The 173,971-nt window shown below is 59.4% G+C and carries 171 protein-coding genes, 3 tRNA genes, 2 rRNA genes and 1 other RNA gene (2 of these 177 only partly in view); 83 read left to right on the top strand and 94 right to left on the bottom strand.

Annotated features, from left to right (window positions below; all coding sequences use genetic code 11):
* The 9 genes from GBK02_RS05295 to rplM all read right to left on the bottom strand — a co-directional run.
* Positions 1-445, bottom strand: a 23S ribosomal RNA gene (locus GBK02_RS05295); it reaches 2,435 nt to the left of the window's first position.
* Positions 446-653: 208 nt separating this feature from the next.
* A tRNA-Ala gene (locus tag GBK02_RS05290) sits at positions 654-729 on the bottom strand.
* A 12-nt stretch (positions 730-741) separates the two neighbouring features.
* Positions 742-818 (bottom strand) — tRNA-Ile (locus GBK02_RS05285).
* 60 nt (positions 819-878) lie between these two features.
* Positions 879-2,416, bottom strand: a 16S ribosomal RNA gene (locus GBK02_RS05280).
* Together the 16S and 23S rRNA genes with 2 tRNA genes alongside form the textbook arrangement of a ribosomal RNA operon.
* A 391-nt stretch (positions 2,417-2,807) precedes the next feature.
* The gene (gene erpA / locus GBK02_RS05275; RefSeq protein WP_203468701.1) at positions 2,808-3,158 is read right to left on the bottom strand and encodes an iron-sulfur cluster insertion protein ErpA; all 351 of its coding nucleotides are present in this window, start codon (positions 3,156-3,158) and stop codon (positions 2,808-2,810) included.
* Between the two features lie 61 nt (positions 3,159-3,219).
* On the bottom strand, positions 3,220-3,621 hold the full coding sequence (locus GBK02_RS05270; protein WP_203468700.1) for a polymer-forming cytoskeletal protein: 402 nt from the start codon (positions 3,619-3,621) through the stop codon (positions 3,220-3,222).
* An 11-nt stretch (positions 3,622-3,632) separates the two neighbouring features.
* A complete protein-coding gene (locus tag GBK02_RS05265; protein WP_203468699.1) occupies positions 3,633-4,367 on the bottom strand; it encodes a DUF6776 family protein in 735 nt (244 codons plus the stop codon).
* Between the two features lie 122 nt (positions 4,368-4,489).
* Positions 4,490-4,882, bottom strand: coding sequence for a 30S ribosomal protein S9 (gene rpsI, locus GBK02_RS05260; RefSeq protein WP_203468698.1), 393 nt, complete (start codon positions 4,880-4,882; stop codon positions 4,490-4,492).
* 9 nt (positions 4,883-4,891) lie between these two features.
* Positions 4,892-5,320, bottom strand: a complete 429-nt coding sequence (gene rplM / locus GBK02_RS05255; RefSeq protein WP_203468697.1) for a 50S ribosomal protein L13 — start codon at positions 5,318-5,320, stop codon at positions 4,892-4,894.
* 499 nt (positions 5,321-5,819) lie between these two features.
* Between rplM and GBK02_RS05250 the strand changes: the two genes are divergently transcribed.
* Entirely contained in the window at positions 5,820-6,248 is a 429-nt protein-coding gene (locus GBK02_RS05250; RefSeq protein ID WP_203468696.1) for an OsmC family protein, read from the top strand.
* A gap of 13 nt (positions 6,249-6,261) precedes the next feature.
* Here GBK02_RS05250 and coq7 read toward each other — a convergent pair whose 3' ends face one another.
* The 3 genes from coq7 to GBK02_RS05235 are packed head-to-tail and all read right to left on the bottom strand — an operon-like array spanning position 6,262 to position 7,956.
* Entirely contained in the window at positions 6,262-6,885 is a 624-nt protein-coding gene (gene coq7, locus GBK02_RS05245) for a 2-polyprenyl-3-methyl-6-methoxy-1,4-benzoquinone monooxygenase (protein WP_203468695.1), read from the bottom strand.
* A 4-nt stretch (positions 6,886-6,889) separates the two neighbouring features.
* Positions 6,890-7,408 carry a CNP1-like family protein gene (locus GBK02_RS05240; RefSeq protein WP_239003180.1) on the bottom strand — a complete coding sequence of 173 codons (519 nt, stop codon included), beginning with the start codon at positions 7,406-7,408 and terminating at the stop codon, positions 6,890-6,892.
* A 2-nt stretch (positions 7,409-7,410) separates the two neighbouring features.
* Complete coding sequence (locus GBK02_RS05235; protein ID WP_203468694.1) at positions 7,411-7,956, bottom strand: RNA pyrophosphohydrolase; 546 nt, start codon at positions 7,954-7,956, stop codon at positions 7,411-7,413.
* Between the two features lie 111 nt (positions 7,957-8,067).
* Here GBK02_RS05235 and GBK02_RS05230 point away from each other — a divergent pair, with 111 nt between their 5' ends.
* Together GBK02_RS05230 and GBK02_RS05225 are read left to right on the top strand one after the other, a co-directional pair.
* On the top strand, positions 8,068-9,798 hold the full coding sequence (locus GBK02_RS05230; RefSeq protein ID WP_203468693.1) for a proline--tRNA ligase: 1,731 nt from the start codon (positions 8,068-8,070) through the stop codon (positions 9,796-9,798).
* A complete protein-coding gene (locus GBK02_RS05225; protein ID WP_203468692.1) occupies positions 9,786-10,397 on the top strand; it encodes a lytic transglycosylase domain-containing protein in 612 nt (203 codons plus the stop codon). Before GBK02_RS05230 ends, GBK02_RS05225 begins: the two co-directional genes overlap by 13 nt.
* On the opposite strand, the gene ffh is transcribed toward GBK02_RS05225, so the two are convergent.
* Positions 10,398-11,756 carry a signal recognition particle protein gene (ffh, locus tag GBK02_RS05220; protein ID WP_203468691.1) on the bottom strand — a complete coding sequence of 453 codons (1,359 nt, stop codon included), beginning with the start codon at positions 11,754-11,756 and terminating at the stop codon, positions 10,398-10,400.
* 29 nt (positions 11,757-11,785) lie between these two features.
* Between ffh and GBK02_RS05215 the strand changes: the two genes are divergently transcribed.
* From GBK02_RS05215 to slmA, 14 genes are all read left to right on the top strand, one after another.
* The gene (locus GBK02_RS05215) at positions 11,786-12,625 is read left to right on the top strand and encodes an inner membrane protein YpjD (RefSeq protein ID WP_203468690.1); all 840 of its coding nucleotides are present in this window, start codon (positions 11,786-11,788) and stop codon (positions 12,623-12,625) included.
* 27 nt (positions 12,626-12,652) lie between these two features.
* The gene (locus GBK02_RS05210) at positions 12,653-13,900 is read left to right on the top strand and encodes an HlyC/CorC family transporter (protein ID WP_239003179.1); all 1,248 of its coding nucleotides are present in this window, start codon (positions 12,653-12,655) and stop codon (positions 13,898-13,900) included.
* Between the two features lie 78 nt (positions 13,901-13,978).
* Complete coding sequence (gene pilB / locus GBK02_RS05205) at positions 13,979-15,694, top strand: type IV-A pilus assembly ATPase PilB (protein WP_203468688.1); 1,716 nt, start codon at positions 13,979-13,981, stop codon at positions 15,692-15,694.
* A 15-nt stretch (positions 15,695-15,709) separates the two neighbouring features.
* Complete coding sequence (locus tag GBK02_RS05200) at positions 15,710-16,936, top strand: type II secretion system F family protein (RefSeq protein ID WP_203468687.1); 1,227 nt, start codon at positions 15,710-15,712, stop codon at positions 16,934-16,936.
* Positions 16,936-17,784, top strand: coding sequence for an A24 family peptidase (locus tag GBK02_RS05195; RefSeq protein WP_203468686.1), 849 nt, complete (start codon positions 16,936-16,938; stop codon positions 17,782-17,784). The genes GBK02_RS05200 and GBK02_RS05195 overlap by 1 nt, the downstream gene beginning before the upstream one ends.
* A 70-nt stretch (positions 17,785-17,854) precedes the next feature.
* On the top strand, positions 17,855-18,109 hold the full coding sequence (locus tag GBK02_RS05190) for an FmdB family zinc ribbon protein (protein ID WP_203468685.1): 255 nt from the start codon (positions 17,855-17,857) through the stop codon (positions 18,107-18,109).
* On the top strand, positions 18,109-18,723 hold the full coding sequence (locus tag GBK02_RS05185; protein ID WP_203469305.1) for a DUF502 domain-containing protein: 615 nt from the start codon (positions 18,109-18,111) through the stop codon (positions 18,721-18,723). The genes GBK02_RS05190 and GBK02_RS05185 overlap by 1 nt, the downstream gene beginning before the upstream one ends.
* A 17-nt stretch (positions 18,724-18,740) precedes the next feature.
* The gene (gene aspS, locus GBK02_RS05180) at positions 18,741-20,540 is read left to right on the top strand and encodes an aspartate--tRNA ligase (protein ID WP_203468684.1); all 1,800 of its coding nucleotides are present in this window, start codon (positions 18,741-18,743) and stop codon (positions 20,538-20,540) included.
* A 6-nt stretch (positions 20,541-20,546) separates the two neighbouring features.
* Positions 20,547-20,903, top strand: coding sequence for a ribonuclease domain-containing protein (locus GBK02_RS05175; RefSeq protein ID WP_203468683.1), 357 nt, complete (start codon positions 20,547-20,549; stop codon positions 20,901-20,903).
* A 3-nt stretch (positions 20,904-20,906) separates the two neighbouring features.
* The gene (locus GBK02_RS05170) at positions 20,907-21,335 is read left to right on the top strand and encodes a barstar family protein (RefSeq protein WP_203468682.1); all 429 of its coding nucleotides are present in this window, start codon (positions 20,907-20,909) and stop codon (positions 21,333-21,335) included.
* Complete coding sequence (nudB, locus tag GBK02_RS05165) at positions 21,332-21,784, top strand: dihydroneopterin triphosphate diphosphatase (RefSeq protein WP_203468681.1); 453 nt, start codon at positions 21,332-21,334, stop codon at positions 21,782-21,784. Before GBK02_RS05170 ends, nudB begins: the two co-directional genes overlap by 4 nt.
* Positions 21,785-21,849: 65 nt before the next feature.
* Positions 21,850-22,737, top strand: coding sequence for an acetylglutamate kinase (argB, locus tag GBK02_RS05160; protein WP_203468680.1), 888 nt, complete (start codon positions 21,850-21,852; stop codon positions 22,735-22,737).
* Positions 22,738-22,775: 38 nt separating this feature from the next.
* The gene (locus tag GBK02_RS05155) at positions 22,776-23,417 is read left to right on the top strand and encodes a pyrimidine 5'-nucleotidase (protein WP_203468679.1); all 642 of its coding nucleotides are present in this window, start codon (positions 22,776-22,778) and stop codon (positions 23,415-23,417) included.
* Between the two features lie 39 nt (positions 23,418-23,456).
* Positions 23,457-24,065 (top strand): nucleoid occlusion factor SlmA, encoded by a 609-nt coding sequence (gene slmA, locus GBK02_RS05150; RefSeq protein ID WP_203468678.1) that lies wholly within the window; start codon positions 23,457-23,459, stop codon positions 24,063-24,065.
* A 48-nt stretch (positions 24,066-24,113) separates the two neighbouring features.
* On the opposite strand, the gene hemB is transcribed toward slmA, so the two are convergent.
* Together hemB and yihA are read right to left on the bottom strand one after the other, a co-directional pair.
* Positions 24,114-25,115 (bottom strand): porphobilinogen synthase, encoded by a 1,002-nt coding sequence (gene hemB / locus GBK02_RS05145; protein WP_203468677.1) that lies wholly within the window; start codon positions 25,113-25,115, stop codon positions 24,114-24,116.
* A gap of 130 nt (positions 25,116-25,245) precedes the next feature.
* The gene (gene yihA, locus GBK02_RS05140; protein WP_203468676.1) at positions 25,246-25,929 is read right to left on the bottom strand and encodes a ribosome biogenesis GTP-binding protein YihA/YsxC; all 684 of its coding nucleotides are present in this window, start codon (positions 25,927-25,929) and stop codon (positions 25,246-25,248) included.
* 109 nt (positions 25,930-26,038) lie between these two features.
* On the opposite strand from yihA, the gene GBK02_RS05135 reads away from it, so the two are divergent.
* From GBK02_RS05135 to GBK02_RS05120, 4 genes are all read left to right on the top strand, one after another.
* Positions 26,039-26,674: a cytochrome c gene (locus GBK02_RS05135; protein ID WP_203468675.1), complete on the top strand. Its 636-nt coding sequence runs from the start codon at positions 26,039-26,041 to the stop codon at positions 26,672-26,674.
* A gap of 126 nt (positions 26,675-26,800) precedes the next feature.
* Positions 26,801-27,232: a CBS domain-containing protein gene (locus GBK02_RS05130; RefSeq protein ID WP_203468674.1), complete on the top strand. Its 432-nt coding sequence runs from the start codon at positions 26,801-26,803 to the stop codon at positions 27,230-27,232.
* Between the two features lies 1 nt (position 27,233).
* Positions 27,234-28,076: an HDOD domain-containing protein gene (locus GBK02_RS05125; RefSeq protein WP_203468673.1), complete on the top strand. Its 843-nt coding sequence runs from the start codon at positions 27,234-27,236 to the stop codon at positions 28,074-28,076.
* A 5-nt stretch (positions 28,077-28,081) separates the two neighbouring features.
* The gene (locus GBK02_RS05120) at positions 28,082-28,771 is read left to right on the top strand and encodes a sulfite oxidase heme-binding subunit YedZ (RefSeq protein ID WP_203468672.1); all 690 of its coding nucleotides are present in this window, start codon (positions 28,082-28,084) and stop codon (positions 28,769-28,771) included.
* Here the strand turns inward: GBK02_RS05120 and GBK02_RS05115 are convergent, their stop codons facing one another.
* Positions 28,772-29,650, bottom strand: coding sequence for a methyltransferase domain-containing protein (locus GBK02_RS05115; protein ID WP_203468671.1), 879 nt, complete (start codon positions 29,648-29,650; stop codon positions 28,772-28,774).
* Complete coding sequence (gene bioB / locus GBK02_RS05110; protein WP_203468670.1) at positions 29,647-30,630, bottom strand: biotin synthase BioB; 984 nt, start codon at positions 30,628-30,630, stop codon at positions 29,647-29,649. Before bioB ends, GBK02_RS05115 begins: the two co-directional genes overlap by 4 nt.
* Before the next feature lie 80 nt (positions 30,631-30,710).
* Here bioB and GBK02_RS05105 point away from each other — a divergent pair, with 80 nt between their 5' ends.
* On the top strand, positions 30,711-31,430 hold the full coding sequence (locus GBK02_RS05105; protein ID WP_203468669.1) for a ComF family protein: 720 nt from the start codon (positions 30,711-30,713) through the stop codon (positions 31,428-31,430).
* 53 nt (positions 31,431-31,483) lie between these two features.
* The gene (trmL, locus tag GBK02_RS05100; protein WP_203468668.1) at positions 31,484-31,948 is read left to right on the top strand and encodes a tRNA (uridine(34)/cytosine(34)/5-carboxymethylaminomethyluridine(34)-2'-O)-methyltransferase TrmL; all 465 of its coding nucleotides are present in this window, start codon (positions 31,484-31,486) and stop codon (positions 31,946-31,948) included.
* Here the strand turns inward: trmL and GBK02_RS05095 are convergent.
* The 6 genes from GBK02_RS05095 to GBK02_RS05070 are packed head-to-tail and all read right to left on the bottom strand — an operon-like array spanning position 31,945 to position 34,832.
* Positions 31,945-32,934 (bottom strand): NAD(P)H-dependent glycerol-3-phosphate dehydrogenase, encoded by a 990-nt coding sequence (locus GBK02_RS05095; RefSeq protein ID WP_203468667.1) that lies wholly within the window; start codon positions 32,932-32,934, stop codon positions 31,945-31,947. The genes trmL and GBK02_RS05095 overlap by 4 nt on opposite strands.
* Positions 32,931-33,377: an SH3 domain-containing protein gene (locus GBK02_RS05090; RefSeq protein ID WP_203468666.1), complete on the bottom strand. Its 447-nt coding sequence runs from the start codon at positions 33,375-33,377 to the stop codon at positions 32,931-32,933. The genes GBK02_RS05095 and GBK02_RS05090 overlap by 4 nt, the downstream gene beginning before the upstream one ends.
* A 3-nt stretch (positions 33,378-33,380) precedes the next feature.
* Positions 33,381-33,842 carry a protein-export chaperone SecB gene (gene secB / locus GBK02_RS05085; RefSeq protein WP_203468665.1) on the bottom strand — a complete coding sequence of 154 codons (462 nt, stop codon included), beginning with the start codon at positions 33,840-33,842 and terminating at the stop codon, positions 33,381-33,383.
* A 33-nt stretch (positions 33,843-33,875) separates the two neighbouring features.
* Entirely contained in the window at positions 33,876-34,136 is a 261-nt protein-coding gene (gene grxC / locus GBK02_RS05080) for a glutaredoxin 3 (RefSeq protein ID WP_203468664.1), read from the bottom strand.
* Positions 34,133-34,558: a rhodanese-like domain-containing protein gene (locus tag GBK02_RS05075; protein ID WP_203468663.1), complete on the bottom strand. Its 426-nt coding sequence runs from the start codon at positions 34,556-34,558 to the stop codon at positions 34,133-34,135. Before GBK02_RS05075 ends, grxC begins: the two co-directional genes overlap by 4 nt.
* A 4-nt stretch (positions 34,559-34,562) precedes the next feature.
* On the bottom strand, positions 34,563-34,832 hold the full coding sequence (locus tag GBK02_RS05070) for an ArsR/SmtB family transcription factor (RefSeq protein ID WP_371810513.1): 270 nt from the start codon (positions 34,830-34,832) through the stop codon (positions 34,563-34,565).
* A 195-nt stretch (positions 34,833-35,027) separates the two neighbouring features.
* Between GBK02_RS05070 and GBK02_RS05065 the strand changes: the two genes are divergently transcribed.
* The 4 genes from GBK02_RS05065 to GBK02_RS05050 are packed head-to-tail and all read left to right on the top strand — an operon-like array spanning position 35,028 to position 39,133.
* Positions 35,028-36,401 (top strand): murein hydrolase activator EnvC, encoded by a 1,374-nt coding sequence (locus GBK02_RS05065; RefSeq protein WP_239003178.1) that lies wholly within the window; start codon positions 35,028-35,030, stop codon positions 36,399-36,401.
* Complete coding sequence (locus GBK02_RS05060) at positions 36,398-37,825, top strand: S41 family peptidase (RefSeq protein WP_239003175.1); 1,428 nt, start codon at positions 36,398-36,400, stop codon at positions 37,823-37,825. The genes GBK02_RS05065 and GBK02_RS05060 overlap by 4 nt, the downstream gene beginning before the upstream one ends.
* A 20-nt stretch (positions 37,826-37,845) precedes the next feature.
* Entirely contained in the window at positions 37,846-38,247 is a 402-nt protein-coding gene (locus tag GBK02_RS05055; protein ID WP_203468660.1) for a hypothetical protein, read from the top strand.
* 58 nt (positions 38,248-38,305) lie between these two features.
* The gene (locus GBK02_RS05050) at positions 38,306-39,133 is read left to right on the top strand and encodes a molybdopterin-synthase adenylyltransferase MoeB (protein ID WP_203468659.1); all 828 of its coding nucleotides are present in this window, start codon (positions 38,306-38,308) and stop codon (positions 39,131-39,133) included.
* Here GBK02_RS05050 and ribD read toward each other — a convergent pair.
* From ribD to GBK02_RS05030, 4 genes are read right to left on the bottom strand one after another with little or no spacing between them, the layout of a single operon-like run.
* On the bottom strand, positions 39,048-40,136 hold the full coding sequence (ribD, locus tag GBK02_RS05045) for a bifunctional diaminohydroxyphosphoribosylaminopyrimidine deaminase/5-amino-6-(5-phosphoribosylamino)uracil reductase RibD (RefSeq protein WP_203468658.1): 1,089 nt from the start codon (positions 40,134-40,136) through the stop codon (positions 39,048-39,050). The genes GBK02_RS05050 and ribD overlap by 86 nt on opposite strands.
* A complete protein-coding gene (gene nrdR / locus GBK02_RS05040; protein ID WP_203468657.1) occupies positions 40,133-40,597 on the bottom strand; it encodes a transcriptional regulator NrdR in 465 nt (154 codons plus the stop codon). Before nrdR ends, ribD begins: the two co-directional genes overlap by 4 nt.
* A 6-nt stretch (positions 40,598-40,603) precedes the next feature.
* Positions 40,604-41,854, bottom strand: coding sequence for a serine hydroxymethyltransferase (gene glyA / locus GBK02_RS05035; RefSeq protein WP_203468656.1), 1,251 nt, complete (start codon positions 41,852-41,854; stop codon positions 40,604-40,606).
* A gap of 39 nt (positions 41,855-41,893) precedes the next feature.
* Positions 41,894-42,550 carry a histidine phosphatase family protein gene (locus GBK02_RS05030; protein ID WP_203468655.1) on the bottom strand — a complete coding sequence of 219 codons (657 nt, stop codon included), beginning with the start codon at positions 42,548-42,550 and terminating at the stop codon, positions 41,894-41,896.
* 102 nt (positions 42,551-42,652) lie between these two features.
* Here GBK02_RS05030 and GBK02_RS05025 point away from each other — a divergent pair, with 102 nt between their 5' ends.
* The 3 genes from GBK02_RS05025 (at position 42,653) to GBK02_RS05015 (ending at position 45,427) form a co-directional block, all read left to right on the top strand.
* Positions 42,653-43,246, top strand: coding sequence for a TRAP transporter small permease subunit (locus tag GBK02_RS05025; RefSeq protein ID WP_203468654.1), 594 nt, complete (start codon positions 42,653-42,655; stop codon positions 43,244-43,246).
* Complete coding sequence (locus tag GBK02_RS05020; RefSeq protein ID WP_203469303.1) at positions 43,243-44,736, top strand: TRAP transporter large permease subunit; 1,494 nt, start codon at positions 43,243-43,245, stop codon at positions 44,734-44,736. The genes GBK02_RS05025 and GBK02_RS05020 overlap by 4 nt, the downstream gene beginning before the upstream one ends.
* Positions 44,737-44,956: 220 nt before the next feature.
* Positions 44,957-45,427, top strand: a complete 471-nt coding sequence (locus tag GBK02_RS05015) for a Dps family protein (protein ID WP_203468653.1) — start codon at positions 44,957-44,959, stop codon at positions 45,425-45,427.
* A gap of 96 nt (positions 45,428-45,523) precedes the next feature.
* On the opposite strand, the gene GBK02_RS05010 is transcribed toward GBK02_RS05015, so the two are convergent.
* Positions 45,524-46,612, bottom strand: a complete 1,089-nt coding sequence (locus tag GBK02_RS05010) for a TRAP transporter substrate-binding protein (protein WP_203468652.1) — start codon at positions 46,610-46,612, stop codon at positions 45,524-45,526.
* A gap of 96 nt (positions 46,613-46,708) precedes the next feature.
* The gene (gene pmbA, locus GBK02_RS05005; protein WP_203468651.1) at positions 46,709-48,052 is read right to left on the bottom strand and encodes a metalloprotease PmbA; all 1,344 of its coding nucleotides are present in this window, start codon (positions 48,050-48,052) and stop codon (positions 46,709-46,711) included.
* A 61-nt stretch (positions 48,053-48,113) separates the two neighbouring features.
* On the opposite strand from pmbA, the gene yjgA reads away from it, so the two are divergent.
* Complete coding sequence (yjgA, locus tag GBK02_RS05000) at positions 48,114-48,638, top strand: ribosome biogenesis factor YjgA (protein ID WP_203468650.1); 525 nt, start codon at positions 48,114-48,116, stop codon at positions 48,636-48,638.
* Complete coding sequence (gene mog / locus GBK02_RS04995) at positions 48,613-49,215, top strand: molybdopterin adenylyltransferase (RefSeq protein ID WP_203468649.1); 603 nt, start codon at positions 48,613-48,615, stop codon at positions 49,213-49,215. The genes yjgA and mog overlap by 26 nt, the downstream gene beginning before the upstream one ends.
* Before the next feature lie 14 nt (positions 49,216-49,229).
* On the opposite strand, the gene GBK02_RS04990 is transcribed toward mog, so the two are convergent.
* A complete protein-coding gene (locus GBK02_RS04990) occupies positions 49,230-50,759 on the bottom strand; it encodes a hypothetical protein (RefSeq protein ID WP_203468648.1) in 1,530 nt (509 codons plus the stop codon).
* A 126-nt stretch (positions 50,760-50,885) separates the two neighbouring features.
* Between GBK02_RS04990 and GBK02_RS04985 the strand changes: the two genes are divergently transcribed.
* Genes GBK02_RS04985 through GBK02_RS04975 form a run of 3 tightly spaced genes read left to right on the top strand, consistent with a single transcriptional unit; the run spans position 50,886 to position 53,768 of the window.
* The gene (locus GBK02_RS04985; RefSeq protein ID WP_203468647.1) at positions 50,886-51,680 is read left to right on the top strand and encodes a thymidylate synthase; all 795 of its coding nucleotides are present in this window, start codon (positions 50,886-50,888) and stop codon (positions 51,678-51,680) included.
* A gap of 1 nt (position 51,681) precedes the next feature.
* Complete coding sequence (gene pgi / locus GBK02_RS04980) at positions 51,682-53,277, top strand: glucose-6-phosphate isomerase (RefSeq protein WP_203468646.1); 1,596 nt, start codon at positions 51,682-51,684, stop codon at positions 53,275-53,277.
* 5 nt (positions 53,278-53,282) lie between these two features.
* Complete coding sequence (locus GBK02_RS04975) at positions 53,283-53,768, top strand: dihydrofolate reductase (RefSeq protein WP_203468645.1); 486 nt, start codon at positions 53,283-53,285, stop codon at positions 53,766-53,768.
* Positions 53,769-53,825: 57 nt separating this feature from the next.
* On the opposite strand, the gene GBK02_RS04970 is transcribed toward GBK02_RS04975, so the two are convergent.
* The 7 genes from GBK02_RS04970 to GBK02_RS04940 form a co-directional block, all read right to left on the bottom strand.
* Positions 53,826-55,139, bottom strand: a complete 1,314-nt coding sequence (locus GBK02_RS04970; RefSeq protein WP_239003250.1) for a FecR domain-containing protein — start codon at positions 55,137-55,139, stop codon at positions 53,826-53,828.
* Between the two features lie 17 nt (positions 55,140-55,156).
* The gene (locus GBK02_RS04965) at positions 55,157-56,473 is read right to left on the bottom strand and encodes a tetratricopeptide repeat protein (protein WP_203468643.1); all 1,317 of its coding nucleotides are present in this window, start codon (positions 56,471-56,473) and stop codon (positions 55,157-55,159) included.
* A gap of 29 nt (positions 56,474-56,502) precedes the next feature.
* Positions 56,503-57,195: a FecR domain-containing protein gene (locus GBK02_RS04960; protein WP_203468642.1), complete on the bottom strand. Its 693-nt coding sequence runs from the start codon at positions 57,193-57,195 to the stop codon at positions 56,503-56,505.
* 75 nt (positions 57,196-57,270) lie between these two features.
* Positions 57,271-59,499 (bottom strand): arginine/lysine/ornithine decarboxylase, encoded by a 2,229-nt coding sequence (locus tag GBK02_RS04955; protein ID WP_203468641.1) that lies wholly within the window; start codon positions 59,497-59,499, stop codon positions 57,271-57,273.
* 71 nt (positions 59,500-59,570) lie between these two features.
* Positions 59,571-60,137 carry a dCTP deaminase gene (gene dcd / locus GBK02_RS04950; protein ID WP_203468640.1) on the bottom strand — a complete coding sequence of 189 codons (567 nt, stop codon included), beginning with the start codon at positions 60,135-60,137 and terminating at the stop codon, positions 59,571-59,573.
* Between the two features lie 74 nt (positions 60,138-60,211).
* Complete coding sequence (gene apbC / locus GBK02_RS04945) at positions 60,212-61,303, bottom strand: iron-sulfur cluster carrier protein ApbC (protein WP_203468639.1); 1,092 nt, start codon at positions 61,301-61,303, stop codon at positions 60,212-60,214.
* A gap of 79 nt (positions 61,304-61,382) precedes the next feature.
* Complete coding sequence (locus GBK02_RS04940) at positions 61,383-62,069, bottom strand: response regulator transcription factor (protein WP_203468638.1); 687 nt, start codon at positions 62,067-62,069, stop codon at positions 61,383-61,385.
* Between the two features lie 164 nt (positions 62,070-62,233).
* Between GBK02_RS04940 and metG the strand changes: the two genes are divergently transcribed.
* The gene (metG, locus tag GBK02_RS04935) at positions 62,234-64,354 is read left to right on the top strand and encodes a methionine--tRNA ligase (protein ID WP_203468637.1); all 2,121 of its coding nucleotides are present in this window, start codon (positions 62,234-62,236) and stop codon (positions 64,352-64,354) included.
* A gap of 391 nt (positions 64,355-64,745) precedes the next feature.
* Positions 64,746-66,017: an FAD-dependent oxidoreductase gene (locus GBK02_RS04930; protein ID WP_203468636.1), complete on the top strand. Its 1,272-nt coding sequence runs from the start codon at positions 64,746-64,748 to the stop codon at positions 66,015-66,017.
* Here GBK02_RS04930 and GBK02_RS04925 read toward each other — a convergent pair.
* The gene (locus tag GBK02_RS04925; RefSeq protein ID WP_239003174.1) at positions 66,014-66,538 is read right to left on the bottom strand and encodes a DUF411 domain-containing protein; all 525 of its coding nucleotides are present in this window, start codon (positions 66,536-66,538) and stop codon (positions 66,014-66,016) included. The genes GBK02_RS04930 and GBK02_RS04925 overlap by 4 nt on opposite strands.
* A complete protein-coding gene (locus GBK02_RS04920) occupies positions 66,517-67,668 on the bottom strand; it encodes an ABC transporter substrate-binding protein (RefSeq protein WP_203468635.1) in 1,152 nt (383 codons plus the stop codon). Before GBK02_RS04920 ends, GBK02_RS04925 begins: the two co-directional genes overlap by 22 nt.
* Positions 67,669-67,720: 52 nt before the next feature.
* On the opposite strand from GBK02_RS04920, the gene GBK02_RS04915 reads away from it, so the two are divergent.
* A complete protein-coding gene (locus tag GBK02_RS04915; protein ID WP_203468634.1) occupies positions 67,721-68,056 on the top strand; it encodes a hypothetical protein in 336 nt (111 codons plus the stop codon).
* Here the strand turns inward: GBK02_RS04915 and GBK02_RS04910 are convergent.
* Entirely contained in the window at positions 68,053-68,247 is a 195-nt protein-coding gene (locus GBK02_RS04910; RefSeq protein WP_203468633.1) for a CopG family transcriptional regulator, read from the bottom strand. The two genes, GBK02_RS04915 and GBK02_RS04910, sit on opposite strands and share 4 nt — an antisense overlap.
* A 102-nt stretch (positions 68,248-68,349) precedes the next feature.
* Here GBK02_RS04910 and GBK02_RS04905 point away from each other — a divergent pair, with 102 nt between their 5' ends.
* Both GBK02_RS04905 and GBK02_RS04900 read left to right on the top strand, forming a co-directional pair.
* Positions 68,350-70,041: a SulP family inorganic anion transporter gene (locus GBK02_RS04905; protein WP_203468632.1), complete on the top strand. Its 1,692-nt coding sequence runs from the start codon at positions 68,350-68,352 to the stop codon at positions 70,039-70,041.
* Positions 70,042-70,053: 12 nt separating this feature from the next.
* A complete protein-coding gene (locus GBK02_RS04900; protein WP_203468631.1) occupies positions 70,054-70,395 on the top strand; it encodes a zinc ribbon domain-containing protein YjdM in 342 nt (113 codons plus the stop codon).
* A gap of 44 nt (positions 70,396-70,439) precedes the next feature.
* Here GBK02_RS04900 and GBK02_RS04895 read toward each other — a convergent pair whose 3' ends face one another.
* The 6 genes from GBK02_RS04895 to GBK02_RS04870 all read right to left on the bottom strand — a co-directional run bounded on the left by GBK02_RS04895 (position 70,440) and on the right by GBK02_RS04870 (position 80,588).
* Entirely contained in the window at positions 70,440-71,540 is a 1,101-nt protein-coding gene (locus GBK02_RS04895) for an FIST signal transduction protein (RefSeq protein WP_203468630.1), read from the bottom strand.
* An 86-nt stretch (positions 71,541-71,626) separates the two neighbouring features.
* Positions 71,627-73,084 (bottom strand): NuoM family protein, encoded by a 1,458-nt coding sequence (locus GBK02_RS04890; protein ID WP_203468629.1) that lies wholly within the window; start codon positions 73,082-73,084, stop codon positions 71,627-71,629.
* Positions 73,081-74,580 (bottom strand): NuoM family protein, encoded by a 1,500-nt coding sequence (locus GBK02_RS04885; protein WP_203468628.1) that lies wholly within the window; start codon positions 74,578-74,580, stop codon positions 73,081-73,083. Before GBK02_RS04885 ends, GBK02_RS04890 begins: the two co-directional genes overlap by 4 nt.
* Positions 74,580-76,118: a proton-conducting transporter membrane subunit gene (locus GBK02_RS04880; RefSeq protein ID WP_203468627.1), complete on the bottom strand. Its 1,539-nt coding sequence runs from the start codon at positions 76,116-76,118 to the stop codon at positions 74,580-74,582. The genes GBK02_RS04885 and GBK02_RS04880 overlap by 1 nt, the downstream gene beginning before the upstream one ends.
* The gene (locus tag GBK02_RS04875; RefSeq protein ID WP_203468626.1) at positions 76,115-79,177 is read right to left on the bottom strand and encodes a DUF2309 domain-containing protein; all 3,063 of its coding nucleotides are present in this window, start codon (positions 79,175-79,177) and stop codon (positions 76,115-76,117) included. The genes GBK02_RS04880 and GBK02_RS04875 overlap by 4 nt, the downstream gene beginning before the upstream one ends.
* Positions 79,143-80,588 carry a NuoM family protein gene (locus tag GBK02_RS04870; RefSeq protein WP_203468625.1) on the bottom strand — a complete coding sequence of 482 codons (1,446 nt, stop codon included), beginning with the start codon at positions 80,586-80,588 and terminating at the stop codon, positions 79,143-79,145. Before GBK02_RS04870 ends, GBK02_RS04875 begins: the two co-directional genes overlap by 35 nt.
* A 187-nt stretch (positions 80,589-80,775) precedes the next feature.
* On the opposite strand from GBK02_RS04870, the gene GBK02_RS04865 reads away from it, so the two are divergent.
* From GBK02_RS04865 to GBK02_RS04855, 3 genes are all read left to right on the top strand, one after another.
* Positions 80,776-81,375 (top strand): peroxiredoxin, encoded by a 600-nt coding sequence (locus tag GBK02_RS04865; protein ID WP_203468624.1) that lies wholly within the window; start codon positions 80,776-80,778, stop codon positions 81,373-81,375.
* Between the two features lie 138 nt (positions 81,376-81,513).
* Positions 81,514-82,101, top strand: coding sequence for a response regulator (locus tag GBK02_RS04860; RefSeq protein WP_203468623.1), 588 nt, complete (start codon positions 81,514-81,516; stop codon positions 82,099-82,101).
* A 112-nt stretch (positions 82,102-82,213) separates the two neighbouring features.
* Positions 82,214-83,731: a methyl-accepting chemotaxis protein gene (locus GBK02_RS04855; protein WP_203468622.1), complete on the top strand. Its 1,518-nt coding sequence runs from the start codon at positions 82,214-82,216 to the stop codon at positions 83,729-83,731.
* Between the two features lie 52 nt (positions 83,732-83,783).
* On the opposite strand, the gene dnaE is transcribed toward GBK02_RS04855, so the two are convergent.
* The gene (gene dnaE, locus GBK02_RS04850) at positions 83,784-87,257 is read right to left on the bottom strand and encodes a DNA polymerase III subunit alpha (protein WP_203468621.1); all 3,474 of its coding nucleotides are present in this window, start codon (positions 87,255-87,257) and stop codon (positions 83,784-83,786) included.
* 145 nt (positions 87,258-87,402) lie between these two features.
* Here dnaE and GBK02_RS04845 point away from each other — a divergent pair, with 145 nt between their 5' ends.
* The 5 genes from GBK02_RS04845 to GBK02_RS04825 all read left to right on the top strand — a co-directional run bounded on the left by GBK02_RS04845 (position 87,403) and on the right by GBK02_RS04825 (position 94,422).
* Entirely contained in the window at positions 87,403-90,210 is a 2,808-nt protein-coding gene (locus GBK02_RS04845; RefSeq protein WP_203468620.1) for an ABC transporter substrate binding protein, read from the top strand.
* Between the two features lie 47 nt (positions 90,211-90,257).
* Positions 90,258-91,061, top strand: a complete 804-nt coding sequence (locus GBK02_RS04840) for an enoyl-CoA hydratase (protein WP_203468619.1) — start codon at positions 90,258-90,260, stop codon at positions 91,059-91,061.
* Between the two features lie 78 nt (positions 91,062-91,139).
* A complete protein-coding gene (locus tag GBK02_RS04835) occupies positions 91,140-92,747 on the top strand; it encodes a glycosyltransferase family 39 protein (RefSeq protein ID WP_203468618.1) in 1,608 nt (535 codons plus the stop codon).
* Entirely contained in the window at positions 92,744-93,877 is a 1,134-nt protein-coding gene (locus tag GBK02_RS04830) for an exo-alpha-sialidase (protein ID WP_203468617.1), read from the top strand. Before GBK02_RS04835 ends, GBK02_RS04830 begins: the two co-directional genes overlap by 4 nt.
* Positions 93,874-94,422 carry a hypothetical protein gene (locus GBK02_RS04825; protein WP_203468616.1) on the top strand — a complete coding sequence of 183 codons (549 nt, stop codon included), beginning with the start codon at positions 93,874-93,876 and terminating at the stop codon, positions 94,420-94,422. The genes GBK02_RS04830 and GBK02_RS04825 overlap by 4 nt, the downstream gene beginning before the upstream one ends.
* Here GBK02_RS04825 and GBK02_RS04820 read toward each other — a convergent pair.
* The 3 genes from GBK02_RS04820 to GBK02_RS04810 form a co-directional block, all read right to left on the bottom strand.
* Complete coding sequence (locus GBK02_RS04820; protein ID WP_203468615.1) at positions 94,400-95,203, bottom strand: response regulator; 804 nt, start codon at positions 95,201-95,203, stop codon at positions 94,400-94,402. The genes GBK02_RS04825 and GBK02_RS04820 overlap by 23 nt on opposite strands.
* Before the next feature lie 99 nt (positions 95,204-95,302).
* A complete protein-coding gene (locus GBK02_RS04815; RefSeq protein WP_203468614.1) occupies positions 95,303-95,857 on the bottom strand; it encodes a flavodoxin family protein in 555 nt (184 codons plus the stop codon).
* A gap of 43 nt (positions 95,858-95,900) precedes the next feature.
* Positions 95,901-96,605, bottom strand: a complete 705-nt coding sequence (locus tag GBK02_RS04810; RefSeq protein ID WP_203468613.1) for a pirin family protein — start codon at positions 96,603-96,605, stop codon at positions 95,901-95,903.
* A 104-nt stretch (positions 96,606-96,709) separates the two neighbouring features.
* Between GBK02_RS04810 and GBK02_RS04805 the strand changes: the two genes are divergently transcribed.
* Together GBK02_RS04805 and GBK02_RS04800 are read left to right on the top strand one after the other, a co-directional pair.
* A complete protein-coding gene (locus GBK02_RS04805; RefSeq protein ID WP_203468612.1) occupies positions 96,710-97,621 on the top strand; it encodes a LysR family transcriptional regulator in 912 nt (303 codons plus the stop codon).
* A gap of 104 nt (positions 97,622-97,725) precedes the next feature.
* On the top strand, positions 97,726-100,920 hold the full coding sequence (locus tag GBK02_RS04800; protein ID WP_203468611.1) for an ABC transporter substrate-binding protein: 3,195 nt from the start codon (positions 97,726-97,728) through the stop codon (positions 100,918-100,920).
* Between the two features lie 42 nt (positions 100,921-100,962).
* On the opposite strand, the gene GBK02_RS04795 is transcribed toward GBK02_RS04800, so the two are convergent.
* The 4 genes from GBK02_RS04795 to GBK02_RS04780 form a co-directional block, all read right to left on the bottom strand.
* A complete protein-coding gene (locus tag GBK02_RS04795) occupies positions 100,963-101,589 on the bottom strand; it encodes a ParA family protein (protein WP_203468610.1) in 627 nt (208 codons plus the stop codon).
* Complete coding sequence (locus GBK02_RS04790; RefSeq protein ID WP_203468609.1) at positions 101,586-102,911, bottom strand: TAXI family TRAP transporter solute-binding subunit; 1,326 nt, start codon at positions 102,909-102,911, stop codon at positions 101,586-101,588. The genes GBK02_RS04795 and GBK02_RS04790 overlap by 4 nt, the downstream gene beginning before the upstream one ends.
* Positions 102,908-103,882 (bottom strand): quinone oxidoreductase, encoded by a 975-nt coding sequence (locus tag GBK02_RS04785; RefSeq protein ID WP_203468608.1) that lies wholly within the window; start codon positions 103,880-103,882, stop codon positions 102,908-102,910. The genes GBK02_RS04790 and GBK02_RS04785 overlap by 4 nt, the downstream gene beginning before the upstream one ends.
* Positions 103,883-104,015: 133 nt before the next feature.
* The gene (locus tag GBK02_RS04780) at positions 104,016-106,166 is read right to left on the bottom strand and encodes a UvrD-helicase domain-containing protein (RefSeq protein ID WP_203468607.1); all 2,151 of its coding nucleotides are present in this window, start codon (positions 106,164-106,166) and stop codon (positions 104,016-104,018) included.
* 243 nt (positions 106,167-106,409) lie between these two features.
* Here GBK02_RS04780 and GBK02_RS04775 point away from each other — a divergent pair, with 243 nt between their 5' ends.
* Positions 106,410-106,763: a hypothetical protein gene (locus GBK02_RS04775; RefSeq protein WP_239003173.1), complete on the top strand. Its 354-nt coding sequence runs from the start codon at positions 106,410-106,412 to the stop codon at positions 106,761-106,763.
* Between the two features lie 10 nt (positions 106,764-106,773).
* Here GBK02_RS04775 and GBK02_RS04770 read toward each other — a convergent pair whose 3' ends face one another.
* Positions 106,774-107,649 carry a FecR family protein gene (locus GBK02_RS04770; RefSeq protein WP_203468606.1) on the bottom strand — a complete coding sequence of 292 codons (876 nt, stop codon included), beginning with the start codon at positions 107,647-107,649 and terminating at the stop codon, positions 106,774-106,776.
* A 66-nt stretch (positions 107,650-107,715) separates the two neighbouring features.
* Between GBK02_RS04770 and leuS the strand changes: the two genes are divergently transcribed.
* The 3 genes from leuS to holA are packed head-to-tail and all read left to right on the top strand — an operon-like array spanning position 107,716 to position 111,965.
* Complete coding sequence (gene leuS / locus GBK02_RS04765) at positions 107,716-110,421, top strand: leucine--tRNA ligase (RefSeq protein WP_203468605.1); 2,706 nt, start codon at positions 107,716-107,718, stop codon at positions 110,419-110,421.
* 12 nt (positions 110,422-110,433) lie between these two features.
* Positions 110,434-110,958 carry an LPS assembly lipoprotein LptE gene (gene lptE / locus GBK02_RS04760; protein WP_203468604.1) on the top strand — a complete coding sequence of 175 codons (525 nt, stop codon included), beginning with the start codon at positions 110,434-110,436 and terminating at the stop codon, positions 110,956-110,958.
* The gene (gene holA / locus GBK02_RS04755) at positions 110,958-111,965 is read left to right on the top strand and encodes a DNA polymerase III subunit delta (RefSeq protein WP_203468603.1); all 1,008 of its coding nucleotides are present in this window, start codon (positions 110,958-110,960) and stop codon (positions 111,963-111,965) included. The genes lptE and holA overlap by 1 nt, the downstream gene beginning before the upstream one ends.
* On the opposite strand, the gene GBK02_RS04750 is transcribed toward holA, so the two are convergent.
* A complete protein-coding gene (locus GBK02_RS04750) occupies positions 111,966-112,133 on the bottom strand; it encodes a hypothetical protein (protein ID WP_226407714.1) in 168 nt (55 codons plus the stop codon).
* 200 nt (positions 112,134-112,333) lie between these two features.
* On the opposite strand from GBK02_RS04750, the gene GBK02_RS04745 reads away from it, so the two are divergent.
* The 6 genes from GBK02_RS04745 (at position 112,334) to GBK02_RS04720 (ending at position 117,815) form a co-directional block, all read left to right on the top strand.
* Complete coding sequence (locus GBK02_RS04745; RefSeq protein ID WP_203468601.1) at positions 112,334-113,590, top strand: glutamate-5-semialdehyde dehydrogenase; 1,257 nt, start codon at positions 112,334-112,336, stop codon at positions 113,588-113,590.
* 65 nt (positions 113,591-113,655) lie between these two features.
* Positions 113,656-114,147 (top strand): methylated-DNA--[protein]-cysteine S-methyltransferase, encoded by a 492-nt coding sequence (locus GBK02_RS04740; RefSeq protein ID WP_203468600.1) that lies wholly within the window; start codon positions 113,656-113,658, stop codon positions 114,145-114,147.
* On the top strand, positions 114,113-115,033 hold the full coding sequence (gene xerD / locus GBK02_RS04735; RefSeq protein WP_203468599.1) for a site-specific tyrosine recombinase XerD: 921 nt from the start codon (positions 114,113-114,115) through the stop codon (positions 115,031-115,033). The genes GBK02_RS04740 and xerD overlap by 35 nt, the downstream gene beginning before the upstream one ends.
* 54 nt (positions 115,034-115,087) lie before the next feature.
* Positions 115,088-116,332 carry a porin gene (locus tag GBK02_RS04730; RefSeq protein ID WP_203468598.1) on the top strand — a complete coding sequence of 415 codons (1,245 nt, stop codon included), beginning with the start codon at positions 115,088-115,090 and terminating at the stop codon, positions 116,330-116,332.
* A 24-nt stretch (positions 116,333-116,356) separates the two neighbouring features.
* A complete protein-coding gene (gene ybaK, locus GBK02_RS04725; protein ID WP_203468597.1) occupies positions 116,357-116,848 on the top strand; it encodes a Cys-tRNA(Pro) deacylase in 492 nt (163 codons plus the stop codon).
* Between the two features lie 91 nt (positions 116,849-116,939).
* Entirely contained in the window at positions 116,940-117,815 is an 876-nt protein-coding gene (locus GBK02_RS04720) for a ZIP family metal transporter (protein ID WP_203468596.1), read from the top strand.
* Positions 117,816-117,847: 32 nt separating this feature from the next.
* On the opposite strand, the gene GBK02_RS04715 is transcribed toward GBK02_RS04720, so the two are convergent.
* Positions 117,848-118,198, bottom strand: a complete 351-nt coding sequence (locus GBK02_RS04715; protein ID WP_203468595.1) for a dihydroneopterin aldolase — start codon at positions 118,196-118,198, stop codon at positions 117,848-117,850.
* A 67-nt stretch (positions 118,199-118,265) separates the two neighbouring features.
* On the opposite strand from GBK02_RS04715, the gene plsY reads away from it, so the two are divergent.
* Complete coding sequence (plsY, locus tag GBK02_RS04710) at positions 118,266-118,862, top strand: glycerol-3-phosphate 1-O-acyltransferase PlsY (protein ID WP_203468594.1); 597 nt, start codon at positions 118,266-118,268, stop codon at positions 118,860-118,862.
* 305 nt (positions 118,863-119,167) lie between these two features.
* Positions 119,168-120,607: a catalase gene (locus GBK02_RS04705; protein ID WP_203468593.1), complete on the top strand. Its 1,440-nt coding sequence runs from the start codon at positions 119,168-119,170 to the stop codon at positions 120,605-120,607.
* 442 nt (positions 120,608-121,049) lie between these two features.
* Here the strand turns inward: GBK02_RS04705 and tsaD are convergent, their stop codons facing one another.
* Complete coding sequence (gene tsaD, locus GBK02_RS04700; RefSeq protein WP_203468592.1) at positions 121,050-122,084, bottom strand: tRNA (adenosine(37)-N6)-threonylcarbamoyltransferase complex transferase subunit TsaD; 1,035 nt, start codon at positions 122,082-122,084, stop codon at positions 121,050-121,052.
* A 138-nt stretch (positions 122,085-122,222) separates the two neighbouring features.
* Here tsaD and rpsU point away from each other — a divergent pair, with 138 nt between their 5' ends.
* The 5 genes from rpsU to GBK02_RS04675 all read left to right on the top strand — a co-directional run bounded on the left by rpsU (position 122,223) and on the right by GBK02_RS04675 (position 126,826).
* The gene (gene rpsU / locus GBK02_RS04695; protein ID WP_011286295.1) at positions 122,223-122,435 is read left to right on the top strand and encodes a 30S ribosomal protein S21; all 213 of its coding nucleotides are present in this window, start codon (positions 122,223-122,225) and stop codon (positions 122,433-122,435) included.
* A gap of 93 nt (positions 122,436-122,528) precedes the next feature.
* Positions 122,529-122,975, top strand: a complete 447-nt coding sequence (locus GBK02_RS04690; RefSeq protein WP_203468591.1) for a GatB/YqeY domain-containing protein — start codon at positions 122,529-122,531, stop codon at positions 122,973-122,975.
* A 6-nt stretch (positions 122,976-122,981) separates the two neighbouring features.
* Entirely contained in the window at positions 122,982-124,718 is a 1,737-nt protein-coding gene (gene dnaG / locus GBK02_RS04685; RefSeq protein WP_203468590.1) for a DNA primase, read from the top strand.
* A 46-nt stretch (positions 124,719-124,764) separates the two neighbouring features.
* Positions 124,765-126,741, top strand: coding sequence for an RNA polymerase sigma factor RpoD (gene rpoD, locus GBK02_RS04680; protein ID WP_371810505.1), 1,977 nt, complete (start codon positions 124,765-124,767; stop codon positions 126,739-126,741).
* Between the two features lie 8 nt (positions 126,742-126,749).
* A tRNA-Ile gene (locus GBK02_RS04675) sits at positions 126,750-126,826 on the top strand.
* A gap of 27 nt (positions 126,827-126,853) precedes the next feature.
* On the opposite strand, the gene GBK02_RS04670 is transcribed toward GBK02_RS04675, so the two are convergent.
* The 5 genes from GBK02_RS04670 to GBK02_RS04650 form a co-directional block, all read right to left on the bottom strand.
* Positions 126,854-127,756: a site-specific integrase gene (locus GBK02_RS04670; RefSeq protein WP_203468588.1), complete on the bottom strand. Its 903-nt coding sequence runs from the start codon at positions 127,754-127,756 to the stop codon at positions 126,854-126,856.
* Positions 127,757-127,779: 23 nt separating this feature from the next.
* Complete coding sequence (locus GBK02_RS04665; RefSeq protein ID WP_203468587.1) at positions 127,780-128,127, bottom strand: hypothetical protein; 348 nt, start codon at positions 128,125-128,127, stop codon at positions 127,780-127,782.
* A gap of 1 nt (position 128,128) precedes the next feature.
* Positions 128,129-129,220: a replication initiation factor gene (locus GBK02_RS04660; RefSeq protein ID WP_203468586.1), complete on the bottom strand. Its 1,092-nt coding sequence runs from the start codon at positions 129,218-129,220 to the stop codon at positions 128,129-128,131.
* Positions 129,221-129,599: 379 nt separating this feature from the next.
* Positions 129,600-130,415, bottom strand: coding sequence for a hypothetical protein (locus tag GBK02_RS04655; protein WP_203468585.1), 816 nt, complete (start codon positions 130,413-130,415; stop codon positions 129,600-129,602).
* 65 nt (positions 130,416-130,480) lie between these two features.
* Positions 130,481-130,996, bottom strand: a complete 516-nt coding sequence (locus GBK02_RS04650) for an RDD family protein (protein ID WP_203468584.1) — start codon at positions 130,994-130,996, stop codon at positions 130,481-130,483.
* A gap of 322 nt (positions 130,997-131,318) precedes the next feature.
* On the opposite strand from GBK02_RS04650, the gene GBK02_RS04645 reads away from it, so the two are divergent.
* Positions 131,319-131,537, top strand: coding sequence for a YdcH family protein (locus GBK02_RS04645; RefSeq protein ID WP_203468583.1), 219 nt, complete (start codon positions 131,319-131,321; stop codon positions 131,535-131,537).
* Positions 131,538-131,641: 104 nt separating this feature from the next.
* On the opposite strand, the gene GBK02_RS04640 is transcribed toward GBK02_RS04645, so the two are convergent.
* Positions 131,642-131,896 carry a hypothetical protein gene (locus tag GBK02_RS04640; protein WP_203468582.1) on the bottom strand — a complete coding sequence of 85 codons (255 nt, stop codon included), beginning with the start codon at positions 131,894-131,896 and terminating at the stop codon, positions 131,642-131,644.
* Positions 131,897-132,067: 171 nt separating this feature from the next.
* Between GBK02_RS04640 and GBK02_RS04635 the strand changes: the two genes are divergently transcribed.
* Positions 132,068-132,871: an ABC transporter substrate-binding protein gene (locus tag GBK02_RS04635; RefSeq protein ID WP_203468581.1), complete on the top strand. Its 804-nt coding sequence runs from the start codon at positions 132,068-132,070 to the stop codon at positions 132,869-132,871.
* A gap of 58 nt (positions 132,872-132,929) precedes the next feature.
* Here GBK02_RS04635 and GBK02_RS04630 read toward each other — a convergent pair whose 3' ends face one another.
* From GBK02_RS04630 to GBK02_RS04615, 4 genes are all read right to left on the bottom strand, one after another.
* Positions 132,930-133,733, bottom strand: a complete 804-nt coding sequence (locus GBK02_RS04630; protein ID WP_203468580.1) for an anti-sigma factor — start codon at positions 133,731-133,733, stop codon at positions 132,930-132,932.
* Positions 133,730-134,230 (bottom strand): RNA polymerase sigma factor, encoded by a 501-nt coding sequence (locus tag GBK02_RS04625; RefSeq protein ID WP_203468579.1) that lies wholly within the window; start codon positions 134,228-134,230, stop codon positions 133,730-133,732. The genes GBK02_RS04630 and GBK02_RS04625 overlap by 4 nt, the downstream gene beginning before the upstream one ends.
* Before the next feature lie 9 nt (positions 134,231-134,239).
* Positions 134,240-134,626 (bottom strand): hypothetical protein, encoded by a 387-nt coding sequence (locus GBK02_RS04620; RefSeq protein WP_203468578.1) that lies wholly within the window; start codon positions 134,624-134,626, stop codon positions 134,240-134,242.
* A gap of 77 nt (positions 134,627-134,703) precedes the next feature.
* Entirely contained in the window at positions 134,704-135,846 is a 1,143-nt protein-coding gene (locus tag GBK02_RS04615; protein ID WP_203468577.1) for a class I SAM-dependent methyltransferase, read from the bottom strand.
* A gap of 155 nt (positions 135,847-136,001) precedes the next feature.
* Here GBK02_RS04615 and GBK02_RS16830 point away from each other — a divergent pair, with 155 nt between their 5' ends.
* Positions 136,002-139,208 (top strand): Cache 3/Cache 2 fusion domain-containing protein, encoded by a 3,207-nt coding sequence (locus GBK02_RS16830; protein ID WP_239003172.1) that lies wholly within the window; start codon positions 136,002-136,004, stop codon positions 139,206-139,208.
* 21 nt (positions 139,209-139,229) lie between these two features.
* On the opposite strand, the gene rnpB is transcribed toward GBK02_RS16830, so the two are convergent.
* Both rnpB and GBK02_RS04590 read right to left on the bottom strand, forming a co-directional pair.
* Positions 139,230-139,626: RNase P RNA component class A (gene rnpB / locus GBK02_RS04595), an RNA gene on the bottom strand.
* A 10-nt stretch (positions 139,627-139,636) separates the two neighbouring features.
* Positions 139,637-140,452, bottom strand: a complete 816-nt coding sequence (locus tag GBK02_RS04590; RefSeq protein WP_203468576.1) for an AraC family transcriptional regulator — start codon at positions 140,450-140,452, stop codon at positions 139,637-139,639.
* 88 nt (positions 140,453-140,540) lie between these two features.
* On the opposite strand from GBK02_RS04590, the gene GBK02_RS04585 reads away from it, so the two are divergent.
* A complete protein-coding gene (locus tag GBK02_RS04585; RefSeq protein WP_203468575.1) occupies positions 140,541-141,077 on the top strand; it encodes a peroxiredoxin-like family protein in 537 nt (178 codons plus the stop codon).
* Between the two features lie 22 nt (positions 141,078-141,099).
* Here GBK02_RS04585 and GBK02_RS04580 read toward each other — a convergent pair whose 3' ends face one another.
* Positions 141,100-141,570, bottom strand: a complete 471-nt coding sequence (locus GBK02_RS04580; RefSeq protein WP_203468574.1) for an Lrp/AsnC family transcriptional regulator — start codon at positions 141,568-141,570, stop codon at positions 141,100-141,102.
* A gap of 171 nt (positions 141,571-141,741) precedes the next feature.
* Here GBK02_RS04580 and leuA point away from each other — a divergent pair, with 171 nt between their 5' ends.
* The 3 genes from leuA (at position 141,742) to infA (ending at position 144,899) form a co-directional block, all read left to right on the top strand.
* Positions 141,742-143,436, top strand: coding sequence for a 2-isopropylmalate synthase (gene leuA / locus GBK02_RS04575; protein WP_203468573.1), 1,695 nt, complete (start codon positions 141,742-141,744; stop codon positions 143,434-143,436).
* A 295-nt stretch (positions 143,437-143,731) separates the two neighbouring features.
* Positions 143,732-144,610, top strand: coding sequence for a transglutaminase family protein (locus tag GBK02_RS04570; RefSeq protein ID WP_203468572.1), 879 nt, complete (start codon positions 143,732-143,734; stop codon positions 144,608-144,610).
* Between the two features lie 31 nt (positions 144,611-144,641).
* Positions 144,642-144,899 carry a translation initiation factor IF-1 gene (gene infA / locus GBK02_RS04565; protein WP_203468571.1) on the top strand — a complete coding sequence of 86 codons (258 nt, stop codon included), beginning with the start codon at positions 144,642-144,644 and terminating at the stop codon, positions 144,897-144,899.
* Here the strand turns inward: infA and GBK02_RS04560 are convergent.
* From GBK02_RS04560 to rsmI, 5 genes are all read right to left on the bottom strand, one after another.
* Positions 144,896-145,306 (bottom strand): DUF1294 domain-containing protein, encoded by a 411-nt coding sequence (locus tag GBK02_RS04560; protein WP_203468570.1) that lies wholly within the window; start codon positions 145,304-145,306, stop codon positions 144,896-144,898. The genes infA and GBK02_RS04560 overlap by 4 nt on opposite strands.
* A gap of 9 nt (positions 145,307-145,315) precedes the next feature.
* The gene (locus GBK02_RS04555; RefSeq protein WP_203468569.1) at positions 145,316-146,101 is read right to left on the bottom strand and encodes a DUF3025 domain-containing protein; all 786 of its coding nucleotides are present in this window, start codon (positions 146,099-146,101) and stop codon (positions 145,316-145,318) included.
* Positions 146,098-146,538, bottom strand: a complete 441-nt coding sequence (locus GBK02_RS04550; protein ID WP_203468568.1) for a hypothetical protein — start codon at positions 146,536-146,538, stop codon at positions 146,098-146,100. The genes GBK02_RS04555 and GBK02_RS04550 overlap by 4 nt, the downstream gene beginning before the upstream one ends.
* Positions 146,539-146,549: 11 nt before the next feature.
* Positions 146,550-147,581, bottom strand: a complete 1,032-nt coding sequence (gene pyrC, locus GBK02_RS04545; protein ID WP_203468567.1) for a dihydroorotase — start codon at positions 147,579-147,581, stop codon at positions 146,550-146,552.
* Between the two features lie 112 nt (positions 147,582-147,693).
* Positions 147,694-148,545 carry a 16S rRNA (cytidine(1402)-2'-O)-methyltransferase gene (gene rsmI, locus GBK02_RS04540; protein ID WP_203468566.1) on the bottom strand — a complete coding sequence of 284 codons (852 nt, stop codon included), beginning with the start codon at positions 148,543-148,545 and terminating at the stop codon, positions 147,694-147,696.
* Positions 148,546-148,554: 9 nt separating this feature from the next.
* On the opposite strand from rsmI, the gene GBK02_RS04535 reads away from it, so the two are divergent.
* Genes GBK02_RS04535 through GBK02_RS04520 form a run of 4 tightly spaced genes read left to right on the top strand, consistent with a single transcriptional unit; the run spans position 148,555 to position 150,562 of the window.
* Entirely contained in the window at positions 148,555-148,926 is a 372-nt protein-coding gene (locus GBK02_RS04535; protein WP_203468565.1) for a YraN family protein, read from the top strand.
* On the top strand, positions 148,904-149,266 hold the full coding sequence (locus tag GBK02_RS04530; protein ID WP_203468564.1) for an HIRAN domain-containing protein: 363 nt from the start codon (positions 148,904-148,906) through the stop codon (positions 149,264-149,266). The genes GBK02_RS04535 and GBK02_RS04530 overlap by 23 nt, the downstream gene beginning before the upstream one ends.
* Before the next feature lie 40 nt (positions 149,267-149,306).
* Entirely contained in the window at positions 149,307-149,897 is a 591-nt protein-coding gene (locus GBK02_RS04525; protein ID WP_203468563.1) for a phosphoheptose isomerase, read from the top strand.
* On the top strand, positions 149,894-150,562 hold the full coding sequence (locus GBK02_RS04520; RefSeq protein WP_203468562.1) for a BON domain-containing protein: 669 nt from the start codon (positions 149,894-149,896) through the stop codon (positions 150,560-150,562). The genes GBK02_RS04525 and GBK02_RS04520 overlap by 4 nt, the downstream gene beginning before the upstream one ends.
* 88 nt (positions 150,563-150,650) lie before the next feature.
* On the opposite strand, the gene GBK02_RS04515 is transcribed toward GBK02_RS04520, so the two are convergent.
* From GBK02_RS04515 to GBK02_RS04505, 3 genes are read right to left on the bottom strand one after another with little or no spacing between them, the layout of a single operon-like run.
* Positions 150,651-152,468, bottom strand: coding sequence for a TRAP transporter large permease subunit (locus GBK02_RS04515; protein WP_203468561.1), 1,818 nt, complete (start codon positions 152,466-152,468; stop codon positions 150,651-150,653).
* 3 nt (positions 152,469-152,471) lie between these two features.
* Positions 152,472-153,476: a TRAP transporter substrate-binding protein DctP gene (dctP, locus tag GBK02_RS04510; RefSeq protein ID WP_203468560.1), complete on the bottom strand. Its 1,005-nt coding sequence runs from the start codon at positions 153,474-153,476 to the stop codon at positions 152,472-152,474.
* Positions 153,477-153,500: 24 nt separating this feature from the next.
* Entirely contained in the window at positions 153,501-154,361 is an 861-nt protein-coding gene (locus tag GBK02_RS04505; protein WP_239003171.1) for a TRAP transporter TatT component family protein, read from the bottom strand.
* A gap of 268 nt (positions 154,362-154,629) precedes the next feature.
* On the opposite strand from GBK02_RS04505, the gene GBK02_RS04500 reads away from it, so the two are divergent.
* Positions 154,630-156,495: a potassium transporter Kup gene (locus tag GBK02_RS04500; protein ID WP_203468558.1), complete on the top strand. Its 1,866-nt coding sequence runs from the start codon at positions 154,630-154,632 to the stop codon at positions 156,493-156,495.
* A 14-nt stretch (positions 156,496-156,509) separates the two neighbouring features.
* Here the strand turns inward: GBK02_RS04500 and GBK02_RS04495 are convergent, their stop codons facing one another.
* From GBK02_RS04495 to GBK02_RS04440, 12 genes are all read right to left on the bottom strand, one after another.
* Positions 156,510-158,576 carry an ATP-binding protein gene (locus GBK02_RS04495; protein ID WP_203468557.1) on the bottom strand — a complete coding sequence of 689 codons (2,067 nt, stop codon included), beginning with the start codon at positions 158,574-158,576 and terminating at the stop codon, positions 156,510-156,512.
* Between the two features lie 9 nt (positions 158,577-158,585).
* Positions 158,586-159,422 (bottom strand): phosphate/phosphite/phosphonate ABC transporter substrate-binding protein, encoded by an 837-nt coding sequence (locus GBK02_RS04490; RefSeq protein WP_203468556.1) that lies wholly within the window; start codon positions 159,420-159,422, stop codon positions 158,586-158,588.
* A gap of 97 nt (positions 159,423-159,519) precedes the next feature.
* Positions 159,520-159,942 (bottom strand): nuclear transport factor 2 family protein, encoded by a 423-nt coding sequence (locus GBK02_RS04485; protein WP_203468555.1) that lies wholly within the window; start codon positions 159,940-159,942, stop codon positions 159,520-159,522.
* Between the two features lies 1 nt (position 159,943).
* The gene (locus tag GBK02_RS04480) at positions 159,944-160,699 is read right to left on the bottom strand and encodes an SDR family oxidoreductase (protein WP_203468554.1); all 756 of its coding nucleotides are present in this window, start codon (positions 160,697-160,699) and stop codon (positions 159,944-159,946) included.
* Positions 160,696-161,229, bottom strand: coding sequence for a DUF3833 domain-containing protein (locus GBK02_RS04475; protein WP_203468553.1), 534 nt, complete (start codon positions 161,227-161,229; stop codon positions 160,696-160,698). Before GBK02_RS04475 ends, GBK02_RS04480 begins: the two co-directional genes overlap by 4 nt.
* Positions 161,226-162,449 carry an MFS transporter gene (locus tag GBK02_RS04470; RefSeq protein ID WP_203468552.1) on the bottom strand — a complete coding sequence of 408 codons (1,224 nt, stop codon included), beginning with the start codon at positions 162,447-162,449 and terminating at the stop codon, positions 161,226-161,228. Before GBK02_RS04470 ends, GBK02_RS04475 begins: the two co-directional genes overlap by 4 nt.
* Position 162,450: 1 nt before the next feature.
* Positions 162,451-163,056 (bottom strand): chalcone isomerase family protein, encoded by a 606-nt coding sequence (locus GBK02_RS04465; RefSeq protein WP_239003170.1) that lies wholly within the window; start codon positions 163,054-163,056, stop codon positions 162,451-162,453.
* Complete coding sequence (locus GBK02_RS04460) at positions 163,025-164,218, bottom strand: cyclopropane-fatty-acyl-phospholipid synthase family protein (RefSeq protein ID WP_203468551.1); 1,194 nt, start codon at positions 164,216-164,218, stop codon at positions 163,025-163,027. The genes GBK02_RS04465 and GBK02_RS04460 overlap by 32 nt, the downstream gene beginning before the upstream one ends.
* Positions 164,215-164,982, bottom strand: coding sequence for a DUF1365 domain-containing protein (locus GBK02_RS04455; protein WP_203468550.1), 768 nt, complete (start codon positions 164,980-164,982; stop codon positions 164,215-164,217). Before GBK02_RS04455 ends, GBK02_RS04460 begins: the two co-directional genes overlap by 4 nt.
* 10 nt (positions 164,983-164,992) lie before the next feature.
* Positions 164,993-166,303 (bottom strand): NAD(P)/FAD-dependent oxidoreductase, encoded by a 1,311-nt coding sequence (locus tag GBK02_RS04450; protein ID WP_203468549.1) that lies wholly within the window; start codon positions 166,301-166,303, stop codon positions 164,993-164,995.
* A gap of 10 nt (positions 166,304-166,313) precedes the next feature.
* Positions 166,314-167,114, bottom strand: a complete 801-nt coding sequence (folE2, locus tag GBK02_RS04445; protein WP_203468548.1) for a GTP cyclohydrolase FolE2 — start codon at positions 167,112-167,114, stop codon at positions 166,314-166,316.
* A 30-nt stretch (positions 167,115-167,144) separates the two neighbouring features.
* On the bottom strand, positions 167,145-167,702 hold the full coding sequence (locus GBK02_RS04440) for a glutathione peroxidase (protein ID WP_203468547.1): 558 nt from the start codon (positions 167,700-167,702) through the stop codon (positions 167,145-167,147).
* A gap of 104 nt (positions 167,703-167,806) precedes the next feature.
* On the opposite strand from GBK02_RS04440, the gene GBK02_RS04435 reads away from it, so the two are divergent.
* Positions 167,807-168,751, top strand: coding sequence for a MerR family transcriptional regulator (locus GBK02_RS04435; RefSeq protein ID WP_203468546.1), 945 nt, complete (start codon positions 167,807-167,809; stop codon positions 168,749-168,751).
* On the opposite strand, the gene GBK02_RS04430 is transcribed toward GBK02_RS04435, so the two are convergent.
* Both GBK02_RS04430 and GBK02_RS04425 read right to left on the bottom strand, forming a co-directional pair.
* Positions 168,748-170,208 (bottom strand): metallophosphoesterase, encoded by a 1,461-nt coding sequence (locus GBK02_RS04430; RefSeq protein ID WP_203468545.1) that lies wholly within the window; start codon positions 170,206-170,208, stop codon positions 168,748-168,750. The two genes, GBK02_RS04435 and GBK02_RS04430, sit on opposite strands and share 4 nt — an antisense overlap.
* Positions 170,209-170,221: 13 nt before the next feature.
* Positions 170,222-170,797: a DUF4337 domain-containing protein gene (locus tag GBK02_RS04425; RefSeq protein ID WP_203468544.1), complete on the bottom strand. Its 576-nt coding sequence runs from the start codon at positions 170,795-170,797 to the stop codon at positions 170,222-170,224.
* Positions 170,798-170,920: 123 nt separating this feature from the next.
* Between GBK02_RS04425 and rfaE2 the strand changes: the two genes are divergently transcribed.
* On the top strand, positions 170,921-171,409 hold the full coding sequence (gene rfaE2 / locus GBK02_RS04420; RefSeq protein ID WP_203468543.1) for a D-glycero-beta-D-manno-heptose 1-phosphate adenylyltransferase: 489 nt from the start codon (positions 170,921-170,923) through the stop codon (positions 171,407-171,409).
* Positions 171,410-171,518: 109 nt separating this feature from the next.
* Here the strand turns inward: rfaE2 and GBK02_RS16965 are convergent, their stop codons facing one another.
* Positions 171,519-171,653 (bottom strand): hypothetical protein, encoded by a 135-nt coding sequence (locus GBK02_RS16965; RefSeq protein ID WP_256435914.1) that lies wholly within the window; start codon positions 171,651-171,653, stop codon positions 171,519-171,521.
* A 431-nt stretch (positions 171,654-172,084) separates the two neighbouring features.
* On the opposite strand from GBK02_RS16965, the gene GBK02_RS04415 reads away from it, so the two are divergent.
* Both GBK02_RS04415 and GBK02_RS04410 read left to right on the top strand, forming a co-directional pair.
* Positions 172,085-173,821: an L-lactate permease gene (locus GBK02_RS04415; protein WP_203468542.1), complete on the top strand. Its 1,737-nt coding sequence runs from the start codon at positions 172,085-172,087 to the stop codon at positions 173,819-173,821.
* A gap of 14 nt (positions 173,822-173,835) precedes the next feature.
* Positions 173,836-173,971, top strand: partial view of a universal stress protein gene (locus GBK02_RS04410; protein ID WP_203468541.1) — the 5' portion only. The gene runs 314 nt beyond the window's last position; 136 of the gene's 450 nt are visible here — the first part of the coding sequence; it begins with the start codon at positions 173,836-173,838; its stop codon lies off the right edge, out of view.

Raw genomic sequence — 173,971 nt, 5'->3', positions numbered from 1 at the left:
TCGGTCGATCACGAGTATTTAGCCTTGGAGGATGGTCCCCCCATGTTCAGACAAGGTTTCACGTGCCCCGCCCTACTTTTCGCTAACTTAGTACCACGGATCTGTTTTCGAATACGGGGCTATCACCCACTACGGCCGGACTTTCCATTCCGTTCTTCTAACAGTTCCGCTATCACTAGCAGGCTCTTCCCCGTTCGCTCGCCACTACTAGGGGAATCTCGGTTGATTTCTTTTCCTCCGGCTACTTAGATGTTTCAGTTCACCGGGTTCGCTTCAATATCCTATGTATTCAGATAAAGATGACCATTGCTGGCCGGGTTTCCCCATTCGGATATCGGGGGATCAAAGCTTCATTGCCAGCTCCCCCCCGCTTTTCGCAGGCTTGCACGTCCTTCATCGCCTGTGATCGCCAAGGCATCCACCACATGCACTTAGTCGCTTGATCCTATAACCTTGTCCTCTCTCGCGAGAGCGGCTACAGGCAAATCTTTGTGCGACCGTTATCCCGACTAAGAAATAACGATCGATGCAATCACAACGTACTGCCAATGCCTCATCAGCATCAGCAATACAACCTTCTTCCAATTTGTTAAAGAGCGTGGCATTTCGTTTCCAAAAGCCAAAGATAAACACCCATGCTTATCTTTAGGTTTTGGTGGAGGATAACGGGATCGAACCGTTGACCCCCTGCTTGCAAAGCAGGTGCTCTCCCAGCTGAGCTAATCCCCCGTGTTTAGACGTTGGTGGGTCTGGTTGGAATCGAACCAACGACCCCCGCCTTATCAAGACGGTGCTCTAACCGACTGAGCTACAGACCCTCGTCTGTTGCCACTACTGAACAACCGATAGGTTGTGGGTGCCAGAGATGCTTTCTCTAGAAAGGAGGTGATCCAGCCGCAGGTTCCCCTACGGCTACCTTGTTACGACTTCACCCCAGTCACGAACCCCGCCGTGGTAAGCGCCCCCCTTGCGGTTAGGCTACCTACTTCTGGCGGAACCCGCTCCCATGGTGTGACGGGCGGTGTGTACAAGACCCGGGAACGTATTCACCGCGACATGCTGATCCGCGATTACTAGCGATTCCGACTTCACGCAGGCGAGTTGCAGCCTACGATCCGGACTACGATCGGCTTTCTGGGATTGGCTCCACCTCGCGGCTTGGCAACCCTCTGTACCGACCATTGTATGACGTGTGAAGCCCTACCCATAAGGGCCATGAGGACTTGACGTCATCCCCACCTTCCTCCGGTTTGTCACCGGCAGTCTCGTTAAAGTGCCCAACTAAATGATGGCAATTAACGACAAGGGTTGCGCTCGTTGCGGGACTTAACCCAACATCTCACGACACGAGCTGACGACAGCCATGCAGCACCTGTGTTCCAGCTCCCTTTCGGGCACTCCCAAATCTCTTCGGGATTCTGAACATGTCAAGGGTAGGTAAGGTTTTTCGCGTTGCATCGAATTAATCCACATCATCCACCGCTTGTGCGGGTCCCCGTCAATTCCTTTGAGTTTTAACCTTGCGGCCGTACTCCCCAGGCGGTCAACTTCACGCGTTAGCTCCGGTACTAAATGGTTTTACCCACCCAACACCTAGTTGACATCGTTTAGGGCGTGGACTACCAGGGTATCTAATCCTGTTTGCTCCCCACGCTTTCGTGCATGAGCGTCAGTATCGACCCAGGGGGCTGCCTTCGCCATTGGTGTTCCTCCACATCTCTACGCATTTCACTGCTACACGTGGAATTCCACCCCCCTCTGCCGTACTCTAGCCTTCCAGTCACAAGCGCAGTTCCCAGGTTGAGCCCGGGGATTTCACGCCTGTCTTAAAAAACCGCCTGCGCACGCTTTACGCCCAGTAATTCCGATTAACGCTCGCACCCTACGTATTACCGCGGCTGCTGGCACGTAGTTAGCCGGTGCTTCTTATTCCGGTACCATCATCCACACAGGGTATTAGCCCATGCGATTTTTTCCCGGCCGAAAGAGCTTTACAACCCGAAGGCCTTCTTCACTCACGCGGCATGGCTGGATCAGGGTTGCCCCCATTGTCCAAAATTCCCCACTGCTGCCTCCCGTAGGAGTCTGGACCGTGTCTCAGTTCCAGTGTGGCGGATCATCCTCTCAGACCCGCTACAGATCGTCGCCTTGGTGAGCCTTTACCTCACCAACTAGCTAATCTGATATCAGCCGCTCAATCAGCGCAAGGCCCGAAGGTCCCCTGCTTTCCTGCTCACAGAATATGCGGTATTAGCGTAACTTTCGCTACGTTATCCCCCACTGAAAGGTACGTTCCGATACATTACTCACCCGTTCGCCACTCGTCAGCGGAGCAAGCTCCCTGTTACCGTTCGACTTGCATGTGTAAGGCATGCCGCCAGCGTTCAATCTGAGCCAGGATCAAACTCTTCAGTTCAATCCAAAACACTCGCAATTCACTGACGGTAGAATTTTTACTTCTACCTCGATGGATCTCTCCATCCGTGTGATTGCCTTAATACTTTTTTGCGACTTGCGTCGCTTCGCATCAAGGCACCCACACCTATCGGTTGTTCAAATTTTTAAAGATCGCTACCGCGCCGTTTCTTTCGATTCGTCTGCAGCAGAGAAGCGAGATTATGAAGCACTTCCTACATCTCGTCAAGCACTTTCTCACTTCTTTTTTCCTACCAACTTCTTCTTCCCTTCCGCCGGAAACCCCGGCAGCAGCGAAGAGGGCGAATTATATACACACTAAAATCGCAGTCAAGCGCTTTCTGAAAAAACAAAGGCGACCTAAGTCGCCTTTGTTTTCGCCCAGAAGAGTCCTAAGCCGAAAAAGAAGAACCGCACCCACAGGTTGATGACGCATTCGGATTGCGAATCACAAACTGCGATCCCTCAAGCCCTTCGGAGTAATCAATTTCGGCACCAACAAGATATTGGTAGCTCATCGGGTCAATCAGCAAGGTCACGCCATTCTTTTCCATGGTCGTATCGTCTTCATTCACTTCCTCATCGAACGTGAAGCCGTACTGAAAACCGGAGCAACCACCGCCGGTAACAAAGACACGCAGCTTGAGACTAGGATTACCCTCTTCTTCAATCAACTCCTTGACCTTGTTAGCAGCACTGTCTGTAAAAACAAACGGGGAAATATTCTCTACAACTGCGCTCATGCGAATGCTCCTGAAAAATTTTGCAAAATTATGATTGGGGACACAAACCCGGTCAATATCATTAGGCGACTGGCGCAGACTTTAGTTCCTCCATCTGCACCGCAAGATGAACCAAGCGCCCTTCGATGACCGCGCCTTGGTGCATCTCAACCATCAAGTACTCAACATCACCAATAATACGTGAACGGGATTGCATCTCAAGCGACTCAAATGCACTCACCGGGCCAACCACCGTGCCATTGATTACCAAGTGAGCAACCGACACCGCCCCCTCAATACGCCCGCTCTCACTTAAAACCAGCGTAGACGACGAAGCCCCCTCCCCGGCAAGAACAGCCCCTCTCACTTCCCCATCAATTCTCAAGCCTCCCGAAAATCGGATATTGCCCTCGATCAGAGTTCCCGCACCAATCAGGCTATCAATCCTTCCTTGCGGCTTGCTGTCAGCTTTTTTACCAAACACGACACCCCCTACTAATATTGAGCGATCTTGTTGGCCCTGAGTGTATCACCCTGCAAGACCCGCACTTCCACCCCCCTCAAGACCGCCCCCTCCGGAATCTCAACCACACCCTCACGACGCAACATCGTTTTGAACTCAACGAGAGAAGTGGATGCCAATTCCTTTTTCTCCGGCAGTGACAATCGCTGAATTTTGCCCTCTTGTTCAAATGAGACCAAAAACTGGAGTCGACCGCGAAATTCAGGCGCCTGCTTTGCTGGCTTAAAAAATAGTATCAAACGATACCGATATCGCCCCGCACCATCAGGAACGACACGAAATCCCTCAATCCGGACAGCCGCCTCCTCATCGGAGGACAAAAGCAAACGCTCAAACAAGCGCACATCTTCTCTGAGCAGCGAATTTTCATCCTCCACGCTTTTCAGCCTGGCAAGCAACCCCTGCTGCGCAGTTCTTTCAATATGCACCGCATTCTTTTCCGTTCCAGCGGTTGCTCGCAGCACCATCAACTCATCAGCCTGATGCAAAACCTGGGCGCGCAAAGCAGCCAACTCTCGCTCCAGCACACCAGCCTGGTTATTTTGCAAGACCCACAAAAAACCACCTAAAGAGCAGAGCACCAAAGCTCCCAGCGGAAAAACCACCCAAGGCCACGCGATATGCCGCCGAACAACAAGACGGGGTGCCGCAATACCGAAACGACGCCGAAACTTTCGCAGCCTCAACGACACAGCAGGTGATGGCATACACACACCTCAGCATTTAGATATGAAAGCAGCCCGATCACCACGACCGGGACATGGCAAAAATAGTAATTCAAAACGAAAAAAAGCCGCCCAAAGGCGGCTTTTTAAATTCGTTGCGCAAATTAGCGCTTCGAGAATTGCTTGCGGCGACGAGCTTTGTGGAAACCGACTTTCTTACGCTCGACTTCACGTGCATCGCGAGTAACAAAACCAGCCTTGGAAAGCGCCGGCTTCAATGCTGCGTCGTATTCAATCAAAGCGCGGGTAATGCCGTGACGAACAGCACCGGCCTGACCGGACTCACCACCACCGATGACATTAACCTTGATGTCAAAACCATTCAGTTGCTCAACCAAAGCCAGCGGCTGGCGAGCAATCATGCGACCGGTTTCACGCGAGAAAAACTGATCAATCGGCTTGCCGTTAACAACAATCGCACCAGAACCACGCTTCATGAATACACGTGCAACGGCGCTCTTGCGACGACCCGTACCGTAGAAATAGCTATCAGCCATGATAATCCTTTAGATTTCCAGAGCCTGAGGCTGCTGGGCAGTATGAGGATGCTGGTCGCCGGCGTAGCACTTAAGCTTCTTGAGCATCGCGTAGCCCAGCGGGCCCTTCGGAAGCATGCCCTTGACGGCGGTTTCGAGGGCGCGGCCCGGGAAACGCTGCTGCATCTTCTTGAAGTTCGTTTCGTAGATACCGCCCGGATAACCGGAGTGACGGTAGTACTTCTTGTCGTCGGCTTTGTTACCGGTAACGGTGATCTTGTCGACATTGGTAACGACGATAAAATCGCCGGTATCAACGTGCGGCGTGTAGATAGCCTTGTGCTTGCCACGCAGGCGGCGGGCAATTTCGGTAGCGAGGCGGCCGAGCACCTTGTCTGTGGCGTCTACCACAAACCACTCGCGCTTCACCTCATGTGGCTTGGCGGAAAACGTTTTCATATAAGTGTGCTGTCCTGAAAAATTGGGCGCAGATTGGAGAAAGGCGCGGATTCTAGTCGACCCAAGCGGCTGGTGTCAATGCCATTGAACAAAAACACCGGGAGTTGCCAAAAAAAACGCGGCTCGCTGAGCCGCGTTAAATCCACACCAAAGGAGGAGGGTGGAGGAGACAAATCTGAACTAGGCCCCAAAAACCAACCAAGCAACCTAGTCCGTACGCTTCGCATTGTGCCTATAAACGCGTTTCGCCACAAGCGCAATTTGTGCATTGCACAACAATTAAATCAATTTACTAATAAATAGAATTTATAAATCAAACACCATTGAATTAAAAATAAAAATAACACTCGAATACCATTCATATCTTAGTAATGAATTAAATTAAGCAGCAAACCCCCTAGCCCATCACCGCAAAAAATGGTGCGGCGCACAAAAACCAGGAATTCGAACCCGGGCAAGGATATCCGTTAGAATTCACGCTCTTTCAAGGGAGACATGGATGGAGTGCACTGTCAGGTGGATGGGAAATGATGCCGGAATGTCGTTCGTTGCCGAAACGGGGAGCGGACACGCCGTCGTAATGGATGGAGCGCCAGAGGCTGGGGGCCGGAACCTGGGTTTGCGCCCGATGGAAATGGTTCTTGCCGGCACCGGAGGGTGCAGTGCGTTTGACGTCGTCTTGATTCTAAAAAAGGGACGGCAAGCCGTTACTGCGTGCGATGTCAGCCTGAAAGCCGAACGCGCCGACACTGATCCCAAAGTGTTTACGCACATTCACTTTCATTACCGGGTAAAAGGCAAAAACCTCAAGCCCGATGCGGTGGCACGAGCGATTGAACTATCCAAGGATAAATATTGTTCTGCCTCGATCATGGTCGGCAAAACCGCCACGATCACCCACGACTTCGAAATCATCGAAGAAGCCTGAGGCAACCTGGCTTTTAGATTCGATAGGCAGCCGTAGTCATCACTTTGGCTGCCAATCGCATCGCACCTTTGACCGGCGCAGGCAGCTCTGCAGCACCAAGATTGACCGCCGCCTCGGCATGCCGGATTTCGTCGAGGCGCATTTGCGCAACGATGGCTCGTGACCGCTGATCCAGCGCCGGCAATTCACGCAAATGACCATCAAGATGCGCCTCAACCTGGCGCTCGGTTTCGGCCAGGAACCCAAGATTCCACTTGTCCCCTAGCACGCCAGCCAACACACCAAAAGACAATGCGCCCAGATACAACAAGGGATTGAGGGCGCTCTTGGCACTCCCCAACTCAGCCAATCGCTGCTCGGTCCAGGCCAGGTGCTCGGTTTCCTCATGCGCTGCTTCGCGCAAGGACTCACGGATCAATGGATCGCGCGAGGTCAGCGACTGTCCCTGATAGAGCGCCTGGGCACACACCTCGCCACAATGATTGATGCGCATAAGGCCCGCGGCGTGGCTACGCTCACTGGCATCAAGAGGCGCCTCGGACAAAGCGGCACCGGGCGTAGCCCGGACACTTCGAGCCGATGCAAAGACCGTTTTTAATCCTCGATCAAACTCAATGATTGCCTGATCCAGAAGCATGTCTTCAATACCCTCTTATATCGGTGTGACCACCGCGTCGAAGCGCCCGCACCGCCTCATCTGCATTACGAACAATCGCTCCGTCAGGGCAGAAGTAATCACCAAACAAAGCTGCGTACTGTCGATTGCTGGCTGCATCGCGAATTGACGACCACTGGTTGTTGCGCGACTTCGACCACGACCCGTCGCTACGTCCGGAAGCATAGATTCGGCGCTCCCTGGTTTCACAGCGCATTCCTTCAAAACTGACCGTTACAGCCCCTTCCGAAGAAACCACCTTGAGGACATAGCGCACCACACCGTCGCTTGCCACGGTCAACGTTGCTGCATCGACAAAAAACCGATTATCGGTTGCGGCACTGACATAAAACGGCAACAAGGACTCACGAGCCGGAGCCGCAGGCAGGGCCACTTCTATTTCCTGCCACGGCTTCACCTCGTAATCCTCCTCGAAGCTTGCCCCCGCTGCGCTGGCGAAAAACAGCCCGCACCCGACAGCAAACATTCTGAGCAGAAAAACCACGATTACTCCTCGTCGACCGCAGCGGACTCACCCTCGTCCGCCAGCGTACCCGGGCGCTTGTGTCGTACTCGCCGATCGAGATCGACAAAGCGAACAAGCTCGTTCAAAGCCTGCTCATACACCGTGCGCTTGAACTCAATGACCGCATCGAGCGGAATCCAGTAGTCGTTCCAGCGCCAGGCATCGAACTCCGGCTTGTTGGTTGCACGCAAACTGATATCGCTGTCACGCCCAGCCAGGCGCAACAAAAACCATATCTGCTTCTGCCCTTTGTAAGACCCGCGCCATTCGCGCTTGATCCAGTGTGTCGGCACCTCATAACGCAGCCAGCCTTTGGTTCGCCCAAGGATACGCACATGCTCGGGACGCAGCCCGACCTCTTCATACAGCTCACGGTACATGGCCTCTTCGGGCGTTTCGCCACGCTTGATGCCACCTTGCGGAAACTGCCAGGAATGCTCCCGTATGCGCTTACCCCAGAAAACCTCGTTCTTTGCGTTACAGAGGATGATGCCGACGTTCGGGCGATAGCCTTCACGATCGAGCATAGAAATCCTGCAAAATTTTAAGTTGGCGCAATTCTTTCACAAAGGTGCCTCGCATGCAAAGAACACGCTGCGTGTAAAATCCAACTTTTGCAACGAATTCAAGAGCATCCCATGCGCACTTCGCAGTTCTTTTTCACCACTCTCAAAGAAGCCCCGTCCGACGCTGAAGTCATCAGCCAGAAAATGATGTTGCGCGCCGGCTATATCAAACGCGCTGCAACCGGCATTTACACCTGGATGCCGCTCGGCCTGCGCGTTTTACGCAAAGTTGAAAACATCGTCCGCGAAGAAATGAACAATGCCGGGGCGCTCGAGTTGCTGATGCCGGCGGTACAGCCCGCCGAACTGTGGCAGGAATCTGGCCGCTGGGAGCAATACGGTCCGGAACTGCTGCGCTTCAAGGACCGCCATCAGCGCGAATTCGTCATTGGCCCGACGCACGAAGAGGTCATTACCGACGTCGTCCGTCGTGATGTAAAGAGCTATCGCCAGTTGCCGATTCATCTTTATCAGGTCCAAACCAAATTCCGCGATGAAATCCGCCCCCGCTTCGGCGTGATGCGTGGCCGCGAATTCCTGATGAAGGACGGCTACTCCTTCCATACGTCGTTTGATGACCTGAAGCGCGAATACGGCAATATGTACGCGACCTACAGCCGAATTTTCACCCGCCTCGGCCTGAAATTCCGTGCTGTCGCCGCCGACACAGGCTCGATTGGCGGCACCGGATCGCATGAATTCCACGTTTTGGCCGACTCCGGCGAAGACGACATCGCCTTCTGCCCGAATTCGGATTATGCCGCCAACGTTGAACTGGCCGAAGCCCTGGCGCCGAGCACGCCCCGCGCGGCGGCCTCGGCCAGCCTGGAAAAGATTCACACACCGGGCAAGATGGCCTGTGCCGATGTTGCCAAGTTTCTCGCGGTCGACGTCAGCAAAATCGTCAAAACGATTGCGGTCGTCAATGACGGCGAAGATGGCAAGCAAACCTTTGCCCTGTTGCTGGTCCGCGCCGACCACGAAATCAACGAGATCAAGGCGAGCAAGATTGCCGCCCTGAGCACCTTCCGCTTTGCAACGGAAGAAGAAGTTATTGCCCAACTGAACTGCAAACCCGGTTTTATCGGCCCTGTCGCGGTCGACCGCAGCAAAGTCGCGGTTTTTGCCGACCGCACCGTAGCCGCCATGAGCGATTTCATCTGCGGCGCCAACGAAGCCGGCTACCACCTGAACGGCGTCAATTTCGGTCGCGACCTGCCTGAGCCTGAAGTGTTCGATATCCGCAATGCAGTTGCCGGCGACCCCTCGCCGGATGGCAAGGGCCAGCTCGAAATCTGTCGTGGCATCGAAGTCGGCCATATCTTCCAGCTGCGCCAGAAATACGCCGAAGCACTCAACTGTAGCTACCTTGATGAAAACGGCAAAAGCCAGATCATGGAAATGGGCTGCTACGGCATCGGTGTGTCGCGCATCGTCGGCTCGGCGATCGAGCAAGGCAACGACGAACGAGGCATCATCCTGCCGCCGGCCATCGCCCCCTTCGAGGTCTGCGTGGTTCCGATGGGCTACTTCAAGAGCGATGCCGTCAAGGCCGCCGCCGACCAGTTGTACGCCGACCTCAAGGCGGCCGGTGTCGATGTCCTGCTGGACGACCGCAACGAGCGCCCCGGCGTGATGTTTGCCGACATGGAACTGATCGGCATCCCGCACCGCCTGGTCATTGGCGAGCGCGGCCTGAAGGAAGGCCAGATCGAGTACAAGGGCCGCCAGGAAGCCGAAGCCAGCATGCTGCCGCAGGGCGAGGCGCTCAGCTTCATTCAAGGGAAACTGTGCACCGGTTAATCGCTGCACTGTATTTGCTCTGCGCGTCGGCCGCCTACGCCGGCGCGCAAAAATACGAACCGCTTGCTGCCAGCGCACAGGCTGCGCTGCACAAGGCAGTTTCAGACTCACGACCGCCCGGCAGCTCCTTTCGCAATCCGATCGATGCCGCCGATTGGTTGGGAGAAATGTCCCGACGCCTGGAAAAGCGCATTCCAAACAGGGAGTATCGGATCGACCTGCTGCGCAGCGTGCACTATGAAGCGACGCGCGCCGGACTCGACCCGCAGCTGGTTTTAGGATTGATGCAGGTTGAATCCGGATTCCGGAAATACGCCGTGTCATCAGCCGGCGCACGCGGCTACATGCAGGTCATGCCATTTTGGCTGAAATTACTCGGTCGACCGGAAGATTCACTATTCGACCTGCGCACCAACCTGCGCTATGGCTGCACCATCCTGCGTCACTACCTGGATATCGAGAAGGGCGACCTGTATCGCGCCCTTGGCCGCTATAACGGCAGCCTCGGCAAGCCCGAATACCCCAACATGGTCCGGGCTGCCTGGCAAAACCAGTGGGCTTACGACAAGCCCACCCGACCGGCAGAAACAGGACGCTGATCAGCGCCCCATACCGGGGATCATCCCCTTCATGCCGCGCATCAGCTTGCCAATGCCACCCTTGGTCATCATCTTCATCATTTTCTGCGACTGCTCGAACTGGGTCAGCAGACGATTCACTTCCTGAACCTGAACCCCCGCCCCCATGGCGATACGACGCTTGCGGCTGGCCTTGATCAGTTCCGGTTTCGAACGTTCGAGCGGCGTCATCGAATTGATAATCCCCTCGACCCGTCCAACCATCTTATTTTCTGCACCGGCCGGCAACTGACCCGCCATCTGGGCGATCTGAGCCGGCATCTTGTCCATCAACGCCGACAAGCCGCCCATATTGCGCATCTGGCCGATCTGCTCCTTGAAGTCATTCAGATCAAAGCCCTTGCCGGATTTCAGCTTCTTGGCAAATGCCACCGCCTTTTCTTCGTCCAGCCCCTTGCGCGCATCCTCGATCAGGGACAGCACGTCGCCCATGCCGAGAATGCGGGAAGCCATCCGCTCCGGGTGGAAAGCTTCCAGCCCGGTCAGCTTTTCACCAACACCGGAGAACTTGATCGGCTTGCCGGTGACATGACGCACCGACAACGCAGCACCGCCACGCGAATCACCGTCCAGCTTGGTCAGCACGACACCGGTCAGCGGCAAGGCTTCGTTGAAAGCCTTGGCCGTATTGACTGCATCCTGACCCAGCATCGCATCGACAACGAACAAGGTTTCGATCGGATTGATTGCCGCATGCAGTTGCTTGATTTCGGCCATCATGGCCTCGTCGACCGCGAGACGACCGGCCGTATCGACCAGCAGCACATCATGGTAATGACGCTTGGCCCAGTCAAGTGCCGCCAGGGCGATCGCCTCCGGCTTCTCGCCAACGGCAGACGGGAAGAAATCAACGCCGGCCTGTCCGGCCACCGACTTCAACTGCTCGATTGCCGCAGGACGATAAACGTCGCATGACACAACCAGCACTTTTTTCTTGAAATTCTCTTTCAGGAACTTGCCCAGCTTGCCAACCGTCGTCGTCTTGCCAGCCCCCTGCAAACCCGCCATCAGCACAATTGCCGGCGGCTGGGTATTGAAGTTGATGCCTTCATGGGCATCACCCATGATTTTGGTCAGCTCGGCATGCACCACACCCACCAACGCCTGCCCCGGGCTAAGTGAGCCGATCACCTCTTCGCCAACGGCCTTTTCTTTCACTGCCGCCACAAAATCCTTGACGACGGGCAAAGCCACATCGGCCTCAAGCAAGGCCATGCGCACTTCACGCAGCGCATCGGCAATATTTGATTCAGTCAGGCGAGCTTCGCCCTTGAGCGTCTTCATTACGCGGGCAAGGCGATTGGTCAGGTTATCGAGCATGTGATGTAGGCTTCTAGTAGAATCATCGAATGGTCGACATTGTAATTCAGCTTATGCCGCACATTCTCGCCACCCTGATATATGGTGCGCTTGGATTTCATTTCTGGAACACCCGCTGGCGCGAGGGCGAGCATCAGTGCGTCGCCTGCCCGATGCAAGCCTGGGAACGCGGGGCCATTGCCGTCGCGCTGCTCATTCATGCAAGTGGGTTGTACAGCGCACTCTTCTCCGATGCCGGCATGCGCTTCTCTTTCAGTTTTGCGCTCTCGCTGATGATGTGGCTGGCTGTATTGATCTACTGGCTGGAAAGCTTCATGGCTCGCATGGAAGGCATGCAACCCATGGTCCTGCCGCTGGCCGCTGCCTGTGCCATTCTACCGACGCTGTTCCCTCAGGTTCACCTCGTCGCTCATGCTGCAGCAACCGGCTTCAAACTTCATTTCCTGGCTGCGATGCTGGCCTACAGCCTGCTGACACTGTCTGCACTGCACGCAATCTTCATGGGCTTTACCGAAAACGCCCTGCACAAACGCTCGCTGAAGCGCAGCCTGAACAGCCTGCCGCCACTGATGACGATGGAGCGACTGCTTTTCCGTATGCTTCTTCTCGGATTCGTTCTTCTGACGCTCACCGTCGGCAGCGGCGTCCTGTTCTCCGAAGCCCTATTTGGCAAGCCGCTCAGCATCGACCATAAAACACTCTTCGCATTTGCCTCCTGGGGCATTTTTGCGACATTGCTGGTTGGCCGCCACGCCTGGGGCTGGCGAGGCAAACGCGCCCTGCGCTGGACCCTGGCCGGTTTTTCCTTGCTGATTCTGGCTTATGTTGGAAGCCGCTTTGTGGCTGAAGTCATCCTCGGACGCGTTTAAGTCGTGAATGACATCCCTTTGTCAGCAATGCTGATAACACTGGTTGTACTGCTTGCCTTGTCCGCCTTTTTCTCGCTGAGCGAAACAGCGATGATGGCGTCGAATCGCTTCCGTCTGCGTCACCTGGCGCAGTCTGGCCACCGAGGTGCCCGGAAAGCACTCGACCTGCTCGCCAGAACCGACAAAATGCTGGGGGTGATCCTGCTTGGCAACAATCTGATCAACTCAGCAGCAGCCACGCTGGTCAGCCTGATTGCCATCGAGCTGTTCGGCGAAGAAAAATGGGCGCTTGGTGCAGGAACGCTCGGTGTCACCTTTGCCATTCTGGTTTTTTCCGAAATCACGCCCAAAATCATTGGGGCAAACCATGCTGACCGGCTGGCCCTTTTGCTCGGCTATATATTGACGCCGCTTCTGCGTCTTTTTTATCCGATCGTCTGGTTCATCAATTTATTTGCCAGCGGGCTACTGCGCCTGCTCCGACTCACGCCGCAAGAGACAGACGAGTCGGCCAAACTTTCTCCCGAAGAACTACGCAGTCTGGTCCTAGAGTCTGCACGGCTGATGCCACAAAAGCACCAGACCATTCTCTCCAGCCTGTTTGAACTGAACAAGATCACGGTCGAAGATGTGATGACACCGCGCAGAAGTATCGAAATACTCGATATTGAGCGGCACTGGGAAGAGGTTCTGACACAACTCGCAACCAGCCATCACAGCCGCCTGCCTGTCTGCAGGGAGTCTCTCGACCAACTGGTTGGCGTGCTGCCGGTTCGACGTCTGATTGGCGACATCGGATCTGCCGACTTTGGCGAAGCCACTTTGCTGAGCCAGCTCCAGTCCCCGTACTACATTCCTTCCGGCACCCCGGTATTTTCGCAACTCGCCTTTTTTCAGGAAAATCGGCAGCGTATCGGTTTTGTCGTTGATGAATACGGTGAGATTCTTGGCCTGCTGACACTCGAGGACATCATTGAAGAGTTTGTCGGCGATTTCACAACCTCCCTGCCTGGCTTGGGAACTTCCTTGACCTGGTCACCCGAAGGTTTTGCAATTGTTGAAGGCTCACGCTCTTTGCGTGAAATCAACCGGATGCTTGAACTCGACTTTCCGCTGGATGGCCCGAAAACCTTGAATGGCCTGATTCTCGACTATTTGCAAGACATTCCTGAATCAGACTTGAGCCTGAAACTGGGCGGCATTCCTGTCGAGATACTCCAAACCCAGGACCGAAGTGTGGTCACTGCACGGATATACCGCCCGGAAACGCACTGACGAGAAGGCTCCAGCCTTTACAAAACCCGCTTCCTCGTAGCATTATCAGACGATCTATAAGGCATTTGACACTATCCGATGGCTGCAACTCCTCAAACACAACCCCTCAGTGGTCTGGCACGCGCGCTGGTACAAGCCGGACGACTCAAGGAGGCGGAGGCAGAGCAACTGCTGGCCCAGGCGAATACTGAAAAACATTCGCTGATCGAACAAATCATTGCCAGCCAAAAGGCATCTGCCATTGAGATCGCACGATTTGTTGCTGACACATTCGGCTATCCGCTACTGGATCTTGCTGCCTTCGACGAAGCACACATTCCGGAAACAGCAATTGATCGCAAGTTAATTGCGACCCACAAAGTCATTCCGCTCAACAAACGCGGCAATCGTCTTTCGGTTGCCATTGCCGACCCGACCAATTTACGCGCGCTGGACGAAATCCGCTTCCAGACTGGCCTGGCCGTCGACCCTATTGTTGTAGAACACCCCAAGCTTGCTCCGCTTGTCGCGAAATACTCGGAGTCTGCTGCCGATACTTTAAAAAACCTGGCCAGCGACGACATCAATCTCGACTTCTTGGATGAAGAGAGCAGCGCCAAAGCAGACGAAGCCGCAGGGCAAGAAATCGACGACGCCCCCGTCGTCAAATTCATCCAGAAAATGCTGCTTGATGCGATCAACGAAGGGGCGTCGGACATTCATTTCGAGCCCTACGAGAAATACTACCGAATTCGCTTCCGGGTCGACGGCATTCTTCGCGAAATCGCCACCCCCCCGCTGGCCATCAAGGAAAAGATCGCTTCGCGCATCAAGGTCATTTCGCGTTTGAATATTGCAGAAAAGCGCGTCCCGCAAGACGGCCGCATGCGCTTGGTCCTGTCAAAAAATCGGGCCATCGATTTTCGGGTCAGTACGCTACCCACCCTTCAGGGTGAGAAAATCGTCTTGCGTATTCTCGACCCAACGTCTGCCACGCTTGGTATTGAGGCACTGGGTTATGAGCCGGAGCAGAAAATAGCTCTGCTTGATGCGGTCAACCGGCCATACGGCATGGTTTTGGTCACAGGTCCTACCGGCTCCGGCAAGACTGTCTCGCTGTACACCTGCCTGAACATCCTCAACAAGGATGGCGTCAACATTTCTACGGCGGAGGATCCGGCCGAAATCAATTTGGCGGGCATCAATCAGGTCAATGTAGACGACAAAGCCGGACTCACCTTTCCTGTTGCCCTGAAAGCCTTCCTTCGCCAGGATCCGGACGTCATCATGGTGGGTGAAATCCGGGATCTCGAAACTGCTGAAATTGCAATCAAAGCAGCACAGACGGGGCACATGGTGCTCTCGACGCTACACACCAACGATGCGCCACAAACACTGACACGACTGATGAATATGGGTGTTCCCACATTCAACATCGCGTCGAGCATCTTGTTGATTACCGCACAACGCCTGGCACGCAGGCTTTGCACCTGCAAGAAACCCATGACCGTCCCCGAGCAGGCAATGCTCGATGCAGGCTTTAAGCCGGAAGAGCTGGATGGTTCATGGACGCTTTATGGGCCGGGAGGCTGTGATCGCTGCAAAGGCAGCGGCTATAAAGGCCGGGTCGGCATTTATCAGGTCATGCCAGTTTCGGAGGCCATGCAGCGCTTGATCATGAGCGGTGCCACGGCGCTGGATCTGGCCCTCCTGGCTAAAAATGAGGGGGTCAAGGACTTGCGTCAGTCCGGACTGCTCAAGGTCAAGCAAGGGGTTACCTCGCTTGATGAAGTATTGACCACGACCAATCTATAAAAGGAAAAGTGGATTATGGCTACCGCCGCCAAACCGAAAGCCTCGGCAGTCAAGGAGTCCCCTTTTTTATGGGAAGGCAAGAATCGCGACGGAAAAACCGTACGCGGAGAAATGCGTGCGGCAAGCGAGTCCGTCGTCCAGACTACACTGCGGCGCCAAGGCATCACGAATGCAAAGATCAAAAAAGTCCGCTTCAAAAGTGGCGGTCGGATCACTGGCAAGGATATCGCCCTGTTCACCCGGCAATTGGCGACCATGATGAAGTCAGGCGTCCCCCTGCTCCAGTCGTTTGATATTGTCGGAAGAGGGCACTCAAACCCAGCCGTAGGAAAACTGCTTCTCGACATCAAGGCAGATGTCGAGACAGGCAGTTCACTTTCTCAAGCATTTCGAAAATACCCACTGCAGTTCGACGCCCTCTACTGCAATTTGGTCTCAGCCGGTGAACAGGCCGGCATTCTGGATAGCCTTCTAGATCGCCTAGCGACTTACCAAGAAAAAATCATCGCTATCAAGAGCAAGATCAAGTCAGCCTTGTTCTATCCGATCGCAGTTATTGTCGTGGCATTCATTATTACTGCCGTGATCATGATCTTCGTCATTCCGGCATTTAAAGATGTTTTCAAAAGTTTTGGTGCAGACCTGCCTGCACCAACATTGATTGTGATTGCCATATCGGATTTTTTTGTCGCTTATTGGTGGGCCATATTCGGGCTTATCGGCGGAGGTCTGTACTTCTTTATCGAAAGCTGGCGCCGCTCCGAAAAAATACAAATCGTCATGGACCGCCTGCTGTTGCGTGCACCAGTCTTCGGAGAAATAGTCCGAAAATCCGTTATTGCCCGGTGGACCAGAACATTGGCAACCATGTTTGCGGCAGGCGTTCCTCTCGTTGAGTCACTCGACTCGGTGGGTGGTGCTGCCGGCAACCACGTGTACAAAATTGCGACAAAGCAGATTCAAGGCGAAGTATCCACAGGTACCAGCCTGACCACGGCAATGCAGAACGTGAACATTTTCCCGAATATGGTGACACAAATGGTTGCGATCGGAGAAGAATCCGGAGCTCTGGACTCAATGCTTTCCAAGGTTGCTGACTTCTTTGAACAGGAAGTCGATGATGCGGTCGAGGCCATGTCCAGTCTGATGGAACCCATCATCATGGTCGTTCTGGGTACACTGATCGGCGGCATGGTGGTTTCAATGTACCTCCCCATATTCAAACTTGGTTCAGTTGTCTGATGCTTCCTGACTCACTTGCTGTTCTTGCCGGCATGGCAGCCGTATTGGGCTTGTGTATCGGCAGCTTCCTGAACGTCGTGATTCACCGACTCCCCAAAATGATGGAGCTCGATTGGCACGCACAGTGCGCCGATTTGCAGGGAAAACCAGTGTCGACCGGGGAAGCGCTCAGTTTGTCGAAACCTAGCTCCCGTTGCCCGGCGTGCGGTCATTGCATTACGGCCAGTCAAAACATTCCGGTTATCAGCTATCTGTTGCTCAAAGGAAAATGCGCGTCCTGCCACACGAAAATCTCGATTCGCTACCCTGTTATTGAATTCATCACCGGAGCCCTTTCCGCCTTCACGGTTTGGCACTTCGGTCCTAGCCTGCAGGCTCTGGGGGCTCTGTTTCTGATCTGGATGCTGATCGGGCTAGCAGCGATCGACTTTGATACACAACTACTCCCTGATTCCATGACGCTTCCACTGCTCTGGTGCGGACTGGCGCTGAATATCACAGGCACATTCACGGATCTGCCATCGGCCGTAATTGGCGCAATGGCTGGCTACCTAGCACTCTGGTCTGTTTTCTGGCTATTCAAACTGGCGACCGGCAAAGAAGGCATGGGATATGGTGACTTCAAACTGCTCGCCGCCCTCGGTGCATGGCTTGGCTGGCAGATGCTGCCGACCATCATCCTCCTCTCCTCCGTGGTTGGCGCCGGCGTCGGCATTACCTTGATCATTGCAGCACGACATGGACGCAACGTCCCCATCCCATTCGGCCCTTATCTGGCCGCGGCAGGCGGCATCGCCCTGTTTTGGGGAACGGAGCTGACACACCGTTACCTTGAACTGATCTACTGAAATATCAGTCTCAGCCCTGACATTGGCTCTAGCATCTCTCGGTTATAATTCAAGGTTTTGGAGGAATCACATGCCGATTTACGAGTATCGCTGCGACTCCTGCGGCGCCCAGAAAGAACATCTTCAAAAGATGAGCGATCCGCAGCTCACCACATGCCCGGCCTGCGGTAAGGAAAGTTACAGCAAGCTGCTGTCGGCCGCTGGTTTTCAGCTCAAGGGCAGCGGCTGGTATGCCACAGACTTCAAAGGCGGCAGCAAGCCAGCTGACAGCACCCCACCCTGCCAGGGCGGATCGGGAGCATGCACTCCGTGCGGGGCCAATTGATCAAACGTTACTTCATTACCGGGCTACTCATCTGGGTCCCCCTGGTCATTACCGGGTGGGTGCTGTCGACCATAGTCAGCGCACTCGACCAGTCACTGCGGCTCCTGCCCGAGTCAATTCATCCTCAACACCTCTTCGGCTTCGCCATTCCTGGCGCTGGCGCACTGTTAACGTTGGGCATGATCCTGCTGACCGGACTGCTGGCAGCCAATTTCATCGGACAAAAACTGGTGGTCTGGTGGGAAAAACTTCTGGCCCGCATCCCTGTCGTGAATTCGGTCTACAACAGCGTCAAGCAGGTTTCAGACACGCTCTTCTCGCCTAACGGCAATGCTTTCCGCAAGGCAGTCCTGGTTCGCTACCCGCACCAGGGAAGCTGGACCATTGCCTTTCTGACGGGGCAGCCCGGTGGTGACGTTGTCAACCACCTTGATGGCGACTATGTCAGCGTTTATGTTCCGACGACCCCTAACCCGACCTCCGGCTTCTTCCTGATGATGCCATCCAGCGAAGTACAGGAGCTCGACATGACGGTCGACGAAGCCCTGAAATACATTATCTCGATGGGGGTCGTGGCACCGCCACCCAACCCGCGCGTTATCACCAACACCTGAATCAACCGGAAAGCTTCATGCGTACCCATTACTGCGGACAACTCAATGCCGCCCTCGACGGGCAAATCGTCACCCTGTGCGGCTGGGCCCATCGTCGGCGCGACCACGGCGGCGTTATCTTCATCGACCTGCGCGACCGCGAGGGTCTGGCGCAAGTCGTTTGCGACCCTGACCGCCCTGAAATGTTCGCCATCGCCGAATCCGTACGCAACGAGTTCTGCCTGAAAATCACCGGCAAAGTTCGTCCGCGTCCGGCCGGCACGACCAATGCTAACCTGGCATCCGGCGAAATCGAAATCCTGTGCCAGGAAATCGAAGTGTTGAACGCCTCGGTCACCCCGCCGTTCCAACTCGACGAAGACAATCTGTCGGAAAACGTTCGCCTGACCCATCGCGTCATCGACCTGCGTCGCCCGCAGATGCAGAACAACCTGATGCTGCGCTACAAAACTGCGCGCGCTTTCCGTCGCTTCCTCGACGACAACGGCTTCATCGACATCGAAACGCCGATGCTGACCAAGTCGACCCCGGAAGGCGCTCGTGACTATCTGGTTCCGTCGCGCGTCCATGACGGCCAGTTCTTCGCCCTGCCGCAATCCCCGCAACTCTTCAAGCAGCTGCTGATGGTCGCCGGTTACGACCGCTACTACCAGATCGTCAAGTGTTTCCGCGACGAAGACCTGCGCGCCGACCGCCAACCAGAATTCACCCAGGTCGATATCGAAACCTCGTTCATGAGCGAGGCTGAAATCACAGCCCTGATGGAAAAGCTGATCCGCACCGTGTTCAAGGAAGCAATCGACGTGGACCTGCCGGAATTTCCGCGCATGACCTACGCCGAAGCCATGCATCGCTTCGGTTCAGACAAGCCGGATTTGCGCGTCACCCTCGAACTGACCGAAGTCACCGATGCCTTCAAGGATGTCGCCTTCAAGGTCTTTGCCGGTGTCGCCAACAGTGCTGGCGGCCGTATTGCGGCCATGCGCATTCCGGGCGGCGCTACGCTGACCCGCGGCGAGATCGACGCCTACACCCAGTTCGTCGGCATCTACGGCGCCAAGGGTCTGGCCTACATCAAGGTCAACGACGTCACGCAAATCAACGAAACCGGCCTCCAGTCGCCAATCGTCAAGAATCTTTCCGAAGCCTCGCTCAAGGCCGTCATCGAACGCACCGGCGCGCAATCCGGCGACCTGATTTTCTTCGGCGCCGACAAGGCCAAGATCGTCAACGACGCCCTCGGCGCACTGCGCATCAAGATCGGCCATGAAAAGGGCTTCGTCACCGGCGCCAAGTGGGCTCCGCTGTGGGTCATCGACTTCCCGATGTTTGAATACGACGACGAATCCAAGCGCTGGACCGCCTGTCACCACCCGTTCACCAGCCCGAAGGACGAGCACCTGCAGTTCCTCGAAACGGATCCGGGCAAGTGCCTGGCCAAGGCCTACGACCTGGCGCTGAACGGCTGGGAACTGGGGGGCGGCTCGGTTCGTATCCACCGTTCCGAAGTACAGGAAAAGGTTTTCTCGGCCCTCAACATCGGCCCGGAAGAACAGCAAGCCAAGTTCGGCTTCCTGCTCGACGCGCTCAAGTACGGTGCTCCACCGCACGGCGGCCTGGCCTTCGGCCTGGACCGTATCGTCACGATGATGACCGGTGCCGAGTCGATCCGCGACGTGATCGCCTTCCCGAAAACCCAGCGTGCCCAATGCCTGCTAACCGACGCACCGTCCCCGGTCGACGAAAAGCAACTGCGTGAATTGCACATCCGCCTGCGTCAAAAGGTGGAAACGCAGGTCGACGTCCCCAAGGCCTAAAGCAAGATGATGATCTGGATGCGCTTCCTGCTGGTCGCCTGGCTGGCCATCGGAAGCGCATTTGGCTTCACTTGGGGCAATACTGCGGTCGACGGCATTCCCGTTGGTGATTTGCCGATCGAGGCTCGCCAAACACTGCGTCTGATCAAGGATGGGGGGCCTTTCCCCTTTCCCCGTGACGGCATTGTTTTCGGCAATTTCGAAAAGCGCCTGCCGCTGCAAAAACGTGGCTATTACCGTGAATACACGGTCAAGACACCGGGCGTCCGCAGTCGCGGAGCACGCCGGATCATTGCCGGAAACAGCGACGAGTTCTACTACACCGAGGACCACTACGCGTCCTTCCGGCGCATACGGGAGTAAGCGATGACCCAGCCTCTCACCCTGCGGGCCGAGCATAACGGGGTGTATTACCTCTCCGCCGAACGTCGCCCCGCCTTCGAGGCTCAGGCCCAAGCCGGCCAGCAAAGCATCCAGACGATTGACCTGGCTCGCCACTCAACGATTTCCGGCGCACTCAAGAAAATCGGCAGCACCCTGCACTTTCCTGCCTGGTACGGCGCAAATCTGGATGCTTTGTTCGACTGCCTGACCGATGCCGAATGGCTGACAGAAAATGGACGGATCATCTCGATCTTTGGCACGCAACGACTCTGCGCGGCCCAACCGGAAGCCTTCGCGACATTACTCGAAGTGCTGCAATCGGCCGCCGAAACGCTGCGTACGGACAGCATTCTGTTCTGGGTTCTGCTCGACACCCCCAACCCGGCCCTGAACACCCTGCCCGAGGCATGAGCGAGTACAAGCAACCGGTTTCGGTGCTCGTCGTCATCTATACCCCGGCGCTCGATGTACTGCTCCTCGAGCGGGCGGCTCACCCAGGCTTCTGGCAATCGGTAACCGGCAGCCGGGAAGGCAATGAAGCGCTGATCGACACCGCCCGCCGGGAAGTCGGCGAAGAAACCGGCATCAATACCAATCTTCACCAGCTGACCGACTGGCAACAGACCAACATCTTCGAGATTTTCCCGCAGTGGCGGCATCGCTATGCGCCTGGCGTCACCGAGAACACTGAACATGTTTTTGGCCTTCAGGTTGCCAGCAAGCTGAAAATCACCACCGCACCGAACGAGCATCGTGACTGGACCTGGATGCCTTGGCAAACCGCGGCCGAGCGCTGCTTTTCGTGGACCAACCGCGACGCCATCCAGGCACTGCCGACACTCCTCAATCTGAAACCCTGATTCGCCTTCCACCGCTGCGGCATTTTTCTTTGTACAATCCGCGGCGATTCCAACCGGAGCCCGCCATGAGCATTGAAAACCTCACCCCAGGCACCAAGGCCGCCGTCCTGGCCGAAGCCCTGCCTTACATCAAGCGTTTCCACGGCAAGACCATCGTCGTCAAATACGGTGGCAACGCCATGACCGACGAACACCTGAAAAGCTGTTTCGCGCGCGATGTCGTACTGCTCGAACTGGTCGGCTTCAACATCGTCGTCGTCCATGGCGGCGGACCGCAAATCGAGAACCTGCTCGGCCGCGTCGGCAAGAAGGGTGAGTTCATTCAGGGCATGCGCGTCACCGACGCCGAGACCATGGAACTGGTTGAAATGGTCCTCGGCGGCCAGGTCAACAAGGACATCGTCAACCTGATCAACCAGCATGGCGGCAAGGCCGTCGGCCTGACCGGCAAGGATGGCAATTTCATCCGCGCCAAGAAGCTGATGCTGGAAAACAAGGATCACCCCGGAGATCTGATCGACGTCGGGCAAGTTGGCGAGATCACCTCGATCGATCCTTCGCTGATCGACCACCTCGACAAGGGTGCTTTCATTCCGGTGATCGCCCCGATCGGCGTCGGTAAGGATGGCGAGACTTACAACATCAATGCCGACGTCGTTGCCGGCAAGATTGCCGAAGTCCTCAAGGCCGAAAAACTGGTGCTGCTGACCAACACCCCGGGCGTGCTCGACAAGGAAGGCAAGCTGATCACCGGCATCACACCGAAGCAGATCGACGAAATGGTCGATGATGGCACGCTGTCCGGTGGCATGCTGCCGAAGATCGGCTCGGCACTGGATGCCGCCCGCAACGGCGTCAAGGGCGTGCACATCATCGATGGCCGCGTCGAACATGCCTTGCTACTCGAAATCCTGACCGACCACGGTGTCGGAACAATGATCAAGTCGCACTGATCCCCAAGCCCGCCCAGCGGGCTTTTTTATTGCCCACCATGATGCACAACCCCGTTTGGCTATTCGATCTCGACAACACGCTGCACAACGCCTCGGCGCACATTTTCCCGCACATCAATCTATCGATGCGGCAATACATTGAACGCCACCTGAGCGTCGACGAAGATGAAGCGAACCGCATTCGCCAGGACTACTGGACACGCTACGGCGCAACCATGCTCGGCATGATGCGACACCATGGCACCGACCCGCAGCACTTCCTGGAGGAAACCCACCAATTTCCCGAGCTTCAGCGCCAACTTGTCTTTCAGCGCGCCACCTTGCACATGCTGCAGCGACTACCTGGCAAGAAAATTCTCTTTTCGAATGCGCCAGGACATTACGCCCATGAAATCCTCCGCCTGACCGGACTGGACAAGCATTTTGCTGCGGTCTACGCGGTTGAAAACCTTAAATTCAAACCCAAGCCGATGCTGCAGGGATTTCGCACCCTGCTTCGCCAAGAGCACCTGAATCCACGCCGTTGCATCATGGTCGAAGACAGTCTGGTCAATTTGGTCAGCGCCAAAAAGCTGGGCATGAAAACGGTGTGGGTAAGTGCTGGCTCACGTCACTCACCTTTTGTTGACGTCAAGATTCGCTCCGTCCTGCAGTTGCCGCAACGTTGCGGTCGACTATAATTTCCGGACAAAAATCAAGGAATCGAGAGGGGATGATCGATGGCCGTCAAACCGGGCGAACGCCGCCTGCAAATTCTGCAAACACTCGCCGAGATGCTGGAAGTACCCAAAGGCGAAAAGATCACCACGGCAGCACTGGCTGCCAAGCTTGACTGTTCGGAGGCGGCGCTTTACCGCCATTTCGCCAGCAAGGCCCAGATGTATGAAGGCCTGATCGAGTTCATTGAACAAAGTCTTTTTGGCGTCATCAACCAGATCACCGCCGAAGAAAGCCAGGGCTTCAATCAGGTTGAGCAAATTCTCAGCCTGCTACTGCGCTTCGCCCAGAAAAATCGGGGCATGACCCGCGTCCTGATCGGTGACGCATTGGTCAATGAAAACGAACGTCTGCAACAGCGGATCAATGCCCTGCTCGACAAACTGGAAGCGGCCCTCAAGCAGGCGCTACGTATTGCCGCCACCCAGGACAACCTGAAAGCCGATGCCGATTTCGCCTCACTGGCCAACCTGCTGCGCTGCTATGCCGTTGGCCGCTGGGAACAATACGCGCGCAGCGGGTTCACCCGCGAACCGCTGGCCCAGTGGCAACAGCAGTGGCCAATGCTTTATTTCGCCTGCCTGTCGCAGTCAGGTGCACCGGGCGGGTAAACGCAAAAAGGGCGGCCTGGGCCGCCCTTTTTAAAGGCTGCCAACCGCTCAGCGCTGCAGGTATTCAGCCGCATCCAGTGCAAAGTAGGTCAGGATGCCATCGGCACCGGCTCGCTTGAAAGCCAGCAAGCTTTCCAGTACGCAAGCCTTCTCGTCCAGCCAGCCATTCTGGGCAGCCGCCTTGAGCATCGCATACTCACCGCTGACCTGATAGGCATAGGTCGGCACCTTGAATTCCTCTTTGACCCGACGAACGATGTCGAGATACGGCATGCCAGGCTTGACCATGACCATATCGGCACCCTCCTCCAGATCCAGCGCCACTTCCTTGAGCGCCTCGTCGGTATTAGCCGGATCCATCTGGTAAGTGTACTTGTTGCCCTTGCCCAGATTGCCCGCCGAACCGACGGCATCGCGGAAGGGGCCGTAGAAGGCCGAGGCATATTTGGCGGAATAAGCCAGGATGCGCGTATAGATTTGTCCGGCCTGATTCAGCTCGGCACGAATACGGCCGATACGCCCATCCATCATGTCGGAAGGTGCAACCACATCAGCCCCGGCCTGGGCATGACAAAGTGCCTGGCGAGCCAGCACCTCCAGGGTTTCATCATTCAGCACATAGCCACTTGCATCGATCAGGCCATCCTGACCGTGACTCGTGTAGGGATCGAGTGCCACGTCGGTAATAACGCCCAGCTCGGGGAATTCACGCTTGAGCGCCTGGACGACGCGCGGCACCAGGCCGCTATCGTTATAAGCCTCTTCGGCGCCAAGCGATTTCAAGGGTGCATCGATCACCGGAAATAGGGCCAGGGCGGGAATTCCCAGTTTGACTGCACGCTCAGCCGTTTTCAGCAGGATATCCAGCGATTGACGCTCGACACCGGGCATCGAACCAACCTTCTCGACCCGCCCTTCACCCTCCAACACGAAAACAGGGTAAATAAAGTCGTCGACCGTAAGAACCGACTCCCGCATCAGGCGACGGGAAAAATCGTCACGCCGCATCCGGCGCATACGAGTAGCGGGGAATTGTCCGGTAGCACTCATGTTTCAACCTCGAAAAAATCAGCGAATATTTTCCAGCAGCGCGGAACTTTTGGCATTGACACACGTCAGAGTCTGCAGATGGCTCGCGCTGTCTCCCGCTTCACCTCCCTGAGCGGGCGCTCTGACCACGTCAGGGCATTTTTGCCCCCGGCCCCCCCTTAGCCGGGGGCACTTTGTTTTTTGGCTTCGGCGCAACAACAGCCGGGCGCTTGTATTCCATATCCAGCCAGCCAGCCAGCACCTCCTCGGCATCCTCAACCCCCATCTTCTTCAGACTGGAAAAGAGTTGCACAGAGTACAGGGCCGCATCGCCCCAGGTCGCCACTTCGGCCTTCACCGAACGCAGCACCTTGGTTTGCTGCTGTCGACTGAGCTTGTCTGCCTTGGAAAGCAGAATATGAATCGGGCGACCGGTCGGCCGGAACCAGTCGATCAACTTCAGATCAAGATCCGTCATCGGACGACGGATATCCATGATGACCACCAAACCGGCCAGTTGGTCGCGTTCGCTGAGATATGGCCCAATCAGCCCTTCCCACTGCGAACGAATCGCTTCGGGCGCCTTGGCGTAGCCATAACCAGGCAAGTCGACAAAGTACTTGCCCTCGGCCAAGGTAAAATAATTCAGGTGCTGGGTTCGCCCCGGCGTCTTGCTGACGAAAGCCAGACGCACGCGACCGGCCAGGGTGTTGATGGCAGAAGATTTACCGGCATTGGAGCGGCCTGCGAAGGCTACTTCCCGAACAGAGTCGGCGGGTAAATCACGGAGATTGGCAACGGTGGTTAAGAAAACCGCCTTTTGGAACAGAGGCATAAAAAACTCGGAAGACCCGCCAACGCGGCGGAGAACTGCTATAGAATAGCAGGTTTGTAACTTCAGTCCCGGTCAAAAGCGCCTCGAGATGCGCACAAGGAGTTCGAAAATGATCCGTACAGCGGCAATGGCAGTCCTTCTCGCCACCAGTTTCATCGCCAACGCTTCCGAAGAAGCCAAAACCAAAGCCGACCCTGCCAAGGGCAAGGTTATTGCCGAGACCGTTTGTGTCGCCTGTCACGGCGCCGACGGCAACAGCGCCGCTTCAGCCAATCCGCATCTGGCTGGCCAGGTTGAAGAGTACATCTACAAGCAACTGAAGAATTTCAAGGCTGCCGATGGCAAGCCGGCTGCCCGCAACAACCCGATCATGGGTGGCATGGCCGCACCGCTTTCTGACGACGACATGAAAAATGTCGCCGCCTGGTTTGCCAGCCAGAAAGCCAAGCCGGCATCTGCCAAGGATGAAACCAAGATTGCTCTGGGCCAGAAACTGTGGCGCCAAGGCGACTACAAGAAGGGCGTTCCTGCCTGTGCAGGCTGTCACGGCCCGGCTGGCGCAGGTCTGCCGGCACAGTATCCGAAGCTGGCTGGCCAGTTCCCGGAATACACCGAAGCCCAACTGAAAGCATTCCGCGCCGACGAACGCGCCAACGACCCGGAAAAAATGATGCGCACGATCGCCGCCAAGCTTTCGGACGTTGAAATCAAGGCCGTATCGGAATACGCCGCCGGCCTGCGTTAAGCCAAGGCAGAAAACCCAATGCAAAGGCAGCTTCGGCTGCCTTTTCTTTTTTGACCTTGGCAGGTAGAACACAGCGGGATAGACTGCAGAAGCAAGAACACGCTCACCCGACAGAGGAGACATCCCGTGAAAACACTTAAGCAAATGCTTGCCAGCAAAGACCGCCCTCTGGCAGTCGTAGCACCAAGCGACACCGTTTTTCACGCGCTCAGCGTGATGGCCAAGCACGATGTTGGCGCCCTACTGGTTCTGGATGGCGAACAACTGGTCGGCATCTTCTCGGAACGCGACTACGCTCGAAAAATCATCCTTCACGGCAAGACATCGAAAGACACCCAAGTACGCGAAATCATGAGCGACAAGGTGGCTTACGTGACACCAGCGGCAAGCCTGGATGAATGCATGGCCCTGATGACCGAGAAACATTTCCGGCATCTGCCCGTGCTGAATGACGATAGCAGTGTCGCCGGCATGATTTCGATTGGCGACCTGGTCAAGGAAACCATCAGTTCCCAGCAATTTCTGATTGCCGAACTGGAACGCTATATTTCAGGCTGAAATGGACGTCGACCGCAGCAAGCATTTCTCGATCCTGGACGAAATCGCCCGCAACCTTTGTGGGCACCTCAATTTCCCGACCTGCCTTGACGCTGCGGTACTCGTCCGCAATGTACTGAACGACCCGAATGCCACCACGGAACGGGTCGCTCAGGTCGTCAGTGTCGAGCCCCTGATTTCGAGCAAACTTCTGCGCCTGGCAAATTCGGCAAGCTACAACACCAGCGGCCGGCAAATCAGCGACCTGGCCAGCGCCATCAGCCGCCTGGGCTTTGAGGTTGTGCGCACAACCTCGCTGGCTGTGGCGCTGGACCAGATGTTGCGCTCGAGAAACCTGGCCAGCTTTACCGACATTGCCCGAAACGCCTGGGAACACTCCCTGCAGGTTGCCGCCATCGCCCGCGTACTGGCTCGCCGCCTTGGTCGCATCAATCCGGATCAGGCGATGCTGGCCGGGCTGGTGCACGATATCGGGATTTTTTATCTCCTGTACTGCGCAGCGGAATTTCCTGAATACAGCAACGACAGAAGCCACATGCTTGAATTGCTGATCGGCTGGCATGGCAGCATTGGCGAAAGCCTGTTGCACGTTCTCGGTCTGCCAGAAAACATCACCACCGCAGTCCGTGAGCACGACCGGTTGCAGAACGTCGAAACCCCCTGCTCCGTTAGCGATGTCTTGTATTTTGCCAACCTGCTTGCCGGTTGCGACCACGACTGGCTCGAAGCCGGCCTGCCCCCGGAGGAGTCGGCGCTCCGCAAAATTGACCAAGAACGCTTTGCCGATTTGATCGAAGATGCAGAAGAAGACATCAAGGAACTAAAACAGGCTCTCGCAGCCTGAACCGGATGACCGCAAGAGAACACCGGGCAATTGCCTGGCACCCCGATAGCAAAGAGCTCAGCTGGCTCAAGGCCCTGCTTTTTTCCCTCGCCCTGATCCCTTTTGGATGCTTGGTCCAGGCGGCATGGGCTGGCGACCTTGGCACACAGCCTGCCGAATTTATCCAACGGCGTACCGGTTTCTGGACGTTCAGTTTCTTGCTGCTGACGCTAAGCATCTCGCCGCTACGCAGCCTGACACAATGGCACTGGCTGCTTCGCTTGCGCCGCATGCTGGGCTTGTTCGCCTTTTTCTATGCGGCACTGCACGCTCTTTCATTCGTCGGGTTTCAGCACGCTTTCGCGGTCGACGAGATCGCCAGGGATATTTTGAAGCGGCCATTCATCGCAATTGGCTTCGCTGCCTTCGTGTTGCTGACTCCCCTGGCTGCCACCTCAAACCAGGTGACCATACGGCAACTGGGCGGTCGCCGCTGGCAGGAATTGCACCGCAACATCTATCTGATCGGCATTTTGGCAGCCATCCACTACCTGTGGCAAAGCAAGGCAGATGCCCTGATCTGGCCAATCGCCGGCAGTGCCGCACTCGTCGCATTGCTTGGCTGGAGAATCAGGGAACGGCAGCGCAAGGCCATACCCGCTACTGCACCGACCACCACCAAGCCGCTACATTTTTTCAGGCAGCGGCCCAAGTAGTCATTTAGCGCGCGGCAGGTCGAAGCGAACGATCGCACGCCCGTCCGGCGCCTGCTTTGGCTCCGGCTTCCAGGCGTGGCCATAAACCACCTCGAAGGTCGCCGGCAACTTGCCATCCCGGCGCATTGCTTCGTACGCCTGACGTGCGTCACTTAACACTTGCCGGCCAGTCAGGCCATGCCGTCGGGCTTTCATCGCACAACTGGAGCCGGCAGCCCTTAACTCGGCAAACATGGCATCGAGATCATCATAAGTCAGCGTGATCACTTCCATGTCCATCACCGGATCGCTGAAACCGCAGCCGACCAGCATGTCACCCAGATCATGCATGTCGATGAAACGCTGGGTGTGTGCGTAACCATCACCGAATGCCGTACGCAACTCCTTGAGCGAATCAGGCCCCAGCGTCGAGAACATCAGCAAACCGCCCACTTCAAGCACGCGATGCGCTTCAGCCAGTGCCGGCAAAGGATCATCCAGCCAGTGGAGCAGCAGATTTGACCAGATCAGCGCGGTCGACCGCGATTTGATGGGCAAATGGGCTGCGTCGGCCGCCAGAAGGGCTGGCTGATTCGAGGCGCCCATCCCCAACCAGCGCTGCCAGCCCGCGCGGCGCGGTTGGGCAGCTTGCAGCATGGCCGGCGAAAGATCCAGCCCGAGCAAATGCGCTTCCGGATAACGCGTCGACAGGGCCGCAAAGCTGCCGCCGCGAGCGCAGCCGAGATCAAGGATTTGCCGGGGGGCAAGCTTGACGTAGTCAAGCCGGTCCTGCATCCGACGATCGATCTCGCGGACGAAAAAATCGGCCTGATCGTAATTCGCCGCAACGCGGGAAAACCGTCGACCGACTTGCTGCCGGTCGACGAAAGTGGTGTTCAAACCGCCTTGACGCCCAAGCGGGCAAACAATGCGTCGTCGCGATCGGCTTCCGGATTATTGGTGGTCAACAGACGGTCACCGTAGAACATCGAATTAGCGCCAGCCAGGAAGCACAGCGTCTGGAGTTCGTCGGTCATTTCCTGACGACCGGCCGAGAGGCGCACCCAGGAGGAAGGCATGGCGATGCGGGCGGCGGCGATGGTCCGGACGAACTCGAATGGATCAAGACGCTCGTTAGCGGCCAGCGGCGTCCCCGGAATCGGCACCAGGTTGTTGATTGGCACGGATTCAGGCGGCTTCGGCAGATTGGCCAACTGGACGATCAGTGCGGCGCGATTCTTGCGCGATTCGCCCATGCCGATAATCCCGCCGGAACAAACATTGATCCCGGCATCACGCACCTGCTCGAGCGTATCGAGACGATCATCGTGCGTATGGCTCTTGATCACCTGACCGTAGAACTCCTTGTCCGTATCGAGATTGTGGTTGTAGTAATCCAGGCCGGCTTCTTTCAGCTTTTCAGCCTGACCGTCCTTGAGCATACCGAGCGTGACACACGTCTGCATGCCGAGGGCCTTGACCTCACGGACCATGTCGAGCACGCGGTCAAGATCGTTGTCTTTCGGCCCCTTCCAGGCAGCGCCCATGCAGAAACGGGAAGCCCCCTTGTCCTTGGCAGCCTTGGCAGCAGCAACGACCTCGTCGAGTGGCATCAGGCGTTCGCGCTGGGTATCGGTTTCATAGCGCGCCGACTGTGAGCAATAGCTACAGTCCTCGGAACAGCCACCGGTCTTGACCGAAAGCAGCGTCGAGCGTTGAATGGCGTTCGGATCGAAATTTTCGCGATGCACGCCCTGGGCGCGCCAGATCAGATCCATGAGCGGCAGCTCGTACAGGGCGAGCACCTCCTCGGCCGTCCAGCGACGGGCAGGAGCAGACTGCGGAGTGGAAGAAACAGCGGCGAGAGTGCTTGCTTGCATGAGTGGCCTTGCGAAAATAAACGATAAAAATCAGATACGAAAACAACGGTAATTATGGATTATCGAGGACGCTCTGAATCATGTCAATTTTACCCCAGCCCCTGCGGCAAGCGTTAAAGCATGTTGCGCAGGGACTTTCGAATGCGCTTCCCGGCAGTTGCCTACTCTGCGGAGAAAATAGCGCCAGCCGCGTGATCTGCGCCGACTGCCTTGCCGAACTACCCGGCATGCCGCCCCAATGCTGCCCATCCTGCGCCGAGCAGACCAGCTACGGCGAACGTTGCGGCGCCTGCCTCCACAAAGCACCGCACTTCGACAAGGTGATCGCCGGATTTCGCTACGATTTCCCGGTCGACCGCATCATTCACAGCCTGAAATACGGTCACCAGTTATCTGTCGCGGAATGGTTCGGAGAGCGGCTGTCCACGCAACTGACAGCAAGCGACCACGACTTGATCATTCCACTGCCATTGCATCCGGCCCGTTTGCTCGAACGCGGCTTCAACCAATCCATGGAAATAGCGCGCGCACTGGGCAAGGTCCTAGACCGACCGGTCGACTATCACCACCTGCAACGAACGCGAGCCACCCGGCCACAAGCCGATTTGCCGCACAAGGAGCGCCATAAAAACGTGGCCGGTGCATTCGAATGCAGCAAAGACTACACTGGGCAGCGCATTTTGCTGGTTGATGACGTGATGACAACCGGCGCAACCCTGAATGAATCCGCTCGTATTCTGAAAATACATGGCGCGGGAACAGTCAGCGTTGTCGTTGCCGCACGGACCCTGAAACACTAATCACGATCAATTCGTGCTTTAATCCGCCCCCTCCGAACCCAGCCAATTACATCGTGGTCGCCGTCGTTCTCTACCAGCCCGAAATTCCGCCCAATACCGGCAACATCATTCGTTTGTGCGCCAATACCGGCACCGAACTGCATCTTGTTGAACCGCTGGGTTTCAATATCGACGACAAGGGCTTGCGCCGGGCCGGACTGGACTATCACGAATACGCCCGCGTCGTTCGCCACTCCGACTGGGCAGCCTGTCGTCAGGCCCTGGGGCATCGCCGGATGTTTGCAATGACCACCAAGGGCCATGCCAACCCGTTCTCGACCACACTGAACGACAATGATGTGTTTGTTTTTGGACGGGAAACCAGCGGCCTGCCGCCCGAGATACTGGCTGAATTCTTGCCGGAAAACAGACTCCGCCTGCCCATGCAGGCAGATCAGCGCAGTCTGAATTTATCGAATGCCACTGCCGTGACCGTGTTTGAAGCCTGGCGTCAAAGCGGCTTCAAGGGCGCGGCTTAAGCCAGCTCTTCCTTCGGGTCGCGCGCCATCAACTGCTCGACCGCCTGCGCTGCATTCAGACGGCCATCAAGCACGGCAGCCACAGCGGCACTGATCGGCATATCGACCGAATACTGGCGAGCCAGACGATCGACTTCGCGTGCCGTATAGACCCCCTCGGCCACATGCCCGAGCTCTTCAAGAATTTGCGGCAGGGACTTGCCCTCCGCCAAGGCCAGCCCGACACGGCGATTGCGCGACAGGTCGCCGGTGCACGTCAGGATCAGGTCGCCCATGCCGGCCAAGCCCATGAAAGTCTCGCGCCTGGCGCCCAGCGCCAACCCGAGACGGGCAATTTCAGCCAGGCCTCGCGTCATCAGCGCAGCGCGGGTGTTCAGACCAAGACCCAAACCATCGCATGTCCCTGTCGCAATCGCCATGACATTCTTGACCGCCCCGCCCACTTCGACGCCAACCAGATCATCATTGGCATAAATGCGCAAACGACTGGTGTGCAACTGACGGGCCGCTTCGCGGGCAAACTCGGGGTGATTGGTCGCCAGCGCCACGGCGGTCGGCTGACCGGCCGCCACTTCTTCGGCAAAGCTGGGGCCGGACAACGCGCCACAAACGACACCCAGGCCCAGCACATCAATGACAACCTGGTGCGGCAACAGGCCCGTCCCTGCCTCAAAGCCCTTGCACACCCAAAGCAATGGCAGCGTGCAATTCAGGGTTTTGAGGCGCTCAGCCGTCGGACGCAAACCGGCAATCGGCGTCGAGATGACCAACAACTCGGCCGAAGCTACTGCCGCAGAAAAATCGGTCGACACAGCAACCGACTCAGGCAAGCGATAGCCCGGAAAGAAGCGTTTGTTTTCGCGGGTATTCAGCAAGTCGACTGCGACATCCTCTTCGCGCGACCACAGCGTGACATCATGCTTGCCGGCAAAGGCAATCGCCAACGCCGTGCCCCAGGCGCCTGCGCCGAGCAACGTAATTTTCATAGGCCCCAGACCTGCGTCGAACGAATATAGCCGGTCACACCATCACGATGGCGCACCTTGGCCCATCCCGGCGAAGCCGGCTCGACCAGTTCAACCGCCACCCACTTGTCGAGTTCGAGCACAACAGGAGAGTCAGCCTTGTCCGATTGACGGATTTCAGCCTTCAGCGCTGTCACAACGAGCGTCCGGCGATCGCCGAGATAGCGCGACTCAACCCAGGCCAGCGAGCCTTCGGCATCGCGAATCTTGAACCACCCCTCAAGACGAACAATCACCTCGACCGGTGTCTGCGCCTTGATCAGATAGAGCTTCTTGCCCTTCTGCGAAGGTGAATCATAAAGCACGGCTGCCGGCACATCGACCGAACGATAATCGACAGCCGGTGCTGCACCTGCAGCACCGAGCAATGCAATGAAGGGCAGTGCCCGGCGCCAGATGGTCATGGCTTATTGCAGCGTTGCTTCTGGTTGCTCTGCAGCAGCCTGCTCTTGCAGACGCTGCATGTACATCGATTCGAAATTAACCGGCTGGAGCACGATCGGCGAGAAACCGGCACGGGTTACCGCCGTCGAAATGGCTTCACGGGCATACGGGAACAGCAGGTTCGGGCAAGCAACGGCAATCAGCGGCTCGATTTGCTCATCCGGCACATTCATGATGCGGAAAACACCGGCCTGACCGACTTCAACCAGGAAAACCGTCTTTTCGCCCAGTTTGGCAGTCACCGTCACCGTCAGCACCACTTCGAAAACACCTTCACCAACGCCACGGCCACCGGTGTTCAGGCTGATTTCAACCTGCGGAGCTTCGCTCTCCAGGAAGATTTCCGGCGCATTCGGCACTTCGATGGAGAGATCCTTGACGTAGAGCTTTTCAATACCGAAGACGGGCTGTTCGTTTTGTTCCATGATTTTCTTTCAGTGAATTAATGGTTATCGGGTTCAGGCGTCAAGCAAGGGTTTGAGCTTGCCTGCCGCATCGAGCGCAATCAGGTCGTCGCAACCACCGACATGCGTCTCGCCAATATAAATTTGCGGCACGGTACGCCGCTGCGTGCGCTGCATCATTTCCTCGCGACGCGCCGGATCGAGATCAACCCGAACCTCTTCGATGCCCGTCACACCCCGTGCCGCCAGCAATTGCTTGGCTCGCACGCAGTAAGGACAAACAGCGGTCGTATACATCAGGACATGCGCGCTCATTTGTTGCGGTTACCCTTCTTGACCGGGTAACCGGCGCCCACCCAGGCATCAACCCCGCCTGCCAGGCTGTACACCTTGGCAAAACCAAGTTTGCCCAGCTCGCCACATCCTTTGGCCGAACGCATGCCGGCGGCACAACAGATGATCAGCGGCTTGTCCTTGAATTTTTCGAGTTCACCGGCTCGTTCAGCCAGCTTGGCTAGCGGAATGTGCCTGGCTTCCGGCAAGTGGCCGGCGGCAAATTCATCAGCCTCGCGCACATCGACGATATGCGCATCTTCCCGATTGATCAGCTGGGTCGCCTCGGCGGGACTCAACTCGTTGGCACGACGCCCCTTGAGCAAGGGCATGAGCAAACCAAAGGCGCTCATGGCCACCAGCGAAATGAGCAGGATGTTCTGATTGATAAATTCCATCGGCATTCAACTATTCCTCTACACCACAAAATACTTCGCGCATCATACCGACCAGCTGCAGGGTACGCTGATCGCCTACCCGGTAAAAAACACGATTCGCATCCTTGCGCGTCAACAGCACACCCTTCTCACGCAAAATCGCCAAATGCTGGGAAATGTTGCTTTGCGAGGTTCCGACCGCTTCGACGATCTCCTGCACACAGGCTTCCTGATCTCCCAGGACACATAGAATTTTCAGACGCAGCGGATGCGCGATGGCTTTGAGCGCGCGCGCAGCCATTTCGATGTGTTCCTGCTTGTCGATTAAATTGACGGAAGGGGCTTCCAAGATAAAACCTCGTTATCGGTGAATGGATCATTATAAAATAATGGTTTCGGTTTCGCCGACCTTAATCAACATCAATCAGGGAAATCCGTGCGTGCAAATTCGTTCACTTCGCCCGCCCCAGACACCCACCCAAGGCCGTTGAAATATTTGCCGAAAAAAATCTCCATTTGCGCCCCGGCACTACGTGCTGCAGCGACATGCCTTCTGGCCTGGTCGGCACTGACCCTGACGCCAGCCCATGCCGCCAAGAAAACCGCACCATCGTCACCCGCCGCCCCCGAAATTGCCGAGCGCCAGGCCGACCTTGGCGAACTGCGCGGCAGGATCGAAGGACTACGCAAGGATCTCAACACCAGCGAAGAAAACAAGGCAGATGCTGCTGATCGCCTACGCGAATCCGAACGCCAGATATCCCGGTTGCAACGCGAACTTCACGAACTGACCGACCAGCGCGGTCGACTGCAAAAAAGACTCGAAAATCTTGAGCAGCAATCAAAGGACCTGGCCGTCACACTCAACCAGCAACAAAGCCAGCTCGAAAAGCTGCTCTACAAGCAATACCTGCGCGGCACCCCGGACTCCCTCCAGCTATTGCTCAACGGCGATGACCCCAACCAGGTCGCGCGCGATCTGCATTATTTTTCGGCCATTGCCCTGACCCGGGCCGAGTTGATGGGCGAAATCAACGCCACACTCGACAAGAAGCGCGCCCTGGCGGCAGATGCCAAGGAACGAGCGGCAGAACTGAAAGAGGTTGAAGCACAGCAACAGGTTCGCGTCGCCGAACTCAACAAGCAGCGCGAAGAGCGCAAGCGCCTGCACGCCCAGATATCGGACAAGGTCGCCGCCCAGCGCAAGGAGATCGGCAATCTCCAGCAAAATGAAAAACGCCTGACCAGCCTCATCGACCGACTCTCGAAAATACTTGCGGCACAGGCTGCCAAGGCAGCAGAAGCGGCTCGCGCGGCGGAGGCCGCAAAAATAGCCGAGGCCGCGCGACAAAAAACAAAACCGCGTACCGAGCCGGAATCGAAAGCCCCGCCCCGCAGGGAAGAAACCGCCGAAGCGCCACGCCAGAAACCTGCCGAAGCCGAAAACAACTACGAACCGGTTGCCAGCAACGGCAATTTCGCCCGCCAGAAAGGCAGCCTCCGCCTCCCGGTGCGCGGCACGGTCAGCGGCCGCTTCGGCTCGCCGCGCGATGGCGGTGGCACCTGGCGCGGACTCTTCATTCGTGCCGCAGGCGGCAGCGAAGTCAAGGCCGTAGCCAGCGGCCGCGTGGTCTTTGCCGACTGGATGCGCGGTTTTGGCAATATCCTGATCGTCGACCACGGCGATGCCTATCTCTCGATCTATGGCAACAACGAGTCCTTGCTCAAACAGGTCGGCCAGAGCATCAAGGGCGGAGAAACCATCGCCACCGCAGGCAACAGCGGAGGCAACCCGGAATCCGGTTTATACTTTGAACTCCGCCACCAAGGGCAACCGATCGACCCGATGAAATGGGCCAGTTTGAAATGAGCAAAACGAAAACAATCAGTTTGGTTGCGGGCGCCTTTGTCGCCGGCGCACTCATCAGCCTGAATCTCCCGGCCTTCGCCGACAAGGAGAGCAAAGCAGGCTTGCCGATCGACGAATTGCGCACCTTCGCTGAGGTATACAGCGCAATCAAGCAAGGCTATGTCGAGCCAGTCGAAGACAAAAAGATGATCACCAATGCCATTTCCGGCATGCTTTCCAACCTCGACCCACACTCCACCTACCTTGACGCCGATGCGTTCAAGGATCTCCAGGTCGGCACCCAGGGCGAGTTTGGGGGGCTGGGCATCGAAGTCGGCATGGAAGACGGCCTGGTCAAGGTAGTTTCCCCCATCGAGGACACGCCAGCTTACCGGGCTGGCCTGAAAGCAGGCGACCTGATCTTCAAACTCGACGACACCCCAGTCAAGGGCCTGACCCTGGCTGAAGCCGTCAAAAAAATGCGCGGCAAACCAAAGACACCGCTCAAGATCTCGATTTTGCGCAAAGGCGAAACCAAGCCGATCGAAGTCACGCTGATCCGTGAAGTCATCAAGGTTCAGAGCGTCAAATCGAAACTAGTTGAGCCGGGTTATGGCTGGGTACGCATCACCCAGTTCCAGGAAAACACAACGGCGGATATCGCCCGTCACGTTGCCGGCCTGTACAAGGAAAACGGTAACAAGCTGCAAGGCTTGGTGCTCGATTTGCGCAATGACCCGGGCGGCTTGCTGAACAGCGCCATTGGCGTTTCTGCCGCCTTCCTCCCACCGGATGTCAAAATTGTTTCGACCGATGGGCGCACCCCGGATGCAAAACAGGAATTCCGGGCGCGTCCGCAAGACTATCTGCGCGGCGGCAAGGAAGATCCGCTCAAGGGCATGCCAATCGAGTCAAAGAAGGTCGCCATGGTCGTTCTGGTCAACAGCGGCTCGGCTTCAGCCTCGGAAATTGTTGCCGGCGCGCTGCAAGACCACAAACGGGCGGTCATCCTCGGCACGCAGACCTTCGGCAAGGGCTCGGTCCAGTCAGTCCTGCCGCTGCCAGGCAACACGGCGATCAAGCTCACCACGGCGCGTTACTACACGCCGGATGGCCGTTCGATCCAGGCAAAAGGCATTGTTCCAGACATTCTCGTTGAAGAGACAGCGAATGGCAGTGGCGGCGGCATGCGCATCCGCGAAGCAGACCTTGATCGCCACCTGATCAACGACAAGGAAAAAGAGGCGCCCAAGGAAGTGGCCAAGCCGGAACCCAAGCTCCAGCAAAAAGCCCCGGCCAAGACGACCAAGGACAAAAGCAGCAAGGACGAGAGCGACGAGGACATGCTGCCCCGCCTGGAATATGCCTCGAAGACCGACTACCAGTTCCAGCAGGCCCTGAATCTTCTCAAGGGGCTTCAGATCATGCAGAATAAGGCTCAGTAATTCAGCCACCGGGAGGGATGATGACTAACGCGGATCTCAAGAAAAAGCGCGAAATCCTGTTTGCTAAATTCCCCCCCGGCCAAGTGCCGGAAGCGGCTGACGACCTGCAAACACTGGATGAAGTTGCCGTCGAGCCAAAACATGAAAAACGGGTGGTCGGCGTCAGCTACGAGCTGACCCAGCATACGCTGGAAGAGCTTGAAGGCCACCTGGAAGACAAGGGTTTCCACCTCGACAACACATTGATGAGCAAGCTGACACGCGCACTCATCCACTACGTCGAAGATACGCAACTGCATAACATAGGCGCCCCCGAGCGACGCATCAAACGCTCCTCGCAGGAAGCCTATGTCAAGGCTTGGGAACTCCACCCGCATGGCGACCACGACGACACTCCGCCGGAATGGCGTGAATACAAATAGCGACTGATTTTTCGGCGTGCGCTGGACGCACCTCCGTGATTGCCCAGCACAAGCCTGAATGAACGACGACCAACTTCTCCGCTACAGCCGCCACATCCTGCTCGACGCCATCGGTATCGAGGGGCAAGCCCGCATCCTGGCGAGCCACGCCCTGATCATCGGGGCCGGTGGCCTTGGTTCCCCTGCAGCCCTTTACCTTGCTTCTGCCGGACTGGGAAAAATAACCCTGGTCGATGACGACACCGTCGACTTCACCAACCTGCAGCGACAGATCATGCACACCCAGGCCCGTGTCGGCATGGACAAAGCCTATTCAGGACAAGTAGCGATGGCGGCGATCAATCCCGAGATCGAGATCGTTCCCCTCAAGCAGCGCCTGTCAGGCAGCGATCTGGACAACCTTGTGGCCGATGCCAACATCGTGCTCGACTGCACCGACAATTTCGCCACGCGCCACGCGATCAATCGTGCCTGCGTACACCACAGGAAACCACTCGTTTCAGGGGCCGCCATCCGCTTTGACGGACAAATCAGCGTCTACGACCTGAGAAATGACGACGCGCCATGCTATCACTGCCTCTTCCCAGAGGGGGAGGATGTCGACGAAACCCGTTGTGCCATCATGGGTGTCTTTGCGCCGCTGACCGGGATCATCGGCACCATGCAGGCCGCCGAAGCGCTCAAACTGGCTGCCGGCATCGGCCAGACACTCGGTGGCCGCCTGCTGCTGCTTGACGCACTGGATATGGAATGGCGCACCATCAAGTTCAAGCAGGATGCAGCCTGCGCTGTTTGCGGCCCTAGCGGAAACGTGCGATCAGGCGAATATCTTCGCCAAGCTGACGCAGATCGCGCACCTGCAGCAAGCGTTTGCCGCTCAGGCTAGTCAATTCCGGCAAGTTGAACAGGCCGCTGGCTGCATCGCCAACCAGACAGGGCGCCAGGTAAAGCAGCAACTCATCGACCAGACCTTCGCGCATCAGGGAACCGTTGAGCTTGAAGCCCGCCTCGGCATGTACCTCGTTGATGCCGCGTCGTCCGAGCTCTTCAAGCAAGGCCCTCAACTCAACCTTGCCTGCCGAATTGGGCAAAATCACGACTTCTGCCCCGGTCGACCGCAGCAAAGCTGCTTTTTCCGGATCATCGACCGCACCAGCCACAAGCACCGCACCTCCCTGCAGGATGCGCGCCGAAAGCGATATTTCCAGACGGCTATCGACAATCACCCGCAAGGGCTGACGCGTCGTTGCCACGTCTCGTACATTGAGTTGTGGATCATCATCGCGCACCGTACCGATGCCGGTCAGGATAGCGCAAGCCCTGGCTCGCCAGCGATGTCCGTCACGCCGTGCCTCCGGCCCGGTAATCCACTGGCTGACACCGTTATTCAATGCTGTCTTGCCATCCAGGCTGGCCGCCGCCTTGAGGCGCAACCACGGCCGGCCACGCGTCATGCGCGAGACAAAACCGATATTCAGTTCGCACGCCTCGTTTTCCAGCAGGCCGCTCGCCGTTTCGATGCCTGCTGCCTGCAACATGGTCAGGCCCTTGCCGGCAACCAGCGGATTCGGATCGGTCATCGCCGCGACCACCCGCGACACGCCCGCGGCAATCAGCGCCTCGGCGCACGGCGGGGTACGCCCGAAATGACTGCACGGTTCGAGCGTGACATAGGCCGTCGCACCACGCGCCTTGTCGCCGGCGGCGCGCAAGGCATGCACTTCGGCATGCGGCTCGCCAGCTTTCTGGTGCCAGCCTTCGCCAACAATCTGGCCATCACGGACCAGCACGCAACCCACCCGCGGATTGGGCGAAGTCGTCCACAAGCCTTGCTCGGCCAATTGGAGCGCACGGGCCATGTTGCCGTGGTCGACGGCAGAAAAACTCATTTTTTCTTTTCGTTGGGAGAAACTTCGCGGATCGCCCGGGAAAAAGCATCCACGTCTTCGAAGTTGCGATAGACCGAGGCAAAACGGATGTAGGCCACCTTGTCGAGCTTCTTCAGCTCGCGCATGACCAATTCACCCACCTGTTGCGAGGTGATTTCACGCTCGCCGGCCGTCAGCAGTTTTTCTTCGATTTCGGCAATCGCCGCATCGACCGAGTCGGTCGACACCGGACGCTTGCGCAAGGCCAACTCCAGGCTGGCGCGCAGCTTGTCGCGACTGAATTCCGTACGCGAACCATTCTTCTTGACCACCTGCGGCAGGCGGATTTCCGCCCGCTCGTAGGTTGTAAAACGCTTGTCGCAAACATTGCACTTCCTGCGGCGACGAACGAGATCGCCTTCGTCATTGAGACGGGTATCGGCGACCGCCGTTTCGTCAGCACCGCAGAAAGGGCATTTCACGGTCGCTTAGGCTCCGTAGACCGGGAAGCGCTTGCACAGCTCGGCCGCCTTGGCGCGAACCGTTGCGGCAACCGCCTCATCGTTCGGTGCATCCAGCACGTCGGCGATCAGGTGAGCGATCTGCTCGGCTTCGATCTCGGTGAAACCACGCGTTGTCATGGCCGGCGAACCGATACGAATACCGGAGGTGACGAACGGCTTCTGCGGGTCGTTCGGGATACCGTTCTTGTTCACCGTGATGTGAGCACGACCCAGCGCCGCTTCGGCTTCCTTGCCGGTGATGTTCTTGGAACGCAGGTCGACCAGGAAAACGTGGCTTTCGGTACGACCGGAAACAATGCGCAGACCACGCTCTTCACCCAGCACACGCGCCATGACGCGGGCGTTGTTGATGACTTGTTCCTGGTAGTCCTTGAATTCCGGCGTGGCAGCTTCCTTGAAAGCCACGGCCTTGGCGGCGATGACGTGCATCAGCGGGCCGCCCTGGAGGCCGGGGAAGATGGCGGAGTTGATCGCCTTTTCGTGCTCGGCCTTCATCAGCACGACGCCACCGCGCGGACCACGCAGGGTCTTGTGGGTGGTGGTGGTGACCACGTCGGCGAAAGGCACCGGGTTCGGGTAGAAACCGGCGGCGATCAAGCCTGCGTAGTGGGCCATGTCCACCCAGAAAATGGCGCCGACTTCCTTGGCGATCTTGGCAAAACGCTCAAAATCGATGCGCAGGGCGTAGGCCGAGGCACCAGCGACGATCAGGCGCGGCTTGTGCTCGCGGGCCAGCGCTTCCATCTTGTCGTAGTCGATTTCTTCCTTTTCGTTCAGGCCGTAGGAGACGACGTTGAACCACTTGCCGGACATGTTGAGCGGCATGCCGTGGGTCAGGTGACCGCCTTCGGCCAGGCTCATGCCCATGATCGTGTCGCCCGGCTTGCAGAAAGCCATCAGCACAGCCTGGTTGGCTTGCGAACCGGAGTTCGGCTGAACGTTGGCGGCATCGGCACCGAACAGGGCCTTGATACGATCGATGGCGATCTGCTCGGCGACGTCAACATGTTCGCAGCCACCGTAGTAGCGCTTGCCCGGATAGCCTTCGGCGTACTTGTTGGTCAGCTGGGAGCCTTGGGCTTCCATCACTGCCTTGCTCACGTAGTTTTCAGACGCGATCAGTTCGATGTGGTCTTCCTGGCGCTGGACTTCTGCCTGGACGGCCTGCCAGAGTTCGGGATCAACTTTTGCGAGGGTATCTTTCGCGGAAAACATGGGGATTGCCTCAAGCCATTGAAAAGGGCAGGAATTTTATCACGACGGGAGTTCATCAAGGGCACCGGCTTCAAGATGCCCGGTTTCACCCCAGGTTTCGATATGCCAACGCCCGTCGACCGTGGCAATCCAGTTCAACCCGGCATTTGGAATCAAAAAATCACGCTGCGCATCCAGCCCCCGCCCCCGGACAAAACGATTGACGATATCGAGTACTCCACCGTGCAGGACAATCACAACGCGCTGCCCGACATGGGCGGCAGCCACCTCGACAAGCTTGCCGGTGACTCGGGCATACATCTCGCGCAGACTCTCGCCGTTTTCGAAGTTGTAATCGGCGTTACGCCCTTCGAACGCGGCATAGCCATCCGGAAATCGTGCCTGCGCCTCGGCATAGGTCAGCCCTTCGAACACACCGTAGCGTCGCTCGCGCATTTCTGGCAACAACGCCGGGACAAGCCCCAGATGCGCACCAATCGCCTCCGCTGTCGTACGCGCACGCTTGAGGTCGCTGCTATAAAGTGCAGTGATACCAGCCGAGCTTAGCCACCGCCCTGCGGCCTCCGCCTGGCGCAGGCCGGTTTGATTCAGGCCGATATCGATTTGACCTTGAATCCGTCGCTCGGCATTCCACTCGGTTTCGCCGTGCCGGACAAGACAAATCCGGGTTGGCTGATTTGTAGGGATTTCCACCATGGATCAACGACTCCCTTCGTTGTAAATTTCAGTCAGTGGGATTTTCCATTGACCCCGGACATTTCAGAAGCCGGCATTTTATCAACCCGAGGAGGACTTTTCGTGACCCTTCTGCTCAAGCTCTCGCAGCTTATCGACAGACTCATTGAGCGTGTCGGCAAAGGCGCATTTTGGCTGGTACTGGTGATGACCGTCGTCAGTTCCAGCAATGCGGTTGTACGCTTCATTTTCAACTACAGTTCGAATGGCTTGCTGGAAATCCAGTGGTACCTGTTTGCCGCGGTCTTCCTGCTCTGCTCACCCTACACCCTGCAACGCAACGAACACGTTCGCATCGACGTACTCTCGGGCAAGCTTTCCCCGCGCGGCCTGGCCGTAATCGACATCATCGGCACCCTCTTCTTCCTGCTGCCCATGGTTGTTCTGGTGCTCTGGCTGTCGATCCCGCTGGTTGCCGACTCGATGAAAATCAATGAAATGTCGGCCAATGCCGGCGGCCTGCTGCGCTGGCCGGTCAAGATCCTTCTGCCGATCGGCTTTGCCCTGCTGGCCCTGCAAGGGGTATCCGAACTGATCAAGCGCATCGCCTTCCTGGCGGGCCTGATCGAAGATCCAAACAACAAGGAAAAAGGGCCGACACCAGAAGAAGAACTGGCTGCCGCCATCGCCGCCACCAAAGCCAAGGAGGCCAAATAATGGAATTTATTATCGCCAACATGGCGCCGTTGATGTTCGGCTCCCTGGTCCTTTTCCTGCTCTTCGGCTACCCAGTGGCATTTGCCCTGGCCGCCAACGGCATCGTCTTCGGCCTGATCGGCATGGAAGTCGGCCTGCTTACCCCGGCCATCTTCCAGGCACTTCCCGAGCGCATCTTCGGCATCATGGCCAACGACACGCTGCTCGCCATCCCCTTCTTCACCTTCATGGGACTGATTCTTGAACGTTCCGGCATGGCCGAAGACCTGCTCGACACGATCGGCCAGTTGTTCGGCCCGATGCGTGGTGGCCTGGCCTACGCGGTCATCTTCGTCGGCGCACTGCTCGCCGCAACGACCGGCGTGGTTGCCGCATCGGTCATCTCGATGGGCCTGATCTCGCTGCCCATCATGCTGCGCTACGGCTACGACAAGCGGCTGGCGGCTGGCGTCATTGCCGCCTCCGGCACCCTGGCCCAGATCATCCCGCCATCGCTGGTGCTGATCATCATGGCCGACCAGCTCGGCAAATCGGTCGGCGACATGTACGAAGGCGCCATGGTCCCCGGTCTCGTCCTGACCAGCCTTTACGTCGGCTATGTCGTTCTGCTCAGCATCATCAAGCCCAGCCACTGCCCGGCCCTGCCGCCGGAAGCCCGTACCCTGCGCGGCGGCAAGCTGATGCTGCGCGTGCTGACCACCCTGGTTCCGCCGCTGGTCCTGATCTTCCTGGTGCTCGGCACGATCTTCCTCGGCATCGCAACGCCGACCGAAGGCGGCGCCATGGGCGCAGCCGGTGCATTGATCCTGGCTCTTGGCCGCAAGCGGATCACCTTCAAGCTGCTCAAGCAGGCGATGGAAACCACCGGCAAGCTGTCCTCGTTCGTGGTCTTCATTCTGGTCGGCTCGACGGTATTCGGCCTGATCTTCCGCGCCGTGAATGGCGACCTCTGGGTTGAACACCTGCTGCTCGGCCTACCAGGCGGCCAGCTGGGCTTCCTGATCGTGGTCAACATCCTGGTCTTCGTGCTCGCCTTCTTCCTCGACTTCTTCGAACTGTCCTTCATCATCGTACCGCTGCTTGCTCCGGTCGCTGACAAGCTGGGCATCGACCTGGTCTGGTTCGGCGTTCTGCTCGCGGTCAACATGCAGACATCCTTCATGCACCCGCCGTTCGGCTTCGCGCTGTTCTACCTGCGCTCGGTCGCACCGGCCTCGGTCAAGACGACGGACATCTACTGGGGCGCCATTCCCTTCGTCTGTATCCAGATCATCATGGTGGCAATCATCATCATCTTCCCGGACATCGTCAGCTACGGCGACGAAGCCCAGAAAGCACAAGCCCAGATGGAACGTGACGGCACTGCACCACCAGCCGTCGATCTGGACAGCCTGATGAAGCAGGATGAAGCCACCAGCGACGCTGAAGACAAGGAACGCGAAGACAACACCGCCGCCAATCTGCTCAAGAACCTGCAGAGCGACAAATAACCGAACGCCTCTTCGACAAGGCCAAGGCGGGGTTTCGACCCCGCCTTTTTTCTTGCCCGGAATTCAGTCGAAACAAGAAAAACCAGCAAAAAGATTAATCGAAGCGATGCACAGAATGCATTGGCATTGCTCCGATATTCACTGCAAAATAAAACCTTGTAGCGTTTGCTTCATCAACCACGATGAGTCTTTCAAACCCACATCACAGGGAGCATGCATCATGACCATGGATATCGGCATCAGCAAAAAGGATCGCGAAAAAATCGCTGAAGGGCTGTCCCACCTTCTTGCAGACTCGTACACGCTGTACCTCAAAACACATAACTTCCACTGGAATGTGACTGGCCCGATGTTCAACACCTTGCACGTGATGTTCATGGACCAGTACACCGAGTTGTGGAATGCCCTTGATCTGATCGCCGAACGTATTCGTGCGCTCGGTTTCCCTGCCCCCGGCACCTATCGCGAGTTTTCCAGACTGACGGTGATCAAGGAAAGCGAAGGCGTGCCAAACGCAACCGAAATGCTCAAGCAGTTGCTGGCCGGCCAGGAGGCCGTCACCAAGACAGCCCGCAGCATCCTGCCGATTGTGGACAAGGCCAGCGATGAGCCGACGGCCGACCTGCTGACCCAGCGCATGCAAGTCCATGAAAAAAACGCATGGATGCTGCGCAGCATGCTTGACGTTTAAACCGGACGAATCCAGCCCATAAAAAAACCCGCGAAATTCGCGGGTTTTTTACTGTTGACCGCAGCACCGGCAATTTGCCGGGTACGCGGTACAGGTTTACTTGTGCGACTGCAGGAACGAATCCATACGTGCTTCAGCAACGCTGAACCAGGCATTTTGCGTTTTGCGATATTTGTCGTACTCGGTGTAAATCTTCTTGAACGCCGGATTTTTGCCGGCTTCATCGGCATAGAGTTCCTGGGCAGCCTTGTAGGCGGCCTCCATGACGTCCTTCGGATAAGCCTGGAGCTTGACACCGTTTTGCAGCAGCTTGGAAAGCGCAGCCGGATTCTTGTGGTCGTATTCGGCCATCATCGTCACGTTGGCTTCATAGGCAGCAGCCTGGAAAGCTTCCTGGTATTCCTTCGGCAGCTTGTCCCATTCCTTCTTGTTCACGAAGAAATTGATCATCGGGCCCGGTTCCCACCAACCCGGATAGTAGTAATGCTTGGCAACCTTGTAGAAGCCGAGCTTTTCATCGTCGTACGGACCAACCCACTCCGCTGCGTCGATCGTGCCCTTTTCCAGTGCCGGATAGATGTCGCCACCGGCGATCTGTTGCGGCACGGCACCGAGCGCAGCGAAAACGTTACCGCCCAGACCGGCGATACGCATTTTCAGGCCCTTGACGTCTTCAAGACTCTTCACTTCCTTGCGGAACCAGCCGCCCATCTGGGTACCCGTATTGCCACCCGGGAAATGAACGACGTTGTAATTGGCATAAAAATCATTCAACAGCTTGTCGCCACCGCCGTAGTAGAGCCAGGCATTCATCTGGCGTGCATTCATGCCGAACGGAATCGAAGTACCGAAGCCGAAAGTCTTGTCCTTGCCGACGTAGTAGTAAGAACAGGTGTGGCAGCACTCGACGGTACCCTGCTGCACGGCATCCAGCGCCTGCAAGCCGGGAACGATTTCACCACCGGGGAAAACACGAATATCGAACTTGCCGCCGGTCATCGCACGCAGGCGATTGGCCAGCACTTCAGCGCCACCGAAAATGGTATCCAGGCTCTTCGGGAAGCTGGAGGTCAGACGCCATTTGATGGTCGGCAGGGATTGGGCGATCGCCGGGGCAGCAACCGTAGCGGCAGCACCAGCAGCAGCACCGATAGATGCTTTTTTCAGGAAATCACGACGTTGCATATTGTCTCCTCCAAGTAGTTGGGCACGTCAGGCGGGTTACAGCTTTATTCTAACTAAAGGAATAGGTTTGACGAGTGGTGGAAAACCCTTAGAAAATCACTCGCCAGCCACGATCATTCGGTCCAGAAGAATCGAACCCGTCTGCTTTGAGCCACGAACCTGCACATCGTTCCCTACCGCAACGATACCGGCCAGCATGGCCTTCAGATTCCCGGCAATCGTGATCTCCTCGACCGGGTAGGCGATTTTTCCGTTTTCCACCCAATAGCCCGCCGCACCGCGAGAATAATCCCCGGTGACATAGTTCACGCCCTGACCGAGCAACTCCGTCACCAGCAGGCCCCGATCCATTTTGGCCAGCAGGGCTGCAAAATCGAGATCGCCTGGCTTGATCACCAGGTTGTGGCTGCCGCCGGCATTGGCGGTCGTCTGCATCCCCAGCTTGCGCGCCGTGTAGGTACTCAGGAAGTAGGCCTGCAGAATACCGTCCGTCACCACCTCTCGATCACGCGTTGCCACGCCGTCGCTGTCGAAGGCCGAAGAACCCAGGCCACGCTTGATGTGCGGACGTTCGCTGATCTGGACAAACTCCGGCATGACACGCTTGCCGAGATGATCCAGCAGGAAAGAAGCCTTGCGATACAAGGCACCGCCACTCACGGCATGCACCAGGCTGCCCAGCAGGCCGGCCGCCAGAGGCGCCTCGAACAGCACGGGGAATTCACCGGTTTTAACCTTGCGCCCACCCAATCGGGCCACTGCACGCTCGGCAGCCATGCGACCAACCAGCGCGGGGTCTTCCAGCTCATCGGCACAGCGGCGAGTGGTATACCAGTCGTCCCGCTGCATCGCATCCTGCTCTCCGGCGATCACCGAGCAGGAAATATAGTGCCGCGAGGTGGGATAACCGCCCATGAAGCCAAGGCTGTTGGCGGACACAAAATGGGCTTGCTGCGTAGACACCGACGCACCCTCGGAGTTACTGACCAGCGGGCTGCTGTCAAAGGCAGCCTGTTCGCAACGGCGGGCCATCTCGATGGCGTTTTCCACGGTCAACGCCCAGGGATGATACAAATCCAGATCCGGCGAATCCTTGGCCATCAGGGCCACATCCGCCAGACCGGCGCAATCGTCTTCGGCCGTGAAGCGGGCGATATTCAAGGCCGCCTCGACCGTTTCGCGCAATGCCTGAGCCGAAAAATCCGAGGTACTCGCGTATCCCTTGCGCTGGCCGGAATAAACCGTGATGCCGATGCCCTTATCGCGGTTGAACTCAATGGTTTCAACCTCGTCGCAACGCACGCCGACCGACTGCCCGAAGCCCTCGGAAACATCGACCTCGCAGGCCGTGGCCCCTTTTGTACCTGCATGTTTGAGCACATCCTCGGCCAGTTGCTGCAAGGTGGCAAAGGGATAAGAAAAGCGTGCGACTTCAGGCATGAAAACGGCGTCCGGGGAGGAAAGCCGCTATCATAGCAGCCCCAAGCAAACGGCTTTTGACATGCACGACGAAGATTTTACAGAGAGTACCGGCCGCCCTTCCAAAACCAAGCAGAAGGAGGCCATGCACGCGCTGCAGGACCTCGGCGCTGAATTGGTCGAGCTGACAGTCGGTCAGCTCAAGCGCATCAAGCTGGAAGAAAATATCTACGATGCCGTCCGTGAATGCCAGAAAATCACGGCCCACGGCGCGCGTCGCCGACAAATGCAATACCTCGGCAAGCTGATGCGCAACGCCGACGAAGAACCCATTCGTGCCGGACTGGCTCTGCTGCGTGGCGAATCGATGGCTGAAAATGCCCGCCTGCACCGCCTCGAACGCATGCGTGTCCGCCTGCTCGAAGACGAAACCGTGCTTAACGAGATCGCCACAACCTGGCCCGGCGTCGACCTTCAGCAACTCCGCCAGCTGCGTCGCAATGCGCTCAAGGAGCAGGAGCAAAACAAGCCGCCGAAAAATTTCCGGGCTATTTTCCAGATCCTGCAGGATCTCGACAAAAATGGAGCACCGAAGATTGAAGAGTGAGGAACTCGTCATCGGCCTGGTTTCGATCAGCGACCGTGCCTCAACCGGCGTTTATGAAGACAAGGGCATTCCGGCCTTGCAGGAGTGGCTGACCAGCGCCCTGACGACCTCATGGCGGGCGGAAACCCGCCTGATTGCCGACGATCAGCCAAGCATCGAAAACACCCTGATCGAGCTGGTCGACCGCAGCAATTGCCACCTGATCCTGACCACCGGCGGGACCGGCCCGGCTCTGCGCGACGTCACCCCGGAAGCCACCCTAGCCGTCGCCGACAAGGAAATGCCCGGCTTTGGCGAGGAAATGCGCCGGATCAGCCTGAATTTCGTCCCGACGGCCATTCTGTCACGGCAGGTCGCCGTCATTCGCAAGCAAGCCTTGATCATCAATTTGCCGGGCCAACCGAAATCGATCAAGGAAACGCTCGAAGGCGTCCGCAATAGTGCCGGTGAATGCACGCATGTCGGCATTTTTGCGGCAGTCCCCTACTGTATCGACCTGATTGGCGGCCCCTACGCCGAAACCAACGAAGCTGTGATCAAGGCCTTTCGGCCCAAATCCGCCATCCGCCCCCGCTAACGCACACGGTAGGCTTAGCCGGTCTCGCTGATGCGATAGCGGGCCAGTTCATAGTCTGCCGTTTGCTCGATCAGGGCGATCGGCATCAACCTGATACGTTTGCCACCCCAGCTGTATTCGAGAGACTCATTCATGTCGAACGATGCCGGGGCACGCACCAGCCGTACCTCCCCCGCCAGGTTGACTCCCTCGATCAGCAAACCGGGCTCGCCCGACAGTGCAGCGTAACTCGACGCCATTCGCGGCTTCAGTTCGACAGCTGCGGCCTGATGCGCCAAGACCTGAATGCCGATGCGCGCTTCGTGCTCGGTTTCCCGGAAGTAACGCCGAATCACGCCCAGCACCCAATTGTCACCCCCCTGCGGCTGCATGGCGAGTAACGCCCCGACCTTGATCCATTCACCGGGAATGTTGTTCAACACGGCACCAAAGCCACCCCGACTCACGTTCTCGACGACCCAGCTTTCGACCGGCAGCCCAGTCGTCCGCCCGGCAGATTCGCCGGGAAAAACCACAAAAGCATTCGCCAGTCCGTTCAATACCGCCATCCGGTGCTTGACCTGATGCCGGTCGTGTTGACGCTGAGGCGGCACAGGGGCCAGATGCAGGGAAAGGTGACGCAAGACGGGGAGCAAGGTACGGGCGTAGTACTGGCCGCCCAGATTGAGCGCCGCCGGAATATCCCCACCGCGCTCCAGTTCCTCCAGCAAATCGATAAGCGCCACATGACTTGTTCCCGGCTTGTAGAAACGCTGGGAGTGCACAGCCACCTCGGGCATCCAGAACAGGCGCTGCGGCGCATGATCCAGAGCCAGGTCAACCCAATAGACACTGTCTTCCATGACCTCGGCGGCAAAACTGAAGCCGGAGAGGAAATAGGCAATCAGATGCTCGGCCAGATCGATCTCCTGCGGCAAAAGGCTATCCATCGAAGCGATCTGAAAAACCATGACCCGGAGATACTCCGCCCGCGACGTACCCAAGCCGGAAACAGCCTGATCAGCCACGCCCTGTTGCTCGGCGAGCAGCAAGGGCTGCCCGATGCGTCGCCAGAGTCCGGGGCATGGAGGCCCATAATGAAAGGCATCCCATTTCAACAAGCCGCCCAAGGCAACGATGTTGCGAACACACAGTTCGGCAAGCTCGCCTTTCAGTGCATCTGCACCGCGCCCTTTTTCCTGCACAGTCGCCAGACAGCGCTCATAAGCTTCGGCCAACAAGGCCCAGAAAGCGCGATTGATCGACCAAAGACGACGCTCGTCCGCCCGCGCCAGGCGAATATTGTGCAAATACTCTCGGGTCAGTCGTTTGAGATGGGGTTGCGCCGCCTCATCAAGCTGTCGTGCAGCCTCGAACAGACGCTCGGCAGAAAACTCATGCACCGACTGCAGGGATTCAAGCCAACCGACAATCTCGTCAAGCGCACGAAACGCGTTATCCTTTGGCAACTCGTTGATTGTCTTGCGCAACTCGCGTGCATCAAGCAGGGGGTGGATGTCCTTCGGTGAAAAAACTCCGCGCAGCACCCCTAGTTTCTCCAGCATTCCCCTCTCCTCTATAACCCGCCGATCGCAGCGACAGTGCAATAACGAACTGTTCGATAATTGATGCGGGATGTAAAATCCTACATCAAAAAATACCAATTTCATTTTTTAGCTGATCAAAAGACCATGCAGCCTTACCTTGACCTGATGCGCCACGTGCTGGAAAACGGCAATGACAAATCCGACCGGACCGGCACCGGCACACGCTCGGTTTTTGGCTGGCAAATGCGCTTCAACCTTGCCGATGGTTTTCCGGTGGTGACCACCAAAAAACTACACCTGAAATCGATCATCCACGAGCTGCTGTGGTTCATTCAGGGCGACACCAACATCCGCTACCTGCAGGAAAATGGCGTCCGCATCTGGGACGAATGGGCCGACGAAAACGGTGATCTGGGGCCGGTATACGGCAAACAGTGGCGCCGCTGGGAATGTCCGGACGGACGGCTGATCGACCAACTCGGCCAACTGGTCGACAGCTTGAAAAACAATCCCGACTCACGCCGCCACATCGTTTCTGCCTGGAATCCGGGCGACGTCGACAACATGGCGCTACCGCCTTGCCATTGCCTGTTCCAGTTTTACGTCGCTGATGGAAAATTGTCGTGCCAGCTTTATCAGCGCAGCGCCGACATCTTCCTTGGCGTCCCGTTCAATATTGCCTCCTACGCACTGTTGACCGTGATGCTGGCCCAGGTTTGCGGTTATCAACCGGGTGAGTTCATTCACACCTTTGGTGATGCCCACATTTATTCGAACCACTTCGAGCAAGCCAAACTGCAGCTTTCCCGTCCTCTCCGCCCCTTGCCTAAACTGTGGATCAATCCGGAGATCAAGGATCTGTTCGCCTTCCGTTTCGAGGATTTCCGCCTCGACGGCTACGATCCGCACCCGCACATTCCAGCGCCGGTTGCCGTCTGACATGAATACGCGCCTGATCGACAGTACCGCATGGCGAGCGCTGACCCGCCATGCCGAGGCGATCAAGGATCGCCACTTGCGGGATTTGTTTGCCTCCAACCCACAACGTTTTGACGACCTGTCGCTAAGCCACGGTTCGCTGCTGGTCGACTTTTCCAAGCAACGCGTCACCGGCACCACCCTTCAGTTGCTGCGCAACCTGGCAGAGCAGTCTGATATCGAAGGCTGGATGAAGCGAATGCAGGCCGGCGAAGCAATCAACCATACGGAAAACCGGGCTGTCCTGCACACCGCCTTGCGTGCGGGCAAGGGTGCGCCGGACGAAGTCAAAGACGTCCTCGCCCGCATGGCTGCATTCTGCGAACAGATTCATACCGGCCAATGGCGTGGCTACTCCGGCGAGCGGATCACCGATATCGTCAACATCGGCATCGGCGGGTCAGACCTCGGGCCGCGCATGGCGGTCCAGGCTCTGGCTGGCAGCCAGCATCCCGACCTGGATGTGCACTTCGTCTCCAATCTGGATGGCGCAGACCTGGCCACGACACTCTCACGTCTTAACCCGCGCAGCACCTTGTTCATTGTTGCCAGCAAGACATTCACCACGCTGGAAACCATCACCAACGCACGCACGGCCCGCCACTGGCTATTGGCTGCCGCCAATGATGAACGAGCCGTTGCGCAGCATTTTGCAGCGGCATCGAGCAACCTGACCGCAACCTGCGAATTCGGCATTGCACCGGCCAATGTCTTCGAATTTCGCGACTGGGTCGGCGGCCGGTTCTCGCTCTGGTCGGCAATCGGCCTCCCGATTGCACTGGCGATCGGTTATCGCAATTTCGAACGTCTGCTGGCTGGCGCCCACGACATCGACACGCATTTCTTTACCGCTCCGGCCGAGAGCAACCTGCCACTGACGCTCGCCCTGCTCGCCATCTGGAACACCAATTTCCTGAGTGCGCACAGCCACGGCGTTTTCCCCTACAGTCACTCCCTCGCACTGCTGCCGGCCCATTTGCAACAACTGGAAATGGAGAGCAACGGGAAACGAGCAGACCGCCAGGGTCGCACGGTCGACATCGCTACCAACCCGATTTTGTGGGGTGCAGCAGGCACCAACGGCCAGCATTCGTTCTTCCAGCTACTGCACCAAGGCGGCGCCCTGGTTGCCAGCGATTTCATCGCTCTCGGCAAGTCGGACTTCCCCCTGCCCGGCCACCACAGCGGCCTGCTGGCCAATTGCCTGGCACAATCCTCGGCACTAGCTTTCGGCCAGACTGAAGCCGAAGCGCGAGCCGCCGGCATTCCAGAAGCACTGCTGCCTTATCGCAGTTTCCCTGGCAACCAACCATCGACGACGATCATCCTGCCCGAATTGACCCCCTTCACCCTCGGCCAATTGATTGCTCTGTATGAACACAAGGTTTTCTGTCTCGGGGTACTCTGGAACCTGAATTCATTCGACCAGTGGGGCGTCGAACTCGGCAAACAACTGGCCGGCCGGCTTGCTCCGTGCATCAAGGGCGAAAGCAGCAGTGAAACGCTCGATAGCTCAACACGTGGCCTGATTCAACATCTTCGCCACTTCCAAGCGTGAACACCATGCCAGAAATCGTCATCATTGCTGCTGTAGCAAAAAACCGGGTCATCGGCCGTGACAACCAGTTGCTCTGGCACATTCCTGAAGACATGGCCCATTTCAAGACACTGACGGCAGGCCACACCGTCATCATGGGACGCAAGACTTGGGAGTCCCTGCCGCCTCGCTTTCGCCCCCTGCCCGGACGTCGCAACATCGTCATCAGCCGCCAGGTTGATTACCCGGCCACCGGCGCAGAACTGGCCGAGTCGCTGGAGGCAGCCCTGGCCCTGGCGGCCGGCAACACCGCATTCATCATCGGCGGCGGAGAAATTTACCGCCAGGCCATGCACGTTGCCGACCGACTCGAACTGACCGAAGTCGACCAAACACCGGCTGGCGACGCGTGGTTTCCGGAATTTCCCCTGCACGATTGGCAGGAATCGGCCCAACGCCCCCTGGCGGACGAAGCCGGACGATTTGTGACCTATCGCCGACAAGCACGATAAAAAACCGCGGCGCTTACGCTACGCGATTTTTTTATCAGTCAGCCAATTTGACCAAACTCAGCGCTTGAAGGCCACAGCGCCTGAAACGTTGGTATAGCCACCGGCACTGAAGTTGTACGAGGCTCCAGCATGCGAGGCCGCAGTGCCCGCGAACAAGCCCCCGCCGGTTGCCCCGCTGGCCCAGGTAAACGTCGATGACAAAGGAACAGTGCCAGTACTGGCATTCACGGCATAGGTCGTGTTGGTCATCGAGTTGAAATAGGGCACCTGCAAGGCCATCGAAACACTCATCGTGGCCGCACCGAAGCTGGCTGTCAGCGTGCCACTTGGCGCTCCGGTCGAATAACCCAGCGCACCAGTCGGCGTGGTGTAGCCGATCATCTGGTAGGTAGCAGTAATTCCGTTCAATGCGGCGAGCTGACCAACGGCAGTTTCTCGCCCGATGACGTAATGGAAATTGGTCATCGCGGTGCTCAGCTGATCTGTCGCCGTGGCCCAGCGCCCCCAGCCAATCACGCCATCTGCCGAATCAGACTGCCCCAGGGTCAGGCCATAAAACGAGCCGCTCGGATTGGTCGCCGACAGCAACTGGCTTGAACTGCCGAAAACGGCAGAACCGTTGGTCGCTGTCCCACCACTCGAGCCGCGAGCCCAGGCGAGAGAATAGCCGGGGCCGGAAGTCAGTTGATTGCCGTTGAGCAAGACATTGCCATCCTGGTTACGAAACTCGCTCGTCGAAAACTGCGGCAGTAACTGCTCGCCCGGCTGAGCCGGCCTGAGTTGCGGCCGGAAATCAACCCGCTTCGGTGCTGTTTTAGACCCTTCGACCACCGCTGAGTCACCACTGACCAGCACGGCACAACCGCCGCCATTGCAGACTTCGATGGCACCTTCGGCGGTGGCGATGGCAATACTTTCAGAGTCCAGATAGGAAAGGGTGTATTCCGTGCCGCGAATCCCGATTGTCGCAACCGAAGTGGTGACTTTGTAATTCCCCTTGTTCACCTTGCCAACCAGCCCGGTCAGCGTGCGCAGCCCTCCCTTGAGCAGGCTGAAGAAGCCGCGCTCCTTGCCATCCTGCTGACCGCTGAACTGAAACTCGTCAATCCGGAAATCCGTGTTGGGCTGTAGCGAAACAAGCGCACCGTCATCGAAGCGAAGTTGCGCCCGACCGTCTCCGACACGCACCGTATCGCCCGCATCGATCCGACCGCCCTTGGCCAGCGGGCGGGCAACACCCGCCGAACTGACCGCCTGGACATCGCCGACGGCAAAATCGAGGCTGGCAGCCGCAAGCACGGTGAGCGGAAAACCCAGTGCGAGCAACAGGAAAACTTTCGATGAATGCTTGAAAGAACCAGGAAAGGTCATCACGCGGTCTCCTGCGGTCAGAATTCGCGACGAATGGCCACGGAGACCATTTCGCGGTGATATTCGTTAAGGGCGGTGTTCGACACATTGCGACCCAGTGAAAGCTGAGGCGTGACCGTCCAGTCCTTTTCGAAGGCGTAGCTGGCGCCAACGAGCATGGCATATTGCTCATCGCGCCTTTTGGTCAGGAACGCGGGGTCGACCGCGACATGGCGCCGTTGCTCAAAGGAAAAGTTTCCGAAAACGATAGTCTTGGGCGTTACATTCGCCCGCGCGCCGAAACGTGCACCGAAGCCGTCGAACCCAAGAAACTCGACGTGTGCGGCCTGTGGCTTTTCATTTACAAGATAAATACTGGCATACCCGACGGCATTGTCGCGCCAGAGATGCGCATAGGCTGCGCCACCGACCCAGCGGTCCGCATCCCGGACATCCTGCGTCAGATAATGCAAATCGCTGTACTGGGCGTACAGGCTGAACTGATTGCGCGAATCATGGTTGTACTGCCACTGGCCGGTCAGGCCGGTCGCCATGCGATAGCGGTCCTTGTCGACGACAAGATGGCTGGACTGCCCCATCAACGTATAGACACTCTTGCCGTCGGTCAGCACTGCGCCGAGATTGGCATCGGCGTTGCCGAGATCGAACTGGTCGGTGTGACCATTGAACCGCTCGGTACCTGAAACCCCTGCAAGGACAGCCACTTGTCTTGAAACGGGAATACGTACATTCGCCCCGGCGCCCAGCTGGCCAAAATTATCCTTGTTGGCTTTGCTGTCCTTGGAAAGGGTTGCCGGAGCCGAACTGATGCCAGGAATCACCACCGTGCTCTTGTTTGGCCCGAGGTTGAGATTGGTGTCGTAACCCAGAGTCAGTTCCAGATAGCCATTTGCCGATACCTTCGACTGATCCTGAACATTCCTGGCTGCCGCGATATAGCGCTCCAGCGTTAGCGAAACGTCGGCCGGCACGCCTTGCTTCTGGACAGTTTCAAACTCCTTGCGAGCCGTGTCTGCCTCCCCCAAAGCCAGATAGGCACGGGCAATCTCGGCGCGCGCCCTGACGTGATTCGGATCCATCGCCAAAACACGCTCCAGCGCAAATACCGCTCGCGTATTCTGGCCCACATCAAGCGCAGCCAGGCCGAGCAGGAAGTCAAACAGCGGCTCCCCCGCCCGCGTACTTTCCTGCGTATCCAGCAAGGCAAACGCCTGCGTCGATTTGCCGCTTTCAAGCAATTCTCTCGCCTGATCGGTCAATGTATCGGCGTGTGCGGCCGGCTGGAACGCCAGCATCAGCAGACTGGCAAGACAGATGGTTTTCTTGAAGTGCATGGGCGGCCTTCCCTCTCAAGCCTTGATTTTTACCTGCCACTCGGACTCGTACTGGGCCCCTGGTTCACCGACATCGGACTGGCTGTGTTCGCAGGCAAATTCGACGCCGGCGTTGACGCTGCAGGTGATTGTACGGGCAAGCCAACATTTGTGGGGGGCTGAGGCAAATCCGGCTGCAGCTCTCCCCCCTGGATACCGAGCGAGCGCGGCTGCATCTGCGGACGCTCGCCTCGATCGTAAACCCAGACCGTCTGGCCCGGAGCGATCTGCTGGCAGGCCATGTCGCTGCACACTTCAACCAGCCCGGCATAGGTGGTGACCGACAACCCCGTACCGTCAAAAGTTGCCCCATACTCGGTCCCGCGCACGCCGATGGTCGCCACCGTCGTACCCACCTTGTACTGGTTGTAATCCTCTTTACCCAGCAAGCCGGTTACGGTGCGCAATGCCCCTTTGATCAGGGTCATCACCACGCCATCACCGGGACTGGCCCGGTTGCCGCGGTCAACGAAGTGAAATGCATCAATCCTGAATTGGGTACCGGGCTGCAGCGACATACTCGCTCCATCGGAAAAACGCAGTTGCACCCGCCCATCTGCCGTATTGATCGAGTCGCCTGGAAACAGGTCGCCGCCACGCTGCAATGGCCGAGAAACACCATTTGCTGCGACGACCACCGGCGAACCGGTGGCAAAAACCACCTTGGCGGCAATTTCAGCCAAGGCCCATGCCGGCCATAGCAAAAGCAGCAGCGCCCATAGACAGCTCCAGCGTTTCGCCATATCCGGCATGGTTTATTACCTCACGCAATCAACGTAGTAACGGCCATCGCTACCCTTGACCAAGCCATGGACATCAGTCTCGAAGCCGGGGAAGGCAGCATTGAATTCACGGGCAAACTTCAGATAGCTGCAGATTGTCTTGTTAAACCGTTCACCCGGAATAAGCAAGGGAATACCGGGCGGGTAAGGCGTCAGCAAGACTGCCGTTACGCGGCCTTCAAGCTCGTCGACCGGGACACGCTCGATTTCCCGGTGTGCCATCTTGGCAAAGGCATCGGCCGGACGCATCGCCGGCACCATGTCCGAAAGATACATTTCGGTCGTCAGGCGGGCCACGTCGTTTTGCTTGTAGACACTGTGAATCTGGGTGCACAAATCGCGCAGGCCGACACGTTCATAACGCGGATTTTTCTGCACGAACTCAGGCAGAGCGCGCCACAGCGGCTGATTCTTGTCGTAATCGTCCTTGAACTGCTGCAGAGCGGTGACCAGCGAATTCCAGCGGCCCTTGGTGATGCCGATGGTGAACATGATGAAGAAGCTGTACAGGCCACACTTCTCGACAATCACGCCATGTTCGGCCAGGTACTTGGTAACGATAGCGGCCGGGATGCCGAATTCGTCGGCGAAATCGCCATCGACATCGAGGCCCGGGGTGATGATCGTCGCCTTGATCGGGTCGAGCATGTTGAAGCCGTCGGCCAGGTTGTTGAAGCCGTGCCAGCGCTCACCCGGCTTGAGCATCCAGGCGTCGCGCTCTTCGATGCCTTCTTCGGACAGATCGTCCGGCCCCCAGACCTTGAACCACCAGTCGGCGCCCCATTCCTCATCCACCTTGCGCATTGCACGGCGGAAATCGAGCGCCTCGGTGATCGATTCCTCGACCAATGCCGTGCCGCCCGGAGCCTCCATCATCGCCGCGGCCACATCGCAGGACGCGATGATCGAGTACTGCGGCGAGGTCGAGGTGTGCATCAAGTAAGCCTCGTTGAACAGGTCGCGGTCGAGCTTGCGGTTCTCACAATCCTGCACAAGGATTTGCGAGGCCTGCGACAAACCGGCCAACAGCTTGTGGGTCGATTGCGTCGAGAAGACCATCGACTCCTTGCAGCGCGGGCGGTCGGCGCCGATGGCGTGGTAATCACCGTAGAAATCATGAAAGGCGGCGTGCGGCAGCCAGGCTTCGTCGAAGTGCAGCGTGTCGATTTTGCCGTCCAGCTCTTCCTTGATGTCCTCGACGTTGTAGAGAATGCCGTCGTAGGTCGACTGGGTAATGGTCAGCACGCGCGGCTTGGCATTCTTATCGGTGATGAACGGGTTGGCGGCAATCTTTTTCTGGATGCTTTCCCAGGCAAACTCGCTCTTCGGGATCGGCCCGATGATGCCGAAGTTGTTGCGCGTCGGCATCAGGAAGACCGGAATCGCACCGGTCATCATGATGGCGTGCAGGATGGACTTGTGACAGTTGCGGTCGACCACCACGATGTCGCCCGGCGCAACGGTCGAGTGCCAGACGATCTTGTTCGACGTCGAGGTGCCGTTGGTCACGAAATACAGATGATCGGCATTGAAAATACGTGCCGCGTTGCGCTCGGAAGCGGCAACCGGACCGGTGTGGTCGAGCAGCTGGCCGAGTTCCTCGACGGCGTTGCAAACGTCGGCGCGCAGCATGTTCTCGCCGAAAAACTGGTGGAACATCTGGCCGACCGGGCTTTTCAGGAAGGCAACGCCACCCGAATGGCCGGGGCAGTGCCAGGAATACGAACCGTCGGCGGCGTAGTGCGTCAGGGCGCGGAAGAAGGGCGGCGGCAGCGAGTCGAGGTAGGCCTTGGCTTCGCGCTTGATGTTGCGGGCGATGAACTCCGGCGTGTCCTCGAACATATGGATGAAGCCATGCAGTTCACGCAACACATCGTTCGGGATATGGCGCGAGGTGCGCGTCTCGCCATGCAGGAAGATGGGAATCTCGGCGTTGCGGTTGCGAATTTCTGAAACAAAGGCGCGTAGTTCGGCCATCGTTTCTTCCGGCTCCAATGCCAGCTCTTCATCGTCAATCGACAGAACAAAGGCACTGGCCCGCGATTGCTGCTGGGCGAACGAGGTCAGGTCGCCGTAGCTGGTGACACCCAGCACTTCCAGGCCCTCTTTCTCGATCGCTTCGGCAAGCGCCCGGATACCAAGACCGGAGGTATTCTCCGAGCGGAAGTCTTCGTCGATGATGATGACGGGAAAGTGGAAGCGCATGTTGAATCCTTGAAAAGCGGCGACCCGCCGCAGCGGGTCACAGAATAAGACAGTTTTGTTTCAGTCTTGCGTCAGATCTTGGGGAGCGTCACGCCGACCTGCCCCTGGTATTTGCCACCGCGATCCTTGTACGACGTTTCACAAACTTCGTCGGACTCGAAGAACAGGACCTGGGCGCAACCTTCGCCGGCGTAGATCTTGGCCGGCAACGGAGTGGTATTGGAAAACTCCAGCGTCACGTAACCTTCCCATTCCGGCTCGAACGGCGTCACATTGACGATGATGCCGCAGCGGGCGTAGGTCGATTTACCCAGGCAAACCGTCAGTACCGAGCGAGGAATGCGGAAATATTCGACAGTCCGAGCCAGCGCAAAGGAATTGGGCGGGATGATGCAGACGTCAGACTCGATTTCGACAAAGGACTTCGGGTCGAAATTTTTCGGATCCACCACCGTCGAGTTGATGTTGGTGAACACTTTGAATTCACGCGCGCAGCGGATGTCGTAACCGTAGCTCGAAGTCCCGTAGGAGACGATTTTCTCGCCATTGGCTTCGCGTACGAGTTCTGGTTCGAACGGCTCGATCATGCCGTGCTCTGCCGCCATACGGCGAATCCACTTGTCTGATTTGATAGCCATTTTTCCCTGCTGCGGTCGACAAAAATAAAGGCGGGATTTTACCCGCCTTTATGTGTGGATTAGGCAAAAAAAACTTAGGTGTTCTGGACGACGATATTCGGGAACTTGGAGGTCATGTCCTTTGCCTTCTCGCCCACCTTGACCGCGACACGACGGGCAATGCCGCGATAAATCTCGGCAGCGCGGGAATCGGGCGCCCCGACCACGGTCGGCTTGCCGCTATCGGCCATCTCGCGAATCGCCAGTTCGAGCGGCAAGCTGCCGAGAAACTCGACGTCGTAATCCTGGCACATCTTCTGGCCGCCGCCGGTACCGAAGACATGCTCTTCGTGACCGCAGTTCGAACAAATGTGAATGCTCATGTTTTCAACGATACCGAGAATCGGCACATTGACCTTCTCGAACATTTTCAGACCCTTGCGAGCATCGATCAGGGCAATATCCTGCGGCGTGGTCACCACGACTGCACCGGTCAGCGGGACTTTTTGCGACAGCGACAACTGGATATCGCCGGTACCCGGCGGCATATCGACGATCAGATAATCGACATCACGCCAGTTGGTCTGGCCGAGCAACTGGTCGAGCGCCTGGGCGACCATCGGACCACGCCAAACCATCGGGGTTTCGACATCGACCATGAAACCGATAGACATGGCCTGTACGCCATAAGCTTCAAGCGGCTCCATGCTTTGCCCATCCCTGGATTCGGGCTGCTGCCCGGCCAGGCCAAGCATTTGCGGCTGCGACGGGCCATAGATATCGGCATCGAGAATGCCAACTGAGGCGCCTTCCTGGGCCAGCGCCAGTGCCAGGTTAACTGCCGTCGTACTCTTGCCGACGCCGCCCTTGCCCGAAGCCACGGCGATGATGTTCTTCACGCCGGGCAGCAGCTTGACGCCCAGTTGCACCGAATGGGCAACAATCTTGGAATAAACATTAGCCGATACATTGCCCACCCCGGGCACCGCACGCACGGCAGCAATAACCTGCTTGCGGATAGCATCGATCTGGGTTTTTGCCGGATAAGCCAGCTCGATATCGAAGGCAACATCGTCACCATCGAACTTGATGTTCTTCACCGCCTTACCGGCGACGAAATCCTTGCCTGTATTGGGGTCGACCGCAGCAGTGAGGGCCGTTTTGATCTGCTGTTCTGAGAGACTCATGGATACTCCGGTTGGGGTTGGGCTGCGCAGGAATACCTGAGCAATTTTGTACAGTATACCCCAAACCGGAAAAGCGGAATCAGTTCGGCTGAACCGTATCCAGACGATACCCCTGACCGTACACCGAGGTCAGCATCAAGCCGCTTTCACCCGCCAGCCCAAGCTTCTTGCGCAAGCGGCTGGCGTGCGTATCGACCGTTCGCGTATCGACTTCGGTTTCCTTGACCCAGACGCTAGCCAGCAACTCTTCGCGCGGCAAGACCCGGCCAACGTTGCGCAGGAAGATCACGGCGAGGTCGAACTCGCGCTGGGTCAGATCGATATCGAGGCCAGCCAGACGAATCCGCCGCCCATCGAGATCAACCTCGATGTTGCCGAAACGCATTGCTCGCGGACGAACATGCTGACGCCGCCGGAGCAGCACTTCAATACGCGCCATGAACTCCATGTAGCGAATCGGTTTGGGAATGAAGTCATCGGCCCCCAGACGCAGAATATCCGCTGCATTTTCTTCCTCGGCGCGAGCCGTACAGAAGAGAACCGGGACATCCCAGCCGCACACCTCACGAACGTGCTTGAGCACCTCGTCGCCACCGATATCCGGCAGAGTCCAGTCAATGATGAAAAAGTCGAAGGTGCGGGTTTTCAGCACCTCGATACAGGCGCGGCCTTCGGCAAACACTTCGACCTGATATCCCTCGCTTTTGAGCAGGGCCTTGATAACTTCAGACTGGCTGCGACTGTCTTCTACGACTGCGAATAGCATATTGACTCCTTATTGGGGCGGATTCTCGCGCCTTCGCCCCAATCCGGCAATACAACCTTTGTCTATTTTACAAAGCCCACACACTCATCAACTTGTGCACACAAACGACGAAGCGCTTCCGCTCGCGGTAAAATCGCGTTTTATTTTCAAATTTGGCCACTGCGATGTCGCGCAAGATTCTCGTTACCTCTGCCCTGCCCTACGCCAACGGCGCCATCCACCTCGGCCACCTGGTCGAATACATTCAGACCGACATCTGGGTGCGCTACCAGAAAATGAGCGGCAACGAATGCTGGTATGTCTGCGCCGACGACACCCACGGCACGCCGATCATGCTGCGCGCCGAGAAGGAAGGCATCACCCCGGAGCAACTGATCGCCCGCGTGCATGGCGAGCATTTCCGCGACTTCACCGGCTTCCATGTCGGTTTCGACAATTACTACAGCACCCACTCCGATGAAACCCGCGAGTGCGCCAACACCATCTACGGTCGCCTGCGCGATGCCGGCCTGATCGAAACGCGGACCATCGAACAGTATTACGACCCGGTCAAGTCGATGTTCCTGCCCGACCGCTTCATCAAGGGCGAATGCCCGAAATGCCATGCCAAGGACCAGTACGGCGACAACTGCGAAGTCTGCGGCGCCGCTTACGCACCGACCGACCTGATCGAACCGTTCTCCGCCGTTTCCGGCGCCAAGCCGGAACTGCGCACCTCGGAGCATTACTTCTTCAAGCTCTCCGACCCGCGTTGCGAAGCCTTCCTGCGCCAGTACACCAGCCGCGACAACGGCGTGCTGCAAAGCGAAGCGGCCAACAAGATGCAGGAATGGCTGGGCGCACCGGGCGAAAACAAGCTGACCGACTGGGACATTTCGCGTGACGCGCCCTATTTCGGTTTCGAAATCCCGGATGCGCCGGGCAAGTACTTCTACGTCTGGCTCGACGCCCCGATCGGCTACATGGGTTCGTTCAAGAATCTGTGCGGCAAGAACGGGCTGGATTTCAACGAATACTTCAAGCCGGACTCGACCACCGAGCTCTACCACTTCATCGGCAAGGACATTCTCTACTTCCACGCGCTGTTCTGGCCGGCCGAACTGGCCCACGCCGGCTATCGCACGCCGACCAAAATCTTCGCGCACGGCTTTCTCACGGTCGACGGCGCAAAAATGTCGAAATCGCGCGGCACCTTCATCACCGCCCAGAGTTATCTCGACACCGGCCTCAACCCGGAATGGCTGCGCTACTACTACGCGGCCAAGCTGTCGGCCAGCATGGAAGATATCGACCTCAATCTCGAAGACTTCTGCGCCCGCGTCAATTCCGACCTGGTTGGCAAATTCGTCAATATCGCCAGCCGCTCGGCCGGCTTCATTACCAAGCGCTTCAACGGCCAGCTCGCTCCGGCCGATGCAACATTGCCGGCGATCAAGGCCATCCAGGAAGCAGCCAGCCGGATTGCCGAACTGTACGAAGCCCGTGAGTTCGGCAAGGCCATGCGTGAAATCATGGCGCTGACCGATGGCGCCAACCAGTACGTCGATAGCGTCAAGCCGTGGGAACTGGCCAAGCAGGAAGGTAAGGAAGTTGAACTGCACGCAGCCTGCAGCAATGCACTCAACCTGTTCCGCCTGCTCACCGTGCTGCTCAAGCCCATCCTGCCGATCATCGCCGGCAAGGTCGAAGCCTTCCTCAACATTGCGCCGCTGACCTGGAACGACACCGGAAGCCTGCTGGCGGCCGGCCACGGCATCAATGCCTATGAGCACCTGATGACCCGGGTCGATCCGAAGCAGATCGAAAAACTGATCGCCGCCAACAAGGAATCTCTCGCCCCCGCCGTCGAAGCTGCACCGGCCAAGGCAGTTGCCAAGCCTGCCGAAAAACCGGCCGCCAAGGTTGCCGAAAAACCGGCCGCCAAGGTTGCCGAAGTGCCCGAAAGCGGCTTGTGCAACATTGACGACTTCATGAAAATCGACTTGCGCATCGCCCTGATCGCCAATGCCGAACATGTCGACGGCGCTGACAAGCTGATCCGACTGACGCTCGACATCGGCGAAGAGAAACCGCGCCAGGTATTTGCTGGCATCAAGTCGGCCTACGATCCGGCCACGCTGATCGGTCGGCTGACGGTAATGGTCGCCAATCTCGCCCCGCGGAAGATGAAATTCGGCCTGTCGGAAGGCATGGTCATGGCCGCCTCGGACCCGGCCGGAGAAACCCCCGGAATCTTCCTGCTGTCCCCCGACAGCGGCGCCCAGCCCGGCATGCGAGTCAAATAATTCCATGCCAACCGCAACGGCCTGCACTGCAGGCCGTTTTTTATTGCGCCGCAACAAAAAGGCAGCGAACCTCATGTATTACATTAAGTTACACAGCCAATACACCTCCCCGTTTCAGGCTTTTTGAACTATCCACAAAATCTGTGGATAAGTCTGTGAATGAAACCGGGGTTAAGTGGCTAAGTAGCCGTTCCACAAGGCTTTTTCTTACCCTGCCAGAACTTTGAGCTAAATCATAAGTCATTGATTTAACTAGTGATAAATTCAATTCGTCGAATTTGTCAAATCCAACAAGCGACATCCCGAAGAAACACGAAATAAAATGCTTACTGTGCATAAGTCAAGTCTTGACAGGCTCTTTTTTGCATTTTAAAACCGACAAGGTCAGCCAATGAAACGGCGCACATTATTCAAAGCCGCCCTCGCGCTGGGCGCGACAAGCCTTATTCCTCAAGCACACGCCGCGCGGGGACGCGCAATCATTGTCGGCGGCGGCTGGGGCGGCCTGGCGGCCGCTTTCCGGCTCAGACAACTGGCGCCGGATATCGAAACCATCCTGATCGAACGCAATGCGGCCTTCTGGTCGCGCCCGCTGTCAAATCGCTGGTTGGTCGGCCTGGCCGACGACAAGATGCTGACCCATGATTACCGGGCGGCAGCGCAAAGGCATGGTTATCAGTTTCTGCACAGCGAAGTTCACGAGATCAACCGCGAACGGCGCACGCTGACCACTCAGGCCGGAACGCTGACCTACGACTGGCTGATTCTGGCCACCGGCATCCGTGAGGATTTCTCGGCCTGGTACGGGGTTGACCGCGACGCCGCCAATTTCACGCGCCAGCACTTCCCCAGCGCCTTCTGCGACAGCGATGGACACCTGCGCCTGAAAGCCAAACTGGCTGCCTTCACGGGCGGCAATCTGGTGATGAGCGTACCGGCCGCGCCCTACCGATGCCCACCCGCGCCCTACGAACGGGCCGGGATGATCGCCTGGTGGATGAAGACCCGCGGCATCAAGGGACGCCTGACCATCCTCGACCCCAACTTGCCGGCGCTGGGTTTTGACCGCGTATTTCGGGACAGCTACCGCGACCAGGTAACGTATGTGCCGCAAGCCCAGGTCAAACAGGTCGATCCCTACAAAAAACAGATCATTACCGATTTCGACACCATCGACTTCACGGATGCCATCCTGATGCCGCCGCAACAGGCATCAGGCCTGATCTGGCAGGCCGGGCTGATCGCCCGGAACAAGGATGGGACACCCACGGGCTGGGCGGCGCACGACCCGGTCAACCTACACGCGCCGGGCGATGAGCGGGTTTTCCTGGTCGGCGACTTGCTCGACAAAAGCTCGCCACTCTTCGGCTATTACCCGAAAACCGGTCAGCTGGCGGCGCGCCTGGGACAAATTGCAGCAGCCCAGATTGCCGCCCGGGCCAGCGGCTCAATGCCGGCCCAGATGCTACCCGACAGCACCTGCCACGTACTGAACCGGGTCGAGCCGATGGAAATTGCCCGCCTCGACGCCAGCTTCCGCCTGCGCGGCGACGGACTGATCCAGCAAACCGTCAAGCAAGGCTATGACCCGCAGCCCGACAACAACGACGTTCGCTGGGCCAATGCCATGTTCGCCGAACTAGGCTTGTCACCCAGCCTTTAGTGACGAGCCCAGATGCTGGTCGAACCATCCGGCTTGACCAGCATGGTGTTGTACAAATCGCGGCGAACGTCGCGCTCGCCGTTCGCCGTATCGAGCATTGTGCATGCCGTTTCACAGGTCGGATTGGACAATTCCCGTCCCGGCGCGCCCCGCGGCAAACCAGGTACCGCAATGCCACGCGCCTTGGGTTTGTCACGCAACAACTCGTGAATATCCTCGGCGTGGACATGCCCCTCGACGAAATAGCCGCCGACCACCGCGGTGTGAATCGATTCGACATCCTTCGGCACCTTCATCCGCCGTTTGAATCCGGCCATGTCGGCGGTTTCCTTGTAGCTCACACGAAAGCCGTTGTCAGCCAGATAGGAGCCCCAGTCGAGACAGGCCAGGCACGGCGACGGCATGTGGATCTCGACCAGCGGGGCCAGCCCCGGCTCCGCCGCCGCGAGCGAACCGACCAACCCGCAGCAGCCAAGCACCAGCCAGCGTCCCAGCCGCATCATTCCTTGAGCAAAACCCATTTTCCACCTCTGACAGTCATCATCACACGCGCCCGCTGATCCATGCCGTTATGATTTTGCGCCGACATGTTGAAGACACCTTGCGCGCCTACGACCTCTTTCGAAGCCTCCAGGGCATCACGCAAGGCAATACGGAACTCGCTGGAACCGGGCTTGGCTTTTTTCAGCGCATCCGGAATCGCCTTCTGCAACAACAAGCCTGCATCATAAGTATTGGCGCCGAAGGTCGACATCGTGCCGGCGCCATACTTGGCTTCGTAATTTTTAATATAGCCCTGCGCCATGGGTTTGATCGGATTGCCGGCTGCCAGATCGTCAGCCACCAGCATCGGCCCACCGGCCATCAGGGTACCTTCCACCGTTTTTCCACCGAGGCGGATGAAATCGTTGGTCGCCACGCCATGCGTCTGGTAGATACGGCCCTTGTAGCCCTTTTCCTGCAGGCCGGCCTGCGGCAAGACGGCGGGACCGCCGGTTGCAGCAATGAATACGGCATCCGGACGCGCCGCGATGACCTTGAGTACCTGGCCGGTAACCGACTGATCGGTACGATTGAAGCGCTCATTGGCCACCAGCTTGATACCGGCCTTTTCGGCCATGGCACTGAATACCTTGAACCAGTTTTCGCCGTAAGGATCGTTGAAACCAATGAAGCCCAGCGTCTTGATGCCAGCCGTTGCCATATTGGCGAGCACGGCCTCGGCAATCAGATCATCGTTCTGGGTGGTCTTGAAAACCCATTTCTTCTTGTCATCCATCGGCAAGACCACGGCGGACGAACCCACGGTCGTCAGCAACGGCGTTTTCGACTCAGCGACAAAATCAAGAATCGCCAGCGCCGCCGGCGTCGTGGTCGGCCCGATCAGGGCATCGATCCGGTGTTCGCCGAGCAGCTTCTTGACGCCCGTCACGGCATTGGTCGGATCCGAAGCATCATCGAGCACGATGTACTCGATTTTCTGGCCGCCGATTTCGCTCGGCAACAGCGCCACCGTATTTTTCTGGGGAATCCCGACCGCAGCCGTTGGCCCGGTCGACGAGGCAATTACGCCAATTTTGATATCTGCGCGGACCAGGCCGGCCGAGAGCAGCAAGACAGCAAGCAGGGAATACTTTGAAAAACGCGGCATGGACAAACCCCTTCAGGCAAAATGCAAACTTTCCGGATTATAGCGGCCTCCCATGCTCTCACCGATTCGCCCACCACGCCCCAGCCTGACAGGCCCGATTTTTCTTTTCGCCATGGTCGATGTCTTTGGCCTGTCCTGCGTCGGCATCGGCGCCAGCTGGTTCGCTGCCGGCAAGGGGGCCATTTTGGCCAATTTCCCGACGTCGACCGCGGAAGCCGTCGCCTGCACCGCTGGTGGAGCCGTAGTCATGGTCTGGGCCGTCGGTCGCATCCTGCGTGAAATCGCCAAACAGGCACCGCAGATGCAAGCCAAATACGATGCCTATATCGCGGCACACCACCCGGACAAGGCCATTCCCCGGACCAGCGACGACGAAAGCCGCGGTTAATCGCCGGACCGTCCACCCGGCTTGAGCCATTCAGGCAACTCCCGATTGCCGGCATTCTCGATGATGTACTGACGGATCATTCTGCGCACGACCTGCGATGGGGTCAGGTCATTGGCCGCACAGATCTCCTCGAAAATCTGTTTTTTCTGCGGGTCAATCAACAGGGTCAGACGTGCGGTTCGCTTTTCCATGCGGCCTCCTGGTACTCAGATCGCATCATATTAACATGTGATTAACATTGACGAATAAGCGCATGTTCATATAATCAAGGGCTTCCCTCCCGAGCGAGCGCCATGAAGATCGCCTTCCGCCCCAAGCTGCTGGATTGCCTGCCGACTTACAACCGCACGCAATTCGGTAAGGATCTCGCCTCGGGCATCACCGTTGGCGTCCTTGCCCTGCCGCTCGCCATGGCCTTTGCCATTGCCTCAGGCTGCTCGCCGGCAGCCGGCATCTGGACGGCCATCATCGCCGGCTTGATCACCTCCGCCCTGGGCGGCTCCCGCGTTCAGATCGGCGGGCCGACCGGCGCTTTCATCCCCATCGTCTACGGCATCGTCGCGATGCATGGCTTCGCCAATCTGATGGGCGCCACCATTCTGGCCGGTATTTTTCTGCTCGCCATGGGGCTGGCCCGCATGGGGCAACTAATCCGCTTCATTCCGGTCACTGTCGTCATCGGCTTTACCAACGGCATTGCCGTCGTCATCTTCCTCGCCCAGATCAAGGATTTCTTCGGCCTCAAGATCGATAACCTGCCCGCCGAGTTTTTCGGCCGGATCAAGACCCTGGCCGCCTACGCCCATACGGTCGACCTGCCGACGCTCGCACTGGCGACCGCCTGCTTCGTCTTTCTGCTGTCCTACAACCGCCTGGCCCAGCACATCAGCGTGTTGCGCCGCGCCCCCGGGCCGCTCGTCGTGCTGCTGCTCGGCACGCTGATTTCTTTCATTTTCAGTCTGCCGGTCGAAACCATCGGCAGCCGCTTCAACGGCATCCCCCAGGAACTGCCGAATATCGGCCTGCCCAACCTGTCGATCCACGATTTCGGCAAACTGATTTCCCCGGCGATCACCATCGCCCTGCTCGGCGCCATTGAATCGCTGCTCTCGGCCCGGGTTGCCGACAGCCAGATCGACGACCGCCACGATCCGAACCAGGAGTTGATCGCCCAGGGACTGGCCAATATTGCGGCACCGATGTTTGGTGGTTTCGCCGCGACGGGTGCCATTGCCCGGACGACGACCAACGTCAAGACCGGCGGACGCACGCCGATCGCCGGCATCATCCATGCGCTGGTCCTGCTCAGCATCGTCCTCGTCGCCGCCCCGCTGGCCTCCTACGTACCGCTCGCCACACTCTCGGCGATCGTCATGGTGGTCGCGGTCAACATGGGCGAATGGCATCATTTCAGGGAGTTGCGGCGCTACACCTACAACTACCGGGTGATCCTGCTAGCCACTTTTTTCGTCACCGTCGTTTTCGACCTGACCATCGCCGTCGAACTCGGCATGGTGCTGGCCAGCCTGTTCTTCATTTACCGCATGTCCGAACTGACCCGGATCGAGCGCCTGCCGCTCGGCGAACTGGCCGAAGAAGCCCACTATCTCTACCCGGATGGCACAATGCGCGTCGCCGCCTGGCAGCTTTTCGGTTCACTGTTCTTTGGCGCGGTGAACAAGCTGGAAGAGCTGCTCGATCCGGCCGCCGGGCATCCGGAAGTCGTCATCCTCGACATGACCCGCCTGATCCAGCTCGACACCACCGGACTGGAAGGACTGGAAAGCCTGCGCGACAAGCTCGACAAACGCGGTTGCAAACTGCTGCTCTGCGGCCTCAACTCACAACCCGGCTCGCTGCTGTTCCGTTCCGGCTTCATCGATCATCTGGGCGACGACAACGTCTGCGCCGATATGGACGAAGCCTTCCAGCGTGCCTACATTCTGCTGCCCAATCTGATGGGTAGTTTTGACGAAGATTACTAACAAGGAAACACCATGAGCAGCTTGCCCAAATGCCCCCAATGCACGTCCGAATACACCTACGAACAGGGAAACATGTATGTTTGCCCAGAATGCGCCCACGAATGGAGCCAGGACGGTGCCGCGGAAACGGCTGAAGAAACCAAGGTCTGGAAGGACGCCAACGGCAACATCCTGCAGGATGGCGATACCGTCACCGTGATCAAGGACCTGAAAATCAAGGGCTCGTCATCAGTCGTCAAAGTCGGCACCAAGGTCAAGAACATCCGCCTGATCGACGGCGATCACGACATCGACTGCAAGATCGACGGCATCGGTGCGATGCAGCTGAAAACCGAGTTCGTCAAAAAGGTATAAGCGGGCAAGACTCCGCCCATCTCCATACAGGCGTGAGCCTATGCTTACGCCTGCGACAGACAGACCAGCGCCGCGTTGTGAAAGCGCGGAATGCTGAGATCTTCCAGCTGATCGATTTCGCCCAGCGACAAAGCGCCATAAACAAGCGGTGCTGCGGTCAACGCCTTCAAATGGGCGATTTCACGCTCGGCGGCTTCCCCCAGATGCATGCGACGCCCCGCACAGTAGAAAGTCAGCAGGGGCATCGGCTCGCCGCCCGCCTGGGGCAGGCCGAGTGACTGGGCCAGTCCGGTGACACAAGCCTCATCGCCGGCTTCCGCCGCTTTCAGCAGGCGCAACATCGAATTGGGCGGCACTTCCCCGACGCAAAACAAGGAGCCATCCGCATTGAAGGCCACCGGAATCCGCACCAGCACGTCCACGGCCGTCACCAGCCCGAAGGGGAAATGCACGGCATAGTCGTAGAAATTTTCATGCGTCAGGGCAATGCCGTACTCGGCGGCGATCACGTCGCGGTAAACCTCGAAAGCCGGGCGATTATCAATCCGGTCGATCCGATTGCCCTGGGCAGACGTCGAACGCATCAAGGTTTTTGACACGGGATAGGCATGCTTGACGGCCACCCGGCTCACTTCGGGCAGAAACAAGCCGAGCGCCCCCTGGCCAACCAACTGCGTGGCGTCGAACAGGCAGGGCATCGGCTGGAAGGTTTCGCTACCGGCATTCACACCGGCATAGCCGACGCAATTGCCAATCGCCTGGTGCAGGCGATGCAGGATGCTGGCGACATTCGGCTGCATGCTGTCGAAAACGAGGAACAGCGTCGGCTGCCCCTCCGGCCGGCCGGCCTTGATGGCCTGCGCCAGCTTGTCGACCGCAGCAGTCCCCAGATCGGGAATCAGGAAATGATTCGGCATGCGCTCGAAGCCGATCAACCAGACGCCCGTCGAAACAAAACGGTCATCGACGATCAGGGCGGGGAAAACAGCCCCGGCCAAGGTCACGGAGCGTTCCCGGCAAGCGGATTGCAGGACCGGCAAGGCGGCTTTCTCCGCCTCGGGCAGCAAGGCCAGCACGCCAAGCGCCGGCCATTGCTCGCGCCACGCATCAAGCTGTTGAGAAATTGCTTCAGGTGTCAGAGACACCCATTTTTGACAGACAATCATCGGGCAAGACAAGGATGATTCATGGTGGCACTTACTTTAGCATGCCCCGAACAGCCCGGGCCGGCTCAACGCCCCAACCCGGCAGCCCAGGCTTCGGCGGAAGGACGAACGATCTCGATCCAGGGACCGGGAAAAATCCCGATAAGAACGACCATGGCAATCAAGGCGACCAGCACCAGCCATTCGCGCGGCCTGAGATCATCCGCCTGGGTCACGGCCGGCCAGCGGGCCGGGCCGAAGAAGGCCCGGCGATACAAGGCCAGAAAACCAGCCGCGGCAATCGACAGACCGAACAGCGCGGCCATCCCGGCACCGGTATGTACCTGCAAGGCCGCAATGATCAGCATGAACTCGCCCGGAAAGCTGCTCGTTCCCGGCATACCGACACCGGCCAGGCCGCAGATCAGAAAACCGGTCGCCAGCAGTGGCATGGTTTTCGCAGCACCACCCAGCGCGTGAATATCGGTCGAACCGGTGCGCTGGCGAAGAAATTCGAGCAACAGGAAAGCGCCGCCGGTCGCCACGGAGAAGCTGAGCAGCAGGGACACCGCACCTTGCGCCCCCTGTGCGGTGAACGATGCCAACCCGAGCACGGCGAGTCCAACATGGCAAATACTGGCCAAGGCCAGGGCGACGCGCAAATTGCTTTGCGCCAGCATGCCGACCGCACCATAGAGGATTGCCAGCGTCCCCAGACCGGCCAGCAGCCAGTGCAGGTCCTGTGCGGCCTGCGGGGCCAGCGGCACGGCAAAACGGATCAGGCCGAAAGCCCCGATCTTCAAACCAACCAGCAGGGCCGTCAGCGAACCGGGGGCTGCCAGTGAAAACTGGACCAGCCAGGTGTGCAGGGGAACCAGCGGCACCTTCAACCCGAAGCCGACCAGCAGCAGCAGGAAAACCGTCGTTTGCGAGGCGCGCGGCAAAGGGGTCGCCAGCAAGGCGATCAGGTCAAACCCGGCAGCCGGCAGGCCACTCGCCAGCAGGATGAAGGCGAGCAGTAAAGGCACGCCGCCGGCCAGCATGATCAGGCAGTAGCGCGCGGCCACTTGCGGACTGCCGGCATGCGCGCCCCAGCGTGCGAGCAGGAAATAAAGCGGGATGAGTGTCAGTTCCCAAAAAACGAAGAAAAGAATCGTGTCCAGCGCGCAGAAAATACCCAGCGTTGCGCTCTGCAGCAGCAACAGCAAGCTGTAATGCAGACGTGCGGCCTCCCGCACGGCATTCCAGCCGGCCACCAGCGAACCGAGAAACAGCAAGGCCGTCGCCGGCAAAAAGAGTACGGATAGCCCGTCGACCGCGACGAGGTACTGAATTTTCAATCCGGCGATCCAGGACCAACGTTCGATCATCTGGAAACGCTCGCCGGCCGGCAGATAAAGCAACAGGACCGTCGTCGCCAGGGTCAGCGTCACCACCATGCTGCCGGCTACGGCAAAACGCACGCGTTGCAACGGCAGGAGCCACAACAAGCCGGCCGCCAGCAAGGGCAGGAAAATCAACAGGGAAAGCAGCGGAAGATTCATCGGACCAGCCTCTCGGCCATGCTTTGGCTCGCCATTTCGGTCAAATAGAGCCAGGGTTCGGTGAAAAAGCCGATGGCCAGCATGGCCGCCAGCGCAATGCCGCAGACCAGGTATTCCATCGGCAGGGTGCGGTCGACTTCATGCCCGCCCTGTTTTTGCTGCGACAGGAAGGCGCGCTGAAAAGCCCAGAGCAGGAAGCCGGCGGCAGCAACGTTGCCAAGCGCGGCGGCGACGGTCGACAAGGCGCCGAAACTGTCGATCGATGCTTCGAGAATCAGGTGCGCGGCATCGAATCCGGGGGTGCCGGGCATGCCGACGATGGCCAGGCCAAAACTGAGGAAAGCGATCGCCAGAAAAGGAATCCGCTCGAACAAACCGGAAAGCTCGTGCAGTTCGGTCGTTCCTGTCCGCCGAAAAACAAAACCGACGATGAACCACATGCCGGTCACGGCCAGCCCGAAGTTGGCGGCGAGCAATACGGCGCCCTGGATGCCGGCCTGATGCAGGCTGAACACGCCGATGACCAACAGGCTGGTGTGGCTGACCACGGCAAAGGCCAGCAAGCGGCGCAGATTGGTTTGCTGGAAGGCCAGTGCCGCAGTGAAGAAGATGCCGGCCATGGCAAAACCGACGACATAGGGTTGCCAATAGTGCACCGCCCCCGGCGTCAGGGGCAGGACGAAACGCAACATGCCGTAGATGCCGACCTTGACCCCGACCATCAGGGCCGGAGCAACGGCGATCAGGCCATGCTGGGCCATGTTCGGCAGCCAGCCATGCAGGGGAAAAAGCGGCGTGCGGACCGCCAGTCCATAGAACAGAAGATAGAAAGCTGCCGTCTGGAATTTGCCGACCGGGATCGCGCCCAGCAGATCGAACAGGTCGAAACTCCAGCGCCCGTTGTTCACGTCGGCATGCCCCCAGCCGAGAACGACGCAACCGGCGGCAAAGAGCAGCCAGCCAAAAGCCTGGTATTGAACAAAGCGGGCCAGCGCCTGAATTTCGGCGCGCGACGAGGCCCAGCGCCGCAAGAGAAAGACAACGGACCATAATTCCAGCGCCGAAAACGCAGCAAACCAGGCAATGTTCACCGTCACCAGCATCCCGACCAAGCCGGCCTCGGCCAGCAATAGCACGGCAAACAGGCGGCCTGGCGAGATCATCCCCCGGCTCATGCCGTACAAGGTCATCAGCAGGGTCAGCAAGGCGGCGAGCAGCAGGAAAACCAGACTCAGGCCATCGACGGCGACGTGATAAGCCAACGGGGCAAATCGCTCGGCCAGCTGCAAAGCCGGGGAAAGTGGATCGATCTGGCTGGTAGCCAGCCCGGCCAGCAGCAACTCAAGCAGCGCAAAAATCTTTCCGGCCCAAACTGCGGTCGACCGCTCGCGCAGGGCAAAAACGACCGCCGCCCCGAGCAGCGGCAACAACTGCAGGAGCAGCAGGAGCGGCGCGGCGGCCTGCTCGTTCCAGAAAATCTCGCTCAGCCCGCTCATCAGAGAATCACCACGAAAGTTGCCATCACCGCCATCATCAAATAACGCGGCTGCTCCAGCAGATTTTCCAACGTCCGCAAATACGCGCTGACGCGATGCAGCAGTTGCTCGGCCATGCCGCCGCGACCGCGCAGCAACAAACGGTTTTCAACCTGTTGCAGGAGCTCTGCCATCCCGGCCAGGGCTCGCCCCGGCAGACCATCGCCGACGATCAGCGGCCGCCCCTCGGCCAGCGACACGCCCCGCCCCGGCTCGCCCAACGCCCGATCGATGAAATGTTCTTCCAGAGCGCGAACATCGCGGGCAAACGATTCGGTCGGATGGACAAACAAGGCATGCGCCAGCTTGTCGAGCCAGAAACGCTGCACAGCGGCGGTATATAGCAATTGCCGGTCGCGCAGCCAGGCCGGTGGAGGCGCCGGCGCATGGCGGACCAGCGCCAGCCAGGAAGGGGCCAGCAAAAACTGCCAGGCACGCCAGCCGGCATGCAGGCAAAGATGGATCAAGGCCAGCGTTGTCCAGCCCAGGCCGATGGCAACGAACATCAAGGCCACCTGAAACAGCGTGGCAAAGATCAGCGCCGATTTCACATCGGTCTGAACCAGCCCGCATAACCAGGCATAAGCGGCCGTCAAAAGACCGATCACAACCAGCGCCAGCATCAGATCGGGCACCTGGCTGAGCAACGGCGCGAGGCGCAACATCAGGTACACCCCGGCGTGAACCATGATCGCCCCATAAAAAACGGCTGACGAAGGCGTCGGCCCTTCAAGGGCGCGCAGTATCCACGGGCTGAAAGGCAACTGGGCCGACTTGGCCAGCGCAGCCAGCACGAAACCGAGCAGCAACAGGCGCGCATGGACCTGCGCCAAAGCCCCCGGCGCAGTCATCGCCGACCATTCAAAGCTGCCTAGCCAGGCCAGTGCAAAGCCGAGTCCGAGCAGGAATCCGGCATCGCCGCCGCGGTTGGTGACAAAGGCGAACAGCGCATTGCCGGTGGCCACCGGGCGATGCCAGGCGTAACCGATCAGCAGGAAGGACGCAACCCCGCACATTTCCCAGCCGACAAAGGCCAGCAGCCCGTTGCCGGCCAGCAGGACGAGTTGCATGCCGGCCAGAAAGAAGCCGAGGATGATGAAAAAACGGTGGAAACCGGCCTCCCGGTGCAGGTAATTGGCCGAGAAACGCATCGCCAGCCAGCCGATCAGCGCGGTCAACGTCGCCAGCGGCAGGGAAATCCCGTCGAGCAGGAAGGAAACGTTGACCTGCCAGTTGCCGCTGCCAAACCAGACGCCCAGCACCCGATGTCCCGGCACGGCATCGATCAGCGCGGCGGCATCGATCCCGATCAGCAGCAGCAGGCTGCCCAACGCGGCCAGCGACGACAAGCCGGCGGTCAGCGGTTCGCTGGCATCGCCTTGGGCGCGGCCCAGCAAAACGCGCGCCGCATTGATCACGACCGCCAGCAATGACAACGCCGGAACCAGCCAGACCCAGTCAGCCAATTGGCTAAGGAATGAGAACGGAAATGGCGTCATTTCATTGCTCCAAGCAATTGGGCGGGTGCCAGAGCCTCGCTCTGCCCGGCAAACCAGTCGGCAGAACGTGCCACCTGGGGCAGGACGCGGTTGCCTGACCACGGCAACCAGCCACGGCGCGGGCAATATTGAGCCATTGCCCCGGTCGACGGCTCCTTGGCCACCAAAACGATCCAGGCATTGTTGATCAACTCCTGCAACGGCGGCTGGCGCTGCAGAATCTCGGCTAGAACGTCCGTACGTTGCTCGACGACGACCAGCAAACGCATCGGCTCGTGAATCTCGACCATCTGCCAGGGCAAGCCGGTACGCAGATCGGAATCGGCTCCCTCCATCACCCCGAACTGGCCGGTGATGTTGTGCGTCACTTTTGACCCGCAGCCGAAATATTCGTTATTCACCGTCGAAAAATAGTACTCAAGCGCAATGCCGGCGCCCACCGGTCCGGCGGCAAGCAGGATGCCCTCGGCAATGCTGCCGGCCGGATCGTTCAGCGGATCGTAGGAGATGAGGAAGACGCGTCGGTCGAGAAACAAGCCACGACTCATGGCACGCCGGCCGATGAAAGCGGCCGCATTGGTCGCGTGCCCAAGCTCGGGACGCACCTGCGAAATATCCTGGGCTCGCCCGCCGACATGCTGCCGCCCCTGCCATGGCGTCGGGTTGCGCGGGGCCGAAGCCAGGCGGCGGCAACGTTCGGCCGCATGCGCCCGACAGGCCTCGTTCAACTGGCCGACCAAACGATCAAGTGCCGGTTGCCAGTTGGCCGGTACTGCCTCAAGGTCATACCAGACGATGCTGTCATCGCAGGTATTGTGCTCGGCGGCGACAAACCAGACGGAATCGGGAATCGTCAATCCGCGCTCGGCCAAACCGGCACGGACCTCACGACGATTGGCCATGGCAGCAAAAACCCGCGCATTGGGGCCGCCGTGCCGACCGGAGCAGGCGCCACAATCGTAGGCCGACAAATGCGGATTGTTCAGACTGCCCGAACCATGGCCGAACATCAGGACCAGCGGCGCAAAGTCCTGCGTCAGGCCGATCATGCGCAGGAACGCAGCGACGCGGTCGACCTGCTCCTCATCGGTAAATCCATGCTGCGGTTTTTGCCCGGTCGCCGACGCTGGCGTTTCCGCCGTCAGCGCAAGGCGGCTGGGCAAAGCGCCGTCGAACCATTCGCGCCAGCGCTGCAACGTCCGACCGAACCAATTGGGCGACAGGCTGGCTGCGCACAGGGCAAGCAGGGCCGGCAATCCGGCCAGCGCGGTCAGCAACGGCCCGACCAGCACGCTGCCTCCGGTTTTCTGGAACAGGCTTTCGCGCCAGCCGAGACGCTTTCCCTGCCGAGCCGCATGGGCGGCCAAGGCAGCCTCGCGGCCAAGCGCCGGCTGCTCGCAAACCAGATGTTCCGGTGTCACGACAACCGGGCACAGCGCCGTCGGAGCCGCATCATTCAGGCCCTGCCAGTACATTGCCACACCAAAGAATCCGGCCGCGCCATAGGTCACGACATCCGGGGCAATTTCCTCCAGGTGACGACGTGTGCCCTCCTCGCGGTCATCCATGCACATGATGACCTGGGCCGATGGCCGGGTGACTGTTTGCTGGCGTGAATGGTTGGCCGCCAGCGCCGTCAGCAGTTGTTCCCGATAATGCCGCTCGTAAGCCTCCAGCCAGATTTGACCGCGCTGCAGGGGACTCAAGCTGCCTGCACAGTCAAGCAACTGCGCAGCCTCTGCCGCACCGGGCGCTGCCTGGTCGGCGCCGCCCAAGTCCAGTTCAAGCAGCAAACCGGCCAGATACCAGGCCATCGAGTCATCTGGCTGTGCTGAATCGGCAATCGCTTCGGCCAGCGCAATCCATTCGCTTTCATCCAGTCGAACGCTCTCGGCCGGCGCGGTCAAATAGGCCGCACGATTTTGCAAATCCTCGGGTAGATTCCCGCACCGCAAGGCATCGCGCACGAAAAACTCGGCCGGACAAGCGGCAAAATAACCGGCCAGTTCATCGAAATTGAGCGGCGAGCCGGTCAAACGACGAATCAGGTCGTCAGCCAACAGACGCTCAAGTACAACGCGGACGGCAAGGTAATCCAGCATGGCCACCGGCGTTCCATCGCCGGTGGCCGGGTGATCGTCGCGCCACAGGAACATGCCGGACCAGCCAGGCATGTCGAGCGCCAGTCTTTCAAGATAGGCCGGCCATCGCGCTTCATCCGGCAGCAAGCGCGGCAGTTCGTCGAGCAGGGTGTCGAGCGGATCGGCTGGCAGATGCGCGATCTCTTCGTGCACGGCCGGCAAGTCGTCGAGTTCCCAGCCGACATCCAGGCCGGCACTGGCTCGCCAGGCCGCATAAAAGCCATCGGCCCGTGCCGGGTTGCGCCAGGCGGCGATACCGAGATCGAGATGTGCCGCGACATGGCGCTGCAGCATCGAGCGCACGCGTTCCAGAATATTTTCACCGCTCAGATGTTCAAGCAGGTGACGCAAGGTCCAGTCACCGCCAACCCGCTGACAAAGCGTCGCCCAGCGCTGGCTGGCAACGTTCTGCCACGCCACGTCAGCCGTCGACGGTGCTGCGGTCAACGTCCGGCACAAGGCCAGAATCGCCGCTTCGGGAGGCTGCGTTTCCCGACTCAACCAGGCCCGGCGTTCGGCGGAAAGACCTTCGGGCGGGACAAGCAGGCTGGCCCGCAGAATATCGCGACGACTGCGTTGGGCCACCAGAGGCTGATCGAGCTGATCCAGCCCCGCAGCATCGAACGCCACGTCGAGATCGTCGCAGTTGATCCGGCCCTGTTCAAACGCCGCCCGAAAACGCGCCTCCGGCCAGTAGGTCGACGCACCGGTCAGTTGCGTTGCCGCAGCCAGCGCATCGGCGAAAGGGAGATGCTGGAAGCCATGCAGGGTATTGTGATGAACAAAATCGCGAATCGGCGCCTGGGCTGGCAAGACATGCCGCAAATGGGCAAGCAGATCGATCAGGCGCTGGCGGGGAGAAATATCGCGCTCGGCAATCATCTCACGCCCAAAACCACTGACTGACCTGCGCGACACTGCCAGCAATCAGGCCGAGCAAAGGTGCCGGCCAGATACCCAGCACCACGATGACCAGCGCCAGAATGGCAGCGGCAACCGTTTCGGTACGCGTCATGTCAGCCAGTTCCATCGGCCGACCGGGCAGGCACAACCGGCCAATCACCCGAAAACTGTATGCGGCACCGATCAACATGCCGAGACAGACCAGGGCAACCCAGCCCCCCCAGCGCCCGAAGCTGCCCACGATAGCGTGCAATTCAGCCACAAAGCCGGCGCTGCCCGGCAGACCGATCGCCGCCAGCAAGCCGAAAGCACAGAAAAAGGCAAAGCGCGGCGCCTTGCCGAGCAAGGAGCCATAATCCGCCAGGTCGCGCTGGTGCGTCCGCTGGTAGAGCAATCCAACCACCAGGAAAAGTAAACCAGCCGTCAGGCCATGCGCCACCATCTGCATCACGGCGCCGGTCAGTCCGGTGACATTCAACGTAGCAATGCCGAGCAGGACAACGCCCATGTGTGAAATCGACGAGTAGGCGACCATGGCTTTCAGGTCCTGCTGACGCCAGGCCAGAATGCCACCGTAAAGCAAGCTGATGAAGGCCAGCAAGGCCAGCCAGTCCTGCGTGGCCAGCAAGGCCGCCGGCAAGGTTTCGGCCGCCCGGATCAGGCCGTAGGCCCCCATTTTCAGCAACACCCCGGAGAGCAGGATGGATACCGGGCTCGGCGCTTCGACATGAGCCAGCGGCAGCCAGCCATGCAGGGGGAAAACGGGCATCTTGACGCCAAAGCCAATGAAAAAACCGGCAAAAATCAACAACTGGGTATGCAGCGGCAAGCCACGCCCGCCTTCGGCCATATCAGCCATCGCAAAGCTGTGGCCTGGCGCCGCATCGTACAAAAACAGCAGCGACACCAGCATGAATACTGAGCCGCCCAGCGTATACAGGAAGAAATTGAGCGCCGCTTTCTGCCGATTGGCGCCCCCCAGGCGCTCGATCAGAAAGAACAGGGGGAGCAGCGTGGCTTCCCAGAAAACATAGAACAACGACCAGTCCCGTGCGGTGAACACGCCGAACATGGCCGATTCGAGAAGCAGCACCAATGGGAAGTACAGCCGGGCACCGCTTTCCATCCGGCGCGACACCAGCACCGCAATCAGGCTGAGCAGCGCGGTCAACAGCACCATGGCCAGCGAAATGCCATCCATCCCGAGGGAAAAATAAGAGCCCAGCCGAACGTTCCAGGCCCGGCTTTCGGCCATCTGGACCGCCGCGCCAGCCGGATCGAACTGACCCGCCAGCCACAGTGCATAGCCCAGGGCGGCGACCGAGAAAAGCATCGCCACCTGCCAAAGGTGTACAGGACGGCGGGCAGGCCACACTGCCAACACGGCAGCCCCCACGACAGGCATGAAAACCAGTACTTTCAGCATGTCCCGACCCCTCCGTCGGCTAGCCAAATCATTGTTATTTTCATACTGTGATTATGCCAGCCAGAATGAGATTCATGGCAAACCTGCCCAATTCACAAAGCATGGCCCCCTGTTTGACAGTCCCTGCATGCTTGGTTAAATTCCGCCTTTACCCCAACCTTCAGATAAACATTAAAAGGAGCACACCATGGCCGTTCTCGTTGGTAAACAAGCCCCCGACTTCACCGCCACCGCTGTCTATGGCAACAATGAAATCAAGGACCTGAAGCTGTCCGATTTCAAGGGCAAGCCGGTTGTCCTGTTCTTCTACCCGCTCGATTTCACCTTTGTCTGCCCGTCCGAACTGATCGCCTTCGATCATCGCCTGGCTGAATTCAAGGAACGCGGCGTCGAAGTCATCGGTGTTTCGATCGACTCCCAGTTCACCCACCTGGCCTGGAAGAACACCGCCATCAAGGACGGTGGTATCGGCCAGGTCGGCTACCCACTGGTCGCCGACATCAAGCACGACATCTGCCGCGCTTACGACGTTGAACTCGAAGGTGCCGGCGTGGCCCTGCGAGGTTCCTTCCTGATCGACAAGAACGGCGTGGTCATGCACCAAGTCGTCAACATGCTGCCGCTCGGTCGCAACATCGACGAAATGCTGCGCATGGTCGACGCTCTCCAGTTCTTCGAAGAACACGGCGAAGTCTGCCCGGCAGGCTGGAACAAGGGTAAACCGGGGATGGTTGCCTCGACGGAAGGTGTTGCCGCCTATCTCTCGAAAAACGCCAAAAAGCTGTAATCTGGCTCACTGCCTGCCTTGTGCAGGCAAACCCCAAGAAATCCCGGCCCCTTGCGGATGGCCGGGATTTTTTATTTTACAAATCCCGCTGATTACCCTGCTAAAATTTAACGAATTTGTTATTTCTCAGAAACAACCATGGCAGACTCAGAATTTCTCAGTACCCGTCAAGCCGCCGTCAAATTGGGTGTATCGCTCGGCACGGTCCAGAACATGGTCGAAAGCGGTGCGCTTGAAGCCTGGAAGACAACCGGCGGTCATCGTCGCATTCCGCTTGCTTCGGTCGAAGCCCTGCTCAACCGACGGAAGAATCTGATCCCCAGCGCCAGCGAAGCAGGCGGCCAGATCAACCTGCTGATCGCCGAAGACGACCCGACACTGCAGAAGCTCTACGAACTGACCATCGAAAGCTGGAATCTGCCGATCAAGGTTCGCATGGTTGCCAATGGCTTTGACGGCCTGCTGCAAGTCGGACAATCAACGCCCGACATCCTGATTGCCGATCTGATGATGCCCGGCATGGACGGCTTCGAGATGATCCGGCGCCTGCGCGCCAACCCGGAACTGGCCCGCATGGACATTATCGTGGTCAGCGCCATCGAGGACGACGAAATTGCCCAGCGCGGCCTGCCGCCCGATGTCACCGTATTCGGCAAACCCATTCCGTTCCACGAGATCAAGGGCTTTCTTCTGGGCCGACTTGCGGCCCGCCAGCGCACGACCTGAGTTTTCGTAAGCAAGGCGTAAGGGGTGCCATAGTTAATTTCACGGCGTACTATCTGCCCCACCCCTTGCCCTATCCCGGTAAGTCATAAGAACTAGATGCAGGAGACATCTGATGGGATTTTTCGGAAATAACAACGCTCTCGACAAAATCGACCGTGACATTGCCGCCATTGCCGATGGCAATGCCGATCTGTCGCACTCGGTCGGCACATCCGGCGGTGATGCGGCTGGCCGGATTTCGTCGAACATCAACCGCTTCTTCAGCCGGGTTCGCGGCCTGATCTCGCACGCACGGGAACGCAGCGTCAGCATTGCAGCCGATGCGGCAAAGATGAACCACCTGGTCCAGCTCACCGGCGACGCCGTGCGCCGGCAGGAATCGCTGGCCAGCGACGTATTCGAGTCGAGCAACCGGGTCAACCAGGCGGTCGGCGAAGTGGCGATGAACTCCGACGCCATCCAGGCATCCACCCGGAACAATCTCGATCTGGCCCAGCGCTCGCTGGAGCAAATGGAAACCGTTGCCTCGACCATGCGCTCGACCAACCAGCACATCGAGCATTTCTCCTCGACGGTCAGCGAGTTGCATACCAGTTCGATGAAGATCAACGAGATCGTTTCGCTGATCAACGATATTTCCGACCAGACCAATCTGCTGGCCCTCAACGCAGCCATCGAAGCTGCCCGTGCCGGCGAAGCCGGACGCGGTTTTGCCGTCGTTGCCGACGAAGTCCGCAAGCTGGCAGAAAAGGTGAAGACGGCCACTCAGGTCATCGGGCAGAACACCCAGTCGATGATCAATCTGGTTTCAGATACCTCGGCCAAGACGCAGACCATTGTCGGCGAAGTCACCAAGGCCAACGAATACATCGAAACCTCGGCCAGCGACCTGAGCACCATGGTGGGCGATTTCAAGCGCACAACCGAGCAATTGAGCACCATTTCCGGAGCCATCTACAACCTGCGCGAGAGCAATCAGTCGATTCACCGCGAAGTTGAAGAAATCCGCAATCACTCGGTCGACATTTCCGGACGCATGAAACAGTGCCTGGACTCAGCCAAGACGCTGCGCGAATCAACCGAAGACTTGCAATGCACGCTGGCTGATTTCCGGACCGGCAACAGTGCATTCGACAACCTGCACGACAAATGCATCGGCTTCCGCAACAGCGTCGCAGCGGTATTCCAGAAAATGGCCGACCGCGGGGTTAACGTTTTCGATCAAGCCTACAAGGACATCCCCGGTTCGAACCCGAAGCGCTTCACGACGGCCTATGACGGCCAGTGCGACGCCGAACTGACGCGCATCTACGACGATCTGTTGCGCGACGTCCCCGGGCTGACCTACTCGCTGTCAGTCGATACCAATGGTTATGCGCCGGCCCACAATGGCGTGTTCTCGAATGCCCCAAGCGGCGATCCTGCGGTCGACCTGCTCAAATGCCGCCATAAGCGGATCTTCAACGATCCGGTCGGCCTCAAGCTGGCCAAGAACCAGAAATCTTCGCTCTTCCAGACCTACGTCCGGGATACCGGTGAAATCCTCAACGACCTGTCGATGCCGATCATCATCAATGGCCGTCACTGGGGTGCCGTGCGGATTGGTTTCAAGACCGACATGGTGGTCTGAAGACGGCCGGGATAGCGCCGCATGGCGCTATCCGCCTAGCCTCAGCCCCTGCCTAATAGATGATTTCGACGTTCTCCGGCTGCAACCAGCCGGTCAGCGCCTCCAGCAGCAGATCATCGAGCCTGACGCGGAACTTCTCGCCCAGCACCAGTTCGCATTCAGCATCCTTGTTGCGATAGCGAATACGAACCTGGGCCGTTCCCGGCACAAACGGCTGCAGTAGCGACTTCAACTTGCGGGCATCTGCCGCCGCGCCCATCCGCAACTGCAGGTGTTTGGCGAAACGCGCCCGCGCCTCGCCCAAAGTCATCAGCTTGTCGGCCGTCACGCTGTTGCTGCCTGAAAACTCGTCGTAGCGAACGCGCCCCTCAATGATCAGCACCTCATCGGTAACGATCTTGGCTCGTTCAGCCTCGAACAATTCGTTGAAGACGGTGACTTCGATCATCCCGGTACCATCATCCAGCTGAACGAACAGCATCTTGCCGCGCCGGGTCATCTGGGTCCGCACGCCAACGACCACACCGGCCAGCGCCGTCGTTTCCTTGGCCGGTTCCAGACGGTTCAGCGGCCGGCGGATGAAGCGCGACAACTCTTTCTTGCAGGTGTTGTAGGGATGGCCGGAGAAGAAGAAGCCGAGCGCCGTCTTCTCCTGCATCAGCTTTTCCTTTTCATCCCACGGCTTGACAGTGAGATATTGCGGCGCGTGCTCCTCGGCCACATTCCCGATATCAAACAAACTCGTCTGCATTGCATTGCGTTCGGCCTGATCAGCGAACTCCATCGCCACGCCGACGGATGCCAGCAAGCGATAGCGATCCGGCACTTCGCTGCCGGCAACCTTCGGGGCGATGCCATCGAATGCCCCAGCCTTGATCAGCGCCTCGGTTGTCCGGCGATTGACCATGCGCTTGTCGCAACGCTTGCAAAAATCGAACAAATCCTTGAACGGCCCGCCTTCTTCGCGTGCCTTCAAAATGACGTTCACGGCCTGCTCGCCAGTGCCTTTCACCGCACCGAGGCCATAGCGGATCGTGCTGCGGTCGACCGGCTCGAAACGGTAATTCGAGGCATTGACATCCGGCCCGAGCATCTTGAGCTTGTTGGCCGGCCCGACGGCATCTTCGTAGAAGATCTTGACCGAGTCGGTGTTGTCCATGTCGGACGACATGGTCGCCGCCATGAAGGCCGCGCAATGGTGCGCCTTGAGCCAGGCGGTGTGATAGGTGACGACGGCGTAGGCGGCGGTGTGCGACTTGTTGAAGCCGTATTCCGCGAACTTGGTCATCAGGTCGAACAGTTGCTCGGCCAGCGCCGGGTCGTAACCTTTTTTCTTCGCCCCTTCGGCAATCGTCGCCCGGTGGGCGGCCATTTCCTCGGCTTTCTTCTTGCCCATCGCCCGACGCAGCATGTCGGCGCCACCGAGCGTGTAGCCGCCGATGATCTGCGAAATCTGCATCACCTGTTCCTGATACACGATAACGCCGTAGGTCGGCGACAGACAGGCGGTCAGGTCGGGGTGGAAATAGTCGATCTTCTGCTGACCTTTTTTACGCAGAATGAAGTCATCCACCATCCCAGAGCCCAACGGACCGGGACGATAGAGCGCCAGCACAGCGATGATGTCTTCAAAACGGTCGGGCGCCAGCTTCTTGAGCAGCTTCTTCATGCCCTCCGATTCAACCTGGAAGATCGCTGTTGTATTGGCATCTTTCAGAATCTGGTAGGCGGCCGGGTCCTTGAAGCCGAGCGACATCAAATCGAGCTTCTCGCCGGTCATCCGGCGGATGTACTCAACAGCCAGCTCGATAATGGTCAGATTTCGCAGACCCAAAAAGTCGAACTTCACCAGCCCGGCTTTTTCAACGTCGTCCTTGTCGAACTGCGACACCGGCGAAGCATCGGCGCCGGTGGCCTGATAAATCGGACAGAAATCGGTGATCTTGCCCGGCGCGATCAGCACGCCCCCGGCGTGCATGCCGACGTTTCTGGTCAAATCCTCCAGTCGACCGGCCAGATCGAACAGCTCGCGCACGGTTTCACCGTCGCCGTCGCCCTCCATCATTTCCTTGAGCTGCGGCTCCTGCTCCAGCGCCTCGGCCAGCGACACCGGCTTGTTCTGGACAATCGGGATCAGTTTGGAAATGCGGTCGCACATCGAGTACGGCAGGCCGAACACGCGGCCGACGTCGCGGATCACCGCCTTGGAGGACATCGTACCGAAGGTGGCAATCTGCGAAACCGCCTGCGGGCCGTAGTGCTCGCGCACGTATTCGATGACGCGCCAGCGGTTGTCCTGACAGAAGTCGATATCGAAGTCGGGCATGGAAACCCGTTCCGGATTCAGGAAGCGTTCGAACAGCAGCGCGTATTCCAGCGGATCGATGTCGGTAATGCGCAGCGAGTAGGCGACCAGCGAACCGGCACCTGAACCCCGCCCCGGGCCAACCGGCACACCGTTTTGCTTGCCCCAGTTGATGAAGTCCGCCACGATCAGGAAGTAACCGGGGAAGCCCATCTGGAGAATGGTTTTACACTCAAAAACCAGACGCTCATCGTATTCCGGCCTGCGCTGCTGGCGCACCTCCGGGTCCGGATACAGCTCGGCAAGACGGATTTCCAGCCCCTTCTTTGCTTCTTCAACCAAATATTCACCGTCGGTCATGCCCGGCGGAATCGGGAAGTCAGGCAGAAAATTCTTGCCCAGCGTCATCTCGATATTGCAGCGCCGGGCGATTTCCAGCGTGTTTTCCAACGCCTCCGGCAGGTCGGCAAACAGCTCGACCATTTCGGCCTGGTTCTTGAAATATTGCTGGTCGGTATAGATTTTCGGCCGGCGATGATCGCCGAGTACATAACCCTCGGCAATGCAAACCCGCGCTTCATGCGCCTGGAAGTCGTCCTGATCGAGAAACTGGATGGGATGCGTTGCCACCAGCGGCAGCCCCAACTCGCCAGCCAGATCGGCCGTTGCCTGAACAACGGCCTCCTGCTGCGGTTGACCGTAGCGCTGCACTTCAAGGTAGAAAGCCCCGGGGAAAATGGCCTCCCAGGCTCTGGCCCGCTCACCCGCCAGTTCAAAATTGCCGTTAACCAGTGCTTCCCCGACATCGCCGAGATGCGCGCCGGACAAAGCAATCAAGCCATCGCTCCCTAGTTCGGCAAACCACTCGCGCCGGATCTCGGCACGATCGCGCCGGCCTTCGACCAAATAAGCCCGCGTCAGCAACTCGCATAGCTGCTGATAACCGGTGCGGTTTCTGACCAACAGCAGCAAGCGCGAAGCATCATCCGGCGCTTCCGGATTGGCAATCCAGACATCGGCACCGGCAATCGGCTTGACGCCCTTGCCCCGCGCGCCGGAATAAAACTTGACCAGACCGAAGAGATTGCCGAGGTCGGTCACGGCCATCGCCGGCATGCCATCGCTGGCTGCACGTTTGACGGCATCACCGATCCGGACGATGCCGTCGGTCACTGAATATTCGGAATGGAGGCGAAGAGGAACGTAGCGCGGGGGATTCATGGGTGCAATTTTACCTTTTGCCGCGAGCGCCCGCTCGGCCCACGTTACTTCGATCAGGAAAACAGCGGCCAACAAAGCCGTGTGAATTTAGACAAAGTATGTCGGGCGCGTTAATCTAGCCAAAAAACCAGAATGGAACGAGACAATGAGCCTACCGGCAAAGCGACGGGGAATGAGCGTTGCGCGCTTCGCGCTTCCCATCGCGACCTGGGCACAGCTTGCAGTCGCCTGCCTGTTCCTGGCCGGAGTATGGCAAACCGCATTTGCGGCCGCCGAAACACGGCAGGATATTCTGGTCATCTCGTCCTACCACACCGGCCTGCCATGGACGGATGGTCAAGTGGCCGGCTTGCGCGATGGCTTTGCCAATGCCTCGCCGCCGGTTGAACTGCATATCGAATTCCTCGACACCAAGCGGACGCCCCCGAGTCCGGCCTATCTCGCCCAGGCGGCGCGTCTGTTCGACGGAAAATACCGCCAGAACAAACCGGCACTGATCGTTGCCCAGGATGATGACGCGCTCGACTTTGCCCTTCTGTTGCGCAAGCCCGGTCAGCTGTTCCACGGCATTCCACTAGTGTTCAGTGGTGTTGCCGGCGAGAGGGCGGCATCGCTGAAAACAGAAAGCGACATCACCGGCGTATTCGACGATGCCGACATCAGCAGCAACATTGCACTGCTGCGCCGACTGATTCCCGGATTGGAACGAGTTGTTTTCATCCACGACCAGAGTCGCACCGGCCTGGCGCAAGCGCGTGGCGCAGCCATGCTGGCACGGGAAAACAGCGATCTTGCCTTCGAGTTTCTGAGCGATCGACCGGCACCGTCAATCCAGCATCGCCTGACGCAGCTCGATACAAAAAGCGGCGTTATTTTGCTCACGTTCAACCGCGACAGTGAAAATCGCACCCTGACGCATGCCGAAGCCTCGCAGTTATGGGCGGCAGCCTCGGCTGCACCGGTGCTGGCCAAGGAGGATGGCATGGTCGTACCCGGCATCCTGGGTGGGCAGGTAGTCAGCAGTCATCGCCAGGGGTTCCAGGCGGCCACCTTGGCACAGCGTATCCTGGCCGGAGAAAATCCGGCGACCATTCCGCCCGCCGGAGGCCAGACGGAAGCCATTTTTGAATATCCGACACTTGTCCGTTTCGGCATTGACGAACAAAACCTGCCATCCGGTGCCGAGATCAGAAATAAGCCGCAATCGCTGCGTCAAACGCACCCGCGCGAATTCTGGCTGAGCACCGCCCTGATCGGCAGCCTGGGGCTGATCGTCATTTTACTGATCAGCCTGACCCGCCGCTCGCATCGTGCCCAACTCGCCTTGGCCCGCAGCGAACGGAATTACCGGGAAATCCTGGCGGCGACCAACGAAGCCATCATCATCCAGGCCGCCGATGGCAGCCTGATTGAAGCCAACGAAAGCTTTTGCCGGCTTTACGGTTACTCGACCGATGAGGCGCATCAACTCAGCATCGGCGACCTCAGCAGCAACACACCGCCCTACACCCAGGCAGATGCCGCCCGCTGCTTGGAACAGGCGCTGGAACGCGGTGTACATATTTTCGAATGGCACGCCCGGCACAAGAACGGCCATTTGTTCTGGGTTGAAGTTGCCTTGCGCACCGCGGAAATCGGTGGCGAATTCCGCCTCGTCGCTGCGGTGCGCGATATTGAAGAGCGCAAACAGGCCGAATCCGCCCTGCGTGCCAGCGAAGAACGCTACCGACTCTTGCTCCGCCACTCGCCGGTCGGCATTGTGCACTTCGACCTCGATCTCAAGATCACCTACGCCAACGACCGTTTTTCCGACATCCTGCATGCCCAGCGCGACCGGATGATCGGGCTGAATCTCAATCTGGTACGCGACCAGTCGCCTATCCCCGCCTGCCGGAAAGCGACGACCGGCATGCCCGGTTACTACGAGGGCGAATACCAAAGCACCTTGTCCGGCCACACCACCTGGGTTTCCTTCCGCACCGCACCGGCCATCAACTCGCGCGGCGCCGTCATCGGCGGCATCGGGATTGTCGAGGATATTTCCGCCCGGATTGCCGCCGAAAAAGCGGTGCTGCGCCTGAACGAAGACCTCGAACAACGTGTCGAGGAGCGGACCAACGCCTTGCTCAAGGCCAATGCCGACATCCAGGCGGCGATGAAACAGCTGGCCCAGTCGGAACGGCTTGCCGCCCTTGGTAATCTGGTTGCCGGTGTCGCCCATGAATTGAACACGCCCCTGGGCAATGCCAATACGGTCGCCAGCACCTTGCGCGACCGGATCAAGGAATTGGGCGCAAGCATCGACAGCGCCAAGCTGACCAAGAATGGACTGCAGCGCTTCATGACCGACAGCAGCGACGCCGCCGCCCTGATCGAACGCAACATCGAGCGAGCCGCTGAATTGATCAACAGTTTCAAGCAGGTGGCTGTAGACCAGACCAGCATCCGCCGCCGGCGATTCGATCTGGCCCAGGCCATGGAGGAAATGCTGTCGACACTGCGCCCACGCATCAAACGCACTGCGCATCGGGTACAGGTCGACATTCCGGCCGGCATCATGCTCGACAGCTACCCGGGGCCACTCGAACAGATTGTCTCGAACCTGGTGCTCAACTCGCTGACCCATGCATTCGGCGACCAACCAAACGGCAAAATCCACCTCGCCGCCCACTGCGCCGGCGAGCAAGTGATCATCGAATATCGCGACAACGGACGCGGCATGGACGAGACGGAAGCCTCGCGTGCCTTCGACCCGTTTTTCACCACTCGCCTGGGTACCGGCGGTAGTGGGCTCGGTCTGTACATCACACGCAATCTGGCCAGCGACGTACTGGGCGGCAGCATCGAACTGGAAACAGCGCGCGGCAGCGGCACCCATTTCACGCTGCGCCTGCCGCTGATTGCCCCGTTCGCGCTCAGCGAACCCGACTCCGACAGCACCGACAGGCAGTGAACGCGGTACATTAACATCCCCTAATAAAACCACTGAGGAGACTGCCGATGACACAACCCGCCGCTACCGATTTTGCCCCGCTGGTCCTGCGCGATGACCGGGCCGATGGCCTGACCACGCTGACCCTGAACCGGCCCGGCCAGTTCAATTCCCTGTCCAGGGACATGTTGACCGCGCTGAAAGCCGAACTCGATGCGATTGCTGCCTGCGAAGCGATTCGTGTCGTCGTCATTGCCGGGGCCGGCAAGGCTTTCTGCGCCGGGCATGACCTCAAGGAAATGCGCGGCAATCACAGCAAGGAATTCATGCAGGCACTGTTCAGGCAATGCGGCGAACTGATGCTCGCCATCACGCAGATGCCGCAACCGGTCATCGCCCGCGTGCACGGCATCGCCACCGCGGCCGGTTGCCAGCTGGTCTCGATGTGCGACCTGGCGGTCGCCGCCGATGTCGCCAAGTTTGCCGTCTCGGGAATCAACGTCGGATTATTCTGCTCAACCCCGGCCGTCGGGCTGGCGCGCAATCTTGGCCGCAAGGCGGCGCTCGAAATGCTGCTCACCGGCGACTTCATCGACGCACTTGAAGCCAAGGTCAAGGGCCTGGTCAACCGCGTGGTCCCGGCCGATGCCCTGGATGCCGAAGTGGAACGTCTCGCCCAATCCATCCTCGCCAAGAGCGCGGTCGCCATCCGCATGGGCAAAGGCATGTTCTACCGGCAACTGGAGATGGGGCTGAGCGAGGCGTATGACTACGCCGGTGAAGTCATGGCCTGCAACATGATGAGCGAAGATGCCGGCGAAGGAATCGATGCCTTCATGCAAAAACGGAAACCGGCTTACAAAGGCTGTTGACCGCAGCACGGCCAAGCTCGGCGAAAGGCCGGACCAAACTCCGGCCAGCCGACCTGAAGCGGGTTAAAATCCCGCCCCATGCACGCCCACTCACCTGCTCGCCAGACCCTGCTGCTTTTCTTGCTCGCCCTTACCGTGCTGCTGCCCGGCATCTGGGAAGCGACCGGCCTGAGCGGCAAGGACGAGTTTTTCCTCGGCCTGCGCACGCCGATGGAAATGATCGAAGGCAATCACTGGCTGGTTCCCTTTCTTGACGGTGCGCCACGCATCCGCAAACCGCCGATGCTTTACTGGCTGGGCCGGGCCAGCTATGAACTGTTCGGCATTTCGATCGTCAGCACACGTCTGGTCGGCGTTCTTTTTGCCACCCTGCTGGTGGTCTCGGCCGCCGGGATTGCCCGACGTCTTTCCGGACGCCACGAAAGCGGCTGGCTGGCCGGCTGCATCCTGCTCGGTTGCCTCGGCATGGCGACAGAAGGCCGGCGTTTCATGCTCGATGTTCCGGTCGCCGCACTGTCGAGTGCCGCCTTCTGGACTTTCCTGATCTGGTTCGATTCCCGTCGTCTGGCCTGGTTGACCGCGACAACGCTGCTGCTCGCCGCCGGCTTCATGACCAAAGGCCCGATCGTCGCGCTGGTCTGCGGTGGCGGCACACTTGCGCTGTGGCTCAACGGGCGGCTGCGCCTCGCCGAATTGTCCCGGCACCGGCTGGCCCTGTTCGGCCACGCGGTGCTCTGGGCGGCCCTCTCGCTCCCCTGGTTTTTCATCGTCCGGACGCTTTATCCTGAAGCCGCCAACCTGGTACTGGCAGACGAACTGGAGTCGCGCCAGTTTTTCAACCTGTCGCCCGGCATCTTCCTCGGCCTGCTCAACATTGCGCTGCCCTGGGTCATCGTGTTCATCTACGCGGCCTGGAAAATGCGCCACGAAAATGGCGCGCCGCGTGTTGCCCTGCTCTGGTTCGCTGCCACTTTCCTGCCGTTTCTGCTGATCAAGAGTTTCGATCGCTACCTGATCGGCTCGCTTGTGCCACTGGCCATATTTCTCGCCCTGGCGCTGCCACAGGTCAAGGCGCGCTGGCCATTCCGGATCGGCGCCCTGCTCGCCCTCCTGTTTGGCGCGTTGCTCGCCGGCTTCTGCTTCTGGTTCAAGCTGGGCGGCTGGTACTGGCTGCTGCTGCCAGCCGCCTACCTCGCCTGGGCCTGGTGGCAGGAACGTGGTCGCGGCCACACGCTGGCGGCCCCCGCCATTTTCTGGATCGCCGTGCTGTGGGGTGTTTTCCCGGCGATCGGCGTCAACGCCGTACCGGGCGATGTGGTCGCCCTCGGCAAGGGCCGCCCGGTCGCCATGTTCGACGGCCCGCAACCGGCCATGCTGCCGATCCTCAGCGCCCAGGCGCATCGTCACTATGGCCGCCTGGATGCCTTCGACCTGGCTGAAATCAGCGCCCTGAAAACACCGGTTTTCGTTGAAGACAAAGACATTTCGCGCTTCCAGCAAGCGTTGACCGCAGCAGGCTACAGCGCAAACGAACTCGGTCGCTACGAGACGCTGGCTTCGCACGGCTCCGGCCTGCGCTTCGCCCGCGTCGGCAGCAACCGGGCCGACTGGCAAAATGCATTCGCCAGCCGCAGTCTCGCCCCCTTGCTCACCCGTGTTTTCTGGTTCGAGATCAGCCGGCCATGAGCAAGGAATCGCCCGCCTTGCCACGCTGGCTTCCCGTTCTACTCTTTGCGCTCGCACTGAGCGCCGCGTTCTGGCGCATCCCCAAACCCGAGGCGCCGGCCTTCGTCCCGCCGCCGCCCGCGGCAGCTTCAACGCTGCCGGCCATGTTCGCGGCCGAGATGCTGCCGAGCGCCGGCGAATCGGCACATGCCGCCGCGCTGGCCCAATTGCCCGACGGCCGCCTGGTTGCCGCCTGGTTTGCCGGTAGCCGCGAAGGCGCCGCCGACGTCGCCGTCTGGTTCAGCACACAAGGCAAAGAGGGCTGGAGCCGACCGCAAGCCATTGCCACCCGCGAAACAACCGCCGGCGGCACTTTCGCTTACGTGCGCAAGGTCGGCAACCCGGTACTTTACGCAGAAGGCGGCTGGCTGCACCTTTGGTATGTCAGCGTGGCCGTTGGCGGCTGGGCTGGCAGCTCGCTCAATCACAGCGTTTCGACCGATCACGGCAAAAGCTGGTCGAAGCCCGAAAAACTGCAGACTTCGCCATTCGCCAACATCAGCACGCTGGGCCGCACAGCGCCGATGGCGCTGGCCGATGGCGGCCTGGGTCTGCCGGTCTACCATGAATTCATTGCCAAACACGGCGAATGGCTGCGCCTTTCGGCCACCGGACAAATCATCGACAAAGTACGCATGACACACGATGTCCGTACTTTGCAACCAGCTATCGTTGCGTTCGACGCACAACGAGCCATCGCTTTTTTGCGCGACGCCGGCTCCGGCAGCAACAAGGTTCAGGTCACGCAAACAGACAATGGCGGCCAGTCATGGCAAGCCGGCGAGGCTTTGAACGTGCCCAATCCGAACGCCTCGGTCGCCGCACTGCGCCTGCGCAGCGGTCGCCTGTTGCTGGCCGGCAATCCGCCGAATGGGCGGGAAGCGCTGTTGCTCTGGATTTCAGCCGATGACGGCAAGACCTGGCAGGCCAGCCGAACGATAGAAACCGCACCGGATGCCGGCGCCGAGTTTTCCTACCCGGCCCTGTTGCTCGGGCGCGACGGACGCATTCACCTGGCCTACACCTGGCGCCGCCTGGGCATCAAGCATGCCGCCTTCAGCGAAGCCTGGCTGGACGAGGAAAAACCATGAACCCGGTGGCTTCCTACGGTCTACTCGCCCACAGCCTGATTTTCGGTGCGCTGATTGCCCTGCTCCCGCTCGGCCCGCTGCGCGCCCGTGCTGCGCTGGCCGCAACGGCGCTGGCCTTGCTCACCGGCATTGCGCCGGCCATGCACGGTTTTTTCGGTACGCCCTCGGTCACCCTGCTGCAACTGGCCATCCTCCAGCTGGCAGGCAGAACGCCATCGCCACTCGGCGACCGCCCGGCGCTGGGCCTGGTGATTTTTGCCCTGTTTTTCTATCCGGCCGCACTCGGCTGGGGACCATTCGACCCGTACGCCAGCGGTTACCAGCCATGGATGCTGCTCGCTGCCTGCATCCCTGTTGCAGCAGCGTTGAGCTGGCGACGACTTGATCGCTGGCTGCTGATCCTGGCAGTCGACCTGGCTGCTTACGCCAGCGGAATTTTCGCCAACCTCTGGGATGTGTTGCTCGACCCGCTGCTGGTCCTGGGTGCGCTGGTCGTCGTCTTGCTGAATGTCCGGCGACGGTTTACCGGACCAGGGAATCGCTGATCAGCTTGCGAATACTGCCGGCCTCGAAAGGCTTGTCGCAAATGGCCGACACTCCGGCCCGCTCGACGGCCGCCAGACGCCCCATGTTTTGCTCGCTGGTCACCATCAGCACCGGCACATTGTTCTGCCAGCTTTGCGTGCGGATATATTCGGTCAATTCACGACCATCCATTTCCGGCATGTTGTAATCGGTAATCACCAGGTCGACCATGGTGTCCTGCAGCAAGGCTACGGCCTGTTTGCCGTCGGCCGCTTCGGTAATCCGCTCGATGCCCAGCTCGCTCAACAAGCGGTGCAGATGGCGGCGCGAGGCGAAGCTGTCATCGACCAGCAGGACCCGGAGGTTTTCGATTTCGGACACGTCCATGTCGTCCGGTGGATTCAGGTAATCCGCCGCGGCATAAAGCGCCCGGGACAATTGCTGTTCATTGAACGGCTTGGTCACGATACTGCAGGCGCCGGACTGGCGAACCGGCTCCAGCACCTGGGGACGCGTCTCGCTGGAAACCAGGATGAAGGGAATCGATTCCAGTTCGGGATCGTCGCGCATGGCAGCGACCAGCTCGGTCCCGGCCATGTCCGGCAGGTAAAGGCTGCTGATCACGATCTGCCCACCGGCCGGTTTGCAAGTCAGGGCCTGCAGCGCAGCACTTCCGGTATCGACCGTTTCGATCGACTGGATGCCTTGATGCTGAAGCATGCGTCCGACCAGATTGGCCTGCATGCTCGAAGGCTCGACGAGCAGGACGGAAAGATCAGCCAGCGAGGTAGTCAGGGCCATGCGGTCACTCCGGATTGAGCAGTAATAACCGCACTATAGCAGTGCACCGCGATTCCGTAAGGCGATGCACTGCGAATGGGCCGGCGGCCCATCTCGGACTTAGCCGCGCAGGCGGGAAGCGACCTCGGCAACACGTTGACCGTAACGCTTGGCGGTATCCAGATCGCCTTGCGGAATTTCATCGACACTGGCGTCGGACGGCGACTGAACCAGCAGGCCGACCGAGCCGCCCAGGTTGTTGATGTCGGTACGTGCGGCCGCCTTGCTGTTGCTCGGCAACAGGCCGAGGCTGACCCAGATGCCGCCATGTTGCGAAGCCAGGGTCTGCAGGCCGATCAGCGTGACCTGCTTGTCGCCGTTCAGGCTGGCGCTGTTGGTGAAACCGCCAAACACCTTGTCCTGCCAGGCGCGCGTAAACCATGCCTTGGACGAGGCATCGGCAAATTTCTTGAACTGCCAGCTGGCTCCGCCCATATAGGTCGGCGTGCCAAAGATGATGGCATCGGCCGCTGCCAGTGCGTTCCAGTCGGATTCGCCGATATTGCCTTCGGCATCAATGGCGATCAGCTGAGCGGCTGCGCCTTCGGCAACTTGCTGGGCGACGCGCTGGGTATGGCCGTAGCCGGAGTGATAGACAACAACAACTTTGCTCATGGTCTTTCCTTTCAAAGGCTTGAATAAAAATCGAGGGTAAAAATTAGAAGGGAGGCAAATCGAAAAGCAGGAACTCGGTATCGGCCGCCGCCTGGAAAAGCAGCTGGCTTTCATCGGCAATCTTGGCGGCATCGCCGCCTGCCAGGAATTGGTCATTCAGGGTCAGTTGACCGCGAACAACGTGCACATAGGCTGCACGTCCGGTCGCCAATCGATAGTCGATCGACTCTCCGGCTGCCAGCACCGAGGCGTACAGGCGGGCATCCTGGCCGATCGTCGTGCTGCCCTCGGCCCCATCCGGCGAAGCAACCAGGCGCCAGCGGCCCCGCATTTCATCGACCGGCAAAGGCTGCTGCTCGTAACTGGCCGACGTACCGCGCACCGCCGGCTCGATCCAGATCTGCAGCAGATGAGTCTCGACGTCGGGCGAAGGATTGAACTCGCTATGCATGATGCCTTTGCCGGCACTCATGCGCTGCACCTCGCCACGCCGGATGACGCCGCCGTTACCGAGGCTGTCCTTGTGCTCGAGCGAACCGGCCAGGATATAGGTCACGATTTCCATGTCGCGATGGCCGTGCATGCCAAAGCCCATGCCCGGTGCCACACGGTCTTCATTGATCACACGCAGCGCACCCCAGCCCATTTCAGCCGGATCGTAATAATCGCCAAAAGAAAAGCTGTGCAATGCCTTTAGCCAGCCGTGATCGGCCCGGCCCCGCTCGGCAGATAATCTTGGAACAATCATGGCAACTCCTTGTGAACAATCGGTATGGCTTTGTCAGCATACTAGGCGTAGAGTTCAGGCATATCCAGCGAATTATTCCGGCACTATCGTTCAATAAAATTCACATGAAAATATCGCTCGAATTACTGCACATTCTCGATGCCATCGACTGCCACGGCAGCTTCACTGCCGCAGCCAGCGCACTGCACCGCGTTCCCTCGGCGCTGTCACACGCCGTTGCCAAGCTGGAAAGCGACCTGAATGTTGCACTGTTCATCCGCGAAGGACGACGCGCCAGCCTGACCCCGGCGGGACGAACCTTGCTTGACGAAGGGCGCCACCTGCTGCGCGCCGCCGCCGAACTGGAGCGGCGCGTCCAGCGTATTGCCACCGGCTGGGAGGCCGAACTGCGTATCGCGGTCGACATGATCATTCCGGTCGAACGCCTGTTCCCGTTGCTTGAACGTTTTTACGCCGACTGCCCGGTGACACAAATTCGCCTGTCCACCGAAGTGCTGGGCGGCAGCTGGGATGCGCTGGCCACCGACCGGGCCGATCTGGTGATTGGCGCACCGGGCGACATGCCGGCACGCAGCGGGATCAACAGCCGCCTGCTCGGCATGCGCACCCAGCAACTTTTTGTCGTTGCGCCGACCCACCCGCTGGCCAGTCATCCAACGCCGATCCCAAGCAGCGAGTTACGCCGGCATCGGGCCGTGGTCATCGCCGACACCTCCCGCGAGCTGGCCGCACGCACCATTGGCCTGCTCGAAGGGCAGGACATCCTGCGCGTGCCGAACATGGCAGCCAAGGCCGGGGCGCAAATTGCCGGCCTGGGTGTCGGGCATTTGCCGGTCTGGCTGGCCGGACCGGAAATCGCCGCCGGCCGGCTGGTCGAAAAAGCACTGGCCGATCCGCGACCGCCGATGCCCTGCCACATTGCCTGGCGAACCCGCCAGATCGGCAAGGCCCTTGGCTGGTTTCTCGGTGAGCTGGAGAAAAACGAACAAATCGAGGCGTTGACCGCAGGATTGTAAAACGCAAAAAAATCAGCCCTGGCGACAAAGCCGGCAAAGATGCACTTTTCGCCCTAGACTATCGTTACCTGTCTAGCCAAGCTGTTTTCGTAGCCCGACAAATCATGCCCGCCAAACTCATCCGCGTCTTTGCCTTTCTCGCTGCACTGATCCCGCTTTCACCGGTTCAGGCAGCAGAAAACGTCACCCTGCAACTGAAATGGACGCACGCCTTCCAGTTTGCCGGCTATTACGCTGCCAAGGAACGGGGCTACTACGAGGAGGCAGGGCTCAATGTCGAGATCAAGGAGGCACGGCCCGGGCTCGACGTGGTCGATGAAGTCGTTTCCGGCCGGGCCGAATTCGGCGTAGGCACCAGCAGCCTGCTGCTCGAACGTAAAGCCGGCAAACCGGTCGTCGCCTTGGCGGTCATTTTCCAGCACTCGCCGCAAATCATCGTCGCCGCCCAGCAAAGCCGGACACAAAGCGTGCACGACATCAGCGGCAAGCGCGTGATGATCGAACCACTGGCCGAGGAGCTGTTCACCTACCTCAAGCGCGAGGGCGTTCCACTCGACAACATCAAGCAGCTCGAACACAGTTTTTCACCCGGTGACCTGTTGACCGGAAAAGTGGACGCGATCTCGGCCTACATCACCAGCGAACCTTACTTTCTCGACAAAGCAGGCTTCGACTATCAAATCCTGACGCCACGCTCGGCAGGTATCGATTTTTACGGCGACAACCTGTTCACCCGCAGTCAGGAGGTCGAGCAACACCCGGCCCGCGTCCGTGCCTTCCGCGATGCCAGCCTGCGTGGCTGGCAGTACGCCATGGCCCACCCGCAGGAAATCATCGACCTGATCACCCGCCAATACAGTTCACCGGCCATGGCAGAGTTCCTGCGCTTCGAACACGCCCGGATGGAGCCGTTGATCCGGGCCGACCTGTTGCCGATCGGTTACATGAACAACGGCCGCTGGCAACACATTGCCGACACTTACGCTGAAAGCAAGATGCTGCCGAATGATTTCAGCCTCAACGGTTTCATCTACGAAACCAATCCGAAAATAGACCTGGAACGCCTGTACACCTACCTTGCACTGGCGCTCGGCATCATCGCCCTGATTACCGGTGCGGCACTGCACACCATCCGGACCAACCGGCAACTGAAACACAGCAAATCCGAACTGATGGTGCACAACCAGGTGCTACACCTGATCAGCCAGGGCACCCCTTTGCCCAAGGTGCTCGACGAACTGGCCCGGCGCGTCGAACTACTGCACCCCGGTGCGCTCTGCTCCATTCTCCTGCTCGATGAAAGTGGCAAGCACCTGCAGCACGGCGGGGCGCCCAGCCTGCCTGATTTCTACACCGAAGCAGTCAACGGCCTGGCCATCGGCGACGGTGTCGGCTCATGCGGCACCGCGGCTTTTCGTGGCGAACGGGTAATTGCCGAGGATCTTCAACAGCACCCATACTGGAAGAATTTCCGTGAAATCACGCGCCGGGCAGACTTGCACTCCTGCTGGTCGCAACCCTTCCTTGACCGCAACGCCAAGGTACTGGGCACCTTTGCGATTTACCACCGCCACCCGAGCAAACCCTCAGAGACAGAAATCCAGCTGATCCAGGACTATGCCAGCCTGGCCAAAATCGCGGTCGAACGAAAACAGACCGAAACGACCCTGGCGCAAACCCAGGCCAGCTACCGGCTGATCGCCGACAACAGCAGCGATGTCATTTGGCTGATGAATCTCGACGATCTACGCTTCACCTACATCAGCCCTTCGATTGAGCGCCTGCGCGGCTGGACGGCCGCCGAAGTGATGGCGCAACCGCTCGCCGCGGCACTGACCCCCGAATCGGCCGAGCGGGTCAACGCCACGCTGCACCACAGCCTGCAGCGCATCGCCGAAGGTGACCTGCAAGCCCGTTTCGCCACCACCGAAGTCGACCAGCCCTGCAAGGATGGCCGGATCGTCAGCACCGAAGTCGTCACCAGCATCCTGCTCGACGCCGCCGGGCAACCGCACCAGATCCTCGGCATTACCCGCGACATTACCGAACGCAAGCGCAATGAAGCCGAACTGGCTCGGCATCGAGACCACCTCGAAGCGATGGTCAGGGAGCGTACCGTTGCCCTGTCGATTGCCAAGGAAGCCGCTGAAGCAGCCAGCCGGGCGAAGAGCACCTTCCTGGCCAACATGAGCCACGAACTTCGCACCCCGATGAACGCCATCATGGGTATGACTGACCTGGCGTTGCGCCGGGCCAGCGATGCCAAGCAAAGCGACCAGTTGAACAAGGTGGCCCAGGCATCGCAGCACCTGCTGGCCGTGATCAATGACATTCTCGACATTTCGAAAATCGAAGCCGAACAGCTCAGCCTCGACAAGGTCGATTTTTCGCTCGACAGCGTGATGAGCAATCTGCACGGGCTGGTTGCCCCGCTGTTCAGCCGCAAGGGACTCGAATTCCTGATCGACCTGCCCGAGGAGCTCAACCATCTGCCGCTCAAGGGCGACCCTTTGCGCCTGGGCCAGATCTTGCTCAACCTGAGCAGCAATGCGATCAAGTTCACCGACCAGGGCAGCATCGTCGTGCGGGCCCATGTCGCCTATTCGGACAATGAGGAAGTCCTGATCCATTTCTCGGTCAAGGACACGGGCATCGGCATTTCGGCGGAAGATCAACGACGCCTGTTCATGGCTTTTGAACAGGCCGACAGCTCGACCACCCGCCACTACGGCGGCACCGGTCTGGGGCTGGCAATCAGCAAGCGCCTGGCCCAGATGATGGGCGGCACGATCGGCGTCGAAAGCAAACCCGGCGCGGGCAGCCTGTTCTGGTTCTCGGCCCGCTTCGCCAAAGTCGACGGACTTTCCGGGCAAACGCCTGCGGACCCCGCGATGCCGGCAGAAATGGTGCTGCGCACGCATTATGCCGGTAGACGCGTGCTACTCGCCGAGGACGAACCGATCAACCAGGAAGTCTCACGCGGCCTGCTCGAAGAAGCCGGCTTGCAGGTTGATCTGGCTGAAAACGGGGTCATCGCCGTCGCCCTCGCCGAGCAAACCCCTTACGCCCTGATCCTGATGGACATGCAAATGCCGGAACTGAACGGGCTCGACGCCACCAAGGCCATCCGCAGCCAACCCGGCCACGCCAAGACGCCAATTATTGCGATGACCGCCAACGCTTTCGGCGAAGATCGCCAGCGCTGCCTGATGGCCGGCATGAACGATCACATCGGTAAACCGGTGGACCCCGACCTGCTGTTTGCCACCTTGCTTCAATGGCTGCAGGCATCATCCTGAGCAAAAAGCCCCGAATGTCGCGGTCGACCGCGCCAACGGGGATTATTCGGTTTCCGCCCAGTCAATGATCGCCCGCCACTGCTCAAGATCCCGCTCGGCGCGCGAGGGCGGCAAATCGAAAATCGTCATCCCCGCCGCCGTTGCCTGGACATAGGTTTGCGTATCGCGCAAATAGGCCAGGACCGGCAGATCGAAGGTTGCAAAAAACTTCTCCAGTTCGCCGGCGGCCCGTGTCCTGGCATCAACCCGCATGCCAATCACGGCAACGTCGGCCTTGCCCTTGCGGACCGCCTTTTCGGAAAGCAGCTCGGTCAGGAAGTGACGCGTCGCCAGCATATCGAACATCGACGGCTGGACAGGAACGATAACGCGGGTTGATAACTTGAGTACTTTTTCAAGCATCTTGCCATGCAGGCCGGCCGGGGTATCGAGGACGACATGCGTCGTCCCCTTGGGCGGACGCGCGATATTGTCATGGCCGATATCCCAGGTATCGATACTCGGCAACTCAAACGGCCGGATCGCCAACCATTCGCGTGAAGATTGCTGACGATCGATATCCCCCAGCATCACATCGTGACGTTTCGAGGCGAAATAGCCGGCCAGATTGGTGGCCAGCGTACTTTTCCCCGAGCCGCCCTTCGGATTGGCGACGAGAAAGGCTTTCATGCGGATTGTTCCAGTTTACTCAAGGTCCGGCGCACCAGATTGACGTGTTCCCGCAAGGTATAAACCAGATCGGTAAAACCAAGCGGCACATGCAACTGGCTGGCTTCATCATCGAGGGCATCGAGACGGCTGCGGTACTCTCCCAGCAAGGCCATGTCGAAGTGGTTCTTGAGATCATCCTCAAGAAACTTCAGCTCGCCGTAACAACGGAAAATTTTGGAGCGCACCCGCCACGTATAAATTGCCGGCGCAATTTTGAGCAAGGGAATAAGCAGGGCAACAATCGGGACAAGCAGAACGATCAGACGATCGATCAGGACCGCCAGCCAGAACGGCAGGTAGCGCTGCAGGAAAGGCGAGCCAGACTTGAAATAACGGGTTGCCTCGGAGGAGGCCGGCAGCATGTGATCCTTGTAGGCAGGAAATTCGCCTGCCCGCTGGAAAAAGCCCGATTTGCCATGCACTTCGCTGGCCGCCTGGAGCAGCAGCGTCTGCAAGGCCGGATGCAGGTCGTCGCGGACAATCAGGTTGGCAGTCGGTGCCAGCAAGGTGACGTCGGCCGGCGGAAAATCACGAACCAGATCAGCCACGCCATGCGGCATGGTCAGTTTGGTCAGGAAACCAAAGCGCCGCTGATAAGCATCAGCCTGTGCAAAGCTCATCACCTTGATGCCGGGCGAACGGAGCAACAACTGGACCACAGGTGCCTTCTCGGAAGCAATGACAAAAACAGCATCGACCCGCCCCTGCTGCAACTCCTCAGCCGCTTTCAGACCGGAGAGCGGAACCAGGTGATCCCCAGCCGGAATTTCATTGGCTTTCAGCAATTGCTGCGCCAATTGACGGACGCCCGACCCTTCCTGACCAATGGCCAGGCGCTTGCCGCGCAGATCGGTCAAGCGATCGAGGTGCTTCTCGCCACGATAAAAGACCCAGACCGGCTCGTAAAACATGCTGCCAAGCGAAAGCAGGCCGGAATCGTCTTCGGCGTCGGGGTCATCCTTCGGCTCGACCACACCGCCCTGCACGAACCCGAGTTGTGCCTCATCCTTTTTCAAGCGATCGAGATTCTCCAGCGAACCGGCTGAAGCCCTGACTTCAAGTGTCACGCCATCCCTGGCCAGAATGGTCGCGTAGCGTTGCGCAAACTGGTAGTAAGCCCCGCTTTCGCTACCGGTTGTGATGACGATCTTTTTGGGCGGCGCCGGTTCGACAAACTGGTAGGCAACGACAAAACCGATGCCGACAATCAGGAATATCCACCAGGCGGTGGCAAAAAGATCGCGTAGAGAGAGCAGTCCTGCCTTGATCTTGGCCATCATGGAATCAGAATCGTCGAACCGGTGGTTTTACGCGCTTCCAGATCGCGGTGTGCCTGGATGGCATCCTTCAGGGCATAACTCTGATTCACCTCGATGCGCACCTTACCGGAAGCCACGACCTCAAACAACTCCGCCCCGAGCGCCTCCAGATCGGCCCGTTTCGCGGTGTAATTCATCAGTGTCGGCCGGGTCACGAAAAGCGAGCCTTTTTGTGACAGCAACAGCAAGTCGAGCGGATCGACCGGACCGGACGCATTGCCGTAGCTGACCAGCAAGCCCATCGGCCGAAGGCTGTCCAGCGAGCCCATGAAAGTATCCTTGCCAACGCCGTCATACACCACCGGCACACCCTCGCCCCCGGTGATCTCGCGCACACGCGCCACAAAGTCTTCACTGCTGTAATTGATCACGTGATCACAACCATGCGCACGGGCGATATCGGCCTTGGCCGTCGAGCCGACCGTGCCGATCACCGTTGCACCAAGCGCCTTGGCCCACTGGCAGGCAATCAGGCCGACACCGCCGGCGGCGGCATGGATCAGCACGGCATCGCCGGCCTGCACACGGTAAGTACGCCGCAACAGGTATGCCGTGGTCAGCCCTTGGAGCATCATTGCAGCCGCCGTATTGAACGCAATACTGGCCGGCAGTTGCAGCAGACGGTGCGCCGGAATGTTGCGAACTTCAGCATATGCCCCGACCGGGCCACCAGCATAGGCAACACGGTCGCCTACCTTGACTTCGGTCACGCCGGCCCCGACCGCTTCGACGACACCGGCGCCTTCCAACCCGATACCACTGGGCAAGGCCAGCGGATACAAGCCGGTCCGGTGGTAGGTATCGATAAAATTCAGGCCAACCGCATGATGGCGAACCGTTGCCTCACCGGCGGCAGGAGAGGGAAGATCGACCGTTTCCCAGGCAAGCACCTCTGGCCCCCCGGTTTTATTAAGACGAATCGCGTGAACCATCAGAGTCTCCTGTCAGCCGTGATCAGTGGTCGTAAAAACCTGAGCGTACCATCTGCCCGGCATTTCGATCCACCGTCACGCGCGATCCCGGCGGGCCTTCCGCACGTCAGCCCACCTCAAAGCCTCCCGGTCGCTAGACCGGCGTCAACTTGGCATATTCCAGTGCCAGCCATTTCATCCCGGCACCGCCAAAGTTGACCTGAACGCGCGCATCGGCGCCGCGCCCCTCGGTTGACACGATGACGCCCAGACCGAACTTGGCATGCTCGACACTTTGTCCAATGCGCAATCCCCCGGCCACCGGCGCAGCGGCATAACCGCCGCCCCCGAAGGACGAAACAGCAGGCGCCGCAGCCACCTTCTTGTTCAGCCGAAGCAGCAACTCCGGCGGAATTTCCTCAAAGAAGCCGGAAGGTACGCAATAGCGGGTCTGGCCATGCAACATGCGGGTCTGCGCCGATGAAAGATAGAGTCGCTGACGCGCCCGGGTCACCGCGACGTACATTAGCCGGCGTTCTTCCTCCAACCCTTCGCGCCCCTGATTGACTGAGTTTTCGTGCGGAAACAGCCCCTGCTCCAGGCCACTGATGAAAACCACATCGAACTCCAGGCCCTTGGCGGCGTGCACCGACATCAGCTGAACCGCCTCCTGGCCTTCGCCAGCCTGATGCTCACCAGCCTCGAGCGAGGCATGGGTCAGGAAGGAAACCAGCGCCCCACCTTCGGCCTGATGGCCGAGCACCACACCGTCGTCATCGACGAAGGTCGCTGCAGCATTGATCAATTCATCAAGATTTTCCAGCCGCTCCTGCCCCTCTTTCTCGGTCCGGTAATGCTGAGCCAGCCCTGACTTTTCGACGATATGTTCGACAATTTCCGGCAACGGCAGATTTTCCGTTTCCTGACGCAGGGTTTCGATCAGGCGGATAAATGCACCGACCGTCTGCCCGGCCTTGCCGGTCAGCGAAGCTGCCGCGTTGTAGAGGCTGGAATTGAATTGATGCGCCGTCGCCTGGAGATTCTCCAGTGAACGCGCCCCGATGCCGCGCGTTGGGAAGTTGACGACGCGCAGGAAAGCCGTGTCGTCATCCGGATTGCCGAGCAGGCGCAGATAGGCCAGCGCGTGCTTGATTTCCTGCCGCTCGAAGAAGCGCAAGCCACCATAAACCTTGTACGGTACGCCCTTGGCGAACAGTTCGTGCTCCAGCACGCGGGACTGGGCATTCGAGCGATAAAGGATGGCGCACTGCGTTGGCGCCGTGCCTTCGCGCACCAGATCGCGAATTTCATCGACCACAAAACGCGCCTCGTCGAGGTCGGAATAGCCTTCGAAAACGCGAATCGGCTGACCTTCGCCGGCATCGGTCCACAAATTCTTGCCGAGACGTTCGCGGTTGTGCTTGATCAGCGCATTGGCGGCAGCCAGGATGTTGCCGTGCGAACGATAGTTCTGCTCCAGCCGGATGATGTTGTCGCCAGCGTAGTCGCGCTCGAAATCGCGCATGTTGCCGACTTCCGCACCGCGAAAAGCGTAAATGCTCTGGTCGTCATCGCCCACGGCAAAGACCTTGGCACCGCCGCCGGCCAGTAGCTGCAGCCAGGCATACTGGAGTTTGTTGGTGTCCTGCACCTCATCGACCAGCACGTAACGGAAGCGCTCCTGGTAATGCTTGCGCAGCGGCTCGTTGCGCTGCAGCAGCTCGTAGCAACGCAACAGCAGTTCGGCAAAATCGACGACGCCTTCGCGATTGCACTGATTTTCGTATTCGGCGTACAGCTCGACACGTTTCTGCGTGTAGTTGTCGTAAGCCTCGGCCTGTGCCGCACGGACACCCTGCTCCTTGTGCGCGTTGATGAAATGGCAAAGCTCGCGAGGCGGATATTTTTCGTCGTCGATGTTCAGGTTTTTCAACAGACGCTTGATCATCGCCAGCTGGTCGGCTGTATCGAGGATCTGGAAGGTCTGCGGCAACCCGGCTTCGCGGTAATGCGCTCGGAGCATGCGGTTGCACAAGCCGTGGAAGGTGCCGATCCACATGCCACGCGTGTTGATCGGGACCAGCGACGAGAGGCGAGCCGTCATTTCCTTGGCCGCCTTGTTGGTGAAGGTGACGGCCAAGATGCCGTGCGGCCCGACCTGTCCGGTCGACATCAGCCATGCGATGCGCGTCGTCAGCACGCGTGTCTTGCCGCTACCGGCACCGGCGAGGATCAGGGCATGCACATGCGGCAACGTGACCGCCTGTAATTGCGGAGGATTCAGATTGGCAAGCAGATCAGACATGGACTCTCGACGATAAAAAACAGGGCGTCATATGACCCCGGCAAAACAGGAAAAATGGTCAGACCAATCTGTTGCAATGATGCAACGCAGCAATTGGTTTTGAACATTTATTTACAAGCAGACAAATGGCTCAGCAGTATACTTCCCAAAAAATATATTGCAGTGCACAAAACTTTTTTGCCCACAAGGCAGTCATAGCATTCGAGTGGTTACCACCACCCAGTACCAAAACGGAGAAACAGCATGAAAAACAATATGTCAGCCCCAAAGATCCTGCCCTGGATTGCCCGGAAAGCAGGCATCAGTGACGAACTGGCCCTTAAACTCTGGCGCCGCGCCGTATCGGAAGCCGAGCATCTGACCGGTCACGACAGCGGTGCCGAATATTATGGCCTGGCCGTCGAACGTTTTCTTGCCATCGTGGAAGATGAAGTGGGTGGCACCCCGGCTTACCGCCTGGACCCGGCCCCCCGCATTTCCTGGATGTGGCATCACCAGACCCGGATGTCGCTGCTTTCCCTGATGGCCGCCCAGAATGCTTACCGCTACTGGCAAACAACCTGGGAAAACATGAATCCGGCAAAAAAAGCCGCGTGACCGGGCAACGTTAATGCCGACGAACGGTCGGTGCGGGCAAGTGCAGATCCCGCGCCAACCTGTCGGCCAGCGCCAGCGCCTCGCGCTCAGTCACAAGACCTCCCAGGCGCAATCCGTAGCGATACTCGCCTGACACACGGACAGGCACAATCCGGCTCGCGTAACCGGCTGCAACCAGTTGGTCGTAGAGCGCCAAGGCATCATCCTTGCCATGCTGCCCGAAATACAAAGCCCAGCGGCCATCCCGCCGCTGGCTGGGCATGCCGTAAGCCAGTTCGGTTTCCAGTGCCCACAAAGCGACCTGCGCCTTGTCAGCAAAAGCCACTGCGCCCGGGGCCATCCCCTTTTCCGCGCCATAAAACTGCAGCGGCTCGCTCAACTCCGCCGGCTCACCCAGCGGATGAGTGACCGAAATACGGCCTTCAAGCAAGCAGACAAAATCCTTTTCATCGCTCGCCCGACCCCACAAGTCGGTGCCGCGAATACCGATCGTCACCGTTCCGCTGCGCACATTGATCGCACGCTTGGTCTGGTGCTTGCGAAAGATATCGGTCGTCAGCCGGAAAGCCCCTTTGGCGATATCGAGGGCCGCTGTGAAAATGCCGTTTTCAGGCTGCTTGAGGGCGTTGACCGCGACATTCGTGTTCTCACCCAATTTGATGGCACTGCCATCGGCCAGTTGAACGATAGCGCGCGCCTGCTTGCCGGTCAGGATGCGATCCCGGTTTTCCAGCACCATCCCCGGTGCCATGGCCAGCCGGCGCCCGTCGCGCTCAACCCAGGCCGGCGCCTGAACGACATCAACCACGGCATTCGGCACGGCAGCTGCGGTCAACGTCGAAAACAGGCCAAAAATCACCAGCGCCACACCAAGCTTTGTTCTCATCGCCTCTCCAGACAGGTTCAACCGGTATAATTCCGGGCTCATTTCACGATTTTTCAGCGGAATCCCATGCAGGACAAATACACCCCGGCCGACATCGAACGCGCAGCCCAGAGCCACTGGGACAAAACCGGTGCCGCGCGCGCCGTGGAAGACGCCACCAAGCCGAAATACTACTGCCTTTCCATGTTCCCTTACCCCTCGGGCAAGCTGCACATGGGGCACGTCAGAAACTATACCATCGGCGACGTCCTCTCCCGCTTCCACAAGATGCAAGGCTTCAATGTCCTGCAACCGATGGGCTGGGACGCCTTCGGCATGCCGGCCGAGAATGCCGCGCTACAGAACAACGTACCGCCGGCCGGATGGACCTATTCCAACATCGACTACATGCGCAAACAGCTGCAGTCGCTGGGTTTCGCCATCGACTGGGAACGTGAATTCGCAACCTGCACGCCGGAGTACTACCGCTGGGAACAATGGCTGTTCACCCGCCTCTATGAAAAGGGCCTGGTGTACAAGAAGCTCGGCACCGTGAACTGGGACCCGGTCGATCACACCGTGCTCGCCAACGAGCAGGTCATCGACGGTCGCGGCTGGCGTTCCGGCGCGCTGATCGAGAAGCGAGAGATCCCCATGTACTACATGAAGATCACCGCCTACGCCGAAGAACTGCTCGCCGAACTCGACAACCTGCCGGGCTGGCCGGAGCAGGTCCGCCTGATGCAGAAGAACTGGATCGGCAAGAGCACCGGCGTGCGTTTCGCCTTCCCGCTCGCTGACGATGCCAACGAAAAGCTGTGGGTATTCACCACCCGCGCCGACACCATCATGGGCGTCACCTTTGTTGCCGTCGCCGCCGAGCATCCGCTGGCGCAGCGCGCCGCGGTCAACAACCCGGAACTGGCCAATTTCATCGAGGAATGCAAGAAGGGCGGCGTTGCCGAAGCCGACATTGCGACGATGGAAAAGAAGGGCCTGCCGACCGGAATTTTTGTCACGCATCCGCTGACCGGTGAACAGATCGAAGTCTGGGTCGGCAACTACGTGCTGATGAGCTATGGCGACGGCGCCGTGATGGCCGTACCGGCGCACGACGAACGCGATTTCGCGTTTGCGCTGAAGTACAACTTGCCGATCAAGCAGGTCGTCGATGCTCATCAAGTGGATAGCGAGTATCAACGCACGCATGCCGATACTCGCGCAAACCGGGCGCGTTCAGCTGATGAAAAGGAATTCGGTGAAGGTTGGGGCGACGCTGTTTCCGAATTTACTACTGACCGCTGGCAAGCTTGGTACGCGAGCAAAGAAGGCAAGTGTATTAATTCCGGCAAGTATGACGGCCTCAGTTACGAAGCCGCCGTCGACGCCATCGCCGCCGACCTCGCCGCCAAAGACCTCGGCGACAAGAAAATCCAGTTCCGCCTGCGCGACTGGGGCATTTCCCGCCAGCGCTACTGGGGTTGCCCGATCCCGATCATTCACTGCAAGACCTGCGGCGACGTACCGGTGCCCGATGACCAACTGCCCGTCGTCCTGCCGGAGAATGTCGAGATCACCGGCGCCGGTTCGCCGCTGGCCAAGATGTCCGAGTTCTACGAGTGCAAGTGTCCGAAGTGTGGCGGCGACGCCCGCCGCGAAACCGACACCATGGACACCTTCTTCGAGTCGTCCTGGTACTTCCTGCGCTACGCCTGCCCGGACAACACCACGGCCATGGTCGACGAACGCGTCGCCTACTGGTGCAAGGGCGGCATCGACCAGTACATCGGCGGCATCGAGCACGCCATCCTTCACCTCCTGTACTCGCGCTTCTTCACCAAGCTGATGCGCGACGTCGGCCTGATCGGCGACTTGGGCGAGCCCTTCGCCAACCTGCTGACCCAGGGCATGGTCGTCGCCCCGACCTTCTACCGCGAACTCGACGGCGGCAAGAAGCAGTGGCTCAACCCGGCCGACGTTGACGTCGTCACCGACGACAAGGGTCGCCCGACCGGCGCCACGCTGCGCGCCGATGGCCTGCCGGTAGTGATCGGCGGCACCGAGAAGATGTCGAAATCGAAGAACAACGGCGTCGATCCGCAGGCCCTGATCGACCAGTACGGTGCCGACACGGCGCGTCTGTTCATCATGTTCGCCTCGCCGCCCGACCAGTCGCTGGAATGGTCGGACGCCGGTGTCGAAGGCGCCTACCGCTTCCTGCGCCGTTTGTGGAAGACGACTTACGATCACGTCCAGGCCGGTTTGGTCCCGGCGTTTTCGGGCTCGGAAACACTATCGACCGCGCAAGCCGACCTGCGCCGCAAACTGCACCAGACCATGGGCAAGGTCGCCGACGACTACGGCCGCCGCAAGCAGTTCAACACGGCGATCGCCGCAGTCATGGAACTGCTCAACGCCTACGACAAGTGCGATCTTTCCGACGCCGCCGGCCGCGCGCTCGCCCAGGAAACCCTGGAAAGCGTCGCCCTGCTGCTCTTCCCGATCGTGCCGCACATCGGCCAGGCGCTTTACGCCGAGCTGAAACCGGGCCTTGATGCCGGCAACCAGGCCTTCCCGAAAGCCGATCCGGCCGCCCTCAAACAGGACGAGATCGAGCTGATGGTGCAGGTCAACGGCAAGCTGCGCGGTTCCATTCGTGTCTCTGCCGAAGCCGACAAGGCCAGCATCGAAGCTGCTGCGCTGGCCTCGGAAGGCGCCGTCAAGTTCATGGAAGGCAAGCCGGCCAAGAAGGTTGTCGTCGTGCCGGGCCGCCTGGTCAACATCGTCGTTTAAGGAAAAACCGCCATGCGCGTCCCGTTCAAGCTATTGCTCGCAGTGATCTTCGCCGCCGTCCTGAGCGGTTGCGGCTTCCATCTGCGCGGGACGCTCAGCGGCAGCCTGCCGTACAAGACGATGCACATCGCCCTGCCCGAGACGGCCGAAGTCCGGATCTGGCTGGAGCGTTACATCAATGCGGCCGGCAGCACCGAAATCATCGAGGAGGCCGGCCAGGCCGATGCCACCTTCCAGCAACTGACCGATGGTCGCCAGAAGACCATTCTCAGCGTCAACGCCCAGGGCCGGGTGCGCGAATACCGCCTGCAACTGACCTACACCTTCCGCGTGGTCAACAAGAAAGGCCAGGTCCTGGTTCCGCCGAATGAAATCAGCCTGACCCGCGACATCACCTTCGATGACTCGAACGTGCTCGCCAAGGATCTCGAAGAAGGCCTGCTCTGGCGCGACATGAACAATGACCTGGTGAACCAGATCATGCGCCGGCTGAGCATTATCAAGCCGAAGAACCCCGACGCCGAAGAAGACGAGTAATGCTGCTCAAGGGCGAACAGCTGGCAGCGCATCTCGACCGCGAGTTGCGCCCGCTTTATGTGCTCTACGGCGATGAACCCTTGCTGGTCATCGAGGCGGCCGACGCCATTCGGGCCAAAGCCAGAAAACAGGGCTACAGCGAACGTGAAGTACTGACGGTTTTGCCGCAATTCGACTGGGGCACGCTGCTCGCCGCCGGCGGCAATATGTCGCTGTTCGGCGACAAGAAACTGATCGACCTGCGCATTCCGACCGGCAAACCCGGTAAGGAAGGCAGCAGCGCGCTGCAACAGTGGTGCCAGAACCTGTCGATGGACAACCTGCTGCTGATCACGCTGCCCGAGCTTGACTGGCGCGAGGAAAAAGCCGCCTGGTTCACGGCGCTGGTCAATGCCGGCGTGGCGATCAAGCTGATGGCCCCGCCACTGGCCGAACTGCCAGGCTGGATCGCCGGCCGGCTGCGTCGCCAGCAACAAAGTGCCGACATCGACAGCCTGAAATTCATCGCCGAGCGCGTCGAAGGCAACCTGCTCGCCGCACATCAGGAAATCCAGAAACTGGGCCTGCTTTACCCGGCCGGTCAGCTTAGCGAAGCCCAGGTGCGCGATGCGGTGCTCAATGTCGCCCGCTACGACATCGATGGTCTGCGCGAAGCCCTGCTCTCCGGCGATATCGCCCGGCTGACGCGGACATTGGATGGCCTGATGCAGGAAGGCGAAGCGCCGCCGCTGGTACTCTGGGCGATGAGCGAGGAAATCCGGACGCTGACCTTGATCCGCGCCGGCATGGATGCCGGCCGCCCGATGGATCAGTTGCTCAAGGATGCCAAAGTCTGGGGGCCACGCCAGAACCCGGTGAAAAAAGCCCTGCAGCGGATGTCGACCGCGAAACTCGAAGCGGCGCTGCAGCATGCCGGAAAAATCGACCGACTGGCCAAGGGCATCGGCCAGGGCAATATCTGGGAAGAATTCCTGCGGCTCGGCCTGCGCCTCACCGCCGCCGGCTGATCAACTGCCGGCAGATTCACCAGCGGATTCGTCGGCCGGTGGCGCGTCCGGTTCGAGGTCTTCCCACAGGCAGACGCACTCGTTGCGAATATCGTGCAGGCAGTGTTTTGGCGTTTCCTGAACCAGGCATTCACCCTGACATTCTTCGGAAACCACTACCAGTTTCATCTCTGCATCCACGTGACGTTCGCCGTCCCAATAGCTGCATGTTGCGCAGACCTTAACCTCGGTCGGCAATATCAATTTTTCTGCCATCTTGTCCTCGATGGAAAACCCTGTTTTCGTTGTGGATCAGAGTTTACCCGCTTCCGGAAGTTCCCTGTAAATTTGCTGGCTATAATGTTTCTTTAAGTTGAAGCGCACCGATCATGGATATCAAGAGTTACATGCAGACCGTCGGCCGTCAGGCACGTGCCGCGTCGCGCCGCCTGGCCACCGCCAGCACGGCTGAAAAGAATGCCGCCCTGCTGGCCATTGCCGCCGCCATCCGCCGCGAATCGGCCACGCTGGTCGCCGCCAACCAGGAAGACCTGGCTGCCGCCCGTGCCGCCGGCCTCGAACCGGCCATGCTCGACCGCCTGACGCTGTCGGCCAAGGGCGTTGAAAACATGGCTGAAGGCGTCGAACAGGTCGCCAAGCTGCCGGACCCGATCGGAGAAATGGGCGAGTTCAAGTTCCGCCCGTCCGGCATCCAGGTCGGCAAGATGCGTGTTCCGCTCGGCGTCATCGGCATCATTTACGAAGCACGCCCGAACGTTACGGCCGATGCTGCAGCGCTGTGCCTGAAATCCGGCAACGCCGCCATCCTGCGTGGCGGCTCGGAAGCCATCCGGTCGAATCGCGCCATTGCGGCGCTGGTCCAGGAAAGTTTGCAAACGGCCGGTTTGCCGGCTGAGAGTGTCCAGGTCATCGAGACGACCGACCGCGCAGCGGTTGGCGAACTGATCACCATGCGCGAATTTGTCGACGTCATCGTACCGCGCGGCGGCAAGGGCCTGATTTCGCGCCTGCTGGCCGAATGCCGTGTGCCGATGATCCAGCACCTCGACGGCAACTGCCACGTCTACATCGACGACCAGGCCGATGCGGCCAAGGCCCTGAAGATTGTCGAAAATGCCAAGACTCAGCGCTACGGCACCTGCAACACCACCGAATCGCTGCTCGTCGCACGCTCGGTTGCGGCTGCGCAGTTGCCGGCCATCGCGGCGATGTTGAGCGAAAAGGGCGTCGAAATCCGCGGTTGCGCCGAAACCCGGGCCATCCTGCCGAATGCCGTTGCGGCCACGGAGGAGGACTATTTCACCGAGTTCCTCGCGCCGATCATCTCGGTCAAGGTGGTCGCCGATATTGATGAAGCGATTGCCCACATCAACCACTATTCGTCGCACCACACCGAAGCCATCGTCACGGAAAATCATCCGAAGGCCATGCGCTTCCTGCGCGAAGTCGACTCGGCTGCGGTGATGATCAATGCCTCAACCCGTTTTGCCGACGGTTTCGAATTTGGTCTCGGCGCTGAAATCGGCATCTCGACCGACAAGATCCACGCTCGTGGCCCGGTTGGTCTGGACGGGCTGACCAGCCAGAAATGGATCGTGCTCGGCGACGGCCACGTCCGCGCCTGACCGCAAACAGCCCCGGATCGATTTCCGGGGTTTTTTCATGTTGACCGCAGCAAGGAGGAATTGCCATGTCGAACGCTGATTATCAGGCTATCGTCGCCGCCCCCGGTTTCGCGCTGGGCGTGCGCTGTTCGGCCGATGACGTGATTGCCGTCGAGTTCCTGCCAGCGCAGACCGAGCAAGCCCCCGAACTGCCCCTGGCGGCTGAAACCTGCCGCCAGATCAGGGCTTACCTGAACGATCCCGATTTCACGTTCGGCCTGCCGCTGCGCCCGGTCGGCACGCTTTTCCAGCGCCGGGTCTGGGAACAGATTTCCGCCATTCCACGCGGCCGGACAGAAACCTACGGTCAACTGGCCAAAAACATCAAAAATGCCCCACGTGCCGTCGGCCAGGCCTGCGGTGCCAACCATTTTCCGCTGATCATTCCCTGCCACCGGGTGATCGCCACCGGCGGCGGCCTTGGCGGCTTCAACCGCCAGGGCGGCGGCTTCCTGCTCGATATCAAACGCTGGCTACTGACCCATGAAGGCTGCGCCCCCGCTGCTCCGGCCGGCTGATCTCGGCGAAATCGACAATTTCTGCGACGCACTGTGGCTTGAGGACGGTCTTGCCAAGGCAACGCTGGACAGCTACCGCTCCGACCTCGGGCGTTTTGCGCGATGGCTGGCCGAGCAGAACGCCGAGCCGCTGCTCGACGTCCGCGAAACAACGCTAACGGCGTTTATCGCCAAGATTTCCCGCGAAATCCGTGCCAGTTCGCAAGCCCGACACTTGTCGACGCTGCGCCGCTTCTACCGCTGGCAGGTGACACGCGGCCGGCTGGTCGTCGATCCGACCAAAAAACTGCTCAGCCCCAGCCTGCCTTCGCGCCTGCCCAAGGTGATGTCCGAAAAACAGGTCGAGGCCCTGCTCAATGCGCCCAATCTCGACCACCCGCTCGGCCTGCGCGACCGGGCCATGCTCGAAACGCTTTACGCCACCGGCCTGCGCGTCTCGGAGCTGGTCAATCTCAAGCAGCACGAAATCGGCTTCAACGAAGGGGTGCTGCGCGTCATCGGCAAGGGCAGCAAGGAGCGCCTCGTGCCGCTCGGCGAAGTGGCGCTCGACTGGCTGGGCGAATATCTGAAAAACGCCCGGCCGGAAATCATCAAGGGCCAGTTGAGCGATGCCATGTTCGTCACCGCCCGGGGCGGCGCAATGACCCGTCAGGCGTTCTGGCAACTGATCAAGCGTTATGCCCTGATTGCCGAAATCGACCCGGCCCGGCTCTCACCGCACGTGTTGCGCCATGCCTTCGCGACGCATCTGCTCAACCACGGCGCCGATTTGCGTGTTGTTCAGCTGTTGCTCGGCCACTCAGACATCTCGACCACGCAGATCTACACCCACGTCGCCCGCGAGCGGCTGAAAACCCTGCATGCGATTCACCATCCACGCGGCTAAGATAGCGATTCGACGCGCCCATTTATCCACCCAGGCCTTCAACGGGATATCGCCATGCTCAGGACCCGCCTCGCCCCTTCGCTGATTTTTACCCTGTTGATGCCGTTGACCGCGCCAAGCCAGGCCGGCGAACTGGAGGAGATGCGCGCCACCCTCGGCGAGATGCAGAAACTGCTCCAGCAACAGCAGGCGCGCATCGAACAACTGGAAAAACAGGCAAGCACCAAGCCGGAAACGAGCCGCACAAATAGCGGATCGACCGGTGGGCCGATTGTTCTTGTGCCGGCGACACCATCCGGTACAACTCAGAATGAACCACCGCTGGCCACGCTTTACGGCCGCTTCGACCTGTTTGCCGAAACCAACTGGGGCGGCTCGAAAGGCTCCCGCGTCTCGATCGAATCGGGCGGCATGAACGGCAGCCGGCTCGGCCTCAAGGGCGGCAAGGCGATCGCGCCAGAAACCAATTTCATCTACCAGATGGAAGCCGGCTTTTTCGCCAACAACGGCAAGCTCGGCCAGTCCGACAGCAATAACACCCGTCTTTTCGGTCGCCAGCTCTATGCCGGGGTCGAAGGGCGCTACGGTCGACTGACCGTTGGACGGCAATATTCCCCCTTCTTCATGGGCATGATCCAGTTCGATGCCTTTGAAAACGGCTATGGTTCGCCGACCAATTACGGCACGGTCGAACCCGGCCCGGTGCGCTACGACAACGCCGTGGTCTATGCCACGCCCCGCCTGTACGGACTGACCAGCACACTGTTCGCGGCCCTTGGCGGGAGAACCGGCGGTGCCGAGCAGAACACGCTGGGGCTCAATCTCGACTACAGCAATGGTCCGCTCGGCCTTGGCCTGGCTTATCAGTACGACAACCACAACGCCGTGCTCGACAAAACCACGCGCCACCTGTTCGCCGGGGCCAGCTACCAACTCGGCCCGGTCAAACTGATGGGCGGACTGGCGGGTTACGACCGGCAGCCGGATGTCGGGCCGCTGGTCGAGTGGCGCAGCTGGTTCCTCGGCTCACGCATCGACGTGACGCCCAGCGGCCAACTCCGCCTCAACTACGGCGAAGGCCACAGCCTGGCCAGCAGCAACGACCGCGGCCGGATTTTCTCGGCGGCGTGGATGGAAACGATCAACGCCCAGTTCAAGGCCTACCTCGCCTGGTCGCGCAACCTGAATCAACCGGCCTCGGCCCTGGCGCCCTCCGGCACCAGTGCCAGCGGCTATTACACAATCAACCCCGGCGATACGGCCAATGGCCTGGCCGCCGGTATCCAGTACGTCTTCTGACCCGAAACGCCCAGCGCATTGACCATGAGCAAAAACGAACACGCCCCCGAAACCCAGGCCACCAAATTCCTCAAGGCACAGAAAATAGCCTTTTCCAGCCACCTCTATGCCTATGAGGAACATGGCGGAACCAAGGTCTCGGCCCGCGAACTCAACGTCGACGAACACGCCGTGGTCAAGACGCTGATTTTCGAAGACGAGAATGCCAAGCCACTGATCGTGCTGATGCACGGCGACCGCAAGGTGTCGACCAAGGAACTGGCCCGCCAGATCGGCTGCAAGAAAGTCGAACCCTGCAAACCGGAAGTCGCCAACCGCCACACGGGTTTTCTGGTTGGCGGAACCAGCCCGTTCGGCACCAAAAAAGCCATGCCGGTCTACCTCGAAAAAAGCATCCTCGATTTGCCGCTGATCTATATCAATGGCGGCAGGCGCGGCTATCTGGTCGGCGTGCACCCGCACGATATCGTGCATAGCCTGCACCCCAAGGTCGTCGAAGCCGCGCTCAAGGACTGATTAACCAAAGCAATCGGCACGATCCGATCAATCAATTGGTTCTATTTTAAGCCTCCCCGTAAAGTGGCCTCCAGACACAAGGAGAGCCCACATGACCCAACTCGTCATCCACCACTACGCCAAACCGACAGCCCGCCGCCACCTCTGGGCCGGCATGATCATGAGTATCGTCGCCGCAGCCTTCGTGGTCGATCTGGCCACGGCATGGCTGGCAGCCAACCCGATGGCCGCCCAAGGTTTGCAGGCCAGCCTGCTGGCCGGACTGGCAACCGGCATCGGCGCAATTCCGGTGCTTTTCATGCGTCGACCGGCGGAACGCCTGATGGCCCCGATGCTCGGTCTGGCTGGAGGCATGATGCTGGCAGCCAGCCTGTTTTCACTCCTCGTCCCGGCGCTCCAGCATGTTGCCGCTAGCCCTGCGCCGTGGGCGCTCGGCATCCTGACGGCTGCGGCGCTCCTTGCCGGCAGCCAGTTCATGCAGCAGATGGATCGCCAATGGCCACATCACCACGTTGAAAGTATCGAGACCGACCAGATGTTGCCCAGAGTCAGCCTCGTGGTAGCGGCCATTGCCTTGCACAATCTGCCGGAAGGTCTGGCTGTGGGAGTCGCCGCCGCATCGGGCGCCGATCATGGGATGACGCTCGGCATCGCCTTGCAGAACATCCCGGAAGGCTGGATCGTGGCCAGCGCCATGGTCGCACTCGGTGCCGCACCGTTGCGTGCCGCATTGATCGCCCTGGGGACCGGATTGGTCGAGCCGGTTGGCGGCTTTATCGGCGTCATCGCCAGCAGCCTTGCCGGTCCGGCACTTCCGCTGGCCTTGGCGGCTGCGGCCGGGGCGATGCTCTGGGTCGTCAGTCATGAGCTGATTCCGGCATCCCACAAGGCCGGACGGGAAGCTGCCGGCACGGCGGGCCTGGCAAGCGGCTTCGCAATCATGACGCTGCTCGCGGCACTGGCCTGACCGGGCGCCCGGCGAACAAGCGCCGGGCGAACTTACACGGAGCGTTCGATGATCACGCCAACGCGCTTGACACCGGGCATCATCCCCAGCTTGGCGATTGAGACGCGGACCCACTGCGCCGCAAAATTCTCAAGCAACCAGGTGGCGACATGCTCAGCCAGCTTTTCAAGCAGATTGAAATGGCTGCCCGACAGATCCCGGCGCAGGCGCTCGACCACGACGGCGTAATCCACGGTATCGCGAATATCGTCGCTGGCGCCGGCCGATGCGGTCGACACGCCGATTTGCAGGGAAATCTCGACCACCTGCGACATGGCTTTCTCACGCGGATAAATGCCAATCCACGTTTCTGCGCGCAGTTCTTCGATGAAAATGATGTCCATAAGGCGGTCGACCGTAGTCCGGGGTGTAAAATTCGCCGCGATTGTACTCCAGCCGGAATAAAGCCCCATGCAAACTCTCCTCGCCATCCTTGCCGCCTACCTGCTCGGTTCGCTGCCCTTTGCCGTGATTGTCTCCAAAGCCTTCGGCCTGGCTGATCCGCGCACTTTCGGCTCAGGCAATCCCGGTGCCACCAATGTGTTGCGCAGCGGCAACAAAAAGGCAGCCTTGCTGACGCTGCTGGGGGATGCGCTGAAAGGCTGGGTGGCCGTTTTCATCGCCCAGCAACTCGGATTCGGCGACAAGGTGATCGGCCTGATTGCCCTGGCGGTCTTTCTTGGCCATCTTTACCCCGTCTTCCTCAAATTCAAGGGCGGCAAAGGCGTTGCCACGGCCGCCGGCGTGCTGATTGCACTTTCCCCACTGCTCGGCCTGGCCGTACTCGGCACCTGGTTGCTGGTTGCCTACGTTTCGCGCTACTCCTCGCTGGCCGCTGTGATTGCGGCAGCACTGGCCCCGGTCTACCAGGTGCTGATGGCCGGCGGCAACAGCCAGACCCTGGTTGTCGGCCTGATTGCCATGGCCCTGGTCGGCAAGCATTGGCAGAACATTCAGCGCCTGATGGCCGGCCAGGAATCAAAAATCGGCAGCAAAAAGAAAACCTGATCCCGTCTTTTTGCCCCCCACGGAACGACGCCGGTTTGCCGGCGTTTTTTTTCGCCTATGCGATAGCAAAAAAGCATTCGTCACATTTGTTTAATTGATTGGATAAATCAACCTGCGCTACCTACACTGCCTTCATCAGGTCAGCACGACCTGCTTTGAGACAGAGGAGGCAAGGCATGATTTCCCGCTTCATTGATCGCTGGTTTGATGAACTGGTCGCATGGGATTCCTGCATCGACGTTCTGGCCAACCTGCCCGACAACTTTTGAATCGTCCATTAGCAAACTAACGAAGGAGCTATCTCCATGAACGGCAAAAAACTGACTACTGCCGCCGGCTGCCCGGTGGTCGACAACCAGAACACGATGACCGCCGGCCCACGCGGCCCGGTTTTACTGCAGGATGTCTGGCTGCTTGAAAAGCTTGCCCACTTCGACCGCGAGGTCATCCCGGAGCGTCGCATGCATGCCAAGGGATCGGGCGCCTACGGCACCTTCACCGTCACCCACGACATCACGCAATACACGCGTGCCAAGCTGTTCAGCCAGATCGGCAAGCAGACACCGCTGTTTGCACGCTTCACCACCGTTGCCGGCGAACGCGGCGCGGCGGATGCGGAGCGCGACATCCGCGGCTTCGCGCTCAAGTTCTATACCGAGGAAGGCAACTGGGACATGGTCGGCAACAACACCCCGGTCTTCTTCCTGCGCGACCCGCTGAAATTCCCGGATCTCAACCACGCCGTCAAACGCGATCCGCGCACCAACATGCGTTCGGCCAAGAACAACTGGGATTTCTGGACTTCGCTGCCGGAAGCGCTGCACCAGGTCACCATCGTCATGTCCGACCGCGGCATCCCCGCCAGCTATCGCCACATGCATGGTTTCGGCTCACACACTTTCAGCCTGATTAACGCGGTCAACGAACGTTTTTGGGTCAAATTCCATTTCCGCAGCCAGCAAGGCATCAAGAATCTGAGCGATGCCGAAGCAACGGACATCATTGGCCGGGACCGCGAATCGCATCAGCGCGACTTGCTTGAAGCCATCGACCGGGGCGATCACCCGAAATGGACGATGTTCATCCAGGTCATGCCGGAAGCCGATGCATCGAAAGTGCCCTACAACCCGTTCGACCTGACCAAGATCTGGCCGCACAAGGATTACCCCTTGATCGAAGTCGGCCAGTTCGAGTTGAACCGCAACCCGGAAAACTTCTTCGCGGAAGTCGAGCAATCAGCGTTCAACCCGGCAGCCGTCGTTCCCGGCATCAGCTTTTCGCCGGACAAGATGCTGCAGGCACGGCTGTTCTCCTACGGCGATGCACAACGCTACCGGCTCGGCGTCAATCACCACCAGATTCCGGTCAATGCCCCGCGCTGCCCGGTGCACAGCTATCACCGCGACGGCGCCATGCGCATCGATGGCAACCACGGCGCCACGCTCGGTTATGAGCCGAACAGTGCGGGTCAATGGCAGGAACAACCCGATTTCCGCGAACCGCCGCTGTCGATCGAAGGCATGGCCGATCACTGGAATCATCGGGAAGACACCGACTACTACTCACAACCCGGCGCCCTCTTCCGTCTGATGACGCCGGCCCAGCAGCAGATTCTGTTCGACAACACCGCTCGTGCCATGGGCGATGCGCCGGACGAAATCAAACGCCGCCATATCTGCAACTGCTCGCGTGCCGATGCAGCTTACGGTGCCGGTGTCGCCAAAGCACTGGGGATTGCGATCTAAACACAAGCCATTGATTATTAATCAAACAAAATCCATCAACGCAAAATAACGAGGCTTGTTACAGAACGATACAAATAAATTGCTGCAATGCAGCAAGTTTTTTGGCAGAATGGAATCTGTCTCCTCCATCTCCTCCAAGAAATGGATTTAAGCCCGCCTTGTGCGGGCTTTTTTTGTCCTGAATTTGCACTGAATACAGGCTGCCCCGACTTGGCGCCGCTGATTTTGCGGGCAAAAAACAAGCCCGTCTGAGCGGGCTTTGTTTTTTTATTCGGGTTGTCTCCTCCCCCACCTCGGTGAGTTCGGTTTGGTGCGTTCGCAACCAATGCTGCAAATCATAGCATAGTGAATTGATTACGGCCTGTTAAATTTAAACCCTGGCTGATGCATTCTGCCTGCCGTCTTCCTGGTTCCCTGGTGACAGCCCTTTAACGATCAACGACTATCCGTTGCCCTGAGTCGAAATATCCATCAATGGCCAGCGCGGCTGAACGGCAAAGGAACCCGCCGGTTTCGCCAAGGCTCCCGACTGCAGACGCAAACAACCCGCCAGGGCAATCATCGCGCCGTTATCGGTACAAAACTCCAGCTCCGGATAATAGACACGGAAACGCTTTCGTTTTGCCTCGTCATCGAGGGTCGACCGCAATTGCTTGTTGGCTCCCACGCCCCCCGCCACGACCAACTGTTTGAGGCCGGTCTGCTTCATCGCCTTGAGCGACTTCTTGACCAGCACCTCAACAATGGCCTTCTGAAAAGCCCGGGCAGCATCTTTCCTGAACGCATCGCTGAGCGGCTGCGGCTGCTCACGAACCAGCGTCAAGACCGCTGTTTTCAGGCCGGAAAAACTGAAGCTGAGATCGCCGGAATGCAGCATCGGCCGAGGTAGCTTGTACTTTTCCGGATCACCCTGCTCAGCCAGTTTCGACAGCAAGGAACCACCAGGATAAGGCAACCCGAGCAGTTTGGCACTTTTGTCGAAAGCCTCGCCGGCGGCGTCATCCAACGTTTCGCCAAGCAATTCGTATTCACCGACACCGGTTACCTTCATCAACTGTGTGTGTCCGCCGGAAACCAGCAAGGCGACGAACGGGAAGGTCGGCGGGGTGCTGGACAGCAGCGGTGACAGCAAATGCCCTTCGAGGTGATGCACCGGAATGGTCGGTTTATCAATCGCCAGCGCCAGCGCTTCGGCAAAGGCACAGCCGACCAGCAGTGCGCCGGACAGCCCCGGACCACGTGTATAAGCCACGGCATCGACCGCGTCGAGACTGCGTCCGGCACGGGCCAGGGCTTCGTGCAGCAAGGGAACGACGCGGCGAATGTGGTCACGTGAAGCCAGCTCGGGAACAACTCCGCCGTACTCGGCGTGCATGGCGACCTGCGAGTGGAGAGCGTGCGACAACAAGCCGGCTTCGCTGTCGTAGAGCGCAATGCCGGTTTCGTCGCAGGAGGATTCAATACCAAGGATCAGCATGGCATCGATTTTAACACTTGGAACTAAAAGGTTTTTTGCAATATACTGGTCGGCTACCCGCAAGCATGCGGAAACAAAATTTGCGCGCACTGCCTTTTACTTGACCTGGCAGGCGCCTTACGGAAGGGGGTGATTTATATGCCGAACATTCGTGTCAAGGAAAATGAGCCGTTCGAAGTTGCTATCCGCCGCTTCAAGCGCACGGTTGAGAAGACTGGTCTCCTGACCGAGCTGCGTGCCCGTGAGTTTTACGAAAAGCCCACGACCGAACGCAAGCGCAAGGCTGCCGCTGCCGTCAAACGCCAGCACAAGCGCCTCCGTAGCCTGACCCTGCCGCCGAAACTGTACTAATCCAGTACATTTCGCCGCAGAATAAAAGCCGCCCGCCCTCAAAAGCTGGCGGCTTTGTCTTTTTTCCACAGCATTTCTCCTGATGAAAACACCATGAGCCTCAAAGCACGTATCTCGGAAGACATGAAAGCGGCCATGAAGGCCAAGGAAGCAGCCAAGCTCTCGGCCATTCGCCTGCTGCTTGCTGCCATCAAGCAAAAAGAAGTCGACGAGCGCGTCGAACTGGACGACACGGCCGTCATCGCCGTCATCGACAAGCTGACCAAGCAGCGCAAGGACAGCGTCACTCAATACGAAGCCGCCGGCCGCCAGGAACTGGCCGATGCCGAGAAATTCGAAATCGGCGTGCTGGCCGTGTATTTGCCGGAAAAAATGGGCGCCGATGAAATGGCTGCCGCCGTTGCCGCCGCCGTCGCCGAAACCGGCGCCAAGGGCCCAGCCGACATGGGCAAGCTGATGGCCGTACTCAAGCCGATGCTGGCCGGCAAGGCCGACATGGCTGAAGTGTCGAAACTGGTCAAGGCTGCGCTGGCTGGCTAAAGCACCTTGATCCCTGATTCATTCATTCAGGATTTACTCGCCCGGGTCGACATTGTCGACCTGGTCGATGGCTATGTGCCGCTCAAAAAAGCGGGCGCCAATTACGCTGCCTGCTGTCCGTTCCATAACGAAAAGTCCCCCTCGTTCACCGTCAGTCCGACCAAGCAGTTCTATCACTGCTTCGGCTGCGGCGCCCACGGCACGGCGATCAGCTTTGTCATGGAATACCAGGGCATGGGTTTCGTCGACGCGATCAAGGAGTTGGCCAGCCGCGCCGGCATGCAGGTGCCGGAAAGCGACAACCGCGGCTTCAGCGACGAAAAGCCGGGGCAGACGCGAACGCTGATCGAAATCATGGCGCGCGCCGCCCAGTACTACAAAGACCAGCTCAAGCGCTCGCCCAAGGCCATCGAATATTGCAAAAAACGCGGGTTGACCGGGGAAGTGGCTGCCCGCTACGGCATGGGCTACGCCCCTGATGGCTGGCAAAATCTGCAGGAAATCTTCCCGGACTACAACGCCGACGAACTGAAAGTCGCCGGCCTGGTGATCGAGAATGAAGCCGGCCGTCGTTACGACCGCTTCCGCGATCGATTGATGATCCCGATCATCAATCAAAAGGGCGACATCATCGCCTTTGGCGGACGCGTCATCGACCAGGGCGAACCGAAATACCTCAACTCACCGGAAACGCCGCTGTTCGAAAAAGGGCGCGAATTGTTCGGCCTGCCGCAAGCTCGCCAAGCGCTGCGTGAAACAGACACGGCCATCGTCACCGAAGGCTACATGGACGTCATCGCGCTGGCCCAGAATGGTGTCGGCAACGCCGTCGCCACGCTCGGCACGGCAACCACGGCGACACACGTCAGCAAACTGCTCAAGCAGGTCGACCGCATCGTTTTCTGCTTCGACGGCGACAATGCCGGCCGCAAGGCCGCCTGGCGTGCGCTGGAAAATTCGCTTGAGGCACTGGCCGACAACAAACGCCTCGGTTTCATTTTCCTGCCGCAGGAAGACGACCCGGACAGCTACATCCGCGCCCACGGCAAAGCCGAGTTCGACAAGCTGGTCGTCCAGGCCATGCCACTCTCCGACTTCCTGCTGCGCGAACTGGCCCAGCGCTGCGACCTGACCAGTTCGGAAGGCAAGGCGCAACTGATCTACGAAGCCAAGCCCCTGCTGCTCAAGCTGCCGACGCCGTTGCTCCGCCTGCAACTGGTCAAGCGCCTGGCCGAAGCCAGCGGTTTTGCCCAGAGCGAAGTCGAACGCCTGTGCGAGCTGAAATCCTATACGCCTGCTGCCCCGGCGCGTGCCAAGCGCACCGCCCCCTCGCTGACCCGCAACCTGCTGCGCCTTGTCTTGCATAAACCCAAGCTCGCCGCACAAGTGCCGATCGACCTGCTGCCCGACACACCTGAACGCCCCGCTCTTGTCCGGCTGCACGAACTGGTCAGCACCAATCCGGAAGCAAGTACTTACGCCTCATTGCGCGAACGCCTGCGCGGCCTGCCGGAAGAAAGCCTGATTGAAGCAGCCGCGGCGGAACTTCTCGGCTTGCCATCGGACGAAGCAGAGTCCGCCGCAGAGTTCCGCGACACGCTGGAAAAGCTTCAGGCCGGCGGGCAGAAAAAAGTCTTTGACGAACTGCAAATAAAAGCCCAGAGACTGGGCGTCGCCGGCCTGACCCCGGAAGAGAAGCTGGCCTACATACAGCTCCTCGCCAAACGGGGAAATCGTGGCTAAGTTATGGTAGAATTTGAGGTTTTCCGCAATTCAAGGGATCGTGTTCATGGCCAAGGCAAAAGATACTGCTAAGGAAGCCCCCAAGGCTCGCACCAGCAAAGCCAAGGAGAAGGCCGCCGAAAAGGCGCTGCTCGAAGGCGCAATGGCAGAAACTCCGGAACCGCTCGACGCCGAAGCGCGCAAGATGCGCCTCAAGAGCCTGATCAAGCTCGGCAAGGAGCGCGGTTACCTGACCTACGCCGAAATCAACGACCATCTGCCGGATGATGTGGTCGATGCCGAAAGTATCGAAGCCATCATTTCGACTTTCAGCGAAATGAGCATCCAGGTTTTCGACGAAGCCCCGGCTGCCGAAGACCTGCTGATGTCGGACACCGCCGCCGCCGCGACGGATGACGAAGAAGTCGAAGCCCAGGCCGAACAGGCGCTGTCCACCGTCGATTCCGAATTCGGCCGCACCACCGACCCGGTCCGCATGTACATGCGTGAAATGGGCACGGTCGAGCTGCTGACCCGCGAAGGCGAAATCGAGATCGCCAAGCGCATCGAAGAAGGCCTCAAGCACATGGTCCAGGCAATTTCCGCCTGCCCGACCACGATTGACGACATTCTCGAAACGGTTGCCAAGGTCGAAGCCGACGAAATGCGCATCGACGAACTGATCGATGGCCTGATCGACCCGAACGCTGTCGAAGCCGCACCGCAAGCCGATCTTCCCGAAGAAGAGGAAGAGGAAGACGAGGATGCCGACGACGACGCTGACGGCGACGCCGGCGGCGCAGCCGTTTCCGCTTCGCTGCTGCAACTGAAGGTTGACGCCCTGGAGCGCTTCGCGACCATCCGCGCACTTCACGTCAAGATGCAGAAGGCGCTGTCGAGCAAAGGCTCGCAGGACAAGGCCTACCTCAAGCTGCAACAGCAGATCTCCGACGAGCTGATGAACATCCGCTTCACCTCGCGCACCATCGAGCGCCTGTGTGACAGCGTACGCGGCATGGTTGAACTGATCCGCAGCTCCGAGCGAAAAATCCAGCAAATCTGCGTCGACCGCGTCAAGATGCCGCGTCCGCACTTCATCCAGTCCTTCCCGGGCAACGAAGTCAATCTTGAATGGGCCGACGCAGAAATCGCCGCCGCCCCCAAGACCTACGTCGCCATCCTGACCCGCAACGGCCCGGCCATCAAGGAAGAACAGAAGAAGCTGATCGCCCTCCAGGACCGCACCGGCATTCCGCTCAAGGACCTGAAGGACATCAACAAGCAGATGTCCACCGGCGAAGCCAAGGCCCGTCGCGCCAAGCGCGAAATGACCGAGGCCAACCTGCGTCTGGTCATCTCGATCGCCAAGAAGTACACCAACCGCGGCCTGCAGTTCCTCGACCTGATCCAGGAAGGCAACATCGGTCTGATGAAGGCGGTAGACAAGTTCGAATACCGTCGCGGCTACAAGTTCTCGACCTACGCCACGTGGTGGATTCGTCAGGCCATCACCCGCTCGATCGCCGACCAGGCACGTACCATCCGCATCCCGGTTCACATGATCGAAACGATCAACAAGATGAACCGGATCAGCCGCCAGATTCTGCAGGAAACGGGTGCCGAACCTGACCCGGCAACGCTGGCCAAGAAGATGGACATGCCGGAAGACAAGATCCGCAAGATCATGAAGATTTCCAAGGAGCCCATCTCCATGGAAACCCCGATCGGCGACGACGACGACTCCCACCTCGGTGATTTCATCGAAGACCAGACCACCCTGGCCCCGGCTGACGCAGCGATGTACTCCAGCCTGCGCGGCGTAACCAAGGAAATCCTGGACACGCTGACCACGAGGGAAGCCAAGGTCCTGCGCATGCGTTTCGGTATCGAAATGAATACCGACCACACGCTGGAAGAAGTCGGCAAGCAATTCGACGTTACCCGCGAACGTATCCGCCAGATCGAAGCCAAGGCCCTGCGCAAGCTGCGTCACCCGAGCCGTTCCGACAAGCTGCGCAGCTTCATCGACAGCAACGGCAACTAAGCTTTTTCGGGCCCGTAGCTCAGTTGGTTAGAGCAGAGGACTCATAATCCTTTGGTCCACGGTTCAAGTCCGTGCGGGCCCACCAATAAAACCAAAGACTTACGAGCCGCCACTAGGCGGCTCTGGTCTTTCCGTGACAGAAACGTGACATCTCTATCACGTTGCCACCCCGGCCATTCTCGATCCGAGAAGCCGCTGCCGACAGGTGCTCCGTAGAGTACTTGGCGTAGCGATCAACCATTTGCCGCGATTTCCATCCTCCCAAGTCTTTCAGCTCGTCGCAGGAGGTTCCCGCCTGCCGATGCCAAGAGGCCCAGGTATGCCGCAGATCATGGAATCGAAGATCGACCAGCCCCGCCCTTGCTAACGCTTTGTGCCACCCGGTATTGGTCAATTCCCAACGAATGGGTTTCCCCCGGTACGTAAAGCAATATTGCGGATGCTTGCCGATCTGCTCTTCCAGCACGGCCATTGCATCACTATTCAACGGGACACCTCGCGGCGTGCCATTCTTGGTTTGGTTTAGCCAAGCGGTATGCCGGGCCAAATCCACTCGATTCCACTCCAGTCCGGCAATCTCGCGTGCACGACACCCTGTTGCCAGGGCATAGCGAACCAATGCCGCCAAATGAGGCGCACAAGCCGCAATCAGCCTGTCTGCCTCTTCCCTGTTCAGCCAGCGATCCCGCTCAACCTCTCCGGGTAATAGCCGAATCTTCGGGATGCAGTCGATCCATTGCCATTCATCCCGCGCCATGCGGAGAATGGCTCGCATCAAGGCCAAGTGGCGATTGACCGTAGCAATTGCCTTGCCTTGGGCCATCTCCCCTTGCACCACCGCCCAAACCGTATCGCCGTTAATGTCGTTCAACAGCTTGTCGCCCAGGTAGGCATCCAAGCGCCGACAGTTCCCTTGATACTGCTTGATATCTCGAAGCGTTGCTTTCACCTGAAGAAATCGAACGACCGCCTCTTTCCAGGAGCGTTTAGGCTTGATCCCCAAATACGAGGCCATGTAGGCATCGTGCACAAGCTTGGCTAAGTAGGCTTCGGCTTGTTCTTGGTTGTCAGTCCCAGCGCTTTGGCGTATTCGAGTTCCATCCGGGAGCGTTGCTGAAATCCACCAGAACTTTGAATCTGGTCGCCGATAGACTCCGTTTTCACGGGCCATAAGGTTTTCTCCTTTCCGGCCCGCCAATGCTCGCGCTGTTTATACTCGTCAAGCCAGCCATCCAAGTCAAGCTTGTCATAAACACAACGCCGCCCCAGCTTGATGGCCGGGACATTCAATTCGGTGAGCAGCGTAATCCCGATGCCGAGATACGCCGCCGCCTGTTCCTTGGACAGACACCGAGCTGCAGGCAAAGGCAGGCCGTTGTCGTCCATATCAGTTCCCCGAAGCCTTGCGGTATGCCCTTGCCTGCTCTTCCAGCTCCTTAGCTTGGCGTTTTGCTTCCTGTTCCGGGTCGTTGATGGCCGTGTTGTACTGGCGATGCTTCAGGGCGAGCTTTTCGGCAATGAAGGCATCGAAAGACAGCCCCAGCTCATAGGCTTTCTGCTCGTGATAGGCATAGGCATTTGCTAGGAAATCTTCTGCCCCTTCATACAACTCCCCCGCCGGAAAACCATGCTTAGCCATGTAGGAAAGAATGGCGCTGTAGGCAATCTGGAAAAGTTTGTGGTCGTTGGGGCTACGGGCGGGACTGAAGCGCTTGCTAAGCGGCCCCCCTTTGCCTTCCCAATCCACCGACGACAGCCAATCCCACAGCGGATGAGTCGGCCAGCGGGAACGGGTCTTGTCCTCATCGCTGGGCAACGTAAGGCGCAGCCATTCGGTAGTGGAATAGCTCCACAGGCCATTCAGATGATTGAGCACTTCATAGAGTTTAGAAAGGTTCTTCTGAGTCAGAACTTCTCGCTTCAACTCGAACTCAAGCCGCCAGATCACGCCTTGGCCGTTCCATCCGGCTTTCTGCCACAGAGGAAGAATCCAATCCTTGCCGCTGACGATAATTTCCAACAGCTTGTTATAGAGGCGAGCTGAGATCACTCCGCCCAAACCTACGGACCACCCAGAGAAGTTCCCGGACACGGCATAGGCATTGATCGAAGACGCCCGCGTCACCCAGGCATGGCGATCCCAACTTTCCATGTTTACCGAGGTCTGAAAATCGACAAACAAGTCGATCCGACTGACGTTGGCCGATTCCTTGACCTCCCCCAATTGGGACAGCAACTCGTAAAGATGCTTTTCGGCTTCAACAGGTCCGACATGCGCGAGATACACCGCCGATACCTTGACGTAGGCCATTGGGGCTTTATGGCCGGGCCGGGAGAGCTGAATGCGAAAAGCAGCATCTTCGAGGATGTAAGGAAAGAGCGAAGCGCCTCTTTCCTTCACTTCGAAAATGTGATTTCCAAGTGACAGCTGGGCCTTGGATACGCTACCGGGTTCAGGTGACTGGGCGAGCTGCTTCAATTCCTTGAGGCGGACATCCGACTCTCGGGAGAGCTCGCCGGGATAGGAGAGATAAAGACTATCTACCCCCAGCGCAAAGCCTTGAAATAGCCATCATTGCAGTTATAGGGTGCTGTGTTACTAGGGGGCGCACCCTCAAAAGCAAGTTCCGCCGCTTCACGGTCCCCGTCCGCCCGCGCTTCGCGCGCGGTGCGGGCGGGGCTGCGTGAAGTGGCGGTCGAATGTTGTTCTTGGTGCTGCGGCTGGCTATCACTGCCAGGATAATTTTTCGGTGACATATCCGTATCCTTTTGGACTGCCAGGTGCCAAATGGCCCCTGAAGCGGATACGGATTTTGTAGATCGACGGGACTATGCGCCGTGAGCAAAAATCGTATTTTTCAGCTAACAGCCTTTTGCTTCATGAACTGATAGGCAAACTGACGGAGGTTCTCCTCCACATCACCAACATCATCATTTCGATCCTTTGCTACAAGCGCCAACTCATCAACGAAAAGACGGTACAAATCCTTTGCACTTAATTTGTCGGCACCGACTTCCTTTAAGACTTGGAGAGTCAAACGCATCTGCTGATAATTTTTTTGCTCCCGGAGGGTTAGTTTCCCTACCAAAGCTCGTCTTAACCTTTTCAGGAATTGATCATCATTCAAAAGCACTCTCTGGCTGACATAGGCATTTATTGTTGAGCAAGCCAAGATCGTTTGGTCAATTTTTACTGCGGCCAGCAGAGCTTTTTCCGATCGACTACCGCCATCCCGAACAATCGCTACTAGATCATTCAGATAAAGACCAAAAATCTTCAATGAACGAAAAGAGAGCATGAGGGAATAGCTGAACGCAAATATCGCTGCCAGTGACTTCCGAATTTCCTCCTTTTCGGCGAGATTTGGCTCCCAAGCATTCATCTTTACATCAAATGCATTCATGGCATCTTGCATAAATTGAATTTGGTTCTGCGATTTTGAAATCTGCCGAATAAATTCAACACCTCCCAATAGCTCGACACCTTGGGTAGCATGCTGGAGGATGGGCAACTCGTAAAGATGACTCCAAGCCGGCTTCAAACAATCGGGGGCAAAGAGACGCTCTTTCGCTTGGAAAAGGACATCCCTAGCTTCAAAAAACTCGACATCAAATGCATCGGCCAAATCAAGAAATAGATGCAAATCATGAGATGAAAATTTACCAAAATTCATTTTTTTCGAAGCAACGAGCGAAAAACATTTCGATCTACTTTGAACCTGAGCGGGCATCAAAAATACTATTCAGCGGGTTCAATGTTGCGCGTATCAGAAGATTTTACGCTTGTATCAGAGAGGGGATTAAGCTGAACAACCATTGTGCCAGCAACCAAGTCATGTAAGCAGCGACGGTTTTTATTAAAAATAAAAAGGCAATCAGCCATCCAAAATACCCAGCCAAGATAAGGAATAAGATAGAGCAGGCTTGGTAACCACCATCGCTTAAAAACGGCCCTTGCGAACCCTGAATTGCTTGCCTCGGGAAAAGTTACGACTCGCAACTTCAGCATTTTTTTCCCGATACTCTGCCCTGTCAATGAGAGCAACACAGCTTGATAAACAGGCACCCCTAGCACTATCGCAATAGCTACAAAGATACCAAAAATGGATAGAAGATTTGTAGTATCTAAGGTTTTAATAATTTGACTACCTAGAAATAAGGCAGCGATTCCGATCAATAAATCAATCAAATAGGCAAGCACTCTTGATTTTATGGGTGCAAGGCAACTTGATGCAGGCAATATAGGGGGTGCCATTAACTACTCCTCTGCTATTGCGCAAAATTATATGGCATACAAACTAAAAGCACCTGGCTGATTGGAGAATGTGACAAAAAACCCGCCTTTCGGCGGTTCCTGGCGAGCATTGACGAGCTAATCAATTGATTAAATTGGTTATTTTCACAAACTCATAATCCTTTGGTCCACGGTTCAAGTCCGTGCGGGCCCACCAAGTTCAAAAAGCCATCCTTCGGGGTGGCTTTTTGCTGTCCGCAAGCCGTCAGAGACTGGAATCACTCATGTATTGCTCGTACAATCGAGTGGCAAGTTATCAAGAAGTCACTTTTGGAGTAAGAACATGTTTCCCGAATACCGCGATCTGATTACCCAACTCAAGACGACTGACCGCCACTTCCTCAACGTCTTCGACAAGCACAACGAGCTGGATCAGAAGATCAAGAATATGGAAGCTCGCCTGGAGCCGGCGACGCACGATGAAATCGAAGTACTGAAGAAGGAAAAGCTGTCGCTCAAGGATGAGGTTTACGGCTTGTTGCGCAAAGCCAGCGCCGCCTGAAATACAGCTTCTGCGGTCGTCGACCGCAACACGTCGCACACTGTAGCCCCGGCCATGATGCCGGGGTTTTTCATAGGGCGATCAGGAAAATACGGCGGCTGTTCCTAGTCCTGAACCTTGCGCCAGCCCCGGCTTTCCATGCAGGAAAACATGCGGCGCACGGTTTCGTTGGTCACTGCACCGGATGATCCGGCATAAGTCTTGGCCTTGCATTGCTGCAAGTCGAACTCATAAAGCTCATTACTGGCCCCGGCCTTTTCCCAATGCCACGACTGGCGTAAGGCACACGCCCCGGGTGCGAGCAATACGATGCACAGCATGCCGAGCAATATCGGTTGATGGCGATTGAGCGAATGCACAAGCGGCCCCCATGAACAGTTGAGGTTGCGAATAATAGCCGACCGGCGAAAGAAGCCCGCCTTCTGCCAGACAAACCGGCAATTCACAGCAACGATTAATCAACACAGCCCTTTGACCTGGCAAGCTGTTTGTGCAACATTGAGCAATCGATTGCACCAGATGCTCGCACCTTGAAACCTCGTTCTGCCGCTCTCTGCACTTTCCGCAAGCAACTGGCCTTTGTTGCGCTGGCGCTGGCATGCATCAGCGGCGCCATGGCAACCGAACTGACCATTCTGAGCGAGGAATGGCCACCGATCACATTTTCGAACAACAAAGTGCCAGACGGCATGGCTGTCGAGGTCGTCAACGCAATTCAAGCACGCCTTGGCAATCCGCAAGCCATCGCCATCGTGCCATTTGCCCGGGCTTACTCACTGCTCCTTTCAACCCCCAATATCATGCTGTTCACGATCGGGCGCAGTGATGAGCGGGAAAAACTGATGACTCTGCTTGGCCCGATTGCCATTGCCAAGACACAAGTATTCACGCGCAAGGGCAATGCCGCCCGACTGATCGCCCAGGGCGATGCCATTCACAAACTGCCGATCAGCACCTACCGCCACAGCATTTTCGCGAAAACGGCGGAAATCCAGGGATTTACGGCCATTGAGCTGGCTGCGACACCGCAAATCACGGCCAACATGCTGATGCGCGGACGGGTCGAAATGTGGGTCGACGGCAGCCTGGCAATTCCAGCCATACTCAAGGAGGCCGGCTATTCGATCGACGATGTCGAACCGGTGATGACACTCGACAGCCTTGAGCTCTATCTGGCTTTCTCGCCCGGCACCAACAGCCAGACAATCAACGCCTGGGAAAAGACGCTACGCGACATGAAGCAGGATGGGACTTTCGGGCGGATTCACCAGAAATGGCTTGGCCGCGAACCGGTGCCGCTGGAAACCCGACGTCTCGGCCTGAGCCCACGCTGAAAGAGTGCTGCGGTCAACGGGGCTGCAACCTCCAAAACCACCACCCGCATCGGCAACCCTATTTTTTCTCCAGCTGATCATAAACAGCCGTCGCAATGCGGGCCAGATCGCCCTTGGCAATCCCGCCCGACAAGGCATAACCGAACTGCCCATCAACCCAGTAAAAGACGTTGACCGCCCCCTCCTCGGCAAAGCGGAAACCGGTGTCGTGCCGGGCCTGGCTTTCGGTCGTGACATACAAGGTCAGACGCTGGCCGCTGGCCTCCTGATACATGAACTGGGCGACCGGCCCGCTATTCCCCGGCAACAGACGTCCACCGATCAATTCGTACCCCAGGTTGCCCAGCTTCGGGGGCTGGACCGGCTTGCCCAAGCGCTTCGACAGCCACTTGACCAGCTGCTCCTCCTGCTCCGCCGCAACCTCGACCGGACGCCGCACATCCGGGCTGTAAACAACGTGGGCAACAGCCGCCTGACGTGGCAACGGCACCGCCTGGGCGCTCAATTCCGTCGCCCGATACTGGGCATGCCCCAGCCAGCCGCCGAGACCGCCGAGTGCAGCAATCAGCAAGCCGGCCGCGATGCGATCAAGCGACCAGCGCGTCAAAAACGAGGGCTTGGCGAGGTCGACCGCAGCAACCGCCGGCTCGCTCAATGCCCGCAAATGTGCTGGCACAGGCTCGTCGAGTACCGGATCAAACAAGGCCTTGAGCGCCTGGTTCTGAGCCCGATAAAGCCGGACACGCTCCGCTTCCTCCGGACTGGCCGCCAGATAAGCCTCGACCGCCTGACGCCGGGACTCGGGTAAAGCACCGTCGACATAAGCGAGCACTTCGCTTTCGTGTATTGAATCCGTCTTCATCGCACCAGCCTCAAGGCGCCTCCCGGCATATCGCCGGCCATCAGCAAACGCAAGCGCTCGCGACCGCGCGACAAGCGCGACATGACCGTGCCCAATGGAATATTCAGCGATGCCGAAATCTCGGCATAACTCATCTCCTCCAGGGCGATGAGCAGCAAGATTTCACGCTGTTCGTCAGGCAACAGTTGCAGTGCCGCGGCAATATCCATCACTTCAAGTTTGTCGGTTTGGGTCGGACGCGTCGCCACCTCATGCGCGGCATCGTCGATCGAATCGGTCGGCAATGCGGGCCGGCGCAATTGATCGACCCGCAAGTTGTGCATGATGCTGAACAGCCAGGCTCGCAAATCACTGCCGGCCCGCCACTGTGCCAACCGCGACCAGGCACGTTCCAGCGTGTCCTGCACCAGATCATCGGCGGCCGCACGATCGTGCAACATGGCCCGTGCGTAACGGCGCAGACGGGGCAGTTCGGTAAGGATCGCGCGGCTGTCCACAGATTCGACTCAGGGTCGGACAACACGCCAGGCGTTATTGAAGCCATCGCCGGTCATATCACCCGGTTTCTGGTCCTTGACCCAGTAGTACAGCGGCTTGCCTTTCAAGGCCCACTGTTTCTTTCCGTCATCGCGACTGACCAGGCTGTAGTCACCGCCGGCGACTTCACCTTCGGCCGCATACAGCGGCGGCCAATTGCCGGCGCAGGGACCGTTGCAGACCGACTTGCCGCTCCCGACCGGATCTTTATCGAAGGTATAGAGCGTCATGCCCGTGCTGCCGGTCAACACGCCATTGGCCACCATCACCGGCGCGCCAGGACGAGCGTCGAGAACCGAGCAAGCCGTCAACCAGATCGGGACGGACAAGGCGCACATCAGTTTTTTCGTGTTCATGATCATCTCCGTGTGTTTTTGGGGGCTACACCGGGATAAACGGCAGGCGGGCTGTTTTTATTCCCGCCAGCACAAAATCATGCCGCACCAAGCCGCCACAGCGAAGTAATCTCGGCTGCACGAGCCGCATGTAAAGGATCATTCGGGTCGCGCGCCTTGGGGTGCTTCGGGCGGGTATCGAGGCGGCCGAGCACTTTCAGCCCGGCGGCGGCAATCCAGCCCAGCAACTGCTCGCGAGAACGCAGGCCAAGGTGTTCCGCCAGATCGGAAATGATCAGCCACCCCTCGCCGCCCGGCGCCAGATGCGCTGCCAAGCCATTCAGGAAACCGCGCAACATCTGCGAATCGGGATCGTAAACCGCATACTCGACCGGCGAACTCGGCTGAGCCGGCACCCAGGGCGGATTGCAGACAATCAGCGGCGCACGTCCAGCCGGAAAAAGATCGGCCTTCAACACCTCGACTGCTGCGGTCAACCCGAGATTTTGGGCATTTCCACTGGCGCAGGCCAACGCACGCTCATCCATATCGGTGGCGACAACGCGCGCAATGCCGCGACGAGCAAGCACGCAAGCCAGAACACCGGAGCCGGTACCAATATCGAAAGCCAGCTGACACCCGGCTGGCAGTGGCGCTTTGGCCAGCAAGTCGACGTACTCGCCACGCACCGGCGAAAAAACACCGAAATGCGGATGAATCCGAGCCCCGAGCGCCGGCACCAGCGCGCCTTTCTTGCGCCACTCCCAGGCGCTGACCAGCGCCAGCAAGCCACGCAGGGAAATCAGCGAGTCGCCGCTTTCCGGCCCCAATGCGGCGCGGCAAGCGTCACGCACATCCTGCCCGCGGCGCAGTGCAATTGAATAATCGGCCCGCAAAGGCACCAGCACGGAGGCCAGGATAGCGGCTCGCCGCCCCTGATTCTGCCGATGCTGTTCAAATGCCTCGGCCAGCGTCAGCGGCTTTTTGGTTGCACCTTCACGTGGTTTGCGGTCAGCCCGCCGGGCCAGCGCCTGCAGCAAATTACGCGCGTTCTGGTAATCGCCCCGCCAGAGAATCGCCGTTCCCTGAACGGCAAGGCGGTAGGCTGCATCGGCCGTTATCGTATCGTCCCCCGGCACGATGCATTCAGGGGGAGGCAAGGCCGCCTCGGAACGCCAGCGGACAGCGTGTTCAACACCGTCTTCAAGCCAGCGCGCGACAGGAAAGTTAGTCTCGGTCATGCCGCATTGTAGGGGAGAAAACAAACGGCTGCGCAGCCTTGGCCGAAAGCTGCCAACAATGTGGTGGCGGTGATTCCCGGAACTCGAACAAGAGTATTGAATTGGGCAAAACTCAGGTAACCTGTGCCAGCCCGATCCATTCTAACTCGATAAAAATGCGCACCAATCTTCCGGTCACCCACAGAGAAATCGCGATTACCGATCAGCATCGGATTGTTTCAAAGACAGACCTGAAAGGGCGAATCACTTACATCAACAAGGATTTTGTCGAGATCAGCGGTTTCTCTGAACAGGAACTGATCGGCCAAGCCCACAATATCGTTCGCCACCCCGACATGCCGGAGGCCGCCTTTGCCGATCTCTGGCGCGACCTGAAAGCCGGACGCCCATGGATCGGGCTGGTCAAGAACCGCTGCAAGAACGGCGATCACTACTGGGTCGAAGCACATGTCTCCCCGGTGCTGGAGGATGGGCAAGTCACCGGCTACCTGTCGGTACGCCGCCGGGCCAGCCAGGCGGCGATTGAGGCAAGCCACCAGGCGTACCAGGCACTCCGCGAAGGGCGCATGCCGGGCAAGACGATTGCGCACGGCAAACTGGCCAGCACCGGCCTGCTCGCAACCTGGAAAGACCGCCTGTCGCACATGCCGATTTCCCTGCGTTTTCTGCTCCCGAGCATTGCTGCGCTACTGCTTGTGATGGCCGCGACAACCTTCTTTGTCGGCCAGCAAATCAAGCAGCAACTCAGTGCAGCCGGCGAAGATGATTTGAAGCAACGCGTCCAACTAGTGCATGCCATGATGGAAAGCACGGTCGATGCGGTCGAACGCGAAGCAAGTCGCCTGCTCGACATCTATGCCGCGCGCTATAGCGGAAGTTTCACGGTCGACGAAGGTAACGGCACGGTTCCGCTGCTGCGCCACAACAAGATCGTGGTCAACGACCGCCATGATGAAGAAGATGCTTTCGCTAGAATCACCCACGGTCCGACCGCCACGGTGCTGGTACGGCGCGGCAACGAATTTGTCCGGATCGCCACCTCGCAGAAAAACGACAAGGGCGAACGGGTGATTCTCACGGCGCTCGACAAGGAAAGCCCGGCAACAGAACAGCTTCTTGCCGGCAAAACCTATATCGGGCGTACGACCAGCCAGGGCAAGGACCGTGTTTCCGCCCTGAAGCCGATCAAGGATGAAAACGGAAAAGTCATCGGGGCATTCGGCATCGGCTATTTCATCACCCAGGAAATGACCACCCTGCGTGATCGCATCAAGGCAATCAGGATCGGGCAATCCGGTTACGTCTACGTCATCGACGCCCAACCCGGAAAACGCCTGGGTGAGTTGTTCATCCACCCGGCCAAGGAAGGCAGCAATGTGCTGGAATCCAAGGATGCCGGCGGCCACGCCTTCATCCGCGAAATGCTGGAGCGCCGCGAAGGGACGATTCGCTACCCATGGCAAAACACCGAACTGGGTGAAACAGCAACGCGCGAAAAAATCGTTGCCTTCCAAACCCTGGCCAAATGGAACCTGCTGATCGGCGGGGGCACCTATCTCGACGAATTCGACCAGGTTTCGAAACGCCTCTACATCAGCCTGATCATCGCCGGCGCCCTGGTCGTCACGGCACTGACCCTGATCATGCTCTGGATTTCGCGCCAGGTCGTTGTCCGCCGCCTCAACGCCTCGCTCGATTGCCTGCATGCCCTATCCACGGGCCGCTACGATTCGGTCATCGACATTTCGACCCATGACGAACTGGGCAAGGTCATGCAAGGTCTGGAAAGCATGCAAAACCGGATGGGCTTCGAAGTCTCCGAGGCACGTCGCCAGGCCGATGAAATGACACGCATCAAGATCGGCCTGGACAACGTCGCGACCAATGTTCGTATTGCCGATAACGAAGGTACCGTCCTTTATATCAACCATGCGCTGCACAAGACCTTCAGCGCTGATGCGGCCGCCTTCAGGAAGATGGACCCGACCTTCGACCCGGAAAAACTGATCGGCTACGACGTCTGTCGTCTTTACGCCGACCCGCATGCCGCCCGACAACGGCTGCGCAACCTGTCGAGCAGCGCCCAGACACAAATGGTACTGGGCAGCCGGACCTATCGGGTAACCACAACCCCGGTCATCAGCGATGCCGGCGAGCGCCTTGGCTCGGTCGGCGAATGGCTGGACATTACGGATCAGTTGAATGCCGAGACCAAACTGACCGAAGTCATCCAGCAGGCGGCTGACGGCAATTTCTCGGTGCGCCTCGACCTAGCCAGCAAGGAAGCCTTCTTCACCCAGGTCGAAGCCCTGATCAACAAACTGCTGAGCAATGGCGAAAGTGCCTTGAACGAACTTTCCTCGGTGCTCTCATCGATTGCAGCGGGCGATCTGACCCGCCAGATCGCTTCGGATTACCACGGTGTTTTTGGTGAACTGAAAACCGACACCAACACCACTGTGAGCCGACTGAAAGAGATCGTCGGTCAAATCAAGGAGGCTGGCGACGCGATCAATCTGGCCTCGCAGGAAATCGCCAGCGGCAACAACGATCTTTCGCGCCGCACCGAAGAGCAAGCCAGCAGTCTGGAAGAAACCGCCAGCTCGATGGAGGAACTCAACACCACCGTCCGGCAAAACGCCGATAGTGCCAATCAGGCCCACCGACTGGCCAGCAACGCCAACCAGATTGCGTCGCAGAGCGGCGAGATGGTCGGTCGAGTGGTTGCCACCATGAGCGACATCCAGAAAAGCTCGCACAAGATTGCCGACATCATCGGCGTCATCGACAGCATCGCCTTTCAAACCAACATTCTTGCGCTCAACGCAGCGGTCGAGGCGGCTCGCGCCGGCGAACAAGGGCGCGGCTTTGCCGTCGTGGCCACCGAAGTGCGCAACCTGGCCCAACGCAGCGGGCAAGCCGCCAAGGAAATTCGCGGCCTCATTTCGGAATCGGTCACCAAGGTCGATGGCGGCGTCAGCCTGGTACGGGAAACCGGCGAAACCATGAACAGCATGGTCATCTCGTTCCAGCAGGTTGCAGATCTGGTGACCAATATCGCCGAGGCCAGCAAGGAGCAAAGCACCGGGATCGATCAGGTGACCAATGCCGTGAGCCAGATGGACGAAGCCACCCAGCAGAATGCGGCGCTCGTTGAGCAAGCGGCAGCAGCGGCCGAGGCGCTTGAAGAGCAAGCCGGCGTCCTGGCCGACACGCTGGGTCGCTTCAAGCTTTCCGCCGCCGATGGCAAACCGAGCCCCAAACTGGCTCATGTACAACGAGCGCCGGTAGCGGCACCTCGCCGCCCAACCGTTCGTGCCTTGCCCGCCGCCCTCCAGGAAGATGAATGGGCCGAGTTCTGAGCAGATAAAACAGGGGTGTGAGTGGAAAGCCGGCCGATAAGCCGGGTTCTGTTCCCCCCTTGCGGGGTTCGGCAATCATTCCTCTAGGCCTGCCGTTACCGACAGGCTCAAGCAACCTACCCGGAAGCAGCGCGGGCCACGCCTCAGCTTCCCTATTTGGTCTTGCTCCGGATGGGGTTTGCCATGCCGCTGAACGTTACCGCCAGCGCGGTGAGCTCTTACCTCGCCGTTTCGCCCTTACCTGATCCCCTTGCGGGGCCATCGGCGGTTTATTTTCTGTTGCACTTTCCGTTGCCTTGAGTCGCTCAACTTTCGTCTCGCGACCGTATAGCACCCAGCCGTTAGCTGGCATCCTGCCCAATGGAGCCCGGACTTTCCTCCCGACACTTTCGTGTCCAGCGATTGCCTGGCCGACTTTCCGGGGCGGATTATACGCTGACCTTGCCCAAGCCTGCGGCCTGACGCGACAAGGCCCGCGACAAGGCCGTCGAACTGGCGTAACCGGATTCGCGTGCAGCACGCTTCAGACCATTGCCCAAATCGATTTCGCGCCGCGCGATAGCCAGGCGCAAGCGCGTCAAATAGGCGCCTGGAGCCACATTCATCAAGGTCTGGAAGCGCAACGCAAATGCTGTGCGCGACATGCCGGCAAGCTCGGCCAGTCCAGCCAGCGTCCAGGCCGCCGCAGGCTGCTCGTGGATAGCCACCAAAACACGAGCTATCCGCGGCTCGGCCAGGCCATTCAACATTCCCGAAGGTAGCCGTGGATTAGCCACCAGATGGCGCAACAAGCCGATGAACAGCATCTCACCGGCTCGCGCCAGCATAGCTGGCTGACCACAGCGCGGCGTAGTCATTTCTTCGGCAATCAGACGCACAACCAATTCCAGTTCGACACAACACGCATCCAGCCGAATCGATAACGGTTGCACAAAGGCTTCCAGCAGCAAATCCGCCGCTGGCCCCTCGAAGATCGCTTGCAGCCCGAACTGCCGATGCTCGCCCAAGACCGCCACAGGCTTCAGCGCAACCAATTGACTGGTTCGCCAGACAAGCAGGGCCGGCCCTTGCAAGGTCTCGGTCGAAGCTCCATGCCAGGTCAGTTCCAGCGCGCCTTCAAGTAGTAACTGCAGTTGCAGGCCATCAAGTGGCACCCCGGCCGAGACAGGCTCACCTTGACTGGAGAGCCGGATTTTCGGCGCGAGACCTGCAAGCAAAGCGGACAAGCGGTCCAGATGCGGCATAAAAATGAACGATTAGCTAACAATAGTGAATTTATTGTCGCAAAAAATCCCGCAAACTACTACCTCGTTCATTCTTCCGGAAACCGCCATGCTCATCCCACGTCACCCCGTCCCGGCACTTCAACTTGATACACTGGCCCATGGCCATTTTGACCTGGCGAAAGAAAGCGCCGCCAATTTCACGCTGATCGTGTTCTACCGCGGGCTTCATTGCCCACTTTGCGCCAAATATCTGATCGAACTGGAACGTCTCGTTCCCGAGTTCGAAGCACAGGGCGTCAGCGTCATCGCGCTTTCATCAGACAATGCCGAGCGAGCGGCAGCCATGGCCGACAAAATCAAGGCTCGCCACCTCCGCTTTGCCTACGGACTCAGCCTGGAAAAGGCCCGTTCCTGGGGACTCTACATTTCGTCCAGTCGCGGCAAGACTTCAATCGGTCTGGATGAGCCCAGCCTGTTCTCTGAACCGGGGGTATTCATGGTTCGCCCCGATGGGACGCTGTACTACGGGAATGTGCAGACCATGCCTTTTGCCCGCCCCAATTTCTCTGATCTGCTGGGCGGACTTGCCTTCATTCTGGCCAACGATTATCCGGCACGTGGCGAATACACCGGAGCGCTTTAAACCAACGCTCCCGAATCCATGGTCAGGCGGCAGCCAACGGCAGGCTGCTGCGGTCGACTACCTTGCGCAGCACAAAACTGGTGTGCACACCGGTCACCCCCTGGATTCGGGTAATTTTATTGAGTAATAAATCCTGATAGGCGTCCATGTCGCGCACCACCACTTTCAGCTGGTAGTCCGATTGCTGGCCGGTAATCAACAGACATTCGAGGATTTCCGGTATTTCCCCAATCGCCGCTTCAAGATTGGCAAAACGCTCCGGCGTGTGCTGGTCCATTGAAATACCGATCAGCGCCATCAGCGACAAGCCCAGCTTTTTGGCATCGAGCATGGCCCGGTAACCGGTAATCAAGCCCGACTCCTCCAGCACACGCACCCGGCGCAGACAAGGCGATGCGGACAAGCCGATACGGTCGGCCAGGTCTTGATTGCTGATCCGGCCATCCTGCTGCAGCACCGCCAGAATCAGGCGGTCATAACGATCGATTTCCATAAAATTTCCAACCCAATGAATACTCAGAAATTTTACGCCACAAACAAAACAAAATACGGCAGAAAATTGCCAAAACAACGTATTTTAAAGATAAATACGCAAGCACCTGCCGGGCATCTTTGCGTAATATTCGTCCATCGAATCAACGCCGTCTGCCCAGGAGTCCGCATCATGTCGCAAGCATCCATCGCCAAGTACACGCCCTTCCCGCCCGTGCAAATCACCGACCGCCAATGGCCGGGCCGCACCATCACGCAGGCACCGATCTGGATGAGCACCGACCTGCGCGACGGCAATCAGGCGCTTTTCGAGCCGATGAATGGCGAAAAGAAGATGCGCATGTTCAAGACGCTCTGCGCCATCGGCTTCAAGGAAATTGAAATCGCCTTTCCGTCAGCCTCCGAAACCGAATTCGGCTTCGTTCGCGGCTTGATCGAAGGCGGCCACATTCCCGATGACGTAACCATCGAAGTCCTCACCCAGGCCCGCGAGCACCTCATTCGCCGCACCATGGAATCGATCAGGGGCGCCAAAACGGCCATCGTCCACGTCTATAACGCGACGTGCAAAAACTTCCGCGATAACGTTTTCGGCATGAGCAAGGCAGAAGTCGTCGCCATGGCAACCGATGCCGTGCGCCTTATCCGCACGCTTGCCGACGAAATGCCGGAAACGAAAATCACGCTCGAATACAGTCCGGAACTCTTCACCGCCACCGAACTCGACTTCGCCAAGGAAGTCTGCGATGCCGTGACGGAAACCTGGGGTGCTACGCCGCAGCGCAAGGTCATCCTCAATCTCCCGACCACGGTCGAGATCGCGACGCCCAACATCTACGCCGACCAGATCGAGTGGATGCACAAGAATCTCGCCCGCCGCGACAGCGTGCTCATCAGCCTCCACCCGCACAACGACCGCGGCACTGCCGTCGCCGCCGCCGAACTCGGTCTCATGGCCGGTGCCGACCGCGTTGAAGGTTGCCTCTTCGGCAATGGCGAACGGACCGGCAACGTCGACCTCGTCACCCTTGCCCTCAACATGCATACGCAAGGCGTCGATCCGCAGCTCGACTTTTCGGATATCAACGCCGTTGCCCGCACTTACGAACACTGTACCCAGCTCCCGATCCATCCACGCCACCCATACGTTGGGGATCTCGTTTTCACGGCCTTCTCCGGCTCCCACCAGGACGCCATCAAGAAGGGGTTTGCCGCTCAAAAGGCGGATGAGCAGTGGGCGGTGCCTTACCTTCCGATCGACCCGGCCGACGTTGGCCGCAGCTACGATTCGGTCATTCGGGTGAACAGCCAGTCGGGCAAGGGCGGCATTGCCTACCTCATGGAAACAGAGCACGGTATCGTCATGCCGCGCCGACTCCAGGTGGAATTCTCGGGCGTCGTCCAGCGACACACCGACACCCACGGCGGCGAAATGAGTGCCGACGACATCTGGGGCTTGTTCTCGAAGACCTACCTCGAAGCCGGCAGCCCGATTCTTTACCGCGAACACCATCTCTTCGAGCACGGCGGCGCCCAGGGCATCCGCATCAGTCTCGATATCGGCGGCACGTCGCACATCCTCAGCGGCGAAGGCAACGGCCCGATCAATGCTGCGGTCCACGCACTCCAGAGTGCCGGAATCAATATCCAGGTCCGCAGCTATGAAGAGCGTTCAATGGTGCCGATGGGTGAAGATGGCAATGCCCGGGCCTGCGCCTTCATGGAGATTGCCAGCACCGGCCGCGGTGAATGCTATGGCGTCGGGGTCGACAGCAACATCGTCACCGCCTCGATCAAAGCCTTGATCAGCGGCGCCAATCGCATCGGCGCAGCACAGGCCGACGCGCCGGGCGAGCAGGCTGCCTGAGTCGAAAAACCCGCCTCAACCCCTTGCGGCCAATACCACAAAACAGCAGGCAAGGGATTGAATATCCGGACATTTTCCTTGCCACACCGAAACTGCCCGCGTAAGATGCGGGCAGTCTTGAACCGCAAGGTTTCAGCCGTATCGTTCTGCCCGCGTAAATGCTGTCTCCCTGCCGTGCCTTCGATTGACGAACTGCCGGCATCCCGAACTGATCATTTCCCCGTCGCAAAGCGCCTTAAACGGTCCGCAGACCGGCCTCCCCGAGGCTGCATGCTGGCCACACCACAGGGAATTCATGGTTCGCATCCAGTTCGCAATCGATCTTCAATATGAACTGAGCTATCCCGGCGCCGATTTTGTCTTCAATATCCACGCCGCCCAGACGAAATCCCAGTCCATCGTCAGCGAGCAGCTGCAAATCAGCCAGCCGGTTGCCAGCAACATCCAGACCGACCCGGCCACCCGCGCCCGTTACCTCCGCCTGAACGCAGCCCCCGGTCCGCTGCATATCAGCTACCAGGCCACCGTTGACATCGACCAGCACATTGGTAACCCGGACAATATTCCGGAAACCCCCGTAGCGCAGTTGCCGCTTTCAGCGCTGGCCTATATCTACCCAAGTCGCTATTGCCAGTCGGATCGCCTGGCCAACCTTGCGATGCGCGAATTCGGCCTGCTCGACAAGGGCTACCGCCGCGTCGAAGCGATCCGCAACTGGGTCAATCAGCACGTCACTTTCCGCGGCAACACCAGCAACTCGGCCACCTCGGCGCTCGACACCCTGACCGACCGCGTCGGCGTCTGCCGCGATTTTGCCCACCTGATGATCGCCATCTGCCGCGCCCTGAGCATTCCGGCGCGCTTTACGACCGGCATCGACTACGGTGCTGACCCGGCGCTCGGCCCGACCGACTTCCACGCCTATGTCGAAGTCTTCCTCGGCGACCGCTGGTATTTGTTTGACCCGTCCGGAACAGCCATCCCGATGGGTTTTGTCCGCCTCGGCACTGGCCGCGATGCGGCCGACGTTTCCTTCGCCACCATTTTTGGCGGCGTCACCTCACTGCCACCGCTCATTGCGGTGAGCGCCATCACCGAACCCGGCCAGGCGTGGGAACTGCCCCGCCACCGTCCGGAAGCCTTGTCGACCGATAGCGCGGTCGACGCCGGCTGAAACCCGAATCACATTTACAGGAGAACTACCCTTGGCAAAAGAAGAACTGCTTGAAATGCAAGGCGTCGTCAATGACGTGCTACCCGACACCCGCTTCCGCGTCACGCTGGAAAACGGTCACGAACTGATCGCCTACACCTCCGGCAAGATGAAGAAGAACCACATCCGCATCCTGGTCGGTGACAAGGTCACGCTCGAACTCTCGCCTTACGATCTGTCCAAAGGCCGCATCACCTTCCGTCACATCGAAAACCGCGGCGCACCGGCTCCGCAGCGCCGCCGCTACTAAGCGCCGGCCAGGCGTGACAGGAAGGCCCGCCCAAACGGCGAGGCCAGCCAGACCAAACCTGCCACGTTGAACAGTACTGTTGCCCAGAATGCCGAGCGAAACTCGGCTTTCACCGATTTATGGCGCAACAGTTGCTGGGCGAGCAAGGCCCCCGGCCAGCCGCCGATCAAAGCCAGGATGTGCAGCGTATTCTCGGGCGTGCGTCGCCCGCCGCGTCCGGCTGCCTGTTTGTCGGCGGCGTAAGCCAGAAAACACAGCAGACTGGCCAGCAGATAGAACGCCGCGACGACCGGCGGCAAGCGCCAGAAAAAAATCAACGCCGGCAACAAAACAAGAAAACCGGAAATGGCCCACCACGTCGGGCCAGTGCTTGGCCCACGCCGGTTCACCTTACGCCGGCCAGCCATCCGCACCATTCAGTTGGCGCGGTCTACACGTCGCCCCGGCCGGAATTGCCAGGTGTCGTCGTAGTAAGCCGGATCTTCGCTCTCGGCGGTTACGCCGGGAATGCCGAGCAGCGGTAACGGCTGGAAGTCGCGCGGGCGGGTGTAGCGGCCACTGGCCAAATCGGCAGCCAGACGTGTGTCGACCGCAGCGACCAGCGTCTCTGGCGAATACTGAAGCCAGTCCTCACTCACCTCGTAAAGCACGGCCTTGGCGGTCAGGCCGCGAAATGGCTGGAGCAATTGCTCGTAAGTCGCATGACCGAAAATGACGAAGCGCATGCATTTTTCGACCTCGTCCCGATGCTCGACAAACAATGCCTTCCAGGCAAACTGGCGGAGCATTTCGAGCAAGGCCGACCGAGTCGACAGCACGACAATGCCGCACTCGTCGAAGTGGGTCAGCGCATCACGCGTCGTACCGCGCAACTCGCCGACCGGCGTCATCGCCTGGACGTGCGAAGCACTGACGGCATTCTTGGTTTTCGGGAAAGTCAGCCAGACCAGGGCGTTGAAGAAATCATGCCAGTGATTGACGCGCGTCGCGACCTGCCCGGTTTCCCAGATACGGCATTCGTAGACCGCGCCATCCGTCGGCGGCGGGACGAAACGCACCGGATGCGAACAACCGTCGACCAACACAGGAAAACGTTCTGCCAACTCGGCAACCGCGGCGGTATCCGGGGCGGAAGGCAGGAGATCGAGCCAGCGCCGCACGGGAAAAAACAGCGGCGAGGCACAAGGATGGCGCTCGCTCACTCGGCCGGCTTGTCTTCCGCCTCGGCCTCTTCCTTGACGAAGACCAGTTGGCCATTTTTCGGACGGAAAGTCCCGATGAACTTGCCCATGCCTTCAGGCGGCTCGGCATCCATCTTGATGAAGTTTTCGCAGGTTTGCGTTTCGGTCACATAGAGGCGCTTGCCGACCTTGACGATGAACGCGCCGGACGGCGCCTGGTAAATCTCGACCTTGGCGTTCGGCGAACCGCTGCCCATCGGGTGGCGCCGCATGCAGGTCGGCATGCGCGAGACGACCAGATAGAAATTGACCTTGTTTTCCCAGAAATAGGGCTGCTCGCGAATCAACGACAGGACATGCTCGCGGGTATTGTCGATCTCATAGGTCGCGCCATCATTGACGCAGGCGCTCAGCAAGGGAACGGCCAACAGCGGCAGGAGAAGATGGCGCAGACGCATGATGATTTTCCTCAGAGCATTTTCCAGGGCAGCGTTTCACCGGCCCGCAGGGGCACGATGCTGTCACTGCTGATGTACGGATAGCTGTCCGGCACCGGCCAATCCTGCTTGATCAGCGTAATTTTCTCGCTGTTGCGCGGCAGGCCGTACCAATCCGGGCCGTTGAAGCTGGCAAATGCTTCCAACTGGTCGAGCGCCCCGGCCTGCTCGAAGGCTTCGGCATAGAGTTCGATCGCGGCATAGGCCGTGTAGCAACCGGCGCACCCACAGGCGGCTTCCTTGGCGCCCTTGGCATGCGGCGCCGAATCGGTGCCGAGGAAAAATTTCGGGCTGCCCGAAACTGCTGCGGCGACCAACGCCTCGCGGTGCGTTTCGCGCTTGAGCACCGGCAGGCAATACCAGTGCGGCCGCACGCCGCCCTGGAAGATAGCGTTACGGTTGTAGAGCAGATGATGCGCGGTGATCGTGGCTGCCACGGTCGACGGTGCTGCCGCGACAAATTCGGCGGCATCCTGGGTGGTGATGTGTTCCATCACGACCTTCAATTTCGGAAAACGCTGAGTCAGCGGCAGAAGCACCGTGTCGATGAACATTTTCTCGCGATCGAACAGGTCGACCGCAGGATCGGTCACTTCGCCATGCACGAGCAGCGGCAAACCGACGCGCTCCATTTCGGCCAGTGTGTCGTACGCCTTGGCAATATCGGTCAGGCCGGCATCGGAATTGGTCGTGGCGCCCGCCGGATAAAGTTTGACGGCCTTGACGAAACCAGAGGCGGCCGCCTTGGCAATTTCAGCGGCCGGCGTGTTGTCAGTCAGGTAGAGCGTCATCAGCGGCTCGAACCTCATGCCGGCCGGCACAGCAGCCAGGATGCGCTGGCGATAGGCCGCCGCCTGCTCGACCGTGGTGACCGGCGGCTTCAAATTGGGCATGACGATGGCGCGGCCAAACTGGCGTGCGGTGTGCGGCAGCACGGCGGCAAGTGCCTCGCCATCGCGCAGATGAAGGTGCCAGTCGTCGGGTCGGGTGAGGGTGATTTGCATACAAATTTCTCTGAATGATTAAGCTGATTTTAACAGGGCAGCGCCAATCCTGGCGCGCTCACACCCTGTGAAAACAGGGGATGGAAGCGGCACGCGAGACCCAGGCTGCACCTCAGGCATCAGCCGCCGCTTGCTTGAGCACCAGCGCACGCTCGTAAAGCGCATTCTTGGCAGCGCCGGTAATTGCCGCAGCCAGTTTGCTGGCTTGCTTGACCGGCAGCCCTTCGGCCAGCAGCAGGCCGAGCACCCGCTCACCTTCGCCGTCATCGGCATCGGCCGGCGCACCGGAGACCATCAGGACAAATTCGCCGCGCTGCCGGTTGCCGTCTTCCTTCAGCCAGTCGAGTGCCGCGGTCAACGGGCAGGAATGGATCGATTCGAACATCTTGGTCAGCTCACGGCCGATCACCAGCGTCCGCTCGCCGAGCACTGCCGCGAGGTCGGCCACCGTTTCGAGGATGCGGTGCGGCGCCTCGTAAAAAACCAGCGCACAAGGGTATTCGCGCAAAGCCTCGATGGCCTGGCGGCGCTGCCCACCCTTGCTGGGCAGAAATCCATAAAACAAAAAATGCTCATCGAGCAGGCCGGAGGCCGACAAAGCCGTTGTCGCCGCACACGGCCCCGGCAAAGGCACAACCTTGCACCCCGCCGCCCGCACCGCCGCAACGACGCGCGCCCCCGGATCGGAAATACCCGGCGTACCCGCATCGGAAATCAGCGCCACGGCCTCGCCCGCCTGCAGGCGCTCGACAATCCGGGCAGCGGCCTCATGCTCATTGTGCTGGTGCGCCGGCAGCGTCCGGGCCTGCGAGCCCAGTTGCTTGAGCAAGGGGCCGCTGTGCCGGGTATCTTCGGCGGCAACCCAGGGCACCGTGCGCAAAATCTCTTCGGCTCGACGCGTCAGATCGGCAAGGTTCCCAAGCGGGGTCGGGACGACATACAATTCGGCATATTCTTTTGTCATTTTTCCGGCATGCGGGCAAAAACAGACGATACCACCACCCAGCGAGGGCGCGAAGCCGAAACACTGGCGGCTCGCGTGCTGGAACGCCACGGTCTACGCATTCTCGAACGCAATTTCCGGATTCGCGGCGGAGAAATCGACCTGATCTGTCGCGACGGTTCGACACTGGTCTTTGTCGAAGTCCGCCTGCGCAGCCGCAGCGACTTCGGCGGCGCCGGTGCCAGCATCACCACCAGCAAGCAGCGGCGCATCATTCTGGCGGCCCGGCATTACCTCGCTGGCAAGCCCGAGTGCGATTGCCGTTTCGACTGCATCCTGCTCGACCGGCTTGACGAGAAGCATCTCGAATGGGTCCGCCATGCGTTTTCTGCTGACGCTTAACCTCCTCTGGCTTGGCATGGCGCATGCCGACTCACTGCACATGCTGATCCAGAGTTCGCCACTGGCCGGCAGCCAGTATTACGCGGTCGACGAACGCTGGCGCGAGATGAAGGTCGGCGATCGACTGGCCCTGATCCGCGAACCGGGCAACCGGCACGATCCCAACGCCATTCGGGTTGAATGGCGCGGCCACAAGCTGGGCTACGTCCCGCGAGCCGAAAACCGTCCGGTCGCCGCGGCGATGGACCAAGGCGATCGCCTGCTCGCCCGCATTTCGCGCCTGCGCGACGAAGCCGACCCATGGCGCCGGGTCGAGTTCGAGGTCTTCGCCGAGCTGTGATGTAGAATGACCCGGTTACCAGCCCCAACCAGCTAAAAATATGGATCTCATCGCCCGCGTTGCCAAGCATTTCGAAGACAGTGCCCACACCAAGCTCGACGCCATCGAGATGATGGCCGCCCCGATTGCTGCCGGCATCGAAACCCTGTTCAACAGCCTGATCAACGGCGGCAAGATTCTCGCCTGCGGCAACGGCGGCTCGGCGGGAGACTCCCAGCATTTCGCAGCCGAACTGATCGGACGTTTTGAAGCGGAGCGCCAGGAACTGGCGGCCATCGCACTGACCACCGACAGCTCGATCCTGACGGCCGTCGGCAACGATTACTCGTTCAACCAGATTTTCTCCAAGCAAGTACGCGGTCTCGGCCACGCCGGCGACGTACTGCTCGCCATTTCCACCTCCGGCAATTCGGCCAACGTGATCGAAGCGATCAAGGCGGCGCACGATGCCGACATGATCGTGGTCGCACTGACCGGCAAAGGCGGCGGCCTGATCGGCGAAATGCTGCGCGACGACGACATCCATCTGTGCGTTCCGGCCGACCGGACGGCACGCATCCAGGAAACCCACCTGCTGGTCATCCATTGCCTGTGCGATGGGATCGACGCCCTGCTCCTCGGAGGTGAATGATGCATAAATTCAAACTCGGCCTCGGCGCCGCCGCCCTGATTCTGGCCCTGCCGATGCTCCAGGGCTGCATTCCGGCGGTCATCGCCACCGGCGCTGCGGCCGGCGTGATGAGCGCCCACGACCGCCGCTCGACCGGCACCCAGACGGACGACGAAACGACCGAATGGAAGGCCGCCCAGGCCGTTCCCGAAAAATACAAGGCCCTGGCCCATATCAACTACACGGCCTACAACCGCCGCGTGCTGATTACCGGCGAGGTTTCGAGCGAAGAAGCCAAGGCCATCGTCGGAGAACAAACCGGCAAGCTCGAAGGTGTACGCGAAGTGTTCAACGAGCTGGCCATCGCACCGGCCTCAGCCCTCGGCAATCGCAGCAACGACGCCTACATCACCTCCAAGCTGAAAGCTCGCCTGGTCGACTCGAACCAGCTCTCGGCCAACCACATCAAGGTTGTCACCGAAGCCGGCATCGCCTACCTGATGGGCATCGTCACCGAACGCGAAGCCAAGGTTGCCGTCGCCATCGCCCGCACGACCGACGGCGTACGCAAGGTGGTCAATGTGATGGAAGTCGTCAGCGACGCCGACGTTCGCCGGATCGACAGCAGCGCCCCCGGCGGCGCCCGCACGGCACCGGCCCAGACGGCGCCGGTTGAAACGCGTTAAACAACCGTAGAAAACTCATTGCGAACCGCGCGCGGCAATCCGGCAAGCCTCTTGCCGCGCAGTTCGCAATGAAGACCCCGGCCTTGCGCTAACGCATGCCGGCCAGCCCCGGCAACCAGGTCGCCAGCCCTGGCACCAGCGAAATCAGCAGCGCCCCGGCAAACATGGCAGCGACCGCCGGCAGAACGGAAGCCGCCACGTAGCGAATCGGCTTATCGAACATGGCCGAAGCAAAATAAAGGTTCATCCCGGCCGGCGGACAGAGAAAACCCATCTCGATATTGGCCAGGAAAATCACCCCGAAGTGCACCGGATCAATCCCGTAAGCCAGTGCAACCGGCAATAACAGCGGCACCAGCACGATAATCGCGGCATAAATTTCCATCAACGCCCCGGCCAGCAGCAGGAACAGGTTCAGTGCCACCAGGAAGGCCAGCTTGTTCGGCAGCATCGACTGAACCCAGTCGATCGCCGCATCGGGAACGCCGGCATCGACCAGGAAATTGGTCAGCCCCAAGGCCATGCCAAGGATCAGCATGATGCCGCCAATCACTTCGGCACAGTGGGCCAGCGCCTGGCGCAAGAGCGGCCAGTCAAGCTCGCGATGCGCCATCGACTGGGTCAGCAAGGCGTAAAGCGCCGTCAGGGCGGCACTTTCGGTCGGTGTCGCAACGCCTCCAACGAGCGAACCGATCGCCACGAAAGGGGCCAGGATTTCCCATTTGGCCGCCCAGGCAGCGGCTCGTATTTCTGCAAAACCGGCACGCGGAACGGCGTTGACCGCGACAGTCCTGGTTTTCAGATAACCCCCGATCAGCAGCAGGCAGCCGACCATCACGACCGCCGGCAACAGACCGGCGAGGAACAGGGTGTTGATCGGCACGCGGGCAATGATGGCGTACATGATCAAAGGCACCGATGGCGCCAGCAGGACACCCAGCGCACTGGCGCTGGTCACCAGACTGATGCCCCGCCGCTCGGGGAACCCGGCCTGGTTGAGCAAGGGCAAGAGCAAGCCGCCCAGCGCCAGGATGGTCACCCCGCTGCCGCCGGTAAAGGCCGTGAAAAACGAGCAGAGGACAGCCGCCGCAATGGCCGTACCGCTGACACCGCCACCGAACAGCGAGCGGAACAGATGACCAAGCCGCCCGGCCGCACCGGTCCGGGCGAAGAGCAAGCCGGCCAGCGTAAACAGGGGCAGCGCCGGCAACGATGGATTAACAGTAATCTGGTAATGACTCAGCGGAACCGAGGCCAGCGGCTGGCCGTCCATCCAGAAGAGCGCCAGCGCCAGCCCGCCAAGCACGGCAAAGACGGGAGCCCCGCACCAGAGAATCGCCAGCAGCCAGCAGACAAACGGCCAGACCGGCAGGGTCGCGCCGTCAAAATAGCGCGCAAAGCAGAAGCCGCCGAGCGGCAGGAGCACCGCCCCCAGGGCGCGCGGAACGGTTTTTGACGACAGACGGGCGGCCATTCTCAAACCAAGCCAGGCAAAGCCGAACGGCATCGCCAGTTGGACCAGCCAGCCGGGAATGCCGTACGCCAGGTCGCGGGGAGCCTCCATCTCGCTCGCCACGAAGCGCCAGCACGCTTCGGCCAACATCCCGCAAAGGAGCGCAGAACTGACCCGGGCAAAAGCCTGAGCGGAGGCCTGCACGCGGCGGTTGCCCGAAGCAGCCAGTCCGCTGCCGAGCGTACTGAGGTGTCCGCCGCGCTCGGCCAGCAAGGCGCCGAACATGGCCAGCACCAGGCCCAGATGCTGGACCAGCAAAGGCGCATTCTCGATCCCCTGGCCGAACACGGGACGCAGTCCCATTTCGAGCAGGGGAATCAGCAACATCAAGCCGAGCGCAGCCGAGGCCAGCCATTCGTCAAAACGCCCCAGGCGAGGCAAGATGCCGGGCATCGCTTACTTGCCTTTACCGTTGCGATAGGTTTTGAGGTGGCCAACGACCTCGTCGAAAGTCTCGGCCGGCACCATCTTGCCCCGCACCTTGGGATAAAGCTGGGCCGCCAGCGCCTGCCACTCCTTCATTTGTTCCGGATTTGGGGTGTTGACCGCAAGACCCCGTTTTTTCATCGCCTCGACCGCCTCATCAACCTCCTGACGCGCCCGGGCCCGGATTTGCGCGCCGGCCTTTTCACCGGCCTCGCGAACCTGGGCCTGCACCTCGGGTGACATTTCATCCCAGGATTTGCGAGTCACCACCAAGGCCCCGACAATCGGCGCCCAGTTGAGATCGAGCATGTTCGGCGCACTGTTATAGATCTGGGTGGCCAGCGCGAAATAGGGCGTCGATGGCACCGCGTTGATCATGCCCGTCTGGATGGCCGGCAGGATATCGCCGGTTTCCAGCGGCACCGGCGTATAGCCGAGATTCTTCATGATCTCCTGCTGCTCGAGTTCGCTGCCCCAGGCAAAAAACTTCATCTTCTTGTAGTCATCCGGCCGCAGCCCTGGCGCCTTTGAGAAAAACCGCACCCAGCCGGCATCGCCCCAGGCCAATACGACAAATCCCTTGTCGAAGAATTTTTTCTCCATCGCCGGGCGCATTTTTTCGCGCACGTAATCGACCTCATCCCAACTGTTGAACATCAGCGGCATGGCCTGCAGCGCAGCAATCGACGGCTCGATCTCGCGCAACCCCACCACCGAGAGCAGCCCGCCCTGCAACTGGCCGATGCGCATCCGGCGCACCATGTCGGTTTCTCCGCCCTGACTGCCATCGGGATAAACCAGGTACTTCGCCCCCCCGCCCTGGGCCGTCCGCCAGGTTTCGCCCAAAGTCATCAACTGGCGGTGATAGAGCGAATTTTTCGGTGCCAGAGTGCCAATCTTCAACTGCTTGTCGGCGCCCCACACATGGCATGCCAGCAATCCGCCCAGAAGCAGTGCGATCCATTTGTTGTTCATTTTCTCTCCGCTTGTTTTCGTCATTCAGAACAGATCGTCAGCCTTGCTCAACAACCAGGCAGCGCGCTGACGCATCACTTCGTTTTGCACGGCCAGTGGGCTGCCCGCGGCCTCCCGGATGGCCAGCGCCTGCCGGAGCAAGACTTCGAACATCGGACGATCGCCGCCCGGCAAGGCGTAGCCCTCGGCTTTGGCGACCAGCGCCGCAGCGCCGGTGCCGCCAGAGTCGCGAATAGCCTGGTCGAAATAGCGCAAGGCCAGCACCGGGCTCCCCCCCGGACGGGCCGCCTCGAAGCTGCCCATCAGGCCACTCAGCGCCCCCTGCCCCCAGGTGGGATCGACACGCCAGGCGGCCTCGGTCAGACGAATGGCCTGCGGCAAATCAGCCACGACATCAGGCTCATCCTTGCTCAAGGAAATCCAGCCGCCCCAGGAAGCTGCAGCCCAATAAGCCAGGCCGACCTGGGCCGGCTCGATGTGCAAGGTACCGCCCGGCGTGCTGCCGGCCAATACCGCAGTCAAACCGGGCTGGCTGATTTCAAGCGCCGTCATCGCATGGCGATGGGCTCGCGCATAAAGCCCGGCGGCCCGGCGGCGCAGTCGCTCGGCGGCACCAGCATCGGTCGCCTCGATCCGGTCGGCGTCAAAGGCCAGGAATGCATAGGCGTATTGCGTGAATCCAGCCGCCACGGCTTCGGCCAGGGCTCGATGTCCCGGCTGCTGGTGCAAAACCGTTTCCGACAACTTGAGATGAAACGGTGCTGCGTCGCGCAGCAGGATCAGATCGGTTTCATTACCCAACGCCGGGCTGGCCAGTTCATCCGCCAGGCTACCAACGACCAGCTGGCGCGGCGAGCAGGCAGAAAGCCCGATTCCGACCAGCACCGCAAGCACTCCCCGCCTGAACCAAGGTGTCTGTAAGCGCACTTTCATCCCGCCGTAACATGCCAATGGGCAGGCACACTAGCCGGCCGATGTTACAGCGCCGTGAAAGCTGCGTTTTACGCAAATCCGCTCACTTTAATGCCTCGTCATAGCCGCCCGGCGATATCAAACATGCCGGCAAAGTGCTAGATTCTTTGACTGACCCGAAAGCTGGCAAAAGCACGCGGACGGGCAGCAAAAATAGCGCCCAAGGCGCATCGGGGAAATCATGACAGCACATTCAAAAGCAGCACTTCCGGCAATCACCGTTGCCGCCATCGGCGTGGTCTTCGGCGACATCGGCACCAGTCCGCTCTATGCCCTGAAAGAAATCTTCAACGGCCACCACCCGATTCCGGTCACCCCGGAAAACATCCTCGGCATCCTGTCGATGGTCTTCTGGTCGATCGTCGCGCTAGTCTCGGTCAAATACGTCGCGATCATCATGCGGGCCGACAACCGGGGCGAAGGCGGCTCGCTCGCCTTGCTGGCGCTGATTACCGAACGAGCCAAAAATCCCCGCGTCTCCTGGGTGATTACCCTGCTCGGCATTTTTGCCGCCGCGCTGTTTTACGGCGACAGCATGATCACCCCGGCCATTTCGGTGCTTTCCGCCGTCGAAGGCATGGAACTGATCACACCGAAACTCACCCCTTATGTCATCCCGATCACGCTGACCATCATCACCGTCCTGTTCTTCATCCAGAAACGCGGCACCGGTACCGTCGGCATGTTCTTCGGCCCGATCATGGTCGCCTGGTTCGGCATTCTCGGCGTGCTCGGCGCGCTGGAAATCCTGCACAACCCGAGCGTGCTGCTGGCCCTGTTGCCAACCTACGCTTTCCACTTCATCCAGACCCACCCCGCCCTGGCCTTCCTCGCTCTCGGTTCGGTCGTGCTGGCCGTCACCGGCGGCGAAGCGCTGTATACCGATATGGGGCATTTCGGACGCTTCCCGATTCGTCTCGCCTGGTTTGGTTTCGTCATGCCGGCCCTGGTCCTCAACTACTTCGGCCAGGGCGCACTGCTGCTTGCCGAACCAGAGGCGATTGCCAGCCCCTTCTTTCACCTGGCACCCGACTGGGCCTTGATCCCGATGGTCATCCTGGCCACGGCAGCCACCGTCATTGCCTCGCAGGCGGTCATTTCAGGCGCCTTCTCCGTCGCCCGCCAATCGATCCAGATGGGGCTGTTGCCACGCATGCAGATCGTGCACACCTCGGGCCAGGAAGAAGGCCAGATCTACGTTCCCTTCACCAACTGGACACTCTATCTCGCCGTCGTTGCCCTGGTCATCGGCTTCAAGAACTCTTCCAACCTGGCGGCGGCCTACGGTATTGCCGTCACCGGTACCATGCTGATCGACACCATTCTCGTCGCTTTCGTGATGGTCCTGATGTGGCGCTGGAACATGCTGGTCGTCGGTCTGGTCGCCGGCCTGATGCTCGCCGTCGATATCGCCTTCTTTGCCGCCAACGCAATCAAGATTCCCGAAGGCGGCTGGTTCCCGATTGCCATGGGCATCATCTCCTTTACCGTGCTGACCACCTGGCGTCGCGGTCGACGCCTGGTTTCGCAGGAAATGGCCAAGCAAAGCATCCCGATGGACGACTTCATCAATGCCATCGACGACGTGCACCGGATCAACGGCACGGCCGTCTTCATGACCAGTTCCAAGGAAGGCGTGCCGGCTGCCCTGCTGCACAACCTGAAACACAACCAGGTACTGCACGACCGCGTCATCCTGCTGACTATCCAGACCACCGACACACCTTACGTGAACGACCTGGACCGCATCTTCATTCACGACATGAGCAAGGGCTTCAAGCGCCTGATCGTGCGCTACGGCTTCATGGAAAGCCCGGATGTGCCGGGTGCGCTGGAGCAATGCAAACGCTTTGGAGAACGCTTCGACCTGATGGAAACGACCTTCTACCTGTCTCGTGAAACCATCGTTCCGGCACTGACCAGAAAGTTTTCCCAGCCACGCGCGCGCCTGTTTGCCGTCATGTCGAAGAATGCGACCAGCGCCAGCGACTTTTTCAAGATACCGACCAATCGCGTGGTCGAACTGGGCACACAACTGGTGATCTGAACGCCGACCGGCGCTCAGGACGATGCGCCGGGTCGCGTCCAGTGACTCAGGCGCTCGAACAACTGCTCGGCCCTGATCGGTTTGGTAATGTAGTCATCCATGCCAGCCTCGATGCAGCGCTCCCGGTCGCCCTGCATGGCATTGGCCGTCATCGCGATGATCGGCACCGGCGGGCGATGTCCGGTACGCTCGGCCGCCCGAATCAGGCGCGCCGCTTCAATCCCGTCCATCACCGGCATCTGCATGTCCATCAGGACCACCGCGAACGATTGCCCGGCCAGCGTTTCAATCGCCTGCAACCCGTTTTCGGCCAGCGTCACGCAGTAACCCCGGCGCTCAAGCAACATGATCGCCAGCTTCTGGTTAACCGGATTGTCCTCGACCAGCAGCACCGCCAGCCCAGGCAAGTCCGCCGCCTCGGCCTGCGGCTCAGGCGGCACCGCCAACCCTGGCAAGTCCGGTGACGACACCGTCGCCCCTTCCCTGGCCGGCGCCGGCAAGGTGAAATAAAAACGACTGCCGACCCCAGGCGTACTCTCCACTGCCAATTCGCCGCCCAGCAACTCAACCAGACGACGCGTAATGCTCAAGCCCAGCCCCGTCCCGCCATACTTGCGGGTCGTCGAACCATCAGCCTGGGTAAAGGGATCAAAGACATGTGCCACTCTTTCCGGCGGAATCCCGATCCCGGTATCACGCACGGCAAAACACAACATGCGCGGCGCACCGGCCGGTTCAAGCATCGAAACCGAGAGAACAACCTCGCCCTGCTCGGTGAATTTGATGGCATTGCCCAGCAGATTGACGACAATCTGGCGAAAACGCACCGGGTCGGACACAAAGTCTTCCGGCAACTGCGGGCTGATCTCGGTCCGCAGCACCAGCCGCTTTTCACTGGCGCGCAACGCCATCGACTGAATCGTCTCCTGCACCGCCTGCTGCAAATTGCAGGAAATCAGTTCAACCGACAACATGCCGGCCTCGATTTTCGAAAAATCGAGGATGTCGTTGATGATAGTCAGCAGCGATTCGGAAGAAGCCTTGACGATATCGAGCAATTCCCGCTGCTCGCTATCCAGCCGGGAATCGAGCACCAGACCGGTCATCCCGATAATGCCGTTCATCGGCGTACGGATTTCGTGGCTCATGTTGGCAAGAAACTCGCTCTTCGCCCGATTGGCAAACTCGGCCGCCTCCTTCGCCTGCTCCAGCTCCAGGCGGCTGACTTCGCGTTCGGCAATCACCCGGGCAATGACGCGCGACAGCGCGGCAATATCCTCCGAACCATCCCGCCCATCCACTTCGCTGACATGCAGCAGGCTGGCCACAATTTCCCGCAACGATTTCAGGGCTTGTTCACGAGCCGCCAACTCGCTGCGCAAGCTGTTCGCCGTCCGCTGCAGCAACTCGAATGCGGGGCGGAATTCAAGCGGTACATCATCGATCAAGGCCGCCTCCGCCGCATTGCCGGCTGCATTACCCGCCGACGGGAAGTCGCGTTCGAAAGCACCGACCCGCTTCAGCGCCCCGAGCCAGTGGCGAAGCGGAAACCAGATCAGCAACAAGCCGCCCAGCAAGCTGACCAGGGCAAGCGCCACGGCCGCCCGAATCAAGTGCCACAGGCCATCGGCAATCAAATCGACGGAAAACGCCAGGCGCAACACGCCGTAATCCGCCCCGCCAACCGAAATGGTCCGATTGACATCGTAAAGCTGCTCGGCAATCCCCTCCTGCAGCCAGCCCGGTGCATGCGTCGGCGGAATCGAGGTGTTTTCGCTCTTGATCACTCCGCCCTCCAGATCGATGAACTTGGCGGAAGAAAACTGGGAGCGCATGATCGATTTATCCAGCGTGCGCTGGATGGTGTCGTAATCGCCGATCACCACGCTATCCGAGACAACCTGGGCCGCCACTTCGATCAGCATCGTCGCCGAACGCTGCGCCTCTTCGATCGCTTCGTTGTACTGGTATTGATAAAACAGGATCAGGCCGCTACCGACAAAAAGCAGCAAGGTCGCCGAATACAAGGCGTAGACCCGCGCAATCAGCGACCTCGGCAAGCAGTAGCGCAGCAGCTTCATGATCGGAACTCAGTGCGGGGTAGCCGGCACCGTCTGATAGAACCGGCGGTAGGAAGCATAGTCGGCACCCGTGGCAGGCAGGAAATAGGCTTGCGGATCAAGACCGACCTCCTGCGAGGCCTTGAGCAGGATGGCCTTGCCGACCGGGTCGCGATGCATGCCGACGAATGCCGAGGCAACCGCCTTGAGATCTTTTTCCGGCACCTTGCTCGAGGCCATCAGGGCCAGATCGTGGTAGCTCTCGGATGTCCACAAGACACGAAACTTTTTGCCTTCCTTGGCCGAATAACCATCGATCAAGGCTGAATTGCTCCCGACCGCCTTGGCCTTGCCGGCAAACATCTGGGCAAACGCCGCATTCTGGTTGCCGGCAAAAAGCGCCTTGACCTCGATATTCCTGGCCTGCAGATACCCCTGCGTCACCTTGTAGCCGATGAATGCTTCCGGCCCGGCAAACGCAACCTCCTGGCCTTTCAGCTCTTCCACCCGGGTGATCGGCGAATCGGCCGGGACCGCAATCTGCCCTTGCAGCGGCGGCGTCCAGCGCCGGCCGAAAACTTTCCAGCCCAGCTTCTCGCGCTCGGGGCTGAACAAATGGTTGGAAAAGACGAATTCGACTTCCTTGGCCAGCACATAAGCCGTCGTATCGGCCGATGTCCGGCCGATTTTCAGCTCAAGCCTGACGCCGCTTTGCTCGCTGACATACTTGATGATCGGATTCCAATACGCTGCCGTCTTGTTGATATCCCACTGATTGACCGGAGAAAATCGATAAACCGCATTTTGCGCGAAGGCCAATGCCGGAACCAGACAGACAAGCGCCACAAGCAGGGAGCGACCGAACATGTTAGAACTTTCCATGAAAATGGATGATTTGTAGATTTTACAACATTGTCGCCGTTTCATCCTGACAGCATTTCATGGCCGGCTGCCGCAACCCCGTTCAGGCTGCCAGCACCCGCCGCAAACCGCGCATCAGCAAGCCGATGGCCGGCAATTTGACATACAGCTCTTCGGCCGTATCCCAGTAGTCGCGGTGGTAATTGACCCGCCCATCCGGATCGAAACGCAGATGCGAAACACCGCGCATCATCTGCGTCTCACCCCTGCCCCAGAGACGCACCCGAAAGCAGAACTCCCAGACCAGCATCGCGCCGCCCTCATCGACCACCCGCTCGGTGACCACGAAACGAGGCTCATCGACCTGTTTGAACATGTGACTGAAAATGTGCTGGATGGCCGGTAGACCGCGCACTTCGTTGAACGGGTCCTTGAAAAAGGCATTCTCGGTGTAGAACGCCGGAAACCGAGCCACACTTTCCGGCGACAGGGTCTGGAAGAAGGCAATCAAGGCCTCGTGTTTCATTTCAACCTCCGGTCAAACGGCGAATCAGCGGGAAATACCAGCAGTAAGGCAAGTGGGCCAAAAGCTTCATGATCAGGGTGAAGCGTTTCGGGAAATGAATTTCGAAATGTCCGCTGCGAAACCCGTCGACCGCAGCAATCGCGGCTTGTTCCGGTGTCAGCAAGGCGGGCATGGCGAAATCGTTTTGGGCCGTCAATTGGGTGGCGACAAAGCCCGGATTGATCAGCCAGACACCGATACCTCGCGCCAGCAGGTCGAGGTGCAACACCTCGGCAAAATGGATCAAGGCGGCCTTGCCCGGGCCGTAGCACAAAGCCTTGGGCAAGCCGCGATAACCGGCCACGCTGGCAACGAAGGCGATACCGCCGCCAGCGCGGAGATCCGGCAAGACCGTTGCCGCGAGGCGCAGCGCGGCGTTGAAATTGACCGCCAGCACCCGCTCGGCAACCGCCAGATCGAAATCGTCGGCCCGCATCGGCACATAATCGCCAGCCAGATAAACCACCAGGTCGACGCCGCCCCAGCAATCAAGCAGCGTTTGCCGGGCCACGGCCAGCGCCTCACGGTCGGTCGCATCGCACGGCAGCAGCAGCGCACCGGCCACGCCGAGCGCCGTCAGTTTGTCGAGGCTGCGAGCCGAGACGGCAAGCCGCGTACCCCGCCGCGCCAGCTCGTGCGCCATGGCTGCACCGATGCCGCTCGACGCGCCAACCAGCCAGACGCGCTTGCCCTGCCACTCGCTGATTTTTGGGTTCATTGCCGGGCCTGCCGCTTGACGAAACTGAGCGTCACCTCACCGAGGTTGAAGCCCCATTTCGTCATGTAGGAGCGGTTGAGCATCACCGTGTCGTCGATCAGGAACATCCAGTCATCAAAATCAACGTGGATCACCTTGCCATCAACCGGCAAGGCCAGCACATAGCGCCAGCGCAAGGCATTGCCAGCCAGCTCGCCGATCGCCTCGCCAACGACATCGTCGGCCGTGCCGCGGTAACTACCATCCGGCTGCCGCTTCAAGGTCCATACCCGGCGCGAGACGGTGCCGTCCGACCATGTGAAGTTTTCGTCGAGCACGCCGGTATCGCCGCTCCACCGGGCGTCGATCACCACATGGAAGCGTTTCTTGACCTCGCCGGAGCGCCCCTGAAAGACACCCCAGGCGTCGAGCGTGCCGTTGAGGTAGGTTTTCAGGTCGAGCTCCGGCTGTTCGCTACGGTATTGCTCGACACCGGTCGAAGCACAGCCGCTCAGGCCGAGCGAAAGAAAGAGGGCGGCCAGTAGTTTCATGATGCAATCTCCAATGAATGACGCCAGCGCCAAAGCAGCAGCCCGGCCAGTGATTTGAAGGCCAGCGGCAGCAGCGCATAGGCAAGGCTCAGGGCGGCAAGCCCGGTGCCGCTGCCCGGTTGATAGCCCAGCATCGCCAGCAGGGGCAGGGAAAGACCGGCGGCCAGCGCGAGATTCAGCTTGGCGACGAAATTCCAGACGCCGAAGCAAGCGCCCGCTTGTCCCTGGCGTTCGCCGAGATCGGCCGCCATCGCCGCCGGCAAAGCCAGGTCGGCGCCCAGCGCCAGCCCGGAGGCAACGCAGATCACGGCAAACCCGGCCAGGTCGCCCGGCCCGATCAGGCTGGCTCCGGCAAAAGCCAGGATCGACAACACCATCGCCCCCAGCCAGGCGGTAACCCGTCCGAAACGAGCAGCCAGCCGGACCCAAAAGGGCAAGGAAACTGCCCCGGCGATGAAATAAACCGCCAGCAAGGGGCCGCCGGCCTGGGGCTGCAGCAGGATATCGGCGACGAAAAACAGGAACAGCGTGGCCGGCAAGGCGGCGGCAATCCCATTAGCGACAAAGACCAGCAGCAAGCGACGGAAAGGCTGATCGGCCAAGACACGGCGCAGGCTGGGCAGCAAGGGCTGCGCTACGGTAGGTTGCGGACGGGCCGCCGCATGCGTAGCAAAGGTGATCGCTGCGGCGACCATCAACAGCGGAAGAAAAACCCAGCCCAACCGGGCAACGCCCTGACTCGAATCGCTGGCCAGCAGCGCAGGCAGAGCCGCCGCCAGGACAACGCCGAGCAGGCCGAATCCCTCGCGTGCTGCGGTCAACCGGGTACGCAGCGCAGAATCAGTCCCGACATCCGTCCCCCACGCCTGGTAGGCCACGCTGGCCGCCGAAAAACCCAGGTAGGTCAGGGCCAGCGATGCGAGCAGCCAGAAGGCCGGGGCGACACCCGGCGGATTGAGCAAGGCAACGAAGCCGAGGGCGAAAGGCAACAGTGCGATGGCCACCATGCGCGGCCGCGAAACACGGTCGGCCAGCCAGCCGAGCCAGGGATCGATGCCGGCATCGAGCAAGCGGGCAGCCAGCAAAATGGCGCCAAGCACGGCGAGCGACAGGCCGGTTGTCTCGGCATAAAAATGCGGCACATGGACATAGACCGGCAAGGCGGCAAAGGCCAGCGGCAGGCCGAGCAGGCCGTACGACAGGACGCGGCCGCCATGCATCTCAGTCGGCCGGCGGCTTGAGCAACGCCGTGCGCAGTTCCGGCGCGCTGGTGCCGGCATCCAGCCAGATGCCGAAAAAGGCACGCGCGAAGAGCGGCTCATCGATTTTCCCGATCAGGCGTTCATTGAAATAGAACCGGGCCGCATCCGGCTGGTAATGGCCGACAATCCGGTCGCCCGGTTTGACATCGGGAAACAGCGCAGCCAGTTGCTCACCCCAGCGTTTCAGGGTCGGCGCATCACCGATGCCGAGGTTGCGGATTTCCTTGATGCTTGCTTCGGCAATCGCCAGCCCGGCGATATTGCGCTTGTAGGTCAGGCGCAAGGCGAGCGGCGGCTGGACCGGATCGGCGGCGGCCCACAAGGTGGCCTCGTAGACCAGGAAACCGAAGCGGCGGAACTCCCCGCTTCCCCAGCGTTTCAGCCCGGCCGTCGGATCGCTCGCGGCAAAGCCGGCCAGCGGCGCGGCGGCCAGCACGAGCAGCAGGCTGCGTCGCACGGCCGAGAAACTGCGGTTTTGCCGTCCGTCCAGCTGTTGACCGCGACAGGCTGCTTCAGCCATGGTCTGCGGCGGCTCAGCGATGGGCCAGTTCGAACTGGACGACATCGACATTCCCGGCCAGGAAACCGGCCTCGCAATAGCAGAGATACATCCGCCACAAACGACGGAAAGGCTCGTCAAAACCCAGTGCGGCAATCTGCGGCCAGTGGGCTTCGAAGGCATGACGCCACTCGGCCAGGGTGCGGGCGTAATCCTCGCCGAACGCGTATTCACCGCGCACGACCAGCCCGGCACGCGCTGCCGCGCTACGGAAAGCGCTGCGCGAGGGCAGCATGCCGCCGGGGAAAACATACTGCTGGATGAAATCGGTTCCCTTGCGGTAGCTGGCAAACAGGTCGTCGCGAATCGTGATGCTCTGGATCACCGCCCGGCCACCCGGCTTGAGCGCAGCGGCCACGGTCTTGAAATAGCCTGGCCAGAAACGCTCGCCGACGGCTTCGAACATTTCGATCGACACGACATGGTCGAAACGCTCCTTCGTATCGCGGTAATCCTGCAGCCGGAGATCGGCCTGCGGCACGCGTTTTTGCGCCCATGCCAACTGGGCTGGCGACAGCGTCAGACCGGTCACGGCCAAGCCTTCGGCCACGGCTTCCTCGGCAAAACCGCCCCAACCGCAGCCGATTTCGAGCACCCGCTGGCCGGGTTCGGCATGCAGGTGCTGCAGGATGCGGCGGTACTTGGCCGCCTGGGCCGCTTCGAGGTCATCGATGCGGTCGACTTCACCGGCCCGGAACAACGCGCTCGAATAGCTCATGCCCGGATCGAGCCAGAGCTTGTAGAAATCGTTGCCGAGATCGTAATGCGCCATGATGTTGCGCTTGCTGCCCGCCTTGCTGTTGCGGTTCAGCCAGTGCCGGATACGCGCCGCCGCCAGACCGCGCCACGAGCCATAAACCGCCTTCTTGAGCACATCGCGGTTGCGCGCCAGCAGGCCGAGCAGCCCGGTAATGTCAGGCGAATCCCAGGCCCCGTCGAGATAGGCTTCGGCCAGGCCGATATCGCCCCGCGCCAGAATCTGGCCGAACATCGCTTCATCGTGCACCTGCATCGTCACGCCCGGCTCGCCCTCGCCAAACAGGGCGCAGGAGCCGTCCGGCAAACGAATTTCAAGCACGCCTCCGCTGATCTTTTCGAGCAATTCGAAAACCAGTCGGGTATCGCGGTTCAGGCCGCTGCTACGGCCCAGCGTCAGGGTTTGGTTCATTTCAGCGGCTCCTGCAAGGGAGGTTGGACGGGATGGGCGCCGAGGAAAGGCACCCCTTTCAACCAGAGTTTCAAGGCTTGCCAGTGGATGCGCAGCATCACGCCCAGCGTCAGAAAAGGCATGCGCAGACAGGCTCCGAGCAAAGCCGGGGCAGACCAGCCGCGCGGCTTGCCGGAAATCGAGGTGAGCAGCAATTCACCCTCGGCATCGTCGTAATCGATACGCACCAGCGGCACCGGACGGTCAAGATGAAAACGGAAGCGATAAGCGCCTTCGATGTCGCAGAAAGGCGAGACATGAAACGCCTTGCTCGCCCTGATTTCCTGTCCATCGAGCAAGGGGGAGCCATCCGCGTTGTGCAGCAGGTATTCGTGGCGCCCGCCGAAGGTATTGCGCACCTCAGCCAGAACGGCAACCAGCGCCCCGCTGCGGTCGCGGCAAAACCAGAAACTGACCGGATTGAAGACATAACCCATCAGGCGCGGGAAACATTGCAGCGTGATCTCGCCGTCATCCGGCAAACCGCGCTGGCGAAGCAATTGCTGAATCCATGGCAGCAGCTCGCTGCCATCGCGCGGCCCATGGTCCTGGCGCCGGAAACTGAGCAGATTGCTGCGGTCGACCGCAAAAAACCGGCTATTTGCCGCCGCCAGGTCGTGCAGCGGCAACTGCACGTAAAACACCGGATAAACGAAGGCATTGACCGCCGGACGCAAGCGCCGGTGCATCACGTGGCCGATGAACAGTTGCGGAAGCTGTGCCATGGTCGTCGGCTCAAACAGTGTCGAGTTCGCGCTCGACCGCTTGCGGCGCCATCTGCCACGGCGCGGCAATGCCCATGCTGTTGGCGACCCGCAAGGCCGACTTCAAACCGTCTTCATGGAAGCCATAGCTTCCCCAGGCACCGGCCAGCCAGATCCCGTTTTCGCCCTGGACATGCGCCAGACGACGTTGGGCGGCAATCGCCGGACCATCGAAAATCGGGTGGGCATAATCGAACTCGGCAATGATTTTGGCCGAATCGGGCTCGCGCGCCGGGTTGAGCGTGACGACGACCGGCGTCTTGAACGGCAGGGGCTGCAGCTTGTTGATCAGGTAGGAAACGCCAACCGGCTGCTCGCCCGGCGCACCGCTGCCGGAAAAGTAATTCCACGCCGACCACAGCTTTTCATCGCGCGGCAGCAAGGCGCGGTCGGTATGCAACACGGCGCGGTTCGGCTGGTAACGAATCGCCGACAATATCTCGCGCTGCATATCGCTCGCCGCCATGCCAAGAATCGCCAGCGCCTGATCGCTGTGACAGGCCATCACCACGCGGTCGAACAATTCGCTGCCGCCGGCATGCACGACGCGCAACTGGCCCGCCTCGCGACTCACGGCGCTGACCGGGCAGGCCAGGCGCACATCGTCGAGTTGTTCCGCTACTTTCCTGACGTAAGCCCGTCCGCCGCCCTGCACCGTGCGCCACGTCGGGCGGTCGAAGACCTGCAGCAAGCCATGGTTGCGACAAAAACGGATGAAGGTGGACAACGGCATGTCGAGCATCTGACCAGTCGGACACGACCAGATCGCCGCGGCCATCGGCAGCAGATACCAATCCGAAAAAGCCGGCGAATAACGACCTTCGGTCAGGAAATCGCGCAGGCTGCGCTGATCGTCCTGGAACGAAACAAGCCAGGCCTGACTCTCGCGGTTGAAGCGGAGAATGTCGGCCAGCATGGCCCAGAAAGAGCGCCGGAGCAGATTGCGCTTCTGCCCGAAAACGGTCGCCAGATTGCTCCCGGCCCATTCCAGATCCGGCTTTTCCAGACTGACGGCAAACGACATTTCGGTTTCGACGCTATCCACCCCCAGCAACTCGAACAGGGCGATCAGGTTGGGATAGGTCTGGTCGTTGAACACCAGGAAACCGGTATCGACCGGGTGCGTTTTACCCTCCAGCGTCACGTCGACCGTGTTGGTGTGACCACCGAGGTAGTCCGCGGCTTCGAACAGGGTCACTTCATGATTCCGGCTGAGCAGCCAGGCGCTGGCCAGGCCGGAAATACCGGCACCGACCACGGCGATACGATGCTTTCGGGTCATGGCGCGCCTCTCAGTCGTTCGTACCGGACAATTCGGCATAGGCCGAATGGTTGTGGATCGATTCGAAGTTCTCGGAAATCACCTTCCACTGCCCGATGCGCGGCTCGCGCATCAAGCGCAGCGCGATGTCGCGCACCAGGTCTTCGACAAACTTCGGATTGTCGTAGGCCCGTTCAGTCACCCACTTTTCATCCGGCCGCTTGAGCAAGCCGAAAACCTCGCAGGAAGCCTCCTCTTCGGCCAGACGAACCAGTTCCTCGATCGCCATCGGCGCGCGCAAACGCGTCTCCAGCGTGATGTGCGAACGCTGGTTGTGCGCGCCGTAATCCGAAATCTTGCGCGAACACGGACACAGGCTGGTCACCGCCGCAACAACCCGCAGCGTCAGGCTTGGCGGCTGCCCGGCCAGTTGCTCGGCAATCAGGGTCGCATCGTAGTCAAGCAGGCTTTCAACGCCGGAAACCGGCGCTTTCTTCTTGATGAAATACGGGAAAGCCAGTTCGATGCGGCCGCTCGCGGCATCGAGCCGGAGCAGCATTTCGTCGAGCATGCCGAACAGCCCGGCCTGGCTCAGCGCGGTACTGCGGCTTTCGAGCAGTTCGACGAAGCGCGACATGTGCGTACCCTTGACCTCGGGCGGCAAGCCAACCGTCATCGTCAGGCTGGCGACGGTGCTCTGCGTTTCGCCGCTGGCCGTTTCCAGTTGCAGCGGATAGCGCAAACCCTTGACGCCGACGCTCTGAATGGCCAGACGGCGCGTGTCTGCGGTCGACTGCACGTCGGGCAGGAAAAAGTTATCTGGGGCATTCATGGTCGGGGCTCCGTAAAAGGATGGGGATGCTTATTTGAGAAACGCGTCGATTCTGGCCAGCAGTTCCTTGTCATCCGGCGCGGTCATGCTGCCGAAGGAAAGCACCTGCGTGGCATCGCGATTGATCAGGTATTTGTGGAAATTCCAGCGCGGCCGGCTGCCTGTGATTTCAGCCAGCTTCAAATAAAAGGGATTGGCCGCCTTGCCCTTGACCGACGACTTGGCCAGCATCGGGAAATCGACGCCATAAGTCAGGCGGCAAAAATCGGCGATTTCCTTGCTGCCGCCCGGCTCCTGCTCGCCAAAATCGTTCGACGGAAAGCCCAGCACCACCAACCCCTTGTCCTTCAGCCGGGCATACAGTTTTTCCAGGCCATCGTACTGGCTGGTGAACCCGCAATAACTGGCCGTATTGACCACCAGGATCACCTTGCCCTGATACTGGCAAAGCGACTGTGGCTTGCCATCCTGCAAGCCGGCAAAACTATGGTTGAGCAAATCCGGGCACTGGCTGGCATCCGCCGCTGGGACCACACCGACCGACAACAATCCGGCAATACCCATCCAGCGCTTGAGAACTGAGATCATCGACAACTCCTTGATTTGTCCTAGACAAAATTAAGATTTGTTCGTAAGATAGGGCTGAAAATTTGATTTGTCAATGCTTTGTCTAACATTTGTTCAGGACAAATATGAATCCACTGGATTTCAATATTGCCGCCGTCGAGCGCGAAACCGGCCTCTCCAAGGATGTGCTGCGGATGTGGGAAAGGCGCTATGGCTTCCCGATGCCAAGTCGCGACAGCAACGGCGAACGCTGCTATCCGGGCGAACAGGTCGAACGCCTGCGCCTGATAAAACGCCTGATGGATCAAGGGCATCGCCCCGGCAAGCTGATTCCGGCCAGCAGCGAAGAGCTGGCCACGCTAAGCCCGCGCCGGGCCAAGGAACAGCACCGGACGGCGCAGGCCGACAGCGCGGAGCTGGCCGAACTGCTCGCCCTGATCAAACAGCACGACGGTATCGCCTATCAGCAGGCGATGCAGCAGCGCCTCGGGCGGCAAGGGTTGCAGCGTTTTGTCCAGGACACGGTGGCACCGCTCACCTGTCGCGTCGGCGAAGCCTGGGAAGATGGCAGCTTCGAGGTCTTCGAGGAACACCTGTTCACCGAACTGACCAAGCGCCTGTTGCGCCAGGCCATCGCCGGCCTGCCGAGCAGCCGGCTGGCACCGCGCGTGCTGCTGACCAGCGTGCCCGAGGAGCAGCATGTTCTCGGCCTGCTCATGGTCGAAGCCCTGCTCGCGCTGGAAGGGGCCGAATGCATTCCACTCGGTACCGAAATGCCGCTCTCCGAGATCAGCCGGGCGGCGGCGGCCCATCGGGCCGATATCGTGGCGCTGTCGTTTTCGATCGCCTATCCTGCCCGCCAGACACCCGCCCTGCTGCAGCAATTGCGCCACCTGCTCCCCGGCACGACGGCGCTCTGGGCTGGCGGCGCAGGCGTTGCCCGGCTACCAAGCCAGGCGGGAATCGAACTGCTCACCAGCCTGGAAGCCGCCGTGCTTGCGCTCCAGGCGTGGCGAACGGCAAATGCGGCACAGAATTCAGCGCCGAATCTGGTGGCAAATTCGGCTTAATTCGCTGGTTGACCGGGGAAACTGCAAGCCATTTCCTTGCCCCCGCCGCTCAATCGGCAACGGCTGATCAGGCCGCCCTGCGTATCCAGCACGCGCCCGGCCCAGCCCTCGGCATCGCGTTCGAGCACCAGAAAGCTGTAACGGTTGAGCAGGATGCCGCTTTGCGCCGCTACCCCGTCATAAGTACGGCCATCCGGACGCATCCGCTCTTTGCTGCCGGCCGCGCCGCGCCCCTCGAAGAACGGTGACTGAGGATCGAGCGATTCGAGTTGCGTGCCGCCGCCCCCGACAATCACCTGCGCCGGTCGTCCGGCCAGATATTGCGGATCGCTGGCCGGCGCGAAGTTGTAGGTCGCGAAAGCATGCTGGTGGCCGGCAAACGACACCTGCAGATTGGCCGGCACGGTTCTCTTGAGCACCGTCTGGAAGGCATTCGGCTGCACCGCAGGGCCGAGCAGGTCGTACCACACCGGCTTGTGCGAAAGCAGCCAGATTTTCTGGTCGACCGGGGCAGCCTGCAGCACCTTGAGCGTCTGCTCGAAAGTCGCCACATCTTCCGGCGTGGCACTGGCCGGGCGGTAATCCTCATGGCCCGAATTGTCGGCCACGACCAGCGCCAGCTCCGGCGACAGCGGAATCCGGTAAGCCTCGGCCGTGAAATTATTGCCCAGCACCGAACGCGATGCCGAACGGAAACGCTGGTTGGCGCACGCAACATAAGGCAGCGGCGACAGAAAGCGCATCCAGCCTTCACCAGCCCGATCGCAATTTTCGTGATTGCCGCGCACAAAGACCCACGGCGCCGCTGCCAGCAAAGGCGCCGCCGGCTTGAAGAAATCGGCATTCCAGCCGGCCCAGCCGTAGGTCACGACAACGCCCTTGTCGCGCAGGGGCTGGCAACGTTCCGGGTCGTCGCAGACTTCGCGGTAATGGTAATCGCCGACGTGAATCACCAGATCCGGCCGGGTGGCCGCCGCTGCGGCAGCAATATCGGCCCACGGCCAGGCCTGCGGATCGGTGCAATCCTGGATCGGATCGCCGTTGCCCTTGGCTGGCACCTTGATCCGACAGCCGGTATCGCCGAGCACGACGATGCGCTGCGGCGAAGCAACGGGCAAGGCAACCGCCTGCCCGGCGACACGCACCTCGCGCGCCCCCGGCGGCAAGATTAGCTCGCAGGCTGCCACAGCAAACGGCGGATCAAACGCGGGATTCGCCGCATCGCCCTGCCCGCCGCCAGGACGCGCCCGCCAGTGCATTGGCTGGATGCTACGGTCGACCTCGGCCAACGGGCAATTTTCATGCGCTGCGACAATCGCCCGCAGCGAAACTTCGCCCTCCGGCCCCAACTGCGTCCAGACACGCGGCAAGCCGCCCGCCCCCTCGCCCGGCAAGCTGGCACAGCCGCTGAGCGCAAGCAGCGCGACGGCCCCCAGGGACAACAGTGTCCGGCGCATCGGCATCACGCCGTCAAAGGTGGAGATAACCCATCACCCCGACCACCAGCCCCAGCGCGGTCGAGCCGTAAACCCCGACAAGCAGCCAGCGCTTGCGCGTCAGCAGGGTAATGGCCGACAGCGCAATGGCGATCTGGAGCAGCGTCGTGGCCAGCGCCCAGCGCTCATGCACGTGCATTTCGGCCTCGCTCTTCTTGTCGGCTTCCTTGGCGGCATCTTCCAGCTTGTCGGCCTCGGCCTTGATTTCTTCCTTTTCCTTCTTGTAACGCTCGACCGCCGCCTTGAACTTCTCCTGGTTCTCACCGGTCGTCAGCGTGATCGAAAGCTCGGCCAGATTCTGCTTGTTGCTCTTGGCCTGGTAATAATTCCACTGGTTCGACGCCGAGGTTTTCTGGATCGCCGCCTCGTTCTTGTAGAGCAGCGCCGAATTCTGCGAATGCCCGCCCATGTAACCAAAAATGGCACCCACCGTAGACAGCAACGCGGTCAGCACCGCCAGCCGGGAAGTAAAGCTGTCGCCGCCATGCTGGGCAACGTGTTCGACTTCGTGATCGTGTGGGCCGTGAACATGAAAACCGTGACCGGACATAGATGAACCTCCTTCAAAACAAGGAACTGCCGTTAAAAATGATGCGCGATTCTAACGTGACTCTGCGCCGCAGCAAGGTCGATACCTCTAAAATGGCGACCTGTTCACACTGCCGGACCCGCCATGACCTACGCCGCCCCGAATTTCGAATCGAAAATCTGCCCGCCCGGCGAGTTGACCGCGCGAGCCGCCCAAATCGCCCGTCCGCTCGTCTTCACCAACGGCTGCTTCGACATCCTGCACCGCGGCCATGTCACCTATCTGGCGCAAGCCGCAGCCCTCGGCACCAGCATGGTTGTCGCACTGAACAGCGACGCCTCGGTCAAGCGCCTCGGCAAAGGCGACGACCGCCCAGTCAACGCGCTGGAAGACCGCCTCGCCGTGATGGCCTCACTCGGCTGTGTCGCACTGGTCACCTGGTTCGACGAAGACACCCCGCTCCAGCGCATCCTCGAATGCCGCCCGGAAATCCTGGTCAAGGGCGGCGACTGGCCGGTCGAAAAAATTGTCGGCTGCAACGAAGTTCGCGGTTGGGGCGGCAGTGTCCACTCAATCCCCTTCATCCACCAGAAATCGACCACCGCCCTGCTCGAAAAGATTCGCCGGCTATAAGCCAGGGGAAATACGGTTCGGCGACGGGTGTTTTCCTGAGCGGCCGACCTGCCGGGCTGCGGTCAGATGGTTCGATATGGCATGGCCGGGGTGCGGCCATGCTGCTGGCTCAGGGCTTGCGAGCGGAGTGCGGCGCCGGCCTTGGCGTATCCAGCGGCGCGCGCAGTTTTTTGTCGCGCAACGATAGCCAGACAATGGCAACCACGACGACAACGCCGGCCAGCGTAATTAAAACAATATTCATGATGAATTGAACCTAAAGCCCGGTAACGCTCAAGCAGCAAGCATTCGCGCACTTTAGACCAATTAATGGCGCACTCCACGTGGGGTTTTCCCGCAAGGGTTTCCCCTCCTGCGCCGCATCAATCCGGGCCGAATCCGCCGCCCGTCAGCAGCGCCGCCCCTGATCGTCCAGCCGCAAGACAGCCGACGATCAAAACATCGGGCAATCCCTAATTCAAACCATTGCCAACCTTCGGTAAGCTTCTGGTCGCCCGGATTATTGGTATTACCAATTTACCGTTTTCCGAATTCGCATGTAGCAGATGAAGATTCTTTCGTAGCAAATTTTTGAAACACCCGCAGCAGCCAATAAAAACGGGTGATTTTATTTAATGCACACATACCAGGATGGCTTTAATAACAGCCGATTGGTATGACCAAAGGGGTTAAAGAATGGTTTGGCAACAAATTTACGATCCATTGGGCAGCATCGGGCTGTCCGCGCTTCTGGCGTCCGTTCCGGTCGTCGTCATGCTCGCCGCACTGGCTTTCTTCCACGTCAAGGCGCATGTCGCCGCCATCCTCGCGCTGGTTTCTGCGCTGCTCATCGCCGTTTTCGGCTTCCACATGCCGGCCAACATGGCGGGCGATGCCGCGCTGTTCGGCGCTGTCAACGGCCTCGTGCCGATTGGCTGGATCGTCCTGAACATCATCTTCCTGCACCGTCTGACCACGGAAAACGGTTCCTTCAAGGTGCTGCAGGACTCAATCGCCGGCATCACCGATGACCGCCGCCTGCAACTGCTGCTGATCGCCTTCTGCTTCGGCGCCTTCTTCGAAGGTGCTGCCGGCTTCGGCACCCCGGTCGCCGTGACCGGCGCCGTGCTGATCGGCCTCGGCTTTTCGCCGCTCGCCGCCTCCGGCCTGGCCCTGATCGCCAACACCGCCCCGGTTGCCTACGGCGCGCTCGGCACGCCGATCATCACGCTGGCCAAGGTCACCGGCCTGGATGAAATGCTGCTCTCCTCGATGGTTGGCCGTCAGCTGCCCTTCTTCTCGCTGCTCGTTCCGTTCTGGCTGATCTGGGCCTTTGCCGGTCGCAAGGGCATGATGCAGATCTGGCCGGCGATTGTCGTGGCTGGCGGCTCCTTCGCCATCACCCAGTTCCTGGTTTCCAACTACCACGGCCCGATGCTGGTCGACGTGATCGCCTCGCTGGTTTCGATGGGCGCCCTGGTCGGCTTCCTCAAGGTATGGAAGCCGAAGAAGGTCTGGACCTCCGCCAAGCTGGTCGGCCATGAAGCCGACGGCGGCGAAGCCCATCCGGAAGCCGGCGACATCCCGCAACAACACGGCGCCGCCGCTGTTCGCCGCGCCTGGATGCCGTGGATCGTGCTCACCGTGTTCGTCTTCATCTGGGGTCTGCCGGAATTCAAGAAGGCAGTCGATACCGTGCCGGTGCTTGAAAACGGCCAGCAAGTGCTCGACGCCAAGGGACAGCCGAAAGTAACCGGCAACACCTTCCTCGCCCCGGTTTTCAAGTTTGAAGACATCCACGAGAAGATCGAAAAAGTGCCGCCGGTCGTTCCAAAAGTGAAGAAGGAAGAAGCCGCCTACAAGCTGAACTGGTTCACCACCACCGGCTCCGGCATTTTCCTCTCCGCCATCCTGGCTGGCCTGCTGATGGGCTACGGGCCGCTGCAACTGGCCAAGCAATACGGCAAGACGATCTGGATGGTGCGCTACTCGCTGACCACCATTGTCGCCATGCTCTCGCTCGGCTACCTGACCCGCTTCGCCGGCATCGACGCCTCGCTCGGCCTGGCCTTCGCCTTCACCGGCGTGTTCTATCCCTTCTTCGGCACCTTCCTGGGCTGGCTGGGTGTAGCGCTGACCGGTTCCGACACCGCCTCCAACGTGCTCTTCGGCGGCCTGCAACGGACCACCGCCGAACAACTCGGCATCTCGCCGGTACTGATGGCTGCTGCCAACACCTCCGGCGGCGTGATGGGCAAGATGGTCGACGCACAATCCATCGTCGTCGCCTCCACCGCCACCCACTGGTACGGCCATGAAGGCGAGATCCTGCGCTACGTCTTCTTCCACTCGATTGCACTGGCCAGCCTGATGGGTGTTTTCATCACGCTGCAAGCCTACGTCTGGCCCTTCACGGCCATGATTCCCCACTGATCCGGAGACGCAACATGTATCAGAAAATCTTCGTCGCCATCGACGACAGCCCGACCTCGCAAAAGGCGCTGGACGAAGCCATCCAGTTGGCCAAGACCAGCAACGCCGCGCTGTGCATTGCCCACGCTGCCGATGAAAGCCTGCTCGCCC

It is taken from the genome of Dechloromonas sp. TW-R-39-2, from assembly GCF_016864195.1.
In the GTDB taxonomy this organism is placed as follows: Bacteria; Pseudomonadota; Gammaproteobacteria; order Burkholderiales; family Rhodocyclaceae; genus Azonexus.
Note: the sequence above shows the minus strand (reverse complement) of the source record. Positions and strands in the feature narration are given on the sequence as shown.

Bases quoted from the DNA above. Each gene is read 5' to 3' on its own strand.
- erpA (WP_203468701.1), bottom strand. From the start codon at position 3,158: ATGAGCGCAGTTGTAGAGAATATTTCCCCGTTTGTTTTTACAGACAGT.
- GBK02_RS05265 (WP_203468699.1), bottom strand. From the start codon at position 4,367: ATGCCATCACCTGCTGTGTCGTTGAGGCTGCGAAAGTTTCGGCGTCGT.
- rpsI (WP_203468698.1), bottom strand. From the start codon at position 4,882: ATGGCTGATAGCTATTTCTACGGTACGGGTCGTCGCAAGAGCGCCGTT.
- rplM (WP_203468697.1), bottom strand. From the start codon at position 5,320: ATGAAAACGTTTTCCGCCAAGCCACATGAGGTGAAGCGCGAGTGGTTT.
- GBK02_RS05250 (WP_203468696.1), top strand. From the start codon at position 5,820: ATGGAGTGCACTGTCAGGTGGATGGGAAATGATGCCGGAATGTCGTTC.
- coq7 (WP_203468695.1), bottom strand. From the start codon at position 6,885: ATGCTTCTGGATCAGGCAATCATTGAGTTTGATCGAGGATTAAAAACG.
- GBK02_RS05235 (WP_203468694.1), bottom strand. From the start codon at position 7,956: ATGCTCGATCGTGAAGGCTATCGCCCGAACGTCGGCATCATCCTCTGT.
- GBK02_RS05230 (WP_203468693.1), top strand. From the start codon at position 8,068: ATGCGCACTTCGCAGTTCTTTTTCACCACTCTCAAAGAAGCCCCGTCC.
- ffh (WP_203468691.1), bottom strand. From the start codon at position 11,756: ATGCTCGATAACCTGACCAATCGCCTTGCCCGCGTAATGAAGACGCTC.
- GBK02_RS05215 (WP_203468690.1), top strand. From the start codon at position 11,786: ATGGTCGACATTGTAATTCAGCTTATGCCGCACATTCTCGCCACCCTG.
- GBK02_RS05210 (WP_239003179.1), top strand. From the start codon at position 12,653: ATGCTGATAACACTGGTTGTACTGCTTGCCTTGTCCGCCTTTTTCTCG.
- pilB (WP_203468688.1), top strand. From the start codon at position 13,979: ATGGCTGCAACTCCTCAAACACAACCCCTCAGTGGTCTGGCACGCGCG.
- GBK02_RS05200 (WP_203468687.1), top strand. From the start codon at position 15,710: ATGGCTACCGCCGCCAAACCGAAAGCCTCGGCAGTCAAGGAGTCCCCT.
- GBK02_RS05195 (WP_203468686.1), top strand. From the start codon at position 16,936: ATGCTTCCTGACTCACTTGCTGTTCTTGCCGGCATGGCAGCCGTATTG.
- GBK02_RS05190 (WP_203468685.1), top strand. From the start codon at position 17,855: ATGCCGATTTACGAGTATCGCTGCGACTCCTGCGGCGCCCAGAAAGAA.
- aspS (WP_203468684.1), top strand. From the start codon at position 18,741: ATGCGTACCCATTACTGCGGACAACTCAATGCCGCCCTCGACGGGCAA.
- GBK02_RS05175 (WP_203468683.1), top strand. From the start codon at position 20,547: ATGATGATCTGGATGCGCTTCCTGCTGGTCGCCTGGCTGGCCATCGGA.
- GBK02_RS05170 (WP_203468682.1), top strand. From the start codon at position 20,907: ATGACCCAGCCTCTCACCCTGCGGGCCGAGCATAACGGGGTGTATTAC.
- nudB (WP_203468681.1), top strand. From the start codon at position 21,332: ATGAGCGAGTACAAGCAACCGGTTTCGGTGCTCGTCGTCATCTATACC.
- argB (WP_203468680.1), top strand. From the start codon at position 21,850: ATGAGCATTGAAAACCTCACCCCAGGCACCAAGGCCGCCGTCCTGGCC.
- GBK02_RS05155 (WP_203468679.1), top strand. From the start codon at position 22,776: ATGATGCACAACCCCGTTTGGCTATTCGATCTCGACAACACGCTGCAC.
- slmA (WP_203468678.1), top strand. From the start codon at position 23,457: ATGGCCGTCAAACCGGGCGAACGCCGCCTGCAAATTCTGCAAACACTC.
- hemB (WP_203468677.1), bottom strand. From the start codon at position 25,115: ATGAGTGCTACCGGACAATTCCCCGCTACTCGTATGCGCCGGATGCGG.
- yihA (WP_203468676.1), bottom strand. From the start codon at position 25,929: ATGCCTCTGTTCCAAAAGGCGGTTTTCTTAACCACCGTTGCCAATCTC.
- GBK02_RS05135 (WP_203468675.1), top strand. From the start codon at position 26,039: ATGATCCGTACAGCGGCAATGGCAGTCCTTCTCGCCACCAGTTTCATC.
- GBK02_RS05125 (WP_203468673.1), top strand. From the start codon at position 27,234: ATGGACGTCGACCGCAGCAAGCATTTCTCGATCCTGGACGAAATCGCC.
- GBK02_RS05120 (WP_203468672.1), top strand. From the start codon at position 28,082: ATGACCGCAAGAGAACACCGGGCAATTGCCTGGCACCCCGATAGCAAA.
- bioB (WP_203468670.1), bottom strand. From the start codon at position 30,630: ATGCAAGCAAGCACTCTCGCCGCTGTTTCTTCCACTCCGCAGTCTGCT.
- GBK02_RS05105 (WP_203468669.1), top strand. From the start codon at position 30,711: ATGTCAATTTTACCCCAGCCCCTGCGGCAAGCGTTAAAGCATGTTGCG.
- GBK02_RS05095 (WP_203468667.1), bottom strand. From the start codon at position 32,934: ATGAAAATTACGTTGCTCGGCGCAGGCGCCTGGGGCACGGCGTTGGCG.
- GBK02_RS05090 (WP_203468666.1), bottom strand. From the start codon at position 33,377: ATGACCATCTGGCGCCGGGCACTGCCCTTCATTGCATTGCTCGGTGCT.
- secB (WP_203468665.1), bottom strand. From the start codon at position 33,842: ATGGAACAAAACGAACAGCCCGTCTTCGGTATTGAAAAGCTCTACGTC.
- grxC (WP_203468664.1), bottom strand. From the start codon at position 34,136: ATGAGCGCGCATGTCCTGATGTATACGACCGCTGTTTGTCCTTACTGC.
- GBK02_RS05075 (WP_203468663.1), bottom strand. From the start codon at position 34,558: ATGCCGATGGAATTTATCAATCAGAACATCCTGCTCATTTCGCTGGTG.
- GBK02_RS05070 (WP_371810513.1), bottom strand. From the start codon at position 34,832: ATGGCTGCGCGCGCGCTCAAAGCCATCGCGCATCCGCTGCGTCTGAAA.
- GBK02_RS05060 (WP_239003175.1), top strand. From the start codon at position 36,398: ATGAGCAAAACGAAAACAATCAGTTTGGTTGCGGGCGCCTTTGTCGCC.
- GBK02_RS05055 (WP_203468660.1), top strand. From the start codon at position 37,846: ATGACTAACGCGGATCTCAAGAAAAAGCGCGAAATCCTGTTTGCTAAA.
- GBK02_RS05050 (WP_203468659.1), top strand. From the start codon at position 38,306: ATGAACGACGACCAACTTCTCCGCTACAGCCGCCACATCCTGCTCGAC.
- ribD (WP_203468658.1), bottom strand. From the start codon at position 40,136: ATGAGTTTTTCTGCCGTCGACCACGGCAACATGGCCCGTGCGCTCCAA.
- glyA (WP_203468656.1), bottom strand. From the start codon at position 41,854: ATGTTTTCCGCGAAAGATACCCTCGCAAAAGTTGATCCCGAACTCTGG.
- GBK02_RS05030 (WP_203468655.1), bottom strand. From the start codon at position 42,550: ATGGTGGAAATCCCTACAAATCAGCCAACCCGGATTTGTCTTGTCCGG.
- GBK02_RS05015 (WP_203468653.1), top strand. From the start codon at position 44,957: ATGACCATGGATATCGGCATCAGCAAAAAGGATCGCGAAAAAATCGCT.
- GBK02_RS05010 (WP_203468652.1), bottom strand. From the start codon at position 46,612: ATGCAACGTCGTGATTTCCTGAAAAAAGCATCTATCGGTGCTGCTGCT.
- pmbA (WP_203468651.1), bottom strand. From the start codon at position 48,052: ATGCCTGAAGTCGCACGCTTTTCTTATCCCTTTGCCACCTTGCAGCAA.
- yjgA (WP_203468650.1), top strand. From the start codon at position 48,114: ATGCACGACGAAGATTTTACAGAGAGTACCGGCCGCCCTTCCAAAACC.
- mog (WP_203468649.1), top strand. From the start codon at position 48,613: ATGGAGCACCGAAGATTGAAGAGTGAGGAACTCGTCATCGGCCTGGTT.
- GBK02_RS04990 (WP_203468648.1), bottom strand. From the start codon at position 50,759: ATGCTGGAGAAACTAGGGGTGCTGCGCGGAGTTTTTTCACCGAAGGAC.
- GBK02_RS04985 (WP_203468647.1), top strand. From the start codon at position 50,886: ATGCAGCCTTACCTTGACCTGATGCGCCACGTGCTGGAAAACGGCAAT.
- pgi (WP_203468646.1), top strand. From the start codon at position 51,682: ATGAATACGCGCCTGATCGACAGTACCGCATGGCGAGCGCTGACCCGC.
- GBK02_RS04975 (WP_203468645.1), top strand. From the start codon at position 53,283: ATGCCAGAAATCGTCATCATTGCTGCTGTAGCAAAAAACCGGGTCATC.
- GBK02_RS04970 (WP_239003250.1), bottom strand. From the start codon at position 55,139: ATGACCTTTCCTGGTTCTTTCAAGCATTCATCGAAAGTTTTCCTGTTG.
- GBK02_RS04965 (WP_203468643.1), bottom strand. From the start codon at position 56,473: ATGCACTTCAAGAAAACCATCTGTCTTGCCAGTCTGCTGATGCTGGCG.
- GBK02_RS04955 (WP_203468641.1), bottom strand. From the start codon at position 59,499: ATGCGCTTCCACTTTCCCGTCATCATCATCGACGAAGACTTCCGCTCG.
- dcd (WP_203468640.1), bottom strand. From the start codon at position 60,137: ATGGCTATCAAATCAGACAAGTGGATTCGCCGTATGGCGGCAGAGCAC.
- apbC (WP_203468639.1), bottom strand. From the start codon at position 61,303: ATGAGTCTCTCAGAACAGCAGATCAAAACGGCCCTCACTGCTGCGGTC.
- GBK02_RS04940 (WP_203468638.1), bottom strand. From the start codon at position 62,069: ATGCTATTCGCAGTCGTAGAAGACAGTCGCAGCCAGTCTGAAGTTATC.
- metG (WP_203468637.1), top strand. From the start codon at position 62,234: ATGTCGCGCAAGATTCTCGTTACCTCTGCCCTGCCCTACGCCAACGGC.
- GBK02_RS04930 (WP_203468636.1), top strand. From the start codon at position 64,746: ATGAAACGGCGCACATTATTCAAAGCCGCCCTCGCGCTGGGCGCGACA.
- GBK02_RS04925 (WP_239003174.1), bottom strand. From the start codon at position 66,538: ATGGGTTTTGCTCAAGGAATGATGCGGCTGGGACGCTGGCTGGTGCTT.
- GBK02_RS04920 (WP_203468635.1), bottom strand. From the start codon at position 67,668: ATGCCGCGTTTTTCAAAGTATTCCCTGCTTGCTGTCTTGCTGCTCTCG.
- GBK02_RS04915 (WP_203468634.1), top strand. From the start codon at position 67,721: ATGCTCTCACCGATTCGCCCACCACGCCCCAGCCTGACAGGCCCGATT.
- GBK02_RS04910 (WP_203468633.1), bottom strand. From the start codon at position 68,247: ATGGAAAAGCGAACCGCACGTCTGACCCTGTTGATTGACCCGCAGAAA.
- GBK02_RS04905 (WP_203468632.1), top strand. From the start codon at position 68,350: ATGAAGATCGCCTTCCGCCCCAAGCTGCTGGATTGCCTGCCGACTTAC.
- GBK02_RS04900 (WP_203468631.1), top strand. From the start codon at position 70,054: ATGAGCAGCTTGCCCAAATGCCCCCAATGCACGTCCGAATACACCTAC.
- GBK02_RS04890 (WP_203468629.1), bottom strand. From the start codon at position 73,084: ATGAATCTTCCGCTGCTTTCCCTGTTGATTTTCCTGCCCTTGCTGGCG.
- GBK02_RS04885 (WP_203468628.1), bottom strand. From the start codon at position 74,580: ATGAGCGGGCTGAGCGAGATTTTCTGGAACGAGCAGGCCGCCGCGCCG.
- GBK02_RS04880 (WP_203468627.1), bottom strand. From the start codon at position 76,118: ATGACGCCATTTCCGTTCTCATTCCTTAGCCAATTGGCTGACTGGGTC.
- GBK02_RS04870 (WP_203468625.1), bottom strand. From the start codon at position 80,588: ATGCTGAAAGTACTGGTTTTCATGCCTGTCGTGGGGGCTGCCGTGTTG.
- GBK02_RS04865 (WP_203468624.1), top strand. From the start codon at position 80,776: ATGGCCGTTCTCGTTGGTAAACAAGCCCCCGACTTCACCGCCACCGCT.
- GBK02_RS04860 (WP_203468623.1), top strand. From the start codon at position 81,514: ATGGCAGACTCAGAATTTCTCAGTACCCGTCAAGCCGCCGTCAAATTG.
- GBK02_RS04855 (WP_203468622.1), top strand. From the start codon at position 82,214: ATGGGATTTTTCGGAAATAACAACGCTCTCGACAAAATCGACCGTGAC.
- dnaE (WP_203468621.1), bottom strand. From the start codon at position 87,257: ATGAATCCCCCGCGCTACGTTCCTCTTCGCCTCCATTCCGAATATTCA.
- GBK02_RS04845 (WP_203468620.1), top strand. From the start codon at position 87,403: ATGAGCCTACCGGCAAAGCGACGGGGAATGAGCGTTGCGCGCTTCGCG.
- GBK02_RS04840 (WP_203468619.1), top strand. From the start codon at position 90,258: ATGACACAACCCGCCGCTACCGATTTTGCCCCGCTGGTCCTGCGCGAT.
- GBK02_RS04835 (WP_203468618.1), top strand. From the start codon at position 91,140: ATGCACGCCCACTCACCTGCTCGCCAGACCCTGCTGCTTTTCTTGCTC.
- GBK02_RS04830 (WP_203468617.1), top strand. From the start codon at position 92,744: ATGAGCAAGGAATCGCCCGCCTTGCCACGCTGGCTTCCCGTTCTACTC.
- GBK02_RS04825 (WP_203468616.1), top strand. From the start codon at position 93,874: ATGAACCCGGTGGCTTCCTACGGTCTACTCGCCCACAGCCTGATTTTC.
- GBK02_RS04820 (WP_203468615.1), bottom strand. From the start codon at position 95,203: ATGGCCCTGACTACCTCGCTGGCTGATCTTTCCGTCCTGCTCGTCGAG.
- GBK02_RS04815 (WP_203468614.1), bottom strand. From the start codon at position 95,857: ATGAGCAAAGTTGTTGTTGTCTATCACTCCGGCTACGGCCATACCCAG.
- GBK02_RS04810 (WP_203468613.1), bottom strand. From the start codon at position 96,605: ATGATTGTTCCAAGATTATCTGCCGAGCGGGGCCGGGCCGATCACGGC.
- GBK02_RS04805 (WP_203468612.1), top strand. From the start codon at position 96,710: ATGAAAATATCGCTCGAATTACTGCACATTCTCGATGCCATCGACTGC.
- GBK02_RS04800 (WP_203468611.1), top strand. From the start codon at position 97,726: ATGCCCGCCAAACTCATCCGCGTCTTTGCCTTTCTCGCTGCACTGATC.
- GBK02_RS04795 (WP_203468610.1), bottom strand. From the start codon at position 101,589: ATGAAAGCCTTTCTCGTCGCCAATCCGAAGGGCGGCTCGGGGAAAAGT.
- GBK02_RS04790 (WP_203468609.1), bottom strand. From the start codon at position 102,911: ATGATGGCCAAGATCAAGGCAGGACTGCTCTCTCTACGCGATCTTTTT.
- GBK02_RS04785 (WP_203468608.1), bottom strand. From the start codon at position 103,882: ATGGTTCACGCGATTCGTCTTAATAAAACCGGGGGGCCAGAGGTGCTT.
- GBK02_RS04780 (WP_203468607.1), bottom strand. From the start codon at position 106,166: ATGTCTGATCTGCTTGCCAATCTGAATCCTCCGCAATTACAGGCGGTC.
- GBK02_RS04775 (WP_239003173.1), top strand. From the start codon at position 106,410: ATGAAAAACAATATGTCAGCCCCAAAGATCCTGCCCTGGATTGCCCGG.
- GBK02_RS04770 (WP_203468606.1), bottom strand. From the start codon at position 107,649: ATGAGAACAAAGCTTGGTGTGGCGCTGGTGATTTTTGGCCTGTTTTCG.
- leuS (WP_203468605.1), top strand. From the start codon at position 107,716: ATGCAGGACAAATACACCCCGGCCGACATCGAACGCGCAGCCCAGAGC.
- lptE (WP_203468604.1), top strand. From the start codon at position 110,434: ATGCGCGTCCCGTTCAAGCTATTGCTCGCAGTGATCTTCGCCGCCGTC.
- holA (WP_203468603.1), top strand. From the start codon at position 110,958: ATGCTGCTCAAGGGCGAACAGCTGGCAGCGCATCTCGACCGCGAGTTG.
- GBK02_RS04750 (WP_226407714.1), bottom strand. From the start codon at position 112,133: ATGAAACTGGTAGTGGTTTCCGAAGAATGTCAGGGTGAATGCCTGGTT.
- GBK02_RS04745 (WP_203468601.1), top strand. From the start codon at position 112,334: ATGGATATCAAGAGTTACATGCAGACCGTCGGCCGTCAGGCACGTGCC.
- GBK02_RS04740 (WP_203468600.1), top strand. From the start codon at position 113,656: ATGTCGAACGCTGATTATCAGGCTATCGTCGCCGCCCCCGGTTTCGCG.
- xerD (WP_203468599.1), top strand. From the start codon at position 114,113: ATGAAGGCTGCGCCCCCGCTGCTCCGGCCGGCTGATCTCGGCGAAATC.
- GBK02_RS04730 (WP_203468598.1), top strand. From the start codon at position 115,088: ATGCTCAGGACCCGCCTCGCCCCTTCGCTGATTTTTACCCTGTTGATG.
- ybaK (WP_203468597.1), top strand. From the start codon at position 116,357: ATGAGCAAAAACGAACACGCCCCCGAAACCCAGGCCACCAAATTCCTC.
- GBK02_RS04720 (WP_203468596.1), top strand. From the start codon at position 116,940: ATGACCCAACTCGTCATCCACCACTACGCCAAACCGACAGCCCGCCGC.
- GBK02_RS04715 (WP_203468595.1), bottom strand. From the start codon at position 118,198: ATGGACATCATTTTCATCGAAGAACTGCGCGCAGAAACGTGGATTGGC.
- plsY (WP_203468594.1), top strand. From the start codon at position 118,266: ATGCAAACTCTCCTCGCCATCCTTGCCGCCTACCTGCTCGGTTCGCTG.
- GBK02_RS04705 (WP_203468593.1), top strand. From the start codon at position 119,168: ATGAACGGCAAAAAACTGACTACTGCCGCCGGCTGCCCGGTGGTCGAC.
- tsaD (WP_203468592.1), bottom strand. From the start codon at position 122,084: ATGCTGATCCTTGGTATTGAATCCTCCTGCGACGAAACCGGCATTGCG.
- rpsU (WP_011286295.1), top strand. From the start codon at position 122,223: ATGCCGAACATTCGTGTCAAGGAAAATGAGCCGTTCGAAGTTGCTATC.
- GBK02_RS04690 (WP_203468591.1), top strand. From the start codon at position 122,529: ATGAGCCTCAAAGCACGTATCTCGGAAGACATGAAAGCGGCCATGAAG.
- rpoD (WP_371810505.1), top strand. From the start codon at position 124,765: ATGGCCAAGGCAAAAGATACTGCTAAGGAAGCCCCCAAGGCTCGCACC.
- GBK02_RS04670 (WP_203468588.1), bottom strand. From the start codon at position 127,756: ATGGCCTCGTATTTGGGGATCAAGCCTAAACGCTCCTGGAAAGAGGCG.
- GBK02_RS04665 (WP_203468587.1), bottom strand. From the start codon at position 128,127: ATGGACGACAACGGCCTGCCTTTGCCTGCAGCTCGGTGTCTGTCCAAG.
- GBK02_RS04655 (WP_203468585.1), bottom strand. From the start codon at position 130,415: ATGAATTTTGGTAAATTTTCATCTCATGATTTGCATCTATTTCTTGAT.
- GBK02_RS04650 (WP_203468584.1), bottom strand. From the start codon at position 130,996: ATGGCACCCCCTATATTGCCTGCATCAAGTTGCCTTGCACCCATAAAA.
- GBK02_RS04645 (WP_203468583.1), top strand. From the start codon at position 131,319: ATGTTTCCCGAATACCGCGATCTGATTACCCAACTCAAGACGACTGAC.
- GBK02_RS04630 (WP_203468580.1), bottom strand. From the start codon at position 133,733: ATGAAGACGGATTCAATACACGAAAGCGAAGTGCTCGCTTATGTCGAC.
- GBK02_RS04620 (WP_203468578.1), bottom strand. From the start codon at position 134,626: ATGAACACGAAAAAACTGATGTGCGCCTTGTCCGTCCCGATCTGGTTG.
- GBK02_RS04615 (WP_203468577.1), bottom strand. From the start codon at position 135,846: ATGACCGAGACTAACTTTCCTGTCGCGCGCTGGCTTGAAGACGGTGTT.
- GBK02_RS16830 (WP_239003172.1), top strand. From the start codon at position 136,002: ATGCGCACCAATCTTCCGGTCACCCACAGAGAAATCGCGATTACCGAT.
- GBK02_RS04590 (WP_203468576.1), bottom strand. From the start codon at position 140,452: ATGCCGCATCTGGACCGCTTGTCCGCTTTGCTTGCAGGTCTCGCGCCG.
- GBK02_RS04585 (WP_203468575.1), top strand. From the start codon at position 140,541: ATGCTCATCCCACGTCACCCCGTCCCGGCACTTCAACTTGATACACTG.
- GBK02_RS04580 (WP_203468574.1), bottom strand. From the start codon at position 141,570: ATGGAAATCGATCGTTATGACCGCCTGATTCTGGCGGTGCTGCAGCAG.
- leuA (WP_203468573.1), top strand. From the start codon at position 141,742: ATGTCGCAAGCATCCATCGCCAAGTACACGCCCTTCCCGCCCGTGCAA.
- GBK02_RS04570 (WP_203468572.1), top strand. From the start codon at position 143,732: ATGGTTCGCATCCAGTTCGCAATCGATCTTCAATATGAACTGAGCTAT.
- GBK02_RS04560 (WP_203468570.1), bottom strand. From the start codon at position 145,306: ATGGCTGGCCGGCGTAAGGTGAACCGGCGTGGGCCAAGCACTGGCCCG.
- GBK02_RS04550 (WP_203468568.1), bottom strand. From the start codon at position 146,538: ATGCGTCTGCGCCATCTTCTCCTGCCGCTGTTGGCCGTTCCCTTGCTG.
- pyrC (WP_203468567.1), bottom strand. From the start codon at position 147,581: ATGCAAATCACCCTCACCCGACCCGACGACTGGCACCTTCATCTGCGC.
- rsmI (WP_203468566.1), bottom strand. From the start codon at position 148,545: ATGACAAAAGAATATGCCGAATTGTATGTCGTCCCGACCCCGCTTGGG.
- GBK02_RS04535 (WP_203468565.1), top strand. From the start codon at position 148,555: ATGCGGGCAAAAACAGACGATACCACCACCCAGCGAGGGCGCGAAGCC.
- GBK02_RS04530 (WP_203468564.1), top strand. From the start codon at position 148,904: ATGCGTTTTCTGCTGACGCTTAACCTCCTCTGGCTTGGCATGGCGCAT.
- GBK02_RS04525 (WP_203468563.1), top strand. From the start codon at position 149,307: ATGGATCTCATCGCCCGCGTTGCCAAGCATTTCGAAGACAGTGCCCAC.
- GBK02_RS04520 (WP_203468562.1), top strand. From the start codon at position 149,894: ATGATGCATAAATTCAAACTCGGCCTCGGCGCCGCCGCCCTGATTCTG.
- GBK02_RS04515 (WP_203468561.1), bottom strand. From the start codon at position 152,468: ATGCCCGGCATCTTGCCTCGCCTGGGGCGTTTTGACGAATGGCTGGCC.
- dctP (WP_203468560.1), bottom strand. From the start codon at position 153,476: ATGAACAACAAATGGATCGCACTGCTTCTGGGCGGATTGCTGGCATGC.
- GBK02_RS04500 (WP_203468558.1), top strand. From the start codon at position 154,630: ATGACAGCACATTCAAAAGCAGCACTTCCGGCAATCACCGTTGCCGCC.
- GBK02_RS04495 (WP_203468557.1), bottom strand. From the start codon at position 158,576: ATGAAGCTGCTGCGCTACTGCTTGCCGAGGTCGCTGATTGCGCGGGTC.
- GBK02_RS04490 (WP_203468556.1), bottom strand. From the start codon at position 159,422: ATGTTCGGTCGCTCCCTGCTTGTGGCGCTTGTCTGTCTGGTTCCGGCA.
- GBK02_RS04485 (WP_203468555.1), bottom strand. From the start codon at position 159,942: ATGAAACACGAGGCCTTGATTGCCTTCTTCCAGACCCTGTCGCCGGAA.
- GBK02_RS04480 (WP_203468554.1), bottom strand. From the start codon at position 160,699: ATGAACCCAAAAATCAGCGAGTGGCAGGGCAAGCGCGTCTGGCTGGTT.
- GBK02_RS04475 (WP_203468553.1), bottom strand. From the start codon at position 161,229: ATGAAACTACTGGCCGCCCTCTTTCTTTCGCTCGGCCTGAGCGGCTGT.
- GBK02_RS04470 (WP_203468552.1), bottom strand. From the start codon at position 162,449: ATGCATGGCGGCCGCGTCCTGTCGTACGGCCTGCTCGGCCTGCCGCTG.
- GBK02_RS04465 (WP_239003170.1), bottom strand. From the start codon at position 163,056: ATGTCGTCCAGTTCGAACTGGCCCATCGCTGAGCCGCCGCAGACCATG.
- GBK02_RS04460 (WP_203468551.1), bottom strand. From the start codon at position 164,218: ATGAACCAAACCCTGACGCTGGGCCGTAGCAGCGGCCTGAACCGCGAT.
- GBK02_RS04455 (WP_203468550.1), bottom strand. From the start codon at position 164,982: ATGGCACAGCTTCCGCAACTGTTCATCGGCCACGTGATGCACCGGCGC.
- GBK02_RS04450 (WP_203468549.1), bottom strand. From the start codon at position 166,303: ATGACCCGAAAGCATCGTATCGCCGTGGTCGGTGCCGGTATTTCCGGC.
- folE2 (WP_203468548.1), bottom strand. From the start codon at position 167,114: ATGAATGCCCCAGATAACTTTTTCCTGCCCGACGTGCAGTCGACCGCA.
- GBK02_RS04440 (WP_203468547.1), bottom strand. From the start codon at position 167,702: ATGATCTCAGTTCTCAAGCGCTGGATGGGTATTGCCGGATTGTTGTCG.
- GBK02_RS04435 (WP_203468546.1), top strand. From the start codon at position 167,807: ATGAATCCACTGGATTTCAATATTGCCGCCGTCGAGCGCGAAACCGGC.
- GBK02_RS04430 (WP_203468545.1), bottom strand. From the start codon at position 170,208: ATGCGCCGGACACTGTTGTCCCTGGGGGCCGTCGCGCTGCTTGCGCTC.
- GBK02_RS04425 (WP_203468544.1), bottom strand. From the start codon at position 170,797: ATGTCCGGTCACGGTTTTCATGTTCACGGCCCACACGATCACGAAGTC.
- rfaE2 (WP_203468543.1), top strand. From the start codon at position 170,921: ATGACCTACGCCGCCCCGAATTTCGAATCGAAAATCTGCCCGCCCGGC.
- GBK02_RS16965 (WP_256435914.1), bottom strand. From the start codon at position 171,653: ATGAATATTGTTTTAATTACGCTGGCCGGCGTTGTCGTCGTGGTTGCC.
- GBK02_RS04415 (WP_203468542.1), top strand. From the start codon at position 172,085: ATGGTTTGGCAACAAATTTACGATCCATTGGGCAGCATCGGGCTGTCC.